The 164,800-nt window shown below is 34.6% G+C and carries 127 protein-coding genes, 2 tRNA genes, 1 pseudogene and 1 riboswitch (1 of these 131 running past the window's edge); of the genes and pseudogenes, 87 read left to right on the forward strand and 43 right to left on the reverse strand.

Annotation, left to right across the window (positions count from 1 at the left end):
• The 4 genes in view from GJJ64_RS12890 to GJJ64_RS12905 are tightly spaced (at most 52 nt apart) and all read left to right on the forward strand, a layout consistent with a single transcriptional unit that may run on beyond the window.
• Positions 1 to 1,563: the 3' portion of a SusC/RagA family TonB-linked outer membrane protein gene (locus tag GJJ64_RS12890; RefSeq protein ID WP_154288188.1), read on the forward strand. 2,022 nt of this gene lie to the left of the window's left edge; only the last 1,563 of its 3,585 coding nucleotides appear in the window; the start codon falls outside the window, past its left edge; its stop codon occupies positions 1,561 to 1,563.
• 52 nt (positions 1,564 to 1,615) lie between these two features.
• Complete coding sequence (locus tag GJJ64_RS12895; RefSeq protein ID WP_154288189.1) at positions 1,616 to 3,040, forward strand: RagB/SusD family nutrient uptake outer membrane protein; 1,425 nt, start codon at positions 1,616 to 1,618, stop codon at positions 3,038 to 3,040.
• Between the two features lie 14 nt (positions 3,041 to 3,054).
• Positions 3,055 to 5,490, forward strand: a complete 2,436-nt coding sequence (locus GJJ64_RS12900) for a zinc-dependent metalloprotease (RefSeq protein ID WP_154288190.1) — start codon at positions 3,055 to 3,057, stop codon at positions 5,488 to 5,490.
• 8 nt (positions 5,491 to 5,498) lie between these two features.
• Positions 5,499 to 5,975: a DUF3347 domain-containing protein gene (locus GJJ64_RS12905; RefSeq protein ID WP_154288191.1), complete on the forward strand. Its 477-nt coding sequence runs from the start codon at positions 5,499 to 5,501 to the stop codon at positions 5,973 to 5,975.
• 84 nt (positions 5,976 to 6,059) lie between these two features.
• Here GJJ64_RS12905 and GJJ64_RS12910 read toward each other — a convergent pair whose 3' ends face one another.
• A complete protein-coding gene (locus GJJ64_RS12910) occupies positions 6,060 to 6,485 on the reverse strand; it encodes an OsmC family protein (RefSeq protein WP_154288192.1) in 426 nt (141 codons plus the stop codon).
• 605 nt (positions 6,486 to 7,090) lie between these two features.
• Between GJJ64_RS12910 and GJJ64_RS12915 the strand changes: the two genes are divergently transcribed.
• The gene (locus GJJ64_RS12915) at positions 7,091 to 8,728 is read left to right on the forward strand and encodes a hypothetical protein (protein ID WP_229655534.1); all 1,638 of its coding nucleotides are present in this window, start codon (positions 7,091 to 7,093) and stop codon (positions 8,726 to 8,728) included.
• A gap of 78 nt (positions 8,729 to 8,806) precedes the next feature.
• On the opposite strand, the gene GJJ64_RS12920 is transcribed toward GJJ64_RS12915, so the two are convergent.
• Positions 8,807 to 8,878 (reverse strand) — tRNA-Glu (locus GJJ64_RS12920).
• 111 nt (positions 8,879 to 8,989) lie between these two features.
• Between GJJ64_RS12920 and gap (GJJ64_RS12925) the strand changes: the two genes are divergently transcribed.
• From gap (GJJ64_RS12925) to GJJ64_RS12940, 4 genes are all read left to right on the forward strand, one after another.
• Entirely contained in the window at positions 8,990 to 9,985 is a 996-nt protein-coding gene (gap, locus tag GJJ64_RS12925) for a type I glyceraldehyde-3-phosphate dehydrogenase (protein ID WP_154288193.1), read from the forward strand.
• A gap of 5 nt (positions 9,986 to 9,990) precedes the next feature.
• A complete protein-coding gene (locus GJJ64_RS12930) occupies positions 9,991 to 10,425 on the forward strand; it encodes a GNAT family N-acetyltransferase (protein WP_154288194.1) in 435 nt (144 codons plus the stop codon).
• 18 nt (positions 10,426 to 10,443) lie between these two features.
• Positions 10,444 to 11,634, forward strand: coding sequence for a phosphoglycerate kinase (locus GJJ64_RS12935; protein WP_154288195.1), 1,191 nt, complete (start codon positions 10,444 to 10,446; stop codon positions 11,632 to 11,634).
• Between the two features lie 258 nt (positions 11,635 to 11,892).
• Positions 11,893 to 14,610 (forward strand): TonB-dependent receptor, encoded by a 2,718-nt coding sequence (locus GJJ64_RS12940; RefSeq protein WP_154288196.1) that lies wholly within the window; start codon positions 11,893 to 11,895, stop codon positions 14,608 to 14,610.
• 86 nt (positions 14,611 to 14,696) lie between these two features.
• Here the strand turns inward: GJJ64_RS12940 and GJJ64_RS12945 are convergent, their stop codons facing one another.
• Positions 14,697 to 14,897 carry a YwbE family protein gene (locus GJJ64_RS12945; protein ID WP_039449097.1) on the reverse strand — a complete coding sequence of 67 codons (201 nt, stop codon included), beginning with the start codon at positions 14,895 to 14,897 and terminating at the stop codon, positions 14,697 to 14,699.
• Positions 14,898 to 15,023: 126 nt separating this feature from the next.
• The gene (locus tag GJJ64_RS12950; protein ID WP_154288197.1) at positions 15,024 to 16,250 is read right to left on the reverse strand and encodes an NADP-dependent isocitrate dehydrogenase; all 1,227 of its coding nucleotides are present in this window, start codon (positions 16,248 to 16,250) and stop codon (positions 15,024 to 15,026) included.
• Between the two features lie 167 nt (positions 16,251 to 16,417).
• On the opposite strand from GJJ64_RS12950, the gene GJJ64_RS12955 reads away from it, so the two are divergent.
• A complete protein-coding gene (locus tag GJJ64_RS12955) occupies positions 16,418 to 16,822 on the forward strand; it encodes a hypothetical protein (RefSeq protein WP_154288198.1) in 405 nt (134 codons plus the stop codon).
• Here GJJ64_RS12955 and GJJ64_RS12960 read toward each other — a convergent pair whose 3' ends face one another.
• Positions 16,823 to 18,622 (reverse strand): DNA polymerase III subunit gamma/tau, encoded by a 1,800-nt coding sequence (locus GJJ64_RS12960; protein ID WP_154288199.1) that lies wholly within the window; start codon positions 18,620 to 18,622, stop codon positions 16,823 to 16,825.
• A gap of 323 nt (positions 18,623 to 18,945) precedes the next feature.
• Between GJJ64_RS12960 and rpsF the strand changes: the two genes are divergently transcribed.
• The 4 genes from rpsF to mtgA all read left to right on the forward strand — a co-directional run bounded on the left by rpsF (position 18,946) and on the right by mtgA (position 20,788).
• Entirely contained in the window at positions 18,946 to 19,302 is a 357-nt protein-coding gene (rpsF, locus tag GJJ64_RS12965) for a 30S ribosomal protein S6 (RefSeq protein WP_154288200.1), read from the forward strand.
• Positions 19,302 to 19,565 (forward strand): 30S ribosomal protein S18, encoded by a 264-nt coding sequence (rpsR, locus tag GJJ64_RS12970; protein ID WP_026902889.1) that lies wholly within the window; start codon positions 19,302 to 19,304, stop codon positions 19,563 to 19,565. The genes rpsF and rpsR overlap by 1 nt, the downstream gene beginning before the upstream one ends.
• 13 nt (positions 19,566 to 19,578) lie before the next feature.
• Positions 19,579 to 20,022, forward strand: coding sequence for a 50S ribosomal protein L9 (rplI, locus tag GJJ64_RS12975; protein ID WP_154288201.1), 444 nt, complete (start codon positions 19,579 to 19,581; stop codon positions 20,020 to 20,022).
• 121 nt (positions 20,023 to 20,143) lie between these two features.
• Complete coding sequence (mtgA, locus tag GJJ64_RS12980) at positions 20,144 to 20,788, forward strand: monofunctional biosynthetic peptidoglycan transglycosylase (RefSeq protein WP_229655535.1); 645 nt, start codon at positions 20,144 to 20,146, stop codon at positions 20,786 to 20,788.
• Here the strand turns inward: mtgA and GJJ64_RS12985 are convergent.
• Positions 20,785 to 21,270, reverse strand: coding sequence for an ABC transporter ATPase (locus GJJ64_RS12985; RefSeq protein WP_154288203.1), 486 nt, complete (start codon positions 21,268 to 21,270; stop codon positions 20,785 to 20,787). The two genes, mtgA and GJJ64_RS12985, sit on opposite strands and share 4 nt — an antisense overlap.
• Positions 21,271 to 21,392: 122 nt before the next feature.
• On the opposite strand from GJJ64_RS12985, the gene GJJ64_RS12990 reads away from it, so the two are divergent.
• Complete coding sequence (locus GJJ64_RS12990) at positions 21,393 to 21,854, forward strand: hypothetical protein (protein WP_154288204.1); 462 nt, start codon at positions 21,393 to 21,395, stop codon at positions 21,852 to 21,854.
• Positions 21,855 to 21,911: 57 nt separating this feature from the next.
• Entirely contained in the window at positions 21,912 to 22,133 is a 222-nt protein-coding gene (locus tag GJJ64_RS12995; RefSeq protein WP_154288205.1) for a hypothetical protein, read from the forward strand.
• A 36-nt stretch (positions 22,134 to 22,169) separates the two neighbouring features.
• Here the strand turns inward: GJJ64_RS12995 and GJJ64_RS13000 are convergent, their stop codons facing one another.
• Both GJJ64_RS13000 and GJJ64_RS13005 read right to left on the reverse strand, forming a co-directional pair.
• Entirely contained in the window at positions 22,170 to 22,958 is a 789-nt protein-coding gene (locus GJJ64_RS13000; RefSeq protein WP_154288206.1) for a (Fe-S)-binding protein, read from the reverse strand.
• Positions 22,959 to 23,065: 107 nt separating this feature from the next.
• Complete coding sequence (locus GJJ64_RS13005; RefSeq protein ID WP_154288207.1) at positions 23,066 to 24,361, reverse strand: 4Fe-4S dicluster domain-containing protein; 1,296 nt, start codon at positions 24,359 to 24,361, stop codon at positions 23,066 to 23,068.
• Positions 24,362 to 24,831: 470 nt separating this feature from the next.
• On the opposite strand from GJJ64_RS13005, the gene GJJ64_RS13010 reads away from it, so the two are divergent.
• The 4 genes from GJJ64_RS13010 (at position 24,832) to GJJ64_RS13025 (ending at position 28,932) form a co-directional block, all read left to right on the forward strand.
• Positions 24,832 to 24,907, forward strand: a tRNA-Phe gene (locus GJJ64_RS13010).
• A gap of 131 nt (positions 24,908 to 25,038) precedes the next feature.
• Positions 25,039 to 26,088, forward strand: coding sequence for a tetraacyldisaccharide 4'-kinase (gene lpxK, locus GJJ64_RS13015; protein ID WP_154288208.1), 1,050 nt, complete (start codon positions 25,039 to 25,041; stop codon positions 26,086 to 26,088).
• A complete protein-coding gene (locus GJJ64_RS13020) occupies positions 26,069 to 26,884 on the forward strand; it encodes a purine-nucleoside phosphorylase (protein ID WP_154288209.1) in 816 nt (271 codons plus the stop codon). Before lpxK ends, GJJ64_RS13020 begins: the two co-directional genes overlap by 20 nt.
• Entirely contained in the window at positions 26,884 to 28,932 is a 2,049-nt protein-coding gene (locus tag GJJ64_RS13025) for a putative porin (protein WP_229655536.1), read from the forward strand. The genes GJJ64_RS13020 and GJJ64_RS13025 overlap by 1 nt, the downstream gene beginning before the upstream one ends.
• Here the strand turns inward: GJJ64_RS13025 and GJJ64_RS13030 are convergent.
• A complete protein-coding gene (locus GJJ64_RS13030; RefSeq protein WP_229655545.1) occupies positions 28,929 to 30,110 on the reverse strand; it encodes an asparagine synthetase B in 1,182 nt (393 codons plus the stop codon). The two genes, GJJ64_RS13025 and GJJ64_RS13030, sit on opposite strands and share 4 nt — an antisense overlap.
• A gap of 158 nt (positions 30,111 to 30,268) precedes the next feature.
• Here GJJ64_RS13030 and GJJ64_RS13035 point away from each other — a divergent pair, with 158 nt between their 5' ends.
• Together GJJ64_RS13035 and GJJ64_RS13040 are read left to right on the forward strand one after the other, a co-directional pair.
• Positions 30,269 to 30,730, forward strand: a complete 462-nt coding sequence (locus tag GJJ64_RS13035) for a peptidylprolyl isomerase (RefSeq protein ID WP_154288211.1) — start codon at positions 30,269 to 30,271, stop codon at positions 30,728 to 30,730.
• A 19-nt stretch (positions 30,731 to 30,749) separates the two neighbouring features.
• Positions 30,750 to 31,274: a DUF5606 family protein gene (locus GJJ64_RS13040; protein WP_154288212.1), complete on the forward strand. Its 525-nt coding sequence runs from the start codon at positions 30,750 to 30,752 to the stop codon at positions 31,272 to 31,274.
• Positions 31,275 to 31,390: 116 nt separating this feature from the next.
• On the opposite strand, the gene GJJ64_RS13045 is transcribed toward GJJ64_RS13040, so the two are convergent.
• Positions 31,391 to 32,119, reverse strand: a complete 729-nt coding sequence (locus GJJ64_RS13045) for an IclR family transcriptional regulator (RefSeq protein WP_154288213.1) — start codon at positions 32,117 to 32,119, stop codon at positions 31,391 to 31,393.
• Between the two features lie 96 nt (positions 32,120 to 32,215).
• Between GJJ64_RS13045 and fucP the strand changes: the two genes are divergently transcribed.
• From fucP to GJJ64_RS13075, 6 genes are read left to right on the forward strand one after another with little or no spacing between them, the layout of a single operon-like run.
• Positions 32,216 to 33,469 carry an L-fucose:H+ symporter permease gene (gene fucP, locus GJJ64_RS13050; RefSeq protein WP_154288214.1) on the forward strand — a complete coding sequence of 418 codons (1,254 nt, stop codon included), beginning with the start codon at positions 32,216 to 32,218 and terminating at the stop codon, positions 33,467 to 33,469.
• Complete coding sequence (locus GJJ64_RS13055) at positions 33,466 to 33,798, forward strand: L-rhamnose mutarotase (protein ID WP_154288215.1); 333 nt, start codon at positions 33,466 to 33,468, stop codon at positions 33,796 to 33,798. The genes fucP and GJJ64_RS13055 overlap by 4 nt, the downstream gene beginning before the upstream one ends.
• A 1-nt stretch (position 33,799) precedes the next feature.
• Complete coding sequence (locus GJJ64_RS13060) at positions 33,800 to 35,440, forward strand: UxaA family hydrolase (RefSeq protein WP_154288216.1); 1,641 nt, start codon at positions 33,800 to 33,802, stop codon at positions 35,438 to 35,440.
• Between the two features lie 35 nt (positions 35,441 to 35,475).
• Positions 35,476 to 36,240, forward strand: a complete 765-nt coding sequence (locus tag GJJ64_RS13065; protein WP_317162936.1) for an SDR family NAD(P)-dependent oxidoreductase — start codon at positions 35,476 to 35,478, stop codon at positions 36,238 to 36,240.
• A gap of 46 nt (positions 36,241 to 36,286) precedes the next feature.
• Positions 36,287 to 37,141, forward strand: a complete 855-nt coding sequence (locus GJJ64_RS13070) for a fumarylacetoacetate hydrolase family protein (protein ID WP_154288217.1) — start codon at positions 36,287 to 36,289, stop codon at positions 37,139 to 37,141.
• Positions 37,142 to 37,146: 5 nt separating this feature from the next.
• A complete protein-coding gene (locus GJJ64_RS13075) occupies positions 37,147 to 37,935 on the forward strand; it encodes an SDR family oxidoreductase (RefSeq protein ID WP_154288218.1) in 789 nt (262 codons plus the stop codon).
• 50 nt (positions 37,936 to 37,985) lie between these two features.
• On the opposite strand, the gene GJJ64_RS13080 is transcribed toward GJJ64_RS13075, so the two are convergent.
• Both GJJ64_RS13080 and GJJ64_RS13085 read right to left on the reverse strand, forming a co-directional pair.
• Entirely contained in the window at positions 37,986 to 39,260 is a 1,275-nt protein-coding gene (locus tag GJJ64_RS13080) for a DUF4861 family protein (RefSeq protein WP_154288219.1), read from the reverse strand.
• Positions 39,261 to 39,274: 14 nt separating this feature from the next.
• Positions 39,275 to 40,258, reverse strand: coding sequence for a hypothetical protein (locus tag GJJ64_RS13085; RefSeq protein ID WP_154288220.1), 984 nt, complete (start codon positions 40,256 to 40,258; stop codon positions 39,275 to 39,277).
• Positions 40,259 to 40,530: 272 nt separating this feature from the next.
• Between GJJ64_RS13085 and GJJ64_RS13090 the strand changes: the two genes are divergently transcribed.
• The 13 genes from GJJ64_RS13090 (at position 40,531) to GJJ64_RS13150 (ending at position 70,467) form a co-directional block, all read left to right on the forward strand.
• The gene (locus tag GJJ64_RS13090; protein WP_154288221.1) at positions 40,531 to 42,282 is read left to right on the forward strand and encodes a hypothetical protein; all 1,752 of its coding nucleotides are present in this window, start codon (positions 40,531 to 40,533) and stop codon (positions 42,280 to 42,282) included.
• A gap of 133 nt (positions 42,283 to 42,415) precedes the next feature.
• Positions 42,416 to 46,555: a hybrid sensor histidine kinase/response regulator transcription factor gene (locus tag GJJ64_RS13095; RefSeq protein ID WP_154288222.1), complete on the forward strand. Its 4,140-nt coding sequence runs from the start codon at positions 42,416 to 42,418 to the stop codon at positions 46,553 to 46,555.
• A 177-nt stretch (positions 46,556 to 46,732) separates the two neighbouring features.
• On the forward strand, positions 46,733 to 49,045 hold the full coding sequence (locus GJJ64_RS13100) for a glycoside hydrolase family protein (RefSeq protein ID WP_154288223.1): 2,313 nt from the start codon (positions 46,733 to 46,735) through the stop codon (positions 49,043 to 49,045).
• Positions 49,046 to 49,064: 19 nt separating this feature from the next.
• Positions 49,065 to 50,879: a glycoside hydrolase family 88/105 protein gene (locus tag GJJ64_RS13105; protein WP_154288224.1), complete on the forward strand. Its 1,815-nt coding sequence runs from the start codon at positions 49,065 to 49,067 to the stop codon at positions 50,877 to 50,879.
• Between the two features lie 173 nt (positions 50,880 to 51,052).
• Positions 51,053 to 54,400, forward strand: coding sequence for a SusC/RagA family TonB-linked outer membrane protein (locus GJJ64_RS13110; RefSeq protein ID WP_154288225.1), 3,348 nt, complete (start codon positions 51,053 to 51,055; stop codon positions 54,398 to 54,400).
• 11 nt (positions 54,401 to 54,411) lie between these two features.
• On the forward strand, positions 54,412 to 56,313 hold the full coding sequence (locus GJJ64_RS13115) for a RagB/SusD family nutrient uptake outer membrane protein (RefSeq protein ID WP_154288226.1): 1,902 nt from the start codon (positions 54,412 to 54,414) through the stop codon (positions 56,311 to 56,313).
• 16 nt (positions 56,314 to 56,329) lie between these two features.
• Positions 56,330 to 57,361 (forward strand): DUF5017 domain-containing protein, encoded by a 1,032-nt coding sequence (locus tag GJJ64_RS13120; protein ID WP_154288227.1) that lies wholly within the window; start codon positions 56,330 to 56,332, stop codon positions 57,359 to 57,361.
• A gap of 162 nt (positions 57,362 to 57,523) precedes the next feature.
• Positions 57,524 to 59,767, forward strand: a complete 2,244-nt coding sequence (locus GJJ64_RS13125; protein ID WP_154288228.1) for a right-handed parallel beta-helix repeat-containing protein — start codon at positions 57,524 to 57,526, stop codon at positions 59,765 to 59,767.
• Between the two features lie 236 nt (positions 59,768 to 60,003).
• Positions 60,004 to 61,542, forward strand: a complete 1,539-nt coding sequence (locus tag GJJ64_RS13130) for a sialate O-acetylesterase (protein WP_154288229.1) — start codon at positions 60,004 to 60,006, stop codon at positions 61,540 to 61,542.
• 43 nt (positions 61,543 to 61,585) lie between these two features.
• A complete protein-coding gene (locus GJJ64_RS13135) occupies positions 61,586 to 64,165 on the forward strand; it encodes a heparinase II/III family protein (RefSeq protein WP_154288230.1) in 2,580 nt (859 codons plus the stop codon).
• 17 nt (positions 64,166 to 64,182) lie between these two features.
• Entirely contained in the window at positions 64,183 to 66,354 is a 2,172-nt protein-coding gene (locus tag GJJ64_RS13140) for a hypothetical protein (protein ID WP_154288231.1), read from the forward strand.
• A 5-nt stretch (positions 66,355 to 66,359) separates the two neighbouring features.
• Positions 66,360 to 67,889 (forward strand): sialate O-acetylesterase, encoded by a 1,530-nt coding sequence (locus tag GJJ64_RS13145; RefSeq protein ID WP_154288232.1) that lies wholly within the window; start codon positions 66,360 to 66,362, stop codon positions 67,887 to 67,889.
• A gap of 55 nt (positions 67,890 to 67,944) precedes the next feature.
• Complete coding sequence (locus GJJ64_RS13150) at positions 67,945 to 70,467, forward strand: hypothetical protein (protein ID WP_154288233.1); 2,523 nt, start codon at positions 67,945 to 67,947, stop codon at positions 70,465 to 70,467.
• Between the two features lie 247 nt (positions 70,468 to 70,714).
• Here the strand turns inward: GJJ64_RS13150 and GJJ64_RS13155 are convergent, their stop codons facing one another.
• A complete protein-coding gene (locus tag GJJ64_RS13155) occupies positions 70,715 to 72,880 on the reverse strand; it encodes a T9SS type A sorting domain-containing protein (protein ID WP_154288234.1) in 2,166 nt (721 codons plus the stop codon).
• Between the two features lie 299 nt (positions 72,881 to 73,179).
• Between GJJ64_RS13155 and GJJ64_RS13160 the strand changes: the two genes are divergently transcribed.
• The 4 genes from GJJ64_RS13160 to GJJ64_RS13175 all read left to right on the forward strand — a co-directional run bounded on the left by GJJ64_RS13160 (position 73,180) and on the right by GJJ64_RS13175 (position 79,203).
• The gene (locus GJJ64_RS13160) at positions 73,180 to 76,683 is read left to right on the forward strand and encodes a T9SS type A sorting domain-containing protein (RefSeq protein WP_154288235.1); all 3,504 of its coding nucleotides are present in this window, start codon (positions 73,180 to 73,182) and stop codon (positions 76,681 to 76,683) included.
• A 43-nt stretch (positions 76,684 to 76,726) separates the two neighbouring features.
• A complete protein-coding gene (gene rlmD, locus GJJ64_RS13165; RefSeq protein WP_154288236.1) occupies positions 76,727 to 78,124 on the forward strand; it encodes a 23S rRNA (uracil(1939)-C(5))-methyltransferase RlmD in 1,398 nt (465 codons plus the stop codon).
• Complete coding sequence (locus GJJ64_RS13170) at positions 78,121 to 78,513, forward strand: hypothetical protein (protein WP_026904497.1); 393 nt, start codon at positions 78,121 to 78,123, stop codon at positions 78,511 to 78,513. Before rlmD ends, GJJ64_RS13170 begins: the two co-directional genes overlap by 4 nt.
• 180 nt (positions 78,514 to 78,693) lie before the next feature.
• Positions 78,694 to 79,203: a phosphoribosyltransferase family protein gene (locus GJJ64_RS13175; RefSeq protein WP_154288237.1), complete on the forward strand. Its 510-nt coding sequence runs from the start codon at positions 78,694 to 78,696 to the stop codon at positions 79,201 to 79,203.
• Here the strand turns inward: GJJ64_RS13175 and GJJ64_RS13180 are convergent.
• Positions 79,200 to 79,892, reverse strand: a complete 693-nt coding sequence (locus tag GJJ64_RS13180; RefSeq protein WP_154288238.1) for a DUF421 domain-containing protein — start codon at positions 79,890 to 79,892, stop codon at positions 79,200 to 79,202. The genes GJJ64_RS13175 and GJJ64_RS13180 overlap by 4 nt on opposite strands.
• A 148-nt stretch (positions 79,893 to 80,040) precedes the next feature.
• Between GJJ64_RS13180 and GJJ64_RS13185 the strand changes: the two genes are divergently transcribed.
• The 11 genes and pseudogenes from GJJ64_RS13185 (at position 80,041) to GJJ64_RS13235 (ending at position 90,063) form a co-directional block, all read left to right on the forward strand.
• Positions 80,041 to 81,006, forward strand: coding sequence for an isopenicillin N synthase family dioxygenase (locus GJJ64_RS13185; RefSeq protein ID WP_154288239.1), 966 nt, complete (start codon positions 80,041 to 80,043; stop codon positions 81,004 to 81,006).
• A 140-nt stretch (positions 81,007 to 81,146) separates the two neighbouring features.
• A riboswitch (cobalamin riboswitch) is annotated at positions 81,147 to 81,366 on the forward strand.
• Between the two features lie 108 nt (positions 81,367 to 81,474).
• Positions 81,475 to 82,443 carry a ribonucleoside-diphosphate reductase small subunit gene (locus tag GJJ64_RS13190; RefSeq protein ID WP_149074748.1) on the forward strand — a complete coding sequence of 323 codons (969 nt, stop codon included), beginning with the start codon at positions 81,475 to 81,477 and terminating at the stop codon, positions 82,441 to 82,443.
• 140 nt (positions 82,444 to 82,583) lie between these two features.
• Positions 82,584 to 84,947 (forward strand): ribonucleoside-diphosphate reductase subunit alpha, encoded by a 2,364-nt coding sequence (locus GJJ64_RS13195; RefSeq protein ID WP_154288240.1) that lies wholly within the window; start codon positions 82,584 to 82,586, stop codon positions 84,945 to 84,947.
• Positions 84,948 to 85,177: 230 nt separating this feature from the next.
• Positions 85,178 to 85,744, forward strand: a complete 567-nt coding sequence (locus GJJ64_RS13200) for a dihydrofolate reductase family protein (protein WP_154288241.1) — start codon at positions 85,178 to 85,180, stop codon at positions 85,742 to 85,744.
• Between the two features lies 1 nt (position 85,745).
• Positions 85,746 to 86,066, forward strand: coding sequence for an ArsR/SmtB family transcription factor (locus tag GJJ64_RS13205; protein WP_154288242.1), 321 nt, complete (start codon positions 85,746 to 85,748; stop codon positions 86,064 to 86,066).
• Positions 86,063 to 87,025 carry an SRPBCC domain-containing protein gene (locus GJJ64_RS13210; RefSeq protein ID WP_154288243.1) on the forward strand — a complete coding sequence of 321 codons (963 nt, stop codon included), beginning with the start codon at positions 86,063 to 86,065 and terminating at the stop codon, positions 87,023 to 87,025. Before GJJ64_RS13205 ends, GJJ64_RS13210 begins: the two co-directional genes overlap by 4 nt.
• Positions 87,026 to 87,069: 44 nt before the next feature.
• Entirely contained in the window at positions 87,070 to 87,633 is a 564-nt protein-coding gene (locus tag GJJ64_RS13215; RefSeq protein WP_154288244.1) for a Crp/Fnr family transcriptional regulator, read from the forward strand.
• 467 nt (positions 87,634 to 88,100) lie between these two features.
• A complete protein-coding gene (locus GJJ64_RS13220; protein WP_317162942.1) occupies positions 88,101 to 88,490 on the forward strand; it encodes a GNAT family N-acetyltransferase in 390 nt (129 codons plus the stop codon).
• Between the two features lie 96 nt (positions 88,491 to 88,586).
• Positions 88,587 to 88,799, forward strand: coding sequence for a hypothetical protein (locus GJJ64_RS13225; RefSeq protein ID WP_154288246.1), 213 nt, complete (start codon positions 88,587 to 88,589; stop codon positions 88,797 to 88,799).
• A 726-nt stretch (positions 88,800 to 89,525) separates the two neighbouring features.
• Positions 89,526 to 89,774 (forward strand): annotated as a pseudogene (locus tag GJJ64_RS13230) (type II toxin-antitoxin system ParD family antitoxin).
• Positions 89,767 to 90,063, forward strand: coding sequence for a type II toxin-antitoxin system RelE/ParE family toxin (locus GJJ64_RS13235; RefSeq protein WP_154288247.1), 297 nt, complete (start codon positions 89,767 to 89,769; stop codon positions 90,061 to 90,063). The pseudogene GJJ64_RS13230 and the gene GJJ64_RS13235 overlap by 8 nt, the downstream one beginning before the upstream one ends.
• Positions 90,064 to 90,133: 70 nt before the next feature.
• Here the strand turns inward: GJJ64_RS13235 and GJJ64_RS13240 are convergent, their stop codons facing one another.
• Positions 90,134 to 90,616: a hypothetical protein gene (locus tag GJJ64_RS13240; protein WP_149074746.1), complete on the reverse strand. Its 483-nt coding sequence runs from the start codon at positions 90,614 to 90,616 to the stop codon at positions 90,134 to 90,136.
• Positions 90,613 to 91,950 carry a tRNA lysidine(34) synthetase TilS gene (gene tilS / locus GJJ64_RS13245; protein WP_154288248.1) on the reverse strand — a complete coding sequence of 446 codons (1,338 nt, stop codon included), beginning with the start codon at positions 91,948 to 91,950 and terminating at the stop codon, positions 90,613 to 90,615. The genes GJJ64_RS13240 and tilS overlap by 4 nt, the downstream gene beginning before the upstream one ends.
• Positions 91,951 to 92,000: 50 nt before the next feature.
• Here tilS and GJJ64_RS13250 point away from each other — a divergent pair, with 50 nt between their 5' ends.
• From GJJ64_RS13250 to ispG, 3 genes are all read left to right on the forward strand, one after another.
• Entirely contained in the window at positions 92,001 to 94,109 is a 2,109-nt protein-coding gene (locus GJJ64_RS13250; protein WP_317162937.1) for an OstA-like protein, read from the forward strand.
• A gap of 11 nt (positions 94,110 to 94,120) precedes the next feature.
• Positions 94,121 to 94,729 carry an RDD family protein gene (locus GJJ64_RS13255; RefSeq protein WP_154288249.1) on the forward strand — a complete coding sequence of 203 codons (609 nt, stop codon included), beginning with the start codon at positions 94,121 to 94,123 and terminating at the stop codon, positions 94,727 to 94,729.
• Positions 94,730 to 94,815: 86 nt separating this feature from the next.
• A complete protein-coding gene (gene ispG / locus GJJ64_RS13260) occupies positions 94,816 to 96,801 on the forward strand; it encodes a (E)-4-hydroxy-3-methylbut-2-enyl-diphosphate synthase (protein WP_154288250.1) in 1,986 nt (661 codons plus the stop codon).
• A 3-nt stretch (positions 96,802 to 96,804) separates the two neighbouring features.
• Here ispG and GJJ64_RS13265 read toward each other — a convergent pair whose 3' ends face one another.
• Positions 96,805 to 97,113, reverse strand: a complete 309-nt coding sequence (locus GJJ64_RS13265) for a hypothetical protein (RefSeq protein ID WP_154288251.1) — start codon at positions 97,111 to 97,113, stop codon at positions 96,805 to 96,807.
• A gap of 378 nt (positions 97,114 to 97,491) precedes the next feature.
• Between GJJ64_RS13265 and GJJ64_RS13270 the strand changes: the two genes are divergently transcribed.
• The gene (locus GJJ64_RS13270; RefSeq protein ID WP_229655537.1) at positions 97,492 to 98,439 is read left to right on the forward strand and encodes a sensor histidine kinase; all 948 of its coding nucleotides are present in this window, start codon (positions 97,492 to 97,494) and stop codon (positions 98,437 to 98,439) included.
• A complete protein-coding gene (locus GJJ64_RS13275; RefSeq protein ID WP_154288253.1) occupies positions 98,429 to 99,148 on the forward strand; it encodes a LytR/AlgR family response regulator transcription factor in 720 nt (239 codons plus the stop codon). The genes GJJ64_RS13270 and GJJ64_RS13275 overlap by 11 nt, the downstream gene beginning before the upstream one ends.
• Here the strand turns inward: GJJ64_RS13275 and GJJ64_RS13280 are convergent.
• Positions 99,145 to 99,960, reverse strand: a complete 816-nt coding sequence (locus GJJ64_RS13280; RefSeq protein WP_154288254.1) for an alpha/beta hydrolase — start codon at positions 99,958 to 99,960, stop codon at positions 99,145 to 99,147. The two genes, GJJ64_RS13275 and GJJ64_RS13280, sit on opposite strands and share 4 nt — an antisense overlap.
• A 101-nt stretch (positions 99,961 to 100,061) precedes the next feature.
• Here GJJ64_RS13280 and GJJ64_RS13285 point away from each other — a divergent pair, with 101 nt between their 5' ends.
• From GJJ64_RS13285 to GJJ64_RS13330, 10 genes are all read left to right on the forward strand, one after another.
• Positions 100,062 to 101,072 carry a LacI family DNA-binding transcriptional regulator gene (locus GJJ64_RS13285; RefSeq protein WP_154288255.1) on the forward strand — a complete coding sequence of 337 codons (1,011 nt, stop codon included), beginning with the start codon at positions 100,062 to 100,064 and terminating at the stop codon, positions 101,070 to 101,072.
• Positions 101,073 to 101,494: 422 nt separating this feature from the next.
• On the forward strand, positions 101,495 to 104,482 hold the full coding sequence (locus GJJ64_RS13290) for a SusC/RagA family TonB-linked outer membrane protein (RefSeq protein ID WP_154288256.1): 2,988 nt from the start codon (positions 101,495 to 101,497) through the stop codon (positions 104,480 to 104,482).
• 23 nt (positions 104,483 to 104,505) lie between these two features.
• Positions 104,506 to 106,098, forward strand: a complete 1,593-nt coding sequence (locus GJJ64_RS13295) for a RagB/SusD family nutrient uptake outer membrane protein (protein ID WP_154288257.1) — start codon at positions 104,506 to 104,508, stop codon at positions 106,096 to 106,098.
• A gap of 67 nt (positions 106,099 to 106,165) precedes the next feature.
• Entirely contained in the window at positions 106,166 to 107,185 is a 1,020-nt protein-coding gene (locus GJJ64_RS13300) for a SusE domain-containing protein (protein ID WP_154288258.1), read from the forward strand.
• Positions 107,186 to 107,246: 61 nt separating this feature from the next.
• Positions 107,247 to 109,703, forward strand: coding sequence for a glycoside hydrolase family 31 protein (locus GJJ64_RS13305; RefSeq protein ID WP_154288259.1), 2,457 nt, complete (start codon positions 107,247 to 107,249; stop codon positions 109,701 to 109,703).
• Between the two features lie 19 nt (positions 109,704 to 109,722).
• Positions 109,723 to 111,564: a glycoside hydrolase family 13 protein gene (locus GJJ64_RS13310; RefSeq protein WP_154288260.1), complete on the forward strand. Its 1,842-nt coding sequence runs from the start codon at positions 109,723 to 109,725 to the stop codon at positions 111,562 to 111,564.
• Positions 111,561 to 112,232, forward strand: a complete 672-nt coding sequence (gene pgmB, locus GJJ64_RS13315) for a beta-phosphoglucomutase (RefSeq protein WP_154288261.1) — start codon at positions 111,561 to 111,563, stop codon at positions 112,230 to 112,232. Before GJJ64_RS13310 ends, pgmB begins: the two co-directional genes overlap by 4 nt.
• A 14-nt stretch (positions 112,233 to 112,246) precedes the next feature.
• Positions 112,247 to 114,583 (forward strand): glycoside hydrolase family 65 protein, encoded by a 2,337-nt coding sequence (locus tag GJJ64_RS13320; protein ID WP_154288262.1) that lies wholly within the window; start codon positions 112,247 to 112,249, stop codon positions 114,581 to 114,583.
• 17 nt (positions 114,584 to 114,600) lie between these two features.
• Positions 114,601 to 115,938 carry an MFS transporter gene (locus GJJ64_RS13325; protein WP_154288263.1) on the forward strand — a complete coding sequence of 446 codons (1,338 nt, stop codon included), beginning with the start codon at positions 114,601 to 114,603 and terminating at the stop codon, positions 115,936 to 115,938.
• A 79-nt stretch (positions 115,939 to 116,017) separates the two neighbouring features.
• On the forward strand, positions 116,018 to 118,615 hold the full coding sequence (locus GJJ64_RS13330) for a DUF4961 domain-containing protein (RefSeq protein WP_229655538.1): 2,598 nt from the start codon (positions 116,018 to 116,020) through the stop codon (positions 118,613 to 118,615).
• Between the two features lie 54 nt (positions 118,616 to 118,669).
• Here GJJ64_RS13330 and GJJ64_RS13335 read toward each other — a convergent pair whose 3' ends face one another.
• Together GJJ64_RS13335 and GJJ64_RS13340 are read right to left on the reverse strand one after the other, a co-directional pair.
• A complete protein-coding gene (locus GJJ64_RS13335) occupies positions 118,670 to 122,410 on the reverse strand; it encodes a metallophosphoesterase (protein WP_154288265.1) in 3,741 nt (1,246 codons plus the stop codon).
• The gene (locus GJJ64_RS13340) at positions 122,400 to 123,305 is read right to left on the reverse strand and encodes an SdiA-regulated domain-containing protein (protein ID WP_154288266.1); all 906 of its coding nucleotides are present in this window, start codon (positions 123,303 to 123,305) and stop codon (positions 122,400 to 122,402) included. The genes GJJ64_RS13335 and GJJ64_RS13340 overlap by 11 nt, the downstream gene beginning before the upstream one ends.
• Before the next feature lie 50 nt (positions 123,306 to 123,355).
• On the opposite strand from GJJ64_RS13340, the gene GJJ64_RS13345 reads away from it, so the two are divergent.
• The gene (locus tag GJJ64_RS13345; RefSeq protein WP_154288267.1) at positions 123,356 to 124,555 is read left to right on the forward strand and encodes a Pycsar system effector family protein; all 1,200 of its coding nucleotides are present in this window, start codon (positions 123,356 to 123,358) and stop codon (positions 124,553 to 124,555) included.
• On the opposite strand, the gene GJJ64_RS13350 is transcribed toward GJJ64_RS13345, so the two are convergent.
• Positions 124,536 to 125,168 (reverse strand): DUF2652 domain-containing protein, encoded by a 633-nt coding sequence (locus tag GJJ64_RS13350; RefSeq protein ID WP_154288268.1) that lies wholly within the window; start codon positions 125,166 to 125,168, stop codon positions 124,536 to 124,538. The genes GJJ64_RS13345 and GJJ64_RS13350 overlap by 20 nt on opposite strands.
• A gap of 125 nt (positions 125,169 to 125,293) precedes the next feature.
• Here GJJ64_RS13350 and GJJ64_RS13355 point away from each other — a divergent pair, with 125 nt between their 5' ends.
• The 4 genes from GJJ64_RS13355 (at position 125,294) to GJJ64_RS13370 (ending at position 128,865) form a co-directional block, all read left to right on the forward strand.
• Positions 125,294 to 125,884 carry a DUF4202 domain-containing protein gene (locus GJJ64_RS13355; protein ID WP_154288269.1) on the forward strand — a complete coding sequence of 197 codons (591 nt, stop codon included), beginning with the start codon at positions 125,294 to 125,296 and terminating at the stop codon, positions 125,882 to 125,884.
• Between the two features lie 188 nt (positions 125,885 to 126,072).
• Complete coding sequence (locus tag GJJ64_RS13360; protein ID WP_154288270.1) at positions 126,073 to 128,067, forward strand: PAS domain-containing protein; 1,995 nt, start codon at positions 126,073 to 126,075, stop codon at positions 128,065 to 128,067.
• Positions 128,060 to 128,425, forward strand: a complete 366-nt coding sequence (locus tag GJJ64_RS13365) for a response regulator (protein WP_154288271.1) — start codon at positions 128,060 to 128,062, stop codon at positions 128,423 to 128,425. Before GJJ64_RS13360 ends, GJJ64_RS13365 begins: the two co-directional genes overlap by 8 nt.
• A 188-nt stretch (positions 128,426 to 128,613) precedes the next feature.
• A complete protein-coding gene (locus GJJ64_RS13370) occupies positions 128,614 to 128,865 on the forward strand; it encodes a hypothetical protein (RefSeq protein ID WP_154288272.1) in 252 nt (83 codons plus the stop codon).
• Positions 128,866 to 128,918: 53 nt separating this feature from the next.
• Here the strand turns inward: GJJ64_RS13370 and gap (GJJ64_RS13375) are convergent, their stop codons facing one another.
• Genes gap (GJJ64_RS13375) through pfkA form a run of 3 tightly spaced genes read right to left on the reverse strand, consistent with a single transcriptional unit; the run spans position 128,919 to position 131,754 of the window.
• On the reverse strand, positions 128,919 to 129,914 hold the full coding sequence (gap, locus tag GJJ64_RS13375) for a type I glyceraldehyde-3-phosphate dehydrogenase (RefSeq protein ID WP_154288273.1): 996 nt from the start codon (positions 129,912 to 129,914) through the stop codon (positions 128,919 to 128,921).
• Between the two features lie 5 nt (positions 129,915 to 129,919).
• Positions 129,920 to 130,771, reverse strand: a complete 852-nt coding sequence (locus GJJ64_RS13380; protein WP_154288274.1) for a hypothetical protein — start codon at positions 130,769 to 130,771, stop codon at positions 129,920 to 129,922.
• A 2-nt stretch (positions 130,772 to 130,773) separates the two neighbouring features.
• Entirely contained in the window at positions 130,774 to 131,754 is a 981-nt protein-coding gene (gene pfkA, locus GJJ64_RS13385) for a 6-phosphofructokinase (RefSeq protein ID WP_154288275.1), read from the reverse strand.
• 122 nt (positions 131,755 to 131,876) lie between these two features.
• On the opposite strand from pfkA, the gene GJJ64_RS13390 reads away from it, so the two are divergent.
• Positions 131,877 to 132,575: an NUDIX hydrolase gene (locus tag GJJ64_RS13390; protein WP_154288276.1), complete on the forward strand. Its 699-nt coding sequence runs from the start codon at positions 131,877 to 131,879 to the stop codon at positions 132,573 to 132,575.
• A 46-nt stretch (positions 132,576 to 132,621) separates the two neighbouring features.
• Here GJJ64_RS13390 and GJJ64_RS13395 read toward each other — a convergent pair whose 3' ends face one another.
• The 3 genes from GJJ64_RS13395 to GJJ64_RS13405 all read right to left on the reverse strand — a co-directional run bounded on the left by GJJ64_RS13395 (position 132,622) and on the right by GJJ64_RS13405 (position 135,842).
• A complete protein-coding gene (locus tag GJJ64_RS13395; protein ID WP_154288277.1) occupies positions 132,622 to 133,479 on the reverse strand; it encodes an N-acetylglucosamine kinase in 858 nt (285 codons plus the stop codon).
• 86 nt (positions 133,480 to 133,565) lie between these two features.
• A complete protein-coding gene (locus GJJ64_RS13400; RefSeq protein WP_154288278.1) occupies positions 133,566 to 134,549 on the reverse strand; it encodes a CobW family GTP-binding protein in 984 nt (327 codons plus the stop codon).
• An 18-nt stretch (positions 134,550 to 134,567) separates the two neighbouring features.
• A complete protein-coding gene (locus tag GJJ64_RS13405; RefSeq protein ID WP_154288279.1) occupies positions 134,568 to 135,842 on the reverse strand; it encodes a GAF domain-containing sensor histidine kinase in 1,275 nt (424 codons plus the stop codon).
• Positions 135,843 to 135,965: 123 nt separating this feature from the next.
• Here GJJ64_RS13405 and GJJ64_RS13410 point away from each other — a divergent pair, with 123 nt between their 5' ends.
• From GJJ64_RS13410 to GJJ64_RS13420, 3 genes are read left to right on the forward strand one after another with little or no spacing between them, the layout of a single operon-like run.
• The gene (locus tag GJJ64_RS13410; RefSeq protein ID WP_154288280.1) at positions 135,966 to 137,036 is read left to right on the forward strand and encodes a DNA topoisomerase IB; all 1,071 of its coding nucleotides are present in this window, start codon (positions 135,966 to 135,968) and stop codon (positions 137,034 to 137,036) included.
• A gap of 44 nt (positions 137,037 to 137,080) precedes the next feature.
• Entirely contained in the window at positions 137,081 to 138,562 is a 1,482-nt protein-coding gene (gene accC, locus GJJ64_RS13415; RefSeq protein ID WP_154288281.1) for an acetyl-CoA carboxylase biotin carboxylase subunit, read from the forward strand.
• A gap of 20 nt (positions 138,563 to 138,582) precedes the next feature.
• Complete coding sequence (locus tag GJJ64_RS13420; protein WP_154288311.1) at positions 138,583 to 139,179, forward strand: riboflavin synthase; 597 nt, start codon at positions 138,583 to 138,585, stop codon at positions 139,177 to 139,179.
• On the opposite strand, the gene GJJ64_RS13425 is transcribed toward GJJ64_RS13420, so the two are convergent.
• Positions 139,166 to 139,645 carry a methylated-DNA--[protein]-cysteine S-methyltransferase gene (locus GJJ64_RS13425; protein ID WP_154288282.1) on the reverse strand — a complete coding sequence of 160 codons (480 nt, stop codon included), beginning with the start codon at positions 139,643 to 139,645 and terminating at the stop codon, positions 139,166 to 139,168. The two genes, GJJ64_RS13420 and GJJ64_RS13425, sit on opposite strands and share 14 nt — an antisense overlap.
• Before the next feature lie 79 nt (positions 139,646 to 139,724).
• Here GJJ64_RS13425 and GJJ64_RS13430 point away from each other — a divergent pair, with 79 nt between their 5' ends.
• From GJJ64_RS13430 to GJJ64_RS13445, 4 genes are all read left to right on the forward strand, one after another.
• The gene (locus tag GJJ64_RS13430) at positions 139,725 to 140,384 is read left to right on the forward strand and encodes a heme exporter protein CcmB (RefSeq protein ID WP_154288283.1); all 660 of its coding nucleotides are present in this window, start codon (positions 139,725 to 139,727) and stop codon (positions 140,382 to 140,384) included.
• Between the two features lie 13 nt (positions 140,385 to 140,397).
• A complete protein-coding gene (gene ccsA / locus GJJ64_RS13435; RefSeq protein WP_154288312.1) occupies positions 140,398 to 141,063 on the forward strand; it encodes a cytochrome c biogenesis protein CcsA in 666 nt (221 codons plus the stop codon).
• On the forward strand, positions 141,063 to 141,266 hold the full coding sequence (locus tag GJJ64_RS13440; RefSeq protein WP_154288284.1) for a CcmD family protein: 204 nt from the start codon (positions 141,063 to 141,065) through the stop codon (positions 141,264 to 141,266). The genes ccsA and GJJ64_RS13440 overlap by 1 nt, the downstream gene beginning before the upstream one ends.
• Before the next feature lie 140 nt (positions 141,267 to 141,406).
• A complete protein-coding gene (locus GJJ64_RS13445; protein WP_154288285.1) occupies positions 141,407 to 142,840 on the forward strand; it encodes a Glu/Leu/Phe/Val family dehydrogenase in 1,434 nt (477 codons plus the stop codon).
• A 78-nt stretch (positions 142,841 to 142,918) separates the two neighbouring features.
• Here the strand turns inward: GJJ64_RS13445 and GJJ64_RS13450 are convergent, their stop codons facing one another.
• From GJJ64_RS13450 to corA, 5 genes are all read right to left on the reverse strand, one after another.
• The gene (locus GJJ64_RS13450; RefSeq protein ID WP_154288286.1) at positions 142,919 to 144,148 is read right to left on the reverse strand and encodes a porin; all 1,230 of its coding nucleotides are present in this window, start codon (positions 144,146 to 144,148) and stop codon (positions 142,919 to 142,921) included.
• 122 nt (positions 144,149 to 144,270) lie between these two features.
• Positions 144,271 to 147,636: a methylmalonyl-CoA mutase family protein gene (locus GJJ64_RS13455; RefSeq protein WP_154288287.1), complete on the reverse strand. Its 3,366-nt coding sequence runs from the start codon at positions 147,634 to 147,636 to the stop codon at positions 144,271 to 144,273.
• Positions 147,637 to 147,784: 148 nt separating this feature from the next.
• Positions 147,785 to 148,618: a hypothetical protein gene (locus tag GJJ64_RS13460; RefSeq protein ID WP_154288288.1), complete on the reverse strand. Its 834-nt coding sequence runs from the start codon at positions 148,616 to 148,618 to the stop codon at positions 147,785 to 147,787.
• Between the two features lie 82 nt (positions 148,619 to 148,700).
• On the reverse strand, positions 148,701 to 148,871 hold the full coding sequence (locus tag GJJ64_RS16840; protein WP_195759284.1) for a hypothetical protein: 171 nt from the start codon (positions 148,869 to 148,871) through the stop codon (positions 148,701 to 148,703).
• A gap of 28 nt (positions 148,872 to 148,899) precedes the next feature.
• The gene (gene corA / locus GJJ64_RS13465) at positions 148,900 to 149,853 is read right to left on the reverse strand and encodes a magnesium/cobalt transporter CorA (RefSeq protein WP_154288289.1); all 954 of its coding nucleotides are present in this window, start codon (positions 149,851 to 149,853) and stop codon (positions 148,900 to 148,902) included.
• A 58-nt stretch (positions 149,854 to 149,911) separates the two neighbouring features.
• On the opposite strand from corA, the gene GJJ64_RS13470 reads away from it, so the two are divergent.
• On the forward strand, positions 149,912 to 150,865 hold the full coding sequence (locus GJJ64_RS13470) for a TIGR01212 family radical SAM protein (RefSeq protein ID WP_317162938.1): 954 nt from the start codon (positions 149,912 to 149,914) through the stop codon (positions 150,863 to 150,865).
• A gap of 195 nt (positions 150,866 to 151,060) precedes the next feature.
• Here GJJ64_RS13470 and GJJ64_RS13475 read toward each other — a convergent pair whose 3' ends face one another.
• From GJJ64_RS13475 to ettA, 4 genes are all read right to left on the reverse strand, one after another.
• Positions 151,061 to 151,531 carry an SRPBCC family protein gene (locus GJJ64_RS13475; protein ID WP_154288291.1) on the reverse strand — a complete coding sequence of 157 codons (471 nt, stop codon included), beginning with the start codon at positions 151,529 to 151,531 and terminating at the stop codon, positions 151,061 to 151,063.
• Between the two features lie 51 nt (positions 151,532 to 151,582).
• On the reverse strand, positions 151,583 to 152,056 hold the full coding sequence (locus GJJ64_RS13480) for a ribonuclease H-like YkuK family protein (protein ID WP_154288292.1): 474 nt from the start codon (positions 152,054 to 152,056) through the stop codon (positions 151,583 to 151,585).
• Between the two features lie 203 nt (positions 152,057 to 152,259).
• Positions 152,260 to 153,123: a cupin-like domain-containing protein gene (locus GJJ64_RS13485; RefSeq protein ID WP_154288293.1), complete on the reverse strand. Its 864-nt coding sequence runs from the start codon at positions 153,121 to 153,123 to the stop codon at positions 152,260 to 152,262.
• 232 nt (positions 153,124 to 153,355) lie between these two features.
• On the reverse strand, positions 153,356 to 155,035 hold the full coding sequence (gene ettA, locus GJJ64_RS13490) for an energy-dependent translational throttle protein EttA (protein ID WP_154288294.1): 1,680 nt from the start codon (positions 155,033 to 155,035) through the stop codon (positions 153,356 to 153,358).
• A gap of 192 nt (positions 155,036 to 155,227) precedes the next feature.
• Here ettA and GJJ64_RS13495 point away from each other — a divergent pair, with 192 nt between their 5' ends.
• Positions 155,228 to 157,774 (forward strand): ATP-dependent Clp protease ATP-binding subunit, encoded by a 2,547-nt coding sequence (locus tag GJJ64_RS13495; protein WP_154288295.1) that lies wholly within the window; start codon positions 155,228 to 155,230, stop codon positions 157,772 to 157,774.
• Positions 157,775 to 157,894: 120 nt separating this feature from the next.
• Complete coding sequence (locus GJJ64_RS13500; RefSeq protein WP_154288296.1) at positions 157,895 to 158,287, forward strand: hypothetical protein; 393 nt, start codon at positions 157,895 to 157,897, stop codon at positions 158,285 to 158,287.
• A gap of 52 nt (positions 158,288 to 158,339) precedes the next feature.
• Here the strand turns inward: GJJ64_RS13500 and GJJ64_RS13505 are convergent, their stop codons facing one another.
• The 6 genes from GJJ64_RS13505 to GJJ64_RS13530 all read right to left on the reverse strand — a co-directional run bounded on the left by GJJ64_RS13505 (position 158,340) and on the right by GJJ64_RS13530 (position 164,301).
• The gene (locus GJJ64_RS13505; RefSeq protein WP_026904363.1) at positions 158,340 to 159,164 is read right to left on the reverse strand and encodes an enoyl-ACP reductase FabI; all 825 of its coding nucleotides are present in this window, start codon (positions 159,162 to 159,164) and stop codon (positions 158,340 to 158,342) included.
• An 81-nt stretch (positions 159,165 to 159,245) separates the two neighbouring features.
• Entirely contained in the window at positions 159,246 to 160,907 is a 1,662-nt protein-coding gene (gene recN / locus GJJ64_RS13510; RefSeq protein ID WP_154288297.1) for a DNA repair protein RecN, read from the reverse strand.
• 13 nt (positions 160,908 to 160,920) lie between these two features.
• A complete protein-coding gene (gene porD, locus GJJ64_RS13515; protein WP_154288298.1) occupies positions 160,921 to 161,820 on the reverse strand; it encodes a type IX secretion system protein PorD in 900 nt (299 codons plus the stop codon).
• A complete protein-coding gene (gene coaBC / locus GJJ64_RS13520) occupies positions 161,817 to 163,010 on the reverse strand; it encodes a bifunctional phosphopantothenoylcysteine decarboxylase/phosphopantothenate--cysteine ligase CoaBC (RefSeq protein WP_154288299.1) in 1,194 nt (397 codons plus the stop codon). Before coaBC ends, porD begins: the two co-directional genes overlap by 4 nt.
• A gap of 96 nt (positions 163,011 to 163,106) precedes the next feature.
• The gene (locus tag GJJ64_RS13525) at positions 163,107 to 163,442 is read right to left on the reverse strand and encodes a DNA-directed RNA polymerase subunit omega (RefSeq protein ID WP_154288300.1); all 336 of its coding nucleotides are present in this window, start codon (positions 163,440 to 163,442) and stop codon (positions 163,107 to 163,109) included.
• A complete protein-coding gene (locus GJJ64_RS13530) occupies positions 163,426 to 164,301 on the reverse strand; it encodes an outer membrane protein assembly factor BamD (protein ID WP_154288301.1) in 876 nt (291 codons plus the stop codon). The genes GJJ64_RS13525 and GJJ64_RS13530 overlap by 17 nt, the downstream gene beginning before the upstream one ends.
• Positions 164,302 to 164,800 lie beyond the last annotated feature (499 nt).

Below are 164,800 nucleotides of genomic sequence, written 5' to 3' on the forward strand. Positions count from 1 at the left end.
GGTACCCACGCTATTTATGCTATAGCAGGTTTTGAGATGCGACAAACTTTTACACCAAGATCTGTTCAAGATATCCGTTATGGATATGACCCTGTTACGCTTTCTTCAATCATCATCAATGAAAATGAATTAAGTATAACAGGTTTACCAAGTTATATTTATGGGGGTAGAAAAACTTTAAGTGTTGCGCCAAGAACTCAAGAAGAATCTAAAAATAGATATGTTTCTTTCTATACCAATGCTGGCTATACTTTCAAAAATAAGTATAACCTTACAGGTAGTTTTCGTATAGACCAAACCAACCTTTATGGGGTAGAGTTTAACGATAGAAGCAGACCTTTATGGTCGGTTGGGTTAGGCTGGAATGCCAGCAATGAAGATTTCCTAAGCAATATCAGTTGGTTAGAAATGCTTAAAGTAAGAGGTAGTTATGGTATAAATGGTAGAACTGATAGAAGTACTAGCAGATATGCAACTTTTAGATTAAGGAACGATCAGTTATTCCCATCATTACAGTTCTTAGATTTAACCAATTTAGCCAATCCTATGTTAAGATGGGAGAAAACAGCTACTACCAACCTAGGTGTTGATTTTGCTTTATTCAAAAATCGTTTATTTGGTAATATAGATTTGTATAATAGATATAGCTCAGACTTGATTGTGAGTACAGAGTTAGACCCAACTGTTGGTACTACTAGTATTATTTTAAATAATGGTGCGTTAAGAAATAAAGGGATTGAGATTACTTTAGGTGGCGAATGGTTAAGAACTAAAGATTGGAAATTAAGCTCTACTTTGGTATATGCTTATAATAAAAATACGATAGAAGATGTAAATAAAGCCATACCTACTCCTTTTTCTTATATCCAATCACCAAATTCTAACTTTTTTGAGAATGATGCTTTTAGTAGTCTTTACGGTTTCCGTTATGGGGGTATAGTTAATGGTTATCCTTATGTCCTAGATGAAAATGGTAATCCAAGTATACAATTTGATGCTAATGGGCAGCCTATTGCGGGTACTATTAAATCAATAAATGATAACAAAGCATTGGTGAATTTAGGAACATTAATCCCTAAGTTTAATGGTTCTTTCTCTCAAAGAGTTGCTTATAAGCAATTTGAGTTAGGAATGTTATTTATATACTCAGGAGGGAATAAATTACGTAAAAATCCGGTTCCAGATAATATCAATAGTATTAGAGCAGCAAACATAGCTGTTAGCGATGGTACAACACCAAGATTACCAGCAGATTATCCTATTACTACTCATATTTTTAGCAATATCAATACTATTAACTCTCAGTTTAGGGCAGCGGATATAAATGTTTTCTCTGCCGATTACATTAAGCTAAGAAATATTTCACTGTCTTATAGTTTACCTAAAACGATGGTTACAAAAGTAGGTTTAGCTTCTGCCCGTTTAACCGGACAGGTTAATAATTTATGGTATGCTAGTGCAGCTGGTGATGATATAGACCCAGAAACTTACTCGTTAAACTCTGGTAGCTATAGCATTCCGCTTCCAAAATCATTTTTAATAGGTGTAAACGTAACTTTCTAATTATAAAACAATTATGATTGCTTTATCATCATTAGAAAATAAAATTAAACAAATGAAGAATAAAATATTAGCATTTGCATTGGTTGTAATGGCTTTACTTCCATCATGCGAAAAATATACAGATATTACCCCAACAGGTGCTGTCATCTTAAATTCAACTGAAGATTATTATAGATTGGTGTCTTTTCCTAACAGAGCTTATTTTAATGGTAATTTTCAGTATTTGGTAGACGACCAATGGATGAGAGAGGCTGACGTAATTGGGCAAAATAAAAATATCAACATCATCAATTTTACCTTTGATGAGCAAGCTGATAGGGTTTCATTACTTACGGCATCAACATTTTACGAAAGAGCTTATTTTTACATCAATAGATGGAATACTATTATTTCTGGTATCGATTTTACCGATGGTGAACAACGTATTAAAGATTTAGCTAAAGCCGAGGCTAAAATTTTAAGAGCCTTTGATCATTTTTTATTGGTTAATGTTTATGCTAAAGCTTATGACCCAGGAACAGCTGCTACAGATGGCGGTATTTGTATCATGGATAAGTACGATTTGGAAGCAAAACCTAAAAAATCTACTGTAGAAGAAGTTTATCGATTTATTCAAAAGGATATTGATGAAGCACTTCCTTTCTTACAAGAAAACCCAGCTGGTCCATACCATCCAAATATAGCTTTCGGATATGCTTTAAAAGCTAAAGTACACTTATTTAAAAGAGAAATTGCACAAGCCAAAGAGGCTGCTTTAAAATCTTTAAGTTATAAAGATGATATTTTTGATTTAGTAGATTATGCTCAAAAAGGAGGTCCTACCGCTATAGCTATTGTGCCGCCTAATAACCCAGAGATTTTAAGCTATATGTATATGACAGGTAATACAGAAATGAATTTTGCATATACCAATAGCATTAGCCCAGAATTAAGAAATTTATTTGGAAACAATGATGCTAGGTTTAATTTATTCTTTGTTAGTAACAGCTCAGGCCTTGCTGATGTATTAGCAGGGTCAGCATATTACAATATAAGAGCTAATAGGTTTTTCTATGGTACAGTAGGCTTAAAAACAACCGAAGTACATTTGATGTTAGCAGAATGTTACGCTCGTGAAAATAATTTCACTGATGCTGTTGCTATCCTTAATAAATTAAGAGCAAAAAGAATTCTTTCTGGAACTGTTAATTTAGATGTTCCAGCAACAAGAAAAGCTACTATGGAGTTAATCGTGAACGAAAGACGTAAGGAACTACTTTTTGGTTTTAATCGTTTCTTTGATTTAAAGCGTTTAAACAATGAGCCAGAGTATGCTAAAACTTTAACAAGAACGTATCCGGTTATCAGAACAGATGTGCCTAAACAAACTTATACTTTAGCACCAAATTCAAGATTATATATCATTCCATTCCCATTAAATGCGATGAAACTTAATCCTAATTTGAGGCTTAATACAGACGAAAAATTACCATTTTAACCCATAAACAATACATGAGATTAATCATCAGCATCGTTTTCTTCTCTTTTTTAACTCAAATTGGTTTTGCACAAAGTGTAGAAATAAAAAGTGATAGTACAAAAACAAGTACCAGCACAAAAGGAAAAAAGAAGTACGAAGACATTATTCCAGATAAAGCTATTACAACAGAAGGATTATTTACCGTTAAAAATTTTGACGGTAAATATTTCTTCGAAATACCAGATAGCTTGTTTAACAGACTTATCTTAACCATTACCAGATTAACCGCTACCCCACAAGGTTTTGGTTTGTTTGGAGGAGAGAAAGTGAACGAGCAAACTATTTATTTTGAAAAAGCTCCAGATAACAGAATTTTTATCAGATCAGAAGTTTATAAGCAAGAAAGTAAAGACTCTACACAAGCTATTTACAGAGCCGTTTCTGCATCAAGGTTAAACCCTATTGTAGCCGCTTTTGATATTAAAACTGTTAATCCTAAAAATAACAGACATGTTATAGAGGTGACTGATTTTTTCAAAAAAGATAATGCTGTTGTTTCGCTTGCCGCGAGTATCAAAACGGATAAAAAATTATCTGGCTTAGCTGATGATAGATCTTTCATCAATAGTATTCATGCTTATCCTATTAATCTGGAAGTAAGAACAACCAAAACTTATAATGCGAGTTCATCACCGGTAGGGGCTGGTGCTTTAACCGGTAATATCACCTTAGAGCTTAATACTTCTATGGTATTGCTGCCTAAAGTACCTATGATGAAGCGTTTTTTTGATGAGCGTGTTGGCTATTTTGCTAATAAAATTCTCACATTTAATGATGATGACCAAGGCAGTAAAAGTGCCGAGTTTATACAACGTTATAGGTTAGAGCCTCGTGAGCAAGACATACAAAAGTATTTGAGAGGCGAATTGGTAGAACCTAAAAATCCAATTGTATTTTATATAGACCCTGCAACACCTAAGAAATGGAGACCTTATTTAATGGCTGGGGTTGAAGACTGGCAAGAGGCTTTTGAAGCTGCTGGTTTTAAGAAAGCTATTATTGCTAAAGAATGGCCTGAGAACGACCCTACCATGAGTTTAGAAGATGCTCGTTTTTCTGTTATTAGGTATTATGCTTCTGAGACTCCAAATGCTTATGGCCCTCGCATCAGCGACCCTAGAAGTGGAGAAATTATTGAAAGCCATGTTGGTTGGTTTCATAATGTGATGAGCCTTTTACACGATTGGTATATGATACAGGCTGGTCCGTTAGACCCAAGAGCTAGAAGAATGGTTTTTGATGATAAATTAATGGGCGAGTTAATTCGTTTTGTATCATCCCATGAAATTGGTCATACCATAGGCTTAAGACATAATATGGGCGCTAGCAGCCAAACTCCAGTAGAGTTATTAAGAGATAAGAAATGGGTAGAAGCCAATGGACATACCAATTCTATTATGGATTATGCTCGTTTTAATTATGTAGCGCAGCCAGAAGACCAAATAGGTCCTAAAGGTATCTTCCCAAGAATAGGTGCTTATGATAAATGGGCTATAGAATGGGGTTACCGCAGGTTTTATAAGCCATTAGAGGAGGAAACTAAAATTTTGAATAAGCTTACGATAGAGAGGTTAAAGAAAAATCCCAAATTATGGTTTGGTGGAGAAGGTAAAGATGCCGACCCACGTTCGCAACGTGAGGATTTAGGAGATAATGCCATTAAAGCAAGCAATTACGGTATTAAAAACTTAAAAAGAGTGGTTGAAAACCTACCACAGTGGACTTATGAGGATGGTAATTTATATACCAACTTAGAACGTATGCATAAGCAGGTGGTTACTCAATATTCTAGATACTTGTATCATGTGATGAAGAATTTTGGTAATTATTACATCAATTTAAAAACTTACGAGCAAGAAGGACCAGTTTTTACACCCATCCCTAAAAGTATGGTGAAAGAAGGTTTATCTTATTTAGATACCCAATTATTTAACTCACCTTTATGGTTGTTTCCAGAAACTATAAGCTCAAAAATAGAAGCCGATCCATTAAAAAGAATACCAGAAATACAAGGACAAATCATCAATATGCTTTTAAGCGGAGGCATGATTATTAACATCAGTAAGCCAACAGCTCCTGAAGCTAAATATCCGGCAGATGAATATTTGAATGATTTAATCCCAATTATTTGGAAGAAAGAGAGCGTTGAAGAGGCGGCTGTATATAGAAGAGCTTTCCAACGGTTATACATAGACAGGTTAAAAGTTTTGGTAAATCCAGAAGTAAAGGATATGAAAGAATCTGGTTTTACTTTTAAAAGTGATGTACCACTTTATGCTAAAGAACACGCTATGAAGTTGAGAAATCATATTCAAACACTTAGCTCAAGTAATAAATTAGATCAGTTACACTATCAGGCTTGTATTAAAGAAATCGATAAAATTTTAAATCCTAAAGAAGATAAATAAGTATCAACATGAAAAAAATCTTATTCGTAGCCTTTTTATTTGCTACACAAATAGTATCGGCACAAGATAAAAGTGTAAAATCCGGAGCTTTAAATGCTTACCTACAACTAAAAGACCAGTTGGTAGTTTCAGACTCCTTAGCTGCCAAGGTATCAAGTGCGCAACTTAGTAAATTGCTTAAAGACATGCCTGTTAAAGCTAATCATCCTGATACTTTAGCCAAGCTAAACTCGGCGAAAGCCAAAATAGTTAAGTATGCTGCATCCTTATCTAAAACAGGAAATATTAACTTACAAAGACAGTATTTTGAAGGTATTTCGGCAGAAATATGGCCATTGGTAAATAAAACCAAAGGTTCAATACTTTACCTGCAAAGATGCCCAATGACGGGTGTTAAGTGGCTTAGTCTTTCTAAAGAAATCAAAAACCCATATTATCCTAAAAATATGTTAGGCTGTGGGACAGTTATTGCTACCTCAAATTGATAAAACAATAAAGTGTTAGTGAAGCCCAATGAATAGTTAGTATATTGGGTAAGGAAACGCAGCTTTAAAAGTTGCGTTTCCTGTTTAAGATAATTCTTGTAGTGTGGTGACTAGATGAATCTCTGTATCTAAAAGCTTAGAGATAGGGCATATTTCTTTTGCTTTTTGTGCTAATTGTTCAAATTCTTCATTAGATATGCCAGGTATAGCACCACTAAGCTCTAAGGTAATTAAGTTGATGCTGCCGTCTTCAAATTGTACATGAGCTACAGTGTCTAGATTTTCTGGTGTAAAACCTGCTTCAGAGATTAAAAAACTTAGTTGCATAGTGAAACAGCCCGCATGAGCCGCTGCAATTAATTCTTCAGGATTGGTGCCAATGCCATCTTCAAAACGAGTTTTGTAGGATAGCTGAGCGTTATTTAAGACAGTACTTTCTGTACTAATGTTTCCACTTCCTTCTTTTCCTGTACCTCTCCAGTTAGCAGATGCTTTTCTTGTAAATTTCATAACTGTATTTTTGATTTTAATAGACTGTTTGTGGTTTAGCCATCAAATATTTAGCCAAGAGAGGTTTGTTTTGTTAAGGTGAATGATTTGAGTATTAAAAAAGCAAAAGCTGTATTTGTTAAGTAATGTTTTTGTTTGATGTAAAAGCCTGAAAGGCTGATATTATTATAAAACAGGACTATACTTGTTTAGGAAACCCCGAAGGGGTGATATGATTATTCCAAATTATCAAAGACAGGTTGTGTTTATTTCACCCCTTCAGGGTTAATTTTAATTTTCAAAGGTGATAATAGTATTTTCATCCCTTCGGGATTGTGCTTAAACTTAATTAAAATCCTAAACAAAAGGTTTTGTAATAGGTACTTTTTTGCTCTTCTAACTTTTACAAAAGCTGTTAATCGAGTTTATCTTGTAAAGATTTTTTTATAAGAAATAGACTTAAAAACTTGTAACTCCTTAATTATTTCCATATCGGAAGAAAATCTGCTAGAAGAAAAAATAGAAAAACAAAGCATACCTCTCAAATCCCAAAATTTAAACTATTTTTAAACATTAAAGTCAAAAAGCTTTAAATCACTTATTAAACCTAAATACATAACAAAATCATGATGAAGTACAGTCTACTAATATTATTGTTTTTTTCTTTTAGTTTAACATACGGTCAAACCAAAAACACAAGTGCAACCATAACATCAAAAAATGGTAAAACAGAAGTAAGCATTACTGAAAACGGAGAATTACTGATTAACGTTTCTCCGCAAGATTTACAAAAATTTCAAAAAAATAAACTGGTAAATTATAGCGATTTCGGTGCTGTAGGAGATGGTAAAGCCGATGATATAGATGCCATAGCCGCAACTCATGCTTTTGCTAATCAATATCAAATTCCTGTAAAAGCTAATAGTAAGGCAAAATACTATATCAGTGGAAAAGGGCGTACTGCACTTATTCAGACCAATACAGATTTTGGTGATGCGTCTTTTATCATAGATGATACCCAAGTAGAAAATCGAAATCTTCCTGTTTTTATGGTAAGCTCAATGCTTAAGCCATTTAAATTAAAAGGGATAACTTCGCTTAAAAAAAATCAAGAGAAAATTGATTTAAAATTCAATAGTACACATTTAATTACGGTAACCAATGCTACAGTAAAGCAATACATTCGTTTTGGGGCCAATCAAAATAATGGAAAAGCACAAACAGATATTTTTATTGTAGATAAGAATGGAAATGTAGATTTAAACGCTCCTATTATTTGGGATTTCAATACCATTACAGATATCACGGCTCTTCCAATGGATAGTACTACTTTAACCCTAAAAGGCGGGCGATTTACTACTATTGCTAATAAAGAAAATTCTAAATATAACTATTACAGCAGAGGGATTTCTATTAGACGTTCTAACGTTGTGGTAGAAGGTTTAGAACACCGTATTACAGGCGAAGGTGAAACCGGAGCACCCTACGGTGGATTTATTAATATTGGTGATTGTGCAAATGTGACCGTAAAAAATACGCTTCTTACAGGCCATAAAGTTTATACAACTATAGGTGCTGCTGGAGTTCCGGTTTCTATGGGTACTTATGATCTTTCTGTTAACAAAGCTTTAAATATTTCTTTTATCAATTGCAGTCAAACTAATGATATTAACGATAGTGCTTATTGGGGTTTACTAGGTTCTAACTATTGTAAAAACCTGTTGTATGATGGTTGTTCTTTTTCAAGATTTGATGCGCATATGGGCGTGGCAAATGCAACCATCAGGAATTCTAAATTAGGTCATCAAGGTATTAATGCTATCGGGAGCGGCAAATTTTTAGTAGAAAACTCTACCATATCTTCAAGACATTTAATTAATTTAAGACCTGATTATGGTAGTACTTGGGAAGGCGAGTTTATTATTCGTAATTGTACTTTTAAACCATCTAATATTAAACTCGCTAGTTTAATAGGAGGGGCTTATTCTGGTCAGCATGATTTTGGTTACACTTGCTATATGCCAGAAAAAATCACGATAGAAAATCTTCGTATTGACGATTCAAAATATCCAACAGATTATGAAGGGCCTGCAATTTTCGCGAATTTCAATCCTAAGATGGTAGATGGGGCTTACCAAGAAAAATTTCCTTATGTGAAAACCAAAGAAGTAAACATCAAAAACCTTAATATTTTGAGCGGCAAACCTTTAAGAGTAAGTGATAATACTTATATGTTTAGGGATGTGAAAGTGAATAAGGAGTAAGTTTTTTGGTGATAGAAGTGTTATTGTAATTTAAACAAAAAATCCTACAAAATTTTCATTTGCAGGATTTTAACTTTGTAGCCCGTAGGGGAATCGAACCCCTGTTTCCAGAATGAAAATCTGGCGTCCTAACCCCTAGACGAACGGGCCAAATATCTTTGGGTGTGCAAATATAGAAAACAGCCTAAAACTCACAAAAAAAATTAAATATTTTTTAATCGTACACATTAGGTAAATTCGCTAAAATTTCTGAGAGCATATATGAGGGTAGCCATTAATGGTTTTGGGCGCATCGGGCGTACCGTTTTAAAACTATTATTACAAAAGCAAGATATAGAAGTTGTTGCCATAAACGATTTAACAGATACAGCAACATTAGCACATCTGTTCAAGTACGATTCTGTTCATGGTAATTACAAAGGAACTATAACACATCATCAGCAAGAGCTTGTTGTTAATGGGCAAAGCATCCAAACCTATGCCGAGAAAAATCCAGAAGATTTGCCTTGGAGAGCATTAAATATAGATTTAGTGATAGAATCTACCGGTAAATTTTTAACCAAAGCATCCGCTAATAAGCATCTGGAAGCCGGCGCAAAAAAGGTTTTATTATCAGCCCCAGCACTGGATAAAGATATCCCAACCGTAGTATTGGGCGTTAATGATGGGCAAATAGATTGGTCTTCAAAAATGATTTCCAATGCATCTTGTACCACTAACAATGTGGCAGCTATGGTAAAAGTTTTAGATGATAACTGGAAAATTAAAGAAGGTTATATCACCACGGTACACTCTATGACAGGCGATCAAAACCTGCATGACGCACCACACCGAGATTTAAGAAGGGCAAGAGCAGCTTCATCTTCTATCATCCCTACCACAACAGGAGCGGCAAAAGCTATCACTAGTATTTTTCCTCAATTAGAGGGTAAATTGGGTGGAGCAGGCATCCGTGTACCTGTCTTAAATGGTTCTTTAACAGATTTTACCTGTATTTTAGAGCATCAACCATCATCGGTAGCACAAATAAACGAGGCTTTTAAAGCTGCAGCAGAGGGCTCTCTTAAAGATATCTTGTATTACACAGAAGATCCTATTGTTTCTGTAGATATTATTGATAACCCACACTCTTGTGTATTTGATGCGCAACTAACCTCTATTGTAGGTGGTATGGTTAAAGTAGTGGGTTGGTATGATAACGAGTTTGGTTACGCCAGCCGGTTGGTAGATGTTGTCCAAAAAATGGCCATAAAATAAAGCTGATGATTAAGTTTATTTCCGCAAAAGATGTTTTGCCTTTACGCAATCAGGTTTTAAGAGAAGGCAAACTTCAAGACCATGAATGTGCTTTGCCTTTAGATGAAGAACCAGAAAGTTTCCATTTAGGCTATTTCGTGGCAGACGAATTGGTTTCCATTGCCACATTTCATATTGTTCCAAAAGAAGGTTTTATGGGTTTGGGCTATCAATTAAGAGGTATGGCTACCCACGCTACTTTTAGAGGTAAAGGATATGGTAATATGCTGATTAATTTTGCAATCGTATATTTGCGAGGCAAAAAGGCTAACTATTTGTGGTGTAACGCCAGAAAAGTAGCTTATAAATTTTATGAAGGCTTAGGTTTCGAGTTTATTTCAGATGAGTTTGAGATTGCAGGTATAGGTCCTCATAAATGCATGTATTTAAAAATTCAATAACAATCCAACACAATAAATATGAATACTGTAGACAAATTAAATTTCGCAAACAAGAAAGCTTTAGTAAGGGTAGATTTTAACGTCCCTCTGGATGCTGATTTCAATATAACCGATGATAAACGTATCACCGCAGCTTTGCCAACTATCCAAAAAATTTTAAAAGATGGTGGTGCAGTTATCTTAATGTCGCACTTAGGTCGTCCAAAAGATGGTCCTACAAATAAATATTCTTTACAACATGTGGTTAAGCATTTGTCTACTTTATTAGGTAAAGAAGTAGCTTTCGCTGATGATTGTATAGGTGCAGAAGCAAAGGCTAAAGCTGATGCTTTACAAGCAGGAGAGGTGTTATTGATAGAAAATTTACGTTTCTATAAAGAAGAAGAAAAAGGTGATGAAGCATTTGCAGAAAAATTGGCTCAGCTAGGTGATGTTTATGTAAATGATGCCTTTGGTGCAGCACACAGGGCACATGCTTCTACCGCTGTTATCGCTAAATTTTTCCCAACAGCAAAATATTTTGGTTATTTAATGGCTTCTGAGTTAGAAAATGCAGAAAAAGTATTAAATAAAGCCGAAAGACCATTTACAGCTATTATGGGTGGTTCTAAAGTTTCTGATAAAATCCAACTGATTGAAAGATTATTAGATAAAGTAGATAATTTGGTAATTGGTGGCGGTATGACATATACTTTCGTTAAAGCTTTAGGTGGTAACATCGGTAAATCTATAGTTGAGCTTGATAAACAAGATTTAGCATTAGAGATTTTAAAGAAAGCAGAAGCAAAAGGTGTAAAAATATATATCCCTACAGATTCTTTAATTGCAGATGATTTTGCAGAAACAGCCAATACACAGTATGTAGAAACAAAAAATATTCCTTCAGACTGGGAAGGTTTAGATATTGGTTTAGAAACCCGTAAAAAGTATGCAGACATCGTGATGAACTCTAAAACCATCCTTTGGAATGGTCCAATGGGCGTATTTGAAATGAAGAAATTTGAAGAAGGTACCAGAGCTGTAGCAGATGCTATTGTAGCAGCAACTAAAAATGGTGCATTCTCTTTAATAGGTGGTGGTGACTCTGCTGCAGCTATCGCGAAATTTGGTTTAGAAAACGAAGTAAGCTACGTTTCTACCGGTGGTGGTGCTTTACTAGAATATATGGAAGGTAAAGAATTACCTGGCGTAAAAGCTATCCAAGGTTAAGTAAAAATAATTGCAAGCAAAAGCTGTCTTTAAGGGTATAGTCCTCTTTAGACAGCTTTTTTTATTTATTAATCAACCACCATTGCCATTCATCATTACCTTCACTACTTACCATCCTCATATTTTTTGGCTTCGTTTTCGCTAGAAAATTAATTATTTACTTGTGCAGGATATAATTATTTGATATTTCAAATATTTGTTATAATTTTATTTATTATGCTTGCATAATATAACCATTATAAACGAAAAATAATTAAGATGAAAAAACGAATACTATTAGGCATAGTTATGCTTTGCTGTTCCTTTTTTGCCTTCCCTGTTTTGGCACAAAACGTAAAAGGTAAAGTTATGGCGTCAGACAATAGTACCTTACCTGGGGTAAGTGTTATTGTGCAAGGCTCATTTGTTGGTACATCTACCAATGGAGACGGAGCTTTTGCTCTAAACGTAAATTTTGATAAGGTTCCGGTTGTTTTGGAGTTTTCTATGTTAGGCTTTCAAACACAAAAGGTTACCTTAACCAAGCCTACTACTGATGTAAAAGTTGTTTTAAAAGAAACTAGTGTTAATATTGATGAATTAGTAGTTTCAGCATCAAGGGTAGAAGAGCGTATTTTAGAAGCTCCGGTAACGGTAACCAAAGTAAGCTCTAACCAGTTGCTAGCTGGTGGAGGACCAGAAATGTTTAGTAACCTTTCAAGATATCAAGGTATTGATGTTAACAGTTCTTCTATGCTGTTAACCACAATCTCTACTAGGGGATTTAATAGTCCAAAATCTGAGCGTATGATTCAGTTGGCAGATTATGTAGATACACAAGTGCCAAGTTTAAATCTTAACGCAGGTAATATGTTGGGTGTTGCCGAACTGGATGTAAGTTCAGTTGAGATTATTCATGGCCCTGCTTCTGCTTTATATGGTGCAAACGCTTTCAATGGTGTTTTACTAACAAATTCAAAAGATCCATTTTATACAGAAGGTTTGTCTTTAAAATTAAGAGGTGGTAATAGAGCTTTATTTGATGGTCAAATCAGGTACGCTAAAAAACTGACTGATAAGTTAGCTTTTAAAATTAATGCTTCTTATTTTTCTGCCGATGACTGGATGGCAAATGACCAATCTGCAAAGCGTATAACTTCGGCAAAAAATTACGGACCGGGTTCTGCTTTTGGCTATGATGCCTTAAACACTTATGGCGAAATTAGCACTACTCAAGCAGGTGTTTCTATTATACCGGGAGAGGTAATTTATACACCAGGATGGTCAGAAACAGCTTTAATAGCTAATGATAATAGGACTTTAAGTTACAGAATTAACCCTAGTATCTCTTATTTAGTTACTGATAAGATAAAAGCTACACTAGATTATAAGAGAGCAGGTGGTACAACTACTTACCAATCAACCAGTAGGTATCGTTTTAAAAACTTAAGTGTTGACCAATTTAGAGCCGAGTTAAAATCTGATAAATGGTTTTTAAGAGCCTTCAGAACTGAGGATAATGGTGGCGATACTTATGATTTAAGCTTTTTAGGGGCTAGAATGGCTACTTTAAATCCTACGGCAGCTGGATTACCGGCTTTACCTGGAGGAGCAACAAGTTATACAGCTTTATTTTTTGGGACATACGGAGCGGCTCTACAACAAGGAGCTACACCGGCACAGGCTTATGCAGCAGCTAGTGCAACATGGCCAAAAGAAGGTTCTACTGCTTTTAATGCTTTACGTAAATATAATGCAGAGCTTAACCAACCAGCAGGTTCAAGATTGCCTGTTAACTCTGTTATGACAGATGTGAGTGGGCAATATCAATTCGGGTTTAAATTTGCCGATGTTATTGTTGGTGGCGCTTACAGGGCATTTGGCTTAGCTTCGCAAGGTGCAGTTTTTGAAGATACTCCGGGTGGTGATAGAATTCAAAATTACGAATATGGTGTTTACAGCCAAGTAGCAAAAACATTCTTTAATGATGCATTAAAATTACAAGTTGCTGGTCGTTTAGATGATTTTCAAAATTTCGATTCTAAATTCTCTCCAAGAGCTTCAGCAGTTTATACCTTTGGCGAAAAAAGACAACATAACTTCCGTTCTAGTTACGGTGTAGCATTTAGAAGCCCTACACAAATAGACCAATACATCCGTTTAGATATTGGTAGTGCTTTATTATTAGGAAACGTAAGAAACGGTTTTAATGGATATAACACTACTTTACTAACTCAAGGAAGTCCAGCTGCAAATATAGCAGCAGTAGCTGGTGGTTCTACAGCATTTAACTATTCTGCACCACGCTTAGATTTAGAGCAGGTTGCTACTTTTGAGGTAGGTTATAAAACCATCATCAAAGATAAACTAACTTTTGATATTACTTATTTTAGAAGTAATTACGATAATTTTATCGGAGCTCAACCTTTCGTTGGTAATACAGATGGTTCACGTCCAACGGTTCCACAAATCTTAGTAGCTACAGGTGCGGCTCCTGGTACAGATGGTCAAACACGTAACCGTTTAAATGACCCAACAAGCCCTACCCGTATCATCCAAGTTTGGTTTAACAACCAACAAGAGGTAACTACTCAAGGTGTAAGTGTTGGTTTAGGCTATGCTTATAGAAAAGAGTTAAACTTTAATGCTAACTATAGCTACAACAAAATTGGCGATTTGCCTACTGGTTTCTTAGCTTTCTTTAACACACCAGAAAACAAGTTTAATGTTGGTATTGATGGCGAGTTTAAGAAAAGATTAGGTTATAACGTTAATTATAGATGGCAACAAGGTTTTGTGTATGAATTCCCTTTTGATGTTGGTCCAATAGATAATATCGGAACTTTAGATGCTTCTTTATCTTACAAAATTCCTAAAGCTAAATCTACCATTCAAATTGGAGGTTCTAACTTAACCAATGCTTACAATACACAAATTTGGGGTGGTCCGCAGTTAGGAAGAATGATTTTTGCCGGAATTTTGGTAGATATTAAATAGTATTAAAATAACACACTAACTTATAAATGCAAGGCTGCTGATGATGAAAATCATTGGCAGCTTTTTTTATTTGTGTCGTTTATAGTTTAATCTTCTTCTAGTATCTCCTGAACACGCCCTACTTGTCCATCATCCAGCATGACTTTAATACCACGATGATGTTTTGGGGCGCTTGTTAAGATTCTTTTTACAATACCTTCGGTGAGGATACCTGTTCTTTGGTCTTTCTTTAAAACAATATTCACCAAAGCACCTATTTTAATATTACTTCTTACTGTTCCGTCCATCATTAAAAAATATTACGCATTAAAAAATCCTCAACATAAATGCTTTATTGCTTTAAGTTGAGGATTTATAGACTATTTAAATACAAGCTAATGGTTTTTTAACTTGACTTCTATAATTTTAGATGATTAGCCTAATTTAGCTTTCAAATTCTCATCAATAGCTGCTAAGAATTCTTCTGTGTATAAGTAGTGTTTGCCATGTTCTACTTTATTGCCATGGATACAAACTGCTAAATCTTTAGTCATTTTACCACTTTCTACAGTTTCAACGCAAACTTGCTCTAAAGTTTGGCAGAAATTAATTAGCTCTTGGTTGTTATCTAACTTACCGCGGAATTCTAGACCTCTAGTCCAAGCAAAAATAGATGCAATAGGGTTAGTAGAAGTAGGTTTTCCTTTTTGATGATCACGGTAATGACGGGTAACTGTACCATGTGCAGCTTCCGCTTCCATAACTTTACCATCAGGAGTAACCAAAGTAGAAGTCATTAAACCTAAAGAACCAAAACCTTGTGCTACGGTATCAGACTGTACGTCGCCATCGTAGTTTTTACAAGCCCAAACAAAGTTACCATTCCATTTTAACGCAGAAGCAACCATGTCATCAATTAAACGGTGCTCGTAAGTAATACCAGCAGCCTCAAACTGTGCTTTAAATTCTTGTTGATAAATCTCTTCGAAAATATCTTTGAAACGACCATCATATTTCTTTAAAATGGTGTTTTTAGTAGATAAATATAAAGGCCATTTTTTGCTTAAAGCTTGGTTAAAGCATGATCTAGCAAATCCTTTAATACTTTCGTCTGTGTTGTACATAGCTAAAGCAACACCATCTCCTTTAAAGTTAAATACTTCAAATTCTTGAACAGTACCGTCTTCGCCTTCAAATTTAATGGTTAATTTGCCTTTTCCTTTGGTAACAAAATCTGTTGCTCTGTATTGGTCTCCAAAAGCATGACGACCAATGCAGATAGGAGCTGTCCAGTTAGGAACTAAACGAGGAACATTTTTACAAACAATAGGTTCTCTAAATACAGTACCATCTAAAATATTTCTGATAGTTCCGTTTGGAGACTTCCACATTTGTTTTAAACCAAATTCTTCAACTCTGGCTTCATCCGGAGTAATGGTTGCGCATTTAATACCAACGCCATATTCTTTAATTGCATTAGCTGCATCAATGGTTACTTGGTCATTTGTTTGGTCACGATATTCCATTCCTAAATCATAGTATTTAATATCTAAATCTAGGTAAGGAATAATCAATTTGTCTTTAATGAATTTCCAGATAATTCTGGTCATCTCATCGCCGTCTAGTTCTACTACAGGGTTTGCAACTTTGATTTTGCTCATTATTTATATGTTTTTGTTTATCCCACTTAAAATGAGGCGTAAATATAAGAATTGATTTTTAATGCAGGCTTTTGAATGATGTGTTTTTTGTAATGTTAAGGTCTAAATTTTTATGTTTTGGCATATTTATAGTATATCATAAGGTGTAATCTTAAAAAAAATAAGCCATGGAAAATAAAAAGGAAAATTTGCCTAACGATGAACGGTTTAAGCGTAATCAAGAGTCTAATTTAGTTGATAATGAAGCTCAAAATCTTAAATATAATCCTAAAGAAGATAGTTTTGAGTTGGATGTTGACCCAGAGGATGCAAAAGAAGAAGGGTATGACCATCCAGACCCTTACGATACTGCTGCCGATGATTTTGATTCTGATTATGATGAATCTAACCCATACGTTGGTGATGAATATGATAAAAATGCTTCTTTAGAACACGATGTTGATAAATTAGGGATGCATATTGCCGGAGAAGAAAGTTTAAGAATCAGTAAAAAGGATGAAGAAATTGCTCGTACTGCAGAGGATGATCGTGATGATTTGGATGAAGAAGGTTATCCTAAATTCTTGAAATAGTTAGAAATCAATATCCAGGTTGAAAATTCTTCTAAACTCTTCTAGTTTAGGATTTTTTTCAACCAGATGCTGGTATTTATCCCTGCTGGTATATAATTTTCGTTCTTCCTGTTTCTCGTTAATAACAGGTTCTAAAGTGATAGAAAAATTGTTCAATTGCTTACGCAGATAGTTTAAAACATCTATACGTTCATTAATCAACTCGTTGGCTTGCAATTTATTTTCAACCTCTAACTCTATTTGGTAACCATCCTTTAATTTGGGTGTATAATTCATCATTAAAGTAGCTAAGCTCATTTTGCCATCAGCTTTAGCTTTAAAAGAGAAATTTCCCCAAGCTTCAATAAACTGCTCTGTTGTAAAATCATCCTTAGCATCACCGGTAAGGTAATCTATTGTTTCCTCAAGCTGTTCTTTGGTTTTTATAGCTGTAGGATTTTTTAAATTTGGGATTAAAGTATTGCCTAATTTAGGAATAAGATTTTTGGGTGTGATATTGATTTCTGCTACCGCAGCTTCCGTCTGAGGTGTAGCAGCAGTAGGTATAACTTTTTCTGGTTCTTGAATATTAGGAATAGCCTTTTCTACAACTTCCTGTTTAGGTAAAACAGGTGCTACAAGAGGTTGAGGACTTGCTAAATTTTCAGGTTTTTTTTTTAGTTGCTCAGCCATTTGCTGAACATTAGAGTTTTGACTTAAGTTAACCGCTTGGCTGATATGACTTATTTTAATCAGCGTAAGTTCAACTTGTAAACGTTGGTTTTTACTGATTTTATAATTTAAATCGCATTGGTTAGCAATATTTAAAGCGCTTATTAAAAAAGAAGCTGAGGCTGATTTTGCTTGCTCTAGATATTTTTGTTTGATATTCTCGCTAACTTCTAATAATTGAACAGTAGCGGCATCTTTACAAACCAAAATATTTCTAAAGTGCGATGCTAAGCCAGTAATAAAGTTGTTCCCGTCAAAACCATTGTTTAAAATCTCATCAAACAACAATAAAGCGGCTGGCGTGTTTTGTGACATTAAAAACTCGGTAACTTTAAAATAATAATCGTAATCTAGAATATTAAGATTATCTATAACAGCTTGATAATTAACCTGTCTGTTAGAAAAACTAACAATTTGGTCAAACATAGATAAGGCATCTCTTAAGCCACCATCTGCCTTTTGGGCAATCAGGTGTAAGCCATCTTGGTCATAAGCTATCTCTTCTCTGGTAGCAATTTTAGCTAAATGATTAGCCATATCTTCAACCTTTATCCTGTTAAAGTCGAATATCTGACAACGCGATAATATGGTTGGTAATATTTTGTGCTTTTCTGTGGTTGCTAATATAAAGATGGCATAAGAAGGTGGTTCTTCTAAAGTTTTCAAAAAGGCATTAAAAGCACTTTGAGAAAGCATGTGAACCTCATCAATAATGTAAACTTTATATTTTCCAGCTTGTGGAGGTATTCTAACCTGATCTATTAAATTCCTGATATCATCAACAGAATTGTTTGATGCCGCATCTAGCTCATGAAAATTAAATGAATTACCATTTTGGAAAGAGGTACAAGATGCGCAAGTGCCACAAGCTTCTCCTGCAGGTGTTAAATCCAGACAGTTGATGGTTTTTGCTAAAATTCTGGCACAAGTAGTCTTACCAACACCTCTTGGGCCGCAGAATAAAAATGCTTGCGCAAGCTGATTGTTTTTAATGGCATTTTTTAAAGTATTGGTGATATGCAGTTGCCCCACAACACTTTCAAATGTTATAGGTCTGTATTTTCTTGCCGATACTATGAAGTTCTCCATCAGGTTGCTAAAATAGAAAGATGTATTTGATTGTGCAATTTAAAAATGATTAATCCTTTATGCCTTGTTTGAATTATATTTTGTTTTATTAAATTAATTTTTTCATTTTTAGTATACCAATTGTTAGCCAATGCATAAGTTTTTATTTTTTGTGAAACTGTTACCTGGTTTTATAACTTTTTTGTTTAGAAAAGTCATAAAATGATTTAATCAACCATCCTAAATATGGAGTTCTTTATTATAAAATCTTTTAATCTCTTGTTTATCAACTAAATGTTTTCTACCTTTGCAATCCCGTAAAAGCGGGTTAACAATAGTAAGAAATGAATCAATACGAAACCACTATCATTCTTACCCCATTGTTATCAGAAGAAGTTGCAAAAGAAGTGATTGCAAAATTCACTAAAACTTTAACTGATAACGGAGCCGAAATTGTCCAAGAGGATAATTGGGGTTTGAAAAAACTAGCGTATCCAATTGAGAAAAAATCAACTGGATATTATCATCTAACTGAATACAAGGTATCAGGAGAGGTTATCGGCAAATTTGAATTAGAGTTAAAGCGTGATGAGCGTGTTATGAGATTTTTAACAGTACGTTTAGATAAACATGCTGTAGCTTATAACGAGAAAAAACGTAACGGCGCATTTAATAAGAAAAAAGCGGAGGCAGCAAACTAATGGCACAAGATCAAATCCAATATGTTACTGCTCCCAAGGTGGAGGATAACAGAAAGAAATACTGCCGTTTCAAGAAAAACGGTATCAAGTATATCGATTATAAAGACGCTAACTTTTTATTAAAGTTCATTAATGATCAAGGTAAAATTTTACCTCGTCGTTTAACTGGTACTTCTTTAAAATATCAGCGTAAAGTTGCTCAAGCAGTTAAAAGAGCTCGTTTAATTGGTATATTACCTTTCGTTACAGACGGTTTAAAATAAGGAGGCTAAGCAGATGGAAGTTATATTAACACAAGATGTAAAAAACCTAGGCGAGAAAGACGATATCGTTTCAGTAAAGCCAGGTTACGGCCGTAATTATTTAATTCCTCAAGGTCAAGCTATTTTAGCTACCGAGTCGGCAAAAAAAGTTTTAGCTGAGAACATTAAACAAGCTCAGTTTAAACAAGAAAAAATTAAAAAAGACGCAGAAGCTGTTGCAGCTAAATTAACTGATGTTAGATTAAGCATTGGCGCTAAAGCTGGAGAAAGCGGTAAAATCTTTGGTGCTGTTAACACTATTCAAGTTGCAGATGCATTAAAGAAATTAGGCTTTGATGTTGACAGAAGAAGAATTACTTTTGATTCTGATGTTAAGTTTGTTGGTGAATATATTGCTAACTTAAACTTACATAAAGAAGTTAAAGTACAAGTTCCTTTTGACGTAGTTGCTGAGTAATTTATCAGTACATGAATAATTTAAATGCTTCCTGATAATTTTCAGGAAGCATTTTTTTTGATTATATATGGCAAAGTCATCTTCTATCTTCCAAAAGATATCTAAAATCATACTCAAATTGATGTTATGGTTTTTTTGTATCAGTATTGTTTGGGTTATTCTGTTAAGATTTATAAATCCTCCGCTCACCTATTTGATGCTTCAAAGAGGCTTTGAAAGAAAGGCAGAAGGTAAAACATGGAAGCTCAAAAAAGAATGGAAGGATTTTGAGGATATTTCTATGAACCTTAAAAGAGCAGTTTTAGCTGCCGAAGATGCTAGGTTTTTGGTCCATCATGGTTTTGATTTTGAGGCTATAGAGAAAGCCTATCAAAAAAATAAGAAAGGCAAAAAAATACGTGGTGGCAGTACCATATCTCAGCAAACTGCAAAAAATGTATTTCTATGGCCAGGTAGGTCTTACGTAAGAAAAGCTTTTGAAGCTTACTTCACTTTATTGATAGAGATATTCTGGTCTAAAGAAAGAATCTTAGAAGTTTATCTCAATGTAATTGAAACCGGAGATGGTATTTACGGAATGGAAGTAGCTACACAAACTTATTATGGTAAATCCTGCGAAAGCCTACTAAAAAGTGAGGCTGCTTTACTTGCGGCAGTTTTACCCAATCCAAGAAGGTGGACTCCACTCAAGCCAACGGCTTATATTTATCACAAAAAAGGTGTAATTCTCAGGAATATGAGAAATCTAGGGAAACTTGAATTTTAAATCCCTTGAGGTAAAGAAAACACCCTTTGATGCCAGCTATTTAGAAACTTACATTCCCACTTTTCTTGGTATTCTTGATAGTTTTGAACTAGATTATTGAAAACAATCGTGTTTTGGTTGATCTTTCCTTCAGTTATTAAAGATTCAAAACCCTCACGATTTAAAGCTTTTACTTCTTCTTGTTCTTTATAAGCGATGTTAAACCTATCGAAAAGATTCACATGATATTTTTCTTGAATTTCTTTCATCAAATGGACAGATTTATCAATAGAGCAACCGCTAGCTCCTGCTTGGCTCTCATCTACAATTAAAACCAGAAAACGGTTGTATCTGATTTCATAACCAGCTTTTAATTGTTGATTATGTGCTTGCCAATTCGTGGTAAAATCTGTAAGCAATTGCTCAAGCTCTTGTACTTCAACATTAGTGAATACTCTGTCTGATTGATAAATCCAAACTCTAGAAAGTGGGTGAAATTCCATAATAACAAAATTAATAATATTAAATGTCTTGAGGAGGATGATTAAAAGAGTTTACATTAAGATGTAGTTAATAAGTGGAAAAATATATTTCATCCTTTTTAAATGTTGAACTAAATTAGAGCGTGAATTTACTCTACGCCTTAAGTTTTATTTTCTGGAGTTTCTTTGGTGTTTTAAATTATACCGATGAACTTAAAACTTTTTATAGAAAGCAAATAGAAGAGCTTCTTAAAAAGTATGATGCAGACCGATTGTTAGGCACTAAAACATTTACTTTAGAACTTAATAACAATGGCTTTTTACGTTATAAGAGAATTTTAGCAAGTAACAAAACAGAATACTATTCCGTAAGAATAGAAAAAGTTCAAAAATTAAATTATTATGGAAATGAAAAGTCGGGTTGGTTAAGTGTTGTATGTGAGCCATCTTCCGTTATCTTTCAAAGTTATAAAGACCCAGCTGGTGATGTTGATTCTATGGCAAATGAAATAAATTTTCCATTAAAGGGAATTTCTGAAGAGGAACTTAATTCACTCAATAAAAGTTTTGATTTTTTGAGAGAAAATTCTAAATACATTCCCTAATATTAGGGATATTAGATACTTTTTCTTATTTTGGTATTATTATTTTTTACGAATTAAATGAAGTTTGGTAAAATAAGTTATATTGTTCTTATATGTATGGTTCTTATTGCCCATACCATGATTTTGAATATTTGGTTAAGTAATGAAACTGTTAAGCCAACAAAAGTAAGTTTCAAGAAGTATCAGGATACCAAAGATAGCTTAAAACATGAGGGTAGGTTAATCAACTATAAAGATGTGCCTGCTCAGAAGGAGGAATCTATTTCTGTAAGTAGATGAATATCCAGCACCTTTTAAAAAGATGCTGGAATAGCATTAAATCAGATTATTATTTCTAGCGGTAATTTCTGCAATATCCAAGACCTCTATTTCTTGTTCTTTTTCAAAGTGTTTAACACCATCTTTCATCATCGTCATGCAAAAAGGACAACCCACAGCTACAACTTCTGCTTTAGATTCTAAAACATCGTCTATTCTTTCAATATTTACATCCTTTTTGCCTTTTTCTGGCTCTTTAAACATTTGAGCTCCACCAGCACCACAGCAAAGTCCGTTTTGTTTACAACGTTTCATTTCAACTAAATCAGCGTCTAAAACTTCCAATACTTTTCTAGGAGCTTCATATACACCATTAGCCCGGCCTAAGTAACAAGGATCGTGGTAGGTTATTTTTTTACCTTTAAAAGGTTCTCCATTTTCTGTTTTTAGCTTACCAGCATCAATAAGTTCTTGTATTAATTGTGTGTGATGGATAACCTCATAATGACCTCCTAAATTTGGGTATTCATTTTTAATGGTATTAAAACAATGTGGGCAAGCAGTTACAATTTTTTTGATGTTATATCCGTTCAAAACTTCGATATTCATCATGGCTTGCATCTGAAAAAGAAATTCGTTACCCGCTCTTTTTGCAGGGTCTCCAGTGCAGTTCTCTTCTGTGCCTAATACCGCGAATTTAATATTGCAATGCGTTAAAATTTTAGCGAAAGCCTGTGTTACTCTTTGTGCTCTTTCATCATAACTGCCGGCGCAGCCTACCCAAAATAAAACTTCTGGTTCTTCGCCAGCAGCCATCATATCTGCCATGGTTGGTACTTGTATCATTGGTTGTCAGTTATTAGTTGCCAGTTCTTAGTTATCGGTATCTGTAGTAGAATCTTTAATATCGTTAAGTGTCTTTACTCTTTTATCTTTTTTGTCAATGTCTAATGCTATTTATTTGCCCAATTAAATCTATCCGCAGGAGAATATTTCCAAGGAGCACCATTATTTTCGATGTTAGAGAACATCGCGTTTAAGCTACCTGTTACGTTAGATTCTTCCATAACAGCATAACGTCTTAAATCAAGAATAATAGAAAGCGGATCTATATTTACTGGACAGGCTTCTACGCAAGCGTTACAAGTGGTACAAGCCCAAATTTCTTCTCTGCTGATATAGTCATCTAACAAGCTTTTACCATCATGATAATCTTTACCATGTTTATCTATATTTCTACCAATCTCTTCCATTCTATCACGGGTATCCATCATGATTTTTCTTGGAGATAAAAGCTTACCTGTTATATTAGCCGGACAAGAAGATGTGCATCTTCCGCACTCTGTACAGGTATAGGCATTCATCAGTTGTACCCAATTTAAGTCTTGTACATCTTTAGCTCCAAACTTATTATTTGCCTCTATGGCAGGAGGTGTATAAGATGGATTTAACATAGCTTTTACTTCATGAGATACGGTTTCCATATTGTTAAATTCTCCTTTTGGAGCAAGTTTAGCATACCATGTATTAGGAAATGCTAAAATGATATGGAAATGTTTAGAAAATGGTAGGTAGTTTAAGAAGGCTAGTATACCTAATATATGAAACCACCAACAAAAACGCTCAATGAAGATTAAGGTATTGATGTCTGTAGGTAGTAAGGGTAAAATAAATTGTGATACAGGGAAACTACCTGCAAGCGTATAATGACTAGCACCTGCTTGTTGTAGCTTGTAATCTGCAGCATTCATAGTCAAGAAAGCAGACATTAACAAAACCTCAATCACTAAAATATAAATAGCATCTGATTTTGGCCAAGCCGTCATTTCCACACCACTGAAACGCTTAAGCTGCAACACCAGTCTTCTTGCCAAGAAAACAAATACGCCTAAAAGAACTAGTAAAGCCAATATTTCAAAAGAGGCTATTAAAAAGTTATAAAAGCCCCCTAAAAAAGAAAACACACGGTGCGTACCAAAAACACCATCAATGATAATTTCTAAAACTTCAATATTAATGATGATGAACCCCACATAAACAAGTATATGCATAATACCTGCCACAGGTCTGGCAGTCATTTTACTTTGACCAAGAGCTACTTTAAGCATGTTTTTCCAGCGCTCTGCTTGATGATCTGTACGGTTTATATCTTTTCCTAGATTAATGTTTCTAATAATTTTTCTAATACTAATGGTAAAAGCTACTATTGCTAAAGTAAAAGCTAAAATGAAAATAATTTGTGCCAGCATAGTGTTTGAATTGATGATAGAGCTAATATAAATAATTAATTTAAAAAAACTATGCAAGCATAGTAATTTTTAGATTTTCAAATGGTTTTAATTGTTTAAGCCTTTGATATCAAGAATTATACCCTTAAAGATTTTTTTATAGTGATGTAACAAAGCATTCAATAGTCTCGTCTTAATATACAAACATTAAGTTTATGGAAGAACAATTACTTGAAGAAGCTTTACAGCTAATGTTAGCCGGAGAGCAAGAAGATGATTCTTTGTTAAGTGAAGTATTAGCTATAGTACAAAAAGTATTGGCTTAATATCGTTAAATGATGAACTACTTTATGAGGGGGCAAGATTCTTTTTATTGAGGTTTAATTTGGTGACTTAAAGTAGGTTACTAATTATTTGAAAATATTATTTGTATTTTATCAAAAAGAGGCTACATTTGCAATCCCGAAACGAAGCAACGTTTCCACCAAGATGGTACGGTAGCTCAGTCGGTAGAGCAATGGACTGAAAATCCATGTGTCGCCGGTTCGATCCCGGCCCATACCACCAGAAACCCTTTCGAGTTTATCTTGAAAGGGTTTTTTGCTTTAATAGCTATCTTTGTCAGCATTTAGATTTTTATTTTCATCTTTAAAAGATATAATGCTTAGGTTTTCTAATTTTGTTTCTTAAGAAATAGCATGGCCATATTCCGTTTATTACTTTTTCCATTCTCGCTGATTTACGGAATCATTGTTTGGCTACGCAATAAATTTTACGACTGGAATTGGTTTAATAGTACATCATTTAAGTTACCCCTTATTGTTATTGGCAATTTAGAAGTTGGTGGTGTTGGTAAAACGCCTTTAACAGAATATATTATCAGACTATTAAAATCTGATTTTAAAATGGCTACTTTAAGTAGAGGTTACGGACGTAAGAGCAAAGGTTTTAGATTGGTAGAAAAATACGAAGATGCAGCCTTAAACGGCGATGAACCTCAGCAATTAAAGAATAAATTTCCTGAAATAACGGTTGCGGTTTGTGAAGATAGGGTTTTTGGAGTGGAGAAACTTAAAGAAACGCATGAGCTTATAGTATTGGATGATGCTTATCAGCATAGAGCTTTAAAAGCTGGGATGAATATATTATTGTTTGATTATCATCGCTTAAAGCATTTTAAATTATTATTGCCTGCAGGAAATTATAGAGAATCCTTTACTGGTAAAAGTAGGGCTCAAATTATTGTGATTACTAAATGCCCCTTAGATTTATCCGAGACTGAAAAGAATAAAATCAAAGAATCTTTTTCTTTAGCTCATCATCAAAAAATCTTTTTCTCTTCCTTAGCTTATAGTAAGCAATTGAAAAGAATTGATAATGGAGAAAGTTTGGTTTTAGAAGAAATAGCAGCAGGTACACCCATTTTATTGCTTACAGGTATAGCAAGGCCTGCCTTGTTGTTTAAAGAAGTAGAAAAGTATAGTACTCATATTATTCATCATAATTATCCAGATCATCATCATTTCAGCCGAAAAAATATGCTTAAACTTGTAGCAGATTTTAAGAAATGTGGTACAGGGGCATTAATTATTACAACAGAAAAGGATGCTGTGCGTTTAAAATCTCAGTCTGATAAAGAACTATTAGCCGGACTACCTATTTATGAATGGCCAATAGAGGTTGTTTTTAAAGATGATGAATTGATTTTTAAAGAAAAAATTTTAAGTTATGTTAAAGCAGTTAAATGATTCTGTAGAATTTATAAAGAAAAGAATAGGTGATTTTGTGCCAGAAATAGGTATTATTCTAGGTACAGGTTTGGGTGGTTTGGTAAATGATATTGAAATAGAGCATCAATTATCTTATTCGCATATTCCTAATTTTCCTATTTCTACTTTAGAGTTTCACTCTGGCAAATTAATATTTGGGACATTATCAGGCAAGAAAGTGGTAGCCATGCAGGGGCGCTTGCATTATTATGAAGGCTACAATATGAAACAAATTACTTTTCCGGTAAGGGTTTTAAAACTCTTAGGTATTAAAACCTTGTTTGTTTCTAATGCTAGTGGTGCTTTAAATCCGGCTTATAAGAAAGGCGATTTAATGATTATTGAAGACCATATTAATTTACAGCCAGAAAATCCGCTAACGGGAACAAATTATGATGAATTGGGCCCAAGGTTTCCGGATATGAGCGAGCCTTACAAAAAGCATTTGATAGAAAAAGCCTTAACTATTGCCCAAAAAGAGCAGATTACTTGCCATAAGGGTGTTTACGCTTCGGTTACTGGACCAAATTTAGAAACAAGAGCAGAATACAAATACTTAAGAATTATTGGGGCCGATGCTGTTGGAATGAGTACCGTACCCGAAGTTATTGTTGCCAACCACATGGGGTTACCTGTATTTGCTATTTCTGTTTTAACAGATGAAGGTTTTCCTGAAACATTACAACCTGTATCTGTAGCAGAAATTATTAAAACAGCAACAGAGGCAGAACCACATATGACCAATATCTTAAAACAGTTAATTTTATTGGTATAATGTTTAAAAAGCTGTTCTTTTTAATTTTATTGGCTATTGGATATTATCCTTTGATGGCACAGGTGCGTCAAACACCGCGTACTATTGGAACGGGTAATACCAGATTTAATGATCCTTCATCTGCGTATCCAAATCAAAATCAACCAAATGGGCAACAGCAAGCAGCGCAACCCAAGCAAGAAATTAGTGTCGATTCTTTAAGGAAGCAATTGGAGACCAAAAAGGATTCTATTATTTATACAGCTAAGTTTATAAAAGTTACTAAGGAGGAGTTTTTAAGAGATAGCACTAGGTTATTTCCACTAGATACCAGTACAACTAATTTTCATAGGTTCAACCCTTTGTATGACCCCAAAAGCCCAACCATGAATACCGGAGCAATGGGTTTGGCCTATAGGCCTATGTTGTTTGAGCCTCTTAAGACTATTGGTTTTGATTTAGGCTATCATTTTTTTGATAGGTACTTAACAAAACCTGAAGATATCATTTATTACCAAGCAAGGTCTCAGTTTACAGAAATGTTTATGTTATCTACCACTTTGGGAGTAAATGCTGAGCAGGCTTTTCATGTTATCCATAGTCAGAATATAAAACCCAATTGGAATATTGGAGCAAAATACGCAACTAACCGTACAGAAGGCTATTATTTTGGGCAAACAGCTAATAATTTAAACGCTTCTTTATGGACATGGTACGAATCTAAGAATAAGCGTTATACGCTTTTAGCAAATGCTATTTTTAACACGATAAAGAGCGGCGAGAATGGTTCTATTAGAAATGATTCTATTTTTACAGTACCTACCGTAGTACAACCTGAGTTTGAGGCTACACGCTTAAACGGAGCGCTACACAACTGGAGATACAATACCATAAACATCAAACAGTTTTACAATATTGGGAAACAAAGGTTTGCTTCAGCAGATAGTACATCGGCTTTGCCAACACAAAGAGTAAGCTATAATTTTACTTATAACAGGCAGAAATATTTTTTTAAAAATGAAGGTGTAGATACCACAGGCATTTTGAATAACTACTATATTTTTAGAGATTCTACTTCTGATTCTACCTTGGTAAATCATCTTAAAAATGAATTTGCCTACAGTTTTTATTTGAGAGGTAAAAGTCTTTCTTTTTTAAAGAATGAGTTAAAATTGGATATTGGTTTGGTGCAAGATTTTTATGACTATAAGCAGGTTAATTATCAATCTCAATTTCAGAACTTAAGCTTAAAAGGAACTCTAAATTATAGCTTTAGCGATAAAGCTAGCTTAAAAGTAGATTTACAGCAGATTTTCCAAGGCAGAAATATTGGTGATTTCTTATATCAAGCGCAATCAGAAATAAAACTGAGCAATTCTGTTGGTAGATTAGTCTTGGGGGCTTATTCTCAAAACCAAAGTCCGGCGATTATTTACGAACGTTGGTTTTCTAACCACCACCGTTGGAATTTGAATTTCGATAATCAAAAAACACAAAATTTATCTTTTGCTTATTTAAACTCGAAGTTTCATTTTCAGGCTAAAGCAGAGTATTTCTTAGTGTCTAATCATCTTTACTTTTCATCAGAAAATAATATCATAGAGCCTAAGCAGTTAAGTAGTAATATCAACCTATTAAAATTAAGTGTTGGTAAAGATTTTAAGTTTGGTAAGTTTACTTTCGAAAATTATCTGGTTTACCAGAAAACAGATTTTGAGCAAATTTTAAGAACACCAGAAGTTTATACTTTCCATAGCCTGTACATGCATCAAGATTTTTTTAAAGTTTTGAAAACCGAGTTTGGTTTTGATGTACGTTATTTTAGCGAATATACTGCACCTTCTTATGCACCAGCTATTGGGCAGTTTTATAATGGCGAGGCAGTAAGGTTTAATACTTGGCCTGTTGCTGATGCTTGGATAAGAACCAATTGGAAAAGAGCAAATTTGTTTTTAAGGTATAACTATGTAAATAAAGGACTTTTCTCTAAGGGCTATTATACCGTTAACAGATACCCTATGCCTTATTCTATAGCGCAATTTGGTGTTAAATGGAATTTCTACGATTAAGTTTTTTGTTTCTTCTTTTTAGCTGCGGGGAAAAGGATATTGTTTAGAATAAGCCTGTAGCCAGGCGAGTTAGGATAAAGATTTAAATCTGTTGGTGGGTCGCCCACAATATGCTGATAATCTTCTGGGTCATGACCGCCATAGAAAGTCCATTGGCCTTTTCCAAACTGACCGTGAATGTATCGGGCTTCGTTTGCGGCTTTTAATTCGCCCATCACCAATACATCAGGTTTTATGGTTTTATTATTGAATGATGTAGTTTGGCCCATAAAACCTTTGATAACTTTTTCGTGGTTTTGAGTAAGCATGGCTGGTACAACATCCCACTTTGCAGAAAAATCAAATAAAGTAAAGAAGTCTCTAGTTCTTTCTACATTTCTAAAGCTGGTAGCATCAATATTTGAAAACTCATAATTAGATGGATTTAAATCCAATAGGAAATTATGAAAAGCGAAAGTGTTATTAAAATTTAGTTTTTGTTGAGCTTGTGGGTCGGATGGGTCGCCATCAAACATGCTTTCGCAGATATCTGTTCCGGCGGCAGCTAAAGCTATATCATAGCTATCAGTACCAGAACACATGGCAAAGAGGAAACCTCCGCCGCTACAAAAATCTCTTATTTTAGTAGCCACAGCTAGTTTCATTTGAGATACCTTTTTAAAGCCCATTTTTTTTGCTGTAGTTTCTTGTTGTTGCACATCATCTCTGTACCAAGAAGCCATGCGGTAATTGGCCCAAAATCTGCCGTATTGTCCTGTAAAATCTTCATGGTGTAGGTGAAGCCAATCATACTCAGGAAGTTTTCCGTTTAAGACCTCTTCATCATAAATAATATCATAAGGAATTTCTGCATAAGTTAAAACCATGGTTACGGCATCGTCCCAAGGAAGCTTACTTTTTGGTGTATAAACAGCTATTTTTGGAGTTTTCTCTAGTTTTACAATATCCATATTTACTTCCGGATTGGATATCTCGGTAAAAATAGCTGTTACTTTAGCATCAGCAATAACCTCATAACTTATTCCTCTTATTTTAAGTTCTTTTTCAACGCTTGTATTATAGGTTGTTAAGAAGCTCCCACCTCTATAATTTAATAGCCAGTTTACTTCCTGCTGATTTTTTAAAACCCAATAAGTGAGTCCGTAGGCTTTTAAATGGTTCTTTTGGTCTTCATCCATAGGGATAAGGATAGAAGCTGCAAAGCTTTTAAAAGTAGAAAAGAAGAGTAATAAAAGAAAGATGGTTTTTTTCATTTCTCTAAAATTAAGCATATAGAATGAAAACGATTAGTGGAGGCTAAAAATTTTATTAATTTTGCATTCTTAAAACCAAGAATATGAGTAAAGCAATCATTAAAACCGAAAAAGGAGATATGACTGTGGCCTTCTACGAAGAAGACGCACCAAATACAGTAGCCAACTTTAAAAAATTAGCAAAAGAGGGATTTTATAATGGTGTAACTTTTCACCGTGTTATTCCTGATTTTGTAGTACAAGGTGGCTGTCCTTTTTCTAAAGACGCTGCAACATCATACAGAGCAGGAAGTGGCGGGCCAGGTTACCAAATAGACTGCGAGTTAACGGGTGGCAACCAATATCATGACCGTGGGGTATTATCTATGGCACATGCAGGAAGAAACACTGGAGGTTCTCAGTTTTTTATTTGCCACAGTCGTAACAATACCGCACATTTAGACCGTAACCATACTTGTTTTGGTAAAGTGATAGAGAATGTAGATGTTGTTGATGATATTAGACAAGGTGATAAAATTTTAAGCATAGAAATAGTAGAAGATTAATAATAGCTTCATTAAGAATATGAATTTAACAGGCTTAGTAGCTGTTTCGGGGAAACCGGGATTATACAAATTAATAGGGCAAAACAAATCGGGTTTTATTTTAGAAAGCTTAGATGCTCAAAAATCTAAATTAGTTGTAAACATGTCTACAGCTAAGTTGGCATCTTTAGAAGATATTACCATTTATGGTGAAGATGAGGATTTAAGATTAAAAGATGTTTTTGAGGCGATGAAAGCTTTTAAAGGAGCTGTTCCAGAAGCTAAAGCTGATGGTAAAGACCTAAGAAAATTCTTTTTTGAAGTAGCCCCTAATCATGATGAAACAAGAGTTTACGCTTCTGATATTAAAAAAATAGTATCATGGTTTCATATTTTAAAAGATCTTCCAATTTTTTCTGAAGAAGAACAAGCCGTTGCAGAAGTGCAAGAGGTTGAAGTTGTAGAAGAAGAAAAACCTAAAGCTACAAAAGCTAAAGAAGCTAAGCCTAAGGCAGAAAAAGCAGCTAAAGCACCTGCCAAAAAAGCTACCAAGAAAGAAGCATAATTGTTAATTTCTGTATTAAAAAGCCTTTAAGATTTTTCTTAGAGGCTTTTTAATTTTAACATTTAATGCTTTCTTATGAAATGTTGGAAAGTATAAAATGAATTTGCAACATATATTTATTCAATAGATATATTTCGAGCCGCTTCTAAAGCGGTTTTAATCATCAATTCTTTAACTTCATGATTAAACCTAAAAGCCGGCATATAAATACTAAAGCCAGCAACTACTTTCCCGTTTTGGTAAATAGGCGTTCCAATACCAATAACTTGGACACTATCTTCAATTAAAACATAACCCTGTTTTTTAATGATAGCTATTTGCTCTAGCAACTGCGCTCTGGAAGAAGCTTCTGGCCAAATAGATTTATCGGGTAAACCGAAACGCTTAATGTATTGCGCTAGTTCTTTATCAGGAAGCATGGCCACTAATAACCGGCCAGTAGAGGCATCATAAGCATTTTTTTCATCTGCGGTGGTAGCTTGTACCAGTTGGTTGGCAATAAGATGTTTTAAAATAATACGTTTGTTTTCTTTCAATACAGCTATCAAGCAATTTTCTTGAAGCGTTTGTTGAGCAAGTAATAATTCTGGCTCGGCTCTGTCTAATAGTTGTTTGTAGCCAAAAGAACCACTAGCAATTTCTGTAAAATTGTCTCCAAGTAAATAACCTTTTTCTTTATCGGCTTTTTTTAGAAAGCCCCGATCTACTAAAGTCTTAATAATGTTGGCGCAAGTTGCGGTATTTAGGTTTAAATCATCAGCAATATGGCCCATTAATTTGGGTTCTTTAGGGTTGTTGGCTACGTATTCTATAATGTCTATGGCTCTGTTAATAACTTGTATCATATATCAAAACTATTCATTTATTCCATAATATAAAATTTTTGTTTTATAAAAATAAGTTTATTTAATTTGAACATCTTTATTATTAAACCAAATTAAATGACAACATCAAAAAAAGGCTCTACTAATTTTGCCTTCATCATGATAACGATTTTGTTTTTCATGTGGGGCTTTGTTCATAATCTAGATCCTATATTAATACCACATTTAAAAAGAGCATTCAGTTTAACCACGCTACAGGCTTCATTGGTAGACTCGGCCGTGTTTATAGCTTATTTTGTTGTGGCTTTACCAGCCGGATTTTTGCTTAAGAAAAAAGGTTATAAAGCCGGAATCATCTTAGGCTTAATGCTGTTTGCCTTAGGTTCTTATTTGTTTATCCCATCGGCAAACCTGCAATCATATACATTTTTTCTGGTAGCGCTTTTTATTATTGCCTGTGGCTTAACCATTTTAGAAACAGCAGCAAATCCTTATGCTTCTTTGTTAGGTCCGCCAGAGAAAGCTACACAGCGTTTAAATTTAGCGCAATCTTTTAATGGCTTAGCGGCTACTTTAGCACCTATTGTTGGGGCAAGAATTATTTTAACAGAAGGTTTACCAGAAGAGAAATTAGCGTTAATGACGCCAGACGCAAGGCAATTGGCACTAGCTGCAGAGGCGGCAACAGTAAAAATGCCCTATTTTATCTTAGGCTCTGTAATTTTAATTCTTGCAGTTATTTTCTTCTTCATGAAGCTGCCAGAAATTAAAGAAGAAGATAAAGCTACTCAAGGTTCATCTTTGGCGGTGTTTAGACATAAGCATTTAAATTGGGCTATAGCAGCGCAATTTTTCTATGTTGGAGCGCAGGTATGTATCTTCAGTTTCTTTATTCTGTATGCTACCCATGCAACTGGGATTTCTGAGATAAAAGCAGCAGAATATGCTGGTTTTGGGGTGGGGATGGCCTTTATGGTAGGTCGTTTTGTAGGAACTTTCTTTATGAAATTTGTTAAACCACCGGTTTTATTAGCTATTTATGCTGTTTTATGTATGACTTTGAGTATTTCAGCCATGTATATTACAGGTTTAGCATCTATCTATATCGTTATAGGTATTGCATTTTTTATGTCTATCATGTTTCCAACTATTTTCTCTTTAGGGATAAAAGAATTAGGTGAAGATACTAAGTTAGGAAGTAGTTTCATCATCATGTCTATTGTAGGAGGAGCTATTTTACCTCTAATTTTTGGTCATGTAAGTGATTTATATGGAAATATCCAGCTGGGTTATATTGTACCTGCATTTTGCTTTTTTGTGATTTTAATCTTTGCTGTTCATGGTCATAAAGTTTCAACCGTAAAAAAATGAAAAGATATTGTTTAGCTCTCGATTTAAAAGACGACCCTAAGTTAATTGCCCAGTATGAGGCATGGCATAAAAAAGTTCCGCCTGCGGTTACTTTTAGCATTATTTCATCTGGTATTAGGGATATGGAAATTTATAGAACCGGAAACAGGTTATTGATGATTATGGAGGTGGATGACAATTTCTCTTTTGAGAAAAAATCAAAAGCAGATGCAAAAAATGCTAAAGTACAAGAATGGGAAACCCTCATGTGGGATTTTCAACAGCCTTTACCTTTTGCAAAAGAGGGAGAAAAATGGGTTTTAATGGATAAGATTTTTGATTTAAAATAATATGAGTAAGGAGTATTTACAGCTTCATTCACATGATAATGTGCTAGTAGCGCTGCAAGATTTAGAGAAAGGTTTAAATGTTGATTTTAATGGTAAAATAATTACGCTTAAAGAGGATATTCCGGCTAAGCATAAATTTTACTTAGATGCAATGCAGCCTGGTGATGAGGTGATGATGTATGGTGTTTTGGTTGGTAAAATTCAAACCCCAGTGAGCGAAGGAGACTTAATGACTGTAAACAACCTTAAACATGCTGCGGAAGATTATGCTTACAGAGAGGTTGATTACCAATGGGAAAAACCAGATGTAAGCAAGTATATTGATAAAACTTTTTTAGGCTATCATCGTGAGGATGGGCGTGTGGGTACCGCAAATTACTGGTTATTTATACCCACTGTTTTTTGTGAAAACAGAAATTTGGATGTTATTAAAGAAGCTTTACACCATAGTTTAGGTTATGCCGTAACCGATAAGTACAAACTTTATGCAAAAGCATTAAGGCAAGCTTTAGAAGAAGGTAAAGATATCCAAAACCTATCTTTAGAATTAAATGCAGTACAACCTACAGAACGTTTATTTAAAAATGTTGATGGGATAAAATTCTTAAATCACCAAGGTGGTTGTGGTGGTACCCGGCAAGATGCGGAGTTACTAAGTAAGCTTTTAGCTTCCTATGCCAACCATCCCAACGTTGCTGGCGTAACTGTTCTAAGTTTAGGCTGCCAACATCTACAAACGCAAAACTTTTTAGATGATTTAAAGCGGTACAATCCAAATTTCAATAAGCCTTTATTAGTTTTTGAGCAACAACAAAGTAAAAGCGAGGAGCAACTTATTAAAGATGCCATACAGCAAACTTTCTCGCAATTGGTAGAAATCAATAAAATTGGAAGAAAGCCAGCACCTCTATCAGCTTTAACTGTAGGTGTTAAATGTGGAGGTAGTGATGGTTTTAGCGGAATTTCTGCTAATCCGGCGGTAGGTTATACTGCTGATTTATTGGTAGCCTTGGGTGCTAAGGTTCTATTGGCAGAGTTTCCAGAACTATGTGGTGCAGAGCAGAATATGATAGACCGCTGTGAAGGGAAAGAGATTGCAGAAAAGTTTATCCATTTGATGCAAACTTATGATGCACAAGCACATGCAGTAGGCTCGGGTTTTCACATGAATCCATCGCCGGGGAATATAAAAGACGGTTTAATTACCGATGCTATTAAAAGTACCGGAGCCGCCAAAAAAGGAGGCACTGCGCCTGTAGTAGATGTTCTAGATTATACAGAGCCAGCAGTTAAACCAGGTTTAAATTTAGTTTGTACACCAGGTAATGATGTTGAGGCTACTACAGGAAAAGCAGCTAGCGGGGCAACCTTAATTTTATTTACTACAGGTTTGGGTACACCAACGGGTAACCCAGTTTGTCCGGTTATTAAAGTTGCTACAAACTCGGGTTTAGCTTTAAGAATGTCTGATATTATTGATATAGATACAGGCGCTATTATCAGAGGAGAGAAAAGCATCGCAGAAATGGGAGAAGAGATTTTAGACTATTGTATCAAAGCTGCTAGTGGCGAAATAATACCAAAGGCAGTACTCTTAAATCAAGATGATTTTATCCCTTGGAAAAGAGGAGTGAGTTTATAAGTTCATATTATTGTAATCATTAAAATAAAGAAAAAGTGTTTTCATTAGAAGGTAAATCAGCCGTTATAACAGGAGCAGGAAGCGGTATTGGGCAAGCTATAGCGCTAACTTTTGCAAGGCAAGGGGCCAAAGTTTATGTTTTGGATGTTAATCAGGAGCAGGCTAATGCAACTGTTTTTAAGATTCAGGAAGATGGTGGGGAAGCATTTGCATTTGTATGCGATGTTACCAATCAGCAAATTGTAAAATCTGTTTTTGAAAAAATAGGCGACATTAATATTCTGGTTAATTGTGCCGGAATTGCCCATGTTGGCAATGTGGTAAACACTAGCGAGGCAGATTTTGATCGCGTTTACCAAGTAAACGTAAAAGGAACTTATAACTGTTTACATGAGGCTTTACCTTATTTCATCAAAACACAGCAAGGTGTAATTTTAAATGTAGCGTCTATAGCGGCTTATGTGGGTTTAAATGATAGATTTGCTTATAGCATGAGTAAAGGAGCTGTTTTTGCTATGACTTTAAGCGTTGCTAAAGACTTTATTCATCAAAATATCAGATGTAATTCTATATCGCCGGCAAGGGTACACACACCTTTTGTTGATGGTTTTATAGCAAAAAATTATCCTGGTAAAGAACAAGAGATGTTCGAGAAATTATCAAAATCACAGCCTATTGGCAGAATGGGTAGTGTTGATGAAATTGCTACATTAGCATTATACTTATGTAGTGATGAAGCTGGTTTTATTACCGGTAATGATTATCCTATAGATGGTGGATTTATAAAATTGAATAATTAAATAAACTAAATCTTCATTAAAGAAGAACTTAATAAATACAATTGAAATGAAATTAATAAGATACGGACAAGCAGGAAAAGAAAAAACAGGTGTTATTATTAATGATAAAAGATATGATACATCTGCATTTGGTGAAGATTATAACGAGGCATTTTTTGAAAACGATGGTCTAAACAGACTAGCAGCCTTTTTAAAAGAAAATGAAGGTAAGCTACAAGAGGTTTCTGCATCAGAAAGATTAGGTTCTCCTGTAGCCAGACCATCAAAAATAGTTTGTATTGGTTTAAACTATGCTAAACACGCTAAAGAAACAAATGCACCTATTCCGGCAGAGCCTATTTTATTTTTTAAATCTACTACGGCTTTAGTTGGTCCAAATGATGATATCATCATCCCTAAAAACTCGGTTAAAACAGATTGGGAAGTAGAATTAGCGTTCGTAATTGGTAAAAAAGCAAGCTATGTTGAAGAAGCAGACGCTATGGATTATATCGCAGGTTATTGTTTACATAATGATGTTAGTGAGCGTGAGTTTCAATTAGAGCGTGGTGGTACTTGGGATAAAGGTAAAGGTTGTGATACTTTTGCCCCTATTGGTCCTTGGTTAGCTACAAAAGATGAAATTGCTGATGTAAACAACTTAAGACTTTGGCTAAAAGTAAACGACAAAATATTCCAAGATGGTAATACTGATGATTTAATTTTTAACCTTCCTAAATTGGTAAGTTATTTAAGTCATTTCATGACCTTATTGCCAGGTGATATCATCTCAACAGGAACGCCACATGGTGTTGGCTTGGGCTTTAATCCGCCAGTATATTTAAAACCAGGAGATGTTGTAGAGTTGGGTATAGATGGCTTAGGAACTTCTAAGCAGCATGTAAAGGCATATCAAGGCTAAGCATTATGGATTTAGGATTAAAGGATAAAGTTATTGTTGTATCTGGAGGAGCCAAAGGTATAGGAGAAGGCGTTTGTAGAGTTTTGGCTCAGGAAGGCGCCATTCCAGTTATTTTAGGCAGAAACCAAGCTGATAATCAATTATTAGCAGATGACATTGCTAAAGCAGGAGGACAAGCATTTTGTGTGCAAGCAGAATTATCAAATCCAGTAGCTTGTGAAGATGCTATTAAAGCAGTTGTAAAAGCTTTTGGTAGGATAGATGGCTTAGTGAATAATGCAGGCTTAAATGATGGTATAGGTTTAGAAAATGGTTCTTACGAGGGCTTTATCAAAAGTTTACACCATAGCTTAGTACACTATTATTTGTTGGCTCATTATGCATTACCTTACTTAAAAGAATCTAAGGGTAGTATAGTAAATATTGGGTCTAAAACAGCAGAAACCGGACAAGGTAATACCTCTGGCTATGCTGCAGCAAATGGCGGAAGAAACGCTTTAACCCGTGAATGGGCAGTAGAATTGCTAAAGTATGGTATTAGAGTAAATGCTGTTATTGTTGCCGAGTGTTGGACTCCACAATACGCTAAATGGATAGAAACTTTAGCTAATGCAAAGGAAAAATTAGCAGAGATTACGGCTAATATCCCATTAGAAAACAGAATGACAACTACGCAAGAAATTGCCAATACGGTAGCGTTCTTAATGTCAGAAAAATCAAGTCATACCACCGGGCAGCTTATTCATGTTGATGGCGGCTACGTACATCTGGATAGGGCTTTGGCTAATGCATAAAAGAACGGGGGCTAAATATGCTTAGCCCCCGTTTTTTTTATTCAATTAAATTAATCTAAAATATTTATTCTAACATCTGCATTTAAGCCTTGTAAAAAGCTATTAAGATAGCTCTCAAAGCCATTTTTAGTTTTAAACTGAGGGTTTGAATATTCCCAACATCCTAAAGCAAAATAAGAAATAGGTTCTTTAGTGTTTTTTAAAGAGAGTTCTGCAAAATAAGAGTTTGAAAGTTTTTCGGTATCGGGTATTTTGCCAGATTTTATATAATGCTGAGCTGGTACAATAATCGCAAGACCTAGTAAATACTCTTTATTGTAGCTTTGTTTATCGTAAGTGTAAAAGGCAATCCATTTTTTGGTTCTTATTTCATCAAAAGTAACATCGGTAGCTACTTTAGGTAAACCAATCATCAAATTTTCATCAGATTTATGTTTTGATGATACATTTACCTGATTTTCATAAGCATAGCTGGCTGCCCATATAGCGGGCTTTTCTACTATTTTAAAACTTTTATTGTTTATACTAGCTTGATGATGTGTAATCTGTAATTGGCTGTAAATAGCACCTTCTGTTAAAATTTTAAATTTAGTTTTTTTGATAGGATAAAGGGTGTCTGTAGCAATACTACCTATTCTTTTAAAGCCATTTTTAGTACTAAAGGCAATGCCTCCAATGCCAACAGAATTACCCACAGGCAGTATATCACGGCCCCATTTTTCCATAACATGGTAATTATCTACCACTTCTTTTTTAGTAGTTAAACCAACATTTTCTGGCGAAATTTCTTGTTGTAATTTTCCAAACAAATCTTTTGCATGTCTACCATCTAAATAATGGCGGTAACCTACTTTGTCGTTCTCCCAGGTAGGGCCATCTGTTTGGTAAGGCTGAAAACCACTTACTTTGGGTAAGTTTTTTGCTCTAAAAACGCTTGATGAAACAGGTTTAACTGGCTCTTTGGCTGTTTTTCTTTCTCCCATTCTGATGCTTGTTTTAATAACATCAATAGGTTTTTGTTTTTGCCAGCTAAGAGAATAAGTCTTGGATGCTTGTGCTTTTAAATCTACCTGAAACAATAATTTATTCCATTTACCATTTTGATTGGCATTAGTTTGAGAAACTATTGTATTTCCATCATTATCGGTTAGAATAGGATAATTTTTTTTTGATTTTAATTTCTTAAGATCCTTTTTTAAGATGGTAATAGGATGATTTGAGAGAGGGTAGTTTTCTTTGTTAACGATTTCTATTTTTTGAGCAAAAATTTCCTGGTTAAATAATAACCAGGAAATAAAACAAAGAAAAATTGAATGCTTACGCATGAGATAGAAAGATTTTATTTTGATTTAAAAGTTCCGGTAGGAGCAATTTTAAATTTTGTAGCCGGTAAAGTTGATTTTAATTTTAAAGAAGTTGCATCAATTACACCGCCATCTAAAATATTAAGTGCTAATTTTCCGCTTTGTTCTGTTGCTTCAGGATTATCTACACTAAAACCAGTACCTAGTTTTAAAAGGCCAGAAACATTTAAAGTAGTAGTAGAATTAGCGTTTGCTGTTAAAGGAACTAAAAATGAGGTTTTAGTACAAGCACTTAAATCTAAAGTACCAGCAATGTTATAAGTGTAGTTACCACCTTGGTTTGGTGTTTTGTTACTACCCAAGTGAAAGGCACCATTAGGATTTACAAATTTAACTACTTTATCTTTATTGATGGTAAAGGTTACATTCTCTTCAGGTAAAGAGTTAGCATAATTGATATAAGCAGATAAAGCTATATTGTTATGCATAAAGTTAATATTTTGGTCTATTTCTACATTTAAAGGATTAGTATTGCCAGGTAAAGGTCTCATTCTTAGAATCTGAGTAGTTCCACTACCAGTAAGCTTAAAATTAGCGCATTGTAAAGGCATTTCTAAAGTAATGGTAAAAGTAGAATCAGAAACAGAACCTAGGATACCATCATTTTTGATAATGCCAGTATTTGCAGCAGCACCTGCTTGTCCGGCAGCACCAACTCTAATAAAAAAAGAATTAGGGAATACTGCATTTGAATTTACTTGAGCACCTTTTTCAATAGTTAAGTTACTGATATTAGTACCTGCATCAAGGGTTACCACATGGCCACTTCTCACCGTAACATTACTAGAAGCTCCGGGTTTAGCTGCAGCAGCAGACCAATTACCACCAGTAAATCTTTCCCAAGTGCTGGCGCTACCCCATAAACCTGATGCAGCAGAGCGATAATCTCCGTTGTTTTGAGCTATAGCCGATAAACATGTAATCCCTATAAAGGAAATTATAGATAATAGTTTTTTCATGATGTTTTGAATTATGGGTTTATAATAAAGTAAAAATAGCTAATGCTTTTTTCTAATACTGTGCCCTCGGTTGCATGTACTTATTTGTTTGATGCAATTTGAGATACCACATACAGCTAATAAAAGGCTTAAGACATCTAATTATGAAACATTAAGACTAACATCTGCAACATCCTGACATGATGAAGAGCGTATCTACATGGATATTTGATTTATCAATTAGATCCTAAATGTATGGGCATTTTTTGAATGTCTAAATACTATTAAACATAATGAAAAGAATAATTTTTACGCTAAGCCTGCTCTTTACTTGCGGTACATTATGGGCGCAAGTAATAGATAAATTTATACTAGATATGGTTCATCATAATCCGGGTGAGCCTTTAACACAGTCTGCTTTCAATCATCCAGAATTTTTAAAAAAGGAAGGTTATAATGGGCAAGTGATTAACGATTTTACTTTTGCACATGCAGCACTAACTTTTGATAAGTTAAATCCTGATATTTTTCCGCAAGGCAGTAAAGAAAGAGCATGGGTGAATGATGCCGCTGTAAAAGTTAAAAATTACATCAAAAATGCTCATCAAGCAGGGATTAAAATTTATTACTTCACAGATATTATCGTTTTACCAAAGAAGTTAATAGCGCTTTATAAAGATGAGATATGCGATAAAAACGGCAAAGTATCTTTTGAAAGAGAAAAAACTATAGAGATACACAAAATAATGCTGGATGAGCTTTTTGATACTTTTCCAGATTTAGATGGTTTGGTAATTAGAACCGGAGAAACTTACCTTAACAATGTACCGTATCACAGCGGAAATGGACCTATCACCAACGGCGAAGCCAGCCATATTAAGCTACTGCAGCTTTTAAGAGAAGAAGTCTGTGAGAAGCGTAATAAGAAAATATTTTATAGAACGTGGTCTTTTGGAGGCATGCATGAAGAGCCTAAGTATTATTTAGGAGTTACGGATGCTATAAAACCACATCCAAACCTTGTTTTTTCTATCAAACACACCAAAGGAGATTACCACCGTACTTTTAGTTTTAACCCAACTTTAGGTATAGGAAATCACCCTCAGATAGTGGAAGTGCAAGCACAAAGAGAGTATGAAGGAAAAGGTGCTTATCCAAATTATGTGGCAGAAGGTGTTATCAATGGTTTTGAAGAATATCAAAATATACAAGGTTTAAAATCTTTAGAGCAGCTAAAGAGAAATAAAAATTTTAAAGGAATATGGACATGGTCTAGAGGTGGTGGTTGGGTTGGTCCTTATATTAAAAATGAGTTTTGGTGTAGGTTAAATGCTTTTGTTTTAGGTAGGTGGGGTTTAAATCCAACACTTTCAGAAGCGCAAGTATTTAATCAGTTTATGGATGAAGAGGGAATAACTGATGCACCATCGAGGACGAATTTTAGAAAACTTAGCTTATTATCAGCGAAAGCGGTATTAAGAGGGCATGCATCCGCCGCTTATCCTTTTGAGCAAGATTGGGTTTGGTGGATGCGAGATGAATTTTTAAGCGGTATCGATAATCCAAATATAGATAGCCATTTATTTCCATCAGAAGGTTATTTGTACAAAGCATTTTCATCATGGTATAACAAAGGGCTGTTAATGCAAGTGATTAAAGAAAAACACGATGCAGTAAAACTTTGGGCCGAGATTTACCAGCTCAGTAAAAATATAAATATGGCCAATAAGGAAGATCAGGCTTATATCCAAACATCATCTTTATATGGGTTTTTGTTACATCAAATTATTGCCAATGGTTGGGAAGTGATGGCTTTAGGCTTTACTGGGGATAAAACCGGTAAATATGATAAAGAGAAGCTAAAAGCTGCTATAAAAAAATATGATGTTGCTTGGCAAAAATATCTGGACTTAAAGAAAACGCATCCAGATTGTGCCACTTTATATAAACCTTACGCTTTTATCTATCAAAAACCCAGTTACCATGCAGATTTAGGCATGAATGCATCGGTAAATAAATACAGATTACTCTTTAAAAAACTATAGCACATGAATGAAAAACCTTTAAAGAATTGGATTATTGTTTCTGTTTCTTATATATTTCTAACGGTATTGTTTATTTATGTTATTTATTTATTTTTATAACAAAACCTAAATAATTCTTTAAAAAATTGCATTTATGATGCTTGCTAGCAAATGTTTTAGTGGGATATCAATAAGGAAAATATGCGTAACCATATTCTTCTTTGGTTTCTTTTTGATAGGTCTATTTAAAACAGCTAGAAGCCAATATCGCGTTACAGAGGCTTCCAATTTAATATCATCTAACCTGCTGTTTGAAAGGTTTTATAGCAGAGATGGTTTGCCTGATGATAGGATAAGAACCATTTTTCAAGATTCTAGAGGCTTTATTTGGTTAGGAACCATGAATGGCTTAGCCCGATTTGACGGTTACAATTTTAAAAAGTATTCAAAATCTAAAGATAGCACCAGCATTTGTGGTAATTGGGCTTACGCTATTTGTGAGGATAACAATAAAGATATTTGGGTAGGAACTAAACAAGGGCTTAGTCGTTACGATATCAGAACCAACGTTTTTGAGAATTTTTTATACAGTAAAACTAAAAATTCGGTTATCTATAACCTTATCAATACTCTTCAATTTGATAATAGTGGGAAACTATGGATAGGTACACCTAAAGGTTTAAGCGTTTATGATGTTACACAAAGGAAGTTTAAAAACTACAAGAGCTATCCTTTTAACCTCAATATCAGAAAAATTATAAAGTCTTTTGATGATTATTTATGGATAGCCACCCAAGACGGTGTAGTACATTACAATACCGCAAACGGAAAATCTAAATTCTTTAAAATAAAAGTTAAACCTAATGCTTATGGCGATAGGTTTTGGAGTTTGTTAGAGGTTGATAAAAACCTCTATATTACCACTGGCAGAGAAGGTTTATTAAAATTGCCATATAACAGGGTAACAAAGTCTTACGGAACATTTGAGTTTAGCAATAACTTTACAGGAGGTAGTTTAGCAAATACAGAAATCTTCTCTATTTGTAAATCAAAAACCGGCGATGTTTGGTTAGGAACATCAGATTTGGGATTAGTGAAAATTCAAAACATCAATAATACTAATCGTAAAATAACTTTTCATCAACATAACTCTTTAAACGACCAAAGTATTAGTAATAACCAAGTTTTTGAGGTTTTTATTGATAAAACAGAAGTGCTTTGGTGTGGTACAGAAAGGGGTTTAAATAAGTTGAGCTTAAACCTTTTACCTTTTCAATATTATACCTTTACCAATAAAAGTTTAAAAGATAATGTAAGAAGCCTGTATACCGAGGATGGTAAATCTATCTGGTTAGGAACCTCTAAAATGGGACTTTTTAATTATAATTTACTTTCTGGTGCAACCAAATATTTTAGATTTTCTAATTCTTTCCAAAACGCTAACCGTTCTTTATTGGTTGATGATAACCAAGTTTGGAATGGTAGTTTAGAAGGTGCTTTACAGCTTAATAAACAAGGCGGTAGTTCTACAAAAGCAATAGATGGGCATGCTGTTTTTGCCATTTTAAAAGATACTAAAGGGAATAAGTGGTTTGGTACTAATAATGGATTGTATAAAATTACTATTTCTGGAAGCATAATTAATTACTTACCTAGTGCAACTGAAAAAGGAAGCATTAGTTCTGAATTTGTTAGGGCTATTTATGAAGATCATAAGGGTAATATTTGGATAGGTTATGAAAATGGTTCTATAGATTATTATAACCCTAAAAAAGATGCTTTTGTAGCTTTACCAGCAGCCCAAAATGGCGAGAAAATAATTGGAAATACCATTTTTAGCATTATTGAGTATCCTAAAAATACCATTTGGGCAGGTTCAGAATCAGGTTTAAACCGCCTAGTTTTTAATAAAGATGGCTCTTATCATATAAAATCATATTCAGAGGATGATGGCTTGCCAGATAAATCTGTAAACGGTATCCTAGCAGATAACAAAGGCAATTTATGGATAAGTACGATTAAAGGATTAATTAAGTTTAATATTCAGAAAGAGCATTTTCAGACTTATTTAAATAACATAAGTTTTAGTTTTAGTAGCTGTTTTAAGTATAGCGATAATTGTTTCTTATTTGGCGGTTCTGATGGTTTTGTAGTATTCAATCCTAACCTTATCTCATCAAATAAAACAGCACCCCAGGTGGTTTTTTCTGATTTTAAGCTCTTTAATAAATCAGTTAATATTAACGAGGAAATTAATGGCGATGTGATTTTAAAAGAATCTATATCAAACACTAAAGAAATTACTTTAGACTATTACAATAACCAATTTACTATAGAGTTTGCGGCCTTGCATTATACAAATCCTCAAAACAATAATTATGCTTATAAACTAGAGGGCTTTAATAACAACTGGACTTTTGTAAATGCAGCAAACAGAAGCGCTACCTATACCAATTTAGATGCTGGTGAATATATTTTTACTGTAAAGGCATCTAACTATTCTGGTGTTTGGAATGGTACACCTCAAACTTTAAAAATTACCATTTTACCACCACCTTGGAAAACCGTTTGGGCCATTATTATCTACATTATTTTACTTAATGTTTTACTGTACATTTTTGTTCGTTATTTATTAATACAGTCTAAGCAAAGACAACAAATACATTTTGAGCAAAAAGAAAAAGAGCAACTTAAAAAGCTAAACGATATGAAAGTGAAGTTTTTTACAGATGTTTCACACGAGTTTAGAACACCACTTTCTTTAATTGTTGGCCCCATAGAAGATATTGTAACTCAAAACAATTTAACAGATGAGTTAAAGCATAAGGCAAATCTTATTTATAGAAATAGCAAAAAATTAATGTATTTGATAGATGAGTTGATGACTTTCCAAAAGCTAGAACAAGGAATGTTGAAACTAAAACTTGTTAATGCAGATATCATTGCTTTTACTCAAGAAATCTATGATAACTTTAGTCATCTTGCACATAAAAGAAATATTGATTTTAGATTTATATCATCAGAAAATGAATGTACACTAGACTTTGATCCCGAGAAAATAGAAATCATTCTTAATAACCTGCTTTTTAATGCATTTAAGTTTTCAAAGCAAAACGGTCATATATCTATCATTATCAAAACCTTAAAAGCTAAGGAAATCCAAAATTTAGAGAAAACAACTTTTACTGATGATTGGCTAAGCATTGTTGTTGAAGATGATGGAAAAGGGATTTCTTCAGAAGAATTTAATCATTTGTTTGAGCGCTTCTTCTCAGAAAATACAGTTAAAGGTACTGGTGTAGGTTTATCATTAACTAAAAGTTTGGTAGAGCTACATCAAGGTATGATAACCGCAAGCAGTCAACCAAATGTGAGCACTCGTTTTGAAGTTTACTTGCCTGTAAGAAATCAAGCATCTACAGAAAACAACCATATTTTGGTTTCTGATTATGATATCAAAGCTTTGGTAGAAGAATCTATCATTCAGGATAGCGCAGATAAAGCAGATAGTATAAAAGAATATACCCTATTAATTGTTGATGATAACCCAGAAGTTTTAGACTATTTGTTTTTAACTTTTCAGGATAGATACGAAGTGGTTAAGGCCGAAAACGGTTCTCAAGCTTTGGCTTTAGCGCAAGAGCTACTGCCAGACATGATTATTAGCGATGTGATGATGCCTGAAATGGATGGCGTTGAGTTTTGTAAGGCTATTAAATCAAATATTAATACTTGCCACATTCCTTTAATCTTACTAACTGCAAAATCTGCGGTAGAAGACCGTATTACAGGTTATGAAACTGGCGCTGATGATTATATCCCTAAACCTTTCCACCCCAATATTTTAAAAACAAGGGTAGATAATCTTATAGAGGCACAACGCAGAATTGTTGAGAAGTTCCAGACAGATGGTGGTGTTGTAGTACCTAAAAATGTTGTTAAAAACCCACTAGACGAGAAGTTTTTGAATAAAGTTATTGAGAGTATCAAGGCGAACATGAGTAATGAGGATTTAAGTGTAGAAGAATTGGGTAGTATGGTAGCCATGAGCAGAAGTAACCTCTTTAGAAAATTGAAAGCTATTACTGGGCAAACGCCTATAGAATTTATTTACTACATCAGACTAAAATATGCGATGGAGCTTTTGCTAGAGCGTAAGCTCAGCATCTCTGAAATTGCATACGAAGTAGGCTTTAAAAATCCATCATCTTTTACAAAATCTTTTAAAAAGCAGTTTGGTAAATCGCCAAGAGAATTCTTAAACAACGTGATAGAAAATAGGCAAAAATCTTAGTTTTAGCTTGTTTCTGCATAATCTCAACCAATATTTGCAACATTTCATGTCTATTGGGTAGTAAAAAACGCCGTTACTTTACGTAACAGCTTGATAGCTTAAAACCAATTAAGAGATAAACCAATCTTCATTTGCTTTTATAAGCGCTAAGTAAACAGGCTGTATACTAAATTAACAATGATACGTACTAAGCTAAAATTTACCTTTGCCTTATGGCTTATATGTTTACAGCCAGCAATAACGGCAATTGCTCAGCATGTTAATTCTTTTGAAGGTTTTTTGGTTAAGAATAAAATCAGCTTACAGGCCAGAATAAATCAGTACAATCCGCAACGTTATAATTTATTAATTCATCAGCAGCAGTTTTCTGTAAAAGAGGGAGTTAGTGTACAGCAAGTAAAAAGCTCAAAATGGGAAATTAAAGCGTCTTTTAAAGCTGTTGAAGATGATAAAAGCGCACAAGAATATATTTTAACTTTTAAATGTATTGAAGGCGCTTTAACCGATGCTAGCTTATCAGCAACCATTGCTATTAACCATTGGGATGCTAAAAATTATGTGTTATTACCGGCAGCAGCCTACAATGGAAACAAATATACTTCAAGAAAACTACGCTATTCTCCTAAGTTATATGATGTAAAAGATATTGGCCCCAATATCCCTATCATTATTAATGATGTACCTACATTAAATGAAGCCGACGGTGTTTCTCGTATACAAGAAAGAAGCGGTAGCTTAAGTACGCCAGCAGTAGGTTATGTAGCGCATCAGCAACATAAAGGTTTATGGATGCTTACTCATCAAGGTAATCAATTAGGAGATTATGGTATTGATGTAGAAGAGAGCAGAGATAGAACAAAAGCTTATATCACCATCACATCGCCCGTAGTGCGTGAGCAATTTTTATATAAAATTTGCGATAGCAGAGTGCCAAGTTGGGATGAACCAAAAAACTTTAAAAAAGGAGATGAAATAAGTATTAGCTTCAAGTTGTATGATTTTGAGGCGCAACAGCCTCAGGATTTATTTGATAAGTTAACGAGTATTAGAAAATCATACATCCAAGATACACAACAGAAAGATGTTTTACCTTTTTCTGCTTGTTTCACCACGCTTGAAGAAAAGTTTAATAGGTACAATTTTGTTCCAGAGCATGGCTATTATTCGGTTGGTTTAAGAGAAAACTATCTTCAAGACTGGCAAATAGGCTGGACAGGTGGTATGATATCAACCTACCCGCTTTTGGTTAAAGGAAATGCCCAAACAAAGGCAAACGTTATTAGAAATTTCGATTGGTTATTTGCTAACGGTATTAGTCCATCTGGTTTTTATTGGGATGCTGGCGAAAAAGGTACTATTTGGTATGGTGGCGATATCAGAAATCCGCAGTCTAAAAACTGGCATTTAATACGTAAAAGTGGCGATGCAGTTTGGTACATCTTAAAACAGTTTTCTCAGATGGAGAAAATGGGAATCACTGTTAAAGAAGAATGGAAAGCTAAAAATCGTTTGGTATGTAATGCTTTTGTGAATTTATGGAATCAAAATCGGCAGTTAGGGCAGTTTATAGATTCGCAAACAGGTAAAATAAGTGTTGGAGGTTCTAGTAGCGGAGCTATCGTTCCTGCTGCTTTAGCATTAGCATCCGTATATTATCAAGAACCAAAATATTTAAAGGTTGCACAAGAAATTGGCGATTATTTAAACGAGAATTTCACAAAAAAAGGAATTAGCTGTGGCGGCCCGGGTGATGCTTTACAAAGCTTTGATTCTGAATCTTCTTATGCTTTAGTAGAATCTTACACAGCATTATATGAGTATAGTAAAGACAAAAAGTGGTTACAAATTGCTCAGAATGCTGCCAACCAGTTTGCTAGTTGGGTAGTTTCTTACAATTATCAGTTTCCTGATACTTCGGCTTATCATAAACTCAATATCAAAACTACAGGTAGTGTTTATGCAAATATTCAGAATAAGCATACAGCCCCAAATATTTGTACTTACTCTGGTTTAGCTTTATTAAAGCTTTATCAGTACACACAAAAGCCATTTTATCTTGATTTGTTGAAAGACATAGCGCATGGTAACACGCAATATTTAGCACATCCGCAAAATCCTATACCACAAACTCCAAATGGTTTCATGAGCGAGCGGGTAAACATGACAGATTGGGAAGGTAAAGGCTCTATTGGCTATGTATTGCCCCTAACCACTTGGGCAGAAACATCATTAATGCTTACCGCGATAGAAATTCCTGGTGTTTATATAGAACCTCAAAAAGAAGTTTTTACAGCTTTTGATAACATTCAGGTAAAGAAGCTTAAAAGTAATCAAAAGCAATTGGTATTAAGGTTTAGCAATACCACCAAATTAGAAGCTGATGTAAACATTGTATCTGCCATAGCCGCAAAACAAGGTTCAAAAGAGCAGCAACAGCTTATAAGTTTAGCTCCTGGAGCTTGCAAAGATTTGATTTTTAAAAAGAAATAAAAGATAAATACAAGAAGATATGAATATTTTAAGGTGTATTACAGCAATAGTTTTTATAAGTTTTAGTGTACAAGCCCAGTCAAGTAAGTCTGTGCAAAGCCCAATACAGTATGCTAAAATTATTGGTGATAAACTTATTAGAGAAACTCCGTTTAAATATAATTTGTCTGTTTTTAAGAATAGCCATGTTTTTAATGGCTTACAAACCGTAAATTTTGAAAGAACTTTTGCATCGCAGCAGCCAGCAGTAGCTTATGCCTTTACTACGCTAGATGCCCCTCAAGATATGCAGTTGGCCTTAGAATTTGAGCATAATGATGGCTTAAAGATTTGGTTAAATGATGAAATTGTTTATCAGTTTGCCGGAGATAAAAAGGTGAAATTAATTTACGATGAACGTAATATAGAGCTATCACAAAGCTGTTTATTAAAACTTAAAAAAGGTAAAAATAAGCTTCTGCTGAAATCTGAAACTAAAGGAGGCGAGTGGGTATTTCTGATGCAACCTCCAAGTACTAAAGGCGCTATAAGTAAAGCCAACGTTTATCCTGGTATTGGTTTAAAAGATGTTCCTTACATCAGCGCAAGTGTTACTGCCATTTCAAATTGGTTGGTTGTTGGTCCGTTTGAGAATCCTACGGTAGCTGGTAAAAGAACAGGGCTATCAATAGCTTATGCCCCAGAGAAGGAAATTGAGTTTGGTAAAATGTATGCAGGTTTAAACCAAAATATTACTTGGACAATCCCTAAAATAGAAATTTTAGGAACTTTAATAAACCCTCTAGAGTGGGGTACCAATTACCAATGGAACTATCATAATGGAGGCGTGGCTTGGGCTATGCAATTATTGGCTGAGCTTACAGGTGAAAAGAAATATGATGATTATGCTACCAATTATGGTGATTTTCATCTTAACGGACTTCCTTTTGTTGAGTATCAGTTGAAACGATTACATGCTGATAGCTCTGCCAATAGCCAAATTATTGATACCAAATTGCTTGATTTTGCACTTGCTCCATCCTTACCTTTAATTTACAAGCTAAGGAAACAAGACAACTTTCCTTATCAGCAGAAATATAAAGACTTTGTAGATAAAATGCTGAATTATGCAAGGTACGAGCAATTAAGATATCCTGGGCAGCAAATGTATACCAGAACCACACCAGAAAAATATACCACTTGGGTGGATGATATGTTTATGGGAATCCCTTTCTTGATGCAAGCCTCGCAATATGCTAAAGATCCGGAGGCCAGAAAGTTCTTTATGGATGATGCCGCACAGCAGGTTTTAGAATATAAAAAGCAAGTATGGAACCCAGATGCTAATTTATATATGCATGCAAAATACTCTTCTAAAGATGTGAAATTGCCACATTGGTCTAGAGCAAATGGTTGGGCAATATGGGCTATGAGCGATGTTTTAACTTATCTTCCTAAAGATCATAAGCATTATAATGCCATATTAAATCAGTTTAAAACACATGCTACATCTTTAGCTAGATTTCAAAATAAAAGAGGCTTTTGGCCAAATGTTTTAGATTATCCAAGCTCAAAAGATGAAGTATCCGGAACGGCTATTTTCACTATGGCTATGGCCAGAGGTGTTAGAAACGGTTGGTTAGATAAAAAGACTTTTACACCTATTGTTTTAAACGGTTGGAAAGCTATCCAATCTCAGATAGAAGCTGATGGTACCGTACATAATATTTGTATGGGAACCATGTGTTCTGAAGATGTAAATTACTATTTAAACAGGCCATTTTTTGATGATGATACGCATGGGTTATTTGCTGTATTATTTGCTGCTATTGAAGTAGAGAAAATACTGAAGTAAAACCTTATTTTAAGGCTGAAATTGAATAATTGGGGCATGAATTTGCAACATGGGGAGCTTTTTTAAAGCATAAATGATTCTATTTTAGACTTTGATTTGGTAGCTATACAACTTGCTACCACACCATATAAAACCAAATAAACTAAATTATAAACTAAACCAAATTATTAACGATGATTAAGTTCAATTTAAGGCTTAATACTTTTTTTAGTAGCGCCAAACAAAAGAAGATAACTGCCTTTATGCTTCTTTTATTGTGTTCTTTTCACTTGGTTATTGCGCAAAGCAAAACATACAGGGTTAATGCTACAGTAAAAGATAAAAAAGGAGAAACTTTACCAGGCGTTAGCGTAACTGTAAAAGGAGCAAATACTTCTGCCATTACGGATGCTAATGGTAAGTTTACGCTAAATGTACCAAACTCACAATCTATCCTCATATTTAATTATCTAGGTTTTAAAACAACAGAGAACTTAGCCATCAATATAAATGGTAAAGATGTTGTTTTAGAAGAAAGCGTTTCAGCACTTGATGAAGTTGTAGTTATAGGTTATGGAGCTGTTTCAAGGAGAGATTTAACCGGTGCGGTAGGTAAAGTAGATGTAGTTGATTTGCAAAGAGCGCCAGTACCATCTTTTGATGCTGCATTGGCTGGTAGGGTAGCCGGTGTAAATGTTGTTTCTACTGATGGACAACCAGGTGGTGCAACTAGAATTACAGTAAGAGGAAGCTCGGTTACACAAGACTCTTCTCCTTTATTTGTGATAGATGGTTTTCCGGTAGAGAATATGGATATCAGTTCTATCAACCCACAAGATATAGAGTCTTTTGAAGTCTTAAAAGATGCATCTTCAATAGCTATTTACGGTGCTAGAGGAGCCAATGGTGTTATCATGGTTACTACTAAAAGAGGAACAGTTGGTCCGCCTAAAATTAGTTATTCTTATAACTATGGTTTACAAAAGGATATCAACCGTGTAGAGATGATGGATCCTTATGAATTTGTGAAACTACAATTAGAAATAGACAGACTAAGAAGCACTCCAAGTGCTAGACAATTTACAAATGATATTATTTATTTAGGTTATAATCCAGCTGATGGAACTCGCCTAAGAACATTAGAATCTTACAGGAATGAAAAAGGTTTTGATTGGCAAGATTTAGTATTGCAAACAGGTTCTCAACAAAACCATTCATTAAGCTTAATTGGCGGTACAGATAATACAAAATATGCGGTATCAGGTTCAAGATTTGATCAGAAAGGTATCATCGTTAATACCGGTTATATACGTAATGAAGGTAAGATAGCAATTGATCAAACCATCACCAAAAAGTTAAAAGCAGGTGTTTCTGCTCGTTATTCTAATACAAAAACCTATGGTACTGTACCAATCGGAGCAGTTACAGGAGGTGTTGTACAAGGGATGTGGCAGTATAGACCAGTTTCGGGGGTTAATAATCAAGACTTAACTAACTCTTTAATTGATAGTGCTGCTTTAGCAGACTTTAATAATGGTGTTACTACATCTCTTGGTGATAATTTAGTTAACCCATTATTACAAGCACAGAATGAGCTTAGAAACGATATTAGAAATACAGGTTATTTAAACTTGTATGGTGAGTATTCTTTTTCTAAAGCCTTAAAATTTAAAGTTACAGGCGGTTATAACGCAACTATTGTAAGACAAGAATTTTTCTATAATTCAAAAACACAACAAGGAAACCTATTTAAAAATCCCAATGGAGCGATTCCAAATGTTAATGGTATTAATGGTAGAATTGCCAATCAGCTTAATCAAAATTATTTAACAGAAGGTTTACTAACTTTTAAAAAGGTTTATGATAAAAAGCACTCTTTTGATGCTTTAGGAGGTTTTACCTATCAATACGCTAAAAGTATGGGCAACGGTTTTAGAGTTACCAATATACCAGAGGCACAAGAATATTTAGGTCTTTTAAGTATGAACACCGGTAGAGCAGAAACCCCTGTTATTGGTGGTACGCATTGGCAATTATTTTCATTTATAGGTAGGTTAAATTATACTTATAAAGATAAATACTTATTTACCTCAACCGGAAGATACGACGGTTCTTCAAAATTTACGCCTGGTCAACAATGGGGTTTCTTCCCTTCTGGGGCATTTGCGTGGAGATTTACTTCAGAGCCATTTATGAAAAAGTATAGTTTCTTAGATGATGGTAAATTAAAAATAAGCTATGGTTCTGTGGGTAATAATCGTGTCGGAGACTTTAGTTATTTGCCACAATTTGGAAACTTAAATAATCCGCAAGGATACCCATTAAATAACCAGTATTTTGGTGGTGTTACTCCATTTTTCTATGGAAATAACAATTTAACTTGGGAAACAACTAATCAGTTAGATTTAGGCTTAAGCTTATCATTCTTTAAAAGTAGATTATCCATTGAAGCAGATTATTATAATAAGTTAACTAAAGATTTCTTGTTAGGAGCAACCTTACCAGCTTTAGCAGGTTATGCAAATGGTACCAACTCTCAATATCAAAATGCAGGAGAAATAAGAAATCGTGGTTTAGAGTTTACCATAAATGCTGTTAATATCAACAAAAAAGATTTTGGATGGAGAACTAGTTTCAACATCAGCTTTAACAGAAGTATGGTATTATCATTTAACAATCAGATAGAGAATATCACTACACAAGTGGTTGTACCAGGTGTATCTACCGCAAACAGACCTATCGGTTGGATAGCAAGAGTAGGAGGTTCAATTTCTGATTTCTATGGTTATAAATTTAGTGGAGTTTATCAATATGAAGATTTTGATAGGTTGTCTGATGGTTCTTATGTGGTAAAAAACACCATTCCATCGTACTCTGCCAATGTACAGCCGGGCGATGCTAAGTATCAAGACTTAAATAAGGATGGTATCATCTCTGATGCGGATAGAACTGTTTTGGGTAGTCCGCTTCCGGTTCACCAAGGTGGTTTATCAAATAATTTTAGATACAAAAACTTCGATTTAAATATTTTCTTCCAATGGTCTTATGGTAATGATGTTTTAAATGCCAATAGGATGGTTTTTGAGCATGGTAACTATACACCATTTAGTAATCAGTTTGCATCATTTGCAAACAGATGGACACCAGAAAATCCGTCAAATGAAATCCCTAGAGCACAAATATTAAGAGGTGATGCAGGTAGTGCCAACCCTGTTATTTCTTCAAGATTTATAGAAGATGGTTCTTTTATCAGGTTAAAAACCATAGCTCTTAATTACACTTTTGCCAAAGACGCCCTTAAAAAATGGGGATTAAGTAATGTGAAGTTAAATGTAAGTGCACAAAACATCTTAACTCTTACCAGATATTCTGGTACAGACCCAGAAGTTTCAACTTTCAGAGTGACTAATGAAGCTGGCGTAGGGACAGGTTATACATTTATACAGCCAAGTAGTGGGTATACTGCTTTAGCAGGAGGACTAGATTTTACCCCTTATCCAAGAGCTTTTATCGCTACTATGGGTTTAGTTGCTAACTTTTAATTAGACGTGTCATGAAAATTTTAAAATATACAGTTACAATTGCTATACTATCTTTCTTTGTGGTTTCTTGTCAGAAAGATGTTAGTCTAGAGCCTATTTCTTTCCAACCAACAAACGTTACCACACCTGCACAAGCAGAGAGCCAGTTGGTAGGCGTTTATAATGTGCTTAGCGCTCAACAAATGTATGGCGAAGGTTTATGGGGCTACTTAACTGCGGGTGCCGATGAAAGTTTCCGTTCGGGTTCTTTACCTGCAACTATTTTAACCCAACATTATAATATAGAAGCATCAGAAGCTAACCTTTATACCTATTGGAGAAATCTTTATATGGGTATTGAAAGAGCAAATGTTTTGCTTGATGGTTTAGATAAACTTCAGATGAATGCAACCCGCCGCAATGCAATAAAAGGTCAAGCTAAATTTTTAAGAGCTTATTACTTTTATTTATTGGTAAATCATTTTGGTGATGTGCCTCTAAAAACAACTTTAACAACAGAATTGGGTACAAACTTTAACCTACCACGTGATAGCGCCAAAAATGTTTATGAGTTTGTAATTAAAGAAATGGAAGAGGCTCATGAACTTGCAGAAAGCATGACTACCGTACGTACCACTACCATTGTTACTAAAAGTGCTATCGAGGCTATGTTAGCAAGAGTTTGTTTATCTATGGCTGGTAACCCGGTTAACGATGAAACTAAGTATGCAAAAGCACTTTTTTGGGCTAAGAAAACTATAGATGCCAATATTCACTCTTTATATTCAAGTCCGCATCCTTTGTATGCAGAAACACCGGCTTATGCAAGAGTTTTTATCAATAACATGCAAAATAATGTAAATGATGCAAGTATTGGCGAAGGTATTTGGGATGCTGCTTTTTTATCAAAATCTAATGCTACAGGTCCTTATGCAGGTTTAGGTTTCCCAGTTACACAAACTTTAGGAGCTTTAATGGGGGTTTTCTCTAATGATGCTAGTGCAAGAGCGCCTATAGGTTTCTCTAATGCTACTTACAGAGCTTTACCTAAGCTATATAATTTATATGCTCCCGGAGATTTAAGAAGAGATTGGTCTGTAGCGCCTTATCTTTACAGAGGAACTAGCACAACTAGATTATTTTCTCTTCAAGTTAATATTACAGGTGGCGGAGGTACAGGAGCTAGAGCAACAGCTTTTACTTCTAATACCGGAGCTATAACCTCTATAGTTATTGATAATCCAGGGACAGGGTATACAACTGCACCAACCATAACATTTACATCTAATAATACAGGTCCTACAGCTTCTGCACCTATATCTGGTACCAACGTTGCTTTAGCAACCGCTGTGGTTTCTGGTGGTAGGTTAACTGCTATTAATGTTACTAGAGCAGGTAGCGGTTACCCAACTGTTTATGATAGAGCCGCAGCAAAATGGAGAAGAGAATACGAGGTTAACCTTCCAGATATCAGATTACAAAATAACACGGCTTGTAATTTCCCTATTATCAGGTTTGCAGATGTTTTATTGATGGCAGCCGAGGCAGATTTAAAAGTTAACGGTACACCAAGCGCCGAAGCTGTTGAATATTACAACCGAGTAAGAAGAAGAGCTTTTGGTTTAAATCCTTTATCGGCACAGCCAACAGTAGATGTAAATACTTTCACTATGGAGGATATTTATGATGAACGTTCGAGAGAATTATGCTTTGAAGGTGTTAGAAGAGCAGATTTAATTAGATGGGGTATCATGACTAGAGAGATGACAGAGGTTGTACAAGATAACGCTTTAAGGTCGCCATCTGGTTATGCAGTAGCGTCTTCTTTAGCTGCAAATAATTTCTTAACAAACCCAGCTAAGTATGTTTTATTCCCAATTCCAGCGAGAGAGAGGGAGCTTAATATTGCATTAACTCAGAATTTAGGTTGGTAAATAATTTATAAGAATCATGAAAAAATATAACTCAATTATATATGCTTTATGTATCATGTTTGGTCTTACAGCATGCGAGCAAATAGAGCTACAAGAAGTAGACTTTAAAGTTTCAACGGCAAAAGCATCATACGCTGTTGGCGAAGAAGTTGTTTTCAATATTGAAGGGGGTAACTCAGACCAAATTATCTTCTATTCAGGAGAAACTGGAGCCAATTATCAAAACATAAACCGTTTAAAAGAAGCTGGGATAAACAAGTTACAGTTTGAAACTTCTATGCAACAAGGTTTATTAACCGATAATGATTCGTTAAGATTATTAATCTCAACAAATTTAGCTGGTTATGATTCTGCAAGTGTGGTAAGAGCCACATGGGTTGATATCACCGATAGAAATACCTCTTGGCCTACATCATTGGCAACAACGTTTACAACTTCTAGCGTAATTGATATTACTGATTTCAATACTGCTGATAAAGTTAACATCGCTTTTAGAGCATTAGGAAAGAAAAAGCTTACCCAACCTCAACGCCGCTGGCAAATAAGAAATCTTTCTTTAAGTAACGAGCTTGTAGATGGTACCAGAACATTCTTATTTTCTGCTCCTTTTGTTAATGCAAGCACTCCCTCTGCATCAGATTTTAGATACACAGGATGGGTACATGTGAGCCTAAAAAATAGCCTTACACAAGGTTCTAATGTTTGGGATGTTGGTGAGGCAGGAGTAAACGGAAGAGATAGTTTAAGAAATAGGAATGGTATTGCCATAAAAACGAATTATCCATTACAATTTAACCCGGGTGGTACTTTAAATAACGATGATAATGATGATTGGGTAATTACAACTGCAGTTGATTTAAAAACAACAAGACCAGCAGCAGGTACGATTATCAAAAATGTAATCAGTAAAATTTTAACTAGCCATAGGTACAGATTTACTAAAGCAGGAAATTACCAAGTTACTTTTGTTGCCTTAAATGATGTTAATGGTGAAACAAGAAGGGTAGTTAAAACTATTGATTTAGAAATTACAGCACCAGCACCTTAGTAAACAAAGTAAACACGCATAACACTAACTAAAATCATACCCATGATTTTTATTTTGTTGGCCCAAACAACCGCTATGTTTGGGTTCAACAAAATCTTAACATACGTTTAAATAACAACAATTCTCCATATTAAAACTGTAAAATTTAATCTAAAAAAAAAGATGAAACTAATTTTAAGCATCACGCTGTTATTAGGAATTCAGGCTGCTTCTGCTCAACAATTTTATGTGAGTCCAACAGGTAATGACAATCATAAAGGAACATTAGAGCAGCCCTTTGCTACTTTGGCAAAAGCCCAACAAGCAGTAAGAAATTTCAAGCAGAATAATCCAAAAACAAAAATTACCGTTTTTCTACGTGGTGGTAGATATCAATTAAATTCATCCTTCAAATTGGGGCAAGATGATAGCGGAACACCAAACGCTCCTATCGTTTATCAAGCATATGGTAATGAAAAACCAGTACTTAATGCAGCTGTAAAAATAGACGAGAAAAGCTGGAAACCACTTTCAAAAGAAGCAAGAGAAAGGGTACATCCAAAAGTAGATGCAAATAAGCTAGTTGCTTTAGATTTAGTTGCTTTAAAAACCAAAAATGTACAGCAGTTTGCTCCTAAAAACTCATTTACTACAGAGTGGTATTCTATAGACCTTTTCGCAAATAACAAAAGACAACCTATTTCTAAATGGCCAAATATTGGTGAAAATATAAGAGGGGTAAATGATCCAGGATGGACAACTACCAACGGTTCTAAAGATGAGCGCTCTTTCTATTTTGCTGAAGGTGGTAAACCAGAAGATAAAGATGGTTTTAATGAATTAGATGCTGACGGTACAAACCGCTCTCAACGTTGGGCAAATTCCTTAAAAAAAGGTCATGAAATATGGTTGAAAGGTGTATGGCGCACTCCTTGGGATCCGGTTACGATGAAAGTAGAGGAGATTAATCTGAATGATAAATCAATCAAATTATTTAACGCTCCGCAACTAGGTATGGGCTCAAAATATTCTCCTGAAGTAAGTAAAAATCCACTTTACAGAGTAGGAAGCGGTAAAGAAGGGTATTATATCCTTAATTATTTAGATGAGATAGACCAACCGGGCGAGTGGGCTGTAGACTTCAAAGACAAAATGTTATACTATTATCCTATCAAACCTTTAAAACAATTAGAGGTAATGATTGCCGATAATAAAGAGCCTATGATAAGTTTACAAAATGCAGCTTATGTACAATTTATAGGCTTAACTCTAGAGGGAGGTTTGGGGAATGGCTTTGATTTAAGAAGCACTTCAAACATCCAAATTATGGGTTGCGATATTAAAAATGTGGGTAACAATGGTATCTTAATAGAAGGAGGAAGCAGGCATAAAGTATTGTCTAATAATATTTTTGAAGTAGCTGCATGCGCTATAGATATTAGAAATGTGGGTTCAAGAAGTAGGTTGATATCTTCTTTTGATACGATAAAGAATAACTACATCCATGATATAGGCGTACTTAATTTCAGAGAAGCTATTTTCCTTAAAAACGCTGTAGGAGTTGTTTTGGCAAACAACTTAATACATGATGTTCCAAAAGGCGCTTTCAGATCTGATGAGATTAATGATTGTATCATAGAATATAACGAAGTTCATAATATTGCTTTAAAAGAAGGTGATACCGGAGTTTATTACAACTACGGAGGTTGGAGTACTTATGGAAATATCTTCAGATACAACTTCTCACATCATACCAATAGAGCAAACGGTTTTTACTCTGATGACGGCGATAGTGGCGATTTTTATTACAAAAACATCGTTCATAATGCTGCTGATGCGGTTAAGTTTGGTGGTGGACATCATAATGTTGCAGAGAACAATTTAATTGTAGAATGTAAAGCACAAGTTATTGATGACCGTGGCATTGCCCGTAATTATTATTTAGGTACTAAATACGAAACTAACTTAACACAATTTAATGTTTTTGCAGAGCCTTGGCTATCTTACGGGAAAAAGATGATGAAAGACTACAACCTTAAGGATTCTTTATGGGCTGATATTTTAAAAACTACTTGGCAACCAGAACACCCAAATGGATGCAGGGTTAAAAATAACGTAGCAGTAAAAAGTGGTCCGTTTCAGAAGCCTAAAAATGGTAAAGTAGAAATTGCCGATAATTTAGAAATACCAACCATACAAGCGGCGGGTTTTTACAATTATCCAGAAATGGATTTAAGAACAAATAATCCAGCAATACTTGCAAAATTCCCTGATTTGAATGAGGCTTTCCCTAAAATGGGCTTACAGGTAGATAGTTACCGTAAAGTGGTGCCAACAAGAAAGCAAACTGCTGGTCTTAGCAATCGTACCAATGCCGAGGTTGTAGATACCGAGGATAAAATGATTGATAACTATAAGAAAAAATAAGCAATTAACCTGTTACCATCTTCATACATGTAGTTGGTAACAGGTTTTTAATCAAATTGCAACCTAAAGTATATATCCTGCAACCTCTAGCAGCTTTTACAGCTTAAACTTCTCTTACTTTAGCCTTAACCAATTCGGTTTATCAATTTAAGATAGTTGATAACCTAAATTAATATGCGGAGATGAAATCATGATATAGACTTTCGTCTTCAATAAGCTCATTAAAAAAATAAAAAATGAAAATGTTCTTCAAAAAAGCTGCATTAAGCTTATTCAGTTTAGTGCTATCTGTAAGTACTATGCAGGCCAAGGTAACACCAAATAGTTTATTTGGTAATAACGGAGTTTTACAACAAGGTGTAGAAGTGCCAGTATGGGGTACTGCCAATGATGGCGAAGAGGTTACCGTAGAGTTTGCAGGCCAAAAACATGTTGTAAAAGCCACAAACGGTAAATGGTTAATTAAGTTAAAACCTTTAAAGGCATCGGCTACGCCACAAGATATGCTTATTAAAGGCGAAAATACCGTGACTATAAAAAATATTTTGGTAGGAGAGGTTTGGTTATTGAGCGGACAAAGCAATATGGCTTTCCCTTTAAGAGCCATCAAACCTATAGGTAATAGCCAAGCTTTGGCTGATGTTTTAAAAGAAGCAGATTACCCTCTTATCAGACAGTTTTCTATTCCTTTAAGAAAATCTGTAACAACACCAGAAATTATAAAAGATGTAAATGGTAAGTGGAATGTTTGTACACCTACAAATGCCGGAAACTTCTCTGCTGTAGGCTTTTTCTTTGCTAGAGATTTGTTTAAAAGATTAAACGTACCTATTGGTTTAATTAACTCATCGTACGGTGGTACAGCTATAGAAAATTGGGTTAGCAAAGAAACTTTAGATGCTTTCCCCGAGTTGCAATCTATCATTACCAATTACAACAAAGCACTCAAAGATTTTCCTGCAAAATTGGCCGAATACCAAGCCAACGAGCAAAAGCTAATGGCCGAGTTTAAAGCTGATTCTGCTTATGCAGCACAGCAAAATAAACCTTTGCCTCGTAAACCTGCTGCACCTATGAGTCCGGCAGAACGTGGTGGGCCAACAGGTTTATATAATACCATGATTCATCCTCTCATACCTTATGCCATGAAAGGTAGTGTTTGGTACCAAGGTGAAGCCAACGGAAGTAGAGGTAAACAATATCGCACACTTTTACCAGCATTAATAAATAGCTGGAGAGCAGAATGGGGTTTAGGTGATTTCCCTTTCATTATTGTGCAAATTCCAGGATGGAAAGCTCATCAGCCCGAGCTTAGAGAAGCACAACTTTTAACCTGGAAAAAGATTAAAAATACAGCCATGACGGTTATTACCGATGTTGATGATACCCTTGATGTACATCCGGGTAATAAGCAACCTGTAGGAGAACGTGTAGCTTTACAAGCCAGAGCCATAGCTTACCAAGATAAAATTGTATATGCTGGCCCTGTATATGAATCTATGAAAATAGAAGGCAACCAAGCCATCTTAAGCTTTAGCCATGTAGGTAAAGGTTTGGTAGTAAAAGGTACAGAACTTAAAGATTTTATTATCGCTGGGGCAGATAAGAAGTTTTATCCTGCAAAAGCTATTATCAAAGGAGATAAAATTATCGTTTCTGCCGATGCCGTTAAAAGCCCTGTAGCAGTAAGAATGGGATGGCGAATTTGTCCAGAAATTAACCTCTACAACAAAGAAGGTTTGTGTGCTACTGCGTTTAGAACAGATGTAGATTAAGAAATAGCCCTAAGCCAACATAAATGTTTGTCAAAATATTTTTATGAAGATTCATTATTACCTGTTAGCCATTGCTTTTGCTCATAGTTTTACTCAGTTAAAAGCACAAAACCCTCAAGCAAATACATTATTAAAAAGCTATCAAAACGATACGCTTTTAAAAAGCGATAAGCGAATGCAAGAACAGCCTCAGCGTCGTTTTACTGCAGATGAGGTTTTAAATAAAAGCATTAAGTATAACAATCCTTATGCTACTGTTATTAATAATCAATTTTCAGGTTTTGCAGCAAATAAAATCGGTAAACTGGCAAAAGAAGGTACTTATCCAAGGCTTTTTACCAGTACAGATGAATTTCCTCAAATTAAAAAGCGATTAAATAGTACTCAAATTGGTACTCAACTTATGGCAGTAGCTATTAAAGAGCTTTCTAATTTAAGAAACGGTAAAGATATTTATGCTAAAGCTTATCAAAGCTTTCTGATAACGGATACTTTAAAATTAAGAGCAGATTTTCGTTTTGCTGATTTTGCCAACTTGCTAGCCGTACAGGGCTTATTAGCCCAGATTAATCAGGATAATATTCTTTTACAAGAAACCGGCAAAGTAGCAGGTCATTTTATCCAAGCATGGATACAATACATCAATACCATTCCGCATGTACAAGGGAAAGAAATGATGGTAAAAGAACAGGTTTATAATGGTGCTAAAATGGCCAAACTGTTTGATTTTACCAGTAACGGGATGACTCAGCAGCAGAAAAATACCTATTTCAATTTTATGTTGAAAGAAACTACAGGTAAATATGGCGATGGGATGCAATTACCTCCGCATTGGAGGCGCTGGAACCATATTGCCTCTGCTTTAGAATATCCCTTAGCAGTTTTATCTATAGAAAATCAAAAAGGTTTTGATAAACGCGTTTATGATAGAGGTTTAGAAGTTCTGCAAGATTATCTTACCTATACTTTTAGTCCTGAAGGGATGAGTAATGAAGGTATTACTTACACTTTTAATCCCTTTGCCGATGATTTATTATTGATGGTTGCAGCCGCTAAAAGAGGAAAAACTGATTTTTGGGCACATCCGCATTTAAGAAAACTTCCAGATTGGTTGATGCACTCTATATCTCCCAATCCTGATGCTTTATGGTCTTCGCATGGAGATGTAGGAAGTGCATCTACTTTACCGTGGCTCATGATGATGATAATGAAATTTTATTATCCGCAAGATGCTAAAATAGATTATTTATATGCGAATTGTTTACCTCAGGATATTTCTAAATTACCAGACGTAAGTGCTTTTGTATTTGCTATAGACCCAGATAAAACTAAAGCTCAGTACAATGGTGTGCCTTTGGTTGAGATGCCTTTAACTTTTTTCTCGCCACACAGAGGGACTTTAATGAGTAGGAATAAATGGGCTAAAGATGGCATTTTATTTCAGTTTGATGGCAGACAAGATACGTACTTCCAATCTCATGACCATTCTGATAGGGGTAACTTTACCTTAGCAGCTCATGGTCGTTGGTGGGTGGTAGATGGATGGCGCAGTACAGAAAGCAAATACCATAGTGTTGTTACCATTGATGGAAGAGGGCAAGGTTATTTTGCAACGCCAGCCTCATGGCTAAACTTTGTAGACCATAGCAAAGCAACATTTGGCGCTATCAATCAGAAATATTGTTACGATTGGTTTTGGTTAAAATCTCCGGTAGCTGATATGTTATTGAATAAAACAGTTGAGCCACAATGGCAAAACGGTGTTTATGCCGAAGCCGCTAAAGGTTTAAGAAATTATTATCCGGATGCTAAACCGCAAAGAGACCCCCTTAGAAAGGTTGCCGAATATTTTAATGGTAATTTAGAAACTAATCCTCTCATATGGAATGAAGATACTTGGCCAATGCGCTTAACTAATTTTCAGGTAGAATATGCTTTTAGAACAGCAGGATTGGTTAAGGGTAAGCATAATTATGTTTTAATTGTAGATGATATTAAGAAAGATCATCAGGAACGTTTATACGAGTGGTTGATGCCCATGCCGCTAGATGTAGAAGTGGTTTCTATCAAACAACTGGTTGATGTGAAGCAAGAATCAGGTGCTTTAAATATTGGTTTCAATACTTTAAAAAACAGGGGTTTACAAGGCGATTATGATATTCTTTTGGGTGATAAAAGAATGAAACGCAATATGCAGGATGTAGATACGGATGTTTCAGAAACCTATAAAGCAGGAAGATTTACACCTAAAAAAGGCGATCCGCAATTATTAGTAAGAGTTTTAAACCATAGGGCGGCACCTCGTCCTAATTTAGAACCCAATCCAAGATTAGAAGTAATAGAAAAACTAAAAACAGAAGATATGCATCAGTTCTACTTAAGAACTATGGATATTGGGAAAAGATTAGTTATTCCATCACGCTCTCATCAGCCAGATTTTAAGGTGTTGTTATTCCCACATTTAAGTGGCGATGATTTACCAAAAACCCAATGGAATAGCACTAGAACAGTACTTACCGTAACTTTTAAAGATCAAACAGATACTTTTTATTTCGATAAAACAAGCAGTGGAAAAACCAAAGTAAAGCTGGTTAGAGACGGCGAAGTGATATTTGATATCTAACATATAAACCCATATTCATGAAAAAGTATTTTCTTTTATTTCTGCTTATTAGTATTGGTGCTCAAGTATTTGCTCAGAAAAGTACCTCTAAAATACAATACATAAAGTCGTTTGATAACGTAAATCACCCACAAATAGCTTACTGGTTTTTTAATAAAGATATGCTGGTAGAGCAAGCATGGAAAAGAAAAATAGATAGCCTTGCAGCCAATAGCAATTATACTATGGTGTTTTTGTCTTCTCGTCATGGTGTTGATTTTTTCGACCCTGCTAAGATGAAGCCAATTTTCTCAAATTTTGTAAAATATGCACATGAAAAAGGCTTAAAAGTAGGTTTACAACTTTGGGGAACTAATAAAAATACATCAGAAGAAAGTAGCGAGCGGGTAATTATTGAAAACGAGGTGCTACTAGACCAAGACGGAAAAGCAAGTTTAACCAATACTGCTAAACACGTACGCAGCCAAAGTGGAAAGCCTTTTAAAGCTGCATTGTTGAAAGCTTATATGTTCAAGAAAACGGCTTCTGGTTTTTATCAGCCTGGTACTTTGCTAGATATTACCAATTTATGTAAGGTAACATCAGCCACAGAAAATGCGATTAGCTTACAAATACAAAATGATAAAAAGTATAGCGGTTACTCGGTTTATGTCATCACACAGCATTATTACAGGGTATCGTCTAACCACTCTCAAGAGGCTATCAATAAGTTTGTAGAAGTGATGCAAGCCTATAAAGACATTCCCTTTGATGGTATTGGGTTAGATGAGTATACCAATCTTAAATTATTTGCTACTTGGGAGCTACAAAAGGCTAATGCTAAATTAAGAGAGCGATTATACAGTGTAGATATGGCAAAAAAATATAAAGAGCTTTATCGTAATGATATAGAACGTACTTTTTTTGATATGCGTTATGCACCATTAAATCAACCAGAAATAAGAATAAAAGCCATCAATACCTACATGGATGTAATGCGTAAAGGCTCTTTAAATGTAGAAACCGCTGTGTATGATTATGCCAAAAAGATTTTTGGTCCAGAAACCTTTGTAGGCTTACACAACAGTCATCATAACCATTTAGATGGTGATGAAGTATGGCAAACTGGTTTAAATTGGTGGAATGTGAAGCGAGATTACGGTCATACCGATGAGGAAACCAGCCTGCCTATACAAATGGGAGTATTTTATGGCTACAAAAAAAATATGTTGTACAATATGTACTATCATAAAAAAATAGAGAAAATAGAAGAAAAAGCGTATACCGATATTCAATATAACATTCGTACACATTACCATGCCGTTAATGATGTACAAAATTGGGGTGTAAGTGTTGAGCAACCTTTGGCACTTCAAAAAATAAACCCGGTAGAACATAGTGCCCGATTAATGAACCACTTTAATGCTCCTTTACCAGAAGTTAAGTTATTGGTAGTTTTTGGAAGAGAATCGCTGTTAAATTGGTATCCAGATACAACTAAAAGAGGTATTTGTGATATCAACGATAAGTTAAAAATAGAAGAAAAAGCAAAGAAAATTTGGGAAGCCGGGTTTAAAAATGCTTTAGTACCTACTGATGTTATTAATGATGCTCGTTTAACCATCAACAGCAATGGTAAAGCTGTTTATAACGGTTATACTTTTGATGCTGTGGTTTTCTTATATCCAGAGTATGCACAAGAAAAAACCATAAAGTTTTTAGAGCAATACGTAAGTAAAGGCGGTAAATTAATGGTTGAAGGCAACTTAACAAAAGATTTTTTTGGTAAAGATGCTTCTGCCCGATGGAATAAAATTATAGCTCATAAAACAGTTATTAAAGGTTTAGATATTAATAAAATAGAAGCTTTGGGTATTCTTAAAGATAAGAATGAAAGTGCCTGTAAAATGTTAGACGGTAGCTGGCTATTTTCTGATTATGAGAATTTTACACTTAATCGTTTAAGTAGCTTTAAGCAAAATATAGAGGGTAGTTTATTTGAAGGCTCTTTTAAAGGATATGCAGCTATTAAAACATCCAAAAGTCAAATAGAAAAATTTGTGGCAACCGCTTTTCAGGAGCTAAAAGTAAATGGACAAGTAGTTTTAGCTTTAGATAAACCTGCTGATATTGTTTTAACTTACCAAAACAATCAATACAACATGCAAATTGCTGGCGAGGATGTAAAAGTATTGGTTAATAAACTCTAAAGCTTATGAGATTTTTAAAAGCATTATCCTTTTGCATCATTGTAGGCTATACCCATGTAAATGCCACTGTAAAATTAAATACTTTATTTACCGATAACATGGTGCTACAAAGAAATACAGAGCTACGTATTTGGGGTTGGGCCAGTAAGGGTGAAAAAGTTATACTAAAGTTTAACGGCCAACAGCAAGAAACCATCGCTAAAGATGGCAAATGGATGTTACGTTTAAACCCTATGAAAGAAAATTTAGAGCCTCAAGATTTGATAGTAATGGGTACTAATACCATCACCATAAAGAATGTTCTTATTGGCGATGTTTGGATTTGCGCTGGCCAAAGCAATATGGAGTGGGGCTTGTCAAAATCTACCAACGGTTTAAAAGCTATAGAAGAAAGTAATAACCCTTTGCTCAGGATTTTTAATGTTCCGCATAACCCGCAAATGCAGCCTGTAGAGCAGGTAAATGCAAAATGGGTAATCAGCCAGCCATCAACAACCAAAAATATCTCTGCAGTAGGTTATTGGTTTTTAAGTAATTTACAAAAGGATCTTAAAATACCTATTGGTTTTATAAATGTTTCTTACGGAGGTACTCCTATAGAATCTTGGTTAAGTAAAGAAGCGCTAAAAAGTATGCCTTTTCAGGATAAATATATGGACGCTGATGTTATGAAAGCCGAGTATGATGAGAAGTTAGAAAAAATTAAACCTTTGATTCAGAAATATGAACTCTTGAAAGATTCTGCTCGTTTAGCAAACCTTCCTACACCACCACGTCCGGCAGAAATTCCTACCGAGTATAAAGGTACAACCACCATTTATAACGGAGAAATATTCCCGCTTTTACCATTAGCTGTTAAAGGAATTGCATGGTATCAAGGAGAAAATAATGCTTATACAAACAGAGCTCATACTTATGAAGCCTTACTTACTAAAATGATTACCTTATGGCGAGCAGATTTTCAGCAGCCGCAACTACCTTTTATCATCATTCAATTACCCGGACATAAAAAAGAACAAGAGCAACCAACCGAGCATAGTGGCATTGCTATGTTGCGTGAAGCACAATTAAAAGTCTCTCAAAAAGTACCTTATACGTGTTTAGTAACTACCTCAGATTGTGGAGATCTTGATGTTCATTACACTTTAAAAGAACCTGTTGGTTATAGGGTTTACCAAGCGGCTTTAAATTTAGCTTATGCTAAGAAAACCGTTTTTACAGGCCCCTTATATCAATCATATAAAGTTTTAAGAAATAGTATCTTGATAGATTTTACGCATAAAGGTGGCGGCTTAACTATTAACGCTAAAGCTGATGAAAAACTGTATGGTTTTGCCATTGCTGGAGAGGATAAGAAATTTTATTGGGCCAATGCAGTCATCAAAAATAATAAAGTAGAGGTAAGCAGCCCGCAAGTAGCTAAACCTGTTGCAGTAAGATACGGTTGGGCCGATTTTTCTAAGAAATGGAACCTATTTAATAAAGAAGGTTATCCGGCTTCAACTTTTAGAACAGATTACTGGGAACTTAAATAAATAAAGCCAAACTTTATATCCTTGTAATTGACCTTAATCTTTAATGAATTTTAAGATGATATCCTCTTTCAATATAAAAAGACTTTTATCGGTACTTATTGCTTTAAACGCTGGTTTTTGTGTCGCTCAAACAAATTCAAATTCAAAAACCACTCAAGAACATCCGGTTTATAACCGTATGGATTTTGCTAAATCTAAACTCTCAAAAGTTCCTAAGGCAGGTATTCACCCTAGGGTTTTGTTTAGCCCTTCTGATATTCCTGATATCCAAAACAGATTAAAGAATACAGAAGTTGGCAAAGCTGTAAATGCTTATATGCTTGCTGAGTTATCTCAAACAACCAGAAATCCTAAAGTGCCTATTGGGCAGGCCGTTATAGCTTTAAGCAAGCAAGATTTTGAAAGTTTTAAACGCTTAGAAGCATCTTTTTTAATTGATAATCCTGCTTTTACCGATAAGGTTTTTAGAAATAGCATTATTGCTATGCTACGTGTTGATGCATTGGAATGTTTACTTTCTAATAACCAAGAACGTGGCAAAATTGTAGCAGCTGCTATTGCCAGTTGGGCTAAAAATTTAGAGCCTGAAGTAGAAATATGGCGAAAAAGCTTGTACCCAAACGATGCAAGTAGATGGGGAAGCTGGCATGCTTTAGGTAGTTATGCTTTATTTGCCACACACCATTTAGGAGATGCTTATGATGTAGCTTTTAATTTTATGAGTACCGAGCAGAGAACCCAAACCAGAAGAGTAATAGCTAAAATTACCAATGGAGCTTACACTTTTGCCAATAGATTACCTGCTCATTTACGTAGCTGGAATTGGGTTAATTATAGCAATTGTTTACCAACACTTGCCTTGGCTATAGAGGGAGAAGAAGGGTACGATGCTAAAGTTTATCAAGCAGGTGTAGAAATCATGAGAGATTATATCAACGCAAATTATTCTCTTAAAGGAAGCAGTACAGAGTCTTTAGGTTATACCAGCGGAGGCTGGAAAGATGGGGTGCCAGCAGTATTGGCAATGGCAAGAAGGGGAGATAATTTAATGTTGATGCCTAAATATCAGGCCATAAAAAATTGGCAATTGCATGTGATGCTTCCGCAAGAGGGCGAATGGCTTAATCATGGAGATTTAGGTAATTATCCTCCCGGTTTTCATGAAATACAACTCATGAAATACTTTTATCCATCAAACGCTATTATAGATTATAACTATCAACAAGTAACCAAAAAAATGCTTGCTAAGCCTGCTGAAATAAAAGAAATGTTATTTGAAGCTGTTATTTTGGCTTGCGATGTTTCTAAAACTACTAATGGTAAATGGATAGATTATCAACAAGGCAAAGCGCTTCAACAAACTTTAGATTTTTTTGATGAAGAAAGAGGGAATTTAGTGAGCAGAAATAGCTGGGATAAAAATGCAGTACAATTAAATTTCGAGTGTAGGCCTGATACCTATTATGCTGGTCATGAACATGCTGACAGAGGCAATTTTAATATTGCTGCCTTAGGACGATTGTGGACTCCAGAAGGTATGCGTTCGCCAGAAGGTAAATACCATAATATCATTACTATTGATGGTCGAGGACAAGGTTATTTCCCTACACCAGGTAAATGGTTGGGTTACTACCAATCTGCTGATGCTGTTTTTGGTTCTTGCGACACTAAATATGCTTATGATTGGTTTTGGCCAAAATCTATCGTGAGTGTAGATACCAATAGTACAAAATTTAAATCTCCACGTTTTGCTTTATATAGAGCAGAAGCGGTAGACTATCAGCAAAAGTATGTGATGGAAAGAGACCCGCATCCAAACGTAAAGAATAAATTTTCTGGGGTAGACTTTGGCGATTCTGGTATGTGGGATGAAGACCCTTGGCCTGTTCGTATTGCTTATAATCCGGTTCAATATGCTTACAGAACCGCGGGCTTGGTAAGAGGTAAACATCCTTATGTGGTGGTTTTTGATGATATTAAAAAAGATAATCAAGAGCATTTGTACGAGTGGAATATGATGTTAGCGGCAGATTTAGAAATCGTGAGTATCAAAGAAGAAGATGCTGCACAAAATTTCTTGGGCCCACGTGTTCTAGAAAGAACAAATAATTTTTATACCGATATTATTTTAGGTAGCGAACTCATTCCTAACAAAGAAGGTGTCTATCAGCCTGCAAAAGGCGAACCTTTATTGTTGGTTAGGGTATTACAAAAAAACAATCCTGCTGATATTAGAAATTACGATACCCGCCCCAATCCACGTTTAGAAGTAATAGAGAAGAAAGACACATTTTCTAGTCCGGGTGTTCATTTAGGCCCAGGCGGAAGAACTTTTGGTACAGCAAAACGCTTGGTTATTCCTAGTAGAGCTGCTTCGCCAGATTTTAAAGTGATGATTTATCCATTTAGATACGGTATAGATCCATTACCACAAACAAATTTTAGCGATACTGCCCAGCTGAAAATAAAAATAGGCGAGGAGCAAGATATCTATCAACTTAAAAAGGATAGTACAACAGGAAAAACAAGCTTTGTTTTACAAAAATCAGGTTCAAATTCATCTTTAAAGGTTGATTAAAAGAAATTGAAAATAGATATAAGCGGATATGAGTACTGCTTTATAAGAAGTAGAAATTATACCAGATTTATTAGTGTAATTTTCTATTGTTGGATGAAAGAGGCTGTTTAAACGCAGTCTCTTTTTTTATGTTGTGATATAGCATAAAGTCGTTTGTCATCTAGAGCGGAGTAGAAGGATAAACCTATAAAAGCAAAAAATCCCGGAGACGAGAACCGTTCCGGGATTACTGCTAAACCAATTCACACTACTTTTTGATGAATTTTTGAGAGAGGGATTCTTTACCCTTATAAACAACTAGGGTATAAATGCCGGTATTTAATTCGCTAATATTAATATTGCTAATTAATTCGTTTGCTGATACAGATTTGTTATAAACCATTTTGCCATCTAAAGCATAAATAGCAACAGAAGCAGCTGTGTTTCCTTCTGGAATGCTTACGGTTAAGTTATCTTCTGCTGGGTTAGGATAAACAGTTAATAAGCTGCTATTTTTCTCAACCGCGATTACATTACTAAACTGAAACTTACCATCTTGGTCTACTTGTCTTAGTTTATAATATAAAACACCACTTTTTTGAGTGTTTACCTCAAAGTTGTAATTGTGTATACCTGCAGTATTTTTAGCAACTACAGTACCTACGATACTAAAGTTTTTGCCATCTGTACTTTCTTGTATTTCAAAGTTTTTGGTGTTTACTTCGCTAGTGGTAATCCATTTTAATTCTACTTGTTTGTTAAACTCGTTAAGTTTACCAGTAAAAGAAAGTAGGTTTAAAGGTAATACGCTAATATCTTGAGAAATGGTATAATTTCCAGTCAGGTCTATAACGCCTACAGGTGAAGTTGTTGGAGCTAAGGTTACTAAATATGGGTCTGCAGCAACTGGCGTAGTAGCATTCTGGTTTTGGCTAACTGAAGCTGTTCCAGTACCAGTTACAGTAGATGTAGTAACATTAGCATCAGTAGCCCAAGTGCCAGAAGTAAATTTTTGTAAAGCTAAAGTTTGCGTTCTGTTAAAACTACTACCTTCGTCGTTAGCAGTCCATCCTAACCTTAATAAACCAATTACTGATGTAGGGTTAGCAGCTTCTATCGTAAATCTGTTCTTTAATGTATGCGCATTTGTAATAGGCGAGGTAAAAGTTGTGAAACCAGTGAAATTATCAACTACTCCTACAGTAAAGTCACCTGTTGTGCCTGTATTTCTAATAATCACAGGACTATAACCTGTTGGAGTACCAATAGGGAAAACCCAATCACTTGTACCACTTGTTAAGCTTCTTTTTAGTTTTCCGGTTCTGTTTGGACCAGAAATATTGAAATAAGCACCTGTTAAAGCTAGTGCATTAGCTCCAAACCCAACATTGGTGATTTTTGTAGCATCTACAACTCCACCATCTAATATATTTAAAGAAACTCTACTAAAGTTAGTGCCAGTGTCATTATTTCTAGTTGAAAATCCACCGCTACCCATAATATAGGTTCCTGATACATTTAAAGTAACAGTATTTATAGTATTCGTTGCTAGATTTATATTGTCACTTTGTGGAAATGGTATAAAACCTTGTGTAGCTGTGCCTCTTGAAAGGTCTAACGTACCATTTATATTGTATGTGTAAGAACCACCAGCAAGAAGTGTATTACCACTTGTATTGAATGAAGACCCTGAGCCATTATTTGCTATCCTAATGGTAGAATTAATGTTCATGATATAATTTTCATTAATAGATTGACCATTAGAAGCATTTACAGGTTGTAAACGATTTAAAGTTAATGTTCTAGCTCCATTTGAAGTTAGACCTACCAAAACAATAGGTTTATTTAAGTTAAGGGTCATAGTTTTGGTGTTAGCAGTACCAGCCCCAACCGCAGAAATAGCAGCAACTTTAGTACTTCCTGTACCAGAAAAAGTAAATGTAGAAACTGCTGGAAACCCTGTGCCATAAGTGTTATTTATTTGTACATCTAATAAATCTGCATTAGTTAATGCAACATCAACACTTGTACCTGAACCAATAGTTCCATTATTAATTAAAAAAGATTCTGTAACGCCATTTGGTAATGATCTGCCGATAGTTAAAACATTGTATGTAGTATTCCCATTTCTTAAAGTCCCACCTGCGTTAACATAAAGATTTTCACAAGAAGCAGCTGCGGTTATGTCAACTGTAGTACCACTACTTATGAAAACATTACTCCCAAAACCAGGAGTAGAAGTAGCAGGATTTGCTCCGCCTTCAATTCTCCATGTACTAGCAGTACTCCAAGAACCATTAGTAATAGAAACAAAATCCCCTGTTGCGGGCGTAGGTATAGTCTGCCCTAAAGCAGTAAAACTAATGCTCATCATGAGCAGCATAGCCATGAAGTTTAACTTCATGAATTTTAATTTACGAGTAGAAATTTTCATAATTGGTTATTTAAAATGATTAAAAATCTGGTTAATACTTTTGCTGAATAAAATTTTCTGAAAAAGACTTTTGCTTTGTTTAATTGGTTATTGTAAAGGTAGGATGAGAATTATTTTTCGTATTTGCCAGATGTTGCATCTACTTGTTTCAACTCGTCAAAACAAGCTGTTTAAATCTTTTTGATTTATTTCTGCCTTTTTTAATCTAACATAATTGCAACTTTTGAATAATCAATTGCAACATGTAAGCATTTGGTCTATAGCAGCTTCAATTACCTTAGCTTAACCAAATAAACCACATGATACTTCATTTTAAAAACTTCAGAAAATTTACCAAATGCGCTCTTCTAGCTGTTGTATTGGCAAATGCTTTAAACGTTAAAGCGCAAACAAACTTGTTAACTAATGCAGGTTTTGAAATTTCACCAACGGGTACTCCTACCTTTTTAAATACATCAAATGCTGGTAGTGCAACAGGTCGTCCAAATGAATGGCAGCTCATCATCTCTGGTAGTAATTGTTCTGGTAGTCCATGTGCCTTAGGTACTGCAGCCATAGTAAATAATACTGCTAATTCTGGGGCTAAATCTTTATTTCTACAAATAGATAAACAAACCAATAGAAATGATATCAGATTGTTGCAATCCTTCGGAAATACAACTCCTGTGCCTGCAGGAAATTATGTGGTTAGTTTCTACATGAAATCAGATCAGGTATATCCGGTAACGGTAAATATTTTTAAATCTACAGAGAGTATTACTTCTAACGGAGATGGCTCTGGTACAGTAGCTACACCTTTACAAGTGTTCACCCCTACTAGCGCATGGCGTAGGTATAAAATGTATGTAGATATTTCAACTTGGACAGCTATAGAGCGTACCAATATGCGTATATCTATTCGTCCTAATACATCAACAGCACTTCCTACAGGTCCATATCCTAAGAATATTTGGTTTGATGATATTTCTATTGTGCCGCTTACTGCAACAGCCGAATTAAAAGACATAGCCGTTGATGTTGCCGAAGAGAGAAGACAGCTTGCACAAAATGCAGGCTATGATGCCGAAGCCAATACTTTAGCTTTAGAAATTGAAGCTTTAAGAGAAGCAACGCCAGGTACTCCTTTAGTCCCTCAAAAGGCTGTGGGCTTTAATCCGCCACCCTTGCATACTACAGAAGCTACAAATCCATTTATTGCTAGCTTAAACGCTTGGGCTTCATCTTTTTTAGCAAGTAGCTTTCCTGCTTTTGCAAAAGCAACTCCTGGTAATTTTGTTTTTCCACAACAGTACAATTCTCGTCTTTTAGGAGAAAATATCGAGAAGATGTATTGGCTTCTTGTTTCTCCACAAAGTAATTATCGGAATCATCCTGAGCTTTTTAGACGTTTTTTAATGAGCTTATACGCTACTTCTGATGATTACTTAATCAATGGTTCTGATAGTAATGGCGTACCAGGTACAACAGCAAATGCTTTAAACGATTGGTTTGCAGCCCCACTAGTTACTTATGGTTGGTATATGTCTGAGTTTTCATTCTCTGATTACATCCCTAATAGTTTGAAACAAAAAATGCGTGGTGCAGCTGATGAAATGGGCCGACAATTCTTCAATAGGTCTAATGTCATCTTCAGCCAAACAGAATTATTAAAAGGTATATACACCAATCGTGATATATCCTATGCAGAAGTATTAATTCATGCTGGTTTATATAGAAACAATAATAGTTGGATAGATAGAGCTAAAGTATTGGTAGATTCTTTATATCAATATGGTTTATATCCTGATGGGGCTTATAGTTATATCAAAAAACAAAATGAGGTAGCTAATTATCATGGAGGTACAACAGCCTCTTTGGCTAAGATTTGGGCTATGATAGAGTATCAGCCTGCTTGGGATATCATTTCCAAATCAGCTAATTATGAAATTTTAGACATAGAACCTTTAGAAGTGCCAGAATATTATACAGCAGGAGCTTGGAAAACCATGTGGAATGGTGCAACGCATCTGTTTTCTAGGTCTGCTTCACTAGCTCCAATTTTATATATCACAGAAAATCCATATCTGAAAACTGTTTATGATAAATATCATCAGGTTTATGGTTTTGATAGCGATCCACTTTCTGTCACTTTTCATAAGGCTAATCTGTCATCTTCACCAGTACCTGATAATTTTTTTGTTTACAACAGGAATATCCAAGGCCCCAAAGCAAGGTATGGTCGTTTCTCTTATGCAGCATCTGGCAGAAATGTCTCAGGAAATGAAGATTTTCCGGGTGCGCAAACCATTGTTGGTGCTATGACCACTCAGCCGGGAAGATTTACTGGGCAAGATGAAATGGATGCCGCTTTAATGGCTGTACATGCTAAAGTTCATGTTAGAAACTTTGCCACAAGTACAGCAACAACAGAATGGACAGATTGGGGCTACATGAGTACCAAAATGAACGCCAAAAGTAACGTAGCTAAAACTGCTGCTACTATTTCTACACCTTCTATTTTGCAGTATCAAACATCTGGTCCAAGAGCTTTTGATACCAATTGGGCATCTTACCAACAATGGATGATGTTACCCGACAGGATGGTTGGCTTAGTAGAAGTTTATCCTAAAGATAATGTAGCTACTCAAGCAGGCAGTATTGATGGTCGTATTAGGTTTACTTATGGTAGGTTTGGCTTATTAAACCCCAAAGTTTTTACCATAGATGAGCCTGGTAAAAGATATACTTATGGCGGCTTAAAAGCAATTATACATCAACATGATTTTACTTCAGTAGATACTGCCACAGCAGGTACTTTACGAGATTTTGTTAGGCTCGCCTCAGAAATAAGATTAAGATTTAACTTATCTTCAGGAACAACTCCATTCTTATATCCGGCAAATACCAGAAAGTTTTTTATCACAGAGATCAGAAGAGCTAACGCAACCGGGGAAGCTTCGGTGAGCCGCCTTACAGTGAATGGTGTTAAAGGTCTGGTTGTGAGGTTAAACGGAGCAGTTTATGCATCATTTAGAAATGATAATAATACGAATGTAACGCTAAATCTAGACACTTTAATGCCTGCAGGTAACCAGCATGAGATTCATTTTACTCGTGGAGATAACTTTGTTCCTGCACCACAAACGCTTACAAATCGTTCATACAGTATCGCAGCAAACGAGCAAATTTTATTCATATCATCTAACGATAGTTCTATTTTAGGTAGTCCATGGTTAAATTTTAACCAAACTTTGTCTAATAGTGGTATTTATACTTTGCCCGTAAGTTTGCTTTCTTTTAATGGGCTTAATCAAAATAATGAAGTTAAATTGACTTGGTCTACAGCTACAGAAACAAATAATCAGAAATTTCATATTTACAGGTCTAATGATGGTAAGAACTTCCATTTATTGAAAACCGTAAGCGGAATAGGTAATTCTTCATCAATCCAAAATTATAATTTAACAGATGCTAAGCCTTTAAGCGGCACAAATTATTATAAACTGGTTCAGGTAGATTTTGATGGGAAATCTACCGAACTAAAAATCATTGCCGTAAATACAGCTATCTCCAATCAGCAAGAACTAGATATTATTGTTTTACCTACAGAATTTAAGCTTTCAGCGTTTACGGCTAAAGAAGAAAAAGCTAAGCTTTATGTTTATGATATAGCTGGTAGATGCGTACAAACATCAATATTAAGTTTTGCAAAAGGAGAAAACCATGTTTTCTTAAGTAAAGTACCTTTAGTAAAAGGCGTTTATATTGTGAAGCTAGAGGTGGGCACTAAGCAGGTACATAAGAAATTTATTCATGCTGAATAATCTTTTTAAAACCTTAATTTTGCCAGCTTAAATAGCATAAGTTTTGGGCGAGCAAAAGATATTTGAGCAATTAGAAGTTTTTGATATTGCAGAAGAAGGCAAAGGTGTGGCAAGACATCAAGATTTGGTAGTTTTTATAGAAAAAGCTATCCCTGGTGATGTGGTAGATGCAGCGGTATATAAAAAGAAGAAAAAATTTGCAGAGGCAAAGGTGCATACCTTACGCCAACCATCGGCAGATAGAGTAGAACCTTTTTGTATACATTTTGGTACTTGCGGAGGCTGTAAATGGCAGCATATGGATTATAGGGCACAGCTAAAATACAAGCAAAAATCTGTTACTGATGCTTTGCAAAGGCTTGCAGGTTTAGATGTTGCACATACCGAGCCCATTTTGGCATCAGCAGAAACTACATATTACCGTAATAAATTAGAATATACATTTTCTAATAAAAGATGGTTAACCCAAGAGGATGTTGCCTCTGGCGAAGCTATGGAAATGAATGCCTTAGGTTTTCATGTACCTCTTCGTTTTGATAAGATTTTAGATGTTCAGCATTGCTGGCTTCAGGCTTCTCCTTCTAATGAAATTAGAAACAGCATCCGCGATTTTGCTTTAGCTAATCAAATTTCTTTTTACGATTTAAGAGCTCATGAAGGTGCGTTAAGAAATTTAATCATCAGAACTTCTTCTACAGGAGAACTGATGATTGTGGTGGTTTTTGCTTATCCGGAAGAAGGGCAAGTAGAGCTTTTGATGGATTTTGTGAAAGCTAGTTTTCCTCAGGTAAATTCGCTTATGTACATCATCAACCAAAAGAAAAACGACACCATTTTTGATCAAGATATTTTATTATACCACGGGCAGCCTTTTATTTATGAAGAAATGGAGGGCTTGAAGTTTAGAATCGGACCTAAATCATTCTACCAAACTAATTCCTTACAAGCTTATGAGTTGTATAAAATCACTCGTGATTTTGCAGGTTTAACAGGTAAAGAATTGGTTTACGATTTATACACTGGTACAGGTACTATAGCCAACTTTGTAGCAAAAAATGCTAAAGAGGTTGTTGGTGTAGAATATGTGCCAACGGCCATAGAAGATGCAAAGGTAAACTCACAAATCAATAGTATAAATAATACTAAGTTTTATGCTGGCGATATGAAGGACGTTTTAAATGCCGATTTTATAGCCCAACATGGCAAACCCGATGTAGTGATTACAGACCCTCCAAGGGCGGGTATGCACCCTGATGTTGTAGAACGTTTAATGGAGATGGAGGCAGGTAAAATTGTTTATGTAAGCTGCAATGCGGCTACACAGGCTAGAGATTTGGTGCGTTTGAAAGAGAAATATGAAGTGAGCAGAATTAAACCTGTTGATATGTTCCCCCAAACACAACATGTAGAAAATGTGGTTTTATTAGAATTGAAGAAATGAATCAAGAAGATTTATTAGGTAACCTTGCCGGAGGAGAAGCTCAAAAACCTCAAGAAAGTCCTTTGGTATCTTTAAAAAAAGATTTATCAAATTATAAAGATGCCATTAAAGAGGTGGCCATAGAAATTATGGTAGAAGGTTTATCGGCTCATCCTATATTTATTGCTCACCAACATGAAGTTAATATTGGTGAAATTATTTTAGATAGGGCAGAATTAGCTACAGATTGGACTATACAGGCATCCACCTTAGAGGAATTTATAGAAAGAGGCATTATTCAGGAAAATAAGAAAGATGCTTTTTTAAGTAGCTATAAAAATGCAGATGACTATGCCTGTGTCTTTGTTGTGGTGCCAGAAGGAGCAAATTTTGTTTATTATCCTTATTAAAAGAAAAAGGCCTGCAAAAATACAGGCCTTTAACATTAACACACACTAACTAATTTATTTAGACAAATTTGTAAACCATTTAAAACTTAGACGCTACTGTAGCATCATTAGTTACATTAATTTTTAAAAAAGATTACAGGTTTAAACAGAATTAATTAATTTGAGCCAAAAATAGCAGCTATGCCAACCAAAAGAGTACTTATTCTTAACCATACGCAAATACAGCAAAAAATAAACCGTATCGCCTACCAAATTCTGGAAGATAATATAGATGAGCAAGAAGTTATTCTTGCCGGGGTGGTTTCTAGAGGTTATAGGCTTGCTTTAAGGCTAGAAAAAGTACTAAAACAGATAGCGCATTTTAAAATTACTTTAGCAGAGATTGAGCTAAATAAAGACAGCTCTAAACTAGAGTCATCCATTAATATTCCTATAGAGGCATGCCAAAATAAAGTTATTATCTTGGTTGATGATGTCTTAAACAGCGGCAGAACCATTGCTTATGGTTTAGGCGTTTTCTTAAACATTCCCTTAAAAAAATTGAGATCTGTGGTTTTAATAGATAGAAGTCATAAGCTATTTCCGGTAGCTACAGATTTTGTTGGTCTACAACTTTCTACCGTATTAAAAGAACATGTAGAAGTAGTTTTAGACGAGAATAATGAACCTGATGGGGTATATCTAACCTAAACAACCCTAAAGTTATTCCTAGCTTCTATCCATTTGTTTTTGCCGCATTTGCTGCAAATTACTTCTGATGCTATTTCTAATTCATGAACCTTACCACAAGAAACACAAGCAAATAAGCCTTTCCTTATAATCTTTTTTACTGGGTTTCTCACTTCCTGTGGCAATATAGGTAAGCCGTATTTTACGTCTTCATTTTTATAGAAAAATACACTTATATCACCTGAAACTTCTAAAATAGCTAGTTTTACTTGGCCTAAGTGGTCTATATGCTCCATTCTTAGCTCCGCGTAAAATTCATCAACAGCAATATCTTCTTTCTTCATTCTTTCAATCACAAACTCACCATCAACAATTAAATAGGCCGGTTTGCCTTCTATCCAATGCTCAAATTTTTTAAATTTTAACGCCCAAGTAACAGTTCTGTAAAAAGCTAAAACACAAATAAAAACAGTAATAGCTGGCAACAAACCTACATCTTCATAAAACATAGGGTCGCCCGCTGCAGAGCCAAGTGTGATGATAATCACCAATTCAAAAATGGATAATTGCTTAATTCCTCTTTTGCCTGTTAGTTTTAAAGAGAATAATACAACTACAAACATTACTAAGCATCTGAATATCACCTCTAATAAGAAAATAAAGGGCAAATCATTCATTAAAACTCTTCCCCATTCAAAAATTTCATTCATAGTTATAATTCAGAAAAATATTTATCTTTATAAAAATGTGGAAAACTCAAAATAATGAATATCAGATATTTAAATTGTGATGTTTAAAAATGATATAGGTTTATCCACATTTTGAGCTTACATTTGTTTCACTACTAACAACACTAACATGGCTACATCAATAAATATACCGCGTTTAGATTTAAACGATTATGTGAATGGTACAGCAGCACAGAGAAAGCAGTTTTCTGATGATATTGGCAAAGCTTTTAATGATACAGGTTTTGTTACCATTACCAATCATGGTTTAAGCAAAGAACTCATTGATAATCTTTACGTACAAGTAAAAGAGTTTTTTAGTTTGCCCGAAGAAGCTAAGTTAAAATACGAGAAAGTTGAGCTTGCTGGGCAACGTGGTTATACTTCTAAAGGTCGCGAAAAGGCTAAAGACTCTAAAACACCAGATTTAAAAGAATTTTGGCAAACCGGTCAGTATGTTGAGGATGGAGATGTTATCAAAGAAGAATATCCAGATAATGTTCTTGTAGAAGAAGTGCCGGCCTTCAATATCGTTACTAAAGAGATTTATAAAAAACTAGAACATGCAGGTAAGCAGCTTTTGAAAGCTATAGCTGTTTATTTAGGTTTACCCGAGGATTATTTTGAGGATAAAGTACATAATGGAAACTCTATATTAAGAGCTATACATTATTTCCCTATAGAAAATCCGGATGCTTTACCTGCGGATGCAGTAAGAGCCGGAGCGCATGAAGATATTAACCTCATTACTTTATTAATTGGTGCTAGCGCAGATGGTTTAGAGGTTTTAACCAGAAACGGAGATTGGTTTGCTGTTAAAGCCCATGGCGAGGATATTGTGGTTAATGTTGGCGATATGTTACAGCGTTTAACCAATAACAAGTTAAAATCGACCACTCATCGTGTGGTAAATCCGCCAAGAGAGTTGATGAAAAGCTCTAGATACTCGGTGCCATTTTTCTTACATCCAAAATCGGGTATGGATTTAACTTGTTTAACTTCTTGTATTGATGAAGAAAACCCTAAAGCTTATACCGATATGACGGCTGGCGAGTATCTAGACGAACGTTTAAGAGAAATAGGTCTTAAAAAATAAAAATCAGTAATTCAGAATAGGAAGGAAGCGCCCCAAAAAGGCGCTTTTTTATTTTTATAGGCAGGTTGTGAATAAGTTTCCTTATTGTTTAAAACTTCATTGCCTTTACTAGCTTTATTAGTCATACTTTTGAGATAGTTCTTTAACATCACTTATTCAGGTTACCAAATTTGTTTTGGTATTAAAAGGGAACCATGTTAAAATCATGGGCTGACGTTGCAACTGTATTTCTGTTTTTTCAACTAAAATTTGAAATCAAAAATTTGCTAAATATCAGGTCACTGTTTTGTTTTTTAACAAAATGGGAAGGCATTTAGTAGACAGATAAGCCAGGAGACCTGCCGAATAGGATTTGTCAAGACTTTCACGTAAAAGGTTTTGATAAAAGCTCTTCTAAACCCTCAATACCTATCAGGGTCTATGTTGTCTTTTGTCAATTCCTGTTTGTAAAATTTAAAAATTAAAACCATGCAACAGGAAGAAGTATTACTTAAAGAAAACAAGGATCGTTTTGTGATTCTACCTATCAATTATCCCGCAATTTGGGAAATGTACAAACGCCACGAAGCTAGTTTTTGGACCGCAGAAGAAATAGATTTATCTGCTGACCAAAAAGATTGGGAAAACCTAAACGATGGCGAAAGACACTTTATTAGCCATATTTTAGCCTTTTTTGCCGCTAGCGATGGTATCGTGAATGAAAACTTAGCTGTTAATTTCATGAGCGAAGTACAGGTGCCAGAAGCTAGGTGCTTTTATGGTTTCCAAATCATGATGGAGAATATCCACTCAGAAACCTATGCTTTATTAATTGATACTTATATCAAAGATGTAAAAGAAAGAAACCATCTTTTACATGCCATAGATACGGTTCCATGTGTGCAGAAGAAAGCACAATGGGCACTAAGATGGATAGAAAAAGGCACTTTTGCACAACGTTTGGTAGCTTTTGCTGCCGTAGAAGGTATTTTCTTTAGCGGTAGTTTCTGTTCTATTTTCTGGTTAAAGAAAAGAGGCTTAATGCCTGGCTTAACTTTTAGTAACGAGTTAATTTCAAGAGACGAAGGTTTACATTGCGAATTTGCTTGCTTGCTTTACGGCATGCTACAAAATAAGCTTAGCAAAGAAGAGGTTTATGAAATTATTTCTGAGGCAGTAGAAATAGAAAAAGAATTTATTTCTGAGGCTTTACCGGTTAATTTAATTGGGATGAATGCCCGTTTAATGATGCAATACATCGAGTTTGTGGCTGATAGATGGTTGGTAGAATTGGGTTACGATAAAAAATATCATGCTACCAATCCTTTTGATTTTATGGAAATGATATCCCTCCAAGGTAAAACCAATTTCTTTGAAAAACGTGTAGGCGATTACCAAAAAAGTGGTGTATTAAGCAGTAAAGAAGACCAAGCGTTTTCACTGGAAGAAGATTTTTAAATAGATGGTTAGTCCCGATGAATCATCGGGCTAGTTGGTTAGTTTGTTAGACTCTGAAATCGTCATCCCAACAAACTAATCACTAATAACCTAACCACCTAACAAACTAATCACCTAACAATCTAACAAACTAAAAAAGAATGTTCGTAATAAAAAGAGACGGAAGAACAGAATCCGTAAAATTTGATAAAATAACCTCAAGAATAGAGAAACTCAGCTACAGCTTAAATGCAGATTTTGTAGACCCTGTAGAGGTTGCTAAAAAGGTAATCGATGGCTTGTATGACGGAGTAACAACATCAGAACTAGATAATTTAGCGGCAGAAACAGCAGCTTCTTTAACTACGCGTCATCCAGATTATGCCATTCTAGCTTCGCGTATAGCGGTATCTAATTTACATAAGAATACCATCAAGTCTTTTTCAGAAACCATGCGATTATTGCATGAATATAAAGACCCTAAAACTTCTAAACCAGCTTCTTTAATTGCTGATGATGTTTGGGAGGTGATAAAAGAAAATGCCGAGATTTTAGACAGTACCATCATTTACGATAGAGATTTTAGCTTTGATTATTTCGGTTTTAAAACTTTAGAGCGTTCTTATTTGCTAAAACTTAACGGACGTATTGTAGAGCGTCCGCAGCATTTATTTATGCGTGTTGCCGTTGGTATTCATAAACATGATTTAGCTAGCGCTATCAAAACTTATGAATTGATGAGCGAGCGTTGGTTTATTCATGCTACGCCAACTTTATTTAATGCTGGTACACCAAAGCCACAAATGTCTAGCTGTTTCTTGGTAGCCATGAAGGATGATAGCATTGAAGGCATCTATAGCACCTTGATGCAAACCGCTAAGATTTCGCAAAGTGCAGGAGGTATTGGTTTAAGCATCCATAATGTTAGAGCAACCGGTTCTTACATTAGCGGTACCAACGGAACAAGTAATGGTATTGTTCCGATGCTGAAAGTGTTTAACGATACAGCCCGGTATGTAGACCAAGGTGGTGGTAAAAGAAAAGGTGCTTTTGCTATTTATTTAGAGCCTTGGCATGCAGATATTTTTGATTTCCTTGATTTAAAGAAAAATCACGGTAAGGAAGAAAACAGAGCTCGTGATTTATTTTATGCGCTTTGGATGTCTGATTTATTCATGAAAAGGGTAGAAGCTAATGGCGATTGGAGTTTGTTTTGCCCACATGAAGCACCAGGTTTGGCAGATTGTTTTGGGGCCGAGTTTGAAGCGCTTTATCAGCAATATGAGCAAGAAGGAAGAGCCAGAAAGACCATTAAAGCACAAGAATTATGGTTCGCTATTCTTGATTCGCAAATAGAAACAGGTACGCCATATTTATTGTATAAAGATGCAGCCAATCAAAAATCAAATCAGCAAAATTTAGGCACTATAAAAAGTTCTAATTTATGTACCGAGATTATAGAATACACTTCTCCAGATGAAGTTGCGGTATGTAATTTAGCTTCGCTTTCTTTACCTCGTTATGTTATAGATGGCACTTTTAACCACGAAAAGCTTTATGAAGTAAGCTATCAGGCAACTTTAAACCTAAACAGGATTATAGATAACAACTATTATCCGGTAGAAGAGGCAAAAAATTCTAATATGCGCCACAGACCAATTGGTTTGGGCGTACAAGGTCTTGCCGATGCTTTTATTCTGTTAAAAATGCCTTTTGAAAGTGAAGAAGCAAAACAACTAAATAAAGATATTTTTGAAACCATCTATTTTGCTGCTATGACAGCTTCTGTTGATTTAGCAGAGAAAGAAGGACCTTATGAAACATTTAAAGGTTCGCCACTTTCTAAAGGGCAGTTCCAGTTTGATTTATGGGGAGTACAGCCAGAAAGCAAACGTTGGGATTGGGATGCATTAAGAAAAAGAGTTGTTAAAACAGGCGTAAGAAACTCGCTATTAATGGCACCAATGCCAACAGCATCAACATCACAAATACTTGGAAATAACGAATGTTTTGAGCCTTACACCTCTAATATTTATACCAGAAGGGTATTAAGCGGAGAGTTTGTAGTGGTGAATAAGCATTTATTAAAAGATTTAGTAGAACTTAATCTTTGGAATAGTAAAATGAAGGATGCTATTATTTTGGCAAACGGCTCGGTACAAGATATAGAGGCTATACCGCAACATATCAAAGATTTGTATAAAACGGTTTGGGAAATTAAGATGAGAAATGTGATTGATATGGCTGCAGATAGAGGAGCATTTATTTGCCAATCTCAGTCTTTGAACTTGTTTATCAGTTCTCCAACCGCTGCGAAATTAACCTCTATGCATTTTTATAGCTGGAAAAAAGGCTTAAAAACAGGTATGTATTACCTAAGAACACAAGCAGCTACACAAGCAGTTAAGTTCTCGGTAGAAAGTCAGGCCGGCAAAGAGATGGAGCCTTTGGTACAAACACCAGAAGTAGTTGTAGAAGGCGCAAGTTGCAGTATGGAAGATGGATGCTTGTCTTGTGGATCTTAATTGAACTTTAATATTTTAACGGAGCAGCCCGAGGTTTAAAACCTTGGGCTGTTTTGTTTTTGAATTTTTGCAATTTTTATTTAATCACAGAATAAGATTAATCTCAGACTTCTGACTATATGATTTTCTTTTAATTATGGAGCTTGTAAAATTTAGTAAAAGATTTGCGAAACCGAAAAGTTGCACATATATTTGCAACTGATTAGTTTCATAATTAAAGTTTCACAACTATGAGAAAATTAAAATTACAAGTACAAACATCCATTGATGGATTTATCTCAGGGCCTAATGGAGAAATGGATTGGATAACATTCAATTGGACTGATGATATTAAAGAATATGTAGATGAAATCACAAAACCGGTTGATATGATTTTGCTCGGAAAAAATTTAGCAATGGGTTTCATACCACATTGGGCTTCAGTAGCAAAAGATGAGCATCATCCAGAACAAGAAGCAGGGATTAAATATTCAGAAACGCCTAAAATTGTTTTTAGCAGTTCGTTATTAAAATCTGAATGGGATTATACCGAGGTAGAAAATGGAGATTTTGTTAAAAGAATAAATCTGCTCAAACAACAACCCGGTCATGACATTATCGTGTATGGTGGTGCTAGATTTGTTTCTTCGTTAATTAAAGAAAAATTAATTGATGAACTACATTTATTCGTAAATCCGGCTATACTTGGTAAGGGTTTACCAATTTTTCAGGATGTGGAAACATCTCAGAAATTGGATTTAGCGTTTTCTAAACCGTTTGATTGTGGTGTGGTATTAATGGTTTATAAAACTATATAAGATGCGTAGAGATATTTTTCAGGCTATTGCAGACCCTACCAGACGGGCAATTATCACTCTAATTGCTTTACAGGCAATGACACCCAATGCCATTGCCGAACACTTTGACTCTACCAGACAAGCTGTTTCCAAACATCTTAAGATTTTAACAGAATGTGAGCTTGTAAGACAAGAACATCAAGGTAGAGAAATTTACTACTCACTTGAAATTGATAAAATGAAAGAAATTGACAAATGGTTAGAACAATTCAGAAGAATTTGGGAAAATAAATTTAAACAACTTGACCGTTTATTATCAACAATTAAAAATGAAAGAAAATGAACAGCTTATTGAAATTTGACTTTATTGTAAATAAAGAAACTAATACCGTTAACATACAACGTGAATTTGATGCCAATTTATCATTGGTTTGGGAGGCTTGGACTAATCCAGAAATTCTTGACCAATGGTGGGCACCTAAACCTTATCGTACTGAAACCAAATCAATGGACTTTAGGGAGGGAGGTATGTGGTTATATGCTATGGTGAGTCCGGAAAATGAAAAGCATTGGTGTAAAAATGATTATTACAAAATAATAGAACATGAAATGTTTGCAGGTTTAGATGCTTTTTGTGATGAAAATGGCTATGTAAATACAGAAATGCCAAGAACAAACTGGACAAATGTATTTACAGAGGCTGACGATAAAACGATGGTAAACATTACTGCCACTTACGAAAAACTATCAGATTTAGAAAAAATTATTGAAATGGGCTTTGAACAAGGCTTCACGATGGCTCTTGAAAACCTTGACCAATATCTTAAAGCCAGGTTTCAATTAAGAAAAGAAAATAAGCCAAGTAACAAAGCCAGAATTACAACTTATCTGAATTTTGCAGGGCAAACGGAAGAAGCCTTCAACTTTTATAAATCAGTTTTTAAAACAGATTTTATCAATGGTATCAAGCGCTTTGGAGACATCCCAGCAGAGGCCGGACAGCCAACCGTTGCAGAAGAAATTAAAAAAATGGTTTTACATGTGGAGTTACCTATTTTAGGAGGACATATCCTTATGGCAACAGATGCCCCGCAAGAAATGGGTTTTACATTAACATCCGGAAATAATATGCACATCTGTATAGAACCCGAAACAAGAGCCGAAGCTAAAAGGTTGTTTGATGAGCTTTCTGAAGGCGGAAATATTTCTATGCCACTTGCTGATATGTTTTTTGGGGCTTATTTTGCGGAGTTTAAAGATAAATTTGGAATTAGCTGGATGATTAATTATCAAAATCGTTGAGATGTTTTCCAAAAAGGATAATTACTCCTAATTAAAACACTATAATGAATGCAGACCTCATTAAATATCTTAAAATGAATATAGCTCTTAATGATGAGCTTATTCAGAAATTAACATCAAAATTTGAAAGACGTGAGCTTAAGCCCAATAGGTTTTTAATAAAAAAAGGTCAGATTGCTGATAGCTATTATTTCATAGAAAGCGGCTTTTTAAGAAGTTATTATACTGATAACCATAAAGAGCATACCGTTTGGATTGAAGCACCTGGAGAGTTAACTGTGGAAATTAAAAGTTTAAGACTACAAATACCAACAGATTATAACATTATAGCTATTGAGCCGGTAGTTTACTACGCAATAAAAGCAAATGATTTAGAAATTTTAATTCATGAATACAAACCGGTGCAAGATTTTATGCACCGGCTTTGGGAAACCAGATTTATCATAGCCATGGATGCTCTAAGAGCTTTTCAAACGCTTGATGCTAAAGAACGCTATAGATATCTTTTGAAAAATTTCCCGAATTTTGAAAAACTTCCACAACATCAATTGGCCAATATTTTAGGTATTACACAATACTCTTTAAGTAGAATAAGAAGACAAAAGTGATTTTTTGCCATTTGGCAATTTTTAGCATTACATCTTTTAAGAAATTTGTGTATCGTATTTAACATCACAAATATCTAGAATGTATCAATTACAAAAAATTATAAAAACAACAGTTTTAATAGTGGTATTTATAACAACTATGTTATTTTACCCATCTTGCCAGAAAGATAAGCTCAAAAGCACTGAAGCTATCCTGATTTTTAATAAATTATTACAGTATAAGACTTAACAGAACCGTAAATGGATTGATAATGATTGGCATGTCTATTTAATTTCTTAAGGTTGTTTGTCCATAGAGAACCAACTTACATAAAGCAATTAAACACTATTGTAGCAGATAGAGATGCAAAAGAGTATTTATATTCAGTAAGATGTAACATAAGATTATGGATGCAGTTTAAAAAGAAGATGAAAAAAGTAATTGTTAAAAACTAAGTGCAACTGATTATATTCAATTCATAAGCTTAATTAGGCTTTTTGAAGATGTATTTGAAATGGAGAATTTTGATATACCACCTCAGTCTCATTTAGAAAATCTTTTGGCAACATCAGATTTTCATGTTTTTGTAGCTATGATAGATAATGAGGTTATAGGTGGCTTAACAATTTATACTTTAAAGCAGTACTATGCCACAAAGCCATTGGCATATATATATGATTTAGCTGTTAAAAGCAATTTGCAAAGACAAGGTATAGGTAAACAGTTAATAAGCTTTATAAAAGTGTATTTTAAAAATGAAGGTTATGAAGAAATATTTGTACAGGCCGATAGAGTAGATGATTATGCTTTAGATTTTTATCGTAAAACGTCACCAACCAATGAGGAGGACGTACTACATTTTTATTATAAATTATAGTTAATCAATATTTAATATTTGAGCATTTGAAATTATTAAAGTAATACTGGATAAGCTAGTAGTACAGGCTATAATACAAAGTGTTTTTTATTTTACATGAACATAGAAGTATTTAAAACAGACGTTACAACTATAGTAACAGCAAATATTATTGTTAGTGAAATTATTAAGATTTTACCTCATGCTGTGGTAAATTTTGATTTAGAAGATTGTGATCATATACTTAGAGTAGAAGCTAATGATATTTGTAAAGACGCTATAGTTAAGCTACTCCATCAATTAGATGTGGAGTTTGAAATTTTAGAGTAAGAGAATTTTGTATAAATATATAGTTAGATAAGTCAAAATATTTTTTTGATTCTAATTAAAAATACTACTTACATAAACAACATAATTTAGACAAAGTAAAGCGCAAAATCATTTTATTATTTAATATCCAGAAAGATTTATTGATTTAGTGGATTTAAGTTATAAAAATAATGTTGATGATGTAGCCGTTAAATTTATTCTCTAATCCTTAATCTTCATCTCCTCCATAATAGTCTGATAAAGTTCTGTTGGTCTTTGGGTACCAATTACATAAATCATCCATCGCAGTCTGTTAAGCGGATGGCATCTTTATTGCCAGTATAAAATTTAATAAAACCGTTTCTGTATAAATTATATGCAGAGTTATTAAACATTCTAAGACTAAACTATAAGAATCCCTTAGGAGTGAAATAAAAATCAAATATCTATCATATTCTCAATACATATTTACCAAATACATTTAATTTTAAACCTTCTTTTATGTTTCTTGATTTTTTAACCGCAGAGTTCGCAGAGGTCACAAAGCTGGGTTGCTCTGTTAACGATTGATTTAGATTTTTTAGCTCCTGATGCTAAGAAACAAGTCCGTAGGACTGACATCATTATAGAATTTTCAAGGTAAATAATTCAAGAATCCCATAGGGATGACATAAAATTAAATCTTTAACAAATATTACAAATATGAAATAGTTACCAATTTTTGGTAATTTTAATAAAAAATTCAATATGAAAAATACATCAATATCTCTAGGGGATTATTTTGACCAATTTGTGAATAGCCAAGTTACAGCCGGTAGATATAAAAATGTTAGTTAAGTGATTAGAGCAGGACTTCGTCTTTTAGAAGACGAAGAAAGTAAGACTGCTGCTTTAAAAAATGCCATTCAACAAGGATTAAATAGCCCAAGTATAGAAAACTTCGATTTTGATGAACACTTAGCCAAACTTAAATCACAAAGAAATAAGAATGGTTAAGGTAATATTTAGACAAGAAGCCATAAATGATTTAAGCGATATCTGGGAATATACTTTGCGAAAATGTTCAGAAAGGCAAGCAGATTATTGTTATGAAACTTTGAGGCTTTCTGGCAGTGAGATTAGTAAAAATCCTAATATAGGAAGGGTTTATAATGAAATAAGTAAGAATTTATTTGGGTTAAAATCTGAAAGACATATTATATTTTATCATAAGGCTTCAGATGATAAAATTGAAATTATTAGAATATTACATGAAAGAATGGACTTGAAAAACAGATTGCCATAGTTAGTAAACCTTAACTTCTTTAATTTTTTGTGCGAAAGAAAACTATTAAGTCTTCCGCCTTTCCCCATCCCTACTTCTTCATCTCCTCCATAATCGCCTGATAAAGTTCTACGGGTCTTTGGGTACCAATCACATAAATCAAGCCGTCGCGGTCTGTTAAGCGGATGGCATCTTTACCGCCAGCATAAAATTTAATAGAACCGTTTCTGTGTAAATTATATACGGGGTTATTAAGAAAATACTTGCTGTATTCGCCTTTTTCAACTTTAACAATGCTATTTAAATCTATTTTAACCAATCTGGTGGTCCATAAACCATCAATTAAAACAGCTTTGTTGTTTACAATGGTGCGGTAATGAAGTAAAAACAACATCAACACGCTAACGGCTAAAATTCCGCATCCTACTAAAAGCAATAAATCGCCGTTTTTATCTTTGTTTTCTGTCCAATAGTAAGCCAAGAAACAAAAAATAGCCATCACCAACCTAATGCTTATAAAAGAGTAATCTCTTCCAAGGTATTGTTTTTCATAAAAAGGGTAATAATGAATCATGGCTTTATATTCTTTAATTCGAATTTAGTTATTTTTTTAGTATCGGTAGTTATTTTAAATCTTTCATCTAAACGGTAACCCGCAATCCAAATGATGTTACCGTCAGCATTAACTAAAACCGGAATCAGATGTTTTTGCATAAGCGGTATTTTTAAGCTGATGAAAAAATCGCTCAACTTCTTAAAGCCTTTCATTCCTAAGGGCCTAAATTTATCTCCCTCTTGCCAAGTTCTTAGCGTTAAAGGATATTTTAATTTCTCGGTATCAACAAAAGCAGTAGTTTGGCTATTAGAAAAAGTAGTTTCTGTAATTTCTTGGGTGATGATGAAATCCTGAAAATAAAGCATCAAATCATCTTTATTTAAAATCAGCTCGGTATGTTGCTCTTGCTGTATTTTTTGTAAAAAGATATAAGCTCTATCAATCAATAAAACATAATCTTTACCAAAAAAAGTTTTGCCACTCTCTTTATCTAAACCCAAAATAACATCAGTAACTGTTGTACTATTAAAACCATAAGGCAATAATAGCTCAGTTAAAATAAAATGTACAGCAGGTATTTGTTTTAATTTTTGGATGCTGATTTGGTATCCTTTCGGATGTTTCTGAAACAGTTTTTGCTTGTATTCTTGGATACTTGCTTTTAAAAAGGCTTCCAAATCAGAAAAATAAGCGATGTTTTTTTGAAAAGTATCTTCTAAAGAGGGGTTAATCTCCTTCATCACCGGAATAATCTGATGTCTGATTTTATTTCTGATGTATTTGGTAGAGCTGTTAGAACTATCCTCAACAAAATCTAGCTGGTTTGCAGTAATATAAGCATCAATATCCTCACGTTTAAAAAGCATTAAAGGTCTGATGATATTTTGCCTTTCTGTTTTAATGCCATGTAAACCGGCTATACCCGTACCCCGGGTTAAATTTAAAATAACAGTCTCAATAGCATCATTTTGATGCTGTGCTACAGCAATTTTCTGATAATTAAAAGTTGATGCAAGCTCCTCAAAAAAGCGGTATCTTAAATCTCGAGCTGCCATTTGGGTGCTTATTTTATGCTCATCGGCGTAAGCCAAGGTGTTAAAATGGGTATGGTGGAAAGGAACTTCTAAAGTTTTAGCTAATTGAGCTACAAATTGCTCGTCGCGGTCAGATTCTGCACCTCTCAACTGAAAATTACAATGCGCTATGGCAAAAGAAAAGTTTGCTTGTTTAAATAAATGAGCCATAGCAACAGAGTCTTTACCACCACTAACAGCTAGCAAAACAGTATCTTTAGGCCCAATTAAGCCTTCGGATTTAATGAAATCCTGAAAAGATTTTAGCTGCCATAACATCAATCAAATTTAACCGTTTAAAATCGTTACCAAAAAACTAATTTTGCTTTGTGAAAAAGTATTCCCTTTTATTGTTTATCCTGGTGTTGGTGCAAATGGTACAGGCACAAAAAATCACTCGTGTAGAACTGTTACAATCACAGTCCTTTATCGGGATGAAAAGGAACGGACAAAATATTCAGAAAGTTATTAGGCCTGTTTTTCAGCAAGATAATGCTACTTTAATTTGCGATAGCGCTTATTTCTACATCGAAAAAAATAGCTTTGATGCTTTTGGACATGTGCAAATTAACCAAGCAGATACCGTTAATATTTTTGCCGATTTACTGAATTATAACGGTAATACCAAGATGGCGGTGTTAACCAATAATGTAAGAATGGTTGATAGAGGCTCGGTTTTAACCACCAATAATTTAACATACAACATGGCCAGTAAGGTTGGTACCTATACCAATGGCGGTAAAATTGTTAACGGAGATAATACTTTAACCAGCACCAATGGTTATTATTTTTCTAGCTCTAGCGATGCTTATTTTAGATACAATGTAAGGGTTAAAACGCCAGAGGTTTTAATAAAATCTGATACTTTACGCTATAATTCTTTAAGTAAAATTGCCTATTTCTATGGGCCAACCCATATTTACGGTAAAGACGATACTTTATATACAGAAAACGGGCAGTACAATACCGCTACAGAGCAAGCTGCTTTTGGAAAGAAAAATTTATACACCCAAAACTCCAAAAGTTTAAAAGGCGATAGCTTGTTTTACGATGGTAAGGTGGGCTATGGCAGGGCGGTTAAAAATATTCTTTTTGTTGATACTGCCCAAAAAGTAGAACTGAGGGGAGATTTAGGAAATTATCTTAAAAAGGATGAAAGTATAACCGTTACGCAAAATGCTTACATCGTTTTTGTAACAGAAAAAGATTCAGTCTCAAAAGATAGCATCTGGATGTCGGCAGATACCCTTTACAGTAAAGTTTACATGAAAAAGGAACTTTACGCCATACAAAAAGCAAAGGCTTTGGCCGCACTTGCAGATAGCTTAGCGGCAGATAGTGCTAAAACTAGTTTAGATAGTGCAGGTTTAACTTTGCCTAAGCAAGAAGGTATCAATCAGGCTGATTCTTTAGCTGCCGATACGCTAAAAGCCAATAGTTTAGTCATTATTGAAGATACACCAAAACAACCAGCTACAGTTAAACCTGTTGAAGAAGAAAAGACACCTAAACGAAGCAGAAAGCGAAAGAATAAGAGCGATGAGGCGCCCGTACAAGAAACTATTGCGCAAAGTAAACCTCCTGCTGAAGAGAAAAATTTGATGCCGCCCAAGGTAGATTCTGTTTTGATAAAAGCCAATTTGCGTAAGCAATTTGTATTAGATAGTATCAGAAAAGATAGCGTTTACGCTTTAGAAAACGATACCACAAAAATTAGAGTTGTAAGTGCTTGGCGTAAAGTGAAAGTTTTCAAATCTGATTTACAGGCCAGGTCTGATTCTGCTTTTTTTAGTTACGGAGATTCTACTTTGAGAATTTACCAATCGCCAATGGTTTGGGCACAAGGTAGCCAAATTTCTGCCGACACTATGTACTTGCAAATGGTTAATAAGAAAATGGACAATATGGACATGATTAGAAATGCCATTGTTGTTAATACCGAAAAAGACTCTACCTATTTTAACCAAGTTGCTGGTAAAACAATGAAAGGTTATTTTGTTAACGAAAAGCTAGACCGTGTTTTTGTGGATGGTAATGCCGAGAGTATTTATTTCCCTAAAGATAGTACAGCATATAATAGCATGTCTAGGACACTAGCTGCCCGTATGCGCATTAATTTTACCAACGATAGCTTGATGTCTATCACTTTTATCAGGAAGCCAGAAATGACTTATTATCCTATAGAAGATGTTACAGAGGAACTAAAGACCTTACCAAACTTTAGCTGGAAACCCAAAGACAGACCAAAATCTAAGGATGAAATTATTGCTAAGAAAGTAGTTAAGAAAGCGGCAAGTAAAAAGCCCACAGCTAAGGCAAGTACAGTTAAACCTAAGGCGAATACTTCATCTAAGCCTAAGGCAGCTCCAACTGTTAAGAAGGAAAATACTCCGCCAGCTAAGCAAGAAGCACCACCTAAAAAAATAAGCAGTCAATAATTTAAAAGACAATGGAAACCAAAATCTATACCTTGGTGATAAAGGGTAAACCAGAAGGACCTTTTAGTTTAGAAGAATTAAAAGCTTTGGATGTTAAACCCGATGCTTTCATTAGAAAGCCCGGTATGGATGATTATAAAGAAGCCCATGAGTTTGAAGAGCTAAGAAGTTTATTTGGATTTAAACAGCAATTTACAGCTCCGCAATACTTCGCCGGCTTTGATTTACGACTTTTAGCTGCCGCCATAGATTGGTTTTTAGTTTTATTTGTGGTAGCTGTTGCCGAGTTTACTTATATCCTAGCTTTTGATAAGGAAGATGCTGTGCAACTTATCTTATTAGCCAATTTGATAGTGTTACCGCTCCTGAAGTTTGTTTATCAAATTATTGCAGAAACTAAAACTCAGTTTACCATAGGGAAACGTTTGTTAAATATAAAAGTTACCAACTTAGATGGCTTAAAACCATCATTTAACCAGGTATTTATCAGAAATTTTAGTAAAATCATCAGTACTTTAACTCTTTTTATGGGCTATTTATATAGTTTTTTAAATAAGAAGCAGCAATGTTTACACGATGTTTGGGCTGGCACTTTAGTTATAAAAGAGCGTTTAATTTAAAAGCATAAATTTTATGCTTTTTCTAAAACAAATTTTAAAAAGCAGGCTTTTAATAAAATCCTTTATTTTTGTTTAAATTTTATTTTATGGATGCAGAGGCGGCAATGTCTTTAAAAGGTATTTATTGTAATTCTTTAACCCAATACTCCAGATTTAATACGCTAGAAGTTTATATAGGAAATGTTCCTATGGGGGCAAATCATCCTATCAGGTTACAGTCTATGACTACTACTGATACGATGGATACCGAAGGTTCTATAGCGCAAAGCATCAGGATGATTGATGCTGGTTGTGAGTATGTAAGAATTACAGCACCCTCTATAAAAGAAGCACAAAACCTAGCAGAAATAAGAAAAGGTTTACATGAAAAAGGATACCACGCACCATTAGTTGCCGATATACATTTTACCCCTAATGCAGCAGAACTTGCGGCAAAAATTGTAGAAAAAGTAAGGGTAAACCCAGGTAATTATGCCGATAAAAAGAAATTTGAAGAGCTTAATTATACGCCAGAAGCTTACGAGGCAGAACTACAACGTATAAAGAAAAAATTTGCGCCGTTAGTACAAATCTGTAAAGAACATGGTACAGCTATGCGTATTGGTACTAACCATGGCTCGCTATCAGACCGTATCATGAGCTGGTATGGCGATACCCCAAAGGGGATGGTAGAGTCGGCAATGGAATTTATTCGTATTTGCCACGAGTTAGATTACCATCAGTTGGTCATCTCCATGAAATCTAGTAACCCGCAGGTTATGGTACAAGCTTACCGTTTATTGGTAGCAACTATGGTAAAAGAGGGGATGAATTATCCTTTACACTTAGGCGTTACAGAAGCTGGTGATGGTGAAGATGGCCGAATAAAGTCTGCTGTGGGTATTGGTACTTTGTTAGAAGATGGTTTGGGCGATACCATTAGAGTTTCTTTAACAGAAGAACCAGAGTTTGAAATACCAGTTGCCAGAGTGTTAGCCCAACGTTATGAGGAGCGTAAACATCAGCAAACGCAATTAAAAAATGCTGATGATGTTGAACTTCCTGAATATTTTTCTCCTTTCGAGTATAATAAGCGTCCTTCTGCAGAGTTAAATACTTTTATCGGCGGACATCAAGTTCCACGAGTTATTTTAGATATTTCTGATAAAAACCTAAAAGATCCTTTTGTATTGGCTGATGCTGGATATATCTATTCGGCAGCTTTAGATAAATACAACATGGGCGATCAGTCCATTGATTTTGCCTATATGGGTAATCAGCTACCTTCTTTTAGTTTTCCAGGGAATTTAAAACAACTTTTTGATTATCCTACTTGGCAGCAATTGAAAAATAAAACCAATTGCCATCCGCTATTTAGCCTAACAGAATATATAAGCGCAACAGAAAGAGATACTGCGCTTAATCTAGTGAAAATTAAACGTGAGGATTTAGATACAGACGCTTTCGCTGATATTCCTTTCGATAAAACATTAGTTTTTGTATTAGAAACCCATGAAACTCATGGTATGGCAGACCAAAGAGCGTTTTTCTTTAAACTAGCCCAAGCAGGTATAGATACGCCAGTTATTATCAAAAGAAGTTATCAATTTGATGATGAAAATCAAGAAGATATAGCTTTAAAAGCTCAGCTTTATGCAGCTACAGATCTAGGTGCTTTGTTGTTAGATGGCTTTGGCGATGGCGTTTGGATAGATGCCCCACAGCTGTCATCAAAATTTATTGTATCTACCTCTTTTGGGATTTTGCAGGCAACACGTAGCCGTATCTCTAAAACAGAGTATATTTCTTGCCCTTCTTGCGGACGTACTCTGTTTGATTTACAAGAAACCACTCAAATGATACGCAGCCGTACCGATCATTTAAAAGGAATAAAGATTGGTATTATGGGCTGTATAGTTAATGGTCCTGGTGAAATGGCCGATGCCGATTATGGCTATGTAGGAACTGGTCCGGGTAAGATAACCTTGTATCGTGGAAAAGAAGTTATCCAGAAAAATGTTAATACAGAAAATGCCCTGGATGAATTGATAGAAATCATCAGGGCAGACGGTAATTGGGTAGAGAAAGAATAAAGCTTATTTAGCTTTTAACGCTGTTATAACTAAGTTTTTATCTGATATAACTTTTTCTGTTTCAATAGCTTTTTCAAGAACTTGATTTAGCGCAAGTTTTACTTTTTTCCTTTCAATATTTAGTCTTTTATTGGTGATAACTTCACTATAAATAAGTTCTTGCTTATCGTTATAAAACATAACGGTTGAGTTTTTTGGAGTTTTGATATTGGAAACAACTACCCAATTTCCCTCTTTGATAACTTTTTTTTCTTGTGCTATCATGTTAAAGCCATAAAAGGCAAGTACTACAGTAATGATTAATGTTTTCATGTTGTTTGAGTTTTAATGAGCTCAAAATTGTAGAAGCATAGTTATTTATTATATCTCTGATGCTGAAAGACCATGTTAAGAGTTTACAAATCTTTAAAAGGCGTTTAAACGGTCTTTATGGATGAAATTTGGATATATAACTTGCAATAGCTGCTATTAGTCGATAAACTAAAGCTGTTTGTCTATTATTCAAGATTTTTATGAAAGTCTTCTTTATTTTAGATGATGCTTCAAGAGGTTTATTCTTTTCAAAAAATCAGTTATAAGCGAGTCCTGATTCACATCTTATTTTGGCTATTGGTACTTGCTGCACTTATTTTAATATACGGTATAAATAAGCCCAGTTATTTCATGTCTTTCAGAAATAACCTGTTTTATATGCCTGTACATCTTGTTTACTTTTATAGTCTGGCTTATTATTTTATACCCAAATTCTTATTAAAGGGCAGGTATATTGTATTTGCATTTTTGGTGATGTTCTTAGCAATTTCCTTAGCTTTTTTAACGCGTATTATAGACATATTTATTGTAGACCCTTATATAGATAAAGTTTTAAAAGCTATGGGTATGCAGGATGAATGGATGAAAATACAAGGAAGCTTTTGGGAGCAATTTACCAATCCTTATTATCTTGTTAATGCTATAAAAGGCTCTAACCTTATCGTTTGGATTGCCATTGCTATTAAGTTATTTAAGTTATGGTATGAGCGTAGGCAAGCAGCCTTACAAGCCGAACTTAATTTTTTAAAAGCTCAAGTGCATCCACATTTTTTGTTTAATACTTTAAATAACCTGTATGCGCTAACGCTTAATCAATCGCCCAAAGCACCCAATATTGTTTTAGGTTTAGCAGAAATATTAAGATATATGCTTTATGAATGCGATAAAGAATATATTTCTTTAAAGAAGGATTTAGAAATTTTAGAAAGTTATATCGCTTTAGAAAAACTTAGGTATGAAGACCGTTTAGAGTTAAATTTTAGTATCAGTGGGCAAGTTCAAGAGCAGCTGATAGCGCCCTTATTATTAATCCCCTTGGTAGAAAATGCCTTTAAGCATGGTGTTAGCGAACAAGTAGGTGAGTCGTGGATAAAGATGGATTTAAGCATCCAAAATCAAAAGCTAAAATTTAAAATAGCTAATAGTAAACCGCAAACCATCTCAAACGATAGGCATATTGGTAATATTGGTCTAAGTAATGTTAAAAAGAGGTTAATGCTAATTTATCCCGATACACATGAACTCAAAATAAAAGAAGATGAAGATATGTTTTTAATTGTTTTAGATATTGATTTAAGCAGAGGTAATAGCAATCATGAAAATTAAAGTTTTAATTGTTGATGATGAACCTCATGCGATAGAGGTGATAGAAAATTACCTGAGTAATTTTTCAGAGGTAGAAATTGTAGCTACCTGCAACGATGGTATTTCGGCTTTTAAAGTATTGCAGCAAAAACCAGTTGATTTAATGTTTTTGGATATACAGATGCCTGGCATTAAAGGAACTGATTTGGTAAAAAGCCTCAAGAAGCAGCCTTGTATTATTTTTACAACCGCTTTTGCAGAATATGCGGTTGAGGGGTTTGAGTTAGAAGCTGTAGATTACTTAATTAAACCCATCTCTTTTGATAGGTTTTTAAGAGCTATGGATAAAGTGCTACGCCATTTTGGGGCGCAACAACAAATCGTATTTAGTCAGCAATCTACTTTGGTAGAAAAAGATACTTTTTTATATCTAAAAGTAGACCGTAAAATGATGAAAATTGCCATCAAAGATATTTTATGGATAGAGAGTCAGAAAGATTATATAAAAGTTGTTTTACAGCATAAAGAGCTAGTTTCTAAACAAAAAATTAGTTTAATAGAAGAGCTATTACCCGAAGATGAGTTTCTAAGGATTCATCGCTCTTTTATTGTTTCTATATCAAAAATTGATAGTTATTATGCTTATGCTGTTGAAATCAATAATAAAGAGCTTCCAATTGGTAGAAATTATAAAGCCGAAACTCAAAAAAAATTGAAGATGATTTATTAAGATTTTATGAAGGCAATGCTAGCATCGCAAACTTGTTTTAATTGTTCTGGTAGTTGATTTTCTTTATAAGGATGACTAGCTCCGAAAACATGATTAGCTTTGTCTATCTCTATAAAATCAGCCTTCGGATAAAGTTTTAAGAAGTTTTGTGCTACACTTAACGGAACATTAATATCATCATTACCATGAATAATAAGCCAAGGTTTTTTAATATTTTCTGCAGCAGTTTTGATGTTTAGTTTATCAGCATTTTGTTCAACATCCTTTAAAAGAGATAAGTTTAAAGGCATATATTCTTTAGTACGGGCGTTAAAAACTTCAATTTTGCCTTTTTCTCGCCATTCTGCCTCTTGCTCTTTTTTCCATAAGCTGCTAAAACTATCAATAGCGGCCCAAGTAATTAATTTATTTATGGTTTTATTTGTTGCAGTTGTTAAAATACTAATACCACCACCACGGCTATGCCCAATTAAAGTGAGTTCAGCATCAGGAAATTTTTGTTTTGTATACGATAAGACTAGGTCTAAATCAAAAAGCTCAAAGCTGGGCGTATTAGCAGCAAAAAGGTTTAAATCGTTTACATCAATTGGGTTTTCTGGATTTACGCCGCTATGAGAAAAATTAAATTTAACATAATGAATATCATACGAAGCAAAATATCTAGCTACCATATTATGTGTACCCCAGTCTTTAAATCCCTTAAAACCATGTACAAAAATGGCAACCTGTTGGCTAGGTTTTGCACTGTAAGTTATATCTCCTATTATTGTATGTTGATTACTTCCTGTAAGAGAAAATATTTCTTGTTTCATCACGGTAAAATTAAAAGATTAATATTGTTGAATGTTGCTTAATTTCAAATAATATACAAATCACACAAAATTGCTAGTTTTAAACTATATATTATAAAATTATGGATGCTATTAATATCAAACAGTTAGCTGCCAAACTAAATTTATCTACTTCCACAGTTTCTAGAGCATTTAGAGGGCATAGTGATATTAATAAAGAAACCAAAGAGCGTATTCTCGCTATGGCCAAAGAGCTTAATTATCAGCCTAACCATTTGGCTAGTAATATGCGAGAGAAAAGAAGCAAAACCATTGCCGTTATTGTTCCAGAGATTGCTAATAACTTCTTCTCACAAGTAATTAGAGGTATAGAAGGGGTGGCTAGAGAGAAAGATTATCATGTTTTAATTTACGTTACCGATGATAATTACGAAAAAGAAGTAGCTTACATTACGCACCTCAACAGCGGTAGGGCAGATGGTGTCATCATGTCTGTTTCTGGCGAAGCTAATGATCATCAATACCTAAAAAAGCTAAAAAGCAAAAGAATGCCTTTGGTCTTCTTTGATAGGGTTTATGAGGATATTGATACCGCAAAAATCACCACTAATGATTATGAAAGTAGTTTTGATGCTACTGAACATTTGATAAAAGCCGGCTGCAAAAAAATAGCCTATTTAGTTGTAAATAAGAATCTATCTATTGGTAAAACACGTATGAACGGCTATATAGATGCTTTAAAGAAGCATGGTTTGCCTTACGTAGATGAATACGTGATAGATTGCAGTAACGATTACGAAGCCAATAGTCTTATTTTAAAGGAAGCTTTTAAAATTTTAAAGCCTGATGGCGTTTTTGCTTCTGTAGAAAGGTTAGCATTTTCTACCTATTACGTTTCTTATGAATTAGGAATTAAAATCCCGGAAGATTTAAAAGTCATCAGTTTTTCTAGTTTAGAGATTGCTCCACTATTAAATCCATCCTTGTCCACCATTACTCAACCTGCATTTGATATGGGTGTAAAGTCGGCTAAAATCTTATTTAGAGCGATGGAATCTGGCGGAGATTTTTCAGAATCAGATAACTTGATTCTCAACTCAAAGTTAATACAGCGACGCTCTAGCGGAGGTTAGTAAATCTTAAAAAATTCTCACAAAAATCACTAGAAATTTCAGTCAATTTAAGAGGCGAAAAAATTAAATTTTTTTAAACAAATTGTAAAATCAGGAAGAATTTTGGCTCGAGTAACATAAAAGTTATTCACATTTTCGGGAACGATACCGGTATCGTTCCCGAAAAATTAGTCAAAATTATACTGTGTAATAAATACAATAAGTTAGTAATTTGTTTTATGTAAATTATTGTTAATCAGTTGATTGTGTTTATATAATACCTTGTGTTTATGCGTCAAAATACACTTTGATTTTTTAGAAAATAGATGTGGAATATTTTTTTTATTTAAAATTTTGTTTTTTAGAACATAAGAGTAACTTAGTTCTTGTCAGACAAAGACAATTTGTAAACCAATTTATAATACCAAAATAAACTAATCAAAATGAAACTCTATTACTTAAAAAAGTGTGGTCTTTTGATGTTACTTTTAATCCTGAACGTTGTAGTTGTAAAAGCTCAGAGCGGAAGTATTTCAGGTAAAATCATTGACGAAGCTAACCAGCCTTTGCCAGGGGCTGCTGTGTTTATCGATGGAACATCTTTAGGCACTCAGACTGATGTAAACGGTAACTACAAAATTTCTGGAATTAAATCCGGGAACGTTTCCGTAACTGTGAGGTTTGTTGGATATGTAGAACAAAAGAAACAAGTTACCATATCTACAACACCACTGGTTCTTAATTTTTCGTTGGTTCCCGAAAATAAAAGTCTAAATGAGGTGGTTGTTATTGGTTACGGTTCTGTAGCTAAAAAAGACTTAACTGGTGCCGTAACAGCTGTTAGCTCTAAAGATTTCCAAAGAGGAAACATTGTATCTCCAGAGCAGTTAATTGCTGGTAAGGTATCTGGGGTTCAAATAACATCAAATAGTGGTGCTCCAGGTAGTGGTAGTACTATTCGTATTCGTGGCGGAGCTTCTTTAAATGCTTCTAACGATCCTCTTATTGTTATTGATGGTGTACCTGTTTCTGTTGGTGCTATTTCTGGTGCGGCTAATCCTTTAAGCTTAATCAACCCAAATGATATTGAAACTTTTACAGTATTAAAGGATGCATCAGCAACAGCTATTTATGGTTCAAGAGCGTCAAATGGAGTAATTTTAATTACCACCAAAAAAGGTTCTTCTGGCAAACCAGTTGTAAGCTTTAACTCTCAACTTTCAGCATCTACATTGGGTAGTCAGATTGATGTATTATCTGCACAAGAGTTAAGAGATTATGTAACTAATAATCCAAGAGCAACTGCTCAATATATTGGTTATTTAGGCGAATCTAATACCAATTGGCAAAATGAAATCTATCAAACAGCCACTAACTCTGATAATAATTTAAGTATTTCTGGGGCTGTTAAAAATATTCCTTACCGTGTTGCGGTAGGTTATTTAGACCAAAGAGGGGTTTTATTGAGAGATAAATTAAATCGTACCTCTGGTTCTTTAAGTGTTACACCTAAATTTTTTGATAATCATCTGAAGGTAGATGTAAACGTTAAAGGTTCTTTATCAAAATCAAGGTTTGCTAACCAAGGGGCTATTGGTGCGGCTTTACAGTTTGATCCAACGCAACCGGTTTATGAAGAAAACATCTTTGGTGGTTTCTTTGAGTATGCTAATGGTAGCGGTGCTAATGCTGTTCCTAATCCAAACGCTCCGAGAAATCCAATGGGTTTAATCATGCAGCGTGAGGATAATAGCGAAGTAAACAGAAGCTTAGGAAATATCCAATTAGATTACATGTTCCATTTCTTACCAGAGTTACATGCTAATTTAAATTTGGGTTACGATGTTGCTAAAGGTACAGGAAGTACTTTTGTACCAGAATTTGCAGCACAAAGTTTTAGTACAAGAGGCTCAAGAACGCAATATCTACAAGAAATTAACAATAAAATAGGCGAGTTTTATCTTAACTATAATAAAAATCTACGCTCTTTAAATAGCAATATTAACGTAACTGCGGGTTATGGTTACTACGATAATCGTACAACTAATTTTAATTATCCTAATTTAAGGGCAAACGGTGATGTTATTCCGGGTACTGAACCTACTTTCCCTTTTGATATTCCTAGAAATAATCTACAATCGTACTACGGACGTATGATTTATACTTTAAGCGATAAGTATATTGTATCAGCCTCTATACGTACAGATGGTTCTTCAAGATTTAGCGAAGATGTAAGATGGGGTGTTTTCCCTTCAGCATCTTTCACCTGGAGAGCAAAATCCGAATCTTTCTTACAAAATGTTCAGAGTTTATCTGATCTTAAATTACGCGTAAGTTACGGTATTACAGGTCAGCAAGATGGTATCAGTAACTTTTCTTACCTGCCAAACTACGCTGTAAGTCAGAATGATTCTCAGTACCAATTTGGTAACCAGTTCTTTAACTTATTTGTGCCTATTGCTTACGATAGCAATATCAAATGGGAAGAAACAGAAACATACAATGCAGGTATAGATTATGGTTTCTTAAATAACCGTATCAATGGTAGTATTGATGTTTATTTCAAAAAAACCAAAGATTTATTAGCAAACGTTCCTATCCCGGTAGGTAGTAACTTCAATAACTTCTTATTAACCAATATTGGTAACGTAGAAAATAGAGGTTTGGAGTTTAATATCTCTGCAGACGCTATCAAAACCAAAGATTTTAACTGGAATTTAGGCTTCAACTTAACTTTAAACAGAAGCAGAATTACCAACCTTACTTTGGTGCCAGATCCTAATTTTAATATTTTGGTTGGAGGATTTTCTGGTGGAACCGGCGGTACTATCCAAACGCATTCTGTAGGATTTGAGCCATTCTCTTTCTATGTATATAAACAAGTTTATGATACCAATGGAAAACCATTAGAAGGTGTTTATGAAGATTTAAATAACGATGGTGTCATTAGTGAAGCAGGCGATCTATATCGTTATAAATCACCAGCGCCAGATGCTCTTTTAGGTTTCTCTACACAGTTAAACTATAAAAAATGGAGTTTTAGTACTGTATTAAGAGCCAATTTTGGTAATTATATGTACAACAACGTAGCTTCTAACTTTGGGGTAGAGCGTAACATCTTAAACCCGAGTGGTTATGTTGCAAATGCTACTTCAGAAATATTTAGAAGTCAGTTTATCAATAACCAATACTTATCAGATTACTACATAGAGAATGCTTCTTTCTTAAGAATGGATAATATTGGTTTAGGTTATAACCTAGGCAGGTTATCTAAAGCAAGTAGCGCTAACCTTCGCTTAAATTTAAATTGCCAAAACGTATTTGTAATTAGCAATTACAGCGGTTTAGACCCAGAAATTGGTAATGGTATTGATTTTAGTTTATACCCAAGACCAAGAACTTTCTCTTTGGGTTTAAATCTTGATTTTTAATTCACCTTCTAATAAAATAGAAAATGAAAAATAGATATTTTAAAAAAATAGCCCTTTTAGCTTTAGTTACTGCAACTTTAAGCTCTTGTACAAAAGATTTAGATTTAAGACCTACTAATGATCTTACTTCAGAATCTGCCTTTACAGGATTAAATGGCTACAAACAAGTATTAGCTAAAGTGTATGGTAGCTATGCTTTAACAGGAAACTCTGGCCCAGGAAGTAGTGATTTGGGAGGTATAGATGCTGGTACATCAGACTTCTTACGTTTATATTGGAACGCACAAGAATTAACCAGCGATGAAGCAATTTGCGCATGGAACGACCCAGGGTTGCCAGAATTAAATTTCCAAACCTGGACACCAGGTAACGTTTTATTAAGAGGTTTGTATACTCGTAGTTTATTCCAAATTACTGTTGCAAATGAGTTTTTAAGAGAATCTACCGATGATAAACTAAGCGGTAGAGGCTTATCTCAGGCTGATTTAGCAGAGATTAAAAGGTTTAGAGCAGAAGCTCGTTTCTTAAGAGCTTTCCAATATTGGGTTTTGATGGATTTATTTGGTAATCCGCCTTTTATTACAGAAAATGATGCGGTAGGTAAATTTTTACCAAATCAAATTAAAAGAGCAGCTTTATTTACTTATATCGAAACCGAGTTGAAAGCCATCGAGGCTGATATGGCTGCACCAAGAACTAATGAATATGGTAGGGCAGACCAAGCAGCAGTTTGGGCTTTACTGGCTAGAATGTATCTTAATGCCGAAGTTTATTTAGGTGCAGGAAATGCAAAATATACCGATGCTATTACTTATTCATCAAGAGTAATAAATGCTGGTTATACCTTAATGCCAACTTTTAGAAATTTATTTAGAGCAGATAATAATGTAAATAATCCAGAGGTTATCTTATCTATCAATTACGATGGTATTAAATCTCTAAATAACGGAGGTACAACTTTCTTAATCAATTCTTCTATTAATGCAGCTATGAGTCCTGCAACATTTGGTGTTCCAAATGGTGGATGGGGTGGAAATAGAGCAAAACAAACTTTACCATTATTGTTTGATGATAGAAGCGGAAATACCGATAGAAGAGCCATGTTTTTTGATGGGAAACTCAATGTTGATGATGTTTCTGCTTTTACTGATGGTTTGGCCTCAACTAAATTCAGCAATTTAACTTCAGCAGGTGTTGCAGCACCATCATCAAATGGAACTTTTGCATCTACAGATTTCCCTTTATTCCGTTTAGCAGAAATGTTTTTGATTTATGCTGAAGCTGTAAAACGAGGTGGTAGTGGAGGTACAGAAGCTCAAGCTATTACTTACTTAAATAGATTGCGTACTAGAGCTTATAATGGTAGTACTGCGGGTAATATTACCAGCTATAATCTTGATTATATATTAGCAGAAAAAGGTCGCGAGTTTTATTGGGAAGCGCACCGAAGAACAGATTTAATAAGATTCCAGAAATATACCAGCGATGCTTATTTATGGCCTTTCAAAGGTGGAGTTAAAGCAGGAAAAGGTTTAGAAAGTTTCAGAACTATTTTCCCAATTCCATCGGCAGATGTTATTGCTAACCCAAATCTAATTCAAAATACAGGTTATTAAAATTTACAGGCATCAGCTTTAAGCTGATGCTTGATATAAACCTTTATCATCTTTAAAAATTAAGATAATGAAAAAGTTATTTACAAAATTTATGGTACTTGGAAGTTTAGCGCTTTTGGTACTAGCTGCTTGCAAGAAAGACGGAGAGCTTGCTGTTGCAGAAATAAAATCTAACGGAGAGTTAAGTGCAACGGCAACTGCTTTAACTTTAACAAAGCCAAATGCAGATAAAAATGCTATAACTTTTAACTTCACCGAGCCAGATTATGGTTATAATGCGGCAGTTACAAGAGTTCTACAGTTTGCATTAGCCGGCACTAATTTTGCCGCTCCAAGAGAGTATATCCTTTCTAAAGACAGTACCAAGAAGACATTTAAAGTTATTGATATTAATGCGGTGATGTTGTCTTTAGGTTTACCAACTGGTGTAAATTCTGATGTTCAGGTAAGGTTAAAATCTACCATCTCCAACAATATAGCACCAGTTTTTTCTGCTCCTGTAGCATTAAGAGTTAACCCTTATCCGCTAATTTCTTTCATTTATGTACCAGGTGCTTACCAAGGCTGGAATCCGGCAACGGCAGACAGCTTAATTTCTGCAACCAGTAATGGTATTTATGAAGGTATTATCAATTTCCCATCAAATGGTTTAGGCTTTAAAATGTTAACCAAAAAATCTTGGGGTCCGCCAGAATACGGTACTGGTTCAGCAGCAGGTTCAATTGCTATTGGTGGTGGCGATTTAAGCGCTCCAGCAGCTGGTAGCTATCGTTTAATTGCTGATTTAAATGCTAATACTTTAGCTTTTGAGCGTTTCACTTACGGAATTATTGGCAGCGCAACACCAGGCGGTTGGACTACCGATACAGACATGACCTATAACAACGGTACCAGAACATGGAGCGTAACTTTACCGCTTACTGTAGGTGCAATTAAATTCAGAAAAAATGATGATTGGGGAACTAACTATGGTGGTGCAAACGGTGAACTTGTTTCTGGTGGTGGAGATATAAATATTGCTACAGCAGGAAATTACCGTATTTCTTTTAGCACCGTAACCAATACATACACCATCACAAGATTATAAAAAATTCTTATCGCAGGGAGTGCAAGCTCCCTGCTTTTTTTAAACTATAGCAGACTTTTTTATGAAGATGACTTTTAGAGGAGTGTTAGCCACCTTAACCATTTTAGGCTTAAACTTCGTTGATGCTGATGCTCAGGTTTTACCTATTGGTAATGTAAAATCAGTAGTGGTAAATAACCAAAAAGTAAATTTAACTACAGACCATGCACAAACAGAAATTACTGTTTACAGTGCTAACATTATTAGAGTTCGTACCGATAAAAGCCTAAAGAAAGATTTTTCTTATGCTGTCATCTCGCAGCCAAAAAGTACAAAAGTTAATATCTCACAAACAGATGATGTTGTTATCATCCAGACAGATTCTTTAAAAGCTGTTATCCAAAAAAAACCATATGCCATAAGTTTTCAAACGCTTGATGGGAAAATTATCAACCAAGATGAAGTTGGGTTAACTACGTCTTGGGTTGGCGAGGAGGTTACAACCTATAAAAAAATGCAAGATGGTGAACGTTTCATCGGCTTAGGAGAAAAAACAGGTAACCTAGACCGTAAAGGAAACGGCTATACCAACTGGAATACCGATGCTTTTGGCTACCGTACAGATCAAGACCCCATTTACTCTACCATACCTTTTTATATAGGTATCCACAACAAATTAAATTATGGTATTTTCTTAGATAATACCTACCAAAGTGATTTCAATTTTGGTGCTTCTAACAATCGTTTTTCGTCTTTTGGAGCACAAGGTGGCGAAATGAATTATTATTTCATCTACCACAAAAATCTGGCAGATATAATTACTTCTTACACTGCCTTAACTGGTTGCATGAAAATGCCTCCGCTATGGAGCTTAGGTTACCAACAAAACCGTTATAGCTATTATCCCGATACAGAAGTGTATCGTATAGCGCAAACACTAAGAGAGAAAAAAATCCCTGCTGATGGTATCACCTTAGATATCCATTATATGGACAATTATAAATTATTTACATGGGATAAACAGCGTTTTGCAAACCCTTTAGAGATGACTAAAAAGCTATCATCAATGGGGTTTAAAACAACAGTTATTGTAGACCCAGGAATTAAAGTTGAAAAAAATTATGGTGCATATGAGCGTGGCTTAACCGATAATATTTTTATCAAATATCCTGATAGTACAAACTACAGCGGGCAGGTTTGGCCGGGTTGGTGTCATTTCCCAGATTTTACAAGTGATAAAGCAAGAAATTGGTGGAAAAAGGAAGTGAAGTTTTTTGCAGAAACGGGTGTGTCTGGTATCTGGAATGATATGAACGAGATAGCTACTTGGGGTCAAAAAATGCCTTCAAACGTATTGTTTGATTATGATGGGATGAAGGCATCGCATAAGCAAGCACATAATGTTTATGGTATGCAGATGGCAAGAGCTAGTTTTGAAGGAATTACAGAGCAAGTACCAAATAAACGTCCTTTCATTTTAACCAGAGCGGGCTATGCAGGTATGCAGCGTTATACTGCAAAGTGGACAGGCGATAACCGTTCTGAAGATAATCATATGCTTTTAGGCGTAAGATTAATGAATAGCCTAGGCTTAAGTGGGGTTGCCTTTACAGGGATGGATATAGGCGGTTTTACAGGAAATCCAACCGTAGGACTTTATGCCAGATGGATTCAGATTGGTGCTTTTAACCCTTATTTTAGAAATCATACGGCGGTAAATACCAAATCATCAGAACCGTGGAGCTATGGCGAAGAAGTTTTAGAAATCTCTAGAAACTACATTAGCTTAAGGTATAAAATGCTTCCTTATTTATACAGCGCATTTTATGAGGCAAGCACAAGTGGCCAACCTATCATGAGGAGTTTAGCTATTGACTATACACATGATGATAAAGTTTACGATACGCAATTCCAAAATCAGTTTTTCTTTGGTAAAGCCATTATGGTAGCTCCTTTTGAAAGTACAGATAAGTATGGAAAAGTATATTTTCCTAAAGCTACTTGGTACAACCTGTATACGGCTGATAAAGAGCAAGGTAATCAAGAAAAAATTATACAACTAAACATGCACAAACTACCGGTTTATGTTAAAGAAAGCAGTATCATCCCGATGCAGTCTTTAATACAAACAACCGCAGAAAAGCCTACAGATACTTTAACTATCCATGTTTATAAAGGCGAGTTGAACAATAACTATGTTTATTATGAAGATGATGGCGATAGCTATAACTATGAAAAAGGCGAGTTCTTTAAAAGGGTAATTTCATATAGCCCAAGTACTAAAAGCCTAGTTTTTGATAAAGTAGAAGGTAACTATAAATCTAAGTTTAACTATATCAAGGTTGTATTTACAGGTTTTGATGATTTAAAAGCTTTAAAAAATACTGGTAAATCTATCAATACTAAAAATGAATTTGTGTCTTTATTAACGCCAATATCAAGGTTTGATCCGCAAGGGAATAGCAATCCGGCAGAAGGATATCAAGCTAAAAGCTTAATCATCAAAAACGATACTGGTAAAATAACTTTATCGTGGTAAAAAATAAAAAGCAATTGTTATGAAAAAATTACTCTCTATATTCTTGTTGCTGTTTTGTCTGCAAATATTTGCTGCTCCAAAACCATTAGAAAGGGTAGAGCCTTTGTTTTGGTGGGTAGGGATGAAAAACCAGCAGCTGCAACTCATCATCTATGGCGATAAAATTGCCGAAAGAACGGTGCAGCTTAATTATCCAGGTGTTAGCTTAAAAAAGGTACATCAGGTAGAAAATCCTAATTATCTGTTTTTGGATTTAGAGGTTTCTACATCAGCGAAAGCGGGAAAATTCTTAATACAGTTTATTAAAAAAGGAGCTAAAACTTTAGCTTACAATTACGAATTAAGAGAAAGAGACGCTAAAAACAGAATTCAGGGCATTACCAATAAAGATTTTATTTATCAATTGATGCCAGACCGCTTTGCCAATGGCGATAAAAATAATGATGTTGTTAAAGGCTTAAAAGAAACTGCTCTAAACAGAGATTCTATGTACTATCGTCATGGTGGCGATATTCAAGGCATCATCAATCACTTAGATTATATCAAAGAACTTGGTGCTACGGCTATTTGGTTAACCCCCGAGGTAATGAACGACCAACCACTGGCGTCTTACCATGGATATGCAGTTACAGACCATTATCAAATAGACCCTCGTTTCGGTTCTAACGAGCTATACAAAAAGTTTGTGGATGAGGCACATGCTAAAGGCCTTAAAGTAATTAAAGATGTGGTACATAACCACAGTGGCAATGAGCATTGGTTTATTAAAGATATGCCCATGAAAGATTGGGTACACCAATGGCCTACTTACACCCAAACCACTTATAAAGACCAAACCTTAATGGATATTTATGCTGCAGCTGCAGATAAAAAGCAAATGTTAGATGGTTGGTTTGTACGTACCATGCCCGATTTAAATCAGGAGAACGAGTTTGTACAAAATTACATCACCCAAAACATCATTTGGTGGGTAGAATATGCTGGGATAGATGGTTTAAGGTTAGATACTTATCCTTACAATAACCTAAAATATATGGCTAAATGGGCTGCACAAATGAAAGCAGAATTCCCGCACTTAGGCATTTTTGGCGAAACTTTGGTAAACTCAGTAGTAAGTCAGGCTTATTTTACGGAAGGCAATACCATAGGACAAGGTTTTGATACAGGTTTGCCAGGTGTTACAGATGTACAAGTTAAAGACGCTATTTATGATGTTTTAAATGGTAAGTTCGACTGGACTACAGGTGTAAACCGTTTATACTCCGTTTTATCACAAGATTTTATTTATAAAGATGCCAGCAGAAATGTTGTGTTTTTAGATAACCATGATATGAGCAGGTTTTTCTCTATCGTTGGCGAGGATGTAAAGAAGTTTAAATCTGGTTTAGCGATGTTGTTAAGCACCAGAGGCATACCACAGCTTTATTATGGTACAGAAATCATGATGAAGAACTTTTCTAATCCCGATGGTTTGGTACGTTCTGATTTTCCTGGTGGATGGGCAGAAGATAAAGTAAATAAGTTTAGCAGCGAGGGTAGAACAGCTGCAGAAAATGATGTTTTCAACTATATCAAAACCATAGCTAATTACCGCAAGCAAACAACAGCTTTACAAACTGGCAAACTGATGCAATTTGTACCACAAGACGGTGTCTATGTGTATTTCAGATACGATAATGCTAAAACCGTTATGGTGGTGGTAAACAGTAATGATAAAGTTATGTCGTTAGAAACATCACGCTTTAGCGAAAGAACTCAAGGTTTTAAAAAGGCAAAGGATATTGTAAGCGGAAAAGTATACGATTTAAGCGTAGCCATGGAAATTCCGAGCATAAGTACTTTGGTAATGGAGCTGCAATGAGTACTATAAAAGCTTTTATTTTCGATTTAGACGGCGTTATTGTAGATACCGCAGTTTATCACTTTAAAGCCTGGAAAAAGCTAGCCAATACACTTGGTTTTGATTTTACTGAAGCTCAAAATGAGCAGTTAAAAGGCATCAGTAGGATAGATTCTTTAAACCTGATTTTGGGCTGGGGTGGTGTAGAAAAAACAGCTAAAGAAGTGCAAGAACTTGCCACTTTAAAAAACCAGTGGTATGTAGAAATGATAGATAAGATGACAGCTCAGGAAATTTTACCTGGAGTGCAAAGCTTATTAAGTTCATTAAAATCAGCAGGTATTAAATGCGCTTTAGGCTCGGCTAGTAAAAACGCGGGCTTAATTCTAGAACGTACTGGTTTAACCTCATTTTTTGATGTTATAGTTGATGGAAATGAAGTTTCAGCATCTAAACCAAATCCCGAAGTTTTTTTAAAAGGAGCACAATTATTACAAGTAGCGCCACAACAATGTGTGGTTTTTGAAGATGCCCTTGCGGGGATAGAAGCAGCAAAAAATGCAAATATGCAGGTTATTGGTATTGGCGAAGAAAGCATTTTAAAAAATGCCGATTGGGTACTACCAAATTTAGAAAACCAAAGCGTAGCGCAAATTTTAAACAAGTTAGAGAAGAGTAGAGGCCTATAAGAACAAAGAGGTTTATGAAAAATTACATCAAAGCAAACGAGTGGAATATTATTGAGGAAGGTTTTGATCCTCATTTAAATAAAATATCTGAAAGTATTTTTAGTATTGGCAACGGCCGTATGGGCCAAAGAGCCAATTTTGAAGAAACTTTTAGCGGAGAAACATTGCAAGGTAACTACATCGCTGGGGTTTATTATCCTGATAAAACACGTGTAGGCTGGTGGAAAAACGGTTATCCCGAGTATTTTGCAAAAGTATTAAATGCTGCAAACTGGATTGGTTTAGAGATAAAAATAGATCATGAAATTCTGGATTTAAATACTTGTACAGTTACCAATTTTAAGCGTGTTTTAAACATGCAAGAAGGCTATCTGGAGCGAAGCTTTATAGCAGAATTAACAAGCGGCAAACAGTTACAAGTTCATGCAAAGCGTTTTTATAGTATTGTTGATGATGAAGCAGGTGCTTTACAGTATAGCATAAAAGCTTTAAACTTTGCTGGAACTATCCAAATTACCAGTTTTACAGACGGCGATATCCAAAACCAAGATGCTAATTACGATGAGAAATTTTGGAACGAAGTTTCAAGGGCTGTTTCTGGGAATATTGCTCTTTTAACCTTAGAGACTAAGAAAACCTTTTTTGAAGTTTGTACGGCCACACAAGTTTTTATACAGAAGAATAATAAGCCTGTTGCTATAAAGCCAGCGAGTACCCATCGCGAGAAATTTGTATCGCATTTGGCAGTAACAGATGTTGTAGCCGGAGATAGTATTGTTCTACATAAATATGCTGTACAGTTATCCTCAGAAAATCATCCAAAAGATAAATTACAACACATTAGCGAGCAATTGCTGCATAAAATTGTAGCTAAGGGTTTCAATAATATGCTTGAGGAGCAGGCTGCTGCCTGGGCTGCAAAATGGGAAACCAGCGATATCGTGATTAAAGGAGATGTGAAAGCACAGCAAGCTATACGTTTTAATATTTTCCAACTTAATCAAACCTATACGGGTAAAGATGCTCGCTTAAATATTGGTCCTAAAGGTTTTACAGGCGAGAAGTACGGAGGTTCTACGTATTGGGATACCGAGGCTTATTGTGTGCCTTTTTACTTATCTACATCGGCACAAGAAGTTACACGTAACTTGCTAATTTATCGCTACAAGCAATTAGATAAAGCTATAGAAAACGCTCAGAAACTAGGCTTTACAGATGGTGCTGCTTTGTTCCCTATGGTTACCATGAATGGTGAAGAATGCCATAACGAATGGGAAATCACCTTTGAAGAAATTCATAGAAATGGAGCCATCGCTTATGCAATTTATAATTATATCCGTTATACCGGAGACGCTGATTATTTAGCAGATTATGGCTTAGAAGTTTTAATAGGTATCGCTCGTTTTTGGAAACAACGTGTTAACTGGAGCGCTGCTAAAAACGCTTACGTTATGCTGGGGGTAACAGGGCCAAATGAGTATGAAAACAACATTAATAACAATTGGTATACAAATACAATTGCCACCTGGTGCTTAAAATATGCAATAGAAGCGGCAACTTATGTAAAAGATAATCAGCCTCATGTTTATCAAAAGCTTGTTCAAAAACTACAGCTAGATGAATTTGCAGAGTTTAGCAGCTGGAATGCCATTGTAAAAGGCATGTATTACCCTGCTAGTACAGAGCTTGGGGTTTTCTTACAACAAGATGGTTATTTAGATAAAGAGCAAACTTTGGTGTCAGAACTTGCCTCAGAGCATTTGCCACTAAACCAAAAATGGAGTTGGGATAGAATATTACGTTCTTGTTTTATCAAACAAGCCGATGTTTTACAAGGCTTATATTTCTTTGAGGATGATTATGATAAAGACACTTTAAGAAGAAATTTTGATTTTTACGAGCCCCGTACCGTACATGAAAGCTCTTTATCTCCTTGTATTCATAGTATTTTGGCCGCTCGTTTAGGCGATCAGGAAAGGGCATATCAATTTTATTTAAGAACCGCCCGTTTAGATTTAGACGATTATAATAATGATACCGAAGATGGTTTACACATCACCTCTATGGCAGGTACATGGATGAGTGTTGTAGAAGGTTTTGCTGGTATGCGTGTCCGCGATAATCAATTAAAATTTAGCCCTTTTTTACCGGATAGTTGGGAGTCTTTCTCTTTCACCATCAACTTTAGGGTGTATGTTTTAAATATAAAAATAGGGCATGAGCAAATTATAATTAGCAATAAATCAGCGGAAGCGATAACGATAAAAGTGTTTGATAAAGACTATACAATTGCAGCAGAAACCGTAATTTACATTGTTCATAAAGAAAAAATTGTAAACATTGTTGCCTAAGCAAAAGAGATAAACCAATGGAAAGACCTAAATTAAGTTTTGCGCAAATTTTTAACATGAGTGCTGGTTTCTTCGGAATCCAGTTTGGTTTTGCCTTACAAAACGGTAATGCTTCGCGTATTTTACAAACCTTTGGTGCCGATGTGGAACATCTTTCTCTTTTTTGGTTGGCTGCCCCAGTAACAGGTATGTTGGTACAACCCATTATTGGTTATTATAGCGATAGAACTTGGAATAGATTTGGTCGTAGAAGACCCTATTTTTTAATAGGGGCTATTTTAACTGCCTTGGCTTTAACCTTAATGCCAAACGCTGCTTTGCTTGCCTACTTTCTGCCCCCAATACTTATTGGTGCCGGTATGCTTATGATTATGGATGCCTCTATTAATGTTGCTATGGAGCCTTTTAGAGCTTTAGTGGCTGATAAGCTTCCAGAAAGCCAGAGAAGTTTAGGCTTTTCTATGCAAACCTTTTTGATAGGTGTTGGTGCCGTTAGCGGTTCTTGGCTGCCTTATATTTTATCAGAATACTTTGGGGTTTCTAAAACAGCTGCCAGTGGTTTTGTGCCAGATAATGTGATTTATGCTTTCTATGCGGGCGCTTTGGTATTATTAGCTTCTATTTTATGGACAGTAGTAAGTACCAAAGAATACTCTCCAGCAGAAATGGCTGCTTTTTCTAAAGATGAAGAAGAGGTAGAAGAATCTAAAGGTATCAGCTCTATTTTTACCGATTTTTCTAAGATGCCTTTAACCATGAGGCAGTTAGGTTTGGTACAGTTTTTTTCTTGGTTTGCTTTGTTCTCAATGTGGGTTTTTACTACTCCGGCTATAGCCAATCATATTTATAAAGTAGCACCTGGTGATACCAATTCTGTAGCTTTCGCCGATGCTGGAAACTGGGTAGGTATCTTATTTGGTATCTACAATGCCGTTTCTGCTATTTATGCACTTTTTTTACCTGCCATTGTAAGGTTAACCAGCAAAAAAATAGCACATGCTTTTTCTTTAACTGCTGGTGGTGCTGGGCTTTTATCTATCTATTTTATTCAAGATCCTAATATGCTTATCATTTCTATGGTAGGCGTGGGCTTGGCTTGGGGGAGCATTTTAGCAATGCCTTATGCCATTCTATCGGGGTCTATACCAGCTAGAAAAATGGGGGTTTACATGGGTATCTTCAATTTTTTTATCACCATGCCGCAAATTGTAAATGGTTTTTTTGGCGGACTAATAGTAAAACATTTTTATAACGGAGAGGCAATTTATGCCATCGTCATGGCAGGCATTTTCATGATTTTGGGTGCTATCTCTGTCTTATACATTCAAGATAATAAGAAGAGTCATACTCATTAATCTCGTTTAACTGAGTTTATACACTTAGTTCTGCAGATGAGGATGATTTATCATCAATAAAGAAACAAAAATGAAGCAAATGAAAAATATTATTTTCTATGGGATGTTTTTGGCCTTTCTTTTTACAGCTTGTAAAAAGGATGCGATTAACGGAAATACAGAAGAAAAACCCTCTACAGCCGTAACAGAAGGTGCTTTAATAAGTTTAGAGACAGATTTTCCTTCTGAAAACCAAGCTTTTACTTTTATTTATGATGCTGGTAAAGGCAACGGAGGGTTAAAAAGTGTTAGTGGAGATATTTATGTGCATACTGGTGTTATTACTGATAAAAGTACAAGTCCATCAGACTGGAAATATGTGAAAAACAGCAATTTTACTCAGCCTGTTGCTGCTACTAAAATGACTGCCGTTGGCGGTGGAAAGTATAAGTTTACTTTAAACCCAAGGGAGTTTTATGCGGTACCAGCCGGAGAGAAAATTCTAAAACTAGCCATGGTTTTTAGAAACGCTGATGGCAGCAGTGTAGGTAGAAATAGTGATAATAGTGATATTTATATCCCACTTTACGAGGCTGATAAACTTCATGTTAAATTCTTAAATCCAGCTTTTGAGCCTTTTTACACCCCAGCACCAGCGGTTAAAATTACCATGGTTGGGCAAGAATTAGCTGTTACGGCTGTATCTTCTAAAGCTGCAAATTTAACGCTACAGCTAAACGGAAATCCTTTAGGAAACGCAGCTAACACCAATAAAATATCGGCAACAGCCAAAATTACTGCTACAGGAAAGCAACTGATTACAGTAACAGCTAGCAGTGGTGCAGAAACTACCAATGCTTCTTTTGAGTTTATCATTAACGGGGCCGTAGAAACAGCAGCATTACCAGCAGGAGCAAAAGATGGTATAACTTTTATTAACGGTGGTAGATCGGCCATTTTTAATTTATTTGCTCCTAACAAGCAGTTTGCATATTTAATTGGCGATTTTAATAATTGGCAAACAGAGCAAACTTATTTCATGAAAAAAACACCTGATGGTAGTAGGTGGTGGATACAAGTAGATAATTTAGATCCTAATGTTGAATATGCTTACCAATTTTTGGTTGATGGAAACCTACGTATTGCAGACCCTTATTGCGAAAAAGTTTTAGACCCACAACAAGATGCAGGAATACCTTTTATCACTTATCCTAACCTTAAAACTTATCCTACAGGTAAAACAACAGGTATTGTGAGTGTATTTAAAGCTAACCAAACAGCCTATACTTGGAGAAATGCAAGTTTCACCCGTCCGGATAAAAATAAACTGGTTATTTATGAACTACATTTAAGAGATTTCTTAGAGCAAGGAGATTATCAAACCTTAAAAGATACCCTAGATTATTTAAGCAGACTAGGCGTTAACGCGATAGAATTTATGCCTTTAAACGAGTTTGAGGGAAATTCTAGTTGGGGCTACAACCCATCTTTCTACTTTGCCGTTGATAAATTTTACGGAACTAAAAATGCTTTAAAAGCTTTAATTGATGAATGTCATGGCCGTGGGATGGCTGTTATCTTAGATATGGTATTAAACCATTCTTTTGGGCAATCTCCAATGGTACAGCTATATTTTGACCAAGCTGCGGGCAAACCAAGCACAAATAATCCTTGGTTCAATACCGATGCTCGTCATCCTTTCAATGTAGGTTATGATTTTAACCATGAAAGTGAGGCTACCCAATATTTTTCTAAAAATGTACTGAAATTTTGGATGCAAGAGTTTAAAGTAGATGGTTTCAGATTTGATTTATCTAAAGGATTTACGCAGAAAAATTCTGGTACTACAGAAAGTGGCGTTGGTGCTTGGAGTGCTTATGATGCTAGCAGAGTTGCCATCTGGAAAAATTACAACAATTACATGAAGAGCCTAGATGCCAATAACTTCTATGTCATTCTAGAACATTTTGCCGTTGATTTGGAGGAAAAAGAACTTGCCGATGAAGGTATGATGTTTTGGAACAACATGAACCATGCATTTACTGAGGCTAGTATGGGCTTTGTGGCTACATCAGATTTGAGCAGGGCAGTTGCAAGCACACATGGCTTTACGCAAACAGCAGGTTTGGTAACTTATATGGAAAGCCATGATGAAGAGCGTATGATGTATAAAAATCTACAATTTGGCAATACATCTGGAGCTTATAATGTGAAAGATTTAGCTACAGCATTAAAAAGGCAAGAACTTGTAGCAGCATTTTTATTTGCTATACCCGGCCCCAAAATGCTTTGGCAATTTGGCGAATTAGGTTATGATATCTCTATCAATCAAAATGGTAGAACAGGAGAAAAACCTGTATTATGGACTTATAATAGCAATGCCCAAAGAAAAGCTTTGTATAATAGGTTTGCACAGTTTATAAAATTGAAAACTAAGAATGATGTTTTCAATACTACCAACGTACAATATGCACTTGGCGGAGCAGTAAAAAGTGTGGTATTAAATGGTCAAAATAACAGAGTTGTAGTAGTAGGTAATTTTGATGTTATTACTAGAAATGCCAATGTAGAATTTCCAACTACAGGCCAATGGAAAGATTTTATTAGCGGCGAAACCATCACTATTACGGGTAATTATACTAAATCTTTGGCGCCAGGCGAGTATCACATATATAGCACAAACAGTTTTATTCAGTAAGTTTTTTGTTCGTTTATATTTAAAGCAGAGCCTGATAAGGCTCTGCTTTTTTTGTTAAAACCTAAATCCGGTATTAAAAGAAAGCACTTTATCCTCTTTAGAAAAGCCATAACCTAAGCTTACAAAAATATTGTCAAAAAGGTTTAGCCAAATACCTGGCCCATAACCTTGATGCCAAGTATTACTTTCAATTTGTGCAGAGTGTACCCGGCCAGTATCGTAAAAACCAAATACACCAAAATCTCCGGTTAAGATATACCCGCGTATTTTGGTAACAGGTATTCTAACCTCGGTGTTGGCAAAATAGGCTGTTTTGCCAGAAAAACGTTGATTTCTAAAGCCTCTTAAATTTTCATTGTTTCCTAAAGAGCTAGCGTGGTAAAACTGATAATCACCAATATTAGTTTCTGCACCTAATCTAACAGCAAAAGTTACAGGGAAAGAAATATTAGGCGTAGCATAACCGCTAAAGCTGGTGTATAAGTTTAGATGTTTATATTGCTCTGCATTGGTTTGCCAAATATAGTTGATGGTACTTAACCATCTGAATCCCGTTTGCGGATTGATTTTTCTATTTCGTAAATCTAAATCAGCATAAGATTTTAGCGTGATAAACTTATCTGTATTAGAAAAATCATCAGCTAAATTACCAATAAAGCTATTGGGCCTGTTTTTCATAATATCTACGTAAGCTAGCCCTGGTCCAATACCAAACTTGGCCCTTTCAGATAAACGGTATTGGAAATAAGCATTTGCCTGTAAAGCTCTGGAACGTACCCTGTAAAAATCAACATGATTTTCATTATGCGTACTATTTCCTATCCCATAAAAATTAAAACTGTATGCTGGTCCGGCAAAATCTCCGCTAAAAACTAAATCGTATTTTTTAGCAAATAGCGAGTGGAAAATACTTCTATACTTTACTTCAAATGCTCCGTTTTTAGGGGCGTATAAAGCAGTTATTTTCTGCTCAAAAGCATAAGGGTCTTTTCTAAAACCATAGCGTTTTATTTGGTGAGATAAGCCAAAAGAAGGGCCATCTAAACCGTTTGGATAATCTACAGAAGGTGCAATACCTGCCTTATCGTACTTAAACCAATTTGGAGTATACTGGTTAATCCAAGCTTTGTTAGAAAGTACAATTCTGGTGTTTTTGCTTCCGCTGATGTTATTTTCTGGCGTATCATAAATAACTATTTTACCAGTATTAGAAGTGTCTGTTATACGGTCTTTCCCATCTCCGCCAACAATTCTAATTTTTAAAGGATGTTTAGATTTTCCTTTCACTACAGCACTGTCGCGTTCATCCAAAAGGAAAAAATTAAGTTCTTTGGTAAGGCTATTAGCAAACTTTCTAGAATAGATTATAGTATCGATATTCCCTTCTTTTCTGGTTTTATATAGACAAACCAAGGTGCTATCAGCCTCTCTTGTAATTTCTAGATATTCATATTTATCAGACCCAGCAATGGTAACTTCTTTAGCTAAAGTTTTATAATAAGATATCGCAACATCATGTAGTTGATTTCTTCTGGATTTTAATTTTTCTATAATTTCATTACCAGAAACCATAAAGGCTTCTTTAGGCATAGCTTTTACAGCGTTTACTATCACGCTATCCGTAAGTTCTGTTTGTAGCTCTTTGGCTATTTTTTGCCAATCTTTAAGGTTAAGCTCGTTTAAGAAATTTCTATCTAAGTTTCTAGCAGCAATAGAGAGCTCGGCTGGGTCTTTAATTTTATAACCAAAATGTTGTATGTCTGCCACAAAACTTTTAAAAAGCGAAGGTAATAAGCCATCAAATTTAGTATATACTTGGTCGCGGTCTCTAGGGATAGGTTTGTAAATAGCACCTTTGTCTTTTTCAAACTCGGCCCAACGCCATTGGTCTTCATGCCTGTCCCAATCGCCAATAAGCATATCAAACAAGCGGGCTTTTAAGAAGCTTTTTTGGTCAACCTCGTTATCATTATCTTCTTTAAGTTTTTCATATAAGGTTTCTGTACCAATAGCGTTTTTGGTCCTCCCGAAGTTTTTATATAGAGATAAATTTTCATCGGGTCTTATTTCTATGATACCAACTCTGCCTCCAACTTCAGCTAAATATGGCCCTAATAATCTGGAATAAGGCATATAAACCAATTGTGGTTTGGTATGATAAATTCCGGCTGCACTAGCCATTTCTGGTATAGTTAAAGCCCCAAAAGGATGGGCAGATGATATTTGGTCTTGTAAGAAATCATCAGCAAAAGTAGTTTCAAAACCATTGGGTAATAAATCTGACGGATCTTTATTAACTGTCCTAAATTGGTATTGGATGCTGTCTTTGCCTATCATCCGTAAAGAAGTGGTTTGTTTACCGCCTCCAAGTTGTAAAGGTTTTAAGCCGCCGGCATATTTAGTTAAATCTAGATAGGGAATTTCTACAGGTGTAGCCCAAACGTTTCTGTAATGTTCACCTAAAATCTTCTTTTTAAAGTTAGAAGCCCTGTACTGTTTGCCTACGGCTACGTATTTCATAGAATCTTGAAGGTCTAACAAGTCTTCTTCTTTTATTTCAGCTTTGGTAGGTGCTGTAGCGTAAAGAGGTTTTCGATATACCAATTTCCCGGTAGAGCCATCTTCCACAGGTTCCCAAAACTCTACCCAACATTGACCATTGGTGTAATAGTTTAAGCGGGCAAAGCCTTTTGTTCCGTGACCAAATAGAGCGTTATTGCCCTTAAAAAGCGCACTGTTTTTACTGCCAGCTCCGCTAATAATATGGTTTAAGTTCTCATACTTGGTAAACTGCAAAGCATGCTCATGGCCAGCGGCAAAAACCACATTTTCTGCATTGTTAAGTATAGAAAGTAAGCCATTTCTTAGCTGTTGATAATCTTTATTAGAAATATCTTGTCTGGATAAACCATATTGCCTCAATAAAGGATATAAAGAACCCAAAACAGGTAACGGAATGTATAAATTATCTTTAACTAAAGTAAGCGGGAAGATATAATCTATCAGTGTAAAATAACCACCGTGTTTACCATTAGAAAACAGCGGATGATGTTGCGTGAAAAGTATGTTTTTCCCTTTATTTTTTAGAATGATGTCTTTTACTTGAGTAAGCACCTGCTCTTTAGAAACCGCTGTACAACCTTGTTGATATCGGTTAGATTTACTGTATTTATGTAGCCACCACTCGCTATCTAAAACAATAATCACCAAATCTTTATTCATCTGAATTTCTACCGGTCCTGCACAGCCATTACTCGGGATAAATACATCAGTACTATCCAGATATTGCTCTACAAATTGCTCCTGACGTTTTACAGCCGCAAGTCCGCCTGGTCTGCTGTGGTTCCAATCGTGGTTTCCAGGAATGAAAATTTTACGGCCTTTAAAATCTTTTACAACTTTTAGCTGTTCTACCAGTCGTTTTTCTTTTTCCTTACGGTCATAATCATCAGGTTCTGGTAAGCCGTTATCATAAATATTATCTCCCAAAAAAATAGCTACGTCTTTAGGGTTAGATAATTTTTTAATGAGCGTATCTGAACCATTTTTAGCAACCACAGTATCATAACTAAACATTTGCGATTCCATTAGTTTCAATGTAGGTTCTTGTCTGCTCAAATCAGGGTTACCAACATCTCCAACTAAAAAAACAGTGTATTTAAGACTTAAGGTGTCTGGGTTGTTTGCTGTTTGCCATTCTTTCTCTTTTTTCGCATAAAAAGGCTTATAGGTTGTGCAAGCAGCATATAAAAAGCTACTTAAAACGATAAATGATATTTTAAACTTATTTGTCATAGATAGAGGTGATTTTTAAAATATTGCCACTTAATTTTTTTCCTTCATTAGAAATATAAAGCTCTCCCTTACTGTTAAAAGCAATACCTTCTGGTTGTGTAAAAGCATTTCCAATCAAAGAAATAACCTGCTTAATTTTTTTATGATGAGCAACAACAATAAAGTTATTGGTTGAGGATAGGATGTATAAATCTTTGTCTTTTGGATGTATAGCCATAGCCGTAGGACTAAAAACTTTGTTAAGATTTTCGTTTCCAAGTTTTTTTAGAAAAGCTTTGGATAGCTCTTCCCAACGGTCGCCTTCAAAAATGGCTAATAGTTTTTGATGAGAAATACTTAGATAAGGGTCTTCATCTACTTTGTAATTACTTAAAGAGCAAGTATAAACCGCTTTTTTATCTTCATTACCTTTTAAATCTTCTGCTTTTACGGCAATTAATAATTGATGTTGAGCCTCATCATAAACAACAGATTCTATATCATTCTTTTTCTTAAAATCGGTTTTATGCTGTATAACTTGAGGTTTTTTATTTTCAAAAGATACAATTTGAGTTAAATTTCCCTTACTGTTGATGATAAAAAGATCGTCTTTAACTTTCGTGATGTCTTCAAAATCTCCAGAATCTTCAAAAATTAATTTCCGGATGATTTTCTTTTCGTTAAGATCTAAGAAATAAACAATACCGTTTTCATCTTCTACGGCAGCAATTAAACTATCATTTATAAAAGTTATTCCAGAGATTTCTTTAAGCTGATAATCTAGATTAATGGTCTCGAAATTTTTAATGTAAGATTTCCTAACAGCCTGTACTTTCTTTCTTCTTAAAGAAGAATTGGTACAGGATGTGATAAGTATTGATGAAATTAAAAAAGGTATGATGTAGACCTTACACATAAAAATAATTTGTAGCACACAAATCAAATCCTATACCACTAAAATCTTATATGATGACAACCCCATCTGATTTATTAAAAGCAACCGAAGTTTATGTTTTTGATTTATTGAGAGATAAACTACCCAACGAGTTGGTTTACCATAATTTTAACCATACAAAAGATACGGTTAACGCTTGCGAGGAAATGGCAAATCATTATCAATTAAATGATATTGAGAAAGAGAATTTATTGCTGGCAGCTTGGTTTCATGATACCGGATACACTGTTAAATACAAAGATCATGAAGAAGAAAGCATTAAAATTGCCGAAACTTTTTTAAGAAGTAAACTTGATGTAAAGCGGCTAGTAAGCATCACTGCAATGATAAAAAGTACGCATATAAATGTTGCAGAAAGTAATTTAAATGAAGAAATTTTACATGATGCCGATTGTATTAACATGGGCAAAAAACAGTTTTGTAAAAATGCAGAATTACTAAGAGTAGAGTGGGAGCAAAGCCTAAAGCAAAATTATACCGATTTACAATGGGCAGAAGGGCAATTACATTTTCTCATCAATAAGAAGTTTAAAACAGCTTATGCGCTGCAAACTTATGGCGATGGTAAAGAAAAAAATCTTAAAAAACAGCGTAAACAGATAGAAAAACTTAAAAACGACCAGTTTAAACTACATTTAAAAGAGAAAGGCGTTGAAGTAAAATCTAAAAAAGAGGGCCGAGGGATAGAAACTTTATACCGTTCTGTTTATGATTATCATATCAACTTAAGCTCTATTGCAGATAATAAGGCCAACATCATGATTAGTATCAATACCATTATTGTTTCTTTAATCATAACGCTTTTTGGTTCTGGTTATACCTTTACAGGCGATGGTACTTTTGCTAGCGTGAGGTTTGTATTTCCGATGGCTTTTTTAGTTATCAGTAGCTTACTTTCTGTTGTATTTGCTATTTTATCTGCCAGGCCAAATATTACCAGTAAAGAAAAATTCGAACTTGACAATAAAAATAGCAGTATCCTATTTTTTGGGAATTTTGCTCAAATACAAATCAATGAATTTGTAAATCATATTAAAGAACTTAAAAAAGAAAAAGAAGAGCTTTATGATAGCATGACGGTAGATATCTACCATTTAGGCGTAGTATTGGTAAGAAAATATAAGCTTTTAACTACTTCTTATAATATTTTTATGGGAGGTTTGGTAGTTTGTGCAGTTGGCTTTTTATTAATTATGCTTTTGTCTTACTAAGTTTTTTTACATCCGCGAAAGCGATATAATGATAAGGTACGGTTCCAAAATGTTCATAATGGTCTTTCCCTTTTTGTAGTTTATCCCAATTGAACCAGTTTTTAGCTACTTTTTTGTCTTTAAGTTTATCTAAATACTGTTGCGATAAGAGGATGTAATTATGCTGCGGTACGCTGTTTTTAAGTAACTTATGTACTAAAATAACATCTTCGCCCATTAATTTTATATGACCTTCTATATTAGAAATAGATATTTTGCCATGATGGATGATGATTTTAATACCAAGCTGGTTATTAGCTAAGTATTTTTCATAATTCTGTATATCTATTTCTTTGTACGATGCAATAAAGTTGTTAAAAGCATCGTAAATAGCTTTACATTGCCTAGCTACTTTTTGTACAGATGGTAGCCTACCAGTTTTATAAAAAAATATGGCATCACCTTCAATTTCAGCTATGCTTAAATCTAATATATTGGTTTTTATAATGGTTTGTAAAATGTTAGGTATAAGTTCATGCGCAAAATCATGGTTAGCAGACATCATGAATTTGGTAAAGCCCGTAATATCTGGTATGCAAAAGAAAACAGGGATTTTAGAGTTTGTTTTAACCATGAAAGTAATATGTTAGGTTGTTTTTCTTTTATCCATACAGCAAAATATAAACCATTTTAATGAGATATTAATTTGTTTTCCGAAAAATGTATTTAACTTTGAATTTAATTTAGCCTATCACCAAAATGAAAAACTTAGAAGCTGCTTTTGCAGCATTTGATGCGTATAACCAACAAGATCCAAACCGTATAACTTATCAAGAGAAATCTTATCCTCAAGAGTATTTTTTAGCACAAAAGCTTCATGAATGGATTTTAGTCTTAAATCCACAAGCCAGTTTAGAACTCCTTTTAGCATCAAAATGTCAACATATCGGGCGTTGGGAAACACCACGTAACCAGTATCCTGATGGTAGAGAGGGGTATTTAAAATGGAGAAAAGAACAAGCAAATTTTCATGTAGATAAAGCTTTAGCAATTTTACGTAAGGTAGGTTTTGATGAAACTGTCTGCTATCGCGTTAAGCAAATCATTTTGAAACAAAAAATTAAAGCTGATGCCGAGGTGCAAACTATGGAGAATGCTTTGTGCTTAGTTTTTTTACAATATCAGTTTGAAGATTTTCTACACACACAACCCAAAGAAAAGATGGTTAGTATCTTAAGAAAGTCTTTACTTAAAATGAATAAACAGGGGCATGATTATGCTTTAAAACTCAGCTTTTCAGTAGAGGGTAGCGCATTAATTCATAAAGCATTAGAAGAACTTTACGTTTAAATTAAACTTAGCATTTCTTTGTAAATGATTTTTGGCTTAAAGCTAGGTTAAATAGTTTTTAAAGTCAGGTTCACCTTTTTTGTTTAATTTGAGCAAATCAATATAATTTTTTAGGTAATATTTATCCCCTATTTTAGGGATATAAAAACAGATAAGGATGTTTAGTTTTGAGAATCTATAACAATCAAATGCTGCATTTACTAGTAGGCATTTCAAATGCCAACACAGTCCTCCTTCAAGAAAGTAATGTTAACGAGTCTTTACAAAAAGTTGTAGAAGAGTTAGGGCGAGCTACAGATGTAGACCGTTGCTATATCTTTACCAATAGGATTGATACAGATGGTTTATTAAAACTTTATTATACGCATGAATGGTGTAATAAAGGCATAGAAATTCAATTAGGTAATCCAGATTTAAGCGGTCTTGAATATGCTATTTTCCCGGGTTTGTATGATGCGTTGATTAATCAACAAGCTTATTATGGCTTGGTAAAGGAAAGTGAGAATGAGCTTTTCAAAGAGGTAATGGAGTCTCAAGACATTAAAGCTTTCTTATTTACACCTATTTTTTGCGAAGGGCAGTTTTGGGGATGGATGGGTTATGATGATTGTCAAATTGAGCGGAAATGGTTGCCAGAAGAGGTAGAAGCACTATATGTAGTAGCAAAGAATATTGGGATAAGACTTTCTCGTGAAAAAAGCGAATACAGGTTTCTTCACTCTCAAGAAAGATTTAATCTTTCTGTTTTGGGTTCGCAACAAGGAATTTGGGAATGGGATGTTTTAGAAGATAAGTGGTACTTCTCTAAGATATACATGTCTATGGCAGGTTATACTGCTGATGAGTTTGAACAAACTTTTGAATTTGCAGCAAGCATCATACATCCTGATGATAAATCGAAAGTTGTTAAAGCTTTTGATGATTACATCCATAAAAGAATATCAGAATTTTCTGTAGAGTTTAGACAGTTACATAAAGAAGGCCATTGTGTTTGGGTAAGAGGTTCAGCAGTAGGAAAATGGGATGATGAAGGGAAATTACTTTATTTAGCTGGGTCTCATCTAGATATTACCAGATTAAAAACACAGCAGCAAGAGCTTGAACAACAGCGTAACGAATTTGATTATTTAATTAATAACCTTGCTGAAGTTGTTTTTAGGCTCAATACAGCCAATGAGTTTACTTTTTTAAATGATTATTGGTATAACCTATCGGGATATACTCAAGAAGAATCTACAAATAAAACCATTTGTAGCTTCATCGCTGATGATGATGTTGAATTCATGAAGAAGCAGTTTTCTTTGTTAGAAAGCAAAGCCAATCATGCTATTAATATAGATGTTAAGTTAAAACATAAAGACGGAAATTACAGATGGGTAAACGTTATTGCTAGTAAGTTTAAGTCTTCTTTTTCAGATGCATCGGCTTTTGCAGGAAGTATAATAGATATTAATGATCGTAAAGAAGCGCAAGAAAGAGAGAAAGAACTTACCGAGTTAAAATCAAATTTCGTTTCTATGGCTTCTCATCAGTTTAGAACGCCATTAACGGTTATCTACTCTAACATAGAGCTTATAGAATCTTATGCTAGTAAATTAGAGCCTAAATCATTAGAGCGTTTTAATATTTATGCAAGCAGAGTAAAAGGCGAAATAGATAGGATGACAGAGTTGATGAATAATATCTTACTATTTGGTCGTTACAACGCTCAAGAGCTAACTGTAAATCTTAAACCAGTTGAGCTTTCTGCCTTGATAGAACGTGTTTTAGAAACTTATTTTTCAAGTCAGCCTGATGGAAGGAAAATAATCTTTAACAGCAAAGGGATAAAGAAAATTGTAGAATTAGACGAATTACTCTTCATTTATATATTAACTAACATCATTTCAAACGCATTTAAATATTCGGCGGGTAAACCAAATCCTGAGTTGGAAATTGTTTATAAAAAGAATGAAATTGATATCTTAGTAAAAGATTACGGAATTGGTGTTCCTCCTGATGAAAAATCTAAACTTTTTAGTTCTTTTTACAGGGCTTCTAATACATCAACTATACAAGGTTCTGGTTTAGGCTTAGTAATTGCAAAACAATTTACAGAGCTTCATAAAGGAAACATAAAAATTGATAGTGAATTAGATAAAGGAACTTTAGTAACTTTAACTTTGCCTGATACCCATGAGTAAGATTTTGTTAGTTGAGGATGAAACTATATTAAGAGAAACCCTGGCAGAAATTTTAGAATTAAATGATTTTGAAGTTATTGCCGCGAGCTCTGGTTTCGAGGCATTAGAAGTTTTAAAAGATACCATTCCTGATTTAATCTTAAGTGATGTTCTAATGCCCGGAATGACGGGTTTTGAAATGATAGAACAGGTAAAAATACAAGAGCATTTAGCACACATTCCTTTTATATTCCTCTCAGCATTAACCAGTAATGATGATAAGCAGAAAGCCTTAAGTTTAGGATGTAAACACTTTATCACTAAACCTTTTAAGTCTTTTGAGGTTGTTAAATTGATTACGGCAACATTGGATTGTTAATAATGAATGTTGCAACATCTTTAAAAATAGTGTTAATTTTTTATGTTTTTTTTACTAAAAGAGGGTTTGGATTAGATTTTTCAAGAATAATTCAGTAGATTAGATTCTCTAACGCGATGCTCTCTTAATAGAAACAGAAATCTACCTAAATGTTTCTACCTATTTTATTAACACTTAAAGTCCTAATTATGATAGTAGGTCAAATTCATTTTGGAGTTCAGTTTAAGAAAAGAAATCACCATCTTTTAAATGATCCGGTTATTGAGAATTATAATAATCAGATGGATCAATTGGCAAGGCGTTTCAGAGTTGTAGAAGTTTTAGAGCAGGGTAGAGCTATAAAAAAATGGCTTTGTAAAGAAGCCGAAGCAAAATATATCTTCCTTAAAACCGAGCTACAAGAGTATATAGAAATTCATTATCCAACAGAGTATAAATAAAAAAGCTTTCCTGAAATTCATCGGGAAAGCTTTTTTTATAGATAAGAGCTATCTTATAAAGTAGCCATATGTTGTAATAAATCAACAATTTTGTTAGAATAACCCCACTCGTTATCGTACCAAGATACAACTTTTACGAAGTTATCATTTAAAGATATACCCGCTTTTGCATCAAAAATTGAAGTACGAGCATCTCCTAAGAAATCTGTAGAAACAACTTCATCCTCGGTATAACCTAAAATTCCTTTTAACTCACCTTCAGAAGCAGCTTTCATTGCTTTTTTAATATCCTCGTAAGAAGCAGGTTTTTCTAAACGTACGGTTAAATCAACTACAGAAACATCAGCAGTTGGAACACGGAAAGCCATACCAGTTAATTTTCCTTTAATTTCTGGGATAACTAAACCTACCGCTTTTGCAGCACCAGTAGATGAAGGGATGATGTTTTGGTAAGCACCACGTCCGCCTCTCCAATCTTTAACAGATGGTCCGTCAACAGTTTTTTGCGTTGCAGTAGCAGCGTGTACAGTAGTCATTAAACCTTCTAATACGCCAAAGTTATCGTTTAATACTTTAGTGATAGGAGCTAAACAGTTAGTAGTACAAGAAGCATTAGAAACGATGTTTTGATCTGCTCTTAAAGTTTTGTGGTTAACACCCATAACAAAAGTAGGGGTATCGTCTTTAGCAGGAGCAGACATTACTACTTTTTTAGCACCAGCTTCAATATGTTTTTGTGCAGTTTCTTGAGTTAAGAAAAAGCCAGTAGATTCAATAATATATTCAGCACCAATTTCATTCCATTTTAAGTTAGCAGGGTCTTTTTCTGCTGTTACTCTAATGCTTTGGCCATTAACCACAAGGTTACCATCTTTTACCTCTACAGTACCATCAAATCTTCCGTGTGTAGAATCGTATTTTAGCATGTAGGCCATGTAATCAACATCAATCAAATCGTTGATACCAACAACTTGAATGTCTTTTCTGTTTATTGCAGCTCTAAAAGCTAATCTTCCAATTCTTCCGAATCCGTTAATTCCAATTTTCATTTGTTTTAATTTTTATTTGCGTAATAATTCAATAAGTTATAAATAGGTTCTTTAATGATAGTGGATATTTTGATGTTATGCTCTTTGGCAACTTCTCTTAAATAATCCTGAAAATTAGCCGCCACGGTACCCACAAAATAAATGGGTTGTTTTTTGCCATATTTTTCTATCATAGGAACAAGATAAGTGTTTATGAACACGTGAAATCCATTCTTTACAAAGTCTTTAACAAAAGGATGCTCTCTGTTTTCTGTGAGCAAATCTACTAAAGAACTTATAAAAATGTTAGGATGTGCTTGTTTATATATTTTATCTAAAATCTGCTTTTTATCTAAATCATACTTTTTTTTGAAAAGCAAGTTGATATCTGCTGGTAAAGTTTGGGTTATGTAAGCTTTTATCAAGTTTTTACCTAGCCAGTTAGAAGATCCTTCGTCAGCAATGGCATAACCTAAACCATAATTATTATCTATAATTTTTCTTCCATCAAAGAAAGCTGTGTTAGAACCACTTCCCATGATACACACAATACCTGCTTTATCATCGCAGCTGGCTTTTGCGGCAGCTAGCAAATCATTATGAACAAATATCTTGCTATATCTAAAAAATTGGGCAAATGCATTACTCACAATTTCGCTTCTCTCTTTAGATGTTGCTCCTGCACCAAAAAAGTATATTTTCTTTATTTTTTCTGCATTATGAATGAGTTGTATATTCTTGTTTAAAACCTGAAGAATATACTTTTCATCATTAAAAAAAGGGTTTATGCCTACGGTTCTTAGCTCTATGGTTTCTGTACCCTTATGGGCAATTCGCCAATTGGCATATCTAGATCCACTGTAAACAACTGCAACCATTTTTATGCTAATATGCTAGACATTTCCATTAAATCGTCTTCCAATTTAAATTCATGGCCAGATAATGCTTCACGTAAATCAGTAAGTGCAATATTATTGCCATGTAAGCCAACCATTTTTCTGGTTTGGCCAGCTAATAAAGCTTTTACCGCTGCAAAGCCCATTCTACTACCTAAAATTCTATCAAAACTGCTTGGGCTACCACCTCGTTGCAAGTGACCTAAAATGGTAACTTTTGTATCGTAATAATCAAATTTTTCTTTAACTCTTTTAGCTACATTATAAGCACCACCGTTTTTATCTCCTTCGGCTACAATTACAATACTAGATGATTTTAAGTTAGCAGCACCATGCTCTAGCGTAGAAATTAAATCTTCAATGGCGGTATCCTTTTCTGGTAACATTATCGCTTCTGCACCACCAGCAATACCTGCTCTTAAAGCAATACAGCCAGCATCACGCCCCATAACCTCTATAAAAAATAAACGGTCATGAGATTCTGCGGTATCTCTAATTTTATCAATTGCTTCTATAACGGTATTAGTTGCGGTATCAAAGCCTAGGGTGAAATCAGAACCATAAAGATCATTATCAATAGTGCCTGGTACACAAATTACCGGAATATCATATCTGTTAGAAAATCTTTCTGCACCTGTGAATGTTCCATCTCCGCCAATAGCCACTAAAGCTTCAATACCTTGTTTTTTAAGGTTTTGATAAGCTTTTTCCATACCTTCTTCGGTCCTAAACTCTAAACAACGGGCGGTTTTTAAAATAGTACCACCTAATTGCATAATATTACTTACCGAGTGGCGATTCATTGGGATGAAATTTTCATCTATCATACCTTGGTAGCCTTGTTTAATACCTACCATCTCACAACCAAAATGTATACCCGTTCTCACAACGGCTCTTATACAGGCATTCATTCCTGGGGCATCGCCACCTGAAGTAAATACTGCTATTTTCTTAATTTTCGACATTTTTTATTTTTGAACTCTCGTTTACGGCTCACTAATATACGGTGTATTTTTTACACTAAGTGAGATTTTGTCAATTTTTTTTTTCAAATTTGATTATTATTAGTTTTTGTAAACCCTAAGACTTGGAAAATATACCTGTACGTTTTGAATCAATTTTCTCTGCAGACTGCATCATTTTTGGATTTGATGAAGGTGAGTTGAAAATTTTATTGATAGAGCGAAATGAAGAGCCTTTTAAGGAATGGTTTGCTTTGCCCGGTAATGTTGTTTACCAAAGTGAAAGTATAGACGAGGCTGCAGAGCGTATTTTATACGAACTTACAGGCCTGAAAGGTATTTACATGGAGCAGTTTTATACTTTTGGAGAGGTAAATAGGCATCCAAAAGGTAGGGTTATTACTGTGGCTTATTTTGCCATGATAAGATTAAATGGCCAAAAGGAACTTAAGCCTATTACCAATTATGCTAAAAAGGCAGTTTGGGTTTCTGTAAAAGATTTACCTAAATTGGCTTTTGACCATAGCGAGATTTTCAAAAAAGGTTTTGAGAAAATAAAGAATAAAATTAGCTACCAACCTATAGCATTTGAACTTTTACCAGAGAAGTTTACCCTTACGCAATTGCAAAATTTGTACGAGGTTATCTTAAATAAAAAGTTAGATAAGAGAAACTTTAGAAAGAAAATGCTTGCTTATGATATTTTAAAAGAGCTTGATGAGAAGCAGAAAGGTGTTTCTTACAGAGCTGCCAAATTATACAAATTTGATAAGCGTAAATACAGTAAATATTTCCATAACGAACTTTCTTTTGGGAAAGAATAATTTTAAAAATATTTTAAAATAGAAAAGGGGCTCTAAAGCCCCTTTTCTATTTCTTATTAAATTTTTTTACGTGGTAATCTACCAAGTTGTCAATCGGCGATCGGATAATAACGCCCATTTCCATTTCATATTCCTGTGCAACTTCTTCAAGGATGTTTCTAAAGTTATAAGCTACAGAACCGATACAATTAAATTTGTAAGATTTATAGTTAGGATAATGGCTCACTAAGTTTTTAAAGAAGTCGTTAAAAGAGGTTTTTACTAAATTTCTTGAGTATTCTATGTTAACCGTAATGTCATAAACAAATTTACTAAAGCTCGCACAAAATCTGTTTGGAAGCGGTTTAGAATAAACATTGTTTAAAATATCATCCGGAGTAAGCTTAAAGGTTTCCCAAAATACTGCTCTTACATTTTCTGGCATATAACCTCTTATATAGTCTGATAAAAGTTTTTTACCAATATAACAGCCACTACCTTCATCACCTAAAATATAAGCTAAAGAATCTATGTTAAATTCTATATCCTCACCATCATAAATACAAGTATTAGTACCTGTGCCTAAGATAGCTGCAAAACCTCTTTCATCGCCTAGTAAAGCTCTTGCTGCGGCTAATAAATCGTGGCCAATATTAACTTGTGCATTCACAAAAAAAGCTCTCATAGCTTTAGCTACAATTTCTGCTTTCTCATCGTTATGAACGCCAGCGCCATAATAATTCACTTCTTTAATAGCAGCAACTGGCAAATCAGATGGAACGTTTTTCTTCAACGATTCTATAATATACTCAGTATTTGAAAAATAAGGATTGTAACCTTCTGTATTAAAAAGTACTTTCTTACCCTCTTCAGTAATCAAACACCAGTTTGTTTTGGTCGAGCCTCCGTCGGCAATTATAATCATGTTAATTTTAATTAGGTTTTTAAAGATAGATAAATCTTCTTATTGTACAAAATACACTAAGTAATTTTTATTTTAAAAACAGAATTTTATTTGTAAAAACACTGTTTAAGGCCCTTTTCTAAAATTTCTCTTTTTAGATTTTTGCCAATAAAAACAATTCTTGTTTCTCTTTCTTCATCGTTTTTCCAATCATCGCCTTCTGTAAACACGGGTGCTCCTTTAACAGATTGTACAATAAGTTGTTTTTTAAAACCTTCAATATTTAAGATTCCTTTTATCCTGTAAAAGTAAGCTCCTTGTATCATCAGCATCACACTAAAATAATGTCTTAGTTTTAGTAAATCGAAGCTTGGTTTTAAGATATAGCTTTGTGATACAATATTGTGATGATGAGTTTCTGCTTTTAATTGTATGAGTGGCTTATCATCGGTTTTAAAACCTAAATTAAACCTTACTTTAGTTTTATCAAAAGCATTTAACTGTAATAAGTTAGAGCTTGGGGTTTTGCTGTAATCGGTAAAAACAAAATCAGCAAATGGGTTTAAAGCCTTTACTTTTTCTTTTACTTCTGCTAAAGTTTCTGCTGATGCTTTGCTACTTTTATTGAAGATTAAGAAATCTGAAAAAGCAATTTGTTTAGAGGCTTCTTCCTCAACACCTAAAACATCTAATACATTTAAGGTATCCACAATGCCAATAACACCATCAAGTTTAAAAGCAGTTTGGATGTTGTAATCTGTTAAAAAAGTAGCTGCCACTGCAGATGGGTCTGCAATACCCGTGGTTTCAATAATTAAATGGTCATAATCATAAGGGCCAGTAACTAGCTTGTTTAGTAAAGCCGCCAAATCTCCGTTTACAGAACAGCAAATGCAACCGTTAGAAAGTTCGAAAATATTTTCATCGGTATTGATAACTAATTGACTGTCAATATTAATTTCGCCAAATTCGTTTTCTATAATTACAAACTTCTTTTGTGGGTTTTCTGCTATCAGATGGTTCAAAAAAGTGGTTTTACCGGCACCTAAGAATCCGGTAAGTATGGTAACAGGTACAGCTTTAAAAGACATTTTAAATTTTAAATGATATTAGTCAACTACTAAAGTAAGCGGCAAATTTACTCTAAATATGCTGCCTTGTCCAGGTGTGCTAATAACATTAATAGTACCGCTTAGTTTTTCTACAAGCTCTTTTACAATATATAAGCCTAAGCCAGAAGAACTTTCGTTGTTTGTTGGTTTATTTGATAGTAGTGTAAAACGTTTAAAAAGTTTATCCATTTCTTGAGGATAAATTCCTGGTCCTTCATCTCTAATGCTTACGCTAATTTGGTTTTCTTGATTTTGAATCGTAATGAATACTTGCTTATTAAATGCAGAAAATTTTATAGCGTTAGATAAAAGGTTATTGATAATCCTGGTAAGTAAATTACCATCGGTTTTAATGGTTAAAGGCGATGCTAAAGGTTCGTAATTTAAAATAATTTGCTTCTCATCAGCAGATTTTAAAAAATTTCCTACAACATCTTTTATAAACGTATTTAACTCCAATTCCTCTACATAAGGTTTAACCGGATTATTTTCCATGCTGTTTAAAGTCTCCATCTGACTGATGAGGTGGAAAACATCCTGCATGCTTTTGTTAAAGATGCCAAAAAGTTCTTCGGTTTCGCTATTGGTTACCATTTCTTCAAACAAGAAGGATAACATTTTAATATTACTTAGAGGCGATTTTAAATCATGAAGTAATATCTGCGAAAGCTGATCTTTTTCCTGCATAATTTTATACAGGTTCTCATTATTATTGGCTAGTTCTTGGTTTAGCTTCAGTAATTGTTCGTTTTTCTCGGCTATTTGCTTCTCAAAAGATCTTTTGTCTAAATAATTACTAATCCACTGCCCAAGATATTGAACAAAATCTCTGTCAGCTTGATTAAAGCTTTTTGGATTAGCATAAGATGATGAAAAATTTAAAGTCCCAAATTTTTTTCCTTCGGATAAAATAGGAACACCAATGTAAGACCTAGTATGAAATTTACTATAACAAGGGTGCCCTTTTAGGTGTGAGGTTTCGGCATCATCAATATCAAAAACTTTATTTTCACTTAACGTGATTTCACAAAAAGTATCTTGTAAATCAAAAACCTGATTTTTAAGTTGTAATGCTTTGTTGGTAGAGTGAAAATCAAGAACTTGATAGTCTTGGTTTTCAATTTTAGCAATTATTCCGGTTTCCATTTGTAGGAAGCCGCAGGCTATACTGATGATCTCATTAAAATCATCGGATTGGGTTTGAATAAGAAGTGAGGTGATTTTATAAATCTCGTTCATTCTTTCTTCTTCTATCGAATTTGTAATAGCCATATGTTAAAAATAGATATTGATGCAAAGTAATAAATAATTTCTTTTACCTGATACCTAAAATAAGGCATAAATGTTACATCAAAATAATTTAGTGGCATGATATTCATATGTTTTAAGGAGCATATGAATAGAAAACAGCAGCGTTTAGAAAAAATTGGCCTCGACCCAAAAATTACAGCTAAAGCTGTGGGCTTACGTTACGTTAACAATCAACAAGCTGGTTTTAGTAGGCTAAGAACAAAAGCCGGTTTCATTTTTAAAGATTGGGATGGTAAAAAAGTTACAGATAAGAATCTGCTAGAAAGGTTTAAAAAACTGGTTATTCCGCCAGCTTATGAAGATGTTTGGATTTCTCCATCAGAAAATACGCACCTACAGTTTACCGGTATAGATGCTAAGGGTAGAAAACAATATCGCTACCATCCAGAATGGAATAAAATAAGAAATGAAGCCAAATTTTACCGTTTACGGAAGTTTGCAGAAGCGCTTCCTGATATTAGAAAGCAAGTAGAAATAGATTTAAATAGAAAAGGATTGCCTTTTGAAAAAGTATTGGCTTTGGTTGTTAAACTGATAGAGCTTACACATATCAGAATTGGAAATGCCGAGTATAGTAAACTTTACGGTTCTTTTGGGCTCACTACTCTAAGAGATAAGCATGTGAAATTTAAAGGCAATGAAGTAAATTTCATCTTTAAAGGAAAAAAAGGTGTACAACACAATATAAATTTACAAAGTAGAAAGCTTGCCGCCTTAGTAAAGAAGTGTAAAGATATCCCAGGTAAAGAATTATTTCAATATTATGATGATGAAGGTAAACATTATAGTGTTGAGTCTGGCGATGTAAACCAGTACCTTAAAAGTATTACCGGAGAAGATTTTACAGCTAAAGACTTTAGAACTTGGGCTGGTAGTATACATGCTTTATGTGCCTTAAAGCAAATGGAAAAATCTGATAAAGAGCAAATAAGTAAAAAGAACATTATACAAGCTATTGATGAGGTTGCTCATAAATTGGGTAATACGCGTACAGTTTGTAAGAAATATTATATACACCCCATTGTATTGCATAGCTATGAAAAAGGCACCTTATACGAGTATGACATTGAAGAAGATTTAGAAGATAGCCTTCTGCCCGAAGAAAAATTATTGGTAAAAATCTTAGATACAGAAAACATGTCTGCGCTTAGTTAGGTTATCTCTTTAAATGTGTATTTTGTAGGGATAATTTTAGCCATATGAAAAAAATATTGGTAGCTAATAGGGGCGAAATAGCCCTCAGAATTATGCGCTCTGCTAAAGAGATGGGTATTAAAACTGTGGCAGTTTTTTCTGATGCAGATAGAAATGCCCTACATGTACGCTATGCAGATGAAGCCATTTGTCTTGGTGAAGCTGCTTCTACAGCATCTTATTTAAATATTCAAAAGGTTATTGATGCTTGTAAAATAACAGGTGCAGAGGCCATTCATCCGGGTTATGGCTTTTTATCAGAAAACCCAGATTTTGCCAGAAGAGTAAAAGCCGCAGGTATCATCCTTATAGGTCCATCACCAGAAGCTATGGAGATTATGGGTAATAAATTATCAGCGAAAGCAGCCGCATTAAAATATCAAATTCCTTTAGTTCCTGGTACTGAGGAAGCTATCACCAATATAGAACAAGCAAAAGAAAAAGCAAGAAGTATTGGCTTCCCAGTCTTGATAAAAGCAGCTGCTGGTGGAGGTGGTAAAGGTATGCGTTTGGTACATCAGGTAGAAGATTTTGAAGAGCAAATGAAATTAGCCATTTCCGAAGCTGAATCTGCTTTTGGAGATGGTGCTGTTTTTATAGAAAAGTATGTAACATCGCCAAGGCATATAGAAATTCAGGTTTTAGGAGACCAGTATGGGAATATTGTTCATCTTTTCGAACGCGAATGTTCTGTTCAGCGTCGTCATCAAAAAGTGGTTGAGGAAGCGCCTTCTGCTGTTTTAGACGAGGTAACAAGAGCTAAAATGGGAAAATGTGCTGTAGATGTGGCTCGCTCTGTAAATTATACAGGTGCGGGTACTGTAGAATTTATTCTAGATGCCGATAAGAATTTCTTTTTTCTAGAGATGAATACTCGCTTGCAGGTAGAACATCCGGTAACGGAAATGATAACCGGGGTTGATTTAGTGAAAGAGCAAATAAAAATTGCAAGAGGCGAAGTACTTTCTTTTACTCAGGATGACTTAAGCATAAAAGGTCATGCTATAGAGCTAAGGGTTTATGCGGAAGACCCTGTTAATAATTTCTTGCCAGATATTGGTACGCTAAAAACTTATAAAACCCCTAAAGGTATTGGCGTAAGGGTTGATGACGGCTTTGAACAAGGCATGGAAATACCTATTTATTACGACCCTATGATTGCTAAATTGGTTACCTATGGTAAAAATAGGGAAGAAGCTATAGAAAGAATGTTAAGGGCAATTGCAGAATATCAAATAAGTGGTATTGAAACTACCCTGCCTTTTGGTAGCTTTGTCATGCAGCATGAAGCTTTTAAATCAGGAGAATTTGATACGCATTTTGTAGCTAAGTATTTTAAACCAGAAGCACTAAAGAAACAAGATGATGAGGAAGAAAGAATAGCTGCAATTTTAGCTTATAAGCTATTTACAAAATCAAGCAATAAGCAATTAGAAACAACAGCTCAACAATCTTCAAACTGGTTAAGAAATAGAAGAAATTGGTAATTCAACAAATAAAACAATACATGTTTACAGGTATTATAGAAACTTTAGGAACCGTTACAAGCTTAAGAAAAGAGCAAGAAAATTTACATATTACCGTATCTTCCACGATAAGTAAAGATTTAAAAATAGACCAATCTGTAGCGCATAATGGCATTTGTTTAACTGTGGTTTCGCAAAATGAGAAAAGCCACACCGTAACCGCTATTTACGAAACTGTACAAAAAACTAATCTGGGAAGTATACAAGAAGGCAGTTTGGTAAACCTAGAACGTTGCATGCAAATGAATGGTAGGTTAGATGGGCATATTGTACAAGGCCATGTAGACCAAACCGGTATTTGTATTGCCTTAGAAGAGCAAGAAGGTAGCTGGTTTTATACTTTTAGTTATGATGAGGATAAGGGCAATGTTACAGTAGAAAAAGGTTCTATCTGTGTAAATGGAATAAGTTTAACTGTAGTAAACTCTAAACCTGGGCAGTTTTCTGTGGCTATAATTCCTTACACCTACGAGCATACCAATCTACAAAGCGTAAAACCTGGCGATATGGTAAACCTAGAATTTGATATCATTGGTAAATATGTTGCTCGTTTAATGGGGAATACTAAAACAGTTTAGTTTGCCCTACTCCGGCAATTTTAGCTTCATGTTCTAGCAGCCATTGTTTGCGCCATAAACCACCCGCATAGCCGGTAAGTTCGCCAGCCATGCCTACTACCCGGTGGCAGGGTACAGCAATCATGATTTTGTTTTTGCCGTTTGCAGCTGCAATGGCCCTTATGGCTAGTAAATTCTGCATCCTAATGGCTAAAGTGGTATAAGAGATAACTTCTGCAAAATTTAGTTCTTGCAATGTACTCCAAACTTGCTGTTGAAAATCAGTACCGCTTTGTTTTATAGGGAAAGTAAAGCTTTTTAAATCTCCATTAAAGTATTGCTGAAGTTCTGTTACAGCCAATGTTAAAACATCGGTTTTTGCACCATTTTCTTGTGGTGTATCTGCAAAACTAATTTCACAAATAGCTTGGCCTTCTTCTTTAATAATAACGAAGCCTAATGGACTTTCAATACTTTGTACATTCATCAATCAAATATCATAAAAAATATAAGGCTTTACACCGATGTTAAGCTTATATATGAGCTTTTGTTATCTTTGCAACTGCATGATATTAATTAAACAAGTTAAGAGTTTATTATACAAAGAGATTTTATTAGAATGGCGTTCTAAATATGCCTTTAATGGTATTTTGCTCTATGTTATCTCTACTGTTTTTGTTTGTTATCTATCATTTAAAACTACTCCTCCTTTAGTTTGGAATGCGCTTTTCTGGATTATTTTACTTTTTGCAGCTATCAATGCCATCGCAAAAAGTTTTATGCAAGAAAGTAAAGGTCGCTTGTTATACTATTATACCATTGCTAGTCCGCAGGCCATCATTATCTCTAAAATTATTTACAACATTTTGTTGATGATGATTATGTCTGCCATCGCTTTTTTGGCTTATCAAATTGTGTTTCAAAACGCAGTTGCCAATTTAGGATTATACTTAATAGCAGTTTTATTAGGCAGTATTAGTTTTTCTACGGTTTTCACCATGATATCTGCTATAGCCTCTAAAGCAGGTAATAATGGTACTTTAATGGCTATATTAAGTTTCCCAGTTATTATTCCGTTATTGATGCTGATTATTAAGCTCTCTAAAAACGCAATGGATGGTTTAGATAATTCTGTTTCTTATGATGAAATAGGCGTTTTATGCCTCATTAATATCGTAGTAATTGCTGTTTCTTTATTACTATTTCCTTACCTTTGGCGAGATTAATTTTTAAGCAATGATGTATAAAAATTGGTGGAAAGTGTTGTCTGTAATCTTAGTATTATTCTCCGTTACCGGAGGTTTATTGATAGATGTTCCGGCGCTTCCAATCTTACATGAAAGTATCAGAAACTTGTATTATCATGTACCTATGTGGTTTGCTATGATTATTATTTATTTGGTTTCTGTAATTTACAGTATCAAGTATTTGGGTTCTGGAAAAGAAAACGATGACTTAATTACTGTAGAAAGTGTAAATACAGGTATTATTTTTGGTTTTTTAGGTCTAGGTACCGGCATGATTTGGGCAAACTTTACTTGGGGCGCACCTTGGCCAAATGATCCAAAATTAAATGGTTCTGCTATAGCTACCTTAATGTATCTGGCATACATCATCTTAAGAGGCTCTATTGATGAAGAGCAGAAGAGAGCAAAAATTTCTGCTATTTATAACATTTTCGCTTTTCCCATCATGGTAGTACTTATTTTCGTGTTACCCCGATTAACAGATTCTTTACATCCCGGTAACGGTGGAAACCCTGGTTTTGGTGCTTATGATTTGGATAGTAATATGCGCTATGTTTTTTATCCCGCAGTATTAGGATGGATTTTAGTTGCTACCTGGATTATGACTATCCGTTTTAGAATTAGAATCATAGAAAATAAAAATAATCAAATTCAATAATGAAAAGATTTTTCTCTTTAATCGCAATACTCTTTTTGGTTGTGCAATTTGCACAAGCACAGTCAGTTGAGATGGCAGATGCCTTGCGTTCTTCTGGTAAAATTTATGTAGTAGTAGCTGTTATGGCTGTATTATTTATTGGCTTATTTTTTTATCTATTTTCTATCGATAGAAGATTAAAAAAAATAGAAAAAGATAAATAAGCTTCATCTTCCTTAAAAACAAACATTTAAAACAAAAATGCCCCTGTGTGGTTAAAACACTAAGGTTTTATCAATTTGGAGATGACAAAAAAATCTCTCAACTTGTATAAAATTTTTTATAAACCATAAAAATTACTACTATGACCAAAGCAGGCGAGGTTATTTTTGATGATTACCATTTTTTTAATGATGTATGCCAGTATGTAGACCAGGCAGCAGCATTTACCAATCACGATAAAGGCTTATTAGAGCAAATTAAAGCATGTAATAGTGTATACCATTTTCAGTTTCCAATAAGAAAAGGTAATAGCTTTGAAATTATTCATGCATGGCGAGTAGAGCATTCTCATCATATGATGCCTACAAAAGGCGGTATCAGATATAGTGATATTGTAAATGAAGATGAAGTTATGGCTCTTGCAGCTTTAATGACTTACAAATGTGCCATTGTTAATGTGCCTTTTGGCGGTGCTAAAGGTGGTATCAAAATAAATCCTAGAAATTATACGGTTGCAGAGCTAGAAAACATTACCAGACGCTATACGGTAGAGCTTATTAAGAAAAACTTTATAGGCCCTGGTATAGATGTGCCAGCGCCAGATTACGGCACCGGAGAACGAGAAATGTCTTGGATTGCTGATACTTATTTAACCATGAATCCAGGCTCTTTAGATGCTTTGGGTTGTGTTACAGGTAAACCAATTGCGTTACATGGTATTGCTGGTAGGAGAGAAGCAACAGGAAGAGGTGTTGCTTATGCTGTTAGAGAATGTGTTTCTGTAAGCGAGGATATGAATAAAATGGGGCTTACAGCAGGAATATCTGGTAAAAGAATTATTGTACAAGGTTTAGGAAATGTGGGTTTCCATGCTGCAAAATTCTTGAGCGAAGAAGGTGGTATCATTGTAGGTATCTGCGAGTTTGATGGTGCTATTTATAATGCCAATGGTTTAGATGTTAATGATGTAGTAAAGCATAGAAAAGAAGCAGGCAGTATTCTGGGTTATGCTAAAGCTACCTCAGAATTTAAAAACTCTGCCGAAGGCTTAGAGCAAGACTGCGATATATTGGTGCCAGCAGCTTTAGAGAATCAAATCACTATGGCTAACGTAGCCAGAATAAAAGCTAAAATTATTGCAGAAGGTGCTAATGGTCCAACTACGCCAGATGCTGCAGATTTTTTTATTAAAAATGGTGGGATGATTATTCCTGATATGTATGCCAACGCAGGTGGGGTTACAGTTTCTTATTTCGAGTGGTTAAAAAATTTATCTCACGTAGCTTTTGGTAGAATGGATAGGAGATACGATGAAACCAATAACCTGAATATCTTAAGCATGATAGAAAGCACTACTGGAGTTACTTTAACTCCTCAGCAAAGAGCTATGATAGCGAAAGGGCCATCAGAATTAGAATTGGTAAATTCTGGCCTAGAGGATACCATGGTAAGGTCTTACCATGAAATAAGAGAAATTAAGAATGTAAAAAATACAGGTAGTTTAAGAACAGCAGCTTTTGTTGCTGCTGTTGATAAAATAGCCGTTTCTTACATGAATATGGGTATTTGGCCTTAATTTACGCTTTAGATGATATAAAAAAAGCTATTGGGAAATCCTCCAATAGCTTTTTTTATGTTTTGTGGTTGCTACAACTTAGAAATTAACTTGTGCCTGTATTCTCAGTAAGCTCCCTCTTTGTAAGTTATCTTGAAGTACGAAATCTTCAAATCTTCTGGAAGAAAAAGTATAGTTAACTACTAATTCTAAGAATTTATTAGGCTCCCATTCTGCACCAACTTCTAGCTCTTTAACTAGGTAACTACGGGCATCTCTTTCATGTTTTTTACCACCATCATAATATTGCGCTTTAATGAATGGATATAATAAATGGTTGTTAATTCTAGCCATATAGTTTAACATCACATAACCACCGTTTAAAGATTTTACTTCAATAGAGTCTGTTTGTTTGTTAAATTCTGGTCCTTTGCCAATATTATATTCTGCTTGTAAACCAAATGGTTGAGGGTAGACTACCAAAGTTGCAGCAATTCTTTGGTCTAAATAGTTTCTGTTAGCATTCGTTTTAACACCAGAACTTAATTGGTCTGCAGCCATTACATATTTACCAGTATAAGCTTGTATACCAGGTTCTATAAACTGTTTACCAAATAGAAAAGGATAAGATAAACGAGCTATTAAATGTTGTTTATTGTTTAGGTCTGGCCTGTTAGCGGTTTGACCATTATAGGCGCCAAAACCAAAAACTCCATAATCTCCAGAGCCTTTTAGGCCTAGTTTAACTAAATCAGAAAATCTTTGTCTAATTTCTTTTGGTGCCCAATAAAAGAATAAACCTAAATCACGTTCATTAGCTGCAGCACTGTTAATAGCATCATTACGGTCTAACGTAATTCTGTTTTGGCTAGATTGCATGTTCTCAAAACCATAAGGTATTTTACTTTGCCCAAATCTAAATCTAAACTCATTATCATTATCTAAACCTACATCAACATAAGCATCTCTTATTTGCCCAAAATTAGATGAAGTACCTGCTGAACTGGCAAAATCAGGTTGTATGTAGAGGTAAACCTTTTTGCTTATTTGCCCAAAAAATATTAATCGGATTCGTCGTATAAAGAAATCCCCTCCATCTCCCCAAGATCTATCGCATTGTTCACATTTTAAGTTTGGATTACTCTCTATTAATCCATTATATCTTAATTGCGCATAACCTCTTAATGAAATTTTATCATACCATTTTTCTAATGATGCCTTAGGTTTCAACACTAAAGTGTCTTTAGTTTGGGCTTGAGATGAAGAAGCAAAAGCTAGGATTGCCAATAACAATAGGCCACTTAATACATTAACAGGTTTTAAATACATTGATAAGTAATTGTTAAATAAATATTAAAATCGATGCAAAATTAATATTCTGGTAACAATAGCTTAATCAAATTGAAAAGTTAATGATTTGTTAATATTAAATTAACGTTGCAAGAGAAAACCTACATGTTTCTTCTATATTGCCCGCCTACTTCATAAAGCGCTTGTGATAATTGACCTAAAGAACAATATTTTGTAGCCTCCATTAAACTTTCAAATATATTACCGTTTTGGATGGCGGTTTTCTTTAAAGCTTCAAGCTCTATACTTGCTTTATGTGAATTCCTTGCCTTAAATGCTTCTAAAACACGTATTTGATATTCTTTCTCTTCTGTAGTTGCTCTAATAACTTCTCCTGGTGCAACCGTAGGCGAACCATCTTTACTTAAAAAGGTATTTACACCAATAATGGGGAAATCTCCATTATGTTTAAGCGTTTCATAGTGTAAAGATTCTTCTTGTATCTTGCTTCTTTGATACATGGTTTCCATAGCGCCTAGTACCCCGCCACGCTCATTTAATCTGTTAAATTCTATTAATACTGCTTCTTCAACTAAATCTGTAAGCTCTTCTATAATAAAAGCACCTTGTAAAGGATTTTCGTTTTTAGCTAAGCCCAGCTCTTTATTGATGATGAGTTGTATGGCCATTGCCCTTCTTACAGATGCTTCAGTTGGTGTGGTTATAGCCTCGTCATAAGCATTGGTATGTAAAGAGTTGCAATTATCATAAATGGCATAAAGCGCTTGTAGTGTAGTTCTGATGTCGTTAAAGTCAATCTCTTGAGCATGTAAAGACCTTCCAGAAGTTTGGATATGGTATTTCAATTTCTGAGATCTATCATTCCCTTTATATTTCTCTTTGATAGCTTTTGCCCAAATTCTTCTGGCTACTCTTCCTATCACGGCATATTCTGGATCTATACCATTAGAGAAAAAGAAAGATAAATTAGGTGCAAAATCATCAATATGCATTCCTCTGCTTAGGTAATACTCCACAAAAGTGAAACCATTTGCTAGGGTAAATGCTAATTGCGTAATGGGGTTTGCACCAGCTTCAGCAATATGATAGCCAGATATAGATACAGAGTAAAAGTTTCTAACTTTTTGGTCTATGAAATATTGCTGTATATCGCCCATCATTCTTAAAGCAAATTCAGTAGAGAAAATACAAGTATTTTGGGCTTGGTCTTCTTTTAAGATGTCTGCTTGTACAGTGCCTCTTACCGTTGCTATTGCTTTTTCTTTGATTTGGTTATAGATAGCTGATGGTAAAACTTCATCTCCAGTAACTCCCAAAAGCATTAAGCCTAGCCCATTATTACCTTCTGGTAAAGCTCCGTTGTAAACTGGTCTTGCTTGTTTTTTTGCTTGATAAATAGCTTGTATTTTAGCTTCAACCTCTGCTTCTAAACCGTTTTCTTTAATATAAATTTCACATTGCTGATCAATAGCGGCATTCATAAAAAAACCTAGAAGCATGGGCGCTGGTCCGTTAATCGTCATGGATACCGATGTGCTAGGGTCGCACAAATTAAAGCCAGAGTAGAGCTTCTTAGCATCATCTAAAGTAGCAATACTTACACCCGAGTTTCCAATTTTGCCATAAACATCGGGTCTGATATGAGGGTCTTCGCCGTATAAAGTAACAGAGTCAAATGCGGTAGATAATCTTTTTGCATCCTGACCTAAAGATACATAATGGAATCTTTTATTGGTACGTTCTGGTCCGCCTTCACCCGCAAACATTCTTGTAGGGTCTTCACCTGCTCTTTTTAAAGGGAAAACACCCGCAGCATAAGGAAATTCGCCTGGTAAATTTTCTGTAAGTAACCATTTTAAAACATCGCCCCAAGCTTTGTATTTAGGCAAAGAAATTTTAGGGATTTTAAGTTTTGATAAAGAAACTGTTTTTAAAGCTTGTTTAATTTGTTTATCTCTAACCTGATAAACAAATTCATCCTGCTGATATTTTTCTAAAGTTTGAGGCCATTCTTTTAATAGATTTTTACAATAAGGATCTAGTTGCTCTTCTAGGTGATTGTAAATCTCTTTTAAAGCCTCAGCAGCTTGTTCTTGTTTGTAATCTACGCATAAATCTACCGCTCCATTAACTTGATACATCTTTTGAGCAATGCCTGCTTGCTGCTCAACCCAACTAGAATAAGCAAAATTTGCTTCTGTTATTTCTGCTAAATAACGGGTTCTATGAGGCGGAATGATGTATTTTTTATCATTATCAGTATTCGCAACTTCTGCTTTGATATTGAAATTTAAGCCTGTTTTTATTTCTATTTGATGGATGATAGCCTTAAATAGTTGGTTGATTCCTGGGTCATTAAACTGAGATGCCATCGTGGTGAAGATGGGTAAATCTTCATCCGGAGTTTCAAATAGTAAATGGTTACGTTTAAATTGCTTTCTTACATCTCTAATTGCATCTTGCGCACCTTTTTTATCTGATTTATTGATGGCTACCAAATCAGCAAAATCAAGCATATCAATTTTTTCTAATTGGGTTGCTGCACCAAATTCAGGGGTCATCACATATAAAGAAACATCCACATAATCTGTAATAGCAGTATCAGACTGGCCAATACCAGATGTTTCTACAATTATCATATCAAAACCAGCAGCTTTACAAATAGCTATAGACTCCTCAATATGTTTAGAAAGTGCCAAATTAGCTTGTCTGGTAGCTAAAGAGCGCATATAAACTCTAGGTGTATTAATCGCATTCATGCGGATACGGTCACCTAGGAGTGCTCCACCGGTTTTTCTTTTAGATGGATCTACCGAGATAATGGCTAAACTCTTATCTGTATAAGTTAAAAAGCGCCTTACTAATTCATCTGTTAAAGATGATTTTCCTGCACCACCCGTTCCAGTAATGCCTAAAACTGGAGTAACCTTCCCATCAAGATTTTTTAATGCATTAATGAAATTTTCATGTTTTTGAGCAGCATTTTCTGCAAGTGTTATACAGCGAGCTATTTCTTGAAAATCTTTGTTTTTTATATTTGATAATTCAGGTTTATAAATCTCAATCGGATTAAAATCGCAACTTTCAAGCATGTAATTAATCATGCCTTGTAAGCCCATCGTACGGCCATCATCCGGAGAGAATATTTTAGCAATACCATATTGGTGCAGCTCTTCTATTTCTTCTTGCAAAATAACGCCTCCGCCACCACCAAAAATTTTAATATGCCCTGCTTGTTTTTCTTTAAGCAAGTCAAACATATATTTAAAATACTCGATATGTCCACCTTGGTATGATGTTAGAGCAATGCCTTGCACATCTTCTTGTATAGCACAGTTTACAACCTCTTCAACAGATCTGTTGTGCCCTAAATGTATAACCTCGGCTCCAGATGATTGTAAAATCCTCCTCATGATATTGATAGTAGCATCATGGCCGTCAAATAGTGAGGCTGCCGTTACAAATCGTATTTTATTTTTTGGTTTATAAATGGAGATTTCTTGCATAACGCTGAAAGGTTTTTACATAGCAAATTTAACTAATTGATGATGTACCAAAGCTTTTAATTCGTAATAATCTTATGGATATTGATAAGGTCAAAAAAAATAGGGAGCTAATATTTATCAGCTCCCTATTCTAAAAAGGTTTTAAATCTTAATTATTAATCACCAATATTGGTTTTTTAGCAATTCTTGCCAATTTAATAGCCACTGATTCTAAATAATCTCCATCTTTTAATAAATGGTTTTTGTTAATCATACTGTAAACATCGCCCAACAAATATTCATGAATTAAGTCTGGATATTTTTGAATATCTAAGCGTCTTAAATTTTCGAGATTCATTTTGCAATCGCTTATTCTTCCTGCAAAGCAGTCTTTGTAAAGTTGCTTTCCATACTCAATATCTAAATCGGGGATACCACTATCAGAAGCATGTGCTAATGTTAAATCACAGTTTAAATGCTTTGCAACTTGTCCAAAAGCTCTGATGAATCTTACCTCTGTAAACCTAATATCAGTGCAATAAACTACATTTTTTAATTGTTTAGGCTCTTGCACATCATCAGGAAGAAATAAAATTGGACATTTAGCTTTATTGATGATTTTAGAAGTTAAAGTATCCAATTTAATGCCTTTATCATCTATATAAGAACAGTTCAGGATAATTAATTGAGTATCCAAAACCTGTTTGAAATTATTTTCAGATTTTAAAATCTCTTGAGCATTAAAGATAGGATAGTGTATCTGATTAGAAAAATTACCTTGTAAAAGTTCAGGTAACAAAGTTGTAAGATTTGTCTGTTTAGAATAGACTTCACTACTGTCTGTTTCTGCAACAAGGTTAAGCTGTTTCTCTTTAGCATTTTGCTTTAGTTGTGTATCGCAAAATGCTGATTTTGCTTCTGTAATTTTAGAAATTGATGTTATCCATTGTAATACAGAAGTGCTGGCGGCTTTGAAATTAACGAAATGACTGATATTTTTCATGAGATAATAAATTGTGGTAAGAATTGCTTTTTTTAAATACAATTTTTAAACCACTTATTGTATCATCACAAAAAAAAATGAATTATTTTTTTCTTTGTCCTGGCGCAAAAGGTTTGGCAGATTTACTACCTGTTATCTTCTTTGCTTGTCCGGGAGGTACTTTACCGCTTCTTCCTGCTGTTTGATAGGCGCAACTTGAAAGTATGAAGGCAAAAATTACGAATAGACTTATAATAGATTTTAAATTTTTCATGTTTTAATTTTTGCGATATCATGCAAAATTAAAGCCACTTCTTCTTCTTAAAATAAATCAAAGTGCCAAAAGAGGAAACAAACATTAAAGTAATAGCTAATAGATAGCCATACTCCCAATCAAGTTCTGGCATAATTTTAAAATTCATACCGTAAATACTGGCAATTAGGGTAGGAGGCATAAAAGCAACCGTAGCAACGGTAAATATTTTGATGATACGGTTTTGCTCAATGTTAATTAAACCCATAAAAGTATCTTGAAGATATTCTAATCGTTCAAAAGCAAATTTATTATGCTCTAATAGGGAGCTGATATCTTTAATCATGATTCTTAAAACCCCCATATACTCTTGCGGAAAAGTTGAGGATTTCATCAAAGCAGAAATCATTCTCTGCTTATCAATAATATTTTCTCTCAGCATCATATTATCGTTCTGAAGCGATGAAATCTTTAATAAATCTTCTTCATCTACCTTTTCGCTGGTTGCTTTTAAACTTTTATTTAGTTCTGATATTACACGAGCAATGTTTTCTATCAAATCAGCATCTTGGTCTATACAGGTTTCTAAAATGGTAGAAAGTATCTGAAAACCATTAACATACAAAGTTGGGTTAGCCTTAATCTTTTTTACAGATTCTCCAAAAGTTTTTAAATCATCATCGCGGTAAGTAAATAATATACCTTTTTCAAGGATGATAGAAACCGGACTATAATCAAAACCGTGTTGCCTTACGGATAAAAAGTTAGAGTTAATGATAATTTCGTTATCCATCTCGCTAAAGCGTGATGAACTTTCTATCTCTTGAGATTCTTCTTCTGATGAGTATTTGATGTCAAAATAAGTTTCTATCGTAACTTTTTCCTCTACAGTTGGGTTCTGCAAATCAACCCAAACCAAGCTTTCCATAGGTATTTCCCTTAAAAGCTCTACATCTGTCTCTTTTGCAAGGCGGGTATTTTTTTTATAATAGATTCTAAGCATTGGCCATCAATTTGTATTGCTTTATCATTTCGTATCTTTGCAAAAATATCTTTTAATAGTGGAAAAATCTCTCGCTTTCGGCGAAAAAAATTATAATTATTACAGTGCTTACTTAAAAGAGAAGTATCAAGTAAAACGTGTGTACAAAGTTATTGTTGATGGAGGTTTTACTTGCCCCAACCGCGATGGCTCTAAGGGCTATGGAGGCTGTACCTATTGCAATGTAGATTCCTTTACACCTACATCCAGAACTATGGCTACTATGAAAGAGCAAATAGAGTTTGGGATGGAACGAGCTAGAAAGCATTATAAAGCAGAAAAGTTCATCATTTATTTTCAGCCTAACACTAATACTTACGCTCCGGCACATTATTTAAAAGCCATGTATGACGAAGCTTTAAGTGTTGATACGACCGATGTTGTTGGCTTATCTGTTGGTACCAGACCCGATTGTTTAGATGCAGAAAAAATAGCTTTATTAGAAAGTTATACCGATAGGCTAGATGTTGATTTGGAAATGGGTATGGAGTCTATTTATAACGAAACATTATCGCAAATTAATCGCGGCTGTTCTCACGATGAGTTTATAGACATCATGAAACTGTTAGAGAATACCAAATTAGATATTTGTGTTCATACCATTTTTGGTTTACCCGGTGAAACTAAAGATATGATGCTTAAATATGCTGATGAGATAAATCGTTTCCCACAAATAAACTTCGTTAAATTTCATCATTTACACATCGTAGAAGGCTCTATTATGGGCGTAAAGTATAAGAAAGAACCTTTTAAGTTGTTTAGTTTAGAAGAGTATACTGATTTTCTTTGCGAGTTATTACCATTAGTTCGTCCGGATATTATTATACAACGCCTTTTCGGTATTTCTGATTTAGATATGCTAATTGCTCCTAAATGGGGTTTAAAAAAATCAGAGATACAAACTTATATTGATAACGAAATAGAAAGAAGAGGAATTGTACAAGGTTCTCAGTATCAAAAGATTCTTATCTAAAAACATATCAAATACAAACAGCGACTAGAATTTATCATAGTCGCTGTTTTTTTATCATCATATTAGGCCAACTTAATAACTCAACCAACTAAGTCCTAACCAACTAGTTACTAACAACCTAACCAACTAGTTACTAACAACCTAACCAACTAGTTACTAACAACCTAACCAACTAGTTACTAACCAACTAACAGCCTACCCATATTTCCCAAACAATTTTTCTACTGCTATTTCTCTAAACTCAAAAATATCGCGAGTTTGTTTACCAACAATAAGTGCATTTGCTAGCGTACCAATAGGCCCGAATGGGATTCCGTACATTAATTTATCGGTCATTAAAACGCCACCATCAATTTCTTCAAAATGGTGCTCATGATGCCAAAACTTAAAAGGACCGAAACGTTGTTCATCAATAAAGTATTGGTGTTCTTTTACTGCAGTAATTTCTGTCATCCAATCCATCTTAATACCAAAAAGAGGCGAAACTTTATAGGTAATAATCATGCCTTCGTACATCTTGGTTTTTTCTGTATAATCAGATGTGATGATAAAATTCATGCTCGGCGGAGTTATTTTTGCCAAGTTAAGAGGTGATGAAAAGAAATCCCAAGCTTCTGCTAAGCTAATAGGTAATTTCTGACTAAAGTTTAGTGTATAAGTTTTCATGTAGATGTTTAAACAAACATCTATGATTAAAGTTTTAAGCTAGTTTTGAAATTACTGTACCATTTTATTAGCACAAGCAGAGCTTGCAAACGCTTCTGGTTTAGCCTTAAAAACAAAGCCCATACTTAAGATGTAGCCCATTGCCTCGTGTAGTGCTGCATTAGATTTAAACTGTGGGTTGGTATTAATATCAGCATGTACCTCCAAATCTACATCGTACAAATCAAGTAAATCACACAGGGTGTAGGCTGTTTCAATAGATTTCTGTACCTCAGTAAGCATTCTCTCTTTGATACTCATCTTTTGAGTGCTTCTTTCCTGATGGATAAACATGAAACCGCCTTTTTGTTCTCTTAAAAATACAATAACGGTAGCAAAGTCTGCGGTATTACCTTTAACCTGAGAGTCTGTACCAATACAAACTTTAAGTTTGTTTCCTGCCTCGTACTCTCTTTCAATGGCTTTTTCTACTTCTTCAAGGATAGACGAATTGATGACTTCGCCGCTAAATTTTTTCCAGGTCATAATAATGCTTTTAAAGTTTATTTGACCATCAATTTTTATGGTCTATAAAATTAAGTAATTGATTTTCATAATTTTATAAAATTACTATTATTTAATTGTTAACATAAACTGGTTTATCAACACTTTTTTAAATGCGTTTATTTTGTTTTAAACCTAGGCTTTAAAACAAAATAAGCTGCTTTTTTTAGGCAGCTTATTTTTAATTAAGCAATTTTTTCTGCTCGTTTAATAGCAAGTCTCTCTTTCCAATCCATATATTTTTTGCTGAAAGTCTTTTTCATCACATCATCAAACTTACGTTGTATAGTAAGGTTGTATAAACTTTTTGCTTTTATAGCCCAAGATTTATCCCAAGCTCTTAAGGAGATAGAGAAAGAACCATCTAAATATTTCATCCAATGCCACATCCCGGTAGGCATAAATAAAGTTTCGCCATGTTCTAAAATGGTTTCATAACCTTCTAGACCTTTTAAGCCAGGAAACTTATCAAAATCTGGATTTGAAATGTCATAATCTTCTAAGGCATAAGTAGCAAAAGGAATTTTATAGAGTTTTCTACTCCATTTATTATCGAACAAGATAATATGTTTGCGACCATGAAAATGGGTGTGGAAAATATGCGCTAAGTCTATATCATAATGCATAAAAGTTACAGAGCCAGCACCACCAAAAAACATGTTCGGATAAGCGTCTAAGAAACCGCCCATTAAATCTTTAGGCGAGCGATAATCATCCAGTAGCTTAGGAGCAAATTTAATAGGGTCAAATAAGAAAATTCTTAAATCTGTGGGTTGTTTACATATTAAGTCAATATAATCGCCAAATTTCATTTCAGCACTAGCTGCATTTATAGGTTTAGATGGATCTGCTTTAGCACTATCATAAAGCGGTACAATTTTGTCACCAACTACTTCCTTTAAATATTCAAAAGTCCATTTTTCTAAAGCAGGCCAGGTAGAAGTCATGTTTTTAACTACTAAAGGCTTGCGAGGGATGAGATAATTTTTCAGGAAGTCTTCTTTTGTAATGAAATCAATTCTGTCTATAGGATTTAATCTTATACTCATCTTAATAGAATTTAAATGTTTAAAATAGAATTTTTATATATGCTTATTAGACGAAATTGTTCTTGAATATGTTACTTTACTTTATTAAAAAGTGCTTTTAAGTTTATTTAATCATTAAATTATATATGTCATTACAGGCTAGAATAAGAAGTTAATAGCGTCAGAACTATAGAAATATAAAAATAAAAAGCCCGCTTCTTAAGAAGCGGGCTTTAAAAATTGTAAAAAAAGCTTAAGCTAATTTTCTGTATTTAATCCTTTTAGGAGTAACATCACCCAATCTCTTTTTACGATTTTCTTCATATTCTGAGTAATTACCTTCAAAGAAATACACTTGCGAATCGCCTTCAAAGGCTAAAATATGAGTACAAATTCTATCTAAAAACCATCTATCGTGAGAAATCACTACCGCACAACCTCCAAAATTCTCTAAAGCTTCTTCTAAAGCTCTTAAAGTATTTACATCTATATCGTTGGTAGGCTCATCTAGTAATAAAACGTTAGAACCTTCTTTTAAGGTAATAGCTAAATGTACTCTATTACGTTCCCCGCCAGATAAAACCCCAACTTTTTTCTGTTGGTCTGCTCCGTTAAAATTAAATTTAGATACATAGGCTCTAGAATTTGTAGATTTATTACCAAGCATCATGGTCTCATGTCCGCCCGTAATATTTTCCCATACAGATTTTTCTGAGTCTAAGTCATGATGCATCTGATCTACATAACCTAATTTTACGGTCTCTCCAACTCTAAAAGTACCAGCATCTGGTGTTTCTTGTCCGGTAATTAACCTGAATAAAGTAGTTTTACCAGCACCATTTGGCCCTATAATACCCACAATACCAGCCGGCGGAAGAGAAAATGTTAAATTTTCAAATAGTACACGATCTCCATAAGCTTTGGTTACACCGTTAGCCTCAATAACAACATTACCTAATCTTGGTCCAGGTGGGATAAATAGCTCTAGTTTATCTTCTCTTTCTTTAGTTTCTTCTGATGCTAGTTTCTCGTAGTTGCCTAATCTAGCTTTGGATTTTGCATGTCTGGCCTTTGGTGCCATCCTTACCCATTCTAACTCTCTTTCTAATGTTTTTTGGCGTTTGCTTTCAGTTTTTTCTTCTTGAGCTAAGCGTTTAGCCTTTTGGTCTAACCAAGATGAGTAATTGCCTTTCCAAGGAATGCCCTCTCCGCGGTCTAATTCTAAAATCCAACCGGCAACATTATCTAAGAAATACCTATCGTGGGTAACCGCTATGACAGTTCCTTCGTAGTTTTGTAAATGTTGTTCTAACCAATCAACAGATTCTGCATCTAGGTGGTTGGTAGGCTCATCTAACAATAAAACAGCAGGTTCTTGTATTAATAATCGGCATAAAGCTACACGTCTTTTTTCTCCTCCTGACAATGTGGCAATCTTTGCGTCAGGTTCTGGGCAACGTAAAGCATCCATAGCCCGTTCTAATTTCGCATCTAGCTCCCAACCGTTAACAGCATCGATTTGGTCTTGTAAAACACCTTGTCTTGCAAGAAGTTTGTCCATCGCATCAGCGTCTTCATAAACCTCGGGTAAACCAAATTTTTCGTTTATTTCTTCATATTCTTTAAGGATGTCTGTAATCTCTTTTGCACCCTCTTCAACCACCTCTTTAACGGTTTTTTCTGGGTCTAACTCTGGTTCTTGTGCTAGGTATCCGACCGAAAACCCCGGCGATAATACTACTTCTCCTTGGTAAGATTTATCTAAGCCAGCAATAATTTTTAATAGGGAGGATTTACCCGAGCCATTTAACCCAATAACGCCAATTTTAGCACCGTAAAAGAAAGAAAGGTAAATATTTTTTAGTACCTGTTTCTGTGGCGGATAAATCTTATTTACCCCTGCCATTGAAAAGATTATTTTTTCGTCTGCCATTATTTCATCAATTGAAAGGCAAATATCGTTTTTTTGGTCAGAAACAGGTAAAAATTCTTAACTTCACTATCGTTAAACGGTTTTCCACTATATTGGTTAAATTGTTGATAAAAACTACCAAACGTTACTCTTGCATTTCTAAAACTATTTGATACATTAGAACGTTTCTACACTTATAGAGAAAGGTATTATATGGAAGCTAAATTTTCGCCCCGAGTTAAAGACGTAATTTCTTACAGCCGTGAAGAGGCTTTAAGATTAGGTCATGATTATATTGGCACAGAACATTTGCTATTGGGTTTGATTAGAGAAGGAGATGGAGTAGCAATAAAGATTTTAAAATCTTTGGGTGTTGATACAGCAAAGCTTCGCAGAGCTATTGAAGATGCCGTACGTGGTACTTCTGCTATTACCGCTAACTTAGGGAATATTCCCCTAACCAAGCAAGCAGAAAAGGTATTGAAAATTACCTACTTAGAAGCTAAAATTTTTAAAAGCGATATTATAGGTACAGAGCATCTTTTATTATCCATTTTAAGAGAAGAAGACAATATAGCTTCTCAAATATTGGCGCAGTTCAATTTAAATTATGAAATATTTAAATCTGAAGTAGAAAATAATAAAGGTGGTTTTAGAGATGATCCTACAAACTCTGCAACTAGTGGTGGTGATGATGACTTTAAAGAAGAAGAGTCTTTTTCTACACCTAAAAAGGTTTCAGATATCAAATCTAAAACACCAGTACTAGATAATTTCGGAAGAGACTTAACAAAAATGGCCGAAGACGGAAAATTAGATCCTATCGTTGGTCGTGAGAAAGAAATTGAACGTGTTTCTCAAATTTTATCTCGTCGTAAGAAAAACAACCCTATTTTAATAGGAGAGCCTGGTGTTGGTAAATCTGCTATTGCAGAAGGTTTGGCTTTAAGAATCGTACAACGTAAAGTTTCAAGGGTATTATTTAACAAAAGAGTTGTTACACTAGATTTAGCTTCTTTAGTGGCCGGTACTAAATACCGTGGCCAATTCGAAGAGCGTATGAAAGCTGTAATGAACGAGTTAGAGAAATCTCCTGATGTTATTTTGTTTATTGATGAGATTCATACCATTGTTGGCGCAGGTGGGGCTTCTGGCTCTTTAGATGCTTCTAACATGTTTAAACCTGCATTGGCTCGTGGAGAAATCCAATGCATTGGTGCTACAACTTTAGATGAATATCGTCAGTATATCGAGAAAGATGGCGCTTTAGACCGTCGTTTCCAAAAGGTGATGATAGAACCTGCTACGCCTACAGAAACTATCGAGATTTTAAACAGAATCAAAGAAAAGTATGAAGAACACCACGGTGTTACCTATACTGATGAAGCTATTGAAGCCTGCGTAAGCCTAACTTCAAGATACATCACTGATAGATTTTTACCAGACAAAGCTATCGATGCTTTAGATGAGGCCGGCTCTAGAGTTCACTTAACCAATATTCATGTTCCGCAAAATATCATAGATATTGAGCAAAAAATTGAACAAATTAAGGTTGAGAAAAATAAAGTAGTTCGTAGCCAGAAATACGAAGAAGCTGCAAAACTTCGCGATACTGAGAAGAATCTGCTAGAAGAATTAGATAAAGCTAAGGCAGAATGGGAAGCAGAAACTAAAACTAAGAGATATATCGTCTCTGAAGACAATGTTGCTGAAGTAGTTTCTATGATGACTGGTATTCCGTTACAACGCGTAGGACAAACCGATAGCCAAAAACTATTAGGTATGTTCGAGAAAATTAACGAGAAAATTATTGGTCAGGATGATGCTATCAAGAAATTAACAAAAGCTATACAACGTACCAGAGCCGGATTAAAAGATCCTAAAAAACCAATTGGTTCTTTCATTTTCTTAGGTCCTACAGGTGTTGGTAAAACAGAATTGGCTAAAGAACTTGCTCGTTTTATGTTTGATACTGATGATGCCTTGATTCAAATAGACATGAGCGAGTACATGGAGAAATTTGCTGTTTCCAGATTGGTAGGAGCGCCTCCGGGTTATGTTGGTTATGAAGAAGGTGGGCAGTTAACAGAAAAAGTTCGTAGAAAACCTTACGCTGTTGTATTGTTAGATGAGATTGAAAAAGCGCATCCAGATGTATTTAATATCTTATTACAAGTTTTAGATGAAGGACAGTTAACAGATTCTTTAGGTCGTAAAGTCGATTTTAGAAATACCATCATCATCATGACTTCTAATATTGGTGCTCGTCAGTTAAAAGATTTTGGCCAAGGTGTTGGTTTTGCAACTTCTGCTAAATTATCACAAACAGAAAGTCATAATAAAACTGTAATTGAAAGTGCTTTAAAAAGAGCATTCGCTCCTGAGTTTTTAAATCGTGTTGATGATGTAATTGTATTTAACTCTCTTGAAAAAGAAGAAATATTCCAAATCATTGATATAGAATTAAAAGCTTTATTTGGTCGAGTTCAAACTCTGGGTTATGATATCAAATTAACTGAAGCAGCCAAAGATTACATAGCTGAAAAAGGCTTTGATTCTAATTTTGGTGCTCGTCCATTGAAGAGAGCCATCCAAAAATTCTTAGAAGATCCAATTGCAGAGGAAATTCTTAAAGGAGAGCTTACAGAAGGTGATACCATGGAAGTAGATTATGATAAAGAAAAAGATCAAATCCATATCATAGGTAAAGCCACTAAAAAGAAAAAGAAGAAGGAAGAAGAGAAAGAAGGCGGAGAGTAGTTAGAACTTCTTCTATATAAAAAAGCATCACAATAATTGTGGTGCTTTTTTTGTTAGCATGCAACCATATTCAAATAGCAATCGTCTAATTAATAATTATTCACCTCAAACATAATACACATGAAGAAGCTGGCCATTATTTTATTAGGTATACTGGTGTTAGGAACATCAGCTTGCCAAAAAGTAACAGAAGAATATTATACCGTTCCAAATAAAACCATATTTGCGAAAATTAATAGTTGGACAACCAATGACGGTGGTAGAACTTATACTGCAACCGTTAATATGCCAGAAATTAATGAAACAGCATATGATTTAGATGGGATTCTAGTGTACGGAACTTTTGAGGATGGTGAAGATGAACCTATCCCACAAGTTTACAACGGCTTTGCATACAATTTTGCAGTAGGTGTTGGTTATATTGTAATTAAAGTACAAAGTGTAGATTTAACTCCTTTTCCACCGCCACCTGCATTACCCATTAAAATGGTTTTACTCCCTTCAGAGGAATAAAAAAAGCCTGATAGCAATATGCTATCAGGCTTTTTTATGACTAAATGAAATTTTATCCTTCCTCACCAGCTCCAATAGCAGTCATTACTTCCATACTTACACCAGTTGATGAGTAACCACCGTCATGGAATAAATTCTGCATGGTAACCATTCTGGTTAAATCAGAGAACAAGGTAATACAATAATCTGCACAAGATTCTGCATCAGCATTGCCTAGAGGAGCAATTTTATCAGCAAAATCATAGAAATCGCCAAAACCTTTAATTCCTGTTCCTGCAGTTGTTTTTGTTGGTGATTGAGAAACCGTATTGATACGTACTTTTTTCTCTAATCCGTAATGGTAACCAAAACTTCTGGCTATAGATTCTAACATAGCTTTAATATCAGCCATATCGGTATAGAAAGGATAAGTACGTTGTGCAGCCATATAAGTTAAGGCAACCACACTTCCACCTTCGTTTATTGCATCTAATTTTTTTGCAACCGCAAGCATTTTATGTAAAGACATAGCAGATACATCAATGCCTTTTGCAAAATACTCGTAGTTAGACTCTGTATAAGGAATTTTTTTACGGATATTCACACTCATACCTATAGAGTGTAAAACGAAATCTATTTTACCACCTAAAACTTCTTGAGCCTGAGTATAAAGGTTCGTTAAATCATCTATGCTAGTTGCATCAGCCGGGATAATTTGCGAGTTAGTTTTCTCAGCAAGTTTATTTATTTCTCCCATACGCATTGCTATAGGAGCGTTGGTCAATACAAAAGTAGCGCCTTCTTCATGAGCTTTCTCAGCAACTTTCCATGCAATAGAGTTTTCGTCTAAAGCACCTGTGATGATACCACGTTTCCCTTTTAATAAATTATAAGCCATATTTTAATTCTTTTTTTAAGCTATTAAGCTTCATTGTAATTTGAATGTGTAAAGATTATAAAATTTTGTGGATGATAAAATTTATCCAAATAATAATTCTTTAGCATTTTGTATTGCTGATTCTTTCGGATGCTCTCCGCTCAACATTTTTGCTATCTCTAAAATGCGTTCTTCGTTATTAAGTTTCTTTATTTGCGAGTAGGTAAAGTTGTCTTTTATTTCTTTATAAACATAATAATGCGATTTTCCTTTGCTAGCCATCTGCGGTAAATGTGTAATGGTTATCACCTGCATATCTTCTGCTAGTTTTTCCATAATATTTCCAACTTTATGGGCTACCTCTCCAGAAACTCCGGTATCAATTTCATCAAAAATAATAGTTGGTAAAGCAGTTTTCTTAGCAATCAAAGATTTAATACTCAACATTAACCTTGATAGCTCTCCTCCAGAAGCAACCTTACTTAATTCTTGTAACTGATGGCCTTTATTTGCACTAAATAAAAATTTAATCTGGTCTAAACCATCTTGGTCAAAGTAGTTTTCTTCTTTAACCAATTGCTCAAGCTTAATATCGGCATTAGCCATACCAATTTCTGTCAAGATTTTAATGATATATTCCTCTATTGCAGGAATTGCATTTTTTCTATTTAAGGTGATAGTTTTCGCTTGTTCTATAAGTAAAAGCTTTTCTTCTTGTATTTCTTTTTGCAAGCGTTCTATGTCTTCATCAGCAAAAAGAATCTTATTAAGTTTTAATGATAACTCTTCCTGATAATTTAAAAGCTCCAGATTACTGTTAACACGATGTTTTTTTTGCAGACTATAAATTAAATCTAGTCTTTCATTCACTAGAGTAGCTTTGTTTTCATCAAAAGATATGGTTTGTTCTATATCTTCTATTTCGCTAGCTATATCTTTAAGTTCTATCAAACAACTTTTTAATCTGTCACCTAAAGTATTTATATCTTGTTGATACCTTTCTGCCTGTTGTAATTGGTTTGATGCTTCTTTTATTAAGTTTAAAGCATTAATTTCTTGATTTTGTAATAGGGTAGAAGCGTTTAGAAGATTAGATTTTATCTCTTCCGCATGATTTAATCTTTGCAACTCTTGCTCCAGGTTCTCTTGCTCATCTGCACTAAGTTTTGCTTGCTCAAGCTCATCAAATTGAAATTGCAAATAATCAAGCTCTGCTTTTTCTTTTTCACTTTGCTCAATTAAGGTATCAAGTTGTTTAACTTTCTTTTTATAGGTTTTATATGATGATTTATAGTTTTCAAGTAATTCTTGATGATTTGCCATTAAGTCTACCACCAGTAATTGAAATTGCTGATTACTGATTTCTAAAGTAGCATGTTGCGAGTGGATATCTATCAGTTGTTCACCAACTTGTTTCAGTATAGTTAAATTAACCGGAGTATCATTAATAAAAGCTCTTGATTTTCCATCTAAAGAAATCTCTCTTCTTAAAACGGTCTCTTCTTCATAGTCTAAGTCATTTTCATCAAAAAATGTATCCAATTGATAGTTTTTCACTTTGAAAAAACCTTCAATAATACACTTCTTTTGTTGATTGAAGAAGTATTTACCTTCTGCTCTCTGCCCCAAAATAAGTCCTAAAGCACCTAATATAATAGATTTTCCTGCTCCAGTTTCTCCGGTAAGAATATTTAAATGTTCATCAAAAGAAATATCTAATGAATCTATAAGCGCATAATTCTTAATATGTAATCTGCTCAGCATAACTACTATTTAATTATTTATTGTTTTTTAAAGCTTCGTACGTACTGGTATTAGCAGGGTCTGCAACAACTAAAATGTTATATATTTTTAATTTTTCAGATGGGTCTGATTTTGAGAATATATTAGTGATTTCGTCAGCTTTAGCAGTAAAGAATGCCTGATTAAACATTGCGCCTTGTCTTTGTTTATCTATTTCAGCTATTTTGGGTAGGGTAGATAAGATATTCTTTTTTGCTTTAGTGGCATTTTCAGACATAATATCTAATCCCTCTCTATGATAATCATATATAATTTCTCTTAAAGGCAAGAAATTCTTACTAGTGATATTTTCAATTAGCCAATATCTGTTTCTCAATCCTTCAAACGCTTTCCATCCAGAAAACGGTGCATTTTGCGCATTATTTAAAACATCTTGTGCTTTATTAAAGTAATTAGTACCGCCTAGCTTATTAAAGCTATCATAATCAAGACCTACAATAACATAAGCATAAAATGCTAACATTGAACTTAAGTTGTTAATGAAATTTTGATCAGAAAAATCTAAAGGCTGACCCTCTGAGTATGAAAAGTCAAAATTTTTATCATTTATACTGAGCAGTGTTGTGTTGTAAGAGCTATTAAAAACTGGTCTGCTACTAATAATCTGTGCTTCTGCCTTAAAGTTGCTAGAACCATCCCATTCCTTAAGATTAATAACAAAATTACAGTCTATTTTTTCTACAGGTAAAAGTTCATCATTAGACCACTTTCTATTATTTAAGAAATCAGACATGGCAGTTTCTAATACTTCTAACGGTCTTTTATTCGTATTTTGAATTTGAGGAGATAATATTTGCACCCTAGCATTTAAATCCTGAGCATAAGATATATAAGACGTAATGCAAAGTATCAAGCTAAAAAGATAATGCTTCATAAATATTTTATTAATGTATTGATGATGTCTTGAGCAACTTCAGATTTCGATTTTAAATCATAATAAGTGGTTGCCCCATCGGTCTGAATAATGGTTACTTTATTTAAATCACCTTTAAATCCTGCTCCTTCATCATTTAAGGAGTTTAAAACGATGAAGTCTAAATTCTTCTTTTGTAATTTAAGTTTAGCATGCTCTTCTTCTTTTTCAGTCTCTAAAGCAAAGCCAACCAAGATTTGATTTTTTTTGATAGAGCCTAAATATTGAAGAATATCAGTTGTTTTTTTTAGAGTGATATTAAATTCACCATCACTTTTTTTAATTTTTTGTGCAGCTTTTTCAAGTGGAGTGTAATCTGCAACAGCGGCACTCATGATACAGGCATCGCAATCAGTAAAAGCATAATCTACAGCACTAAGCATTTCTTCTGCCGTAGTTACATTAATCCTTTTAACATTTGGATGATGAACTTCCAAAGCTACAGGTCCACTTATTAAGTTTACGCTTGCACCAAGTTTTGCACAAAGCTCAGCAATAGCAAATCCCATTTTACCAGATGAATAGTTACCAATAAATCTAACTGGGTCTATCGGTTCAAAGGTTGGTCCAGCGGTTACTAAAATACGTTTACCTTTAAGTAGTTGTTCATACTCAAAATGATGAATGACTTGTTGATATATAGCTTCCGGTTCTTCCATTCTTCCTTCCCCACTAAGTCCGCTAGCTAGCTCTCCTTTGCCTGGCTTAATCAAGATATTGCCGTAATCTAATAAGGTTTGAATGTTTTTTTTGGTCGATGGATGTTTCCACATATCTAAATCCATCGCTGGAGCAAACATAATTGGGCACTTTGCCGATAGATAGCAAGCACTTAATAAATTGTCGCATCCTCCATTAGCAAACTTAGCCAATGTATTAGCGGTAACAGGAGCAATTAATATTAAATCAGCCCATAAAGCAAGCTCTACATGGTTATTCCATTCACCTGTATCAGAATTATAATATTCAGAAAAAATCGGATTTTTTGAAAGGGTAGATAGTGTTAAAGGAGTTATAAAGGCTTTGGCTCCCGTAGTCATAACAATTTTGACGTTTGCGCCAGCTTTAACAAGTAATCTTGTCAATTCTGCAGATTTGTAACTCGCTATACTGCCACAAACGCCAAGTAATATATTTTTTCCTTCAAGCATCTTCAAAAAGTCTTAAATTCTCTCAAACAATTTGAGAGTTAATTATTTAGGCTTTTTGCTAAAACGCTCAGCCCCTAAAGCCAAATATAAAACAAATTATTTTTGTTCTTTAGAAGGATTTCTGTGGTAAACTTTACCATGAATAAATTCGTCAATAGCAATTAAAGAAGCCTTAGGCATTCTTTCGTAATGCTTAGAAATTTCAATTTGCTCTCTGTTTTCAAATACTTCTTCCAAATTATCATTAGAACTAGCAAATTCAGCTAATTTACTATGAAGTTCTTCTTTTAAGTTTGCTCCAATTTGGTTAGCTCTTTTGCTAATCACCACTAAAGACTCATAAATATTGTCAGTTTCAATATCTAATTGTCTCAAATCTCTTGTTACAGTTGTACTAGAAACTGTAGGCTTATTATTATTGTTGTTGTTCATCTTCTTTTTCTACTTTTTTATTCTCTGAATATGTAGCTAATATTTCTTTTGTTAATGCTATTCCTTTTAGTATGTCTTCCTTAAGCTTTTTTGCCTTATCAGCGTATTCACTCTTAGGATATTTCTCAATAAATCTTTCGTATTCAACTAAAGCTTCATTGTATCGATCTTCTTGTTTAATTTCTCTACTATTCTTAGCGTAAAGATATTGAGCCTCAATTATAAGATATTCCATCTCTTCCGCAAACTTAGTATCTGGAAAATCTTTCATAGAATTTCTAAAAGCAATAACTGCAGCTTGATAATCTCCAATATCTAGAAAAAGTTTTGCATTAGCATAAGATTTACGTTCTAGTTTATCTCGTAAGTCTAATATCAATTTACTAGCCTCCGCTACTCTTTCACTTCTTGGATATATATTAATAAATAATTGTAAAGACTCTATAGCTTTATAAGTATTATCCTGGTCTAATGAAAAATTAGGAGAATCTATATAATAGCAATAAGCAGTCATAAATCTACACTCTTCAGCTTTTGGGCTACTAGGGTATGTGTCTGCAAAAGTTTTAAAGTGATATCTTGCAGATAAGTAATCCTTTAATTGATAATTAGTGTAAGCGTAATAGTAGTATAAGTCTTCAGCTTCCGATCTTCCCCTATATCTTTGAACCAAATCATCAAACAAAGTCAAAGCCTTTGTATAGTCCTTTTTATTGTAAAGTTTTATAGCTTCTTGATATTTTTTAGCAACATCATTGCTTGTTCTAAGCTTCTCAAATTTGCTTTTACAACTATTGAGGCTTAATCCCACAAATAATAATATTAATCCCAATAATGTTAAGCCTTTATTTTTTAACATGCTGCAAAGATAGTTTAATAAATAATACAAGTCAATTTTTTAATACCTACTAATATATGCTTATAAAATCTCTCTATTTAGGCCTTTAACACAATTTAACACTATTATGCCTTCTTATTTAAAGAAACTATTCTGGCTTTATATTCTTGATGAGCCTCTCTTGAATAAACATATTTAAATAAAATTCAACATTTTTCGATAAGATATTCAATGAGTTAGGGGTTTAAAGGATAGAAAGGTGTTAAAAATATTTGTGAGTAAAAAAAAAGATGTGCACCTTTGCAGCCCGCAAGGGGGAAAGAAGTTGAAATATTAAGGGTAAATGAGGGGTTTAGGAGTTTGAGAGAATATAGAGAGTGGATAGTGAGGGTGAAAAAAATATTTTCAAAAACATTTGGAGGAGAGTGTTAGAGTTATTACCTTTGCAGCCCCGAAAGGGGGAAAGAGTTACAGCGATTGTGACTTATAAATGAGATAGAAAGCTAGACGGATATTAATT

It is taken from the genome of Pedobacter puniceum, assembly GCF_009674685.1.
GTDB lineage: Bacteria > Bacteroidota > Bacteroidia > Sphingobacteriales > Sphingobacteriaceae > Pseudopedobacter > Pseudopedobacter puniceum.

Bases quoted from the DNA above. Each gene is read 5' to 3' on its own strand.
- gap (WP_154288273.1), bottom strand. From the start codon at position 129,914: ATGAAAATTGGAATTAACGGATTCGGAAGAATTGGAAGATTAGCTTTT.
- GJJ64_RS13455 (WP_154288287.1), bottom strand. From the start codon at position 147,636: ATGCAAGAAATCTCCATTTATAAACCAAAAAATAAAATACGATTTGTA.
- GJJ64_RS13480 (WP_154288292.1), bottom strand. From the start codon at position 152,056: ATGACCTGGAAAAAATTTAGCGGCGAAGTCATCAATTCGTCTATCCTT.
- GJJ64_RS12915 (WP_229655534.1), top strand. From the start codon at position 7,091: ATGATGAAGTACAGTCTACTAATATTATTGTTTTTTTCTTTTAGTTTA.
- GJJ64_RS12940 (WP_154288196.1), top strand. From the start codon at position 11,893: ATGAAAAAACGAATACTATTAGGCATAGTTATGCTTTGCTGTTCCTTT.
- GJJ64_RS13310 (WP_154288260.1), top strand. From the start codon at position 109,723: ATGAAAAAATTACTCTCTATATTCTTGTTGCTGTTTTGTCTGCAAATA.
- lpxK (WP_154288208.1), top strand. From the start codon at position 25,039: ATGGCCATATTCCGTTTATTACTTTTTCCATTCTCGCTGATTTACGGA.
- GJJ64_RS13085 (WP_154288220.1), bottom strand. From the start codon at position 40,258: ATGAAAAAACTATTATCTATAATTTCCTTTATAGGGATTACATGTTTA.
- ispG (WP_154288250.1), top strand. From the start codon at position 94,816: ATGGATGCAGAGGCGGCAATGTCTTTAAAAGGTATTTATTGTAATTCT.
- GJJ64_RS13090 (WP_154288221.1), top strand. From the start codon at position 40,531: ATGAAAAGAATAATTTTTACGCTAAGCCTGCTCTTTACTTGCGGTACA.
- GJJ64_RS13130 (WP_154288229.1), top strand. From the start codon at position 60,004: ATGAAAATGTTCTTCAAAAAAGCTGCATTAAGCTTATTCAGTTTAGTG.
- GJJ64_RS13185 (WP_154288239.1), top strand. From the start codon at position 80,041: ATGGCTACATCAATAAATATACCGCGTTTAGATTTAAACGATTATGTG.
- GJJ64_RS13125 (WP_154288228.1), top strand. From the start codon at position 57,524: ATGAAACTAATTTTAAGCATCACGCTGTTATTAGGAATTCAGGCTGCT.
- GJJ64_RS13180 (WP_154288238.1), bottom strand. From the start codon at position 79,892: ATGAATGAAATTTTTGAATGGGGAAGAGTTTTAATGAATGATTTGCCC.
- GJJ64_RS13370 (WP_154288272.1), top strand. From the start codon at position 128,614: ATGATAGTAGGTCAAATTCATTTTGGAGTTCAGTTTAAGAAAAGAAAT.
- GJJ64_RS13105 (WP_154288224.1), top strand. From the start codon at position 49,065: ATGAATATTTTAAGGTGTATTACAGCAATAGTTTTTATAAGTTTTAGT.
- GJJ64_RS13150 (WP_154288233.1), top strand. From the start codon at position 67,945: ATGATATCCTCTTTCAATATAAAAAGACTTTTATCGGTACTTATTGCT.
- GJJ64_RS13290 (WP_154288256.1), top strand. From the start codon at position 101,495: ATGAAACTCTATTACTTAAAAAAGTGTGGTCTTTTGATGTTACTTTTA.
- GJJ64_RS13500 (WP_154288296.1), top strand. From the start codon at position 157,895: ATGAAGAAGCTGGCCATTATTTTATTAGGTATACTGGTGTTAGGAACA.
- GJJ64_RS13035 (WP_154288211.1), top strand. From the start codon at position 30,269: ATGAGTAAAGCAATCATTAAAACCGAAAAAGGAGATATGACTGTGGCC.
- corA (WP_154288289.1), bottom strand. From the start codon at position 149,853: ATGCTTAGAATCTATTATAAAAAAAATACCCGCCTTGCAAAAGAGACA.
- GJJ64_RS13305 (WP_154288259.1), top strand. From the start codon at position 107,247: ATGAAGATGACTTTTAGAGGAGTGTTAGCCACCTTAACCATTTTAGGC.
- GJJ64_RS13055 (WP_154288215.1), top strand. From the start codon at position 33,466: ATGAAAAGATATTGTTTAGCTCTCGATTTAAAAGACGACCCTAAGTTA.
- GJJ64_RS13420 (WP_154288311.1), top strand. From the start codon at position 138,583: ATGTTTACAGGTATTATAGAAACTTTAGGAACCGTTACAAGCTTAAGA.
- GJJ64_RS13380 (WP_154288274.1), bottom strand. From the start codon at position 130,771: ATGGTTGCAGTTGTTTACAGTGGATCTAGATATGCCAATTGGCGAATT.
- GJJ64_RS13275 (WP_154288253.1), top strand. From the start codon at position 98,429: ATGAAAATTAAAGTTTTAATTGTTGATGATGAACCTCATGCGATAGAG.
- GJJ64_RS13205 (WP_154288242.1), top strand. From the start codon at position 85,746: ATGCGTAGAGATATTTTTCAGGCTATTGCAGACCCTACCAGACGGGCA.
- GJJ64_RS13405 (WP_154288279.1), bottom strand. From the start codon at position 135,842: ATGGCTATTACAAATTCGATAGAAGAAGAAAGAATGAACGAGATTTAT.
- GJJ64_RS13505 (WP_026904363.1), bottom strand. From the start codon at position 159,164: ATGGCTTATAATTTATTAAAAGGGAAACGTGGTATCATCACAGGTGCT.
- GJJ64_RS13255 (WP_154288249.1), top strand. From the start codon at position 94,121: ATGGAAACCAAAATCTATACCTTGGTGATAAAGGGTAAACCAGAAGGA.
- GJJ64_RS13000 (WP_154288206.1), bottom strand. From the start codon at position 22,958: ATGATACAAGTACCAACCATGGCAGATATGATGGCTGCTGGCGAAGAA.
- GJJ64_RS13265 (WP_154288251.1), bottom strand. From the start codon at position 97,113: ATGAAAACATTAATCATTACTGTAGTACTTGCCTTTTATGGCTTTAAC.
- rpsF (WP_154288200.1), top strand. From the start codon at position 18,946: ATGAATCAATACGAAACCACTATCATTCTTACCCCATTGTTATCAGAA.
- ettA (WP_154288294.1), bottom strand. From the start codon at position 155,035: ATGGCAGACGAAAAAATAATCTTTTCAATGGCAGGGGTAAATAAGATT.
- GJJ64_RS13020 (WP_154288209.1), top strand. From the start codon at position 26,069: ATGTTAAAGCAGTTAAATGATTCTGTAGAATTTATAAAGAAAAGAATA.
- GJJ64_RS13100 (WP_154288223.1), top strand. From the start codon at position 46,733: ATGATACGTACTAAGCTAAAATTTACCTTTGCCTTATGGCTTATATGT.
- GJJ64_RS12995 (WP_154288205.1), top strand. From the start codon at position 21,912: ATGAAGTTTGGTAAAATAAGTTATATTGTTCTTATATGTATGGTTCTT.
- GJJ64_RS13030 (WP_229655545.1), bottom strand. From the start codon at position 30,110: ATGGATGAAGACCAAAAGAACCATTTAAAAGCCTACGGACTCACTTAT.
- GJJ64_RS13240 (WP_149074746.1), bottom strand. From the start codon at position 90,616: ATGATTCATTATTACCCTTTTTATGAAAAACAATACCTTGGAAGAGAT.
- GJJ64_RS13335 (WP_154288265.1), bottom strand. From the start codon at position 122,410: ATGACAAATAAGTTTAAAATATCATTTATCGTTTTAAGTAGCTTTTTA.
- porD (WP_154288298.1), bottom strand. From the start codon at position 161,820: ATGAAGCATTATCTTTTTAGCTTGATACTTTGCATTACGTCTTATATA.
- GJJ64_RS13410 (WP_154288280.1), top strand. From the start codon at position 135,966: ATGAATAGAAAACAGCAGCGTTTAGAAAAAATTGGCCTCGACCCAAAA.
- GJJ64_RS13120 (WP_154288227.1), top strand. From the start codon at position 56,330: ATGAAAAAATATAACTCAATTATATATGCTTTATGTATCATGTTTGGT.
- GJJ64_RS12905 (WP_154288191.1), top strand. From the start codon at position 5,499: ATGAAAAAAATCTTATTCGTAGCCTTTTTATTTGCTACACAAATAGTA.
- GJJ64_RS13140 (WP_154288231.1), top strand. From the start codon at position 64,183: ATGAAAAAGTATTTTCTTTTATTTCTGCTTATTAGTATTGGTGCTCAA.
- accC (WP_154288281.1), top strand. From the start codon at position 137,081: ATGAAAAAAATATTGGTAGCTAATAGGGGCGAAATAGCCCTCAGAATT.
- GJJ64_RS13330 (WP_229655538.1), top strand. From the start codon at position 116,018: ATGAAAAATATTATTTTCTATGGGATGTTTTTGGCCTTTCTTTTTACA.
- GJJ64_RS13440 (WP_154288284.1), top strand. From the start codon at position 141,063: ATGAAAAGATTTTTCTCTTTAATCGCAATACTCTTTTTGGTTGTGCAA.
- GJJ64_RS13075 (WP_154288218.1), top strand. From the start codon at position 37,147: ATGGATTTAGGATTAAAGGATAAAGTTATTGTTGTATCTGGAGGAGCC.
- GJJ64_RS13460 (WP_154288288.1), bottom strand. From the start codon at position 148,618: ATGAAAAATATCAGTCATTTCGTTAATTTCAAAGCCGCCAGCACTTCT.
- GJJ64_RS13060 (WP_154288216.1), top strand. From the start codon at position 33,800: ATGAGTAAGGAGTATTTACAGCTTCATTCACATGATAATGTGCTAGTA.
- GJJ64_RS13365 (WP_154288271.1), top strand. From the start codon at position 128,060: ATGAGTAAGATTTTGTTAGTTGAGGATGAAACTATATTAAGAGAAACC.
- GJJ64_RS12900 (WP_154288190.1), top strand. From the start codon at position 3,055: ATGAGATTAATCATCAGCATCGTTTTCTTCTCTTTTTTAACTCAAATT.
- GJJ64_RS13320 (WP_154288262.1), top strand. From the start codon at position 112,247: ATGAAAAATTACATCAAAGCAAACGAGTGGAATATTATTGAGGAAGGT.
- GJJ64_RS13450 (WP_154288286.1), bottom strand. From the start codon at position 144,148: ATGTATTTAAAACCTGTTAATGTATTAAGTGGCCTATTGTTATTGGCA.
- GJJ64_RS12930 (WP_154288194.1), top strand. From the start codon at position 9,991: ATGATTAAGTTTATTTCCGCAAAAGATGTTTTGCCTTTACGCAATCAG.
- GJJ64_RS13235 (WP_154288247.1), top strand. From the start codon at position 89,767: ATGGTTAAGGTAATATTTAGACAAGAAGCCATAAATGATTTAAGCGAT.
- GJJ64_RS13475 (WP_154288291.1), bottom strand. From the start codon at position 151,531: ATGAAAACTTATACACTAAACTTTAGTCAGAAATTACCTATTAGCTTA.
- GJJ64_RS13080 (WP_154288219.1), bottom strand. From the start codon at position 39,260: ATGCGTAAGCATTCAATTTTTCTTTGTTTTATTTCCTGGTTATTATTT.
- GJJ64_RS16840 (WP_195759284.1), bottom strand. From the start codon at position 148,871: ATGAAAAATTTAAAATCTATTATAAGTCTATTCGTAATTTTTGCCTTC.
- GJJ64_RS13355 (WP_154288269.1), top strand. From the start codon at position 125,294: ATGAAAAACTTAGAAGCTGCTTTTGCAGCATTTGATGCGTATAACCAA.
- GJJ64_RS13360 (WP_154288270.1), top strand. From the start codon at position 126,073: ATGCTGCATTTACTAGTAGGCATTTCAAATGCCAACACAGTCCTCCTT.
- GJJ64_RS13300 (WP_154288258.1), top strand. From the start codon at position 106,166: ATGAAAAAGTTATTTACAAAATTTATGGTACTTGGAAGTTTAGCGCTT.
- GJJ64_RS13425 (WP_154288282.1), bottom strand. From the start codon at position 139,645: ATGAATGTACAAAGTATTGAAAGTCCATTAGGCTTCGTTATTATTAAA.
- GJJ64_RS13115 (WP_154288226.1), top strand. From the start codon at position 54,412: ATGAAAATTTTAAAATATACAGTTACAATTGCTATACTATCTTTCTTT.
- GJJ64_RS12945 (WP_039449097.1), bottom strand. From the start codon at position 14,897: ATGGACGGAACAGTAAGAAGTAATATTAAAATAGGTGCTTTGGTGAAT.
- GJJ64_RS13175 (WP_154288237.1), top strand. From the start codon at position 78,694: ATGCCAACCAAAAGAGTACTTATTCTTAACCATACGCAAATACAGCAA.
- GJJ64_RS13485 (WP_154288293.1), bottom strand. From the start codon at position 153,123: ATGAGTATAAGATTAAATCCTATAGACAGAATTGATTTCATTACAAAA.
- GJJ64_RS13395 (WP_154288277.1), bottom strand. From the start codon at position 133,479: ATGATTATAATTGCCGACGGAGGCTCGACCAAAACAAACTGGTGTTTG.
- GJJ64_RS13025 (WP_229655536.1), top strand. From the start codon at position 26,884: ATGTTTAAAAAGCTGTTCTTTTTAATTTTATTGGCTATTGGATATTAT.
- GJJ64_RS13210 (WP_154288243.1), top strand. From the start codon at position 86,063: ATGAACAGCTTATTGAAATTTGACTTTATTGTAAATAAAGAAACTAAT.
- pgmB (WP_154288261.1), top strand. From the start codon at position 111,561: ATGAGTACTATAAAAGCTTTTATTTTCGATTTAGACGGCGTTATTGTA.
- GJJ64_RS13325 (WP_154288263.1), top strand. From the start codon at position 114,601: ATGGAAAGACCTAAATTAAGTTTTGCGCAAATTTTTAACATGAGTGCT.
- GJJ64_RS13040 (WP_154288212.1), top strand. From the start codon at position 30,750: ATGAATTTAACAGGCTTAGTAGCTGTTTCGGGGAAACCGGGATTATAC.
- coaBC (WP_154288299.1), bottom strand. From the start codon at position 163,010: ATGCTTGAAGGAAAAAATATATTACTTGGCGTTTGTGGCAGTATAGCG.
- GJJ64_RS13110 (WP_154288225.1), top strand. From the start codon at position 51,053: ATGATTAAGTTCAATTTAAGGCTTAATACTTTTTTTAGTAGCGCCAAA.
- GJJ64_RS13280 (WP_154288254.1), bottom strand. From the start codon at position 99,960: ATGAAACAAGAAATATTTTCTCTTACAGGAAGTAATCAACATACAATA.
- GJJ64_RS13525 (WP_154288300.1), bottom strand. From the start codon at position 163,442: ATGAACAACAACAATAATAATAAGCCTACAGTTTCTAGTACAACTGTA.
- GJJ64_RS13045 (WP_154288213.1), bottom strand. From the start codon at position 32,119: ATGATACAAGTTATTAACAGAGCCATAGACATTATAGAATACGTAGCC.
- GJJ64_RS13215 (WP_154288244.1), top strand. From the start codon at position 87,070: ATGAATGCAGACCTCATTAAATATCTTAAAATGAATATAGCTCTTAAT.
- GJJ64_RS13430 (WP_154288283.1), top strand. From the start codon at position 139,725: ATGATATTAATTAAACAAGTTAAGAGTTTATTATACAAAGAGATTTTA.
- GJJ64_RS13350 (WP_154288268.1), bottom strand. From the start codon at position 125,168: ATGGTTAAAACAAACTCTAAAATCCCTGTTTTCTTTTGCATACCAGAT.
- rplI (WP_154288201.1), top strand. From the start codon at position 19,579: ATGGAAGTTATATTAACACAAGATGTAAAAAACCTAGGCGAGAAAGAC.
- GJJ64_RS13145 (WP_154288232.1), top strand. From the start codon at position 66,360: ATGAGATTTTTAAAAGCATTATCCTTTTGCATCATTGTAGGCTATACC.
- pfkA (WP_154288275.1), bottom strand. From the start codon at position 131,754: ATGTCGAAAATTAAGAAAATAGCAGTATTTACTTCAGGTGGCGATGCC.
- rpsR (WP_026902889.1), top strand. From the start codon at position 19,302: ATGGCACAAGATCAAATCCAATATGTTACTGCTCCCAAGGTGGAGGAT.
- GJJ64_RS13495 (WP_154288295.1), top strand. From the start codon at position 155,228: ATGGAAGCTAAATTTTCGCCCCGAGTTAAAGACGTAATTTCTTACAGC.
- GJJ64_RS12895 (WP_154288189.1), top strand. From the start codon at position 1,616: ATGAAGAATAAAATATTAGCATTTGCATTGGTTGTAATGGCTTTACTT.
- tilS (WP_154288248.1), bottom strand. From the start codon at position 91,950: ATGTTATGGCAGCTAAAATCTTTTCAGGATTTCATTAAATCCGAAGGC.
- GJJ64_RS13345 (WP_154288267.1), top strand. From the start codon at position 123,356: ATGATGACAACCCCATCTGATTTATTAAAAGCAACCGAAGTTTATGTT.
- GJJ64_RS12960 (WP_154288199.1), bottom strand. From the start codon at position 18,622: ATGGAGAACTTCATAGTATCGGCAAGAAAATACAGACCTATAACATTT.
- fucP (WP_154288214.1), top strand. From the start codon at position 32,216: ATGACAACATCAAAAAAAGGCTCTACTAATTTTGCCTTCATCATGATA.
- GJJ64_RS13225 (WP_154288246.1), top strand. From the start codon at position 88,587: ATGAACATAGAAGTATTTAAAACAGACGTTACAACTATAGTAACAGCA.
- GJJ64_RS13285 (WP_154288255.1), top strand. From the start codon at position 100,062: ATGGATGCTATTAATATCAAACAGTTAGCTGCCAAACTAAATTTATCT.
- GJJ64_RS12985 (WP_154288203.1), bottom strand. From the start codon at position 21,270: ATGGAATTTCACCCACTTTCTAGAGTTTGGATTTATCAATCAGACAGA.
- GJJ64_RS12910 (WP_154288192.1), bottom strand. From the start codon at position 6,485: ATGAAATTTACAAGAAAAGCATCTGCTAACTGGAGAGGTACAGGAAAA.
- GJJ64_RS12935 (WP_154288195.1), top strand. From the start codon at position 10,444: ATGAATACTGTAGACAAATTAAATTTCGCAAACAAGAAAGCTTTAGTA.
- GJJ64_RS13400 (WP_154288278.1), bottom strand. From the start codon at position 134,549: ATGTCTTTTAAAGCTGTACCTGTTACCATACTTACCGGATTCTTAGGT.
- GJJ64_RS13155 (WP_154288234.1), bottom strand. From the start codon at position 72,880: ATGAAAATTTCTACTCGTAAATTAAAATTCATGAAGTTAAACTTCATG.
- gap (WP_154288193.1), top strand. From the start codon at position 8,990: ATGAGGGTAGCCATTAATGGTTTTGGGCGCATCGGGCGTACCGTTTTA.
- GJJ64_RS13070 (WP_154288217.1), top strand. From the start codon at position 36,287: ATGAAATTAATAAGATACGGACAAGCAGGAAAAGAAAAAACAGGTGTT.
- GJJ64_RS13200 (WP_154288241.1), top strand. From the start codon at position 85,178: ATGAGAAAATTAAAATTACAAGTACAAACATCCATTGATGGATTTATC.
- mtgA (WP_229655535.1), top strand. From the start codon at position 20,144: ATGTTATGGTTTTTTTGTATCAGTATTGTTTGGGTTATTCTGTTAAGA.
- GJJ64_RS13160 (WP_154288235.1), top strand. From the start codon at position 73,180: ATGATACTTCATTTTAAAAACTTCAGAAAATTTACCAAATGCGCTCTT.
- GJJ64_RS13135 (WP_154288230.1), top strand. From the start codon at position 61,586: ATGAAGATTCATTATTACCTGTTAGCCATTGCTTTTGCTCATAGTTTT.
- GJJ64_RS13295 (WP_154288257.1), top strand. From the start codon at position 104,506: ATGAAAAATAGATATTTTAAAAAAATAGCCCTTTTAGCTTTAGTTACT.
- recN (WP_154288297.1), bottom strand. From the start codon at position 160,907: ATGCTGAGCAGATTACATATTAAGAATTATGCGCTTATAGATTCATTA.
- GJJ64_RS13170 (WP_026904497.1), top strand. From the start codon at position 78,121: ATGAATCAAGAAGATTTATTAGGTAACCTTGCCGGAGGAGAAGCTCAA.
- ccsA (WP_154288312.1), top strand. From the start codon at position 140,398: ATGTATAAAAATTGGTGGAAAGTGTTGTCTGTAATCTTAGTATTATTC.
- GJJ64_RS12950 (WP_154288197.1), bottom strand. From the start codon at position 16,250: ATGAGCAAAATCAAAGTTGCAAACCCTGTAGTAGAACTAGACGGCGAT.
- GJJ64_RS13340 (WP_154288266.1), bottom strand. From the start codon at position 123,305: ATGTGTAAGGTCTACATCATACCTTTTTTAATTTCATCAATACTTATC.
- GJJ64_RS13195 (WP_154288240.1), top strand. From the start codon at position 82,584: ATGTTCGTAATAAAAAGAGACGGAAGAACAGAATCCGTAAAATTTGAT.
- GJJ64_RS13270 (WP_229655537.1), top strand. From the start codon at position 97,492: ATGCCTGTACATCTTGTTTACTTTTATAGTCTGGCTTATTATTTTATA.
- GJJ64_RS13005 (WP_154288207.1), bottom strand. From the start codon at position 24,361: ATGCTGGCACAAATTATTTTCATTTTAGCTTTTACTTTAGCAATAGTA.
- GJJ64_RS13190 (WP_149074748.1), top strand. From the start codon at position 81,475: ATGCAACAGGAAGAAGTATTACTTAAAGAAAACAAGGATCGTTTTGTG.
- GJJ64_RS13530 (WP_154288301.1), bottom strand. From the start codon at position 164,301: ATGTTAAAAAATAAAGGCTTAACATTATTGGGATTAATATTATTATTT.
- GJJ64_RS13445 (WP_154288285.1), top strand. From the start codon at position 141,407: ATGACCAAAGCAGGCGAGGTTATTTTTGATGATTACCATTTTTTTAAT.
- GJJ64_RS12955 (WP_154288198.1), top strand. From the start codon at position 16,418: ATGGAAAATAAAAAGGAAAATTTGCCTAACGATGAACGGTTTAAGCGT.
- GJJ64_RS13095 (WP_154288222.1), top strand. From the start codon at position 42,416: ATGATGCTTGCTAGCAAATGTTTTAGTGGGATATCAATAAGGAAAATA.